Annotated in this window: 210 protein-coding genes, 1 tRNA gene, 1 pseudogene and 2 riboswitches (2 of these 214 cut by a window edge); of the genes and pseudogenes, 112 read left to right on the top strand and 100 right to left on the bottom strand. The window is 67.5% G+C overall.

Translation table 11 applies throughout. The annotated features are described in order from the left end of the window. The 9 genes in view from B9Y82_RS19930 to B9Y82_RS19890 are tightly spaced (at most 30 nt apart) and all read right to left on the bottom strand, a layout consistent with a single transcriptional unit that may run on beyond the window. Positions 1–236 carry the beginning of a hypothetical protein gene (locus B9Y82_RS19930; RefSeq protein WP_100475046.1) on the bottom strand. Its footprint begins 1,573 nt before the window's first position, so only the first 236 of its 1,809 coding nucleotides appear in the window; it begins with the start codon at positions 234–236; its stop codon lies off the left edge, out of view. Next, positions 233–2,401, bottom strand: a complete 2,169-nt coding sequence (locus tag B9Y82_RS19925; RefSeq protein WP_100475045.1) for a hypothetical protein — start codon at positions 2,399–2,401, stop codon at positions 233–235. The genes B9Y82_RS19930 and B9Y82_RS19925 overlap by 4 nt, the downstream gene beginning before the upstream one ends. Further along, positions 2,398–3,519, bottom strand: a complete 1,122-nt coding sequence (locus tag B9Y82_RS19920) for a BatA domain-containing protein (protein ID WP_100475044.1) — start codon at positions 3,517–3,519, stop codon at positions 2,398–2,400. Before B9Y82_RS19920 ends, B9Y82_RS19925 begins: the two co-directional genes overlap by 4 nt. After that, positions 3,516–4,412, bottom strand: a complete 897-nt coding sequence (locus B9Y82_RS19915) for a DUF58 domain-containing protein (protein WP_100475043.1) — start codon at positions 4,410–4,412, stop codon at positions 3,516–3,518. Before B9Y82_RS19915 ends, B9Y82_RS19920 begins: the two co-directional genes overlap by 4 nt. 7 nt (positions 4,413–4,419) lie before the next feature. Continuing rightward, positions 4,420–5,403: an AAA family ATPase gene (locus B9Y82_RS19910; RefSeq protein WP_100475042.1), complete on the bottom strand. Its 984-nt coding sequence runs from the start codon at positions 5,401–5,403 to the stop codon at positions 4,420–4,422. Positions 5,404–5,419: 16 nt separating this feature from the next. Further along, positions 5,420–6,127: a DUF4159 domain-containing protein gene (locus tag B9Y82_RS19905; RefSeq protein WP_043400817.1), complete on the bottom strand. Its 708-nt coding sequence runs from the start codon at positions 6,125–6,127 to the stop codon at positions 5,420–5,422. Further along, on the bottom strand, positions 6,127–7,461 hold the full coding sequence (locus B9Y82_RS19900) for a TldD/PmbA family protein (RefSeq protein ID WP_100475041.1): 1,335 nt from the start codon (positions 7,459–7,461) through the stop codon (positions 6,127–6,129). Before B9Y82_RS19900 ends, B9Y82_RS19905 begins: the two co-directional genes overlap by 1 nt. Before the next feature lie 21 nt (positions 7,462–7,482). Beyond that, positions 7,483–9,117, bottom strand: coding sequence for a TldD/PmbA family protein (locus B9Y82_RS19895; protein WP_100475040.1), 1,635 nt, complete (start codon positions 9,115–9,117; stop codon positions 7,483–7,485). A 30-nt stretch (positions 9,118–9,147) separates the two neighbouring features. Continuing rightward, a complete protein-coding gene (locus tag B9Y82_RS19890; protein ID WP_162292091.1) occupies positions 9,148–10,779 on the bottom strand; it encodes a TldD/PmbA family protein in 1,632 nt (543 codons plus the stop codon). Between the two features lie 689 nt (positions 10,780–11,468). Here B9Y82_RS19890 and B9Y82_RS19880 point away from each other — a divergent pair. Then, positions 11,469–12,083 (top strand): DUF938 domain-containing protein, encoded by a 615-nt coding sequence (locus B9Y82_RS19880; protein ID WP_100475038.1) that lies wholly within the window; start codon positions 11,469–11,471, stop codon positions 12,081–12,083. A gap of 16 nt (positions 12,084–12,099) precedes the next feature. On the opposite strand, the gene B9Y82_RS19875 is transcribed toward B9Y82_RS19880, so the two are convergent. Beyond that, positions 12,100–15,786 (bottom strand): indolepyruvate ferredoxin oxidoreductase family protein, encoded by a 3,687-nt coding sequence (locus B9Y82_RS19875; protein WP_100475037.1) that lies wholly within the window; start codon positions 15,784–15,786, stop codon positions 12,100–12,102. Positions 15,787–15,955: 169 nt separating this feature from the next. Between B9Y82_RS19875 and B9Y82_RS19870 the strand changes: the two genes are divergently transcribed. Beyond that, complete coding sequence (locus B9Y82_RS19870; RefSeq protein ID WP_100475036.1) at positions 15,956–16,591, top strand: tetratricopeptide repeat protein; 636 nt, start codon at positions 15,956–15,958, stop codon at positions 16,589–16,591. Positions 16,592–17,254: 663 nt separating this feature from the next. On the opposite strand, the gene B9Y82_RS19865 is transcribed toward B9Y82_RS19870, so the two are convergent. After that, a complete protein-coding gene (locus B9Y82_RS19865) occupies positions 17,255–18,739 on the bottom strand; it encodes an AAA family ATPase (protein ID WP_005420987.1) in 1,485 nt (494 codons plus the stop codon). Positions 18,740–18,862: 123 nt separating this feature from the next. Between B9Y82_RS19865 and B9Y82_RS19860 the strand changes: the two genes are divergently transcribed. From B9Y82_RS19860 to B9Y82_RS19820, 9 genes are all read left to right on the top strand, one after another. After that, positions 18,863–19,492 (top strand): ParA family protein, encoded by a 630-nt coding sequence (locus B9Y82_RS19860; RefSeq protein ID WP_010487235.1) that lies wholly within the window; start codon positions 18,863–18,865, stop codon positions 19,490–19,492. 38 nt (positions 19,493–19,530) lie between these two features. Continuing rightward, positions 19,531–20,007, top strand: coding sequence for a SixA phosphatase family protein (locus B9Y82_RS19855; protein ID WP_100475035.1), 477 nt, complete (start codon positions 19,531–19,533; stop codon positions 20,005–20,007). Between the two features lie 4 nt (positions 20,008–20,011). After that, on the top strand, positions 20,012–20,629 hold the full coding sequence (locus B9Y82_RS19850; RefSeq protein WP_100475034.1) for a YceI family protein: 618 nt from the start codon (positions 20,012–20,014) through the stop codon (positions 20,627–20,629). Next, positions 20,626–22,677: a phospholipase D family protein gene (locus tag B9Y82_RS19845; RefSeq protein ID WP_100475033.1), complete on the top strand. Its 2,052-nt coding sequence runs from the start codon at positions 20,626–20,628 to the stop codon at positions 22,675–22,677. The genes B9Y82_RS19850 and B9Y82_RS19845 overlap by 4 nt, the downstream gene beginning before the upstream one ends. 10 nt (positions 22,678–22,687) lie before the next feature. Then, positions 22,688–23,122: a hotdog fold thioesterase gene (locus B9Y82_RS19840; RefSeq protein WP_100475032.1), complete on the top strand. Its 435-nt coding sequence runs from the start codon at positions 22,688–22,690 to the stop codon at positions 23,120–23,122. Positions 23,123–23,240: 118 nt separating this feature from the next. Further along, complete coding sequence (locus B9Y82_RS19835) at positions 23,241–24,032, top strand: lysophospholipid acyltransferase family protein (RefSeq protein WP_100475031.1); 792 nt, start codon at positions 23,241–23,243, stop codon at positions 24,030–24,032. Between the two features lie 52 nt (positions 24,033–24,084). Continuing rightward, positions 24,085–25,074, top strand: coding sequence for a YheT family hydrolase (locus B9Y82_RS19830; RefSeq protein WP_202908165.1), 990 nt, complete (start codon positions 24,085–24,087; stop codon positions 25,072–25,074). A 56-nt stretch (positions 25,075–25,130) separates the two neighbouring features. Continuing rightward, the gene (locus B9Y82_RS19825; RefSeq protein WP_100475029.1) at positions 25,131–27,200 is read left to right on the top strand and encodes a tetratricopeptide repeat protein; all 2,070 of its coding nucleotides are present in this window, start codon (positions 25,131–25,133) and stop codon (positions 27,198–27,200) included. A 10-nt stretch (positions 27,201–27,210) separates the two neighbouring features. Further along, the gene (locus B9Y82_RS19820; protein WP_100475028.1) at positions 27,211–27,822 is read left to right on the top strand and encodes a YbhB/YbcL family Raf kinase inhibitor-like protein; all 612 of its coding nucleotides are present in this window, start codon (positions 27,211–27,213) and stop codon (positions 27,820–27,822) included. A 59-nt stretch (positions 27,823–27,881) separates the two neighbouring features. On the opposite strand, the gene B9Y82_RS19815 is transcribed toward B9Y82_RS19820, so the two are convergent. The 3 genes from B9Y82_RS19815 to B9Y82_RS19805 all read right to left on the bottom strand — a co-directional run bounded on the left by B9Y82_RS19815 (position 27,882) and on the right by B9Y82_RS19805 (position 30,199). After that, entirely contained in the window at positions 27,882–28,340 is a 459-nt protein-coding gene (locus B9Y82_RS19815) for an META domain-containing protein (protein ID WP_100475290.1), read from the bottom strand. A gap of 166 nt (positions 28,341–28,506) precedes the next feature. Next, positions 28,507–29,331: an META and DUF4377 domain-containing protein gene (locus tag B9Y82_RS19810; RefSeq protein ID WP_100475027.1), complete on the bottom strand. Its 825-nt coding sequence runs from the start codon at positions 29,329–29,331 to the stop codon at positions 28,507–28,509. A 73-nt stretch (positions 29,332–29,404) separates the two neighbouring features. Further along, positions 29,405–30,199 carry an undecaprenyl-diphosphate phosphatase gene (locus tag B9Y82_RS19805; protein ID WP_100475026.1) on the bottom strand — a complete coding sequence of 265 codons (795 nt, stop codon included), beginning with the start codon at positions 30,197–30,199 and terminating at the stop codon, positions 29,405–29,407. 224 nt (positions 30,200–30,423) lie between these two features. On the opposite strand from B9Y82_RS19805, the gene glnA reads away from it, so the two are divergent. The 11 genes from glnA to B9Y82_RS19750 all read left to right on the top strand — a co-directional run bounded on the left by glnA (position 30,424) and on the right by B9Y82_RS19750 (position 42,618). Continuing rightward, positions 30,424–31,833 carry a type I glutamate--ammonia ligase gene (gene glnA / locus B9Y82_RS19800; protein ID WP_100475025.1) on the top strand — a complete coding sequence of 470 codons (1,410 nt, stop codon included), beginning with the start codon at positions 30,424–30,426 and terminating at the stop codon, positions 31,831–31,833. Between the two features lie 323 nt (positions 31,834–32,156). Continuing rightward, positions 32,157–32,495 carry a P-II family nitrogen regulator gene (locus B9Y82_RS19795; RefSeq protein WP_004134334.1) on the top strand — a complete coding sequence of 113 codons (339 nt, stop codon included), beginning with the start codon at positions 32,157–32,159 and terminating at the stop codon, positions 32,493–32,495. A gap of 21 nt (positions 32,496–32,516) precedes the next feature. Beyond that, on the top strand, positions 32,517–33,947 hold the full coding sequence (gene amt, locus B9Y82_RS19790; protein ID WP_100475024.1) for an ammonium transporter: 1,431 nt from the start codon (positions 32,517–32,519) through the stop codon (positions 33,945–33,947). Positions 33,948–34,117: 170 nt separating this feature from the next. Next, a complete protein-coding gene (locus B9Y82_RS19785) occupies positions 34,118–34,864 on the top strand; it encodes an N-acetylmuramoyl-L-alanine amidase (protein ID WP_087924112.1) in 747 nt (248 codons plus the stop codon). 55 nt (positions 34,865–34,919) lie between these two features. Further along, a complete protein-coding gene (mltA, locus tag B9Y82_RS19780; RefSeq protein WP_100475023.1) occupies positions 34,920–36,089 on the top strand; it encodes a murein transglycosylase A in 1,170 nt (389 codons plus the stop codon). 84 nt (positions 36,090–36,173) lie between these two features. Further along, entirely contained in the window at positions 36,174–36,500 is a 327-nt protein-coding gene (locus tag B9Y82_RS19775; RefSeq protein WP_100475022.1) for a hypothetical protein, read from the top strand. 141 nt (positions 36,501–36,641) lie between these two features. Continuing rightward, positions 36,642–38,687 (top strand): TonB-dependent receptor, encoded by a 2,046-nt coding sequence (locus B9Y82_RS19770; RefSeq protein ID WP_100475021.1) that lies wholly within the window; start codon positions 36,642–36,644, stop codon positions 38,685–38,687. Positions 38,688–38,802: 115 nt separating this feature from the next. After that, the gene (locus B9Y82_RS19765) at positions 38,803–39,864 is read left to right on the top strand and encodes a two-component system sensor histidine kinase NtrB (protein WP_100475020.1); all 1,062 of its coding nucleotides are present in this window, start codon (positions 38,803–38,805) and stop codon (positions 39,862–39,864) included. Next, on the top strand, positions 39,857–41,305 hold the full coding sequence (ntrC, locus tag B9Y82_RS19760; protein WP_100475019.1) for a nitrogen regulation protein NR(I): 1,449 nt from the start codon (positions 39,857–39,859) through the stop codon (positions 41,303–41,305). Before B9Y82_RS19765 ends, ntrC begins: the two co-directional genes overlap by 8 nt. A gap of 93 nt (positions 41,306–41,398) precedes the next feature. Then, positions 41,399–41,968, top strand: a complete 570-nt coding sequence (locus B9Y82_RS19755; protein WP_087921124.1) for a superoxide dismutase family protein — start codon at positions 41,399–41,401, stop codon at positions 41,966–41,968. 32 nt (positions 41,969–42,000) lie between these two features. Then, complete coding sequence (locus tag B9Y82_RS19750) at positions 42,001–42,618, top strand: superoxide dismutase family protein (protein WP_100475018.1); 618 nt, start codon at positions 42,001–42,003, stop codon at positions 42,616–42,618. A 141-nt stretch (positions 42,619–42,759) separates the two neighbouring features. On the opposite strand, the gene B9Y82_RS19745 is transcribed toward B9Y82_RS19750, so the two are convergent. After that, a complete protein-coding gene (locus B9Y82_RS19745; protein WP_100475017.1) occupies positions 42,760–43,647 on the bottom strand; it encodes a hypothetical protein in 888 nt (295 codons plus the stop codon). Between the two features lie 93 nt (positions 43,648–43,740). Here B9Y82_RS19745 and B9Y82_RS19740 point away from each other — a divergent pair, with 93 nt between their 5' ends. Further along, complete coding sequence (locus tag B9Y82_RS19740) at positions 43,741–45,036, top strand: acetyl-CoA C-acetyltransferase (protein ID WP_029550824.1); 1,296 nt, start codon at positions 43,741–43,743, stop codon at positions 45,034–45,036. 95 nt (positions 45,037–45,131) lie between these two features. On the opposite strand, the gene B9Y82_RS19735 is transcribed toward B9Y82_RS19740, so the two are convergent. From B9Y82_RS19735 to B9Y82_RS19725, 3 genes are all read right to left on the bottom strand, one after another. Then, positions 45,132–46,427, bottom strand: a complete 1,296-nt coding sequence (locus B9Y82_RS19735; protein WP_100475016.1) for a heme biosynthesis HemY N-terminal domain-containing protein — start codon at positions 46,425–46,427, stop codon at positions 45,132–45,134. A gap of 6 nt (positions 46,428–46,433) precedes the next feature. Continuing rightward, positions 46,434–47,411, bottom strand: coding sequence for a uroporphyrinogen-III C-methyltransferase (locus tag B9Y82_RS19730; protein WP_100475015.1), 978 nt, complete (start codon positions 47,409–47,411; stop codon positions 46,434–46,436). Between the two features lie 103 nt (positions 47,412–47,514). Further along, positions 47,515–48,324, bottom strand: a complete 810-nt coding sequence (locus tag B9Y82_RS19725; RefSeq protein WP_100475014.1) for a uroporphyrinogen-III synthase — start codon at positions 48,322–48,324, stop codon at positions 47,515–47,517. A 36-nt stretch (positions 48,325–48,360) separates the two neighbouring features. Between B9Y82_RS19725 and B9Y82_RS19720 the strand changes: the two genes are divergently transcribed. The 5 genes from B9Y82_RS19720 to B9Y82_RS19700 all read left to right on the top strand — a co-directional run bounded on the left by B9Y82_RS19720 (position 48,361) and on the right by B9Y82_RS19700 (position 51,446). Next, entirely contained in the window at positions 48,361–48,828 is a 468-nt protein-coding gene (locus B9Y82_RS19720; protein ID WP_061479369.1) for a YiiD C-terminal domain-containing protein, read from the top strand. A 32-nt stretch (positions 48,829–48,860) separates the two neighbouring features. Then, positions 48,861–49,286: a hypothetical protein gene (locus B9Y82_RS19715; RefSeq protein WP_100475013.1), complete on the top strand. Its 426-nt coding sequence runs from the start codon at positions 48,861–48,863 to the stop codon at positions 49,284–49,286. A 57-nt stretch (positions 49,287–49,343) separates the two neighbouring features. After that, positions 49,344–49,781, top strand: coding sequence for a rhodanese-like domain-containing protein (locus tag B9Y82_RS19710; protein ID WP_049416566.1), 438 nt, complete (start codon positions 49,344–49,346; stop codon positions 49,779–49,781). Between the two features lie 100 nt (positions 49,782–49,881). Then, complete coding sequence (gene secB, locus B9Y82_RS19705) at positions 49,882–50,400, top strand: protein-export chaperone SecB (protein ID WP_005407596.1); 519 nt, start codon at positions 49,882–49,884, stop codon at positions 50,398–50,400. A 20-nt stretch (positions 50,401–50,420) separates the two neighbouring features. Further along, positions 50,421–51,446 (top strand): NAD(P)H-dependent glycerol-3-phosphate dehydrogenase, encoded by a 1,026-nt coding sequence (locus tag B9Y82_RS19700; protein WP_100475012.1) that lies wholly within the window; start codon positions 50,421–50,423, stop codon positions 51,444–51,446. 152 nt (positions 51,447–51,598) lie between these two features. On the opposite strand, the gene B9Y82_RS19695 is transcribed toward B9Y82_RS19700, so the two are convergent. Beyond that, positions 51,599–52,054 carry a YybH family protein gene (locus tag B9Y82_RS19695; protein ID WP_100475011.1) on the bottom strand — a complete coding sequence of 152 codons (456 nt, stop codon included), beginning with the start codon at positions 52,052–52,054 and terminating at the stop codon, positions 51,599–51,601. 136 nt (positions 52,055–52,190) lie between these two features. Between B9Y82_RS19695 and B9Y82_RS19690 the strand changes: the two genes are divergently transcribed. After that, complete coding sequence (locus B9Y82_RS19690) at positions 52,191–52,856, top strand: Ivy family c-type lysozyme inhibitor (RefSeq protein WP_100475010.1); 666 nt, start codon at positions 52,191–52,193, stop codon at positions 52,854–52,856. 13 nt (positions 52,857–52,869) lie between these two features. Here B9Y82_RS19690 and B9Y82_RS19685 read toward each other — a convergent pair whose 3' ends face one another. The 4 genes from B9Y82_RS19685 to B9Y82_RS19670 form a co-directional block, all read right to left on the bottom strand. Continuing rightward, positions 52,870–53,244, bottom strand: coding sequence for a hypothetical protein (locus B9Y82_RS19685; RefSeq protein ID WP_100475009.1), 375 nt, complete (start codon positions 53,242–53,244; stop codon positions 52,870–52,872). 488 nt (positions 53,245–53,732) lie between these two features. After that, positions 53,733–54,764, bottom strand: coding sequence for an ACR3 family arsenite efflux transporter (arsB, locus tag B9Y82_RS19680; protein ID WP_100475008.1), 1,032 nt, complete (start codon positions 54,762–54,764; stop codon positions 53,733–53,735). A 13-nt stretch (positions 54,765–54,777) separates the two neighbouring features. Next, entirely contained in the window at positions 54,778–55,281 is a 504-nt protein-coding gene (locus B9Y82_RS19675; protein WP_100475007.1) for an arsenate reductase ArsC, read from the bottom strand. A gap of 38 nt (positions 55,282–55,319) precedes the next feature. After that, a complete protein-coding gene (locus B9Y82_RS19670) occupies positions 55,320–55,649 on the bottom strand; it encodes an ArsR/SmtB family transcription factor (protein WP_100475006.1) in 330 nt (109 codons plus the stop codon). A 99-nt stretch (positions 55,650–55,748) separates the two neighbouring features. Between B9Y82_RS19670 and B9Y82_RS19665 the strand changes: the two are divergent. Beyond that, positions 55,749–55,978: pseudogene (locus tag B9Y82_RS19665) on the top strand (arsenical resistance protein ArsH); the annotation flags it as partial. A 20-nt stretch (positions 55,979–55,998) separates the two neighbouring features. Here B9Y82_RS19665 and B9Y82_RS19660 read toward each other — a convergent pair. The 3 genes from B9Y82_RS19660 to B9Y82_RS19650 form a co-directional block, all read right to left on the bottom strand. Then, entirely contained in the window at positions 55,999–56,685 is a 687-nt protein-coding gene (locus B9Y82_RS19660) for a L,D-transpeptidase (RefSeq protein WP_100475005.1), read from the bottom strand. Positions 56,686–56,842: 157 nt separating this feature from the next. After that, a complete protein-coding gene (locus B9Y82_RS19655; RefSeq protein ID WP_005420910.1) occupies positions 56,843–57,115 on the bottom strand; it encodes a hypothetical protein in 273 nt (90 codons plus the stop codon). 211 nt (positions 57,116–57,326) lie between these two features. Then, on the bottom strand, positions 57,327–58,331 hold the full coding sequence (locus tag B9Y82_RS19650; protein WP_238381646.1) for a DUF2268 domain-containing putative Zn-dependent protease: 1,005 nt from the start codon (positions 58,329–58,331) through the stop codon (positions 57,327–57,329). A 160-nt stretch (positions 58,332–58,491) separates the two neighbouring features. Between B9Y82_RS19650 and B9Y82_RS19645 the strand changes: the two genes are divergently transcribed. From B9Y82_RS19645 to B9Y82_RS19630, 5 genes are all read left to right on the top strand, one after another. Then, entirely contained in the window at positions 58,492–59,067 is a 576-nt protein-coding gene (locus B9Y82_RS19645; protein ID WP_049465985.1) for an Ax21 family protein, read from the top strand. A 161-nt stretch (positions 59,068–59,228) separates the two neighbouring features. Then, positions 59,229–59,387, top strand: coding sequence for a hypothetical protein (locus tag B9Y82_RS20710; protein WP_157804685.1), 159 nt, complete (start codon positions 59,229–59,231; stop codon positions 59,385–59,387). Positions 59,388–59,514: 127 nt separating this feature from the next. Beyond that, entirely contained in the window at positions 59,515–60,489 is a 975-nt protein-coding gene (locus tag B9Y82_RS19640) for a Dyp-type peroxidase (protein ID WP_100475004.1), read from the top strand. A gap of 97 nt (positions 60,490–60,586) precedes the next feature. Continuing rightward, a complete protein-coding gene (locus B9Y82_RS19635; protein ID WP_100475003.1) occupies positions 60,587–61,429 on the top strand; it encodes an EcsC family protein in 843 nt (280 codons plus the stop codon). A 98-nt stretch (positions 61,430–61,527) separates the two neighbouring features. After that, positions 61,528–61,947 carry a hypothetical protein gene (locus tag B9Y82_RS19630; protein ID WP_100475002.1) on the top strand — a complete coding sequence of 140 codons (420 nt, stop codon included), beginning with the start codon at positions 61,528–61,530 and terminating at the stop codon, positions 61,945–61,947. Positions 61,948–62,037: 90 nt separating this feature from the next. Here B9Y82_RS19630 and pnuC read toward each other — a convergent pair whose 3' ends face one another. From pnuC to B9Y82_RS19595, 7 genes are all read right to left on the bottom strand, one after another. Next, positions 62,038–62,607, bottom strand: coding sequence for a nicotinamide riboside transporter PnuC (gene pnuC, locus B9Y82_RS19625; RefSeq protein ID WP_100475288.1), 570 nt, complete (start codon positions 62,605–62,607; stop codon positions 62,038–62,040). Positions 62,608–62,615: 8 nt separating this feature from the next. Next, positions 62,616–64,805: a TonB-dependent siderophore receptor gene (locus B9Y82_RS19620; protein ID WP_100475001.1), complete on the bottom strand. Its 2,190-nt coding sequence runs from the start codon at positions 64,803–64,805 to the stop codon at positions 62,616–62,618. Between the two features lie 70 nt (positions 64,806–64,875). Then, a riboswitch (TPP riboswitch) is annotated at positions 64,876–64,971 on the bottom strand. Between the two features lie 43 nt (positions 64,972–65,014). Next, positions 65,015–66,139 carry a phosphotransferase enzyme family protein gene (locus B9Y82_RS19615; protein ID WP_100475000.1) on the bottom strand — a complete coding sequence of 375 codons (1,125 nt, stop codon included), beginning with the start codon at positions 66,137–66,139 and terminating at the stop codon, positions 65,015–65,017. Positions 66,140–66,262: 123 nt separating this feature from the next. Further along, the gene (locus B9Y82_RS19610; protein ID WP_100474999.1) at positions 66,263–66,670 is read right to left on the bottom strand and encodes a glycine zipper 2TM domain-containing protein; all 408 of its coding nucleotides are present in this window, start codon (positions 66,668–66,670) and stop codon (positions 66,263–66,265) included. Positions 66,671–66,916: 246 nt separating this feature from the next. After that, entirely contained in the window at positions 66,917–68,911 is a 1,995-nt protein-coding gene (locus tag B9Y82_RS19605; RefSeq protein WP_100475287.1) for a peptidoglycan-binding protein, read from the bottom strand. Between the two features lie 111 nt (positions 68,912–69,022). Continuing rightward, entirely contained in the window at positions 69,023–69,793 is a 771-nt protein-coding gene (locus B9Y82_RS19600; RefSeq protein ID WP_100474998.1) for a hypothetical protein, read from the bottom strand. Between the two features lie 375 nt (positions 69,794–70,168). Further along, positions 70,169–70,807 carry a response regulator transcription factor gene (locus B9Y82_RS19595; RefSeq protein WP_100474997.1) on the bottom strand — a complete coding sequence of 213 codons (639 nt, stop codon included), beginning with the start codon at positions 70,805–70,807 and terminating at the stop codon, positions 70,169–70,171. Between the two features lie 75 nt (positions 70,808–70,882). Between B9Y82_RS19595 and B9Y82_RS19590 the strand changes: the two genes are divergently transcribed. Beyond that, a complete protein-coding gene (locus B9Y82_RS19590) occupies positions 70,883–74,482 on the top strand; it encodes an ATP-binding protein (protein ID WP_100474996.1) in 3,600 nt (1,199 codons plus the stop codon). Here the strand turns inward: B9Y82_RS19590 and B9Y82_RS19585 are convergent. Beyond that, positions 74,476–74,877 carry a c-type cytochrome gene (locus B9Y82_RS19585; RefSeq protein ID WP_100474995.1) on the bottom strand — a complete coding sequence of 134 codons (402 nt, stop codon included), beginning with the start codon at positions 74,875–74,877 and terminating at the stop codon, positions 74,476–74,478. The two genes, B9Y82_RS19590 and B9Y82_RS19585, sit on opposite strands and share 7 nt — an antisense overlap. A 65-nt stretch (positions 74,878–74,942) precedes the next feature. Then, positions 74,943–76,619 carry an electron transfer flavoprotein-ubiquinone oxidoreductase gene (locus tag B9Y82_RS19580; RefSeq protein ID WP_100474994.1) on the bottom strand — a complete coding sequence of 559 codons (1,677 nt, stop codon included), beginning with the start codon at positions 76,617–76,619 and terminating at the stop codon, positions 74,943–74,945. Positions 76,620–76,876: 257 nt separating this feature from the next. Here B9Y82_RS19580 and B9Y82_RS19575 point away from each other — a divergent pair, with 257 nt between their 5' ends. Then, positions 76,877–78,040 carry an acyl-CoA dehydrogenase family protein gene (locus B9Y82_RS19575; RefSeq protein ID WP_100474993.1) on the top strand — a complete coding sequence of 388 codons (1,164 nt, stop codon included), beginning with the start codon at positions 76,877–76,879 and terminating at the stop codon, positions 78,038–78,040. A gap of 548 nt (positions 78,041–78,588) precedes the next feature. Here the strand turns inward: B9Y82_RS19575 and B9Y82_RS19570 are convergent. After that, positions 78,589–79,068: a tRNA (cytidine(34)-2'-O)-methyltransferase gene (locus B9Y82_RS19570; RefSeq protein ID WP_005407625.1), complete on the bottom strand. Its 480-nt coding sequence runs from the start codon at positions 79,066–79,068 to the stop codon at positions 78,589–78,591. 69 nt (positions 79,069–79,137) lie between these two features. Further along, positions 79,138–79,608, bottom strand: coding sequence for a hypothetical protein (locus tag B9Y82_RS19565; protein WP_100474992.1), 471 nt, complete (start codon positions 79,606–79,608; stop codon positions 79,138–79,140). 415 nt (positions 79,609–80,023) lie between these two features. Between B9Y82_RS19565 and B9Y82_RS19560 the strand changes: the two genes are divergently transcribed. The 4 genes from B9Y82_RS19560 (at position 80,024) to B9Y82_RS19545 (ending at position 85,436) form a co-directional block, all read left to right on the top strand. Next, a complete protein-coding gene (locus tag B9Y82_RS19560) occupies positions 80,024–82,873 on the top strand; it encodes a M16 family metallopeptidase (RefSeq protein WP_100474991.1) in 2,850 nt (949 codons plus the stop codon). 117 nt (positions 82,874–82,990) lie between these two features. Continuing rightward, the gene (locus B9Y82_RS19555; RefSeq protein WP_100474990.1) at positions 82,991–83,308 is read left to right on the top strand and encodes a DUF4156 domain-containing protein; all 318 of its coding nucleotides are present in this window, start codon (positions 82,991–82,993) and stop codon (positions 83,306–83,308) included. A gap of 103 nt (positions 83,309–83,411) precedes the next feature. Next, positions 83,412–84,428: a 3-oxoacyl-ACP synthase III gene (locus B9Y82_RS19550; RefSeq protein WP_014035559.1), complete on the top strand. Its 1,017-nt coding sequence runs from the start codon at positions 83,412–83,414 to the stop codon at positions 84,426–84,428. Positions 84,429–84,545: 117 nt separating this feature from the next. Next, on the top strand, positions 84,546–85,436 hold the full coding sequence (locus B9Y82_RS19545; RefSeq protein WP_100474989.1) for an alpha/beta fold hydrolase: 891 nt from the start codon (positions 84,546–84,548) through the stop codon (positions 85,434–85,436). Between the two features lie 87 nt (positions 85,437–85,523). Here B9Y82_RS19545 and B9Y82_RS19540 read toward each other — a convergent pair whose 3' ends face one another. Further along, positions 85,524–85,955 (bottom strand): YkgJ family cysteine cluster protein, encoded by a 432-nt coding sequence (locus tag B9Y82_RS19540; protein WP_100474988.1) that lies wholly within the window; start codon positions 85,953–85,955, stop codon positions 85,524–85,526. A gap of 104 nt (positions 85,956–86,059) precedes the next feature. Between B9Y82_RS19540 and oleC the strand changes: the two genes are divergently transcribed. The 3 genes from oleC to B9Y82_RS19525 all read left to right on the top strand — a co-directional run bounded on the left by oleC (position 86,060) and on the right by B9Y82_RS19525 (position 88,944). Further along, complete coding sequence (gene oleC, locus B9Y82_RS19535; protein WP_100474987.1) at positions 86,060–87,718, top strand: olefin beta-lactone synthetase; 1,659 nt, start codon at positions 86,060–86,062, stop codon at positions 87,716–87,718. Continuing rightward, positions 87,715–88,707 (top strand): 2-alkyl-3-oxoalkanoate reductase, encoded by a 993-nt coding sequence (oleD, locus tag B9Y82_RS19530; protein WP_100474986.1) that lies wholly within the window; start codon positions 87,715–87,717, stop codon positions 88,705–88,707. Before oleC ends, oleD begins: the two co-directional genes overlap by 4 nt. Positions 88,708–88,788: 81 nt before the next feature. Beyond that, complete coding sequence (locus tag B9Y82_RS19525; protein ID WP_005407633.1) at positions 88,789–88,944, top strand: DUF1328 domain-containing protein; 156 nt, start codon at positions 88,789–88,791, stop codon at positions 88,942–88,944. 96 nt (positions 88,945–89,040) lie between these two features. On the opposite strand, the gene ddlA is transcribed toward B9Y82_RS19525, so the two are convergent. Further along, positions 89,041–90,135 (bottom strand): D-alanine--D-alanine ligase, encoded by a 1,095-nt coding sequence (gene ddlA, locus B9Y82_RS19520; RefSeq protein WP_100474985.1) that lies wholly within the window; start codon positions 90,133–90,135, stop codon positions 89,041–89,043. Between the two features lie 275 nt (positions 90,136–90,410). On the opposite strand from ddlA, the gene B9Y82_RS19515 reads away from it, so the two are divergent. Then, positions 90,411–91,046: a ubiquinone biosynthesis accessory factor UbiJ gene (locus tag B9Y82_RS19515; RefSeq protein WP_100474984.1), complete on the top strand. Its 636-nt coding sequence runs from the start codon at positions 90,411–90,413 to the stop codon at positions 91,044–91,046. After that, entirely contained in the window at positions 91,043–92,698 is a 1,656-nt protein-coding gene (gene ubiB / locus B9Y82_RS19510) for a ubiquinone biosynthesis regulatory protein kinase UbiB (protein ID WP_100474983.1), read from the top strand. The genes B9Y82_RS19515 and ubiB overlap by 4 nt, the downstream gene beginning before the upstream one ends. Before the next feature lie 52 nt (positions 92,699–92,750). Here ubiB and B9Y82_RS19505 read toward each other — a convergent pair whose 3' ends face one another. Genes B9Y82_RS19505 through B9Y82_RS19490 form a run of 4 tightly spaced genes read right to left on the bottom strand, consistent with a single transcriptional unit; the run spans position 92,751 to position 95,883 of the window. Further along, the gene (locus tag B9Y82_RS19505) at positions 92,751–93,536 is read right to left on the bottom strand and encodes a YaiO family outer membrane beta-barrel protein (protein WP_100474982.1); all 786 of its coding nucleotides are present in this window, start codon (positions 93,534–93,536) and stop codon (positions 92,751–92,753) included. 4 nt (positions 93,537–93,540) lie between these two features. Continuing rightward, positions 93,541–94,146: an acetyltransferase gene (locus B9Y82_RS19500; RefSeq protein WP_100474981.1), complete on the bottom strand. Its 606-nt coding sequence runs from the start codon at positions 94,144–94,146 to the stop codon at positions 93,541–93,543. After that, complete coding sequence (locus B9Y82_RS19495) at positions 94,133–95,272, bottom strand: glycosyltransferase (RefSeq protein WP_100474980.1); 1,140 nt, start codon at positions 95,270–95,272, stop codon at positions 94,133–94,135. Before B9Y82_RS19495 ends, B9Y82_RS19500 begins: the two co-directional genes overlap by 14 nt. Continuing rightward, positions 95,272–95,883 (bottom strand): PIG-L deacetylase family protein, encoded by a 612-nt coding sequence (locus B9Y82_RS19490; RefSeq protein ID WP_100474979.1) that lies wholly within the window; start codon positions 95,881–95,883, stop codon positions 95,272–95,274. Before B9Y82_RS19490 ends, B9Y82_RS19495 begins: the two co-directional genes overlap by 1 nt. A 165-nt stretch (positions 95,884–96,048) precedes the next feature. Between B9Y82_RS19490 and B9Y82_RS19485 the strand changes: the two genes are divergently transcribed. Together B9Y82_RS19485 and B9Y82_RS19480 are read left to right on the top strand one after the other, a co-directional pair. Beyond that, a complete protein-coding gene (locus B9Y82_RS19485) occupies positions 96,049–96,636 on the top strand; it encodes an O-methyltransferase (RefSeq protein WP_100475286.1) in 588 nt (195 codons plus the stop codon). Positions 96,637–96,723: 87 nt separating this feature from the next. Further along, a complete protein-coding gene (locus B9Y82_RS19480; RefSeq protein ID WP_100474978.1) occupies positions 96,724–97,467 on the top strand; it encodes a pseudouridine synthase in 744 nt (247 codons plus the stop codon). Positions 97,468–97,542: 75 nt separating this feature from the next. Here the strand turns inward: B9Y82_RS19480 and B9Y82_RS19475 are convergent, their stop codons facing one another. Further along, positions 97,543–98,070, bottom strand: a complete 528-nt coding sequence (locus tag B9Y82_RS19475) for a DUF2059 domain-containing protein (protein ID WP_100474977.1) — start codon at positions 98,068–98,070, stop codon at positions 97,543–97,545. A 134-nt stretch (positions 98,071–98,204) separates the two neighbouring features. Here B9Y82_RS19475 and arfB point away from each other — a divergent pair, with 134 nt between their 5' ends. The 3 genes from arfB to dcp all read left to right on the top strand — a co-directional run bounded on the left by arfB (position 98,205) and on the right by dcp (position 101,511). Continuing rightward, positions 98,205–98,636 carry an alternative ribosome rescue aminoacyl-tRNA hydrolase ArfB gene (gene arfB, locus B9Y82_RS19470; protein ID WP_005420755.1) on the top strand — a complete coding sequence of 144 codons (432 nt, stop codon included), beginning with the start codon at positions 98,205–98,207 and terminating at the stop codon, positions 98,634–98,636. 46 nt (positions 98,637–98,682) lie between these two features. After that, a complete protein-coding gene (locus B9Y82_RS19465; protein WP_238381676.1) occupies positions 98,683–99,243 on the top strand; it encodes a lysophospholipid acyltransferase family protein in 561 nt (186 codons plus the stop codon). 111 nt (positions 99,244–99,354) lie between these two features. Then, positions 99,355–101,511, top strand: coding sequence for a peptidyl-dipeptidase Dcp (gene dcp / locus B9Y82_RS19460; protein ID WP_100474975.1), 2,157 nt, complete (start codon positions 99,355–99,357; stop codon positions 101,509–101,511). A 76-nt stretch (positions 101,512–101,587) separates the two neighbouring features. Here the strand turns inward: dcp and B9Y82_RS19455 are convergent, their stop codons facing one another. Together B9Y82_RS19455 and B9Y82_RS19450 are read right to left on the bottom strand one after the other, a co-directional pair. Continuing rightward, complete coding sequence (locus B9Y82_RS19455; RefSeq protein ID WP_004153636.1) at positions 101,588–102,034, bottom strand: 3-dehydroquinate dehydratase; 447 nt, start codon at positions 102,032–102,034, stop codon at positions 101,588–101,590. Between the two features lie 3 nt (positions 102,035–102,037). Next, positions 102,038–102,439 (bottom strand): hypothetical protein, encoded by a 402-nt coding sequence (locus B9Y82_RS19450; protein ID WP_100474974.1) that lies wholly within the window; start codon positions 102,437–102,439, stop codon positions 102,038–102,040. A 231-nt stretch (positions 102,440–102,670) separates the two neighbouring features. On the opposite strand from B9Y82_RS19450, the gene lepB reads away from it, so the two are divergent. Both lepB and B9Y82_RS19440 read left to right on the top strand, forming a co-directional pair. Beyond that, on the top strand, positions 102,671–103,297 hold the full coding sequence (gene lepB / locus B9Y82_RS19445; RefSeq protein WP_100474973.1) for a signal peptidase I: 627 nt from the start codon (positions 102,671–102,673) through the stop codon (positions 103,295–103,297). 123 nt (positions 103,298–103,420) lie between these two features. Then, entirely contained in the window at positions 103,421–104,677 is a 1,257-nt protein-coding gene (locus B9Y82_RS19440) for an MFS transporter (protein ID WP_100474972.1), read from the top strand. A 56-nt stretch (positions 104,678–104,733) separates the two neighbouring features. Here the strand turns inward: B9Y82_RS19440 and B9Y82_RS19435 are convergent, their stop codons facing one another. Continuing rightward, positions 104,734–105,642: a LysR family transcriptional regulator gene (locus tag B9Y82_RS19435; RefSeq protein WP_100474971.1), complete on the bottom strand. Its 909-nt coding sequence runs from the start codon at positions 105,640–105,642 to the stop codon at positions 104,734–104,736. A 300-nt stretch (positions 105,643–105,942) separates the two neighbouring features. Continuing rightward, positions 105,943–106,911, bottom strand: coding sequence for a LysR family transcriptional regulator (locus B9Y82_RS19430; protein WP_100474970.1), 969 nt, complete (start codon positions 106,909–106,911; stop codon positions 105,943–105,945). A 111-nt stretch (positions 106,912–107,022) separates the two neighbouring features. Here B9Y82_RS19430 and aceB point away from each other — a divergent pair, with 111 nt between their 5' ends. The 4 genes from aceB (at position 107,023) to B9Y82_RS19405 (ending at position 113,978) form a co-directional block, all read left to right on the top strand. After that, positions 107,023–108,645 carry a malate synthase A gene (gene aceB / locus B9Y82_RS19425; protein WP_100474969.1) on the top strand — a complete coding sequence of 541 codons (1,623 nt, stop codon included), beginning with the start codon at positions 107,023–107,025 and terminating at the stop codon, positions 108,643–108,645. A gap of 64 nt (positions 108,646–108,709) precedes the next feature. Then, positions 108,710–110,011: an isocitrate lyase gene (aceA, locus tag B9Y82_RS19420; protein ID WP_100474968.1), complete on the top strand. Its 1,302-nt coding sequence runs from the start codon at positions 108,710–108,712 to the stop codon at positions 110,009–110,011. A 420-nt stretch (positions 110,012–110,431) separates the two neighbouring features. Continuing rightward, positions 110,432–111,472, top strand: coding sequence for a GGDEF domain-containing protein (locus B9Y82_RS19410; protein WP_100474966.1), 1,041 nt, complete (start codon positions 110,432–110,434; stop codon positions 111,470–111,472). Between the two features lie 13 nt (positions 111,473–111,485). Continuing rightward, positions 111,486–113,978 (top strand): putative peptide modification system cyclase, encoded by a 2,493-nt coding sequence (locus B9Y82_RS19405; RefSeq protein ID WP_100474965.1) that lies wholly within the window; start codon positions 111,486–111,488, stop codon positions 113,976–113,978. Positions 113,979–113,985: 7 nt separating this feature from the next. On the opposite strand, the gene B9Y82_RS19400 is transcribed toward B9Y82_RS19405, so the two are convergent. After that, a complete protein-coding gene (locus B9Y82_RS19400; RefSeq protein ID WP_100474964.1) occupies positions 113,986–114,282 on the bottom strand; it encodes an NHLP-related RiPP peptide in 297 nt (98 codons plus the stop codon). A gap of 138 nt (positions 114,283–114,420) precedes the next feature. On the opposite strand from B9Y82_RS19400, the gene B9Y82_RS19395 reads away from it, so the two are divergent. After that, complete coding sequence (locus B9Y82_RS19395; RefSeq protein ID WP_100474963.1) at positions 114,421–115,587, top strand: putative peptide maturation dehydrogenase; 1,167 nt, start codon at positions 114,421–114,423, stop codon at positions 115,585–115,587. Between the two features lie 19 nt (positions 115,588–115,606). Here B9Y82_RS19395 and B9Y82_RS19390 read toward each other — a convergent pair whose 3' ends face one another. From B9Y82_RS19390 to B9Y82_RS19380, 3 genes are read right to left on the bottom strand one after another with little or no spacing between them, the layout of a single operon-like run. Next, on the bottom strand, positions 115,607–117,589 hold the full coding sequence (locus tag B9Y82_RS19390; protein ID WP_100474962.1) for an acetyl-CoA carboxylase biotin carboxylase subunit: 1,983 nt from the start codon (positions 117,587–117,589) through the stop codon (positions 115,607–115,609). A gap of 26 nt (positions 117,590–117,615) precedes the next feature. Beyond that, on the bottom strand, positions 117,616–119,226 hold the full coding sequence (locus B9Y82_RS19385; protein ID WP_100474961.1) for a carboxyl transferase domain-containing protein: 1,611 nt from the start codon (positions 119,224–119,226) through the stop codon (positions 117,616–117,618). 10 nt (positions 119,227–119,236) lie between these two features. Beyond that, the gene (locus tag B9Y82_RS19380) at positions 119,237–120,400 is read right to left on the bottom strand and encodes an isovaleryl-CoA dehydrogenase (RefSeq protein ID WP_100474960.1); all 1,164 of its coding nucleotides are present in this window, start codon (positions 120,398–120,400) and stop codon (positions 119,237–119,239) included. 159 nt (positions 120,401–120,559) lie between these two features. Between B9Y82_RS19380 and B9Y82_RS19375 the strand changes: the two genes are divergently transcribed. From B9Y82_RS19375 to B9Y82_RS19365, 3 genes are all read left to right on the top strand, one after another. After that, positions 120,560–121,177: a TetR/AcrR family transcriptional regulator gene (locus B9Y82_RS19375; RefSeq protein ID WP_100474959.1), complete on the top strand. Its 618-nt coding sequence runs from the start codon at positions 120,560–120,562 to the stop codon at positions 121,175–121,177. Positions 121,178–121,372: 195 nt separating this feature from the next. Next, entirely contained in the window at positions 121,373–121,891 is a 519-nt protein-coding gene (locus tag B9Y82_RS19370; RefSeq protein ID WP_005407662.1) for a c-type cytochrome, read from the top strand. Between the two features lie 138 nt (positions 121,892–122,029). Next, a complete protein-coding gene (locus B9Y82_RS19365) occupies positions 122,030–123,475 on the top strand; it encodes an ExeM/NucH family extracellular endonuclease (protein ID WP_100474958.1) in 1,446 nt (481 codons plus the stop codon). Between the two features lie 74 nt (positions 123,476–123,549). Here the strand turns inward: B9Y82_RS19365 and B9Y82_RS19360 are convergent, their stop codons facing one another. Further along, positions 123,550–124,407 carry a hypothetical protein gene (locus B9Y82_RS19360; RefSeq protein WP_100474957.1) on the bottom strand — a complete coding sequence of 286 codons (858 nt, stop codon included), beginning with the start codon at positions 124,405–124,407 and terminating at the stop codon, positions 123,550–123,552. A 43-nt stretch (positions 124,408–124,450) separates the two neighbouring features. Here B9Y82_RS19360 and B9Y82_RS19355 point away from each other — a divergent pair, with 43 nt between their 5' ends. From B9Y82_RS19355 to B9Y82_RS19340, 4 genes are all read left to right on the top strand, one after another. Then, on the top strand, positions 124,451–125,122 hold the full coding sequence (locus B9Y82_RS19355) for an alpha/beta hydrolase (RefSeq protein WP_100474956.1): 672 nt from the start codon (positions 124,451–124,453) through the stop codon (positions 125,120–125,122). Continuing rightward, positions 125,119–126,219: a cell division protein ZapE gene (gene zapE, locus B9Y82_RS19350; RefSeq protein WP_008267934.1), complete on the top strand. Its 1,101-nt coding sequence runs from the start codon at positions 125,119–125,121 to the stop codon at positions 126,217–126,219. The genes B9Y82_RS19355 and zapE overlap by 4 nt, the downstream gene beginning before the upstream one ends. Positions 126,220–126,820: 601 nt before the next feature. After that, positions 126,821–129,223, top strand: coding sequence for a ribonucleoside-diphosphate reductase subunit alpha (locus B9Y82_RS19345; RefSeq protein WP_100474955.1), 2,403 nt, complete (start codon positions 126,821–126,823; stop codon positions 129,221–129,223). A 144-nt stretch (positions 129,224–129,367) separates the two neighbouring features. Beyond that, positions 129,368–130,387: a ribonucleotide-diphosphate reductase subunit beta gene (locus tag B9Y82_RS19340; RefSeq protein WP_100474954.1), complete on the top strand. Its 1,020-nt coding sequence runs from the start codon at positions 129,368–129,370 to the stop codon at positions 130,385–130,387. Positions 130,388–130,486: 99 nt separating this feature from the next. Here B9Y82_RS19340 and B9Y82_RS19335 read toward each other — a convergent pair whose 3' ends face one another. Beyond that, on the bottom strand, positions 130,487–131,122 hold the full coding sequence (locus B9Y82_RS19335; protein WP_100474953.1) for a LysE family translocator: 636 nt from the start codon (positions 131,120–131,122) through the stop codon (positions 130,487–130,489). Positions 131,123–131,211: 89 nt separating this feature from the next. On the opposite strand from B9Y82_RS19335, the gene B9Y82_RS19330 reads away from it, so the two are divergent. The 5 genes from B9Y82_RS19330 to B9Y82_RS20705 all read left to right on the top strand — a co-directional run bounded on the left by B9Y82_RS19330 (position 131,212) and on the right by B9Y82_RS20705 (position 135,243). Next, entirely contained in the window at positions 131,212–131,613 is a 402-nt protein-coding gene (locus B9Y82_RS19330) for an acyl-CoA thioesterase (RefSeq protein ID WP_100474952.1), read from the top strand. A 55-nt stretch (positions 131,614–131,668) separates the two neighbouring features. Beyond that, a complete protein-coding gene (locus B9Y82_RS19325) occupies positions 131,669–132,475 on the top strand; it encodes an NAD-dependent protein deacetylase (RefSeq protein ID WP_100474951.1) in 807 nt (268 codons plus the stop codon). Between the two features lie 114 nt (positions 132,476–132,589). Beyond that, positions 132,590–133,690 (top strand): NADH:flavin oxidoreductase/NADH oxidase, encoded by a 1,101-nt coding sequence (locus tag B9Y82_RS19320; protein ID WP_100474950.1) that lies wholly within the window; start codon positions 132,590–132,592, stop codon positions 133,688–133,690. A gap of 193 nt (positions 133,691–133,883) precedes the next feature. Then, entirely contained in the window at positions 133,884–134,384 is a 501-nt protein-coding gene (locus B9Y82_RS19315) for a hypothetical protein (protein WP_100474949.1), read from the top strand. Positions 134,385–134,730: 346 nt separating this feature from the next. Further along, positions 134,731–135,243 carry a hypothetical protein gene (locus B9Y82_RS20705; RefSeq protein WP_157804683.1) on the top strand — a complete coding sequence of 171 codons (513 nt, stop codon included), beginning with the start codon at positions 134,731–134,733 and terminating at the stop codon, positions 135,241–135,243. A gap of 25 nt (positions 135,244–135,268) precedes the next feature. Here the strand turns inward: B9Y82_RS20705 and B9Y82_RS19310 are convergent, their stop codons facing one another. Continuing rightward, positions 135,269–136,180: a LysR family transcriptional regulator gene (locus B9Y82_RS19310; protein WP_100474948.1), complete on the bottom strand. Its 912-nt coding sequence runs from the start codon at positions 136,178–136,180 to the stop codon at positions 135,269–135,271. A gap of 114 nt (positions 136,181–136,294) precedes the next feature. Between B9Y82_RS19310 and purU the strand changes: the two genes are divergently transcribed. Beyond that, positions 136,295–137,146: a formyltetrahydrofolate deformylase gene (purU, locus tag B9Y82_RS19305; protein ID WP_005411937.1), complete on the top strand. Its 852-nt coding sequence runs from the start codon at positions 136,295–136,297 to the stop codon at positions 137,144–137,146. Here the strand turns inward: purU and B9Y82_RS19300 are convergent. From B9Y82_RS19300 to B9Y82_RS19280, 5 genes are all read right to left on the bottom strand, one after another. Further along, the gene (locus B9Y82_RS19300) at positions 137,143–137,952 is read right to left on the bottom strand and encodes an NYN domain-containing protein (RefSeq protein WP_238381645.1); all 810 of its coding nucleotides are present in this window, start codon (positions 137,950–137,952) and stop codon (positions 137,143–137,145) included. The two genes, purU and B9Y82_RS19300, sit on opposite strands and share 4 nt — an antisense overlap. Before the next feature lie 101 nt (positions 137,953–138,053). Further along, positions 138,054–138,680: a bifunctional nicotinamidase/pyrazinamidase gene (gene pncA, locus B9Y82_RS19295; RefSeq protein WP_100474946.1), complete on the bottom strand. Its 627-nt coding sequence runs from the start codon at positions 138,678–138,680 to the stop codon at positions 138,054–138,056. A gap of 55 nt (positions 138,681–138,735) precedes the next feature. Then, positions 138,736–139,422 carry an epoxyqueuosine reductase QueH gene (locus B9Y82_RS19290; RefSeq protein WP_428993178.1) on the bottom strand — a complete coding sequence of 229 codons (687 nt, stop codon included), beginning with the start codon at positions 139,420–139,422 and terminating at the stop codon, positions 138,736–138,738. A 161-nt stretch (positions 139,423–139,583) separates the two neighbouring features. Continuing rightward, positions 139,584–139,813: riboswitch (cobalamin riboswitch) on the bottom strand. A 134-nt stretch (positions 139,814–139,947) separates the two neighbouring features. Continuing rightward, positions 139,948–141,357, bottom strand: coding sequence for a nicotinate phosphoribosyltransferase (locus B9Y82_RS19285; protein WP_100474945.1), 1,410 nt, complete (start codon positions 141,355–141,357; stop codon positions 139,948–139,950). Between the two features lie 64 nt (positions 141,358–141,421). After that, on the bottom strand, positions 141,422–142,471 hold the full coding sequence (locus B9Y82_RS19280) for a bifunctional nicotinamide-nucleotide adenylyltransferase/Nudix hydroxylase (protein ID WP_428993177.1): 1,050 nt from the start codon (positions 142,469–142,471) through the stop codon (positions 141,422–141,424). A gap of 192 nt (positions 142,472–142,663) precedes the next feature. Here B9Y82_RS19280 and B9Y82_RS19275 point away from each other — a divergent pair, with 192 nt between their 5' ends. Continuing rightward, positions 142,664–144,556: a patatin-like phospholipase family protein gene (locus B9Y82_RS19275; RefSeq protein ID WP_100474943.1), complete on the top strand. Its 1,893-nt coding sequence runs from the start codon at positions 142,664–142,666 to the stop codon at positions 144,554–144,556. Between the two features lie 291 nt (positions 144,557–144,847). Here B9Y82_RS19275 and B9Y82_RS19270 read toward each other — a convergent pair whose 3' ends face one another. Continuing rightward, positions 144,848–146,215 carry a helix-turn-helix domain-containing protein gene (locus B9Y82_RS19270; protein WP_100474942.1) on the bottom strand — a complete coding sequence of 456 codons (1,368 nt, stop codon included), beginning with the start codon at positions 146,213–146,215 and terminating at the stop codon, positions 144,848–144,850. Between the two features lie 115 nt (positions 146,216–146,330). Here B9Y82_RS19270 and B9Y82_RS19265 point away from each other — a divergent pair, with 115 nt between their 5' ends. Genes B9Y82_RS19265 through mmsB form a run of 5 tightly spaced genes read left to right on the top strand, consistent with a single transcriptional unit; the run spans position 146,331 to position 151,870 of the window. Further along, a complete protein-coding gene (locus B9Y82_RS19265; RefSeq protein WP_100474941.1) occupies positions 146,331–147,836 on the top strand; it encodes a CoA-acylating methylmalonate-semialdehyde dehydrogenase in 1,506 nt (501 codons plus the stop codon). A gap of 14 nt (positions 147,837–147,850) precedes the next feature. Next, entirely contained in the window at positions 147,851–149,017 is a 1,167-nt protein-coding gene (locus B9Y82_RS19260) for an acyl-CoA dehydrogenase family protein (RefSeq protein ID WP_100474940.1), read from the top strand. After that, complete coding sequence (locus B9Y82_RS19255; RefSeq protein WP_087921197.1) at positions 149,014–149,811, top strand: enoyl-CoA hydratase; 798 nt, start codon at positions 149,014–149,016, stop codon at positions 149,809–149,811. Before B9Y82_RS19260 ends, B9Y82_RS19255 begins: the two co-directional genes overlap by 4 nt. Next, entirely contained in the window at positions 149,808–150,983 is a 1,176-nt protein-coding gene (locus B9Y82_RS19250) for an enoyl-CoA hydratase/isomerase family protein (RefSeq protein WP_100474939.1), read from the top strand. Before B9Y82_RS19255 ends, B9Y82_RS19250 begins: the two co-directional genes overlap by 4 nt. Further along, a complete protein-coding gene (gene mmsB, locus B9Y82_RS19245; RefSeq protein WP_100474938.1) occupies positions 150,980–151,870 on the top strand; it encodes a 3-hydroxyisobutyrate dehydrogenase in 891 nt (296 codons plus the stop codon). The genes B9Y82_RS19250 and mmsB overlap by 4 nt, the downstream gene beginning before the upstream one ends. 152 nt (positions 151,871–152,022) lie before the next feature. Here mmsB and B9Y82_RS19240 read toward each other — a convergent pair whose 3' ends face one another. Beyond that, complete coding sequence (locus B9Y82_RS19240; protein ID WP_004153735.1) at positions 152,023–152,448, bottom strand: organic hydroperoxide resistance protein; 426 nt, start codon at positions 152,446–152,448, stop codon at positions 152,023–152,025. 111 nt (positions 152,449–152,559) lie between these two features. Then, a complete protein-coding gene (locus tag B9Y82_RS19235; protein WP_100474937.1) occupies positions 152,560–153,537 on the bottom strand; it encodes a cation diffusion facilitator family transporter in 978 nt (325 codons plus the stop codon). A 209-nt stretch (positions 153,538–153,746) separates the two neighbouring features. Here B9Y82_RS19235 and B9Y82_RS19230 point away from each other — a divergent pair, with 209 nt between their 5' ends. Next, entirely contained in the window at positions 153,747–155,201 is a 1,455-nt protein-coding gene (locus tag B9Y82_RS19230) for a SulP family inorganic anion transporter (protein WP_100474936.1), read from the top strand. Between the two features lie 105 nt (positions 155,202–155,306). On the opposite strand, the gene B9Y82_RS19225 is transcribed toward B9Y82_RS19230, so the two are convergent. Further along, positions 155,307–156,203, bottom strand: a complete 897-nt coding sequence (locus B9Y82_RS19225) for a hypothetical protein (RefSeq protein WP_100474935.1) — start codon at positions 156,201–156,203, stop codon at positions 155,307–155,309. A 12-nt stretch (positions 156,204–156,215) separates the two neighbouring features. After that, a complete protein-coding gene (locus B9Y82_RS19220) occupies positions 156,216–156,458 on the bottom strand; it encodes a hypothetical protein (protein ID WP_100474934.1) in 243 nt (80 codons plus the stop codon). A 192-nt stretch (positions 156,459–156,650) separates the two neighbouring features. Between B9Y82_RS19220 and dusA the strand changes: the two genes are divergently transcribed. From dusA to B9Y82_RS19200, 4 genes are all read left to right on the top strand, one after another. Beyond that, positions 156,651–157,682 carry a tRNA dihydrouridine(20/20a) synthase DusA gene (gene dusA, locus B9Y82_RS19215; protein ID WP_162292090.1) on the top strand — a complete coding sequence of 344 codons (1,032 nt, stop codon included), beginning with the start codon at positions 156,651–156,653 and terminating at the stop codon, positions 157,680–157,682. Between the two features lie 213 nt (positions 157,683–157,895). Then, complete coding sequence (locus B9Y82_RS19210; protein WP_100474933.1) at positions 157,896–158,270, top strand: hypothetical protein; 375 nt, start codon at positions 157,896–157,898, stop codon at positions 158,268–158,270. Between the two features lie 73 nt (positions 158,271–158,343). Further along, a complete protein-coding gene (locus tag B9Y82_RS19205; RefSeq protein WP_004136763.1) occupies positions 158,344–159,027 on the top strand; it encodes a response regulator transcription factor in 684 nt (227 codons plus the stop codon). A 25-nt stretch (positions 159,028–159,052) separates the two neighbouring features. Further along, positions 159,053–160,477 carry an ATP-binding protein gene (locus tag B9Y82_RS19200; protein WP_100474932.1) on the top strand — a complete coding sequence of 475 codons (1,425 nt, stop codon included), beginning with the start codon at positions 159,053–159,055 and terminating at the stop codon, positions 160,475–160,477. Positions 160,478–160,536: 59 nt separating this feature from the next. Here the strand turns inward: B9Y82_RS19200 and B9Y82_RS19195 are convergent, their stop codons facing one another. Further along, entirely contained in the window at positions 160,537–161,328 is a 792-nt protein-coding gene (locus tag B9Y82_RS19195) for a zinc-dependent peptidase (protein ID WP_202908137.1), read from the bottom strand. Next, entirely contained in the window at positions 161,295–161,579 is a 285-nt protein-coding gene (locus B9Y82_RS19190; RefSeq protein WP_014035646.1) for a hypothetical protein, read from the bottom strand. The genes B9Y82_RS19195 and B9Y82_RS19190 overlap by 34 nt, the downstream gene beginning before the upstream one ends. 144 nt (positions 161,580–161,723) lie before the next feature. On the opposite strand from B9Y82_RS19190, the gene birA reads away from it, so the two are divergent. The 4 genes from birA to B9Y82_RS19170 all read left to right on the top strand — a co-directional run bounded on the left by birA (position 161,724) and on the right by B9Y82_RS19170 (position 164,394). Beyond that, positions 161,724–162,692, top strand: coding sequence for a bifunctional biotin--[acetyl-CoA-carboxylase] ligase/biotin operon repressor BirA (gene birA, locus B9Y82_RS19185; protein ID WP_100474930.1), 969 nt, complete (start codon positions 161,724–161,726; stop codon positions 162,690–162,692). Further along, positions 162,689–163,420 (top strand): type III pantothenate kinase, encoded by a 732-nt coding sequence (locus tag B9Y82_RS19180; RefSeq protein ID WP_100474929.1) that lies wholly within the window; start codon positions 162,689–162,691, stop codon positions 163,418–163,420. Before birA ends, B9Y82_RS19180 begins: the two co-directional genes overlap by 4 nt. 9 nt (positions 163,421–163,429) lie before the next feature. Next, positions 163,430–164,278: an SPOR domain-containing protein gene (locus B9Y82_RS19175; RefSeq protein ID WP_100474928.1), complete on the top strand. Its 849-nt coding sequence runs from the start codon at positions 163,430–163,432 to the stop codon at positions 164,276–164,278. Positions 164,279–164,318: 40 nt separating this feature from the next. Further along, a tRNA-Thr gene (locus B9Y82_RS19170) sits at positions 164,319–164,394 on the top strand. An 81-nt stretch (positions 164,395–164,475) separates the two neighbouring features. Here B9Y82_RS19170 and B9Y82_RS19165 read toward each other — a convergent pair. Both B9Y82_RS19165 and B9Y82_RS19160 read right to left on the bottom strand, forming a co-directional pair. Beyond that, positions 164,476–165,018: a hypothetical protein gene (locus tag B9Y82_RS19165; RefSeq protein WP_100474927.1), complete on the bottom strand. Its 543-nt coding sequence runs from the start codon at positions 165,016–165,018 to the stop codon at positions 164,476–164,478. 520 nt (positions 165,019–165,538) lie between these two features. Next, complete coding sequence (locus B9Y82_RS19160; protein WP_100474926.1) at positions 165,539–165,946, bottom strand: hypothetical protein; 408 nt, start codon at positions 165,944–165,946, stop codon at positions 165,539–165,541. Between the two features lie 596 nt (positions 165,947–166,542). Here B9Y82_RS19160 and B9Y82_RS19155 point away from each other — a divergent pair. Continuing rightward, on the top strand, positions 166,543–167,313 hold the full coding sequence (locus B9Y82_RS19155; protein ID WP_100474925.1) for a DUF3011 domain-containing protein: 771 nt from the start codon (positions 166,543–166,545) through the stop codon (positions 167,311–167,313). Positions 167,314–167,387: 74 nt separating this feature from the next. On the opposite strand, the gene B9Y82_RS19150 is transcribed toward B9Y82_RS19155, so the two are convergent. Beyond that, complete coding sequence (locus tag B9Y82_RS19150; protein ID WP_100474924.1) at positions 167,388–167,837, bottom strand: hypothetical protein; 450 nt, start codon at positions 167,835–167,837, stop codon at positions 167,388–167,390. A 275-nt stretch (positions 167,838–168,112) separates the two neighbouring features. Between B9Y82_RS19150 and rocF the strand changes: the two genes are divergently transcribed. From rocF to B9Y82_RS19135, 3 genes are all read left to right on the top strand, one after another. After that, positions 168,113–169,033: an arginase gene (gene rocF / locus B9Y82_RS19145; RefSeq protein WP_004153767.1), complete on the top strand. Its 921-nt coding sequence runs from the start codon at positions 168,113–168,115 to the stop codon at positions 169,031–169,033. Between the two features lie 162 nt (positions 169,034–169,195). Further along, complete coding sequence (locus tag B9Y82_RS19140; RefSeq protein ID WP_014035659.1) at positions 169,196–169,333, top strand: entericidin A/B family lipoprotein; 138 nt, start codon at positions 169,196–169,198, stop codon at positions 169,331–169,333. A 202-nt stretch (positions 169,334–169,535) separates the two neighbouring features. Beyond that, on the top strand, positions 169,536–169,757 hold the full coding sequence (locus B9Y82_RS19135) for a CsbD family protein (RefSeq protein ID WP_019661831.1): 222 nt from the start codon (positions 169,536–169,538) through the stop codon (positions 169,755–169,757). Positions 169,758–169,830: 73 nt separating this feature from the next. On the opposite strand, the gene B9Y82_RS19130 is transcribed toward B9Y82_RS19135, so the two are convergent. Further along, positions 169,831–170,634 (bottom strand): hypothetical protein, encoded by an 804-nt coding sequence (locus B9Y82_RS19130; RefSeq protein ID WP_100474923.1) that lies wholly within the window; start codon positions 170,632–170,634, stop codon positions 169,831–169,833. A 108-nt stretch (positions 170,635–170,742) separates the two neighbouring features. On the opposite strand from B9Y82_RS19130, the gene B9Y82_RS19125 reads away from it, so the two are divergent. The 4 genes from B9Y82_RS19125 (at position 170,743) to B9Y82_RS19110 (ending at position 175,198) form a co-directional block, all read left to right on the top strand. Then, positions 170,743–172,035 (top strand): tryptophan--tRNA ligase, encoded by a 1,293-nt coding sequence (locus B9Y82_RS19125; RefSeq protein WP_100474922.1) that lies wholly within the window; start codon positions 170,743–170,745, stop codon positions 172,033–172,035. 59 nt (positions 172,036–172,094) lie between these two features. Further along, complete coding sequence (locus B9Y82_RS19120; protein ID WP_100474921.1) at positions 172,095–172,397, top strand: hypothetical protein; 303 nt, start codon at positions 172,095–172,097, stop codon at positions 172,395–172,397. Between the two features lie 110 nt (positions 172,398–172,507). Next, positions 172,508–173,440 carry an MBL fold metallo-hydrolase gene (locus B9Y82_RS19115; protein ID WP_100474920.1) on the top strand — a complete coding sequence of 311 codons (933 nt, stop codon included), beginning with the start codon at positions 172,508–172,510 and terminating at the stop codon, positions 173,438–173,440. Between the two features lie 105 nt (positions 173,441–173,545). Then, positions 173,546–175,198 carry a M28 family metallopeptidase gene (locus B9Y82_RS19110; protein ID WP_100474919.1) on the top strand — a complete coding sequence of 551 codons (1,653 nt, stop codon included), beginning with the start codon at positions 173,546–173,548 and terminating at the stop codon, positions 175,196–175,198. Positions 175,199–175,222: 24 nt separating this feature from the next. On the opposite strand, the gene B9Y82_RS19105 is transcribed toward B9Y82_RS19110, so the two are convergent. Beyond that, positions 175,223–175,522 (bottom strand): hypothetical protein, encoded by a 300-nt coding sequence (locus B9Y82_RS19105; RefSeq protein WP_100474918.1) that lies wholly within the window; start codon positions 175,520–175,522, stop codon positions 175,223–175,225. 67 nt (positions 175,523–175,589) lie between these two features. Next, the gene (locus B9Y82_RS19100; protein WP_100474917.1) at positions 175,590–176,924 is read right to left on the bottom strand and encodes an MFS transporter; all 1,335 of its coding nucleotides are present in this window, start codon (positions 176,922–176,924) and stop codon (positions 175,590–175,592) included. A 224-nt stretch (positions 176,925–177,148) separates the two neighbouring features. Between B9Y82_RS19100 and yedA the strand changes: the two genes are divergently transcribed. Together yedA and rarD are read left to right on the top strand one after the other, a co-directional pair. Next, a complete protein-coding gene (yedA, locus tag B9Y82_RS19095) occupies positions 177,149–178,051 on the top strand; it encodes a drug/metabolite exporter YedA (RefSeq protein ID WP_100474916.1) in 903 nt (300 codons plus the stop codon). Then, a complete protein-coding gene (gene rarD, locus B9Y82_RS19090) occupies positions 178,051–178,950 on the top strand; it encodes an EamA family transporter RarD (RefSeq protein ID WP_100474915.1) in 900 nt (299 codons plus the stop codon). Before yedA ends, rarD begins: the two co-directional genes overlap by 1 nt. A 112-nt stretch (positions 178,951–179,062) precedes the next feature. On the opposite strand, the gene B9Y82_RS19085 is transcribed toward rarD, so the two are convergent. Beyond that, entirely contained in the window at positions 179,063–181,888 is a 2,826-nt protein-coding gene (locus tag B9Y82_RS19085; protein WP_100474914.1) for a TonB-dependent receptor, read from the bottom strand. A gap of 319 nt (positions 181,889–182,207) precedes the next feature. On the opposite strand from B9Y82_RS19085, the gene B9Y82_RS19080 reads away from it, so the two are divergent. Beyond that, positions 182,208–182,546 (top strand): YrhB domain-containing protein, encoded by a 339-nt coding sequence (locus B9Y82_RS19080; protein WP_219635043.1) that lies wholly within the window; start codon positions 182,208–182,210, stop codon positions 182,544–182,546. A 74-nt stretch (positions 182,547–182,620) separates the two neighbouring features. Here B9Y82_RS19080 and B9Y82_RS19075 read toward each other — a convergent pair whose 3' ends face one another. The 4 genes from B9Y82_RS19075 to B9Y82_RS19060 form a co-directional block, all read right to left on the bottom strand. Then, positions 182,621–183,943, bottom strand: a complete 1,323-nt coding sequence (locus tag B9Y82_RS19075) for an ABC transporter permease (RefSeq protein ID WP_100474913.1) — start codon at positions 183,941–183,943, stop codon at positions 182,621–182,623. A 13-nt stretch (positions 183,944–183,956) separates the two neighbouring features. After that, entirely contained in the window at positions 183,957–185,114 is a 1,158-nt protein-coding gene (locus tag B9Y82_RS19070; RefSeq protein ID WP_100474912.1) for an ABC transporter permease, read from the bottom strand. Between the two features lie 14 nt (positions 185,115–185,128). Next, a complete protein-coding gene (locus B9Y82_RS19065; RefSeq protein WP_019661817.1) occupies positions 185,129–185,818 on the bottom strand; it encodes an ABC transporter ATP-binding protein in 690 nt (229 codons plus the stop codon). A 102-nt stretch (positions 185,819–185,920) separates the two neighbouring features. Further along, complete coding sequence (locus tag B9Y82_RS19060) at positions 185,921–187,171, bottom strand: efflux RND transporter periplasmic adaptor subunit (RefSeq protein WP_100474911.1); 1,251 nt, start codon at positions 187,169–187,171, stop codon at positions 185,921–185,923. Between the two features lie 202 nt (positions 187,172–187,373). On the opposite strand from B9Y82_RS19060, the gene B9Y82_RS19055 reads away from it, so the two are divergent. Genes B9Y82_RS19055 through B9Y82_RS19040 form a run of 4 tightly spaced genes read left to right on the top strand, consistent with a single transcriptional unit; the run spans position 187,374 to position 190,863 of the window. Next, positions 187,374–188,270, top strand: coding sequence for an ABC transporter ATP-binding protein (locus B9Y82_RS19055; RefSeq protein ID WP_100474910.1), 897 nt, complete (start codon positions 187,374–187,376; stop codon positions 188,268–188,270). Continuing rightward, positions 188,267–189,043: an ABC transporter permease gene (locus B9Y82_RS19050; RefSeq protein ID WP_100474909.1), complete on the top strand. Its 777-nt coding sequence runs from the start codon at positions 188,267–188,269 to the stop codon at positions 189,041–189,043. The genes B9Y82_RS19055 and B9Y82_RS19050 overlap by 4 nt, the downstream gene beginning before the upstream one ends. A gap of 6 nt (positions 189,044–189,049) precedes the next feature. Then, positions 189,050–190,264: a sensor histidine kinase gene (locus B9Y82_RS19045; RefSeq protein WP_100474908.1), complete on the top strand. Its 1,215-nt coding sequence runs from the start codon at positions 189,050–189,052 to the stop codon at positions 190,262–190,264. Then, the gene (locus B9Y82_RS19040) at positions 190,261–190,863 is read left to right on the top strand and encodes a response regulator transcription factor (protein WP_100474907.1); all 603 of its coding nucleotides are present in this window, start codon (positions 190,261–190,263) and stop codon (positions 190,861–190,863) included. Before B9Y82_RS19045 ends, B9Y82_RS19040 begins: the two co-directional genes overlap by 4 nt. 557 nt (positions 190,864–191,420) lie before the next feature. On the opposite strand, the gene B9Y82_RS19035 is transcribed toward B9Y82_RS19040, so the two are convergent. The 9 genes from B9Y82_RS19035 to B9Y82_RS18995 all read right to left on the bottom strand — a co-directional run bounded on the left by B9Y82_RS19035 (position 191,421) and on the right by B9Y82_RS18995 (position 199,324). Next, complete coding sequence (locus B9Y82_RS19035; protein WP_100474906.1) at positions 191,421–191,957, bottom strand: cytochrome b; 537 nt, start codon at positions 191,955–191,957, stop codon at positions 191,421–191,423. Beyond that, entirely contained in the window at positions 191,954–193,057 is a 1,104-nt protein-coding gene (locus B9Y82_RS19030) for a catalase family peroxidase (RefSeq protein ID WP_100474905.1), read from the bottom strand. The genes B9Y82_RS19035 and B9Y82_RS19030 overlap by 4 nt, the downstream gene beginning before the upstream one ends. Positions 193,058–193,193: 136 nt before the next feature. Continuing rightward, on the bottom strand, positions 193,194–194,561 hold the full coding sequence (locus B9Y82_RS19025) for a leucyl aminopeptidase family protein (RefSeq protein ID WP_100474904.1): 1,368 nt from the start codon (positions 194,559–194,561) through the stop codon (positions 193,194–193,196). A gap of 3 nt (positions 194,562–194,564) precedes the next feature. Continuing rightward, entirely contained in the window at positions 194,565–195,284 is a 720-nt protein-coding gene (locus B9Y82_RS19020; protein ID WP_100474903.1) for an HAD family hydrolase, read from the bottom strand. A 31-nt stretch (positions 195,285–195,315) separates the two neighbouring features. Continuing rightward, the gene (locus B9Y82_RS19015) at positions 195,316–196,425 is read right to left on the bottom strand and encodes an AI-2E family transporter (RefSeq protein WP_100474902.1); all 1,110 of its coding nucleotides are present in this window, start codon (positions 196,423–196,425) and stop codon (positions 195,316–195,318) included. A 67-nt stretch (positions 196,426–196,492) separates the two neighbouring features. Then, complete coding sequence (locus tag B9Y82_RS19010) at positions 196,493–196,948, bottom strand: protein sip-5 (protein ID WP_100474901.1); 456 nt, start codon at positions 196,946–196,948, stop codon at positions 196,493–196,495. Continuing rightward, complete coding sequence (locus B9Y82_RS19005; RefSeq protein ID WP_004153834.1) at positions 196,945–197,415, bottom strand: phage holin family protein; 471 nt, start codon at positions 197,413–197,415, stop codon at positions 196,945–196,947. Before B9Y82_RS19005 ends, B9Y82_RS19010 begins: the two co-directional genes overlap by 4 nt. An 8-nt stretch (positions 197,416–197,423) precedes the next feature. Then, positions 197,424–197,789: a hypothetical protein gene (locus B9Y82_RS19000; protein WP_004153835.1), complete on the bottom strand. Its 366-nt coding sequence runs from the start codon at positions 197,787–197,789 to the stop codon at positions 197,424–197,426. Between the two features lie 101 nt (positions 197,790–197,890). After that, on the bottom strand, positions 197,891–199,324 hold the full coding sequence (locus B9Y82_RS18995; protein ID WP_100474900.1) for a Do family serine endopeptidase: 1,434 nt from the start codon (positions 199,322–199,324) through the stop codon (positions 197,891–197,893). A gap of 490 nt (positions 199,325–199,814) precedes the next feature. On the opposite strand from B9Y82_RS18995, the gene B9Y82_RS18990 reads away from it, so the two are divergent. Together B9Y82_RS18990 and B9Y82_RS18985 are read left to right on the top strand one after the other, a co-directional pair. Beyond that, a complete protein-coding gene (locus B9Y82_RS18990) occupies positions 199,815–200,708 on the top strand; it encodes a histone (protein ID WP_100474899.1) in 894 nt (297 codons plus the stop codon). Positions 200,709–200,815: 107 nt separating this feature from the next. Continuing rightward, on the top strand, positions 200,816–201,502 hold the full coding sequence (locus B9Y82_RS18985; RefSeq protein WP_100474898.1) for a hypothetical protein: 687 nt from the start codon (positions 200,816–200,818) through the stop codon (positions 201,500–201,502). A 15-nt stretch (positions 201,503–201,517) separates the two neighbouring features. Here B9Y82_RS18985 and B9Y82_RS18980 read toward each other — a convergent pair whose 3' ends face one another. Together B9Y82_RS18980 and B9Y82_RS18975 are read right to left on the bottom strand one after the other, a co-directional pair. Next, positions 201,518–201,877 (bottom strand): DUF1428 domain-containing protein, encoded by a 360-nt coding sequence (locus tag B9Y82_RS18980; RefSeq protein ID WP_100474897.1) that lies wholly within the window; start codon positions 201,875–201,877, stop codon positions 201,518–201,520. Positions 201,878–201,968: 91 nt separating this feature from the next. Further along, positions 201,969–204,371: a S9 family peptidase gene (locus B9Y82_RS18975; protein WP_100474896.1), complete on the bottom strand. Its 2,403-nt coding sequence runs from the start codon at positions 204,369–204,371 to the stop codon at positions 201,969–201,971. Positions 204,372–204,581: 210 nt separating this feature from the next. On the opposite strand from B9Y82_RS18975, the gene B9Y82_RS18970 reads away from it, so the two are divergent. After that, positions 204,582–205,154: an Ax21 family protein gene (locus B9Y82_RS18970; RefSeq protein WP_100474895.1), complete on the top strand. Its 573-nt coding sequence runs from the start codon at positions 204,582–204,584 to the stop codon at positions 205,152–205,154. A gap of 199 nt (positions 205,155–205,353) precedes the next feature. Then, a complete protein-coding gene (locus tag B9Y82_RS18965; protein ID WP_202908136.1) occupies positions 205,354–206,037 on the top strand; it encodes a response regulator transcription factor in 684 nt (227 codons plus the stop codon). A 6-nt stretch (positions 206,038–206,043) separates the two neighbouring features. Here the strand turns inward: B9Y82_RS18965 and B9Y82_RS18960 are convergent, their stop codons facing one another. After that, positions 206,044–206,433 carry a DUF6165 family protein gene (locus tag B9Y82_RS18960; RefSeq protein WP_100474893.1) on the bottom strand — a complete coding sequence of 130 codons (390 nt, stop codon included), beginning with the start codon at positions 206,431–206,433 and terminating at the stop codon, positions 206,044–206,046. A gap of 179 nt (positions 206,434–206,612) precedes the next feature. Here B9Y82_RS18960 and B9Y82_RS18955 point away from each other — a divergent pair, with 179 nt between their 5' ends. After that, the gene (locus B9Y82_RS18955; protein ID WP_100475283.1) at positions 206,613–207,311 is read left to right on the top strand and encodes a TorF family putative porin; all 699 of its coding nucleotides are present in this window, start codon (positions 206,613–206,615) and stop codon (positions 207,309–207,311) included. Here B9Y82_RS18955 and B9Y82_RS18950 read toward each other — a convergent pair. Beyond that, positions 207,308–208,456, bottom strand: a complete 1,149-nt coding sequence (locus B9Y82_RS18950) for an MFS transporter (protein ID WP_345780436.1) — start codon at positions 208,454–208,456, stop codon at positions 207,308–207,310. The genes B9Y82_RS18955 and B9Y82_RS18950 overlap by 4 nt on opposite strands. Positions 208,457–208,599: 143 nt before the next feature. Here B9Y82_RS18950 and B9Y82_RS18945 point away from each other — a divergent pair, with 143 nt between their 5' ends. Next, complete coding sequence (locus B9Y82_RS18945) at positions 208,600–209,487, top strand: LysR family transcriptional regulator (protein ID WP_100474891.1); 888 nt, start codon at positions 208,600–208,602, stop codon at positions 209,485–209,487. On the opposite strand, the gene B9Y82_RS18940 is transcribed toward B9Y82_RS18945, so the two are convergent. Beyond that, positions 209,456–209,923 carry a DUF1456 family protein gene (locus B9Y82_RS18940; RefSeq protein ID WP_100475282.1) on the bottom strand — a complete coding sequence of 156 codons (468 nt, stop codon included), beginning with the start codon at positions 209,921–209,923 and terminating at the stop codon, positions 209,456–209,458. The two genes, B9Y82_RS18945 and B9Y82_RS18940, sit on opposite strands and share 32 nt — an antisense overlap. An 85-nt stretch (positions 209,924–210,008) precedes the next feature. Between B9Y82_RS18940 and B9Y82_RS18935 the strand changes: the two genes are divergently transcribed. Continuing rightward, a complete protein-coding gene (locus B9Y82_RS18935) occupies positions 210,009–210,491 on the top strand; it encodes a hypothetical protein (RefSeq protein ID WP_100474890.1) in 483 nt (160 codons plus the stop codon). A gap of 93 nt (positions 210,492–210,584) precedes the next feature. Further along, positions 210,585–211,337: an SDR family NAD(P)-dependent oxidoreductase gene (locus tag B9Y82_RS18930; protein WP_100474889.1), complete on the top strand. Its 753-nt coding sequence runs from the start codon at positions 210,585–210,587 to the stop codon at positions 211,335–211,337. Positions 211,338–211,433: 96 nt separating this feature from the next. On the opposite strand, the gene B9Y82_RS18925 is transcribed toward B9Y82_RS18930, so the two are convergent. The 4 genes from B9Y82_RS18925 to B9Y82_RS18910 all read right to left on the bottom strand — a co-directional run bounded on the left by B9Y82_RS18925 (position 211,434) and on the right by B9Y82_RS18910 (position 215,558). After that, complete coding sequence (locus B9Y82_RS18925; RefSeq protein WP_100474888.1) at positions 211,434–212,333, bottom strand: SPOR domain-containing protein; 900 nt, start codon at positions 212,331–212,333, stop codon at positions 211,434–211,436. 21 nt (positions 212,334–212,354) lie between these two features. Continuing rightward, a complete protein-coding gene (gene argS, locus B9Y82_RS18920) occupies positions 212,355–214,043 on the bottom strand; it encodes an arginine--tRNA ligase (RefSeq protein ID WP_100474887.1) in 1,689 nt (562 codons plus the stop codon). A gap of 113 nt (positions 214,044–214,156) precedes the next feature. Beyond that, positions 214,157–214,861 carry a RadC family protein gene (gene radC, locus B9Y82_RS18915; protein ID WP_100474886.1) on the bottom strand — a complete coding sequence of 235 codons (705 nt, stop codon included), beginning with the start codon at positions 214,859–214,861 and terminating at the stop codon, positions 214,157–214,159. Positions 214,862–214,931: 70 nt separating this feature from the next. Continuing rightward, on the bottom strand, positions 214,932–215,558 hold the full coding sequence (locus tag B9Y82_RS18910; RefSeq protein WP_100474885.1) for a response regulator transcription factor: 627 nt from the start codon (positions 215,556–215,558) through the stop codon (positions 214,932–214,934). Positions 215,559–215,757: 199 nt separating this feature from the next. On the opposite strand from B9Y82_RS18910, the gene coaBC reads away from it, so the two are divergent. The 3 genes from coaBC to B9Y82_RS18895 are packed head-to-tail and all read left to right on the top strand — an operon-like array spanning position 215,758 to position 219,875. Next, a complete protein-coding gene (coaBC, locus tag B9Y82_RS18905) occupies positions 215,758–217,047 on the top strand; it encodes a bifunctional phosphopantothenoylcysteine decarboxylase/phosphopantothenate--cysteine ligase CoaBC (protein WP_100474884.1) in 1,290 nt (429 codons plus the stop codon). Beyond that, positions 217,044–217,517 (top strand): dUTP diphosphatase, encoded by a 474-nt coding sequence (gene dut, locus B9Y82_RS18900; RefSeq protein WP_100474883.1) that lies wholly within the window; start codon positions 217,044–217,046, stop codon positions 217,515–217,517. Before coaBC ends, dut begins: the two co-directional genes overlap by 4 nt. Before the next feature lie 12 nt (positions 217,518–217,529). Beyond that, positions 217,530–219,875 (top strand): phosphomannomutase/phosphoglucomutase, encoded by a 2,346-nt coding sequence (locus B9Y82_RS18895; RefSeq protein WP_100474882.1) that lies wholly within the window; start codon positions 217,530–217,532, stop codon positions 219,873–219,875. A gap of 96 nt (positions 219,876–219,971) precedes the next feature. Here the strand turns inward: B9Y82_RS18895 and B9Y82_RS18890 are convergent, their stop codons facing one another. The 4 genes in view from B9Y82_RS18890 to kdpB are tightly spaced (at most 51 nt apart) and all read right to left on the bottom strand, a layout consistent with a single transcriptional unit that may run on beyond the window. Further along, the gene (locus B9Y82_RS18890) at positions 219,972–220,685 is read right to left on the bottom strand and encodes a response regulator transcription factor (RefSeq protein ID WP_100474881.1); all 714 of its coding nucleotides are present in this window, start codon (positions 220,683–220,685) and stop codon (positions 219,972–219,974) included. After that, a complete protein-coding gene (locus tag B9Y82_RS18885) occupies positions 220,666–223,326 on the bottom strand; it encodes a sensor histidine kinase (protein WP_100474880.1) in 2,661 nt (886 codons plus the stop codon). The genes B9Y82_RS18890 and B9Y82_RS18885 overlap by 20 nt, the downstream gene beginning before the upstream one ends. Before the next feature lie 51 nt (positions 223,327–223,377). After that, a complete protein-coding gene (gene kdpC / locus B9Y82_RS18880) occupies positions 223,378–224,028 on the bottom strand; it encodes a potassium-transporting ATPase subunit KdpC (protein WP_100474879.1) in 651 nt (216 codons plus the stop codon). Continuing rightward, positions 224,025–225,762 carry the 3' portion of a potassium-transporting ATPase subunit KdpB gene (gene kdpB, locus B9Y82_RS18875; RefSeq protein ID WP_100474878.1) on the bottom strand. It continues 320 nt past the right edge of the window, so only the last 1,738 of its 2,058 coding nucleotides appear in the window; its start codon lies off the right edge, out of view; the stop codon is at positions 224,025–224,027. Before kdpB ends, kdpC begins: the two co-directional genes overlap by 4 nt.

Raw genomic sequence — 225,762 nt, 5'->3', positions numbered from 1 at the left:
AGCGCGCCGGCTTTGCCGGCATCGATTCCCAGCACGACCAGGCCGACTGCGGGCTGCTGGCGGGTGGGGGGGGCCAGGCAGAAGTACAGCAGCGCGGCAGCGATCAGCTGCAGTCCGATCACGATCCACTGGTGGCCACGGCGCGTGGCATTGCCACGCAGCTGGCGCACGCTGGCGATGACCACGATCAGGGCGAGTGCCAGCGCAATCCACAGGTTCACAGCGGAGGCGTTCATGGCTGCGCCTCCAGCGCGTCAAGGTACCGCTGCCCCATCGCATCGGCGCCGTTGCGCCGCATTGCCTGCGGCAGTGGTCGCTGCAGCGCCCGCCACACTTGTGCGCGCAGGCGCTGGCGGCAGTCGCGGCAGTGGGGTTCGATGCGCAGCTGCTCGATGGCGGCGGCCAGGTCCAGTGCATCGGGCAGGTAGGCGGCATTGCGCTGCTGCCAGGTGGCGAGTGCATCGAGATCGGGCGTTGCCGTGTCATCGCCGAGGCGCTGCCAGGCTTCGACGATGGCTGGATCGGGCGGCGTGCGTGCGGCCAGCGGCAGTTCACGACTGGCCAGTCCGGCGCGGTCGCCGCCCAGCCGGCGGCCTTCATCGATCGGTGGCAGCTCCGGCCCGACCCGGGCCAGGTAGATGCGTTCGGCCTGCTGCACCTGCTTGATGAAAGCCAGCGCCTTGTAGGCAAACGGCAACGCCTGCTCCGGCCGGCCCTGGCGCAGCTCGCCTTCGGCCGACCACATCTGGTCCAGCGCGGCCTTCAGCGTGGCGCGGGTCTGCGGGTCGAGCAGAGTCGCGGCCTCGGCATGGTCATGGGTGTGGCCGTATTCGGAGAGCACATCGGTGGCGCTGCCGAACACCGGTGGCGCATCGGCATTGGCCGCCTTGCCGCCGTGATCGTGGCCATGCTCGTCGTGCGCGTGCGCTTCCGCGCCATGGTCGTGATCATGATCGTCGTCGTGGCTGTCTGCAGCCGGTGCATCGCTGGTGGGAAGGTCGCTGGTCGGCGGTGGCTTGGGTGCGCCCTCGCTCTCCTCGCCCAGGAACTGGCCATAGCGCAGGCGCAGGATGCGCTGGTCGACACCGATCGCATCGCTGCGCTTCACGACGTCCTCGGCGGCAAGGCTGCGTCGCTGCCGGATCAGCGCTTCGGCATCGATGATGATCTGCCGTTGGCTGCGGAAGTAGGCGGGCAGGGCCTTCTTGATGCGGCCTTCCAGTTCGGCGCTGAGTGCAACCTCGGCGCTGGGCAGTCGCAGGATCACGCTGCTGCTGCGCCCGGTCTGCGGCGCGGGCGTGTGGTTGTCGCGTACTTCCAGCTGGGCGATCACATCGTTGCCCGGCTGTGCGCCCAGCGCGGCCAGGTCGAGGGTGTGCGCGAATCGCCGGGCAGTCGCCTCGCCACTGCCGGTGAGGCCGACGCTGCGGCGAACGAAGGTGATGTTCTCGCCGCTGCCCTGTGTGGCGGTGATCGACAGCGTTGCCTGCGTGGCTACGCCGTAGTCATCGCTGGCCTCGAAGCGCAGCGTCCACTGGCGTTGCCCGGGCGTGCCCAGCACCAGGCTGGCGGCCGGCTCCAGCACGCGTACGCTGGGTGCGCGGTCGGCGACCACGTCCAGGCGATGCAGGCGGGTTTCGGCCAGGGCCGGTTCGCTCACCACGCGGTACAGCACCGGCGTGCGCGCCACGTCCTGTGCCTGCCATTGGCCATCATGTTCGCTCAGCGGCAGCCGGCGGCCATCATGGAACTGCAGCCATGCCTTGTCCGGCGCGCGGTCGAAACGCAATGACCACGACAGCCGGCTGTCGGCGGCGACCTTGGCATCCAGTGCGTTCTGGGTGAGCGTGGCCTGCCCGGTATAGGCCGGCGCGTCGATACGCAGGCGGGCGGACTGCAGGTGAAGCGGACCTGAGGCGGCCGTGCTGCCAGGCGCCGACGTGCGGGCAGGCGCGGAGCTGGGATTCGAACGCGGCCAGCCGAATGCCAGCGCAACGATGGCCAGGCCTGCGATCCAGTTCAGGGCCAATGCCCTGCGCGGCCAGCGCGGACGCAGCTCCGGCATCGCGCGTTCCAGCGTGGCCAGCACATGCGCACGCTGGCGCTGCTGCAGCGGATTGAGCCTGGTGGCATCGGCGAACAACAGGTCGGCGCTGTCCTCGCTGGCGCCGCTGCCATCGAGCCGGCGCTGCAACCACTGCCGGTCCAACTGGCGGGCACGCGCGGTGGCGAGGGCTGCGCAGGCGAGCAGGCTGATCGTGCCGACCACGCAGGCGATGTCGAAGCCTGCCAGGCGCAGGGCCAGCACCGTTGCGGCCAACGCCCATGGCAGGCCCAGCAGCAGGATGATGAGGGCGCTTCGACGACGCGCGCGCTGCCAGCCATGTTGCAGCGTACTCATGCGCGCCCCCTGCGACGGGCACTGCTGGCCATCCAGCGTTCCAGCGCGAACAGCAGCACGATGGCCAGCAGCAGCCACGGGGTGGGCTCGCGCAGCGGCGGCGTTGCTGCAGGCAGTGCCGCCCGGCGGGGGGCGTGATCCCGTGCATCGCCGATGCGCGGCAGTTGAGGCGGCTGCAGGGCCAGCAGCAGGGCACGCGGCAGGCGCGGATCGCGCAGCGCAGCGTTGCCGGTGGCATCCCAGTCGCCGGGCAGTGACAGCAGGACCCCGTGGCCGATGCGCTGTTGCCACAGCAGCGGGGTGCCCTCGGCGTTGCGCAGCAGGACGTTGGCCTCGGCGGCAGGCTTGCCGGCAGTCACTACACGTCCACCGTCTTGCAGCCACGCCTGCCAGTTCGCCGGCAGTGCGCCGTTGCGGCTCCATACGCCGATCTCGCCGCGTTCGGGCAGGGCATCCGCCAACAGAGGAGCGAGCGGCGCCTGCATGCCCCACGCGCGCTGCAGTGCATTCACCCAGTGCCGGGCGGCGGCCGAAGCATCGCTGTGCACGCGCAGGCGCGGCGACGGCGCAGCACTCGGTTGCGCAGTGACCGGCATCGGCTGCGGGCGCCACTGCACCTCACGCGACAGCTGCAGGCGGGCGCCATCCAGGCCGGGCAGGGGATCGGGAACGTGCACGGTCAATGCGGTGCCGGCGGGCAGCTGTGCGTCCAGTTCGCGCAGCAGGCTGGGCAGGGATGCAGTGGGTGCAGGTGGCACTTGATCAATGGCCGGGAAGCCGGGCGCCAGCCAATGCCAGTTGCCCGCTTCGGCGGTGCCGCGTAGTGCGGTCGCGTCCAGCCCTGGAGCAACAACCGTCCACGCGGTGGGGGCTGGCGCAGGTCCGGTCAATGCAGGTCGTGCCAGCAGCAAGGCCAGCGCGGCCAGCAACAGCAGGCGCACCAGCAGCAACGGCCAGTCATCGAAGCGGATGCGCTGGCGCGGCCGGATCTGTGCACGCAGCCAGCGCAGCGCGGCGAAATCCAGCGGTGTGTACGGATGGCGGCGGGCGAGGTGGATCAGCAGCGGCAGCAGCCATGCGGTGAGCGCAGCCAGGCCGAGCGGGAACAGCAGGTTCATCCGCCGCCCCCACGGGCAAGCAGTGCCTGCAGCGGCTGGTCCAACGGTTGGTCGAGCCAGCCGGTGGCACTGGCGATGCCGCTGGCCTGCAGGCGCGATTGCAATGCGCCGCGTGCATCGGCGAAGCGGCGCAGATAGTCGGCGCGGATCGCCGCGCCATCGCCCAGCAGTTCCTCGCCGGTCTCCGGGTCGCGGAAGCGATGGCCGGCGTCGAACGGGAAGTCGCGCTCGTCGGCGGTCAGGATCTGCAGCAGGGCCACTTCGCGGCGCGCGCTGGCCAGTTGCTCCAGCAGCACGATGCCGGCCTCGTCGAAGCCATCACCGACCGCCAGCAGCAGGTCGCCCGGGCGCACGCGCTCCCACAGGGGACGCAGTCGATCCGCCGCAGGCCAGCCGCCGCGCGCCTGCAGCGCATGCAGTTGAAGATGCACGCGGTCACGCTGGCGTGCGCCGTTCGCTGCGGGCACCAGCTGCAGTCCATCGCCATTGATCGCCAGCAAGCCGAAACGGTCGCCCTGCTGCAGGGCCAGTTCGACCAGGCAGGCGGCAACGCCGCGCATGTGGTCCAGGCGCGTGTGCTGCGGTGCCGCGCGATCGGCCTGGCCGGCCGAAGCGGTGGCATCGAGCAGGAGCCAGACCGTGATCGGGCTCTCGCGTTCGGATTCACGCACGAAGAAGCGGTCCGAGCGTGCGTACAGCTTCCAGTCGATCTGTCGCAGTTCGTCGCCCGGCTCGTAGGCCCGGTACTGGGCGAATTCCAGGCCGGCACCGCGGCTGCGGCTGGCGTGCTGGCCGATGCCACTGGCGCCGCTGGCCAGGCGCGGCCGCAACCGCAGCAGGCGCAGGCGCGCGCGCAGTTCGGGTGGCAGGGTCAACGGCGTACCAGCGTTCACGCGTGGATCAACCCGGGAACGGCACGGCCTGCAGCAGGGCGGCGACCACGTCGTCGGCACGCTTCTGCTCGGCCTCGGCGGCAAACGACAGCAGCAGGCGATGGCGCATCACCGGCGCGGCAAGTGCCTGCACATCCTCGCGGGTGGCGGCGAAGCGGCCCTGCAGCAGTGCGCGCGCCTTCGAAGCGAGCACCAGCGACTGCCCGGCGCGCGGGCCGGCGCCCCATTTCACCCACTGGTTGATTGCTGCCGGCGCGCCTTCGCCGGGCCGGCTGGCGCGCACCAGCCGGGTGATCCAGGCCAGCACATCGGGGCTGACGTGCACCTGGCGCACCGCAGCCTGCAGTGCGATGACCGCTTCGGCATCCATCACCTTCGGCACCGCGTCGGTGGCGTTACCGGTGGTCTGTTCCAGGATCTGCCGCTCCTCGTCTTCGCTGGGGTAATCGACCAGCACGTGCAGCAGGAAGCGGTCCAGCTGTGCTTCCGGCAGCGGGTAGGTGCCGGCCTGCTCGATCGGGTTCTGCGTGGCCAGCACGAAGAACGGCGCGGGCAGTGCGTAGGTGGTGCCGGCGTAGCTGACCGTGTGTTCCTGCATCGCTTCCAGCAGTGCGGCCTGGGTCTTGGGCGGAGTGCGATTGAGTTCGTCGGCCAGCAGCAGGTGGGTGAAGATCGGGCCCTGCTGGAAGCGGAAATGGCGGTGGCCGGTGCCGTGGTCTTCCTCCAGCAGCTCGGTGCCGAGGATATCGCTGGGCATCAGGTCCGGAGTGAACTGCACGCGCCGGAACTGCAGTTCCAGCGCCTGCCCGAGCGAGCGCACCAGCAGGGTCTTGCCGAGCCCGGGCGCACCCTCCAGCAGGCAGTGGCCGCCGGCCAGCAGGCCGATCAGCAGCTGCTCGACCACCGTATGCTGGCCCACCACCGCGCGTGCGAGCGCGGCGCGCAGCTCATCCAGGCGCGGCAGCAGGGAATCGAGGTCGGGGGTGGTCATGGGCGTGCGGGTCCTATCAATTGTTCAACGCGTACATCACGATGTTGACGCCGAAGCGGGTGTTGTCTTCGGCCAGGAAGCGCTTGTTGCGCCAGTCGTAATCCCACTCGCAGCCGTAGTCCTTGTTGCTGTAGAGCAGGCCCAGGCGGCCATCGACCTCGATGCCCTTCAGGTAGTCGTGCACCAGGTCGTCGCCCCAGCCGTTGAGTTCGAAGCTGGTGGCGGGGGGGCCATCGGGGAAGCGGAAGAAGCTGCGGTAGAGCGGATGGCTGTTGGGCAGCTTCTGCAGTGCCTTCGGGCCGAACAGGCGGCCCATCTGCGCTTCGAACGAGGTGGCGAACAGGCCGTCGATGTCATGGTTGCAGTCGTCGACGAAGACGAAGCCGCCATTGCGCACGTAGCGCACGAAGTTCTGCCGTTCGGCGGCGTTGAACTCCACCAGCGTGTGCCCGGCCAGGTAGCAGAACGGCGCTTCCAGCATGCGTGGGTCGGCCAGCGCGACCACGTGTTCCTGCGGGTCCACGCGCAGCGAGGTGTAGTCGATCAGCGAGGTGATCAGGTTGGACGGCATGCGCGCGTCCACGTCCCAGTCACCGGAGTCGTACTGCAGGCGGGTGAACCAGAAGTCGTAGCGCGAACTGCGCGGGCCTGCCTGCGCGAAGGCCGGCAGCGCCGCCGCCGAAGCGGCAGCGGCCAACCAGCGCAGGCAGGCCCGGCGATCCATCAGACGGCGTCGGACAGCGAGGTGAAGGTGAAGTCGCGCAGCTTCATCGGCGGGATCATCATCACGTAGCTGGATTCATCACCGGCCACGCGCACCGGCTTGCCGAGCTCTTCGATGTTGTTGAGCATGATCACCGGCGATTCGTTGAAGCGGAAGTTCTTCACCGGGTGCTTGATCTGGCCGTTCTCGATGTAGAAGGTGCCGTCGCGGGTCAGGCCGGTCAGCAGCACGGTCTGCGGATCGACCATGCGGATGTACCAGGTGCGGGTGACCAGGATGCCCTTCTGGGTGCCGCGCACCAGCTCGGCGGTGCTCTTGTCGCCACCGCTCATCAGCAGGTTGCCCGGCGTAGCCTTGGCGGTCTTGCCCTGCTTCTGGGCCCAGAAGCGCGAGTAGTCCAGGTTGGCGATCCTGCCGTTCTCGATGATCGCCATGCGCTCGCGCGGCATGCCTTCGTTGTCCCACGGCAGCACCGGTGCGTCCGGATGCCACGGGTCGGCGATCATGGTCACGCGCGGGTCGTAGACCTGCTCGCCCAGCTTGTTGCCGCCACCCTTCTTTGACAGGAAGCTGCGGCCTTCATCGGCCGAGCGTGCACTGAAGAAGTTCATCATGAAGCTGATCAGGCCTGCGGCCGCAGCCGGTTCCAGGATCACCGTGTACTTGCCCGGCTCCAGCGCCTTGGCTTCGGCCGATTCGGTGGCCTTGCGCATGGCGATGCGGATGTCCTGGTCGGCCTTGAAGTCGGCGGCATCCTTCAGGTTGCGGCCAACCCAGCCCGAACCGCGGCCGTCCTCAGTGCGCACGGTGCAGGTGTAGTCGAAGTTGGTGGTGCGCTGGTAGGCGAAGTTGCCGTTGCTGTTGGCGGTGGCCTGGAAGCCCTGGCCGTCCTCGAGGAAGCCGGCGGCGATCAGGCCGTGGCCACGGCACGGGGCGATCGAATCGGCGGCGACCTTGGCACGGAACGCCGGGTCGATCGCAGCGGTGGATTCGCTGAAGGTCGGGCTGGCACGGTAGCTCTGCTTGCCGATGGCCGGCATGAACTCCGGGTTTTCCGGGGCCAGGCGGGCCAGGTCTTCGGCACGACGCACCACGCGTTCCAGCGCGGCGTCGTCGAACTCGTTGATCGAGGCCGTGCCGACGCGCTTGCCGAAGGCGACGGTGACCGCCAGCTCGGTATTGTCGACGATGCCGCTGGTGGAGACGTTGTTCAGCGCGAAACGGATGTTGCCGCTGATCGCGCCGGCCAGCACGGCGGTGCACTCGTCGGCCTTGGACAGGGCAATGACCTTGTCGAGGATGGCCTTGGCCTGGGCTTCGGTGAAGATACTCATGGTGTAAGGGCTCCTGACCGATCAGCCGAGGCTGCGTGCGGTGTTGATGACGTTGATGCCGTTGAAGCGCGCGGTGGACGAACCGTGCGAGACCGCCGAGACCTGGCCCGGCTGGCCCTTGCCGTCGAAGAACGAACCGCCCAGGCGGTAGTCGCGCTCGTCGGCCACGGCGGTACAGGCATTCCAGAACTCCGGCGTGCGGATCTGGTAGGCCACGTCTTCCAGCATGCGGGTGATCTGGCCGTTCTTGATCTCGTAGAACAGCTGGCCGCCGAACTGTGCGTTGTAGCGCTGCTGGTCGATCGAGAACGAACCGTCACCGATGATGTAGATGCCGTTCTCCACGTCCTTGATCAGGTCCGGCACGCTCAGCGGCTTCTTGCCCGGTGCCATCGATACGTTGGCCATGCGCTGGAACTGCACGCTGGACCACGAATCGGCGTAGCAGCAGCCGTCGGACTCGGTCTTGCCGAGGATGTGGGCCTGGTCGCGGATGGTCTGGTAGTCCACCAGCTTGCCGTTGCTGATCAGGTCCCAGCGCTTGCACTTCACGCCTTCATCGTCGTACGCCACCGCCCCGAGGCTGCCCGGCTGGGTCTTGTCGGCGAAGATGTTGACCAGCTCGCTGCCGTACTGGAAATGCTGTTCGCGCTTGTCCAGGGTGGCGAAGCTGGTGCCGGCGTAGTTGGCTTCGTAGCCGAGCACGCGGTCCAGCTCCAGCGGGTGGCCGATCGACTCGTGGATGGTCAGCCAGGTGTGCGACGGATCGAGCACCAGGTCGTACTTGCCTGGCTTCACCGACGGGGCCTTCAGCTTCTCCTGCGCCTGCTTGGCGGCGGCGATCGCGTCTTCCTTCATGTTGTAGGAAGAGCTGTAGTTGACCACGCCATTCGGGCTGACCACCTTGCCGGCAGCCGCACCGTCCAGGTACTCGTAGCCCAGGCCCATCGGCGAGGACAGGCCTTCGCGGGTACGGAACTTGCCACTGGCCTTGTCGATGGCGGTGATCGTCATCGGGGCCCAGATGCGGTGCACGTCCTGGTCGATGTAGGAGCCATCGGTGGAGGCGAAGTACTTCTGCTCGTTCACCAGGAACAGCATCGAGTTGACGAAGCTGGCACCGGCGCCCAGCGCTGCGGCGTTGACGTCCAGCAGCAGGTCGACCTTCTCCTTGATCGGTACCTCCATCGCGTTCTTGCGGATTGGCGTCTTCCAGCTCACCTCGCCCACGCCGGGTGCCTTGGCGAGCTGTACGGGGGCGGTCTGCACGCCGGCGTTGGCCTTGGCGATGGCAGCGGCCTGCTGCGCGGCGCGGGCCACATCGGCCGTGCCCAGCGCATTGGTGGCGGCAAAGCCCCAGGCACCGTTGACGATCACGCGGATGCCAACACCGGTGGACTCGGTGTTCACCACGTTCTGCACCTTGTCTTCGCGGGTGATCACGAACTGCCGCAGGTAGCGGCCGATGCGCACGTCGCAGTAGGTGGCACCGGCGCTGCGTGCGGCCTGCAGGGCGGCGTCGGCCAGGCGCTTCTTCAGCGCCGGGTCGAGGCTGGACTGCAGCTGCTCGGCGGCGATCACCTTGCCGAAGAAGGAGGGCACGATCAGCCCGCCCGCGGTAAGCCCGGTCAGGGCCAGGAAGTCACGTCTTTGCAAGGCTGCTCTCCATGTCGAAGGATGGGTGGCTCAAGCGCCGAGACTGCGCGCGGTGTTGATGATGTTGATGCCGTTGAAGCGGGTGGTGGACGATCCGTGCGAGACCGCCGAGACCTGGCCGGGCTGGCCCTTGCCGTCGAAGAACGAACCGCCCAGGCGGAAGTCGCGTTCATCGCAGATGGCGGTGCAGGCATTCCAGAATTCCGGCGTGCGGATCTGGTACGCCGCATCCTCGACCATGCCGGCGATCTTTCCGTCCTTGATCTGGTAGTACAGCTGGCCGCCGAACTGCGCGTTGTAGCGCTGCTGGTCGATCGAATACGAACCGCGGCCGTGGATGTAGATGCCGTTCTCCACGTCCTTGATCATGTCCTCGACGCTGAGCGGCGTCTTGCCCGGTGCCAGCGAGACATTGGCCATGCGCTGGAACTGCACGCTGGACCAGGAATCGGCATAGCTGCAGCCGTGCGAGGCATCGCGGCCGAGGATGTGGGCCTCATCGCGGGTGGCCTGGTAGTCGACCAGGATGCCGTCGCGCACCAGATCCCAGCGTTGGGTCTTCACGCCTTCGTCGTCGTAGCCGACCGCACCGAGGCTGCCGGGCTGGGTCTTGTCGGCGAAGAAGGTAACGATGTCGCTGCCCCAGCGGAAACCCGCATCGCGCTTGTCCAGCGTGGCGAAGCTGGTGCCGGCGTAGTTGGCTTCGTAGCCGAGCACGCGGTCCAGCTCCAGCGGGTGGCCGACGTTCTCGTGGATGGTCAGGAACAGGTTGGACGGGTCCAGCACCAGGTCGTACTTGCCGGGCTTCACCGACGGCGCCTTCAGTTTCTCGCGCGCGTGGCGGGCGGCCGCAATGGCGTCCTCGACCGGGTCGTAGGAATCGCGGTAGGCAGTGATGCCACCGGGCAGGTGCACCTTGCCGCGCGCATCGCCATCAAGGAACTCGTAGCCCATGCCCATCGGCGAAGACAGGCCGGCACGGGTGCGGAACTTGCCGCTGGCCTTGTCGATGGCGGTGGCGGTGAACGGCAGCCAGATGCGATGGATGTCCTGGTCGATGAACGAGCCGTCGCTGGAGGCGAAGTACTTCTGTTCGTTGACCAGGAACAGGGTCGAATTGATGTAGTCGGCACCCGCATTCAGTGCGGCGGCGTTGAGTGCCAGCAACAGCTCGACCTTGTCCTGGATCGGCACCGCCATCGCGTTCCTGCGGACCGGGGTCTGCCAGCGCACTTCACCGACCGATGGCGTCGGCGCCAGCTGCACCGGCCGGGTCTGGATGCTGGCGTTGGCGCGGGCGATTGCCGCAGCCTGCTCGACCGCCGCGCGCACGGCGGCCTCGGTCTGCTGATGGGTCGCGGCGAAGCCCCAGGCACCGTTGACGATCACCCGCACGCCCACACCGGACGATTCGCGGTTGGTCACATTGCCGACCTGGTGCTCGCGGGTGATGACCGACTGGTTGAGGTAGCGGCCGATGCGCACATCGCAGTAGCTGGCCTTGGCCGTGCGTGCGGTGGCCAGCGCCACGTCCGCCAGGCGCCTGCGCTGGAGGGTGTCGACCGGGGCCAGCAGCTGCTCGGCGGCGATGGCACGGGAATGCGGCAGCAGCAGGCCCGCCAGGCCCAGACCGGAAAAAGCCAGGAACTCACGTCGTTGCACAGCGTTTCTCTCTCTCGCTTGCGTGCAGCCGGCAACAGGCCGAGCCGATCACGTCAACCACTCGACTTTCGCCAGCGCAGCGCGTCCGGGCAAGTGACTGCAGTCATGGTTGGGGAGGGTTTCGGCAGGGCTGCGCCCTGCACCTGCTCAGAGCCGGAGCAACAGCAACAGCAACAGCAACAGCAACAGCGGGCTTGCTGAGGGGTGGCGGGGCGGTGTGGGTGGGCAGGACACGCCGTAAACCCATCCTTGGGGGCTCGATGGCGCCATCCATGGCGCCAACGGTCCTGCCCACCCACACCGCCCCACCTCTGACAGATCGCTGCGGCTGTTGGTGGGTGTCGACCTTGGTCGACACATCTGTCAGATATCGAAATGAATCCGGGGTCAGATCCGTTTTCCTGCGGAAAACGGATCTGACCCCAAGAGCCGTTCCAACAGACCGCGGAGAACTGTCAAAGGCGGGGTGGGTCCGGTGGCAGGGGTGTGAGCGGCATGGATGCCGCGACCAAGCCCCCATGGATGGGTTTACGGCGTCCCCTGCCACCGGACCCACCTCGCCATCCCACAGGAAGTCAGCTTTTGACTGCTTCGGCCTTTGCGGTTGCTTCGGCGGGTGCAGGGCGCAGCCCTGCCGGGCAACACCCCCTCGTGCACAATGGGGCCGACCCCGCCTGGACACCGTCCTGATGTCGAGCAAGCCGTATTCAGAAGCCTGCGAGCGCAACCGCGAACCGATCGCCACCGCACTCGACCCGTGGATGGGCGACCGTCACCGGGTGCTGGAAATCGGCAGCGGCACCGGACAGCACGCGGCCTTCTTCGCCGAGCGCTGGCCGTGGCTGCGCTGGCAGCCCAGCGACCATCCGGACCATCTGCCCGGCATCGAGGCCTGGCGCGCCGGGGCCGCGCTGCTGAACCTGCTGCCGCCGGTGGCGCTGCAGGTGGAACTTCCACCGGCGCCCGGTCTGAGCCTGCCGCAGGGCAGCATGTTCGACGCCGCATTCAGCGCCAACACACTGCACATCATGAGCTGGGAGCACGTGCAGGTGCTGTTCGCCGCGCTGCCATCGGTGCTGCGTCGCGGCGCGCTGCTGGCGGCGTACGGCCCGTTCAACTACGGCGGCCGCTACACCAGCGAAAGCAACGCGCAGTTCGATGCCTGGCTGAAGGCGCGCGACCCGCGCAGCGGCATCCGCGATAGCGAAGCGGTGCAGGCGCTGGCCGCCGACCACGGGTTCACCCGCCTGGGCGATGTGGCGATGCCGGCCAACAACCGCCTGCTGCTCTGGCGGCTGGGGTGAACCGCCGGCATTCCCTTCAAGCCACCTGCACGATGTGCAGCGCCTTCGGGTTGCGCCACTGCGCCAGCAGGGCGGCTTCGCGTGCCTTGGCCTGCTCGACATGCGCTTCCTTGACGTGGCCGAAGCCGCGGATGTGCTCGGGCACGCTGGCGATTTCCACCGCCAGTGCCAGGCGGCCGTCTTCCAGGCCATCCAGCAGCAGCTGCACGGTGGTCTCGTAGTCACCGATCAGCTTGCGCTCCATGCGGCGTTCCTCGGTGCGGCCGAACACGTCGAAGCGGCCGCCACGCAGGAACTTCAGCCTGGCCAGCAGACCGAACGCCTTGAACATCCACGGGCCGTACTCCTTCTTCAGCAGCCGGCCCTGCTCGTCCTTCTTGGCGAACAGCGGCGGCGCCAGGTGGAAGCGCAGCTGGTAATCGCCCTCGAACTGCTGCTGCAGGCGGCGCTGGAAGTCGCCGCTGGTGTACAGGCGGGCCACTTCGTACTCGTCCTTGTAGGCCATCAGCTTGAACAGGTAGCGGGCCACGGTCTCGGTCAGTGCGGTGGAACCGCCGATGCGGTCGGCTTCGGCGGCGCGCACGCGCTCGACCAGGCTGCGGTAGCGGTTGGCATAGGCAGCATCCTGGTACTCGACCAGGAACGCGGCGCGGCGCTCGATCATCTCATCCAGCGAACGCGACAGGCGGGCATCGTCCAGCGGCAGGAATGCCACGTCGCCACCGTGCGAGGGCAGGCCGCGCAGTTCGCGTTCGTCGCCGGTATTGCGCGGTGCCGCGGTGGCGCCCCATTCGTTGCCTTCCCACTCGCCTGGCGGCAGCGGATGCAGCGGGCCCGGGGTGGATTCGGTATCGGTGTGGCGGTTGTGTACCAGGCCGGCGGCCTGCTGCACGGCTTGCGGATCGACCACCGCCAGGCGGCCCCAGGCGAAGGCCTGCTGGTTCATCGCCACCGCAGCGCCGTTGAGTTCGATGGCGCGCATCAGTGAATCGAACGACAGCGGCACCAGGCCCTGCTGCCAGGCGTAGCCGAGGATGAACAGGTTGGCGGCGATCGCATCGCCCAGCAGCGCGGTGGCCAGCTGGGTGGCATCGAGCAGCAGCGGCTCCTGGCCACCCAGCGCCACGCGCACACCGGCAACGATGTCGGCGGCGGGGAACTGCATGTCGGGGCGGGTGGTGAAGGTGCCGGGCATCGCTTCATAGGTGTTCAGCACCACCTGCGAACGGCCGGCGCGCACCTTCGACAGCGCCCAGTAATCGTTCACCACCACCATGTCGCAGCCCAGCACCAGGTCGGCTTCGCCGGCGGCGATACGCACGGCGTGGATGTCGTCCGGGCGGCGCGCAATGCGGATGTGCGTGGTCACCGCACCGCCCTTCTGCGCCAGGCCGGTCTGGTCGAGCACGGTCGCACCCTTGCCTTCCAGGTGGCCGGCCATGCCCAGCAGCGCACCGATGGTCACCACGCCGGTACCGCCGACGCCGGTGATCAGGATGTTCCAAGGCTGCTCCAGGCTGCCGCGGATGGCCGGTGCCGGCAGGTTGTCCAGCAGGGTGGAGGCATCGCGCTTGCTACCCTTGCGTGGCTGGCCGCCGTGCACGGTGACGAAGCTCGGGCAGAAGCCGTTCACGCACGAATAGTCCTTGTTGCAGTTGGACTGGTCGATCTCGCGCTTGCGCCCGAACTCGGTTTCCTTCGGCAGCACCGACACGCAGAAGCTCTTCTTGCCGCAGTCGCCGCAGCCTTCGCAGACCAGCGAGTTGATCAGCACCCGCTTCTGCGGGTCTTCCAGCTTGCCGCGCTTGCGGCGGCGGCGCTTCTCGGTGGCGCAGGTCTGTTCGTAGATCAGGATTGAAACACCCTTCACTTCGCGCAGGCGCTTCTGCACTTCGTCCAGTTCGCTGCGGTCGTGGAACTCGACATCGCTGGGGAAGTGCTCGCGTTGGCTGGTCCACTTGCCGATGTTGTCCGACAGCACCACGATGGTGTGGATGCCTTCGGCGCGCATCTGCCTGGCGATGTCCGGCACGCTCAACGGGCCGTCCACCGGCTGGCCGCCGGTCATCGCCACCGCATCGTTGTAGAGGATCTTGTAGGTGATGTTGACGCCGGCGGCGACCGCCTGGCGGATCGCCAGCGAACCGCTGTGGAAGTAGGTGCCGTCGCCGAGGTTCTGGAACACGTGCGGGGTATCGGTGAACGGCGCCTGCCCGGCCCAGGTCACCCCTTCGCCGCCCATGTGGGTGAAGGTGTCGGTGCTGCGGTCCATCCAGGTCACCATGTAATGGCAACCGATGCCGGCCAGCGCACGCGAGCCTTCCGGCACGTTGGTGGACGTGTTGTGCGGGCAGCCCGAGCAGTAGTGCGGCACGCGCGGGAAGCTGGCGCGCGGCAACGCAAGCTCGGCTTCCTTTTCCTGCATCCACTGCAGGCGCTGCTCGATCGATTCGTTGTTGAAGAACTTCTGGATGCGGCGACCGATCACGCCGGCGATGGTGGCCGGAGTCAGTTCACCGGTGGACGGCAGGATCCACTCACCGCTCTCGTCGTACTTGCCGACGATCGACGGGCGCTGGCCCCAGCTGGCCGGCCAGTTGAAGAACTGCTCCTTCATCTGGCGCTCGATGAAGGCACGCTTCTCCTCCACCACGATGATGTCCTCCAGGCCCTGCGCGAAGCGCGCGATGCCCTGCGGCTCCAGCGGCCAGGTCATGCCGACCTTGTACACGCGGATGCCGATGTCGGCGCAGGCGGCTTCGTCCAGGCCCAGGTATTCCAACGCCTGCAGCACGTCCAGGTAGCTCTTGCCGGTGGTGACGATGCCCAGCCGCGCGCGCGGCGCGTCCATCACCACCTTGTCGATGCCGTTGGCGCGGGCGAATGCCTGTGCGGCCTTCACCGCATAGCGGTGCAGGCGCATCTCCTGGTCCAGCGGCGGGTCCGGCCAGCGGATGTTGAGGCCACCTGCCGGCATCTCGAAGTCTTCGGGCAGCACGATGCGGCGCGCCATCGGATCGACCTCGACCGAGGCCGACGATTCGACCGTCTCGGCGATCGTCTTGAAACCAACCCAGCGGCCGGTATAACGGCTCATTGCCCAGCCCAGCAGGCCCATGTCCAGGATGTCCTGCACGCCGGCTGGATTCAGCACCGGCATCATCGCGCTGACGAACTCGTCCTCGCTGCCGTGCGGCAGGGTTGAACTGCGGCAGGCATGGTCATCGGCGGCCAGTGCCAGCACGCCGCCGTAGCGCGAGGTGCCGGCGGCATTGGCGTGCTTGAACACGTCGCCGCAGCGGTCCACGCCCGGGCCCTTGCCGTACCACATGCCGAACACGCCCTGCACGTTGGCGCCGGGGAACAGGTTGGTCTGCTGGGTGCCCCACACCATGGTGGCGCCCAGGTCCTCGTTCAGGCCGGGGGTGAACTTCACCTTGGCCGCGTCCAGGTGCTTGCGTGCGCGCCACAGTTCCAGATCGAAGCCGCCCAGCGGGCTGCCACGGTAGCCACTGACAAAACCGGCGCTGTCGATGCCTTCCTGTGCATCGCGCAGCCGCTGCATCAGTGGCAGCTTCACCAGCGCCTGCACGCCACTCAGATAGATCCGCCCCTCGTTGCGGGTGTACTTGTGGTCGAGCGTGTAGCCACGGTCGATCAGGTCGGCGGAAGAGGGCGAAGTGAGTTGCGCGGTACTGGTCATGGCTGGCCCGGTCAGGATCGGCTGGCACCGGCCGCGTGCGGGCACGCGGCGGGAAAGGCGCGAATTGTAGCAGTGGGGCCCTTCCGCCCCGGCACTCGCGCAGGCGGCCATGCTGGGGTTAGGATCGGGGAGAGAGAGGGAGGCTGCGGTTGCGGCCTGGGGAGAAGGGATGTCAGTTGCAGGAAAGATCCTGGGCAGCATGTTGCTGGTCTCGGGAACGGCCCCGGTGTGGGCCGCGCCGGCGGTGCCGGCACCACAGGAGTTCTACTTCGACAGCGATGCGGCCGCCGTGCCGATGGTCGTGGTCCAGTCCGACGGGGATGAACTGGTGGCGCAGCTGCTCAAGCAGCGCGAGCGCGGCCGGCGCACCGTGGAGGCCACCGTGCAGCTGGCGTCGGTGGCCATTGCGCAGGGCCGCACCGAGCTGGGTGAACAGCTGTATCGCGAAGCACTGAAGGATGCGCCGGTGCAGGGCAGCCTGGGCCGTGGCGTGCGCTGGAATTACGGCTGGGACCTGCTGCGGCAGGGCCAGGCCGAGGCGGCCCTGGAGCAATGGCAGGCCGCCGCCGGTGGTTCGCTGAGCAAGCCAGGCTGGCTGCCACCCACCTATGCGCTGGCGCTGTGGCGGGCGGGGCAGAAGCAGGAGGCGGTGCAGTGGTATGCCGCAGCGGTGCGTACCGAGCCGACGCAGTGGAGCGACAGCAGCCGTTATGCGGAATTGTTGCCGTTGTGGCGTGACGACGAGCGCGCTTCGCTGGCGGAAGTGCAGCAGGCCTGGGCGGCCGCCCCGCCGGCCTGGCCCTGAGGGAAGAGGGCTGGCCGGGTTGCACCCGGCACCCGCAGAGGCAACGGCTGGAGCAACTGCAGCAGCCGAAGCAACAGCGGGCTTCCTGCGGGATGGCGGGGCACTGTGGGTTTGCGGGGACGCCGTGAACCCCCCTCCGGGGTCCGGCCCAGCCGCTGGCGGCTGGGCGTTCGGGCGCTTGCGAGGCATGCCTCGCAGGCAAAGCGGCCTCACCCATGGGGGCTCGATGGCGCCATCCATGGCGCCAACGGTCCTGCCTGCCCATACCGCCCCGCCTCTGACGGTTCCCTGTTGCTGTTGGTAGGTGTCGACCTTGGTCGACACGGTAGATCCACGCCATGCGTGGATGCATCCGCATCGGAATCAACTATTCGATATCTGATCGAAATGCAGCCGAGCGTGGGCTCGGCTCTACAAAGAGCGACCAGCCAAGCGGCTTTTGCTCTTGCCTTTGCTCTTCTTTTTTCATTTCCGTGGCTGGACGCCCCGGGAATTGTCAGAGGCCGGGCGGGTAGGCTGCGCAGGGGCGTGAGCCGCATGGATGCGGCGATCGAGCTTACAGGGACGTACTTGCAGCGTCCCCTGCGCAGCCTACCCGCCCGGCCCTACCCAGCATCTGCGTTGAGCGACCAGCCACGAGGGGCTGTGCCGTTCGCGGGAACCTCAATCGTCCGCGGAAACCGTGCGCCCCGACGCCCATGCCCGCAGTGCCTCCACCTGCTCGGCCATCAGCACCGACAGCGGCCGCGTGGCACGGATCTCGTTCATCAGCAGCTCGGTATCCAGCGGCCGGCCTTCGGCGTGCGCCGCATACAGCCCGGCCACGATGGCCTGCTCGATCTCGGCGCCGGAGAAGCCGTTGGCTGCCGCCGCCAGCGCCGGCAGCGCGAAGTCGTCACCATTGAGCTGGCGTCGCCCCAGGTGCAGCCGCAGCAGTTCCACGCGCACTTCGGGCGTGGGCAGGTCGACGAAGAAGATCTCGTCGAAACGGCCCTTGCGCAGCAGCTCGGCGGGCAGCTCGTGCACCTGGTTGGCGGTGGCGACGATGAAGACCGGCGCCTTGCGCTCGGCCATCCAGGTCAGCAGGTAGCCGAGCACGCGGCGCGATACGCCACCGTCCTCGCCACCGCTGGCCAGGCCCTTCTCGATCTCGTCCATCCACAACACGCAGGGCGCCAGCTGCTCGGCCGAGGCCAGCGCCTGGCGCAGGTTGGCCTCGGTCTCGCCGTGGTACTTGTTGTACAGCGCACCCACGTCCAGGCGCAGCAGCGGTACGCCGAAGCCGGCGGCGGTGGCCTTGGCCAGCATCGATTTGCCGCAGCCCTGCACGCCCAGCAGCAGCATGCCGCGCGGCGGGTCCAGCCCGGCCGGTGCCGAGCCGGCGATGAACGCCACCCGGCGCTGGCTTATCCAGCGCTTGAGCCGGTTGGCACCGGCCACGTCGCCGAAGCGCGCGCTGTCATGCTCGAAGAACAGGTGGCCACTGCGGTTGAGCAGCTCGAACTTCAGCCGTGCCAGCTGCGGCAGGTCGTCGTCGCGCAGCGCGCCGTCGGCGTAGATCAGCTGGCGGGCGATGCGGCGGGCGTCGACCAGGCTCAAGCCCTGCAGGTTCTTCAGGATCTTCTTCACTGCCTCGCTGTCGACCTCGACGCGGCGGCCGCCGTGTTCGCGCGCATAGGCGTCGGCCTCCTCGCGCAGCATCTTCAGCAGGGCATTGGCATCGGGCAGGCGCGGGTTGAAGCGCACCGCCAGCGCTTCCAGCTCGGCCGGCAGCTCGACCTTGGCGCCGATCAGCACCAGCACGTGCGGCTCGCTGTGGCGGCGCTGGATCAGGTCGCGCAGCGCGCGCTGGTGGCTGGCATAGCCCAGGTAGGGGTGGAAATCGAGCAGCAGGTAGACACCCCGCTGGTCGGCCTGGCGGATCATCTGCAGGGCCGCGCTGGCGTCGGGCGGGCCGACCGGCGGGTCTTCGCGGTCCAGGTCGATGCGACGCAGGCCCTCGGTGATGGACCAGCGGTGCAGGGCCCGCCACACGTGCATCAGCGTCTGCCGGAACAGCTCGACGATGCGGCCCTCATCCTGGGTCTCGATCACGATCAGGGGGGTATTGGCGCGGATCAGTGCGCTCAGGTCCTGCAGTTCGCTCATGCCGGTTCGATCCTTCGGGGGCGCCACGATAGCAAAGGCGATGGCCACTGGTTCAGCACGGCGCTACCTCCCGTCACCACCGCCGGTGTACGCTCGGGGCACGTACCCGGAAGCGAGGCTGGCATGAAGACGATCCTGGTGGCCGGTTCCAAGGGCGGGGTGGGCAAGACCACCGTCGCCACCCACCTGGCCGCGTACGCGGCATTGCAGGGCAAGGCCACGGTGATCGCCGATGCCGACCCGCAGGGCTCCAGCACCCGCTGGGCACAACGGCGTGCCGGGCTGGAAAGCGCGGTGCTCCCCATCGATGTGTACCGGAAGAAGCAGTGGGCGCAGAAGCTGCCCGACGGTACCGATACCGTCATCATCGATGCACCGGCCGGGGCACTGGCCGACGATATCCCCCATTTCCTGGACGCGGCCGACGCCGTGGTGGTGCCGGTGCTGCCCTCGGCGCTGGATATCGAAGCCATTGTCGGCTTCCTCAACAGCCTGGCCCAGAACCCGCGCGTGCACAGCCGCAAGCTGCCGGTGGGGCTGGTCCTCAACCGCACCAAACCCTGGACCCAGACCTCGCAGCAGGCGCTGCAGATGCTGGGCGAGTGGCCGTACCCGGTGGTCGCGCAGCTGCGTGACAGCCAGAGCTACGTGGTCATGACCGGCCTGGGCCGCAGCCTGTTCGACTACCGCTCGGCCCAGGTGCGCGAGCACCAGGCCGACTGGGAGCCGCTGCTGTCCTGGTTGAAGCTGTAACGCTGCACGTCTCCACCCTCTTTTCATGGAAACCCGCGATGCGTGAATTGATCCTGCTGCGCCATGCCCATGCCGAACCCGCCGTTTCCGGCCAGGCCGACCTCGACCGGCCGCTGTCGCCGGTAGGGCTCGCCGAGGCCGAAGCGGCCGGCAAGTGGTTGAAGGAAAACAACCTGCTGCCCGACTGCGTGCTGTGCTCGCCGTCGCGACGCACCCGCGAGACCCTGGAAGCGGTGATGACGGCCATCGGCTATGTCGAAAAGCGCCTGGAAGACCATATCTATGAGGCTACCCCAGGCACCCTGGCGGCGCTGGTGGACGAGCGCCGTGACCTGGACCGGGTGTTGATCGTCGGCCACAACCCGGGCCTGGAGCAGCTGGTGGCCCTGATGACCGACGGCACCAGCAGTGACTACCGTGGCATGCCGCCGGGCGGCGTGGCCGTCCTTGGCTTCCCGCGCGAGTCCTCGATCGAACCGGGCGTGGCCAGCCTGAACGCGTTCTGGTGGCCGTGATCCGATGAGCCTGGCGCGGCGCAGCCGCTTCCTGCTGCCCGCGTTGCTGGCGCTCGGCCCGGCCTGGGCCGCGGCGCCCCCACCGACCCCGTTGCCGCCCGTGTCCGCCGAGGCGCCACGGGTACTCCGCCTGGATACCCAGCGCTCTCGGATCGGCTTCGAGGTGCGCACCCGCTTCGGCCAGCGCATCGAAGGCGTGTTCCCGCACTTCGAGGGGCGTATCGAGATCCTGTCCGATGGCCGCCACCAGGTGCACCTGAAGATGTTCACCCGTTCGGTGGAGATCCCCGGCAAGGCGCGCTATACCGGCTGGATGCGTGGCGAGGAGTTCTTCGATGCCGGGCGCCATCCGGTGGTCGAGTTCGACTCGCTGCCGTACTGGCCGGAGACCGTGGAACAGGGCGGCGACATCAATGGCCGGCTGACCCTACGCGGCGTCAGCCACCCCGAGTCGCTGCGGGTCGAGAAAGCGGAGTGCGACCGACCCGGCTATGATTGCGATGTCGTCAGCCGCGGTACCGTTCAGCGAGGCCGGTATGGAATGGACAGCTGGCAGCTTGCCTTGAGTGACCGAGTGACTTTCGTATTGCGTGCGCGCCTGAGCGAGGCGCCGAAACCGTGAACCTCCTGCTGCGTGTACTGGCGCTGGCAACCGTGTTGCTGGGCAGTGGTTGTGCATCGCTCTCGCATGCCGAGCGCGATCGCGCCGAAGCAATCGCCGTGCAGGCGCGCTCGACCGACGTCGACTGCCAGCGTGCCGATCGCTGTGCGCAGGACTCTCCCCTGCGTGCGCTGGCCGGGCGGGCGTTCACCGAATCCACCCCGGAACAGCCGCGCCACTACGCCACCCTGCTCGACGAGGGCGAGGGCGCCCTGGTGGCGCGCCTGAACCTGCTGCGCAGCGCGACCCGCAGCATCGATCTGCAGACCTACATCTTCGACAAGGACGACAGTGCGCGGCTGGTCATCGACGAGCTGCTGGCCGCCTCGCGGCGCGGGGTGAAGGTGCGGGTGCTGATCGACCAGCTCTCGGCGATCTCCGACCTGCAGATCCTCGGCGCGTTGTCCGGCGCGCACCAGAACTTCCAGCTGCGGGTCTACAACCCGACCTTCGGCAAGGCCCGGCTGAACTACTTCGACTATGCCGGCAGCGTGCTGTGCTGCTTCCGCCGCTTCAACCAGCGCATGCACAACAAGCTGCTGGTGATCGACGATGCGATCGGCGTGGTCGGCGGCCGCAACTACCAGGATGACTATTACGACTGGGATCGCGAGTACAACTTCCGCGACCGCGACGTGCTGATCGCCGGCCCGGAGGCGCGGGCGATGGCCGCCAACTTCGATGCCTTCTGGCGCGCCAAGCGCAGCGTGCCGGCCGAGCGCCTGAACGATGTCGGCCGCACCCTGCTGCGCGAGGGCGTGCCGACCCTGCCGCCGGCCAGCTTCCGCCGCCCCGAGCGGGTGCAGCGGGTCAGTGCCGAAGCCAACGACATGGACTTCGTCAGCCGTTCCTTCGTCGATACCGCGTTGCCGGTGGCCTCGGTGCGCTATGTGGCCGACCTGCCACGCAAGCACCGGCGCGAGAAGGCCGATGCGCCGCTGGCAGGCCAGCACGTGACCGAGCCGCAGCTGGATGCGCTGATCGCCGGCGCGCAGAAGGAAGTGATCCTGCAGACCCCGTACCTGGTGTTGTCCAAGCCGGCGCAGAAGCTGTTCCGAGCACTGCGCGAGCGCCCGCAGCCGCCGCGCGTGGTGGTATCCAGCAACAGCCTGGCGGCCACCGACAACCCGATCGTCTATGCGCTGTCGTACAAGTACAAGCGGCGCAACATGCGCGAACTGGGCTTCAACATCTTCGAATACAAGCCGTTCCCGCTGGATGCACCGGTCGATTACCGCAACCTGCTGCCCGACCCGATCGCTGCGCCCGAAGGCGAGGATGACAGCGGGCGCAATCCGTTGATCGGCGGCAGCGCTGCAGGCAGCAATGCCGGCGACAGCCGCGATGAGCACCCTGCGCCCACCGGCAGGCAGGGTCCGGTGAATCATCCGCGCACCGGCAGCGCCTACCAGAACGCGCGCGAGCGCCGCCGCGCCGCCGGCAGCGAGGTGGAAACGCGCCTGCTGCGCACCGAGACACGACCGTCGTTCCTGGGCAGCAAGGCGGTCAACAAGCCGTTGCCGGTCACCCGCAAGGGCGCCCGTATGGGCCTGCACGCCAAGTCGCTGGTGGTCGATCGCCGCATCGGCGTGGTCGGCACCCACAACTTCGATCCGCGCAGCGAGAACTACAACACCGAAGGCGCGGTGATCATCGATGACCCGGCCTTCGCCGAGCAGCTGGCCGAGAGCATCCTGCGCGATATCCATCCGCAGAACTCGTGGACGGTGGCGCCGCGGGCCAAGCCGCCGGTGCTTTCCGGGCTCAACTACAGCGTCGGCAAAGCCTCCGAAGCACTGCCGATCCTCGACTTCTGGCCGTGGCGCTATGCCACCGACTACGAATTCAAGCCCGGCCCGGACTGCCCGCAGCCATTGCCGCGACAGGACCCGGGCTTCCACCGCTGCTATGTCGCCGTGGGCGACTTCCCCGAGGTCAATGTCGGCCCGAAGTGGCTGCTGGTCCGCATGCTGACCGCATTCGGCGCCGGCCTCGTTCCCATCCTCTGAAGGTGCCCGCATGACCCAGGTGTTCCGCGAAGCCGTTTCCCTCGAGCAGCTCAACACGCTCAGCCGCAACACCGCGATCGCGTCGTTGGGCATTGTCTTCAGCGCGGCCGGTGACGACTGGCTGCAGGCCACCATGCCGGTGGACGAGCGCACCCGCCAGCCCTACGGCATCCTGCACGGCGGCGCGTCGGTGGTGCTGGCCGAGACCCTGGGCAGCAGCGCCGGCAACCTGTGCGTGGATGCGGCCAAGCAGATCTGCGTGGGCCTGGAAATCAACGCCAACCATGTGCGTGCGGTGCGCTCGGGCACGGTCACCGGCACCGCCCGCGCGCTGCACGTGGGCCGCAGCACCCAGCTGTGGGAGATCCGCATCGAGGATGAGCAGGGCCGGCTGGTATGCATCTCGCGGCTGACCCTGGCGGTGGTGGCGGCCGGCCACGGCTGAGCCCTGGACGGCCGGTGACGGCAGCGGAACCCAGCGTTCCCTGCCGATTGCCCCGGTCAATGGCAGTTATGGCCTAAATCGGCTGGCAGCGATGACGGCCCTCCGGTATCGTGCGCGGATGACTTCCCCCACTCCGGCCCCCCGCGGCGGCGTGGCGCGTGTGTGCCGTTACCTGTACCGCGTACCGCTGCTGTTGGTCCACATCGTCGTGTTCCTGCCGCTCATCCTGATCGGCATGCTTCGGCCGTGGGGCGAACTGCGCGTGGGCGAAGCGACCTTCGGTGCCAAAGTGGTGAACTGGTGGCAGGGCGGGTTGATGTGGATCTTCGGCTTCCGCCTGGTGCAGATCGGCACGCCGTTGCCCGGTGCCGTGCTGTTCGTCGCCAACCACGTCAGCTGGGTCGACATCTGCATCCTGCACAGCCAGCGCATGATGGGCTTCGTCGCCAAGCGCGAGATCGCCAGCTGGCCGCTGGTCGGGTGGCTGGCCGCGCGTGGCCAGACCATCTTCCACCAGCGCGGCAACACCGAATCGCTCGGTGGCGTGATGCAGGTGATGTCCGATCGCCTGCGTGAAGGCAAGGCGGTGGGCGTGTTCCCGGAAGGGCGTACCCGCGGCGGCCACGAAGTCGGCCCGTTCCATGCCCGCATCTTCCAGGCCGCAGTTGAAACCGGCGTGCCGGTGCAGCCGGTGGCACTGGTTTACGGCGCCAAGGGCGATGCGCAGACCATTGTCGCGTTCGGCCCCGGCGAGAGTTTCTTCGCCAATTTCCTGCGCCTGCTCGGTGAGCCGGCGCGGCGTGCGGAAGTGCACTTCCTGGCACCGATCGGTGCGCAGGATCTGGAGGGCCGTCGGCGCATCGCGGAGACTTCGCGCGCGCGCATCGTGGCGGCCATGAGCACGCAGTGAGGCTGCGGTGGCCCTGATCCCGCCACCCGTCCTGGACGCCGGCACGCCGACGCTGCATGCGGCTGACTACCAGCCGCCGCGCTGGCTGCGCAATCCGCACCTGCAATCGATGCTCAGCTCCAGCCGCATGCGCCTGCAGCGCGGCCTGCTGCTGCTGGCCGCGACCGGCGCGATCAGCGAAGAACTGATCCTCGACGGTGGCGATGGCGTGCGCCTGCAGGGCTGGCACAGCCGCGTCGAAGGCCGCGAGCCCAAGGGCATGGCCCTGCTGCTGCACGGCTGGGAAGGCAGCGCCGAATCCAGCTACATGCGCATGGCGGCCGCGCGCATGCTCGAACAGGGCTTCGACGTGGTGCGGCTGAATTTCCGCGACCACGGCAATACCCATCATCTCAACCCCGGCATCTTCCACTCCAACCTGATCGACGAAGTGGTGCATGCCGCCGGCGATATCGCCCAGCGCTGGCCGCAGCTACCGCTGGTGGCGGCCGGTTATTCGCTGGGCGGCAACTTCGTGCTGCGCCTGGCCCTGCGCGCGCCGGCCGCCGGCGTGCCGCTGCTGCGCGTGGCCTCGGTATGCCCGGTGCTGGACCCGGCGCTGACCATGGAAAGCATCGAGAACGGCCCGGCGATGTACGACTGGTACTTCCGCCGCAAGTGGGCCGGTTCGCTGCGGCGCAAGCGCGACCTGTTCCCTGAGCTGAGCGACTGCGACGACCGCGTGCTGAAGCTGGACATCCGCGCGTTGACCGCCTGGCTGGTCGAGCGCCACACCAGCTTCGGCTCGTTGCAGGCCTATTTCGATGGCTACTCGATTGCCGGCGATCGCCTGTCCACGCTGCAGGTGCCGGCCGACATCCTGATGGCGCAGGACGACCCGGTGATTCCCTATGCGACCTTCAGCGACTGGCAGCTGCCGCGCCAGGCGCACCTGGAAACCGCCTGCTGGGGTGGCCACTGCGGCTTCCTGGAAAACTGGCGCGGCGACGGCTTCTCCGAGCGCTGGGTGGCGCAGCGCCTGCAGCGCGTGCTGCAAGGCTGAACCGGCACGGGCGCGCAGGCCGCTACAATGCGGGTTTGCCCTTGAACCGGACCGCCATGCAAGACCAGATCATCCAAGCGTTGCGCCAGAACGAGGCCGACCAGGCCGTGCAGCTGGCCCAGGCGTGGACCCGTGATGAACCCGGCCAGGCCGAGGCCCACCGCTGGCTGGCGCTTGCGCTGCAGCAGCAGGGCAACGCCGAGGACGCGATGCAGGCCCTGCAGCAGGCGCTGCAGCTGGCCCCGGACAATGCCCAGCTGCACCTGCAGCACGCCGGCCTGCTGCTGGCCCTGCGCCAGTTCGACGGCGCCGGCGAAGCACTGACGCGCACCACCGGGCTGGACCCGAACGCATTCGCCGCCTACCTGATGCAGGCCCACCTGGCGATCGGCCGCAACGATTTCGATGAAGCGCAGCGCCTGTCCACCCTGGCCTCGCGTGTCGAACCGGACCACCCGGAACTGCTGACCATCGACGGCATGATCGCGCTGCGCCGCGATGATCCCGATCGCGCGCTGACGCTGCTGTCGGCTGCCAACCAGGCCCAGCCCAACGACATTCGCGTGCTCTACGCACTGGGCTTCGCCTACCTGGGCAAGAACATGCTGGCCTTCGCCGAGCAGGCGTTCCGCCGCGTGCTGGAACTGAACCCCACCCTAGCCTCGTTGCATGGCCTGGTGGTGCAGCTGGCCATGCGCCAGGGCAACCTGGACGCTGCCGCCGAAGCGATGCAGCTCGCGCTGCAGCAGCAGGGCCTGGATACGCCGTCGATGCGCCGCCTGGCCGGCGAACTGGCACTGCGCAGCGGCCAGCCGCTGCAGGCGCTGGAGCACCTGCTGCCGTTGCTGGAGTCGCTGCCTGACGACCGCGACGTGCTGCAGCTGCTGCTGATGTCCTGGCAGCGCCTGGGCCGCGAAGACGAGGCCCGCGCCCGCCTGGATGCCGCCCTGGAGCAGCACCCGCAGCTGCATGACCTGTGGCTGGCACGCCTGGCGGTGGAAGAGGTCGGCAGTGCCACCGCCGCCGCCACGGTCGAGCGCTGGATGGACGCGATGCCGGGCCACCTGCCGGCGCTGGAAGCGCGCCTGCGCCTGCACGACATGGTCGGCGAACACGCCCAGGCCGAAGCGATCGCCGAGCGCATCGTCAGCCTCGAACCGGGCCGCGTGAGCGGCGAAACCCGCCTGGTCGAAGGCCTGCTGCAACGCGATCCGGCCGCCGCGGTCGCCCGCGTGCAGGCGCTGATCGACATGGCACCGGAAGGCCACCGCGCCGACCTGCGCACCTGGCTGGGTGAGATCCAGGATCGCGCCGGGCAGCACGAAGACGCGCTGCAGACCTGGCTGGCACTGCAGGCCGACCAGGCCTCGCAGCGCCTGCCGCTGCCGCCGCAGGCCAAGGCGCCGCCGAGCTGGCCGGACAAGGGCGAGATCGACGGCGATGCCACTTCCGCGCCGATCTTCCTGTGGGGGGCGCCGGGTTCGGGCGTGGAGCGCGTGGCAACCGCCCTGGCCGCCGCCAGCCCGGTGCTGCGCAGCGACCGCTACACCTCCAATGCACCCGATGATGCCTTCCAGAACTACCACACGCTGCAGGACCTCGCCTCCGGCGTGCTGACCCCGGAGCGGCTGGTGCAGCGCTGGCGCGAACAGCTGCCGTCGCGGGGCGTGCAGGACGACGCGGTCATCGACTGGCTGCTGTGGTGGGACAACGCGCTGTTGTGGGCGCTGCGCCCGCAGCTGCCGCAGGGCCGCCTGCTGGTGGTGCTGCGTGATCCGCGCGACATGCTGCTGGACTGGGTGGCCTACGGTGCGGCTGCACCGCTGGCGATGACCTCGCTGGCCGAAGCCAGCGAATGGCTGGCACGCGCGCTGGCCCAGGTCGCCGCCCTGCACGAGGACGATCTGTATCCGCAGGTGCTGCTGCGCATTGACCAGATCGGCAACGATCCGCAGGCGATGGCCGAACTGCTGGGCCGCCTGTTCGAGCGGCCGATGCCGCCGGCCGCGCAGCTGGGCGCGCCGCGCTTCCCGCCCGGCCACTGGCGCAACTACCGCGACGTGATGAGCGCCGCCTTCGCCAAGCTCACCCCGATCGCGGTGCGCCTGGGTTACCCGGAAGAGTGAGGACACGCCGATGCAACTGAGCAGCCACAGCCTGACCAACGGTGCACCGATCGACCGCGAATTCGCCGCCGGCGATGCCGCGGGCTTCGCACCGGACCGCAATCCGCACCTGGCCTGGAGCGGCGCGCCGGAGGGCACCCGTTCGTTCCTGCTGGTGTGCGTCGATCCAGACGTGCCCACCGTGCCGGAGACAGTCGGCCGCACCGACATGAGCGTGCCGCGCGACCAGCCGCGCTGTGATTTCGTGCACTGGGTGATGGCCGATATCCCGGCCTCGGTGCACGAGATCGCCGCAGGCAGCTGCAGCGACGGCTTCGTGGTGAAGGGCAAGTCCGCACCGGCCGGCCCGGCCGGCAGCCGCCAGGGCCTGAACGACTTCACCGGTTGGTTCGCAGGCAATCCGGACATGGCCGGTGACTACCTGGGCTATGACGGCCCGTATCCGCCGTTCAACGACGAGCGCCTGCACCGCTATTTCTTCCGCGTCTTCGCGCTGGACGTAGCGTCGCTGCAGCTGCCGGAACGCTTCACCGCTGCCGACGCCTACCGCGCCATGCACGGCCACGTGCTGGCCGAAGCCGCGCTGCATGGCACCTACACGTTGAACCCGGCGCTGGGCTGAGCCTGCATAGCGGCCGGCTCTACCCACCATGAAAAGGGGCGGCCTTTCGGCCGCCCTTTTCATTCGTCCGTACCCGATACCGGCGCGAACTCCAGCACATCGCCATGTGCGTTGCGCAGCAGCAGGCGGCCACGCGCATCCAGCGCAAGCGTCATCTCTGCGCGCGCATTCACCACCGCGCCGGCGACACGTTCCTGTTCGGCCACCTCGGCCCGGATGCAGGCGGCCGTGGTGATGATGCCGCCCTGCAGAACCAGGCGGTTGCCCTGCAGGTGATAGGTGCTGCTTGACTGGTTGCACAGGTTCAACTGGCTCATGTAACCGGGCTGGAAGCGCAGCGTGTAAGGCGGGCGGCCACGGACGAACAACGCATCGATGCGCCGGCCCTGCGCGTTGGTGGCGCGCGCCAGTTGCCATCGGTGTGCCTCGAGCTGATCGGTGCTGGGCGTGCTGGCAGCGGCCACATCCGCAGACATGGCCAGCAGCGCAGCAATGATGAGGGCGGGGACGTGCTTCATGCCGATCTCCTGATGCATGTGGGTAGTGCCGGCCGCTGGCCGGCAACATCCGTGTGCTGGCAGTGCTCCGCAGGGCAGCCGGCTAGCGGCCGGCTCTACCCACAACGAAGAAGGGCGACCTCGCGGCCGCCCTTCAAGAGCCAGCCGACTAACCGTCGGCTCTACATCACTTCTCGATGGCCGACTCGACCACCATGTCCAGCACGTACGCCTGCGACGGCGCATCGGCCGGCGGGTTCTTCACTTCGTAGCGCTTCACGCGCACCACGTTGCGCACGCCGTCTTCGTGGGTGTAGCCCTCGATGTTGCCGTAGAAGTTCTCGAACTTGCCCGGCTCACCCTGCTTCAGGCCCTTGTCGTCGAACTTCACTTCGCGCACCTGCAGGCACTGGTAGTCCGGGATCAGCGGGTGCGAGCACTTCTGTGTCTTGGCGGCCACTTCCAGGAACACGGTTTCGCCGGCGCCGCCGTAGCGGGTTTCAGCGGTCGGCTCCGGGTTGAACACCAGTACGTCGCCCTTGGCGTTGGTCAGGGTCAGCTTGCCATCGGCATCCTGCTCGGCCTTCAGCTCGCCCTGCAGGCGGCCGGACACGGCCTCGTCCAGCGCCATCAGCGCCTTGTCGGTGCAGGCCATCATGGTCGAGGCCATCGCAGACACGCTCAGCTTGCCGTCGGCCAGGGTGTAGCCACCGCCCATGCGGTTGCAGGTGTTGCTGACCGACAGGCGGCCATCCGCGAAGTCCAGGGTGACCGGCTTGTCTTCGCGGGCGAACAGCGCGTCGATGCGCTTGCCATCGGCACCGGTGGCCTGCTGCAGCCGCCAGTGCTGGCTCTGCAGGCGCTGCGCATCCAGGTGCGCCAGCGTCTGCTGGTCTGCTGCCTTGGCCGCGGCCGGGGCCACGTCGTCGCCGCCGGTGCCGGCCGGGGCCGGGGTCTGGCTGCAGGCGGCCATCAGGGCCAGCGGGAGGAGCAGGGTGAGCTTGCGGTTCATGGTGATTCTCCTTGGGGAACCGTGGGGGAAACGGGGTGGGGCCGGCAACGGGGTTACCGTGCCCCGGCGCTGTTCAGCTGCCGGAGGGCAACCACAGCAGCAGCACCGCGCCCAGCGCGATGCGGTAAAGGGCGAAGGCAGTGAACCTGTGCGACTTGATGTAGCCCATCAGCCACTTCACTACGACGAAGCCAGTGACGGCCGCGGCAAGGAAGGCCGCGCCCACCTCGGTCCAGTTCTCGCTGCTCAGCTGCCCGTCCCTGGCCAGTTCCAGGAAGGTGTAGGCGCTGGCGGCGAACATGGTGGGGATGCCGACCAGGAACACGAACTCGGCAGCGGCCGCACGGCGGCTCAGGCCCAGCAGCATGGCCAGGAAGATCGCCGAGGCCGAACGCGAGGTGCCGGGGAACACACCGGCCACGACCTGCGCCAGGCCCACGCCGATCGCCACGGTCCAGGTCACCTGGTCGCGGTCGGGCAGGCGCGCGGTATAGGCCTCCACCAGCAGCATCCAGACGCCACCGATGATCAGTGCCCAGGCCACCGGGCTGACCGTCTCCGGCAGCGACCAGCCGGCCTTGCGCACCACCAGGCCGACCACCGCAGTGACCATGAAGGCGGCACCGAGCTTGAACACGTAGTCGCGGTTCTCGCGCTGGCCGAAGCCGGTGGCCAGCTGCAGCAGGCGCTGGCGGAACACCAGTACCACCGCCACGATCGCACCGGCCTGGATGACGATGTTGAAGAAGTCCGAACGGGCTCCCAGCCAGTGCTGGGCGATGAGCAGGTGGCCGGTGCTGGAGATCGGCAGGAATTCGGTCAAGCCTTCGAGGATGCCCAGCAGCAGGGCAGAGAGCAGGTCGGACATGGACGGTGCGGGCGCGCGCGGCAGGAAGAAAGAAGGTCGAGAGGATAGACGATCCCTGCTGCACCAAACGGGTGCGTCTGGTGCCGGCTGCACCCGTTTGGTGCGCACGGTTCTGCACCGGTAGGGGGCGGTCTTTTGCAAATCAATGACTTGCAGCCTGCGAAAAGTTGGCACGGTCGTTGCTGTACCTCAGCAGGCATTCATCCCCATCCGAGGTCGTACCGATGTCCGTGGAAAACGTTGAGAAGCTGATCAAGGACAACCAGATCGAGTTCGTCGACCTGCGTTTCGTCGACATGCGTGGTGTCGAGCAGCACGTGACCTTCCCGGTCAGCATCGTCGAGCCGTCGCTGTTCGAAGAAGGCAAGATGTTCGATGGCAGCTCGATCGCCGGCTGGAAGGGCATCGCCGAGTCCGACATGGTGCTGCTGCCGGATACCGCCAGCGCCTACGTCGACCCGTTCTACGCCGATCCGACCATCGTGATCAGCTGCGACATCCTCGATCCGGCCACCATGCAGCCGTATGGCCGTTGCCCGCGCGGCATCGCCAAGCGCGCCGAGGCTTACCTGAAGTCCTCCGGCATCGCCGAAACCGCGTTCTTCGGCCCGGAGCCGGAATTCTTCATCTTCGACTCGGTCCGCTTCGCCAATGAAATGGGCCACACCTTCTTCCAGGTCGACTCGGAAGAAGCGGCGTGGAACAGCGGCGCCAAGTACGATGGCGCCAACAGCGGCTACCGTCCGGGCGTGAAGGGCGGCTACTTCCCGGTGCCGCCGACCGACACCCTGCACGACCTGCGTGCCGAGATGTGCAAGACCCTGGAACAGGTCGGCATCGAGGTGGAAGTGCAGCACCACGAAGTGGCCACCGCCGGCCAGTGCGAGATCGGCACCAAGTTCAGCACCCTGGTGCAGAAGGCCGACGAACTGCTGCGCATGAAGTACGTGATCAAGAACGTCGCGCACCGCAACGGCAAGACCGTCACCTTCATGCCCAAGCCGATCGTCGGCGACAACGGCAGCGGCATGCACGTGCACCAGTCGCTGTCCAAGGGCGGCACCAACCTGTTCTCCGGTGACGGCTACGGTGGCCTGAGCCAGCTGGCGCTGTGGTACATCGGCGGCATCTTCAAGCACGCCAAGGCCATCAATGCCTTCGCCAATTCCGGCACCAACAGCTACAAGCGCCTCGTGCCGGGCTTCGAAGCGCCGGTGATGCTGGCCTATTCGGCCCGCAACCGTTCGGCATCGTGCCGCATTCCGTGGGTGTCCAACCCGAAGGCGCGCCGCATCGAAATGCGCTTCCCGGACCCGATCCAGTCCGGCTACCTCACCTTCACTGCGCTGATGATGGCCGGCCTGGACGGCATCAAGAACCAGATCGACCCGGGCGCACCGAGCGACAAGGACCTGTACGACCTGCCGCCGGAAGAAGAGAAGCTGATCCCGCAGGTCTGCTCCTCGCTGGACCAGGCGCTGGAAGCGCTGGACAAGGACCGCGAGTTCCTGAAGGCCGGTGGCGTGATGAGCGATGACTTCATCGACGGCTACATCGCGCTGAAGATGCAGGAAGTGACCAAGTTCCGCGCGGCCACCCACCCGCTGGAATACCAGCTGTACTACGCCAGCTGACCGGGGGCGATGGCGGTGGGCTTCCCCCTCCCACCCGCCGCCATCGCGCCCGTTTTCGCGGCTGGGGAGCCGCGGTCAGATCGGGGTCGGATCCCGTTCGTTTACGAACGGGCTCTGACCCCTGATCCAGGGGCAAGAGAGAGACCGGATACGCGACCAGGGCCGCCCTCCCTCCCGCGTCGGTCGTGCAAGGAGAGAGGCACGGCCGTCCCGGCCCTGTACGTGTCCGGTGCAACAGCCACGGCCATCACCCTGATGGCCGCTGGTTGCCTGATGCCAACGCGCGCTGGCGCGCTGGCCCCATCCACCCTCGGGACATGCGCATGAAACTGATCTCCGCCATCATCCGGCCGTTCAAGCTCGACGAGGTCCGCGAGGCCCTGTCCGACGCAGGCGTGTCGGGCATCACCGTGACCGAAGTGAAAGGCTTCGGCCGCCAGAAGGGCCACACCGAGCTGTATCGCGGCGCCGAGTACGTCGTCGATTTCCTGCCCAAGATCAAGATCGAAACCGTGGTCACCGACGAGCGTGCCGACGCGGTGATCGAAGCGATCCAGTCGTCGGCAGGCACCGGCAAGATCGGTGACGGCAAGATCTTCGTCACCGCCGTCGAACAGGTCATCCGCATCCGCACCGGCGAAATCGGTGCCGACGCCCTGTAACCCCCTTCCGGAGACTCCCCCATGAAGATGCGCCTTCTCACCGGGTGGCAAGCCCGGTTCCATCTGGTGTGCCTGTTGATGCTGCTCAGCGCGCTGGCCGCCGGCGCCTGGCCGGGCAGTGCCCACGCCCAGGCCCAGATCTCGCCGCTGCCCAGCGAAAGCGTTGCGGTTGAACCGCTGCAGGATCCTGCAGCGGCAGCTGCTGCGCCGGCCGTGGCCGAAGCCGCCGCCGCCTATGATCGTGGCGACGTCGCCTGGATGCTCACCTCCACCCTGCTGGTGCTGTTGATGGTCGTGCCGGGCCTGGCCCTGTTCTATGGCGGCCTGGTGCGTTCGAAGAACGTGCTGTCAGTGCTCAGCCAGATCCTGGTGGTGTTCTCGCTGGTGCTGCTGCTGTGGGTGGCCTATGGCTACAGCGCGGTGTTCAGCGCCGGCAATCCGTTCTTCGGCTCGTTCACTGAATTCGCCTTCCTCAAGGGTTTCACCCCCGAGTCGGTCGGCAACACGCCGATCAAGGGCCTGCCGGATTACCTGTTCGTCGCCTTCCAGTCGACCTTTGCCGGCATCACCACCGCGCTGATCGTCGGTGCCTTCGCCGAGCGCATCAAGTTCCGCGCGGTGCTGCTGTTCTCGGCGCTGTGGTTCACCCTCAGCTACATCCCGATGGCACATATCGTCTGGGGTGGCGGCTACCTGGGTGAGCTGGGTGCCATCGACTTCGCCGGCGGTACCGTGGTCCACATCAACGCGGGCGTCGCCGGACTGGTCGGCGCGTGGTTCGTCGGCAAGCGCCTGGGCTATGGCCAGACCGCGCTGAAGCCGCACAACGTGCCGTTTACCTACATCGGCGCCATGCTGCTGTGGGTGGGCTGGTTCGGCTTCAACGCCGGCTCCGCCGCTGCGGCTGATACCGTGGCCTCGCTGGCCTTCCTCAACACCGTGCTGGCCACCGCTGCTGCCGTGCTTGGTTGGACTCTGGTGGAGGCGATCGGCAAGGGCAAGCCGTCGGCGCTGGGTGCGGCGTCGGGTGCGGTGGCCGGGCTGGTCGGCATCACCCCGGCCTGTGGCACCGTCGGCCCGCTCGGCGCGATCGTGATCGGCTTCGTCACCGGCGTGGTCTGCGTGTGGGGCGTGACCGGTCTCAAGCGCCTGCTGAAAGTGGACGACACCGCCGATGTGTTCGGTGTGCATGGGGTCGGCGGCATCGTCGGCGCGATCCTCACCGGCGTGTTCAGTGCACAGTCGCTGGGCGGGACCAAGGCCGATCTGGATATCGCCCACCAGGTGTGGGTGCAGGTGGTCAGCGTCGGCCTGACCGTACTGTGGTCGGCAGTGGTGACCGCGGTCATCCTGCTGGTGGTCAAGGTCGTGGTCGGCCTGCGCGTGACCGAGGAAGCAGAGCGTACTGGTCTGGATGTGACTTCGCACGGCGAGTCCGCCTACGAGGCCTGAAGTAGCGGCGGAGCTACTGCATTGATGGTGTGGGTGCCGACCGTTGGTCGGCACTTCTACTGTTCTGGTGGGTGCCAGGCTTGCCTGGCACTGCTCCTGCTCCGGTGGGTGCCGACCGTTGGTCGGCACAACGGCATGCATCGTCGCGCCTGATCGCGCACAATCGGGCCATGCACCCGACCCGCACCGCCCTGATGCTCTCGGCCTGCCTGCTGCTGGCCGCCTGCGCCTCCACGCCGCAGGAAACCCGCAACCCGCTCGCCACCTGGGTGCCGTCACCCAACCAGAACGCGCGCACGCCGGTCATCATCGTCATTCACCACACCGAGCAGAAATCGGTGCAGCAGAGCCTGCGTACGCTGCGCACCGCCAACAGCGGTGGGCCGGTCAGTGCGCACTACCTGATCGGTGCCGATGGCCATCGCTACCAGCTGGTCGCCGATGAGCGCCGTGCCTGGCACGCCGGCGCCGGGCGCTGGGGCACCATCACCGATCTCAACTCGGCCTCGATCGGCATCGAGCTCGACAACGATGGCCGCAGTCCGTTCAGTGCGGCGCAGATCGAATCGCTGATCGTGCTGCTGCGCGATCTCACCACCCGCCTGAACATTCCGCCGCGCCAGGTGATCGGCCACGCCGACCTGGCGCCGACGCGCAAGCAGGACCCGAGCCGGTTCTTCCCGTGGCAACAGCTGGCCGAGGCCGGTTTCGGCGTCTGGCCGCGCGCGGCCGACGGGGCTGCGCCGGAAGGCTTCGACGCGTGGAATGCGCTGGCCCGCTTCGGCTATCCGCTGGACAACCGCGACGCCACCGTCGCTGCCTTCCACCGCCGTTTCCGTGGCCGCGACGACCTGCCGAAGACGCTGGATGCCGAGGATGCCCGCATCCTGCACTCACTTCTGCTGCAGATGCCCTGAACACTTCTGATTGTCGCGGCTTGCCGCCTGACGACCTGCACGACACCATGGCGGCATGACCGAATCCGCCTCCTTCTCCACGCACAAGCACTGGGCACTGCTTGCCATCGTTCTGCTCGCCGGCTGCGCCACCACGGGTACTGGCCCCGAAGCGCCGGCTGCAGCCAAGCCGGCTGCCGCTACCTACGCCAAGGTCGACTGGAAAACGCTGCCAGCGGTCTCCGATGCCGACCTGCGGGCCGGCTTCGTTGCCTGGCGCAGTAGCTGCACCCGCCTGAAGAACGATGCGGTCTGGGCAAAATCCTGCACCACCGCCGCGGCGGTTTCAGACAAGGACCCGGCCGCGATCCGCCAGTTCCTGCAGCGTGACCTCGATGTCTATGCGCTGCGTGCTGGGGGCCATCAGGCCGACGGGCTGATTACCGGCTACTACGAGCCGATCTACACCGGCAGCCTCACCCGCACGGCCGCTGCCACCGTACCGGTTTACGGCACGCCGAATGATCTGATCGTGGTGCAGCTGGACAGCGTCTACCCGGAACTGAAGGGCAAGCGCCTGCGCGGTCGCCTCGACGGCAAGGTGCTCAAGCCCTATGACGACGCCGGCACCATCGCGGCCAAGGGCGCCAAAGCCCCGGTGCTGGCCTGGCTGACCGATCCGATGGACCTGCAGCTGCTGCAGATCCAGGGGTCGGGCCGGGTACGCCTCGCTGACGGCACGCAGGTGCGGCTGGCCTATGCCGAGCAGAATGGCCACCCGTATCGCGCCATCGGTCGCTGGCTGGTGGAGCAGGGCCAGCTGAAGAAGGAAGACGTCACCATGGACGCGATCCGCGCCTGGGCCCGGGCCAATCCCGCGCGCGTTCCGGAACTGCTGCGCAGCAATCCCAGCTACGTGTTCTTCGTGCGTAACCCGGACAGCCCGGAGGGTCCGCGCGGCTCACTGAACGTGCCGCTCACCGCCGGCTACAGCGTGGCGGTGGATCGCACCGTGGTGCCGCTGGGCAGCCTGCTCTGGCTGTCCACCACGCGCCCCGATGGCACGCCCGTGGTACGCCCGGTGGCCGCGCAGGACACCGGCGGCGCCATCGCCGGCGAAGTGCGCGCCGACCTGTACTGGGGCAGCGGCGATGCCGCCGGCAAGCTGGCCGGCGACATGAAGCAGAAGGGCAACATCTGGATGCTGTGGCCGAAGGGTGTGGCCTTGCCGGCGTCGGCCCAATGAAGCGCTCACCTGCGCGCTGCGAGGTCGGGCGATAATGGCGCCATTCCGAACTTTCCGGCCGCGCCTGCGGCCAGGACCCCTGCAATGACCTACGCAAAGCACAACGCAAAATCCGGCGCGAAATCCGCCGCGAAATCCGCCGCAAAGAAGTACTACAAGCACTGGGCCGAATCGGGCCTGGGCAAGGGCAACGTGCTGATGGAAGCCCGTGGCGAGAAGATCGTGCGCCAGGTGGAGATCTACGGCACCAGGATGGTCTGGGCCGACGAGCATGCCCACAGCGACGACCGTTTCCTGCTGGCCGACCAGCCGGTGTCGTTCCTGGATTTCGATGAAGATGACGAGATCAGCGCACGCGAATTCGAAAGCGCCTGGAAGAAGGCACGGGAAGCCACCGGCTACCCGGTGTAATCCCACCCCTCGGCACCCGCCTTTGTAGAGTCGGGCCACGCTCGACTACCGTTTGCCAGGAGCAGTCAAGCGTGGCCCGACTCTACAAAGGCGACGCGTGAAATGTTATATAGTTACATTTCACTGCAACTGCCCCTTCCCATGAAGACCTCCACGCTGGTGGCTGCCCTGGCGGCCGCGCCGCTCGCCCCTGAAGCACTCGCACAATCGGCCGACGCCGCGCTCACCCTCGGCAAGGTGCAGGTACATCAGCACGGCGAAGGCCAGCTCAGTGCGCACCAGGTGCTGACCTCGGTGGACGTCCTGGGTGCAGACCAGATCGAAAACCGCAACGTCTCGCACAGCTGGGAACTGCTCGGGCAGATGCCCGGCATCCAGCTCACCGAAACCCGGCAGGGCGCCGAATCGGGCAAGGTCAGCTTCCGCGCCTTCAACGGCGAGGGTTACCTCAATGCCATCAAGACGCTGATCGATGGCATCCCCAGCAACGTCAACAGCGGCAACCAGCGCTTCATCGACATGCTGTTCCCGCTGGACATCAGCTACATCGAAGTGGTGCGCGGTACCAACGACCCGCGCTATGGCCTGCACAACATCGGCGGCAACGTGAACTTCGGTACGCGCCAGGGTGGCAGCTACACCGATGCGCGCCTGGCCTACGGCAGCTACAACACCCGTGATGCGCAGCTGGCGGTTGGCCGCGAAGCCAATGGCTTCGCGCAGAATTATTTCGTCGGCACCCAGGCCAGCGATGGCTACCGCGACCACGACACCTCGAAGAAGTACTCACTGGGCGGCAAGTGGTTCTTCGGCTCGCTGGACGACGGCCTGCGCGTGGGTCTGACCGCGCGCGCCTACCACCATGAGGCCGACGAACCGGGCTTCATGACCGCCGATGAACTGCGCACGCACCGCCGTGGCAGCGAGCTGCGCAACGGCAACGACGGTGATGACCGCGACATGCGCCAGCTTGCCGCGCACCTGGACATGAAACTGTCCGACGCACTCACCTTTGGCACGCGGCTGTACTACAACCGCTACGAAGACGATCGCCGCGTGACCTTCAGCAACCTGCCCACCGGCAACCTGCCGCGCCAGCGCCGCGTGTGGGACGAGCGGCAGCATGGCCTGCTCAGCACGCTCACCTGGCAGGCCAGCCCCGCGCTTACTGTCGAGGGCGGCCTGAACTACGAGCAGCAGGACAACGGCTACCTCCGCGAGCGCTACGCCTACGCCGAACCCACTGATTTCAGCCGGCCACCGGCACGGGTGCAGAACAATGATCGGCACAGCTTCGACAACTGGGGCGCCTATGTGCAGGCCGTCTACCAGCCCGTCGAGGCCTGGAAGATCGTGCCGGCCTACCGCGTGGACCGCTTCAGCGGCCGCACGCACCTGATGAACGGCGTCAGCGGCCGCCTGCAGGATTACGGCAGCATCGGCCAGCCCAAGCTGAGCATCATCCACAGTCTGGGCCAGACCACCCACGTGTACGCGAACTGGGGCCGCACCTTCCAGGTGCTGACTGGCTCCACCGCACCGGCCTACCTCACCCCGGGGCAGGCGCCCATGCAGCCGTCCACCAACACCGGCATGGAGCTGGGCCTGAAGTTCCAACCGTTCGCGGGCAGCCAGGCGCGCCTGGCGGTGTGGCAGCAGGATGCGGAAAACGAGGTGTCCAACATGCCGGCCACCGGCACTACGGTCACCCTGGGCAAGACCCGCCGGCGCGGCGTGGATGCGCAGTTGAGCCTGCAGTTGGGCGACGACTGGACGGTATGGGCGTCGCACGCCTACCAGGAAGCGAAGATCACCCGCGACGACCGCGATGCCAGCATTTCCCTGCAGGGCCGCGAAGTGGCCGCCACGCCGCGCCATATCAGCAACCTGGGTCTGGACTACCGCGCCACGGATGCGCTGCGGCTGGGCCTGCAGGCGCGTGCACAGGGCGATTACTACCTGGAAGAGCGCAACGTGGCCGGCAAGTTCGGTGGCTTCGCCGTGCTCGACCTCAGCGCGGCCTACCAGCTCACCCCGCGCTTCAGCGTGGACCTGCAACTGAAGAACGTCACCGGCCGCGAGTACGCCTACGCCTGGTACGACAGCTTCTTCTGGGACAGCGCCCGCCCGATGTTCTCTCCGGCCCCGGCGCGCAGCGTGTTCGTCGGCCTCAACATGAAGCTGTAACCGGCCACGCATCTGGTAGTGGTCGAGCTTGCTCGACCTGCAGCAGGGGTCAGAGCCCTTTCCTGGCGGAAAGGGATCCGACCCCGAACCCCGCGTTTTGCACTACATTGGTGCAATGTCCGACCCCACACCCTCGCCGTCTCTCGATGCCCTGGGCACGCCGCTGGCCTGGGCCGGGGCTGATGGCTGCATTGCCGGTTGCAATCCAGCCTTTGCCCGCTGGCTGGGCGTCAGCGCCCGGCGCCTGCTGGGTCGGCCGCTGGTCGCTCTGGAAGTGCAGGGCGAGGCGCTGGCCCATTTCCTAGCCCGCGATGAGCGCGACAGCCTGCGCCTGAACCGGTTGGCGCTGGCGGTGCCCGGCGAGGCACCGCGCTTCGCCGAGGGCTGGATGAGCCGCCGCGACGATGGTGGCTGGCTGCTGGAGGCGCACCCGGTCGATGAATTCCCCGGGCTGGACCCGACCCAGGCGCTGCCCAGCGCGCTCAGCGCGGCGCTGAAGGGGCTGGCCCACGAGCTGCGCAATCCGCTGGCCGGGCTGAAGGGCGCCGCCCAGCTGCTGGCCCGCCGCGCCGTCCAGCGCGATGCCAGCGAGCGCGAACTGATCGAGCTGATCGGCTCGGAGATCGAACGCCTCAACGGCCTGCTCGACCAGTTGCTGTCGCCGGCCCCGGCCGCACCGCATGCCGAGCTGAACATCCATGCCGCGCTGGAGCGCGTGCTGCGCCTGGCCGAGAACGAGGCCGGCTGGGCGGTACGCCTGCAGCGTGACTACGACCCCAGCATTCCCGAATTCCACGGTGACGCCGACCGCCTCACCCAGGCGGTCTGGAACCTGGTGCGCAATGCGATCCAGGCCGGTGCCGGCAGCATCACCCTGCGCACCCGCGTGGAACATGGCGTGCGCATTGCCGAACAGCTGCACACGCTGGCGTTGCGCCTGGAAATCGCCGACGACGGCCGTGGCGTTCCCGAGGAACTGGCCGAGCACCTGTTCCTGCCGCTGGTCAGTGGCCGCGCCGAAGGCACTGGGCTGGGCCTGGCGCTGGCCCAGCAGGTGGCACGCGAGCATCGCGGCACGCTGACCTACCGCTCGCGCCCGGGCCATACCGTGTTCACCCTGCTGCTGCCGATCATCAACGGTACCGCCCCGTCCGAGGAGGCCACGCGCAATGTCTGAGTCTTCTTCGTCCCCACAGCGCATCTGGGTGGTCGATGACGATCGAGCCGTACGCTTCGTGCTGTGTACCGCGCTGCGCGAAGCGGGCTACCAGGTCGTCGATTTCGACAGCGCCGCGCCCGCCCTGCAGGCCTTGAGCGAGGGCCCGCCACCGGCGCTGCTGTTCACCGATGTGCGCATGCCGGGCGATGACGGCCTGGTGCTGCTGGACAAGCTCAAGGCCGCGCTGCCGCAACTGCCGGTGGTGGTGATGTCGGCCTATACCGACGTAGCCAGCACTGCGGGCGCGTTCCGCGGTGGCGCGCATGAATTCCTGTCCAAACCGTTCGACCTGGACGATGCGGTGGCGCTGGCGCAGCGCGTGCTGCCGGCAGTGGCACCGGCACTGGCGGCGCCCACGCCAGCGGCGGAAACGCACGGCGATCAACCGCCGCAGCTGGTGGGCGATGCCCCGCCGATGCGCGCGCTGTTCCGCGCCATCGGTCGCCTGGCGCAGGCGCCGCTGGCGGTGCTGATCACCGGCGAGACCGGCACCGGCAAGGAACTGGTGGCCAACGCGCTGCATCGTGAATCACCGCGAGCGCAGGGGCCGTTCGTCGCGCTCAATACCGCCGCGATTCCGGCCGAGCTGCTGGAAAGCGAGTTGTTCGGCCACGAAGCCGGCGCCTTCACCGGTGCGCAGCGCCGCCACATCGGTCGCTTCGAGCAGGCCGACGGTGGCACGCTGTTCCTGGATGAAATCGGCGACATGCCGTTGCCGTTGCAGACCCGCCTGCTGCGTGTGCTGGCACAGGGCGAGTTCTTCCGCGTCGGTGGCCGCGAGCTGATCCGCGTCGATGTGCGCGTGGTCGCCGCCACCCACCAGGATCTGGAAGGCCTGGTTGCACTGGGAAAGTTCCGCGCCGATCTGCTGCACCGCCTGGACGTGGTGCGCCTGCAGCTGCCGCCGTTGCGCGAACGCCGCGAGGACATCGCGCAACTGGCCAGTACCTTCCTGGCCGCCGCTGCACGCAAGCTGGATACGCCACCGAAGCGATTGACCGCCGCCGCCCTGCAGGCGCTGCGCGAGCATGATTGGCCAGGCAACGTGCGTGAACTGGAGAACGTGTGCTGGCGGATGGCCGCGCTGGCCGCCGCGGACACCATCGGCGTGGCCGATGTCGATACCGCGCTGAACCGCGCGCGGGGCCGCCGCGGCAGCAGCAACAGTGCCGATCCAGGGCAGTGGGAGGCGATGCTGTCGGAATGGGCACGCCGGCAGCTGGGTGAGGGGGCGGAAGGGTTGCACGCGCAGGTGCGCGAGCGGGTCGACCATGCCCTGCTGGAGGCCGCGCTGCAGATCACCCACGGCCGCCGCGCCGAAGCCGCTGCCCGCCTGGGCCTCGGCCGCAATACCCTTACCCGCAAGCTGGGCGCCGGGCGCCGCCGCGGGGGCCATTGAACGGCCCCTGCACGCGATCCTCGCGCCCGCTTGCCGAACCGTTGATCGTTCATGGACGATGCAATGCTTAGTGTCATCTGCAAGGAGTCTTCGATGCGCCTGTCCTTTGCCATCCTGCCGTTGTCCGCCGCCGTGCTGCTGTCTGCCTGTGGCAGTGCGCCGAAGAAGGCCGAGCCCACCCCGCCGCCGCCGACCGTGGTCAGCGCCGCCAAGCAGGCCGAGGCCAATCTGTCGCCGGCCTCGGCCAGCATCGTCAGTGGCCGCATCGCGCTGATGGTGGAGCCCGGTGGCATCCACATCACCGGCCTGATCGGTGGCCTGCAGCCGATGCAGCTGGCCGGCTTCCACATCCACGAGCGCGGCGACTGCAGTGCGGTGGATGCCAGCAGCGCTGGCAATCACTTCAATCCTGGTGGAGCTGCGCATGGCCGCGCTGGTACCGGCAAGCACCACCTGGGCGACATGGACAATCTGCGTGCCGACGCCCAGGGCCGCGCCAACGTCGATATCCACCTCAAGGGCGTTACCCTTGGCGGAGGCGCCGCCACCGATATCGCCGGACGTGCACTGGTCGTGCATGCCAACGCCGACGACTATCGCAGCCAGCCCGCCGGCAATGCCGGCGTCCGCATCGCCTGTGGCGTGATCCGGGTCGTCCGCTGATCACCGCAGGCTTCATCCAGGGAGAGATTCCAATGCGTCTGATCCACACTTCGCTGTTCGCGGCCATCGCCGCGCTGGGCCTGGCGGCCTGCAACCAGCAACCGGCCGCGCCGCAGGCTGAAACCCCGCCGGCCGAGGGCGCCACCACCGAACCGGCGGCAACGCCGGAACCGGCCACCGCACCGGCTGCCGATGCTTCGGCAACGGCCGAACTGGCACCGACCCAGGGCAACGAAACCAAGGGCAGCGTCACCTTCAAGGTGGTCGACGGCAAGGTCCACGTAACCGGCCAGGTCACGGGCCTGAAGCCGGGCAGCGAGCACGGCTTCCACATCCACGAGAAGGGCGACTGCAGCGCGCCGGACGGCATGAGCGCCGGTGGCCACTTCAACCCGGGCAAGCAGGACCACGGCAGCGTGGCCGCCGATCCGCACCACGGTGGCGACATGCCCAACATCAAGGCCGACGACAAGGGTGTGGCCACCATCGACGGCCCGGTGTCGAGCAACGTGAACATCGGCAAGGGTGATGACTTCGACATCATCGGCCGCGGCCTGATCGTCCACGCCGATGCGGATGACTACAAGACCCAACCGACCGGCAACGCCGGCGCGCGCCTGGCGTGTGCGGTGATCCAGAAGGCCCCGTAAGCGCGATCCTGCTGGAAATGGAAAACGCCGGCGCAAGCCGGCGTTTTTCTTGATCGGTAGTGCCGGCCGCTGGCCGGCAATCGTAGATCCGGAGGTTGCCGGCCAGTGGCCGGCATTACCAACAAGAACAAGCCACCCGGATCAGCGTGCCAGCAGCTCGCGCGCGTCCTGCCCGGCCTCGCAGTGCACGAACAGCACCGGCACGCCGTGCGCTTCCAGCACCGCCGCCATCTGCCGCTGGCGCATCAGGAACTGCTCGTAGATGCCCTTCAAGCGATCGCAGTCGTTCTTGCCGTGGTTGTAGTGGGCGCACCAGCCGGCCGGGTCGAACAGTGCCATGCGCGCCTCGCCGTGCGTATAGCGCAGCAGCGGCTCGGGCGCAGCATTGAGCCACTCGTCCTCGCCCGGCGCCATGATCGCGGTCTCGATCAGCGGCCACAGCGCCGCCAGACCTTGATTGTCGTACTGCATCGACATCATCGCGGCCAGATCATTCACGGTGAAATAGCGCGCGTGTTCGATGCGGGCACCGAAGGTGTTCTGCGCCATCAACGCGGTGTCGGCATGGGCCATGCCGTTGGCCAGCAGCGTGTCTTCCAGCGCCTCGGCCACCGCATTGGTGGTGGCCACGTCGCTGCCGGTCAGCAGGAACGGCACCACGCGCAGGCCGCCACCCACCAGGCTGGCATCGGCCTGGAACGGCAGCGGCACATCACCGTTGGCATCGGTACCGAAGGCCAGCAGGCGCGGTCCCTGGTTGCGGCCCGGTGCGCGCATCTGCAGCTCTTCCAGCCGGCGGTGGATCGGCCAGCCCGGGCGCAGTACTTCGGCCGGGTCGAAATGGGCGGCGGCGAACACCAGGTCCAGCTCGGCCACCTGCGGCACCAGCTTGGCCAGGTCACGGCCGACGCGTTCGGCCAGTTCACCGGCCTGATCGGCGCTGAGTACCGCTTGGCGGGGGATTTCGCCGCCGGCCAGTTCCAGGGCCAGCACGCCAAGGGCATTCATCGCGGGGTCGGGTTTGCTCATGGTTCCACGGTTGGCCCATCACAGGGCGGCAGCTACACTTGGCTCCATTATGCCTGCTCCGTCGTGCAGGCCATGTTGCAGACACCCTCATCCATGCCAGGTATCTCCATGCCCAACGCTCGTCCCGTCGCCATCCTCGGTGGCGTCCGCATCCCGTTCTGCCGCCAGAACACCGCGTACTCGGATGTCGGCAACCTCGGCATGTCGGTCCGTACGCTGGGCGCGCTGGTCGAACGTTTCGGCCTGCATGGCCAGCAGCTGGGCGAAGTGGCGATGGGTGCGGTGATCAAGCACTCCAGCGACTGGAACCTGGGCCGTGAAGCCACGCTGTCGTCCGGCCTGTCGCCGCTGACCCCGGGCATCACCCTGCAGCGCGCCTGTGGCACCTCGCTGGACAGCATCATCACTGTCGCCAACAAGATCGCGCTGGGCCAGATCGAATCGGGCATCGGCGGCGGTTCGGACACCACCTCCGACGTGCCGATCGTCTACGGCAAGAAGCTGCGTGCGCGCCTGCTGGCCGCCAACCGTGCCAAGAGCACCGGCGACAAGATCCGCGCGCTGACCGCTGGCTTCAAGTTCTCCGAGCTCAAGCCCGAGTTCCCGGGCGTGGCCGAGCCGCGCACCGGCAAGAGCATGGGCGACCACTGCGAGGACATGGCCAAGGAATGGAACATCTCGCGCGACTCGCAGGACGAATGGGCGGTGTCCTCGCACAAGAAGCTGGCCGCGGCCTATGAGCGCGGCTTCTTCAATGACCTGATCGCACCGTTCCGTGGCGTCGAGCGTGACAACATCCTGCGCCCGGATACCTCGCTGGAAAAGCTGGCCACGCTGAAGCCGGCCTTCGACAAGGTCTCCGGCCGTGGCACGCTCACCGCGGCCAACTCCACCCCGCTGACCGACGGCGCCGCTGCGGTGCTGCTGGCCAGCGAAGAGTGGGCGCGCGCCCACGGCCATGAGCCGCAGGCCTACCTGCGCGACGCGCATGTCTCTGCTGTGGACTTCGTGCATGGCGAAGGCCTGCTGATGGCGCCGACCGTGGCGGTGCCGGAGATGCTCAAGCGCAATGGCCTGACCCTGCAGGACTTCGACATCTACGAGATCCACGAAGCCTTCGCCGCGCAGGTGCTGTGCACCCTGCGCGCGTGGGAGAGCGAGGATTACTGCCGCAACCGCCTGGGCCTGGACGCGCCGATGGGTCGCATCGACCCGGACAAGATCAACCTGCTGGGTTCGTCGCTGGCTACCGGCCACCCGTTCGCGGCGACGGGCGCACGCGTGATCGCCACGGCGGCCAAGCAGCTGGCCGAGCGCGGCGGTGGCCGCGCGCTGGTGTCGATCTGCACCGCCGGCGGCATGGGCGTAGTGGCGATCGTCGAGCGCTGATTGCCTCCATCGAACAACAAAAAAACGCCGCCCATCGGGCGGCGTTTTTTTTGTCCGGTGGGTGCCGACCGTTGGTCGGCACACCTCAGCGATGCTTAGGGCAACCGCGGATTACCGAATTCGTCGCGCTCCTCGTTGGCGTCATACACCGGCGGCTGCACCGCGATCGGCTGTTCCTCCACCGTGGCACGCAGCGGAGTCTCGGTGCCGCGCACCAGTTCCACGCTGTCCTCGCCCCGCTGCAGTCGCAGCGCATTGGCCAGGCACTGCGCGGCCAGCGCGTGCTCGCCACGCTGTGCGAACAGCTCACCCAGCGCCTCCCATGCCGGGGTACCTGCGCCCGCGGCGATGGCCTCGTGCAGGAACGCATCGGCAGCATCCCACTGCTGCTGGGCCAGGGCGACGCGGCCCTGTGCCAGGCGCAGCGCGGCCGAGTCGTCATGCACGTTGCGCCAGCGTGCCAGATTGCTCTGGCGCGTGGCCAGGCGCTCGGCCGGCAGGCGGCCATACAGCGCCACCAGTTCATCGTCCCAGCGCTGGTCCAGCGCCTGTTCCAGCGCCAGCAGCGCCGGCTCATCCCAGTTCAGGGCCACCGCGCGGCTGGCATAGGCGCCCACCACGTCAGGGGTCGGCCGCAGCGCCTTCGGCGTGGCTTCCCACTGCGCGGCCAGCGCGTTGACGTCGGCCGCTTCCAGCAGCGCCTGTGCAGCCAGGCGGGCTTCCAGTTCGCTGTTCGCGTCGGCCGGAAGCACCTTGCTCTGGCGCAGTGCGCCCAGCTGGCCATACGCCTCGTGGGCGCGGCCGGCCTGTGCCAACGCTTCGGTGCGCAGCCACAGGCCGCGCGGCGGCAGCGGCTGGATTGCCGCTACGTCCAGGGCATTGATCGCATCCACGGGCAGATCGCGCGCCAGCAGCTGTTCGGCGCGCAGCAGCGCCTGCAGGGTGGCATCGCTTTCACCCAGGCGCTGCAGCAGCGCCTCGCCAGCGGGGCCATCGGCACGTGCCTGCGCACTGCGCACGGCATTGGCCAATGCCACCGCGCTCACTTCCGGGTCCTTGGCGGCGCCGTCCAGCAGCTTCTCGGCACGCTGCCACTGGCCATGCTCATAGGCCTGCAGGCCATCGATCAGGCGCACCCGGCCCTGCTTGCGGCGGTAGCGGCCCCAGGCACGGAACGGTGCGGCAATCAGGCTCCACAGCAGCCACAGCACCAGCACCGCGATCACCGACAGCAGCGCCACCTTCGGCAGGTTGCTGTGGTAGTCGTAGCCACCGTAGCGCAGGGTCACTTCGCCGAAGCGGTTCAGGTCATCGGCGCCGAGCCATTGTGCGGCCACCACGCCGATGGCCACGGCCAGCAACAGCACGACCAGTGATTGCAGGGGTTTCATGCGGGCTTACCTCCGGTCGGTCTGGGTGCGCAGTTGTTGCAGGGTGCTGCCAAGAACAGCGTCGCTGGCCTGCAGCGGCAGTTCGCGCAAGGCCTTCAGTTCAGCACGTTGCGCGCGCAGGGCTGGTGAATCCGGCCAGCGCCGTTGCGCCCAGTGCTCCACGCGATCCAATGCCGTATTGCGGCCCGCGCGGTCGCCGCGCTCGATCGCAGCACGCGCCAATGTCAGTTCCAGCTGCAGCGCGTCGTCGGCAGTGCGCTGTTCGGCAGCGGTCAACGGGCCGTTCTGGCGGCTCGGGGTGATGTCCACGAACGGCGCCAGCGTGGCCTGCCACCAGGGCTTGGCGGGGTTGCTGCCGGTCGTGCCGGTGATCTGCGACGGCAGGCCCTGCAGCGCCCTGGCCACCGCATCCAGGCGCTGCAGCGACTGCACGCGCGGGCCGCCGCCGAGCGCATCCAGTGCTTCGCGCTCCTGCACCAGCGCCTGGCGCAGGTTCAGGCCGTCACTGTCGGGCAGTTGGGCCAGCGCCGTCGCGGCCTGGGCGTACAACCGGCGTGCGCCTTCCACATCGTCGGCGTAGTTCAGGCGCTGCGCGGCCTGGGTCAGCAGCAGTTCGGCCTCATCGCGCTGCACCGCCTGGCGGCCCTGGTTGGCGCTGTCGGCCAGCTTGGCCAGGTTTTCTTCCAGCAAGGCGCTGCGCTGGGAAAGGCCCAGCATCTCGTCGCGCAGCACGCGGTTGGTAGCGGCTGCGTCCTGCAGGCGCTGGCTGCTCGCGCGCTGGTCACGGCGCAGTGCATCCAGCGTGGCCTCCAGGCCCTGCAGCTGCACGGCAGTGGTCTGTGCCTGCGCTGCCTGTTCACTTTGTTGCTGTTGCCAGACGTACCAGCCGGCATAGCCCCCCACGCCAAGCACGACCACCCCGGCCAACGGCAGCAGCCAGCGCACGGGTCGACGGGGCGGGGAAACGGGCGGAGTGTCGTTCATCGGGCTTCCTTGTCGGCAACGTCGCCGGTTGGGGCCGGCAGGCCGCGTTGTGCACAGCATCACTGTTGCTGACGACAGCGGCAAGCGTGACCCACGTCCCTGTTCAGGTCGCTGCCGGGCCGGTGAGCGTGGTGTGTGCGGCCGCCACCAGCTGCGTAGCGGTGGGGCCGGCCGCGCGCATGACGTGCTGCAGGCCCAATGCCCGCGCCTGTTCGCCGAGGCGATCACTGGCCACCACGGCGGTCGCGTGCGCCTTCAGGCGTTGCTGCAGTGCCGGCGGGAGCTGCTGCCAGAAGTGCTGCAGCGCTTCGCCACTGCTCACCGCCAGCATCCAGGGATACGGTGAATGCGCCAATCGAGCCAGTGCACGGGGGGGCAGGCGCAGCAGGCGACGCTGGTACACGTCGGCACGCTCGATCGTGGCGCCCGCCGCCTGCAGCTGCGCGGCAATCAGGCCACGACCGCCGGGCGCGGTCACCAGGCCGATGCGCAGGCCCTGCACGTCGGCCAGCACCGGCAGCGCCAGCAGGCCTTCACTGTCCATCCGTTGCGGTGCATGCACCTCGGTGATGCCGTGTGCCTGCAGTGCGCGCGCGGTGCCTTCGCCCACGGTCAGCCACGGGTTGCGCTGTGCCTCGGCCAGCGGCAGCAGGGACGCGGCTGCGGCAACGGCGGCCGGGCTGGTGAACACCACCCGGTCGCAGTTCAGCGCGCGTTGCAGCTGGCGCATCACGGGCGTGCCGTGCAGGCGTTGCAACCGCCAGGGTGACAGGGCCAGTACTTCCCCGCCCAGCCCAGCAACGGCGCGGCGCAGCGCCGCATGCTGGCCCTGCGGGCGCAGCGAGATCAGGGTCCAGCGCACGCCGGAACGGGTGGCGCCAGTGGGTATCGTATGGTCGACCATTGCCTGCATTATGCGGGCCCTTCGTTGTCCTGGTCGCTGCTCCGAATGTCCGTTGATGCCCTGACTTCCTCGTTGGCCGCCCTGCAGGACGTGCTGGACTGCATGCCGGCGGTGCGCGCCATGCAGATCCAGCTCGACGGCTATGCCGATGGCGTGCTGCGCATCACCGCGCCGCTGGCCGCCAACGTCAACGACAAGGGCAATGCCTTCGGCGGCAGCCTGGCCTCGGTGCTGACCCTGTCCGGCTGGGCCCTGGTCAGCCTGCGCCTGCGCCTGGCCGGCCACGATGCCGAGGTCTACGTGGCCGACAGCAACCTGCGCTACCTGGCGCCGGTCTACGAAGACCTGCACGCCCACGCCGAAGCGGCCGAAGCCACCGGCTGGGACGCCTTCCTGAACACCTTCCGCCAGCGCCGCAAGGCCCGCATCAGCATCATCGCCACCCAGCCCGGAGCCGATGGCAGGCCGGCCGCCGAGTTCAGCGGTCGCTTTGTTGCCTTCGCCAAAGGGTAGGATGGCAGGCTGACGTCCTGGGGAAACCACCGATGCGCCGCCTCATCCAGTTCCTGATGTACTCCCTGCTGCTGGTCAGCGCCGTCGCTTCAGCCGACGACCTGAGCCGCAAGCAGCGCAAGCTGCTGGAAGAGACCCAGGTCGCCTATGGCGCCACCATCCGCTGGGGCAGCATGGACGATGCCATCGGTTACCTCGACCCCAAGCTGCGCAAGGAAAAGCCGCCCACCGAGTTCGAGCTCAACCGTTACGCCCAGCTGCGCGTGTCGTCCTACCGCGAGCGCAGCAGTGCCTCGCTGGACGGTGGCCTGGTCGAGCGCCGGGTCGAAATCGGGGTGATCAACCAGAACACCCAGGCCGAGCGCACCGTGGTCGTGGTCGAGCGTTGGCGCTGGGACCCGGACGCCAAGCGCTGGTGGCAGACCGCGGGCCTGCCGGACCTGTGGAAGGGGCAGTGACGGGCCGCGTCCGGCTTGTGCGACAATCGGCGCCCGCTTAATCGACCCGTGACCTGAGTGAATTACGAAGAGTTGCTGGCCTTTGCAGGCCGAAACCCGATGCTGTCCGCGGCCCTGGTCGGCCTGACCGTGGCCATCATCGTCACCGAGATCCGCCGCCTGTTCCGGGGCTTCAAGGGCATCAAGCCCGCCGAACTGACCCAGCTGATCAACGCGGGCGGCACGGTGGTGGTCGACCTGTCGGCCAGCGGTGACTTCGAGAAGGGCCACATTGCCGGCAGCCGCAATGCCCAGGCCAGTGCCTTCGGCCCGGAAAACAAGCTGGTGGCCAATGCCAAGCAGTCGCCGGTGGTGCTGGTGTGCCGCAGCGGCAACGCCTCGGAAACCGCCGCCAAGGCGCTGAAGAAGGCCGGCTTCGAGAAGGTCTACGTGCTCGACGGCGGCATTCCCGCCTGGCAGCAGGCCGAACTGCCGCTGGTCAAGGGCCGCAACTGATTGTCGCAGGTGGCGGATCCGGCCTTGTATGGGCCTGATCCCGCCCCCATCGCAGTAGTTCGACCATCGTTTTCATTGCATTCACCTGGAGTTACTGGAAATGTCCGAAGAGATCACCAACGGCGCCGCTGCGCCGGTCGATGCCGCCACCGGCCCCGCTTTCACCGTCGAGAAGATCTACGTCAAGGACGTTTCCTTCGAGTCGCCGAACGCCCCGACCATCTTCAACGACCAGGTGCAGCCGGAGCTGCAGCTGAACCTGAACCAGCAGGTGCAGCGCCTGGGCGAGAACGCCTTCGAAGTCGTGCTGGCCGTGACCCTGACCTGCCAGGCCGGTGAGCGCACCGCCTACGTGGCCGAAGTGAAGCAGGCCGGCGTGTTCGGCCTGGTCGGCCTGGACCCGCAGTCGATCGACGTGCTGCTTGGCACCCAGTGCCCGAACATCCTGTTCCCGTACGTGCGCCAGCTGATCAGCGACCTGATCCAGGCCGGCGGCTTCCCGCCGTTCTTCCTGCAGCCGATCAACTTCGAAGGCCTGTACGCAGAAACCCTGCGCCAGCGCCAGGAGCAGGGCGACGCACCGTCGCTGGCTGACTCCGAGCCGGCTGGCAACGCCTGATTCCTGCCGCGACGTCACGGATGAGCACTACCGCTGACAAGATCGCCGTGCTGGGCGCCGGTTCCTGGGGAACCGCACTGGCCAGCCTGCTCGCACGGCACGGTCACACGACCGTGCTGTGGGGGCGCGACGCTGCCGTGGTCGAGGCCATCGACCAGCGCCACGAGAACCCGCGCTACCTGCCGGGCATCCCGCTGCCGGACAGCCTGCGTGCCACTACCGACCTGGCGTCGGCGGTGGAGGGCGCCGCCTGGATCCTGGTGGTCACCCCCTCGCACGCGTTCGGTGAAACCGTGCGTGCGCTGGCGCCGCTGCGTCCGGCCGGTGCCGGCGTGGCCTGGGCCACCAAGGGCTTCGAACCCGGTTCGGGCCGCTTCCTGCATGAAGTGGCGCGCGAAGTGCTGGGCGAGGACGTGCCGCTGGCCGTCGTCACCGGGCCGTCGTTCGCCAAGGAAGTGACCCAGGGCCTGCCGACCGCGATCACCGTGCATGGCGACGTGCCCGAGTTCGCGCAGACGGTGGCCGAGGCGATGCATGGCCCGGCGTTCCGTGCCTACACCGGCGACGACATGGTCGGTGCCGAGCTGGGCGGCGCGATGAAGAACGTGCTGGCCGTGGCTACCGGTGTGGCCGACGGCATGCAGCTGGGCCTCAACGCCCGTGCCGGCCTGATCACCCGTGGCCTCAACGAGATGCTGCGCCTGGCCGCTGCCATCGGGGCCAAGCCGGAAACGCTGATGGGCCTGGCTGGCCTGGGCGATCTGGTGCTGACCTGCACTGGCGACCTGTCGCGCAACCGCCGCCTGGGCCTGGCCCTGGGCCGCGGCCAGACGCTGCAGGATGCCGTGCGCGAAATCGGCCAGGTGGTCGAATCGGTGCAGACCGCCGACGAAGTGATGCGACAGGCGCGCCGCCATGGCATCGACCTGCCGATCTCCGACCGCGTGCGTGCCGTGCTGCACGGCGAGCAGACCCCGGAAGAAGGCCTGCGCGCGCTGCTGGCGCGGGAACAGAAGCCGGAATACCCGGACACGCTGTTCAAGTGAATCGAAAAACCCCGGCCCAGCGCCGGGGTTTTTTCATCAGGGAGTACACACGCGGGTGCCGGGCGGGAGACAGGCTGCGGTGGGTGCCAAGCTTGCTTGGCACCACGCGCGCGGCATATCCACGCACGGCGTGGATCTACCGCAACGCCCGATCACCGCGATCGCGGCGGCGCGTTGCTGTTGTCCATGTCCGAGAAGATCAACCACGGCCCATCGCCCACGCGCTTCAGCGACAGCGTGAACTTGCCGGTGTCCGCCACGGCGTTGCCATAGCTGTAGGCACCGATGATGTAGCCGACGTTCCCATCCACCGAGTACGCCAAGGCACGCAGCCGCAATGGACTGCCGCCCTGGCCGGCATACGCGGCCTCGATTGCACTGCGTCCACGCACTGGGGGCTGGTTGCTCTGCAGCACAAAGCCATCCTCGGCAAAGAGTGCTGCCAGCGCCTTGGTGTCGCCCAGGCGCCACGCCTGCTCGTAATCGCGCAGTACGCGCTCCAGCGGCGCGGGCAAGGCTGCATCGGGAAGCGGCTGTGCGGGCTTCGCGCCTTCAGCATCGTGGGCGATGGCCGGCGATGCCAGCAGCAGGGCACTGCAGAAGATCATGGCGAGTCGTGTACGGCGCATGCGTCCGGCTCCAGGCGATGACGGGAACGTGCGAACGCATCCTAGCGCGCTGCTGGTTAGAATCGCGCAGGCGCCCGCATGGCTGCATGCAGCGCAGACCGGACAAGGACAGGGAATGAAGATTCGAATCACAGGGATGGCACTGACGGTCGCACTGCTGGCCGCCTGCGGGCAGGCACCGGCACCGGATGCAGCACCGGCCGTACCGGCACCGACCACCGAAGCACCGGCCGCCACTGCGACGGTGGTCGAAAACGAACCGTCCATCGAAGACGGCGTGGATCCCTCGATGTGGGACAACGAAGGCGAACCGGAAGACCCGAGTACCGGCGGCGAACTCACCTGCGCGGACAACCCGCTGGCGACGCATTTCTTCACCCTGGTGGGTGGTAACACCGTGGACGACTGCGGCCGCAAGGACCCGAAGGTGCTGGCCGCGTTCAACGCCCTGATGCAGAACACGGCGGCGGCCGAACCCGCCGACAAGGAGATTCCCTCGCTGCGCGAACGCCTGTTGAGCGGGCCCAGCGGGCCTGGCGAACGGGTGGTGCTGCAGGGCGAGCCGTGGTGGTTCTACACCGCCTGCCAGGCCCACGACTGCCCCGGCACTGCTCTGGCGATGCTGTATTCGCCCGATCAGTCGAAGATGGTCGGCCGTCTTACCGCGCGCTGCCGTGTGTGGTGGCTGGGCGAACCCACGGCGGAACAACGTGCGCAGATCGAACAGCGCCAGCCTCTGCAGGATGCCGCGTTGAAGGAAGACAGCGCGCTCTGCGAGTGAGGTGGTGCCCGCGTCACCCGTCCGGCCGCATGCGCGCGCTGGCCTGTGCGTTCATGGCCAGGCACGCCATGATCAGCCCTTCCATCACCCGGTCGCCCACGTACTCGGCCTCCGTGCCGTTCTGGCGCACGCGTTCGGCCGCCAGCAGCAGTTCCAGCGTCACGCGCTGGCTTGCCAGTGCGCAGTCCGCGTCGGCCAGCGCCATGCAGCGGCCCGGCATCTGGTGGCGCTCCGGCCAGGGCTGGCCGTCGGCGGCCGCGCCTTTGCCGATGCGGTGAAGCGTGGCGATGAAGGCATTCGGATCGGTCGCAGGCGCGTGTTCTGACGGCTCACCGGCATTGGCGGGCGAGTGATGCGGATGCAGGCGGGGAAAGTCCGGTGAGGTCATGGCAATGCTCCGTGCAGGACAGACGGAAGCCGCCACACAAAGGTGGCGGGCGGAGACGTGGCTCGAAAACCGGGACAGTGCGTACAAGGCCGGCAGGCACAAGGCCTCCACGCTCCGCCCACCATAGTCGGCAGACGAATTGCCCGCCGGCGTCACACTGGGTGACGCCGACGGGCAGGCGCAAACAACGTACGCATTGCCACGGGTTTTCGAGGCCCGGCCACCCTTTTCCGGTGGCCTGCCATCTGTACGCGTGCCGCGGCGCAGTGCCAATCAGAAGAGTTGCATTCAACGCTGGATCAAAGACGCTTTCGGCATTCTTGCATGCTGTTAAGCCATCGCAGACGCAGGCGCCGCAACGGCCGTTGCGGCTTGGGGAATATGCGACATGGGTCGAAGTTGATGACGTGGCGTACGGGTACCCCACCAAGCCGATGACGACAGTGCGGAGTGAAGAGCGTAGATCGACATCGACGCACTCCGTTCTCTCAGTGCTCTTCGCGTCTCTCGTACCACTCTTGAGTACGGTTCACGATCTGCACCACAGACAGCATCACCGGCACCTCGATCAGCACGCCAACCACCGTCGCCAGCGCCGCGCCCGAATGCACGCCGAACAGTCCCACCGCTGTCGCCACCGCTAGTTCGAAGAAGTTGCTGGCTCCGATCAGTGCAGACGGACCGGCCACGCAGTGCGCCACACCCAGTCGACGGTTGAGCAGGTAGGCCAGGCCCGAAGTGAAGTAGACCTGGATCAGGATCGGCACGGCAATCAGCGCGATCACCAGCGGTTGTTCCACGATCTGCTGGCCCTGGAAGCCGAACAGCAACACCAGCGTCAGCAGCAGGGCGGACAGGGACAGCGGCCCCAGCCGTCGAAGCGCGCGCTGCAGCCCCGCCTCGCCGCGGCGCGAAAGGATCCAGTGCCGCAGCAGTCCAGCCACCAGTACTGGCACCACGATGTAGAGGCCCACCGACAACAGCAGCGTGTCCCACGGCACGGTGATCGCCGACAGGCCGAGCAGCAGTGCCACCACCGGCGCGTAGGCAACCACCATGATCGCGTCGTTCAACGCCACCTGGCTCAGGGTGAAGTTGGCATCGCCACGGCACAGGTTGCTCCAGACGAACACCATGGCGGTGCAGGGCGCGGCCGCCAGCAGGATCAGCCCGGCGATGTAGCTGTCGATCTGTGCTGCGGGCAGCCAGTCCGTGAAGGCATGGCGCAGGAACAGCCAGCCCAGCAGCGCCATCGAGAACGGCTTTACGGCCCAGTTGATGAGCAGCGTCACGCCGATGCCCCTCCAGTGCTGCTGCAGCTGGCGCATCGCAGTGAAGTCGACCTTCAGCAGCATCGGGATGATCATCAGCCAGATCAGCACCGCGACCGGCAGGTTGACCTTGGCGATCTCCGCGGATGCGAGCATCGCGAAGGCCTCGGGCAGGAAGTGGCCCAGCAGGGTGCCGGTCGCAATGCACAGCACAACCCACAGGGTCAGGTGCCGCTCGAACAGGCTCATGGCAGCAGCACCGTCACTGCGCGCCGTCGGTCGGCAGCAGCTGGCCGATCCGGTCCAGCGCGTGCTGCAGCGTTTTGCGTTCGGACCACACCGGTTCGGGCAGTGCGAGCAGCGCACGCAGGCGCGTTTTCACGATGGCATGGGCCAGCGCGAACGCTGCGGCCTTGTCGGCATCGCTGCCCGCTACGGCGGCCGGATCGGGCAGGCCCCAGTGACTGCGGATGAAGTCACCGAACACCACAGGGCAGGCTTCGGCAGCGGCTGCATCACACACGGTGATTACCAGATCCATCGGGGCTGCATCCACGAACTCATCCCACGACTTGCTGCGCAGCCCTTCAACAGACATTTCTTCGGCCTGCAACTGGACGAGCGCAAATGGATTGACCTGGCCGGTGGGCTGGCTGCCTGCACTGAATGCCCTGAAGCGATCGCCGCCCCAGGCACGCAGGGTGGCTTCAGCAAGCACGCTGCGGGCGCTGTTGCCGGTGCAGAGGAACAGGACATTGCGGGTCATGGAGCAACTGCCTTGAGGGGAGGTGGATCTGTGCGGGTTCAGCACTTGCAGGCAGGCGCAGTGGACACGCATTGCTCGGTTGGCGAGCCCGCGCAGCAGTTGTGCGTCAGGTACTCGATCAAGCCGTTCATGGAATTGAAGTTGGCGCGATAGCAGACATTGCGGCCCTGGCTTTCGCTCTCCACCAGCCCGGCCTGCACCAGCTCCTTCAGGTGGAAGCTGAGCGTGGCTGGGGGCACCTGCAGGGCCGTGGCGATGTCGCCAGCCATGCGCCCTGCCGGGCCGGCCTCCACCAGCAGGCGGAAGGCAGCCAAGCGGGTGGCATGGCCGAGGGCGGTCAGGGCGGTGATTGCATTCGACGTTTCCATATTTCTAGAATAGTCGAAAGAAAAAGCCAGTCACAAGCCCTGGCCTGCCAAACCCGGTGGAATCGTCATTGCCTCAGCCCGATCATCAGCAGCGCGCCTATCCCCAACCAGTCGTCGGTGTGGCCAAGGCCTGGCAGGAATTCGATGACGACGGACGAATGACGCCCTCGCCGTACTACGACCGCGTGCTGGACGTGATGGAGGAGCTGGTGAAGTTCATGCTGCTGACGCGGGGCCGGTTGGACTATCTGGTGGATCGCTACAGCGAGCGGAAAGGCGACGAGATCGCGGCCGCATTGGTCAGGGCAGCAGGCGCCGCCGCTCGCTGAGTTCCTTAGGCAAACGCGCTCTACTTGCTCGCGCGCCGCGCGCCCTTCTCTTCTTCGTCCTTTGCATCGCCCCGGCTCTGCGCGAACTCGGGGAACGTCTTTGCCATCGAATCCTTGTCCGGCAGGATATAGAACACGCCGCCCTTCTCGAACGTGGCATGCACGATCTGCTCGTAGAACGCCGGCGAGACGTTGATGCAGCCGTGGGTGACGCGGTTGTCGTCCGGGGTTGGCGTTGCCAACCGTTCGGCACGCTTTTCCTTCGGGCTGCCCGGCGGCAGCGGATGCATCGACACGGCCGAATCGTAGTCCACCCACAGCACGCGCCCGGCATCCTCGGAAGGGCCGTAAGCACCAATGAAGCGGCCCGCAGGCGTAGTGCGGTCGTGGCCGGGAATCGCGCTCAGCGCAAGCTTGGCGACGCCCGGTGCGGAGTGATCGCCGATGGCCGAACCGAACAGCGCCGGTGCTGCACCGCGCAGCTTGCCGTCGCCGCTGAAGACCAGAACCTGGGCGGCCGCCTTGTCCATGATCGCGAACGGATAGCCTTGGTTGTCCTTGCTGGCGACTACCCAGCCAGCCAGCTCGATCACTGTTTCGGACACGCTCTGGTCGGGCGGAAGTTCATCAACGGCGGCCACCGGTGGTGCAGGTGCGTCCTTGTCCCTGGCGTTGGCTACGCCGCTGCACGCAACGACCAGTGCCATGGCCAGTGCGGCATGGAGGGCGCGGCGTGCAGGGGAGGAGGAAGTACGAATGGGGTGGCTCCTTGCAATGCAATCTTGGGTGGAAGGATGCCAGTGGCCGGCGAAGGCCACTGGGTCCCGATACAGAGGTGGATCAATTCAAACAGTGCGGGAGCGATTATCCGCGCGGCTTGCGGCCGACGGGTGCCCTTTCAAGCTGCTGCACGCGGCCTTCGATCTGGTCCAGACGCTGGTTGGCCTGCTGTGCGGACTGGTTGGCGGACTCCGCACTCTGCGCAGCGCCCTGCACCTTGACGTCGAGCTGGTCGAGACGCGAGTTGATGGTTGCGAACTCGTCCTTGTAGGTGGCGCAAGCCCCGAGGCTTACGGTGGCGATGAGCGCTACAGCAAGTGCGCGGGCCGTCTTCATGTGTTGCGGGTTCAGGTTCATTGCACTCCCTCCTTCGTCTGGGGAAGCTGGAATATAGCGGCGTTTGTTCCCGGCGCTACCAAGCGCTTTCAGCTGGAATTTGAGTACGTGGAAGCACTGTGAAGCCCGCTTCTGACCCAACATTAACAAGCGGGATCAGGCGAGCTGATCTACGTCGGCGGCGCGCCTTGCGCCTGTTCAACTTCGCCAATTCATCTGTATGAAGCCGATCTCACAGCAGATGCCTGTCCGCACCTTTTCCACCAATGCAGGCAGGCTGCCATCCGCTCGCCTCCAGCACGGTCGCGGCGGTGTCGGGGCGTACATCCAGCAGCGTGGCGATGGCTTTGGTCCGGTCTGGCGCGCGCGAAACATAGTCGCGGGCGATGCGGTACCCGATCCAGTAACCGAGATCTCCGCGTCGCGCTTCATCACCGGGGCCGTTGTACAGCCACTGCGAATGATCGGTGCCTGCACTGTCCTGCACGAACGCACGCTCCAGCGCACATTCTCGGCCCTGCGTCCAACGAAGCAGATGCGTGTTGGCCGGCTGCCCTGAGATCAGTTCGCCCACGTACTCGGCGCCGCCTTCAAGCAACGTCTGATAGAGCAGGGTGGGCTGCGCCACATCGACGCTCGCACCGGGCTGTTGCACGTGCACGTACTCATGGGCGATCAGGTGGACGAATCGATCGCTCACATCGGCCTGCATCCAGTCAGCGTTGCACAGTGCTTCCAATCCGATCACCACACCATCCTCGGTGGTGACGCCGCCACTGTTGCCCCGCCCTACCAGTACGGTGATCGGAGGAAATCGTGCGGAGGGGAGCAGCGTGCCCAACCGATCAAGTGCGTTGGCAACCCGCGAGCGGATCTCCGGCAGCGCCGTCGCGCAGGTGCGCGCCTTGGCGAACAACGCCGGCTTGTCCTGGATGGTCCTGGCCAAACGTTCCATCGAGCCGATGCGGCTATCGGTGAAACTGCGCAATGCATCCGTGCCGGTGTCCAGATAGCCGTGCTGCAGATCTTCGGCACTCGGTTTTCCTCCACTGGCATCGAGCACGCTGAAGAAACGTGTGACGTCGTCTGTCTGTACCACGATGCGCGCGGAAGGCTGGGTGCGCTCGGCTGCGTTGGCTGGCAGCAGCATCATCGGCAGGACGACGAGCAGCAGCCCCCGCACTGTGCGGCGCGCATGGGGCGGAAACAGCAGTGAAGCTACGGACGCGTGCAGCATGTGGAGTTCCCTGAATGGAAGCCTTATTTATACACCAGTCAGTTCAATATTCAGGGTTGATTAGACCCCCTAACGGATAATTCACACCTGTCGACCGCCTCCTCTCCCTCCCCTCCCGGGAGGCGGCCGACGAAACCAAAATAATTAAAGGTGTGTCCCGATGAACAAGAATTCGCTGCTCGCCCTGGGTCTTCTGGCTGCTCTGCCGTTCGCTGCATCGGCAACCGATGGCCTGTCGTACAACTACGTTGAAGGCGGCTACGTGAACACCGATGCCAAGGGCGGCGACGCCGATGGCTGGAAGGTGAAGGGTTCCGTGGCGGTGCACCCGAACTTCCATATCTTCGGCGACTACAGCGCGCAGGAGACCGACACGTTCAAGAACGACGTCGACCAGTGGCGCATCGGCGCCGGTTACAACTACGGCATCGCGCCGAACACCGACCTGGTGGCGCGCGTCGCGTATCAGAAGTTCGACATGAAGCACGGCCTGGACTTCAACGGCTACTCGACCGAAGTCGGCGTGCGCACCGCGTTCAACCCGTACGTGGAAGGCTACGTGATGGCCGGCTACGAGGACTACACCAAGAAGCACGGCATCAACCCGGACGGCGAGTTCTACGGCCGCGTCGGTGCCACCGCCAAGTTCAACCAGAACTGGGGCCTGAGCGGCGAAGTGAAGCTGGCCAAGGCCGGCGACCGCGAGTGGTTCGTGGGCCCGCGCTTCACCTGGTAACAAACGCCTGTCGTTAGTGCGTGTTGTGCTGGCGTGTGACTCTCTCTCTCTCCCACACGCCAACCGAAGCCCGGCCCTGCGCCGGGCTTCACTTTTTCCGGGACCCTGAGGCATCGGTAATGCGCGGACATACCTTCAGCCCACCGGATAGCGGATTCCGCATGCAGCCCCCCCTTCGCGCATACGTGCAGCAGGCCGATGGCAATACCGTGCAGGTGGTGCTTGTGGACACCACCGCGCAGCAGGCGCTGGGTGCGCTTGGTTTTCAGGGCGTGCCGCCGATCCTGCATGCCTGCGTCGCCCGCCGCAGTTCCAGTTGACGCAGGAGTAGTGCTCCGGTGCTGGCTGCGGAACGAGAACCGCTCCGCCGCCGGCCAGGCGGTTCCGCTATGATCGCCGGCGCATCGCCACCAGCGGTGCATCCGTCTGAAGCCAGCAGGAACTGCCGTGAATTCCCAGCCCGCACCGATCACCGCCCTCAACCACACGCTCGACAACGAGCCGCAGCAGATCACTGCGCCGCTCACCCATTCGGCGGCGTTCCTGGTGCTGAAGGTGAAGGACGATGAGGCGTCGATCGCCAAGGCGCGCGAGGTGCTGGCCAGCACCGATGATCTGATCAAGAACACCGCCATCCGCGAGATCGAGCGCACGTTCACCTGCAACGTGGCCATCGGCCACCGCGTGTGGCAGCCGCTGGTGGGCAGCACGCCGCCACGCGAACTGAAGCCGTTCCGCGAGATCAAGGGCGCGACCCACACCGCCGTGTCCACGCCCGGAGACCTGCTGTATCACATCCGCGCACGCACCATGGACCTGATCGTGGCGTTCGAGCGCAACCTGCTGATGGCGTTCGGTGATGCGGTGGAAACCGTCGATGACGTGGCCGGATTCCGCTACTTCGATGGCCGCGACCTGCTCGACTTCGTCGATGGCACCGCCAACCCGGAGGGGCTGTCGTTGCCGGAAGCCACCATCGTCGGCGATGAAGACCCGGCGCATGCCGGTGGCAGCTACGTGGTGGTGCAGAAGTACCTGCACAACCTCGATGCCTGGCGCGCACAGAAAACCGAGGCGCAGGAAGCGATCATCGGCCGCACCAAGCACGACAACATCGAGCTGGACGATGCGCCGGCCGATGCGCAGAAATCGCACAAGACCCTGTGCACCATTGAGGACGCCGACGGCGAGCACGAGATCCTGCGTGACAACATGCCGTTCGCCAACCCGGGCCGCGGCGAGTACGGCACCTACTTCATCGGCTACACGCGCCGCCTGTGGGTGATCGAGAAGATGCTCGAGCGCATGTTCATCGGCAATCCTGCACCGCTGCACGACCGCATCCTCGATTTCTCCACCGCCACCACCGGCGTGACCTTCTTCGCGCCCTCGCGCAAGGTGCTGGCCGACCTGGGCGAGTGAACCTCATCAAGAGGAATGCAGGCTCAAGAAGGTTCTCCGCTGGCCGATACCGAGGCGCCCCGCCACATGGCTGGGGTCGCACAAGGACCGACGGAGAATGCAAGTGGAACTGACCCCTTACGAACAGCAGCAATGGAAAGCAATCGTCGAATGGAAGAATGAAGAGCCTTCGGTCATTTCCCAGACCGCCGGAAAAGCACTTGCACCGGTTTCATGGTTGATCGGAAAAGTGGTTCCTGAAGCCGCCATGCGGGGCATCCTCGACCTGTCTTCTTCAGCGGCTGAATGGCTTACCGACACCGGCGACCTCACCCGTGATGCCGGCGTCTCCAGCTTGAATGAACTGAAGACGCTGGGCCTTCAGCGGTCGGATGAACTGGCCGACGAAGTCCACAACTGGGCGATTGGCATGGCCGGCGCGGAGGGTGCTGCTACCGGCGCTGCAGGAATCTTCGGCATCGCGGCGGACATTCCCATGGTGCTTGTGCTGGCACTTCGTACGATCCACAAGATTGGTGCCTGCTACGGGTTCGAGGCAAAGTCGAAAGAAGACAAGGACTTCATGCTCGCAATTCTCTCTGCGTCCAGTGCAAATGAAATGGCGGAGAAAACGGCCGCATTGACTACGCTTCGCATGGTCCAGGTCAGCATCGCCAAAACGACATGGAAAAAGCTTGCGGAGAAGGCTGCAACAGACCGATTCAGCAAAGAAGCCGGCGTTATCGCGGTCAAAACCCTTGCAAAGCAGCTGGGGATCAACATGACCAAGCGCAAGGCACTGCAAGCCATCCCTGCCATTGGTGCGGTGGTGGGTGGATCGGTCAATGCCTGGTATCTGAAGGAGATTGGCTGGTCGGCCAGGCACGCCTTCCAGGAGCGCTGGCTCCTTGAGAACGGGCGCGCGCTTGAGGACGCCGAACTGGCAGTCGTCGGAGGCTGATTCATCTGGGCGGGCCGAAGCAATGCAGCAGGGTGCCATCTCCCTGTCATCCAGTGCGCCGACCATGGCGCGCTGGATGGGAGCGCAGGAGGCTGGCGATGGTCATGGCAGCAAACAGGACCGGCGTACGCCGCTGGTGGCGGCCACTGGCCGCGTTGTTCGGCGCATTGGCACTGGGGAGTGCCAGCGTTTCCGCGCAGGAAGCTCCTGCGCACTGGATGGCCTATGCTGCCGCCGTGGGCGGCCAGCTGCAGCAGCGCCTGCAGCAGGAGCAGGACCCGCACGCGCAGCGTGTACTGGAATGGCTGCAGGCACACCCCGACGCACCGACGCCGCTGCCGGTGAGCGTGTGGATCACGGCGGATGGCCGCATTTCGAAACTCGAATTCGACAGCCTGGGTGACGCCCAGGTCGACGCCGACCTGCGCGCGATGCTGCAGGCCGCGCCGTTGCAGGCGGCACCGCCGCCCGACATGCGCCAACCGTTGCGGCTGGGCCTGGTACTGGAGCCGAAGTAGATCCACGCCGTGCGTGGATGAGCTTGGTCGTCAGGCGCGCGCCAACCAAGGTTGGCGGCTACCGGTGGCCCAGCCACGCATGGCGTGGCTCTACTGCGTTGCCACCTGCGGCTCGCGCGCGGCCGCGCTCCACGCGCGCAGGCCGAACACGGCCAGGCCGAGGAAGAACACGTACAACGCGGCGGTCACGTGCAGCGACTTGAAAAGGTACGCACCCACGTAGACCACGTCCACCGCGATCCACACCCACCAGCAGGCCACGTGGCGGCGCGCCTGCCACCACTGGCCGACCAGGCTCAGCGCGGTCAGCATCGCGTCCAGCCATGGCAGCGCGGCATCGGTGAAGGTATGCATGGCCGCACCCAGCGCCACGCCACTGCACAGGCCGATGGCCAGGTCGCGCAGCAGCTTGCCGCGCGCCAACGGCACGATGCGGACGCTGCCCTCATCGGCGGCGTGCTGCCGCCAGTTGAGCCAGCCATACACCAGGAAACCACCGAAGGCGACCTGCAGCAGCGTATCCGAATACAGCTTGGCCTCGGCGAAGACCAGCCCGTACAGCGTCACCGACAGCAGGCCCACTGGCCACGCCACCAACCGTCGCCGGGCCATCAGCCAGACGCCGAGGATGCTGCACAGCGCGGCGGTCCACTCGAGCATCACGCCGCTCACAGCGCGAACGTCACCGACAGGCGGGCCTGTCGCGGAGCGCCGGGGAACAGGTAGTAGTCACCGCCGCTGCTGCCGGTATCGCGCCAGTAGAAGTGGTTGAACACGTTGTCCACCGACAGGTTCCAGGTCACCGCACGCTCGCGCAGGCGATGCTGGAAGCGCAGGCCGGCATCGAACACCGAGTAGTCCGGTGCGCGCACGCCACCGTCGGCGCGCGCCACGTTGGCACCGGCATAGCGCCAGCCGCCAGTGACATCCAGGCCCTGCACGAACGGCAGCGCGTAGGCTACGTGTACGCTGGCGCGTACCTTCGGCACGTTCACCAGCTGATGGCCTTCATAGGCCGGCGTTCCGGTGTCGCGCGCGCGCGCCTGCAGCACGCTGGCGCTGGCCACGATCTGCAGCGCCTCGGTCAGCTGGCCGTTGGCGGTCAGCTCCAGGCCGGTGTGGGCCTGCGTGCCTTCCTCGACGAAGGTGTAGCCCACGTCGCTGCTGTCGGGCTTGGCGTACTGGTAAGGCTGCGAAATGCGGAACACCGCCGCACCCAGGGTCAGCGCCTCGACGGGCACGTACTTCACGCCCACTTCCAGCTGCCGCGACTGCACCGACGGCAGGAAGGTGTCGGCATTGCTGGTCCAGAACGGCGCTTCCTGGCCCAGCGAAATGCCGCGCACGTAACTGGCGTAGGCGTTGAGCCGGTCGGTGGCCTTCCACACCACCGCGGCCTGCGGCAGGAAGCGCGACAGGCGGCTGTGCCGCTGCGGGTTTCCACGCTTGTCGTAGGCGCGCTCGTCCAGGCGCACGAAGCGGCCGCCGGCCAGCCACTGCCAGTCATCACCGAAGCTCATCCGGTCCAGCGCGAAGAACGCGGTCTGGCGGCTGTCCAGGCGTCGTGCGGAGGGGCCGGGCATCTTCGGCGACGGCTCGAACACCGGCACCTGCGCGTCGTGGATGTTGCTGGTGCCGACGTACTCGTTGACGCTCGGGCGCTTGTCCACGGTGCGGCGGAAGTAGTCGGCACCGACGGTCAGCTGATGGCCGACGCTGCCGGTCTCGAAGCGGCCGCGCAGCTCGGCGCGGGCCTGCTGGTTGCGGCGGGTGTCGTCCGGGCTGCGGTAGTCGTAGACGTCGTAATCGCCATTGGGGGCGAAGTAGTTGCCCGGCAGGCTGCCATCGGCGCATTGCGTGGCGTAGTAGCAGCCGTAGGCGAAGGCGACGTTGTCATCGATCACCGAGCGGCTGTGACCGACCGAGACGCGCGACTGCCACGCATCGTTGAAGTCGTAGGTGTGCAGCGCGGTGATGTTGGTGCTGGCAATGTCGACCGGACGCTGCCAGGGCTGGTAGCCGGGCAGGAATTCGCGATCCACGCCGTGCGGCAGCTCGCGCGCGCCCAGCAGCTGGTAGCCGGACACCGAGCGCTGCGAGCTGGTCTGGTAGTTGGCATCCACTTCCAGCTTGCCGCGCTCGCCGATCAGCCAGTCGGCCGCCAGCGAGTAGAAATTGCGGCGGCCATCGGCGTGCTCGACATAGGAATTGCTGGAATCCCAAGCGGCGTTCAGGCGCAGGCCGAGGCGCGGCGTGATCCAGTGGCCGACATCGACGGCGACGTAGCGCGAGCCTTCCGAATCGGTACCGAGCGTGGCGGTGCGCACTTCGGCCGGGCGCTTGCCGATGTAGTTGATGATGCCGCCGGGCGCCATCACGCCTGCGGCCAGGCCGGCTTCACCCTTGAGGATCTCCACCGACTGCACGTTCTCCAACGCCAGGCGCTGTTCGCCGGCGATGGACAGGCCGTTGAAGCGGTAGCCGGTGGCGGCGTCCAGGGCGAAGCCGCGGATGGCGATGTTCTGGTAGTAGCCCACCGGCGCATACGCATCGCCCAGCGAGGCATCGTTGCTGGCCAGTTCGGACAGCGAACGCACCTGGCGGCGATCAAGGTAATCGCGCTCAAGCACGTTCACCGACGCCGGCGTGTCCTTCCAGGAACCACCACCGAAGGCGTTCACGCGCGCGGTATCGGCCTTCGGTCTGCCGGCCTGCACGCGTACCGCCGCCAGTTCGGTGGGCGAGCGCTCGGCGCCGGTGGCAGCCGCATCGGGGGACACCTCGGCCTCGCTGGCGTGCAGCGGCAGTGCGGCGCAGAGGGCGAGGGAGAGCAGGGTGGGGCGCAGGCAGCGGTTCATTCGGTTCGTCTTCGGACAACAAGGGAGACGAAGCGACGGCGCGCAGGTGCACCGGCCCATGACGGGGGTGTGGCTGCGGCTCAAAGCTCCCTACGCCGGTGCAAACCGGATCAGGTTCCAAGGGACTCTCTCAGCCTGGCAGATCCAGGCACCCCCGCTTCAGGTGACCATTTCACTACAAATGGTACGGATTTGCGAGCCGGTGCCCTTCAGGCTGCCGCGTGCAGGGCCTGCAGCAGCGCCTGTCCCGGCGCGCTGTGGAACCACGCCGGGTGCCCCAGCATGAAGGGCTGCCAGGCCACGTTCGCGTTCGCGGTCGAGCCGGTGATGCCTTCGAAGTACTCCACTTCGGACAGTGCGAAGTCGAAATGGACCATCGGCAGCAGGTCGGCCAGCAGGTGTACGCGTGCCGCCGAGAGCGGCTGTACCTCGCGGTAGCCGTCGAGCAGGGCCAGCGCGATATCGATGCGCACCGCCTCCATGCCGCGCTCCAGTTCCAGCCACGCCACCGCGTTGCGCTCGATCGCGGTGGCGAGGTCGAACAGCGCGCTGGTGGGCGAGGCCAGGCCGAAATCCAGCACGGTGCTGATCTGCCCATCGCGCCACAGCAGGTTGGAAACATGCCAGTCGTTGTGCGCCCACAGCCGTGGCTCGTCGCGCAGGCGCTCGGCCAGTCCGGCATGCCACGGCAGCACGTCACGCTGCAGCTGCGATTCCCACGGAATGCGCGCGAGATAGCGGGCCAGCCCGGGGCGCTCGTGCAGCCCCGCCTTGATGGCCGCGATCGGATCGTCGGCGCGGATCAGATCGTCGCGCGCGACCAGCAGATGGGTGCTGCGCTGTGGCGCGTGGTAACTGGCCGCGGCGCGGTGCAGCTGGGCCAGCATGCGGCCAGCCTCGCGGGCCTGCGCGACATCGGTCAACAGCGACCACGACACCGCGTCGCGGTACAGGTCGTCGCCCACGCCAACCGCATGCAGCTCGAAGGTCCACTCGCCGTGTTCGACCGCGGTGTGGCCATCGGTGGCCGCCAGCACCTGCACCACCGGTACGCCGGCGGCGGCCAGATGGGCGATGAAATGGTGTTCTTCTTCCAGGCACGCCGCGCTGCGCACGCTGTGGTGGTGGCGCTTGATGAACACCGCGCCGTCCACGCCGTTGACGATGGCGGCGGCCGACAGCGGCCGCGGGCTGTGCCAGCGGGGCTGGCTGCGCTCGTCCAGCTGAGGGTAACGCCGGCGCAGCCACGCAATGTCCGCCGTGCTGATCGGCGGCCAGTCGGCGGCGACCTCATCGTTGTTGAGGCCCTGCACGCGGTGGGAGGAAGACGTCATGCCGCAACCCAGTGGGGAAAGTCACATCCAAGGCTGCGCATTCAACGCCATGCGCGCGGCCAACGCAAACGGGCGGGTCATCGACCCGCCCGTCCGTGCATCGGCATGGGGATGCCGGGCTGCTTACCAGCCGCGATGGCGGCCGCGGTCGTGGTAGTAGCGGTTGTCGTAGTAACGCTCGCGCTGCCAGCGACGGTCGTCACCGCGGTCGTAGTAGCCGCTGCGATAATAGCCACGGTCGTAACGGCGATCGTAGCGGTTGTCGTAACGGCGATTGTCGTAGTAACGACGGTCGCGGCGGTCGGAGGTAGTCAGGTTGCCGATCGCGCCGCCGGCCACGGCACCGCCGACGGTGGCAGCGGGATCACCGTTGGAGAGCAGGTTGCCGGCCACGCCACCGACCACGGCGCCGACCAGGGTGCGCTTGTCCTTCCTCGACATCGCGCTGGCATCGCTGGCCACGGCCACACCGGCCACCAGTGCCAGAGCCATCGCCAGACCACGGAAGCTGAGTGCGGAAGTACTGAGCATGTTCGTTCTCCTGTGAGGTGCATGCCACGCTGGGCAGGGAGGGCGCGGGGCGCCCCGGCTGCCGTGGTGTCCACGCTGGCGTTCCAACATTGCCGGAACATTGCCTGGTCCACCGTGCGGCTTGCGCATTCATCTAGCGGCAGGCGGCATGAAGCAAGGCTGAAAGCGGCCCTGGCCGCTCAGCTGGCAGAAAGGGAAAGGGCCGCGCATGGGGCTGCCCCTCCCGGTCTGCAAGGCGTTGCGGGCCTAGACGCCCATGGCCTTCTGCGCCTGGCGGGTCTGTTCCTGCTGCGCGTCCTGCTGCTGGTGCAGCACGTTCGGCGCGCCGTGCACCGCGCCGCTGCTGAGCGCCATGCTCTGTTCGCTGGCGGTGCGGGTTTCCACCGCAACGCGGCTGGCCGCCGGGTCTCCGATCGTGCCCTGCACGGCGAACAGGCGCTCACCGTTCGGGCTGGGCACCACCGCGTCGATGCGCTGCAGGCCGGCGGCATGCGCCTCCCTGGTCAGCGCCGCTGCGGCACTTTCCAGCGCGTGGCGGTCCTTGAAGGTACCCGCCGGCATCCGTTCCAGGCCTTCGCTGGCCTGCAGGTACATCGGATTGCGCGGGTGCCGCTCGTCGTTCAGCAGCGGGCGCTCGCGGGCTTCCCTGATCGCGTCCAGCGTCTTCGCACCGACGATGCCGTCGGCGACCAGCCCGTTGTCCTTCTGCAGCTGGCGCACCGCCGCTTCGGTATTGCGGCCGAAGCGGCCGTCCTCGACCAACGGCTTGCCGTCGGCGCCGGCATAGCCGAGGTGGCCCAGCTGCTCCTGCACCTTGCGCACGCCCTCGCCGTGTGCACCCGGCTTGTACAGTTCGGCGTGCGGTGTGCCAGTGCCCTTGTGCTCGGCCGCAGGCTTGCCCTGGGTCTGCTCGTGCGATTGGGTGCGGCTCTCCAGCAGGTCGCGGGCCTTGGACAACGGGTCCGACGCGAACAGCTTCCAGTTCGGGTGGTCCTTCACCTGCTTCAGGTAGTCCTCCACCGGCATGGTGTGCACGCCCTTGCTGCCGGTGGACTGGCTGATCAGCAGTTTGTCGGTGTTCGGGTCGCGCACCACCATCACGATGTGGTCGATGCCGTTCCAGTGCTCATGGCGGGTCCTGGCCGTATCCAGGCCGATGACCATGCCTTCCTTCAGCGCATCGGGCTTGAGGATGGCGTCGCGGTCCAGCAGCACGCCGGACTGGTCGAACGCCTTGCGCACGATGCCACCGGAACCGAGGTTGCCCAGGTCGATGCGATCAGCCTTGCTGAATACCGCGTGCCCGGCCTTCTGGTTGATCTCGTCCATGGTCCGGTTCTGCAGCGTGCCGACCCAGCCGGAGCAATCGATGTAGCCCTGGTCCACGTTCTTGCCGGTCTTGCCCGGCACGTACAGCGCATGGCCCGGGATGTTGATGGCGTACTTGACGTCGTCGTACTTCACGCCGGCGTCGTAGGCGGCCTGCAGTTCGATGCCCGGCTTCGGCGCGGCGGCAGCCGTTGCGGTCGCCGCCAGCGTGGCTGCAGCGGCGCCCACGGCTGCAGTCTGCGCCGGCGCAGCCGGAGTCTGGGTGTGGGTCTGGCCCGGTGCCACGGTCTGCGGTGCGATGTGCTTTTCCGGGATGCTGATCGCTGCGTACTTGTGGATGTAGTAGCTGGAGAAGGTCCGCGCCAGGTCGCCGTCGTTCATGCCACGCATTTCGGCCAGGGTATGGCCGGTCAGTGCCTTGGCATCGGAGCCGATCTGGTTGAGCACGTTGCGGCGCATGTTGATCTCTTCGCCATGGCCGTTGCGGACCACGCCGAAGGTGCCGGTGGCGATCGCGGTCTGCACCGAGCCATAGCCGGCGCTACCCTGCTGGTGGGCCAGGTACAGGTCCAGGCCGGTCGGCGTGTCGCCGCCGGACAGGTACGGGTGGCCGGTGCGCTCATTGCGGCGCGCCATCGAGCCCAGGTTGTCCTGGTACATCTGCGCGGCGGCTTCGGTGTTGCGGGTCGGGTCGAACTCGTGGCCGGTCAGGTGGTACTGGCGGGCCGAGCCGGGCACGAACTGGAACAGGCCCTTGGCCCCGGTCGAGGTGTTGTGGGCGCGCTCGTTGAAGGTGCCACCGGTCTCGATGTGCGCGAAACGCATGAAGTCATCCACGGGGATGCCCTTCTGCCTGGCGACCTGCTCGACGATGTCCAGGACTTCCTTTTTGCTGTAGTCATGCTGTGCCATGACGTTTTCCTCGGGGTTGATGGAGCGGCCGATGCCGCGAATCGCCAACCGGACTCATCCGTGAGTCAAGAACATGTCGGTCAACAGGGAACCCGCGTGTGGCGGGTGCAATCAGGGTGCGACGTACTGCTGGGTCGCGCTGTCGAAGGTGTAGTGCACGGTGTCGCCGGCACCCAGCGTGCGGGTCTTGCCGGGGCCTTCGATGGTGGTGCCCTTGAAAGTCACGGTCAGCTGCGGCAGGCCATTGCTGCCGGCCACGAAGGCCAGTTCGCCATCGCTGTCGGTGCACGGCATCACGTTGCCATCGTCGCAGGCCGCGCTGTTGTCTTCCCCGGTGCGCACCGAGCCGACGTAACGCCAGACCTTGCTGTCGAGGTCGTCCTCGCTGCGCTTGGGGTTGAACAGCAGCAGGGCGTAGCCGCTGCTGCTGACGCCGCGGTCGAAGCTGCTGGTCGGCACTGCCAGCAGCAGGCGGCCGTCGGCGGTGCGGTGTTCGATCGGCTTGCGCCGGGTATCAACGTCATCGGCCTTGTCGTAGGCACCGAGCGCACCGATGGTCCACTCCTGGCCACGGAACTTCCACGGCTTCCTGGCGTCGCTGCCGGCCAGCACGAAGGTGGCTTCGGCCAGATTGGCGCGGTCGTCGGGGCCGGCCGGCTGCTGTTCGCCCGGCTTGCCGTAGTGCTCGCGGGTATCCCAGGAAAAACCGGTGTAGTAGGTAGTGCCGTCCAGGGTGAAGGCGTGGCCGAACCAGAAGGTCGCCACGCTGCCGTTCTGGACCTCATAGGACGTCGCACCATCGCCATCCACCTGGTAGATGAAATACATCACGGTCGGTGCGTCGGGCGGGGTGACGGCGGCATCGGGAGAGCGGTTCTGCATCGGGGCAACATCCTGTCGGGGCGCTTTGGCAGCCTGCGCAGGCGCAGGCTGGGAGGACGAGGGGGCCGGATCGGCGGCGCTGCAGGCGGCAGCGGAAAGAGAGACGAGCAGGCACGCCGCGAATGCGCGCAGGGGCCGCAACGGCAGGGTCCAACGTAGCTTGGGGGGGGACTGCATGCGCCTCTCCATGGTCAGCGTTGCCGGGCCAGACGGCCGGCAGGAAGCCGCACCCCATCCATCAGGGACGGGAGCGAGGACATGAGCCGGTCGATTCCTTCGACCTCGCATTGAGAACTCATGCCCGCCCATCTTGGCACAGATCCGCAGGCCGTCAAAGAGGGGCGCGACGGGCGGGGAGGTTATGTGCGGTGCGTCTCAGATCTTGCCGTCACGCAGATAGTCGAACAATTCGGCGTCACCCTTCAGCCCCAGTTTGAGCATGGCGTCGCCCTTCTGCCGGCTGATGGTGCTGACGCTCTTGTGCAGTTGCAGCGAGATCTCCTTCACCGTCATGCCGGTGCCGAGCAGTCGCAGCACCTCCACTTCGCGTGGTGACAACGGCTTGCCGTCGCCCTCGCGCATGCGCCAGCTGCCGGCCGCGTCCACCCTCTCGCGCAGGCTGCGGCTGATGTAGGGCTGGCCGCGGTAGACCGACTGGATGGCCTGCGGCAGTTCGTCCATCGACGAACTCTTGTCGACCAGGCCGAGTACCCCGCTGTCGAGCACCATGCGCAGGATTGCCAGGTTGTTGGAGACGCTGAGCATCAGCACTGGCAGGTCGGGATGGCGGCGGCGGATCATGCCGATCATGGCGAAGCCGTCGGCCTGTGGACTGCCCGGCATGGAGTAGTCGGTCACCAGCAGGTCGCAGGGCTGGCTGCCGAGCAGGGCCATCAGCGCCTGCGCACTGTCGGCCTCGCCGACCACGCGGCCCACGCCGCTCGACTCGATGACGGCGCGGGTACCGATACGGACCACGGGATGATCGTCTGCGATGATGATGCGCAAGCTCATGCTCTAGTATGGCCATCGGGCACGCCGGGCCGCGACCATCGCGGTCCCTGGCAGGATTCTAGGAGATCGACGCAGATGCGTAGGTGGGCTGTTCGCGGGCTGCTCCTGCTGCTGGCGGTGCTGGCCCTGCCCGTGGCCCAGGCACAGCCGGCCCCTGGCCTGCTGCCGCTCAGCTCGTTGCAGCGCGAATACCTGGTGGCGCATCCGACCATCGTTGTCGGGCAGTATGACAGCGGCTGGCCCCCCTTCGAGTCTCTTCGTGACGGCCAGCAGGTTGGGCTGGGACCGGATTACCTGTCGCATCTTGCTCGCCAGCTCGGCGTGAAGGTCGAGATGCGTCGCTATCCGGACTGGACTTCCGTGCTGGATGCGACATGTCGTGGCGAGATTGACGTGGTCATGAATGTCGGTCTCAGTGCCGACCGCACCCGCTGCATGGTCTATACCGCTGCGTATGCCGAAGCGCCGCTGGCGCTGGTGGGACGACCGGCCGATCTTCGCGCGTCCGAGATCCCCGACCTGGATGGCCTGCGCGTGGTGATCGAGCAGGATTTCCTGACCGGTCCTCAGGTGCGTGCCCGTTTCCCGCGTGCCCGCCAGCTTGTCGCAAACGACACGTTGACGGCGTTGCAGATGGTCAGAGACGACAAGGCCGATGTCTACATCGGCAATGCCTTCGTCGCCACTGAACTGATCGCCAGCCGGCGCGTGCTGGGCGTGGCGCTGCTGCGCCCGAGCGATCTTCCACCCGAACGGCTGCATTTCGGCATCCCCAACGGCAAACAACCCCTGGCGGAAGCGCTGGACCTGGCGCTGGCTGCCACCAGCCAGGCCCAGCGCGATGCGCTGGCACAACGCTGGCTGCCCCCTCCGCATTGGTCGGCATCGGCGCAGCTGGCGTTGAGCCAGGCCGAGAAGCGAGTGCTGGAGCAGCCGTTGAAGATCGGCTTTGCGCCGAATGCCGCGCCGCTGTCGTTCATCGGTGAGGATGGCCGGCCCAGTGGACTGGCCAGCGAGTACCTGCAGCGCTTGATGCAGGCTGGCGCCAACCTGCAGATCGAGAACAGTCACGACTGGTACGAGGTGCGTGAGAAGGCCCGCCGCGGCGAACTGCAGGCAGTGATGGGCATGCCCGCCGATTCACGCTACCTGGACCCGGATTGGGTGTTCAGCCAGCCCTTCATCAGCGTGCCGAACGTGATCGTCACCAGAAATGATGGTGCGGCGCTGCTGGGACTGGCCGATCTGCAGGGGAAGCGCGTGCTGCTCTCCGACCCGGAGCGCCTGCGCCGCTACGTGCTGCAGCAGGCACCGCAGGCCCGGATCATCGCCGCGCGCAGCGCCGAGCAGGCGTTGCAACGCCTGCTCGATGGCGAAGCCGATGCCTATGTCGGCAATCTTGCGCTGGTCGATCGCCTGCTGCGCAGCCGTTTCCCGGCGCGGCTGCAGGTGGCGGCGCCGGCCGGCTTCAATGACCAGCTGGCATTGGCGGTGGATCGCCGGCACGCAGCATTGGCCACCACCTTCGATCGCCTGCTGCTGCAGATGACTCCACGCAAGCGCGAAGCACTGCGCAGCGCCTGGCTGGCGGTGGAACACCGCAGCGGCGTCGACTGGAGCAATCTGCTGCGGTGGGGCGTGCCGGTGCTGCTGGTATTGCTGACCGCGCTGCTGGTGCATGGCGTCGGCCATTGGCGGCTGCGCCGTGAGGTGGCAGGACGCCGCCAGCTGGAGCAGCGTCTGGCCGAGGTGACCGACAACCTGCCCGCAGTGGTGTACCAGGCGCGCCGCGACGCCGATGGCACGCTCAGCTTCCCGTTCATCGCCGGCGATCTGCCTGCGTTGTTCGGTATCACCCGGCAGCAGGCCGAACAGGATGCGAGGCTGTTGCTCGAACGCATCGAGGAAGAGGATCGCGCACACATCCTGCACGCCATCGAGCAGGCGGCGCGCCAGTTCGCGCCGTTGATCCTGGAGTTCCGCCTGCGCAGCGATGGGGAAGGCACGCGCTGGGTGCGCAGCCAGGCCCATCCCTACGCCGCCGAAGAGGGCGCGGTGATCTGGAGCGGTTACTGGGTGGATGTGAGCGAGGCCCGGATGCAGGCCGACGCCCTGACGGCGGCGAAGGCGGATGCCGAGCAGGCCGCCGAGGCCAAATCGCGTTTCCTGGCCACGATGAGCCACGAGATCCGCACGCCGATGAGTGGCGTGCTGGGCATGCTGGAGGTGCTGGCGCACTCACCGCTGGACAGCGAACAGCAGCGCATCCTCGGCGTGATCGAGGATTCGGCACAGATGCTGCGGCAGATCCTCGACGACATCCTCGACTACTCGCGGCTGGAAGCAGGGGCGTTGCGCCTGGAACCGGTGCCGCAACCACTGCGGCCGCTGCTGGAAAGCGTGTGCCGCCTGCTGTCTGCTCAGGCCAGCGCGCGTGGCCTGGCGCTGCATGTGCAGATCGACCCACTGCTGGCGCCTGCCCACGAAGTGGATGGCGTTCGGCTGCGCCAGATCGTGTTCAACCTGCTCAGCAACGCCATCAAGTTCACCGCACAGGGCGAGGTGCGCCTGCAGCTGGAGGTGCTGGGGCCGACCAGCGAAGACGGCGTGCAACCGCTGTGCCTGAGCGTCACCGACACCGGCATCGGAATCGCGCCGGAACAACTGCAGCACCTGTTCGCGCCCTTCATGCAGGCCGGGGCCTACATCCAGCGTGACCACGGAGGCACCGGCCTGGGCCTGAGCATCTGCCAGCGGCTGGTGCAGATGATGCAGGGCGAACTGGCCCTGCACAGCACGCTGGGCGAAGGAACCCGCGCCGAAGTGCGGGTATCGCTGGTGGAGGCCGGCAGTGAGGACGCAGCGGCGCTGCTGGACGAGCAGGAGCAGACCGCGCTGCTGCCCGCCGCGCTGCGCCAGGCGCGGGTGCTGGTGATCGAGGATCACCCGACCAACCAGGCGATGATGGCGTGGCGGCTGCAGCAGCTGGGCGTGCCCCATGTCCTGCTGGGCGATGGCCAGCAGGCGCTGGATCGCTTGTCGTCGGAGAGCTTCGACCTGGTGATCACCGACTGCCGCATGCCGGTACTCGATGGATTTGGCTTCACCCGCCTGCTGCGCGAACGCGAGGGCCGCACCGGCCAGCCGCGGCTGACGGTGCTGGCGCTGACCGCCAGCGTGCTGGACGACGATGCGCGCCGCTGCCGCGAGGCCGGCATGGATGAAATACTGGCCAAGCCGCTGTCACTGGCCACACTGCGTGCCGCGCTGCTGCGCTGGCTGCCGCAGGCCCAGGGCCAGTCATTCGACGTGCCGGCGCCGGAGGTTGCCGCCGATGACGGTGAAGCATTGCCTGACCTGGCCGCCCTGCAGCAGCGCTACGGATCCCGCGCGGTGGCCGAGCAGCTGCGCGACAGCCTGTTGCAGGCCAGCGAGAGCGATCTGGCGGCCGTGCAGCGCGCCGTGCAGGCCGGCGACCGCGAGGCGGCGGCGCTGCACCTGCATCGCCAGGCGGGCGGCCTGGGGGCGGTCGGGGCGACGGCATTGGCCGGGCAGGCCAATGCCCTGGTCGAGCGCCTTCAGGATGCGGCGGAGACCGACCCGGCGCCGTTGTTCGCCGCCGTAACGGCATTCGTGGCACAGCTGCAGCATCAGCTGCAGCGGTTGGCTCACTGAGCCGACTGCTGCTGCAGGTAGGCGATCACCAGCGCGCGGCGTTCTGCGCTGGGGAAGGCGTTGTACATGCGCGTGCCCGGCACCAGGTGCGTCGGTGACTGCAGGAAGGTATCCAGCGTCTGCGCGGTCCAGGTGATATCTGCCCGGCGCATGCCCTCGGAATAGCCGTAGTCGGGCAGGCTGCCGGCGCGGCGGCCGATCACGCCGTGCAGGTTCGGTCCGAAGCGGTGGATGCCACCGGGCTGCACGGTGTGGCAGCCGGCACACAATTCGAACGCACGCTGCATGGCCTGCTGGTGCGCCTGTTCGGGCGTGGCCGGGACCGCAGGCGGGCGCTGGCAGGCCGTGGCAAGCAGGGCCACGGCAATGGTGATGAGCAGGCGGGAGGCACGCATGGGCGGGCAGGATAGCGGTGAGGTGCAGCGGCCGGGCTGCGACCGGCGGTCGCAGCCCCGGGCGATCACATACCCGAGTAGTTCGGGCCACCGCCGCCCTGCGGGGTCACCCATACGATGTTCTGGGTCGGATCCTTGATGTCGCAGGTCTTGCAGTGCACGCAGTTCTGCGCGTTGATCTGCAGGCGCGCGTTGTCGGCTTCGCCAACGAACTCGTATACGCCGGCCGGGCAGTAGCGTGCTTCCGGGCCCGCGTACTCGGCCAGGTTGACCTTCACCGGAATGCTGGGGTCTTTCAGCGTCAGGTGGCTGGGCTGGTTTTCGTCGTGGTTGGTGCTGCTCAGGAACACCGAGCTGAGGCGGTCGAAGGTCAGCACGCCATCCGGCTTCGGGTAGGCGATGCGGGTGTGCTTGGCCGCCGGTTCCAGGCAGGCATGGTCCGGCTGCGTGCGGTGCAGGGTCCACGGCGGGTTGCGCACGCCCAGCTTTGGCAGCAGCCACTGCTCCACGCCGGTCATCAGGGTGGCCACGGTCTGGCCCTTCTTGAACCACTGCTTGAAGTTCTTGGCCTGCTGCAGTTCGGTGAACAGCCAGCTGGCTTCGAACGCCTTCGGGTAGGCGCTCAGTTCGTCGTGCTGGCGGTCGGCGGCCAGCGCGTCGAATGCGGCATCGGCGCACAGCATGCCGGTCTTGATCGCGGCGTGGCTGCCCTTGATGCGGCTGGCGTTGAGATAGCCGGCCTCGCAGCCGACCAGCGCGCCGCCGGGGAACACCGTCTTCGGCAGCGACAGCAGGCCACCGGCGGTGATCGCACGCGCGCCGTAGCCGATGCGGGTGCCGCCTTCCAGGTGCTTGCGGATCGACGGATGGGTCTTGAAGCGCTGGAACTCTTCGAACGGGCTCAGCCATGGGTTCCTGTAGTCGAGGCCGACCACGTAGCCGATGGCGACCTTGCCACCGTCGGCGTGGTACAGGAACGCACCGCCGTAGGTGTCGCTGTCCAGCGGCCAGCCGGCCGCATGCACCACCAGGCCCGGCTCATGCCTGGCCGGGTCGATCTGCCACAGTTCCTTGATGCCGATGCCGTAGGCCTGCGGGTCCTTGCCTTCGTCGAGCTTGTAGCGGGCGATCAGCTGGCGGCCGAGGTGGCCGCGCGCGCCTTCGGCGAAGATCGTGTATTTCGCGTGCAGCGCCATGCCGCGCTCGAAGGCCGGGCCGATGCTGCCGTCCTTCTCGATGCCCATGTCGCCGGTGGCCACGCCGATCACTTCGCCGTTGTCGCCGTACAGCACCTCGGCGGCCGCAAAGCCGGGGAAGATCGCCACTTCCAGCGCCTCGGCCTGCTGCGCCAGCCAGCGGGTCACTTCCCCCAGGCTGATGATGTAGTTGCCTTCATTGTGGAAGCACTCCGGCAGCAGCGCATGGGGCGTGCTGCGCGCGCCGGTTTCGCTGAGGAACAGGAATTCGTCGCGGGTGACTTTCTGCTTCAGCGGTGCGCCGCGCTCGGCCCAGTCCGGGAACAGTTCGGTCAGCGCGCGCGGGTCCATCACCGCGCCGGACAGCACGTGTGCGCCCGGCTCTGAGCCTTTTTCCAGCACGCACACCGACAGTTCGCGGCCGGCTTCGATCGCGCGCTGGCGCAGGCGGATCGCGGTGGCCAGGCCGGCGGGGCCGGCGCCGACGATCACCACGTCGAACTCCATTACTTCACGCGGGGGCAGGGCGTTGGCTTCAGCGCTCATCGATTGCATGACTCGTGGGTAGGGCCGGCATCGGGGCCACCGGCGGTGCCTGGGAATCGCGCGTGCAGCCACGGGCGAAACGGTTGTTTGAATGTGTCAGGGTACCGGGCCGCGCGTGATCGAGCTAGATCGCCGATGTTCACACCCGGATTGCTGCAATGCAGCGTAGCGCCGCCGCTCTGGTGGGTGCCGACCCTGGCCGGCACGCTCTGCCCGGATGACCGACAATGGCCGGGTCCTGACTGCGTGTGAGTGCCATGGCTTTGCATCCGTACGATCTGTTCGATGTCCGTTCCCTGCTCAACGAGGAAGAGCGCGCGGTGCAGGAAAGCGTCGCCCGCTTCACCAACGAGCGCGTGCTGCCGATCATCGGCGATGCTTTCGACCAGGCCCATTTCCCATCTGAACTGGTGCCGGAGATCGCCGCGCTGGGCCTGCTGGGCGCCACCCTGCCGGCCGAATACGGCGGCGGCGGCCTCGGTGCGGTCAGCTACGGCCTGATCTGCCAGGAGCTGGAGCGCGGCGATTCGGGCCTGCGCAGCTTCGTCTCGGTGCAGAGCTCGCTGTGCATGTACCCGATCTACGCCTATGGCAGCGAGGAACAGCGCCAGCAGTGGCTGCCGGCGATGGCGCGCGGTGAACTGATCGGTTGCTTCGGCCTGACCGAGGCCCACGGCGGTTCCGATCCGGCCAGCATGAAGACCCGCGCGGTGCGCGACGGCAGCGACTGGCGCATCAGCGGCAGCAAGATGTGGATCACCAGCGGCCCGGTGGCCGACCTGGCCATCGTCTGGGCGCAGACCGAAGACGGCATCCAGGGCTTCGTGCTGGAGAAGGGCATGGCCGGCTTCACCACGCAGGAAATCAAGCACAAGATGAGCCTGCGTGCGTCGCTGACCGGTGCGCTGTACTTCGACGACGTGCGCGTGCCCGACAGCCATCGCCTGCCGAACGTGAAGGGCCTGAAGGGGCCGCTGGGTTGCCTGACCCAGGCGCGCTATGGCATCAGCTGGGGCCCGATCGGTGCGGCGATTGCCTGCCTGGATGAAGCGCTGGGCTATGCCAAGGAGCGCGTGCTGTTTGGTCGCCCGCTGGCCGCGACCCAGAGCGCGCAGATCAAGCTGGCGGAGATGGCCCGCCGCATCACCACCGCACAGCTGCTGGCATTGCAGCTGGGGCGATTGAAGGAAGCGGGCCAGCTGCAGCCGCAGCAGGTCAGCCTGGCCAAGTGGAACAACTGCCGGATGGCCATCGACATCGCCCGTGAATGCCGCGACCTGCTCGGTGGGGCTGGTATCACCACCGAACACGTGGCGATCCGGCATGCGCTGAACCTGGAGTCGGTGATCACCTATGAAGGCACCGAGACCGTGCACCAGCTGGTGATCGGCCGTGAGCTGACCGGCATCAACGCGTTCTGAAGCCTGGTTCTGGTGGGTGCCAACCTTGGTTGGCACATTCCTTCAGTGCACGACCAGGCATCGGTGCGGACCAAGGTCCGCACCCACCAGGGGTGGTTCACAGCCATCAGAGGTTCTCGGTGGCCGCTTGGACCTGCCCTTGGTGGGTGCCAACCTTGGTTGGCACATTCCTTCAGTGCACGACCAGGCATCGGTGCGGACCAAGGTCCGCACCCACCAGGAGCGATTCACAGCCATCAGAGGTTCTCGGTGGCCGCCTGGACCTGCCCTTGGTGGGTGCCAACCTTGGTTGGCACATTCCTTCAGTGCACGACCAGGCATCGGTGCGGACCAAGGTCCGCACCCACCAGGAGTGGTTCACAGCCATCAGAGGTTCTCGGTGGCCGCCTGGACCTGCCCTTGGTGGGTGCCAACCTTGGTTGGCACATTCCTTCAGCGCGCGACCGGGCATCGGTGCGGACCAAGGTCCGCACCCACCAGGAGCGATTCACAGCCACCAGAAGCAGGTCATACCCACCAGCAGCGGTTCACACCCCACCTGAGGCGGTTTACGCCCCGCCGGCAAAGCCGTGCTGGCGCCACGCTTCGTACATCACCACGGCAACGGTGTTGGAAAGATTGAGGCTGCGGTTGTCCGGCCGCATCGGCAGGCGCAGGCGGCGGCCATCGGGCAATGCATCGAGCACGTCCTGCGGCAGGCCGCGGCTTTCCGGGCCGAACAGGAAAGCATCACCGTCTTCGAACGCCACGCTGTCATAGCGGACGCTGGCACGCGTACTCAGGGCGAACAACCGCTTCGGTGCGATCCGCGCCAGCGCGGTGTCCAGGTCGGGGTGCACCTGCAGGCGCGAATACTCGTGGTAGTCCAGGCCGGCGCGCTTGAGCTGCTTGTCTTCCAGTGCGAAGCCGAGCGGCTCGACCAGGTGCAGCTGCGCGCCGGTGTTGGCGCAGAGCCGGATCACATTGCCCGTGTTGGGCGGGATTTCCGGTTGGAACAGGATCACGTGGAACTGGGGCGCGGCATTCATCGGCGCAGTGTACCTGCGACGACCGCCGCCTTTACGGCGCACGCCCTGCACGGGGCAGGGCGGCACCGCTTACGGGCGCAGCAGGACCTGGGCGGTTCCGGTGGCCAGGGCCTGCAGGTCGGCGGCGCTCGGACGCACCTGCAGGGCCGGCAGGTTGGTGATGACCGAGTTGGCGACGTTGGTGGCGGCGGCAGCCAGGGTCGCGGCGTAGCGCTGGGCTTCCAGTTCGGCGGCCAGGGCGACGCGCTGTTCCAGGCTCGGGCGCACTTCCACCGAGGCCAGGGTGGTGATCGGCATCGCGGCGGCGACCGGGGTGGCGACGTAGCCGCTGCGCTCGGCCAGCTGGTCGGCGCTCGGACGCACTTCCACGGTGGCCAGGGTGGGGATGCCGCTGGCCTGTTCCCAGGCCTGCTGGGCCAGCTGGTCGGCGGCCGGGCGAACCTGCACGGTGGACAGGGTCTTGATGGATTCGGAGGCCTGCACCGACGAAACAACCGCGGTGCCGGCGATCAGGGCGATGGCGATGGTCTTGGCGTTCATGACGGGGCCTGTTTAGTGTTGGTGATCAGTGGTGTGGTAGTAAGGTAGTACACCAATTCTGGGGATGCAAGGAGAATTTTCGATTTCCTGCATCTGTTCAGTCTTCAGTCAGCTTTTGTCTGAAGCCCTTCTTGGCGCAGGAAGTACCAAGCAATCCCCGTGCCAACTTTTAGCTATTGATTTACAAGGGTTTTCTGGTAATCGAAAAGTGTCCGGTGGGCGGACACCTGTCCATTCGATCTGCCGCGGACACTGTCCGGACGCTTTCAGTCGGCGCATGTGACGGTTCAGGCCCTGCGGATGGGCCGGGCCGGATGGCCTCCAGGGCAAACACCCCCAGTGACTGGCGACCGATTCCTGCCGTTGCCTGCGCAGGCTAGGATCGGGGTTCACCTATGTGACCAAGGATCCGGATATGTCTCTCGCCCTTCGCCCGCGCGCTGCACTGCTGGCCGTCGCCCTCAGCACCGCCCTGGGCACGCTTGCGCCCACCTCCGCGCTTGCCGCCAAGCCGGCGGCACCGGCCAAGGTCGATATCCCGTACGAGCAGTTCACCCTGCCCAACGGCCTGCGCGTGATCGTGCATACCGATCGCAAGGCGCCGATCGTCGCGGTCAACGTCTGGTACCACGTGGGCAGCAAGGACGAACCGGCCGGCCGTACCGGCTTTGCGCACCTGTTCGAGCACCTGATGTTCCAGGGCAGCGAAAACCACGACGGCGAATTCTTCGAACCGTTCAAGCAGGTCGGTGCCACCAACCAGAACGGCACCACCAATACCGACCGCACCAACTACTTCGAGAACGTGCCCACCACCGCGCTGGACATGGCGCTGTGGATGGAGTCGGACCGCATGGGTCACCTGGTCGGTGCGATCGACCAGGCGGCGCTGGACGAGCAGCGTGGCGTGGTGCAGAACGAGAAGCGCCAGGGCGAGAACCAGCCCTACGGCCAGGCCTGGGACCAGCTCAACAAGGCGCTGTACCCGGTAGGCCACCCGTACCACCACGGCGTGATCGGTTCGATGAACGATCTGAACGCGGCGTCGCTGGATGACGTGAAGACCTGGTTCCGCACCTGGTACGGCCCGAACAACGCGGTGCTGGTGCTGGCCGGCGACATCGACCTGGCCACCGCCAAGGAAAAGGTCGGCAGGTACTTCGGCAGCATTCCGGCCGGCCCGACCATGGCGCAGCCGGCCGTGAACGTGGCCAAGCGCAGCGCCGACACGCGCGAGACGATGACCGACAAGGTGCCGCAGGCGCGCATCTACCGCGCCTGGAACGTGCCGCAGGTCGGCACCACCGATGTCGATCAGCTGCAGCTGTTCGCGCAGGTACTGGGCGGTGCCAAGTCCTCGCGCCTGAGCCAGCGCCTGCAGCACCAGGACAAGCTGGTGGACAGCATCGCGTCGGGCCTGTCGACGTCGCAGCTGGGTTCGAACTTCGTGATCATGGCGACGGTCAAGCAGGGCCAGGACCCGGCCAAGGTCGAGAAGATCATCGACGAGGAACTGGATCGCCTGATCAAGCAGGGCCCGACCGCGGCCGAGCTGGAGCGTGCCAAGACCGGCGCCCGCGCCGGCTTCATCCGTGGCATCGAGCGCATCGGTGGCTTCGGCGGCAAGGCCGATGCGCTGGCCGAGTGCGCAGTGTTCACCGGCGACCCGGGTTGCTTCCGCACCTCGCTGGCCAACATCGAGAAGGCCAGTGCCGCCGATCTGAGCCGGCTGGGTGCGCAGTGGCTGGACAAGGGCAGTCACACCCTGGTGATCGCACCGGGTGAGCGTGTGGCGCTGAAGGAAGACCCGAGCCAGGCGCCGAAGCCGTTCACCGTGCCGGCGGTGGACCCCAAGTACAGCACCCTGCCGGAGCAGGTCGACCGCAAGGCCGGCGTGCCGCAGACCCGCGAGTTCCCGCAGCTGAAATTCCCGGCGCTGCAGCGCGCCACGCTGAAGAACGGCACCCAGGTGATCCTGGCCGAGCGCCACGAGATTCCGGTGGTGCAGTTCAGCTACCAGTTCCCGGGCGGCTTCAGCGCCGACCAGGGCCGCAAGCCGGGCACCGCCAACTTCACCATGAGCCTGATGACCGAAGGCGCCGGCAAGCTCGGCTCGCTGGCCTTCGCCGATGCCGCTGATGCATTGGGCGCCAGCCTGGATGCCTCGGCCGGCCTGGACTCGATGAGCGTGGACCTGTCGGCACTGAAGGAAAACCTGGCACCGTCGCTGGCGCTGTACCGCGACCTGCTGCGCGAGCCGCGCTTCGAGCAGGGCGAGATCGACCGGGTCAAGGCGAGCTGGATCGCCGGCATCCAGCAGGAGAAGGTCAACCCGGGTGCGGTGGCGATGCGCGTGCTGCCGCCGCTGCTGTACGGCAAGGGCCACCCGTATGCGATTCCGTTCACCGGCAGCGGCGACGAGGCGGCGATCAGCGGCCTGACCCGTGAGGACCTGGTCGACTTCCACCACGACTGGCTGCGCCCGCAGAACGGCACCCTGATCGTGGTCGGTGACACCACCCTGGCTGAGATCGTGCCGCTGCTGGACAAGCAGCTGGGCGACTGGAAGGCTGCGGGCGATGCCCCGCAGGTGAAGGCCGCCACCGACGTCGCATTGCCGAAGGGCCCGCGCGTGTTCCTGATCGACCAGCCGGGCGCGGTGCAGGCCAACCTGTTCGCCGGCCAGGTGGTGGCGCCGTCCAGTGCCACCAGCTCGACCCGCTTTGACATCGCCAACGGCGTGATCGGTGGTGACTTCACCTCGCGCCTGAACATGAACCTGCGCGAGGACAAGCACTGGTCGTATGGTGCACGCAGCAGCGCGATCAACTCGGTGGGCCAGCGCCCGTGGATGGCCAGCGCGCCGGTGCAGATCGACAAGACCGGGCCGGCGATGGCGGAAATGCGCAAGGAAATCGCTGCATTCGCCGATGGCAGCAAACCGGCCACCGCTGCGGAGATCAATCGCATCCGCAACATCCAGACCCTCAGCCTGCCCGGTGCCTACGAGACCGCCAGCGCGGTGGCGTCGACCATCGGGTCGATCGTGCAGTTCAAGCGCCCGGACGACTACGTGCTGCGTCGCAAGGCCGAGATCGAGGCGATGACCCCGGCGCAGGTGCAGCAGGCCGCTGCCGAGATCAAGCCGCAGGCCCTGACCTGGGTGGTGGTGGGTGACCTCAAGCAGACCGAAGCGGCCGTGCGTGCGCTGAACCTGGGCGAGGTGACGGTGATCGACGCCGAGGGCAACCCGGTGAAGAAATAAGGCACTACCCGGCCAGGGGTCGGATCCCTCCCATCGGGAGGGCTCCGACCTCCGCCCGGCTACCCTCGATTCAGGCTGTTCAGGCAGAATCCCCCCATACCCTTCCAGGATCTGCCCATGCGCGTTCTGCTGCTTTCCTCCCTGCTGCTCACCGTCACTGCCTGTACCTGGGTGCCGATCGAACCGGCCGGCAAGGCGACCCGCGTGCTGCCGGCAGGCCCGGTTCCGGCCGGCTGCATCGCCAAGGGCGAGGTCGTGGTTAGCGTGAAGAGCAAGGTCGGCTTCTACAACCGCAACCCGCTGCGCGTACAGGAAGAGCTGGAAACCCTGGCACGCAACGAAGCCCCGAGCGCCGGGGCCAATGCCGTGCAGGCCGCCGCGGCCCCCGCTGATGGCAGCCAGCGCTTCGCTGCCTACCAGTGCCCGCCGCGCTGAACGCTTCACCATACGGCCAAGCCTGAATTCGTAAAGATGCGGTGAAGGCCCCGGGGGTTATAGAATAGCGCCCCCTTTTGCCTGAGCCTTGGCGCTAACCTCGATGCTCTTCAAGAATGTCTCGATCGCCGGCCTGGCACACGTTGATGCGCCGCATACGCTGACGACCAAGGAAATCAACGAGCGGCTGCAGCCGACGTTGGATCGCCTCGGTATCCGCACCGACGTGCTCGGCGATATCGCCGGCATCCACGCCCGCCGCCTGTGGGACAACGGCGTGCTGGCGTCCGATGCCGCCACCATGGCCGGCCGCAAGGCGCTGGAAGACGCAGGCATCGATGCGACGCAGGTGGGCCTGCTGGTCAACACCTCGGTCAGCCGCGACTACCTGGAGCCGTCCACGGCCTCCATCGTGTCCGGCAACCTGGGCGTCAGCGACGAGTGCATGACCTTCGACGTTGCCAATGCCTGCCTGGCCTTCATCAATGGCATGGATATCGCGGCGCGCATGATCGAGCGTGGCGACATCGACTATGCGCTGGTGGTGGATGGCGAGACCGCCAACCTGGTGTACGAGAAGACCCTGGAGCGCATGACCGCCCCGGACGTCACCGCCGACGACTTCCGCAACGAGCTGGCCGCCCTGACCACCGGATCGGGTGCCGCCGCGATGGTGATGGCGCGCTCGGAACTGGTGCCGGATGCGCCGCGCTACAAGGGCGGCGTGACCCGCTCGGCCACCGAGTGGAACCAGCTGTGCCTGGGCAACCTGGACCGCATGGTCACCGATACCCGCCTGCTGCTGATCGAAGGCATCAAGCTGGCGCAGAAGACCTTCACCGCCGCCAAGATCGCCTTGGGCTGGGCCGTGGAAGAGCTGGACCAGTTCGTGATCCACCAGGTCAGCCAGCCGCACACCGCGGCGTTCATCAAGAACTTCGGCATCGACCCGAAGAAGGTCATGACCATCTTCGGCGAGCACGGCAACATCGGCCCGGCCTCGGTGCCGATCGTGCTGAGCAAGCTCAAGCAGCTGGGCAAGCTGAAGAAGGGCGATCGCATCGCGCTGCTCGGCATCGGCTCGGGCCTGAACTGCTCGATGGCTGAAGTGGTCTGGTAAGAAAGTCACCGCTGACCTGCTGTGTGATTGCCTGGCCAATCGCTCGCGACGGACAGCGATGATTTTTCCAAGTGTCCAAGGGCCGGTTCTACCGGCCCTTTCTACAGGTGCGATCCGATGTCCCAGCTTCCCGGTTACCCCGCCCACCCGCAGCGCTTCGAGGTCCGCCCCGGCCTGTCGATGAACTATCTCGACGAAGGCCCGCGCGACGGCGACGTGGTGGTGATGGTGCACGGCAACCCGTCGTGGAGCTATTACTGGCGCACGCTGGTGGCCGGCCTGTCGGACACGTACCGCTGCATCGTGCCGGACCACATCGGCATGGGCCTGTCGGACAAGCCCGATGACAGCCGCTACGAGTACACGCTGCAGTCGCGCGTGGATGATCTCGACGCGCTGCTGAAGCACCTGGGCATCACCGGCCCGGTGACCCTGGCCGTGCACGACTGGGGCGGCATGATCGGCTTCGGCTGGGCGCTGTCGCACCACGACCAGGTGAAGCGCCTGGTGGTGCTCAACACCGCCGCCTTCCCGATGCCGGCGGCGAAGAAGATGCCGTGGCAGATCGCGCTGGGCCGCCACTGGAAGATCGGCGAGTGGATCATCCGCACCTTCAACGCGTTCTCGTCCGGCGCCTCGTGGCTGGGCGTGGAGCGCAGGATGCCGGCCGACGTGCGCCGCGCCTACGTGTCGCCGTACAACAGCTGGGCCAACCGCATCAGCACCATCCGTTTCATGCAGGACATCCCGCTGTCGCCGTCCGACAAGGCGTGGTCGCTGCTGGAACGCGCCGGCAAGGCACTGCCGTCGTTCGCCGACCGCCCCGCCTTCCTCGGCTGGGGCCTGCGCGACTTTGTGTTCGACCACCACTTCCTGAAGGGCTTCCAGGCCGCGCTGCCGCGGGCCCAGGTACATGCCTTCGAGGATGCCGGGCACTACGTGCTGGAAGACAAGCAGGACGTGCTGGTGCCGGAGATCCGCGCGTTCCTGGACAAGAACCCGATCTGAAGGGCATGCCGACCAACGGTCGGCATCCACCGGAAGAGGGAATGGGCAGGTGCCGACCGTTGGTCGGCACACCGGCCGGCACTTCCCCTACGCAGCGATCGGTGCCTGCGGCGGCGAGGACGGGCTGTTGCCGTTGTCGTCCGGATGATCGTCGTCATTGTCGGCGCCATCGCGCCAGCGCCAGTCGGCCAGGGTCAGCGGATCCAGGCCGTAGGCGATGCGCGCCTTGTCGCACTGCGGGCTGGCCTTGCCGTACTCCCACGACGCATCCACCTCTCGGCACACGCTGGGCCGGTTGGGGTGGATGGTGCAGCGCGAGTACACGCCGACCTGCGCATCCAGTGCCACGCAGCGCACCGGCTTGGAGTGGGTGCCGCGCATGCACAGGCGGTGCGGGTCCAGCACCTCGGTCAGCTGGTGCGGCACGCCGCCGGGGGTGACCTCGTCCGATTCCATCCAGTGGAAGGCCACGCGGTATTGGGTGCAGCAGGCGCCGCAGGTCATGCAGGGATGTTGCATGGGCAAGCCGCCTCGGGCGGCAGTCGGAATCAGGAGCGAGGGTGCGGATTTTCCACGAAGTGGAGCGCCGCGCAAGAAATTCCGTAAGCGGCGACAATGAACGGATGAACCGACCCTGCAACATTGCCGCGCGCCTGCCTGAACTGGCGCGTGAACGCCCCGACCAGATCGCCATCCGCTGCCCAGGCCGCCGGGGTGCTGGCAACGGCATGGCCGCCTACGATGTGACCCTGGATTACCGCCAGCTGGACGCCCGCAGCGACGCCATGGCCGCCGGCCTGGCCGGCTACGGGATCGGCCGCGGGGTGCGCACGGTGGTGATGGTGCGGCCGTCGCCGGAGTTCTTCCTGCTGATGTTCGCCCTGTTCAAGCTGGGCGCGGTGCCGGTGCTGGTCGATCCGGGCATCGACAAACGCGCGCTGAAGCAGTGCCTGGACGAGGCGCAGCCGGAGGCGTTCATCGGCATCCCTCTGGCGCATGTGGCGCGGTTGGTGCTGCGCTGGGCGCCCTCGGCGACCCGCCTGGTCACCGTCGGCCGCCGCCTCGGCTGGGGCGGGACCAGCCTGGCTGCGCTGGAGCGCGCCGGCGCCAACGGTGGGCCGATGCTGGCCGACACCGATGGCGAGGACATGGCCGCGATCCTGTTCACCAGCGGCTCCACCGGCGTGCCCAAGGGCGTGGTCTACCGCCACCGCCACTTCGTCGGCCAGATCCAGCTGCTGGGCAGCGCGTTCGGCATGGAAGCGGGCGGGGTGGACCTGCCGACCTTCCCTCCTTTCGCCCTGTTTGACCCTGCGCTGGGCCTGACCTCGGTGATTCCGGACATGGACCCGACCCGGCCGGCACAGGCCGACCCGGCACGCCTGCACGACGCCATCCAGCGCTTCGGTGTGACCCAGCTGTTCGGCTCGCCAGCCCTGATGCGCGTGCTGGCCCGGCATGGCCGGCCATTGCCCACGGTGACCCGGGTGACCTCGGCAGGGGCGCCGGTGCCCCCCGACGTGGTCGCCACCATCCGCAGCCTGCTGCCCGCCGACGCGCAGTTCTGGACCCCGTACGGCGCCACCGAGTGCCTGCCGGTGGCGGTGGTGGAGGGGCGCGAGCTGGAGCGTACCCGTGCTGCTACCGAAGCCGGCGCCGGTACCTGCGTGGGCAACGTGGTGGAGCCGAACGAGGTGCGCATCATCGCCATCGATGACGCACCGTTGGCCGACTGGTCGCAGGCACGTGTGCTGGCCACCGGCGAGGTGGGCGAGATCACCGTGGCCGGGCCGACCGCCACCGACAGCTACTTCAACCGGCCGCAGGCCACCGCCGCCGCGAAGATCCGCGAGACGCTGGCCGATGGCAGCGCCCGCATCGTCCATCGCATGGGCGATGTGGGCTACTTCGATGCGCACGGGCGCCTGTGGTTCTGTGGCCGCAAGACCCACCGGGTGGAAACCGCACAGGGGCCGCTGTACACCGAACAGGTCGAGCCGGTGTTCAATACCGTGCCGGGTGTGGCGCGCACGGCACTGGTCGGTGTTGGTCCGGCGGGTGCGCAGGTGCCGGTGCTGTGCGTGGAACTGCAGCGCGGCCAGTCAGACAGCCCGGCGCTGCGGGAAGCGCTGCGTGCGCACGCTGCAGCCCGCGCGCCAGAGGCTGGCCTGCAGCACTTCCTGATGCATCCGGCGTTCCCCGTCGATATCCGTCACAACGCCAAGATCGGCCGCGAGAAGCTCGCCGTCTGGGCCAGCGCCGAACTGGAGAAGCGCGCATGAAGATCCTGGTCACCGGTGGTGGTGGTTTCCTTGGCCAGGCGCTGTGCCGCGGGCTGGTCGAACGTGGCCACCAGGTGCTGGCGTTCAACCGCAGCCACTACCCGCAGCTGCAGGCCATGGGCGTGGGCCAGATCCGCGGCGACCTGGCCGATGCGCAGGCGGTGCTGCACGCGGTGGCCGGCGTCGATGCGGTGTTCCACAACGGCGCCAAGGCCGGCGCCTGGGGCAGCTATGACAGCTACCACCAGGCCAACGTGGTCGGCACCGACAACGTCATCGCCGCCTGCCGTGCACATGACATCAGCCGCCTGGTCTACACCTCCACGCCCAGCGTGACCCACCGCGCTACGCATCCGGTGGAAGGCCTGGGGGCTGACGAGGTGCCATACGGCGAGGACTTCCAGGCACCGTATGCGGCGACCAAGGCAATCGCCGAACAGCGCGTGCTGGCCGCCAACGATGCGTCGCTGGCGACGGTGGCACTGCGCCCGCGCCTGATCTGGGGCCCGGGTGACCAGCAACTGGTGCCGCGCCTGGCAGAGCGTGCGCGGCAGGGCCGCCTGCGGCTGGTGGGCGACGGCAACAACAAGGTGGATACCACCTACATCGACAACGCCGCGCTCGCGCATTTCCTCGCTTTCGAAGCACTGGCACCGGGCGCTGCGTGTGCGGGCAAGGCCTACTTCATCTCCAACGGCGAGCCGCTGCCGATGCGCGAGCTGGTCAACAAGCTGCTGGCCGCGGTTGGCGCGCCGACGGTGGACAAGGCGATCAGCTTCAAGACCGCGTATCGCATCGGTGCGATCTGCGAACGGCTGTGGCCGCTGCTGCGCCTGCGCGGCGAGCCGCCGCTGACCCGCTTCCTGGCCGAGCAGCTGTGCACGCCGCACTGGTACAGCATGGAGCCGGCCCGCCGCGATTTCGGCTATGTGCCGCAGGTCAGCATCGAAGAAGGGCTGCGCAGGCTGAAGGCTTCATCTGCTGCATAGATCGCCATCACTGGTTGCACACCGCGGGAACGGGAGGATGGACCCACGCCATCCAAGGCTCGACCACCCGCGAGGAGCGCCATGCTGCACTACGCCATCATCTTCTTTGTCATCGCCATCATCGCCGCCGTTCTGGGGTTCTCCGGCATTGCCGGGGCCGCAACGAACATCGCCTGGATCCTGTTCGTGGTGTTCCTGATCCTTGCGGTGATCTCGATGTTCCGGAAGCGCGGCTAGAAGACCCGCACGCAGTGCCCGCCGCTGGCGGGCACTGCCCTCTTTGGAGTCGAGCACGGCCCGGCGCTGAAGAGGGCCATCGAGCATGGTTCGACGCTACACGGCGCTGTGCAATCCACGATCGGCTGCATGGCGCTCCAGCGCCAGTTCGATCAGGCGCGTGATCAGCGTGGTGTAATTCACGCCGCTGGCACCCCACAATTTCGGGTACATGCTGATGCGGGTGAAGCCGGGCAGCGTGTTGACCTCGTTGATGATGATGTCGCCGCCCGCGGTGAGGAACACGTCCACGCGCGCCATGCCCGCACACTCCAGCGCCTGGTAGGCCTGCAGCGCGACCTGCTGGATGCGCGCCTGGGTTGCAGCATCAATATCCGCGGGTACCACCACTTCGGCGCCCGCTTCGTTGATGTACTTGGTGTCGTAGGCGTAGAACTCGTCGTGTACCACCACCTCGCCGCACAGGCTGGCCTGTGGGTGTTCGTTGCCCAGCACCGCGCACTCGATCTCGCGGCCGACCACCGCCGATTCCACCAGCACCTTGTGGTCATAGCGCAATGCCAGTTCGAGTGCCTCGGCGAAAGCCGCCGCGTCCTTGACCTTGCTCACGCCTACCGATGACCCCTGGTTGGCAGGCTTCACGAACAGCGGCAGGCCGAGCTGCGCGATCACCGCATCGACATCGACCGTCGCCGCCTGGGGGCGACGGATGCACAGCCACGGCGCCACCCGCAACCCGGCGTCGCGCAGCAGGCGCTTGGTCACGTCCTTGTCCATCGCCACCGCAGAGCCTAGTACCGGCGAACCCACGAAGGGCAGGTTGGCCATGCGCAGCAGGCCCTGCAGCGCACCGTCCTCGCCCAGTGGCCCGTGTACGATGGGCAGCACGACGTCGATCTGCCCCAGTGCACTGGCCGCGTCGGACGGCTGCAGCTGCGCCTGTTCCGCACCCGGGCGCACCGCCAGCGACTGGCCCGAGCGATGCAGGGCGATGCGTGACGGATCATCGGCGTTGATCAGAAAGGTGTCCGGCTGGCTCAGATGCCACTGGCCCTGCTTGTCGATGCCGACCAGCACCGGCTCGAAGCGCTCGCGATCAAGCGCGTCAAGGATGTTCTTCGCCGACTGCAGCGAAACTTCGTGCTCGGAGGACTTGCCCCCGAAGATGATGCCGACCCGGGTCCGTGCCATGGTGCTGCGGTGTCCTGTGCGTTGCGTGGCCTCATAGCATGAACCTTCATCGGCCCCCCGCGTGAGGCACAGATGAACCAGAAATCCATCCACGCATGGCGTGGATCTAGCGTGTCGACCAAGGTCGACACCCGCCACCGGCCCCCTCCCGCCTATCCACGGAATGCCCGCTGTTGCTGTTGCTTCGGCTGTTGCCGTTGCCGTTGCCGTTGCCTCTGCGGGTGCCGGGCGGCCGCCCGGCCCAAGCCCCCCACCCACGCAGGTAGAATGCGCACATGGCTCTTTCCCTGCTCAAGTCCCTCAAGCCGGTCGCTGGCCGCGCCCTGCAGATCGCCCTGAACCGCGCGCTGGCGCTGGATCCGGATACCCGCCATGCACTGGCCAGCCTCGATGGCCGGCACATCGACCTGACCCTGGAAGCGCCGTCGCTGGCGATGCGCATCAGCGTCGACGGCGACCAGCTGCGGGTCGGCCCGGTGGATGCGCAGGAAGCCGACCTGGCCGTGCGCAGCAGCCTGGCCGGGGTGCTGGCGCAGCTGCCGCTGCTGGCCAATGCTCGGCGCGGTGACAACAACGTCAAGGGCCGCGTACGCGTGGCCGGCGACGCCGAACTCGCGCGCCGCCTGCAGCAGCTGGCCAAGGGCTTCGATCCAGACTGGCAGCAGCCGTTCGTCAGCGTATTCGGTGAAGTGCTGGGCGTGCAGGTGGCCAACACCCTGCGCAGCGCCCTGCAGCATGCGCGCCAGGGTGCGGTCGATCTGGCCCACAGCGCCGCCGAATTCATCACCGAGGAATCACGCGACGTGGTGCCACGCGCCGAACTGGATGCCTTCCACGATGATGTGGACGTGCTGCGTGACGATGTCGAGCGTCTCGGCGCGCGCGTGCAGCGCCTGCGGGGTGCCGCATGAAGGCCGTGCTGCGGGCCAGCCGCATCGGCCGGGTGATCCTGCGCTACCGCCTCGACGACCTGCTGCAGGGCACGCCGGCCGAGCGCTGGCTGCGGCTGGCCAAGCCGTTCGTACCGCGTGCCTCGGCCAGCATCGCGTCGCAGTCGCGCGGCGCCCGCCTGCGCCTGGCGCTGCAGGATCTCGGCCCGATCTTCGTCAAGTTCGGCCAGATCCTGTCCACCCGCCGCGACCTGGTGCCGCCGGACGTGGCCAACGAACTGACCCTGCTGCAGGACCGGGTCAAGCCGTTCGACGGCGATACCGCGCGCCGCATCGTCGAGGAAGCACTTGGCCTGCCGGTCAGCGAGGCGTTCGCCAGCTTCGATACCGAACCGCTGGCCTCGGCCTCGATCGCGCAGGTGCATGCGGCCACGCTGGCCGATGGCCGCCAGGTGGTGGTCAAGGTGCTGCGCCCGGGCATCGAGAAGCAGATCGACGCCGACATCGCGTTGCTCAACTCGCTGGCCGCCCTGGTCGAGCGCACCCACCCGCGTGCCGACAAGATCCGCCCGCGCGAAGTGGTGGCCGAAGTCGAGAACACCCTGGCCGCCGAGCTGGACCTGCAGCGCGAAGGCGCCAATGCCAGCGTGCTGCGCCGCCTCTGGGAAAACAGCGACGACCTGTACGTGCCGGAAGTGATCTGGAGCCATACCGCCGAGCGCGCGCTGACCCTGGAGCGCGTGTGGGGCATTCCGTCCGACGACATCACCGCACTGGACAAGGCCGGCATCGACCGCAAGGCGCTGGCCGCCAAGGGCGTGCGGGTGTTCTACACCCAGGTGTTCCGCGACAACTTCTTCCATGCCGATGCGCACGCCGGCAACATCTGGGTCGACACCGATCCGTCGCGCCGTGCCAATCCGCGCTTCATCGCGCTGGACTTCGGCATCATGGGCCAGCTGTCGCAGGAAGATCAGTACTACCTGGCCGAGAACTTCATGGCCATCTTCAACCGCGACTACCGCCGCATCGCCGAACTGCACGTGCAGGCGCGCTGGATGCCGGACAATGTACGCATCGATGACCTGGAAGCGGCGGTGCGTTCGGTGTGCGAGCCGTACTTCACCCGTCCGCTGTCGCAGATCTCGCTGGCCGAAGTATTGATGAAGCTGTTCCGCGTGGCGCAGCGCTACCAGCTGACCCTGCAGCCGCAGCTGATCCTGCTGCAGAAGACCCTGCTGAACATCGAGGGTGTCGGCCGCCAGCTGGATCCGCAGATCGACATCTGGGCGGTGGCCAAGCCAGTGCTGGCCAGGATCCTGCGCGAACGCTACAGCCCGCGGCGGGTGGTGCGCGAGATCGGCAAGCGCCTGCCGGAGATCATGACCCATGCGCCGGACATGCCGCGCCTGGTGCACGCCTGGCTGACCCAGCAGGTGGAGGGCCGCCATGAGCTGGCGATGCGCTCGCGCGATCTGGTCGCGCTCGATGCCAGCGTGCAGCGCCTGCAGAAGCACGCGGTGGGTGCGATCACCGGCGTCGGCCTGCTGGCCATCGCCGCGTTGATGTACGTGCTGCAGCCGCCGGGTTGGTACTGGGGCGACCTGCCGATGTGGAGCTGGGTGTCCGGTGCCGTCGGCGTGCTGGCGCTGGCGCGCGCGTGGTGGCGCTGATCCCGGTTGGTCGAGGGTCGGCGGCGACGCACGCTGCCGACCGATCGCGGATCTACCAGTGGTAGCCCAGGCCCAGGTGCGACTGCACGCTCTGGAAGCGGTCCAGGCGTGTCTTGTGCCAGGTCTTGCCGATGCCCATGTCCAGCACCAGATGCTCGCCCAGCGGCTGGCTGCGGCGCAGGAAAGCGCGACGTGCATCGTGCTCGCGCAGCAGCAGCGGGTCGGAGTCGGCGGTATAGCCGGAGGTGCCGCTGCCCAGCCACAGCTGGGTCGAACCACGGCCTTGCCCATCCTTCAGGCGCAGTGACAGCGTGGTGCCATGGCCATCGGGGCCATTGGACTGGCGATGCCGCTCGTGGCGCATAGAGGCGGTCACGCGCGGGAAGTAATGCGCTGCGCCCACCGACCAGCCGCTCACGTACGCGCCGGCATGGTACTGGGCGTACTTGCCGCCCACGCTCAGCACGGTCTGCGGTGCCACCTTCCACTGGACGTCCTGGTTGATCTGGCGGTTGACGAACACCGGGTCATCGTTGGACGCCGTGAAGGCAGTGCGGGTGGACAGGCGCGGGTTCCAGCGCTGGTGCAGCGAGCCCTGCACGCGGTTGCCGCCGAAGCGCTTGCTGCCGTAGTCGCGTTCGCCATGGGCCAGGCCCAGGTGCCAGCGGCTGTCGCCGCTGCGGCCGGCCAGGTCCACGGTCCGTACATCGCGCTTGCCGAAGCCGGCGGTGTAGTCGGCATGGTCCAGCTGCACCGAGATCCGGTCGATGCCGGCGTGGGCGCTGGACACAGCCAGCAGCAGGGCGCACGGCAGCGCGCCACGGAGGATCAATCGCATGGGGTTACTCCAGGGGTTGGGAATGCAGCGACTGCAGCAGCCGGTAGCGACCGGGTGGCAGGTTTCGTTCCACGGTGATGCGCGGGCCGAACTGGCTGCCCGGCGCGACGATACGACCCGGCAGGACGATCACGCCGACACCCAGCGCGGCGCCTTCACCGATCCAGGCGCCGAGCTTGTCGCGCTGGCTGTCGATGACGGTGTCGCCGATGTGGACGGCGACCGTCGCGCCATCCAGGCGATGGTTGCTGGTGCGCACCAGCGCACCCAGGTAGGCGCGGGCGTCGATGCGGCTGTCGGCGATGAAGCACTGCGGACCAATGCAGACGCCGTCACCGATCAGTGCGTTCTTCAGTTCACTGGCAAAGCCGATGCGCACACCATCACCGATGCGCAATGGGCCGCGCAGCAGCACGTTGTTGCCGATCAGGCAGTCGCGACCGATCGATACCGGCCCCTGCAGCTGGGCGCCGTCGCAGATGCGGCTGCCGGCACCGATCCGCACGTGGCCCTGCACCGTCGCGCGTGGCGAAACCTGTGCGCTGGAATCGGCGTGGGGTGCCAGCGCCGAAAGCCCATCGGCCATGGTGGCGAGGTCATTCCACCACATGCGGATACCTGGTCGGTTTGTCGCGCGCCGGTTCGCGGCCGGTGAACAGCCCGGCCAGGCCGTGCATCAGCCAGATCGCGTAGGCGAGCAGCACATACAGCATCGAGAACGCGGCGGCCGGCACCAGCCATGCGCGACGATGGTGGATCGCACTGATCACCGCCAGCAACATGACGATGCCGATCCAGAACACCGGCATCAGCGACAGGGCAAGGCCGCCAGGCCCATGCAGCAGGACCGCGCCGAACCAGACCTGCAACGACATCACGATGCCGGCGAGGGCGAGCACCATCATCGGCAGGATGCTGAAGAAGCCGAAGCGAGTCAGCAGCAGGCCGCGATGCAGGCGCATGCACACCGCATAGCCGACGATCCAGCGTCGCCAGCGCCGCCATTCTTCCACCAGCGTGTTGCATTCCTGCGGGTAGACCACGCAGCGCACGCTCTGGCGGACACGGTAGCCCTGCGCGACCAGCGACCAGGACATGTCCAGGTCTTCCACACGCGTGCGGTCGGAGAAGCCGACCTTGCGCAGCACCGAGGTACGGAACAGGCCACACGAGCCTGAGACGATGAACGGTGCACCGCCCAGCCACTGCTGGAAGCTGCGCTTGATGACGATCATCGGCAGCTTCAGGCTGGCGCGCACATGCGGCAGGAAGCCCGCACCCTGCAGGCTGGACGACGGCACGCCACCGACGGCATCGGCGCCGCGTTCGATCTCCTCCAGCAGGTGGCCCAGGCCATGGCCGTGCGGATCGATGTGGGTGTCGGCGTCGGTCAGGAACACCTGCTCGGCGCTGGCGTGCCGCAGGCCATGCATCAGCGCGCCCCCCTTGCCGGTGTTGGCCTGGTGGACCGCCACCAGGCGCTCGGGCCAGCGCGCCTGCAGTGCATCGAGCACCTGGGCCGTGTTGTCGGTGGAGCCATCGTTGACGCAGATCACCCGCGCCACGTATGGGTTCTGCAGCAGGCTGGTCAGCGAGCGCTCCAGGCAGGGGGCCTCGTTGTAGGCCGGCACGATCGCATCGATGCTGTACAGGCGCGTGCTGGGTCGACGCGAGGCCTGCATGCACACCCGCACCAGGATGAAGGCACACATGGCCAGGAACAGCAGCGTCTTCATCACAGCACCAACCGGTAGGGCTGGAAGCCCTCGCTGGGGCCGATGCCGATCTGCTGGCCGCGGAACTGCGCATGGCAGCGCAGGTGGCTTTCCTGCATGTAGTGGCGATCGCCCTGGCTGGCATGCTCACGCAGTGCACGGATCTTCAGCTCCAGCTGTGCGCTGATGTCCTCGAACACCTGCGGCGCGAACTGCGGCAGGGTGCTGGGGCTCTCGTAGCAGAGGATCTGCGGGATACTGCGGCAGGCGATGATCGACGCTTCGTGGACGGTGCGATGGTCCTGGTGATGATCCTCACCACACATCGTGTAGACGCGATGTGGCGTGATCAGGGCGCAGGCCTGCTCGATCGCTGCGACGATGTCGTTGCCGCAGGCGGGAAAACCGGTGTCCGGAAAATCCTGCTGGATCACCTGGGTGACGCCGAGGCGGCGCAGCGCGCGGTGCGATTCGTCACTGCGATCGACGCCGGCATGGCAGCCCCGGCCGCCGCGGCTGAGCACCAACGCGTGGACGCGCGCGCCGGCGCGGGCGAGCTTGGCCAGGCTGCCACCGCAACCGAGCTCGATGTCGTCGGGGTGGGCGCCGATTGCCAGAATGTCGAGAACCATGGCCGTGTCCTTGCGCAAACCAAGAGGGCCGCGGGCAGGTGGACCGACCCGCGCGAAGAAGGCGGGAACTATCGCAATGTGAACGCGGCGCAGGGCTAGGAGGAATACGAAATGTGGGCAGGCAGGTCACAATGCTCACCCATGCTGCGGCAGATGAAAGAAGCGATGACGATGCGGCTTTCGGAATTGAAGGACGAACTGGCGCGTTTCGGCGCCGAAAACGACGGGCGTGAAACCGAGCGGGGCCGCCGCATGCTCAACATCACGCCGGATACCGGTGAATTCCTGTCGGTGCTGGTGCGTTTCGGGCAGGCGCGGCGCGTGCTGGAGATCGGCACCTCCAATGGCTACTCCACGCTGTGGCTGGCCGAAGCGGCCGCCGCCATCGATGGCCACGTGACCACGCTGGAATCTGCTGACGACAAGGTGGCGATGGCGCGGGCAACGTTCGCGCGCAGCGGACTAGCCGCGCACATCACGCTGGTGCAGCGCGATGCCGGGCTCTGGTTGGCGCAGGCCGCTGATGCCAGCATCGATCTGCTGTTCCTCGATTCGGACCGCGAACAGTACGCCGGCTGGTGGCCGCAGCTGCGCCGCGTGCTGCGTCCGGGGGGCCTGCTGGTGGTGGACAACGCCCTCTCGCATGCCGAGCAGATGGCGCCGCTGCGCACGCTGCTGGATGCCGATCAGGACTTCGGCACCAGCCTGGTGCCGGTGGGCAACGGCGAGCTGCTGGCCGTGCGCAACGCCTGACTGCCGCGTGCCACAAACCCGGGGTCAGATCCCTTTTCCTGCGGAAAAGGGATCTGACCCCATACAGGCCGCCCGTATAATCCCGCGGTGAGTACCGAACCTGACACCCTCGCCGCGGTCGAGACCGAAACCGCGCCCCTGCAGCTGCTGCATCTGGATGCGCGCCTGGCCGTGGTCAACAAGCCGGCCGGGCTGATGGTCCACGACAGCAAGCTGGCCCGTGGCGAGGATGATTTCCTGGCCGACCGCCTGCGCGAGCAGCTGGGGCGGCCGATCTTCCTGGTGCACCGCCTGGACCGCGCCACCAGTGGCTGCCTGCTGCTGGCCTTCGACCGCGAGACCGCCAGTGCGCTGGGCAAGGCGTTGATGGGCGGTGAAGTGGCCAAGGACTACCTGACCGTCTGCCGGGGCTGGCCGGCCGAACTCGCCTGGCAGGTGGACCATGATCTGGACGGTGGGCCGGGCAAGCCGGTGAAGAAGCCGGCGATCACCGATTTCCAGCGCCTGGCCACCGGCGAACTGTCGGTGCCGGTGGGCGAATTCGCCAGCTCACGTTACGCGTTGCTGCGCTGCCAGCCGCAGACCGGGCGTTTCCGGCAGATCCGCCGGCACCTCAAGCATCTCTCGCACCATATGATCGGCGACACCAGCCACGGTGATGGGCGCCACAACCGCATCTTCCGCATGCAGGGCGTGCATCGCATGCTGCTGCACGCCGAGCGGCTGCGCTTTCCGCATCCGGAGGGCGGCAACGTGGACGTCAGTGCGCCGCTGGACCGCGAATTCCAGAAGGCGCTGGACCTGTTCGGCTGGCAGGTGGAACAGGCCTGACGGCCGTGCTGGCCGTTGGCCGGCAGCTGCACGATCCCAGGCGTACCGGGGAGCCGGCCAGCGGCTGGCACGACCTCACTTCTTTTCAGGCTCGTTGACGATCGCTTCCAGGTCTTTCTGCAGGTCTGCAAACAGCGGCTGCATGCGTGCCTGGATCGCCACCACCACGTTCTGCATCAGCGCCGGGCTCTTGTCCAGCAGGCTCTGGCCCGCCGGGCTCTCGTAGAACTCGGCCATCGCCAGCACGTCTTCCTTGCTGAACGTCTTCTTGTACAGGTCCACGTACATCGGCCGCAGCTGCTGCCACGACATTGCCTGGCGCAGGGTCTGGCTGGTCCGGGCCTGGATCCGCTTCAGCTGTTCCTGCTGCTGCGCATTGAGCTGGCGCTGCGCGGCCACCTGCTGGAACTGCTGCTGCTGCATGGCTTCGATCTGCGGCACCATGGTGTCGATCATGCTCTGCGCCCGCGAGGCCGACAGCAGGCGGTTGATGTCGCCGTCGGTCGGCGGGGCGGCCAGGGCCGGAACGCTGGCCACGGCCAGCACCAGCAGCAGGGCGGCGCGGCGCAGCAGGGACGGCAGGGCGGGTGCGAGGCGGGTCATGCGGGGCTTCCTGCGGTACATGGGACGGCCAGCATACCTGCAGCCAAGGCGAAGGCGGCGTGTTCGGTACCTGATCGGCGGCATACGGGGCGCGATGCCGCACTCCACCGCGTGCCTGCCGCTACAATGCGCGGATGGGCAGTGGACCGGTCACCATCAGCGCGCAGCTTGAAATCCCCGACGGCGAGATCGTCGAGCGGTTCGTGCGTGCCAGCGGCGCCGGTGGCCAGAACGTCAACAAGGTCTCCACTGCGGTGGAACTGCGTTTCGATGTGGCCAACTCGCCCTCGTTGCCCGAACCGTTGCGCGCGCGCCTGCTGGCGCGGCGTGACCGGCGCATGACCGGCGAAGGCGTGCTGGTCATCGACGCGCAACGTTTCCGCACCCAGGATCGCAATCGCGAGGATGCGCGCGAGCGGCTGGCGGCCTTCATCCAGGCCGGGCTGAGCGTGCCAAAGCCGCGCAAGGCCACCAAGCCGACCCTCGGGTCGAAACTGCGTCGTCTGGACGCCAAACGCGGGCGCGCGCAGATCAAGCGCGGGCGCTCATCACGTGACTGGGAGTGATTGCTTGAACAACCCGACTTCGTTGCTGCCGGCCGTGCCGCCGCAGATGCCGCAGGTCAAACCCAACGCCTTCCTGCGCTGGCTGGCGCGCTGCACCCTGCGCATGGGTGGCTGGAAGGTGACCGGTACCCTGCCTGACATCCCCCGGCTGGTCTTCATCATCGCGCCGCACTCGTCCAACTGGGATGGCCTGTGGGGCATGGCGGCCAAGATCGCGCTGGGCATGAAGGTGAAGGTGCTGGGCAAGGCCTCGCTGTTCTGGTGGCCGCTGGGCCCGCTGCTGCACAAGCTGGGCGTGATCCCATTGGATCGCAGCTCGCCGCAGGGCACCGTCGGCCAGGCCGTGGACCTGCTGCGCAACAACGAGAAGATGTGGTTCGCCATCACGCCCGAGGGCACCCGCAAGGCGGTGAAGGACTGGAAGGCCGGCTTCCTGAAGATCGCCCGGATGGCCGACGTGCCGATCCTGGCTGCGTATTTCCACTATCCGGAAAAGACCATCGGCATCGGCCCGCTGTTCACGCCGAGCGGCGACGACGCGGCCGACATGGCCGCCATCCGCGAGTTCTACCGGCCGTGGATCGGCAAGACCCGCGGCACGATCTGAGCGGGCCGCAGGCCGCCGCATAGACGCCACGTCCGGCACATGCCGGGCGAACGCGACAGGAGTAGGGTGGAGGGCTGGTATCCCGTACCGTCTGCCCAAGGAGTGTTTTACATGTCGCGTACCGTAGTCCTGGCCGCCGCCATCAGCCTGGCGCTGGCGGCCTGTTCCGGCAAGGAGTCCACCCCCGTGTCCGATGCCCAGAAAGCCCCGGCCCAGCAGCCGGCTGAAGCCTCCACCAATCCGCTGCTGAGTGCGAGCACGCTGCCGTTCCAGGCACCGCAGTTCGACAAGATCAAGGACAGCGACTACCTGCCGGCGTTCGAAGAAGGCATGCGCCAGCACCTGGCCGACGTGCGCAAGATCGCCGACAGCAGCGAGCCGGCCACCTTCGACAACACCATCGTGGCGATGGAGCGCAGCGGCGAGACGCTGAACCGCGTGTCGCGCATCTTCTTCGGCCTGGTCCAGGCCGATACCAACGATGCGCGCCAGAAGATCCAGGAAGAGGTGGCGCCGAAACTGGCCGCGCACCAGGACGAGATCAACCTCGACCCGAAGTTGTTCGCGCGCGTGAAGTCGCTGTACGACCAGCGTGACGCGCTGGAGCTGGATCCGGTGCAGAAGCGCCTGGTCGAGCACTACTACGACGGCCTGGTGCGCGCCGGCGCGCAGCTGTCCGACGCCGACAAGGCGACCCTGCGCAAGCTCAACGTGGAAGAGACCACGCTCTCCACCCAGTTCCACACCCGCCTGGTGGCCGCCACCGCTGCTGCTGCCGTCGTCGTCGACGACAAGGCCAAGCTGGCCGGCCTGGATGAGGATGCGATCAACAACGCGGCGGCCGCCGCCAAGGACCGCAAGCTGGATGGCAAGTTCCTGCTGCCGCTGCAGAACACCACCCAGCAGCCGGTGCTCAGCTCACTGAGCGACCGCGACCAGCGTGCCGCCGTGCTGAAGGCCTCGGAAACCCGCGCCGAGCGTGGTGATGCCAATGACACCCGGCAGACCGTGCAGCGCCTGGCCCAGCTGCGTGCGCAGAAGGCCAAGCTGCTCGGCTTCGACACCTTCGCCGACTACCAGCTGGGCGACCAGATGGCCAAGACCCCGGCCGCCGCGCTCAAGCTGCTGACCGATACCGTGCCGGCCGCCACCGCCAAGGCCCGCGCCGAAGCCGGCGAGATCCAGAAGGTCATCGACGCGCAGAAGGGTGGGTTCCAGGTTGCTGCCTCCGACTGGGACTTCTACGCCGAGCAGGTGCGCAAGGCCAAGTACGATCTGGACGAGTCGCAGATCAAGCCGTACTTCGAACTGGACAACGTGCTGCAGAACGGCGTCTTCTACGCCGCCACCCAGCTGTACGGCATCACCTTCAAGCCGCGCACCGACATTCCGACCTACAACCCGGACATGAAGGTGTACGAAGTATTCGACAAGGACGGCACTTCGCTGGCCCTGTTCTACACCGACTACTTCAAGCGTGACAGCAAGTCCGGTGGCGCCTGGATGGACGTGTTCGTCGAACAGGATGGCCTGACCGGTGCCAAGCCGGTGGTCTACAACGTCTGCAACTTCACCAAGCCGGCCGCCGGCCAGCCTGCGCTGATCAGCTTCGACGACGTCACCACCATGTTCCATGAGTTCGGCCATGCGCTGCACGGCATGTTCTCGAACGTGAAGTACCCGTCGATCGCCGGCACCGCCACCTCGCGCGACTTCGTCGAGTTCCCGTCGCAGTTCAACGAGCACTGGGCGCTGGATCCGAAGGTGTTCGCCAACTACGCCAAGCACTACAAGACCGGCGAGGCGATGCCGCAGGAGCTGGTCGACAAGATCCTCAAGGCACGCAGCTTCAACCAGGGCTATGCGACCACCGAGTACCTGTCGGCCGCACTGCTGGACCTGGCCTGGCACACGCAGAAGGCTGATGCGCCGCTGCAGGATGTCGGCGCCTTTGAAGCCAGCGCGCTGAAGAAGTTCAAGGTCGACCTGCCGCAGGTGCCGCCGCGTTACCGCACCACCTACTTCGACCACATCTGGGGGGGCGGTTACTCGGCGGGTTACTACGCCTACTTCTGGGCCGAAGTGCTCGACCATGACGCCTACCAGTGGTTCACCGAACATGGTGGCCTGACTGCGGCCAACGGCCAGGAGTTCCGCGACAAGATCCTCTCGCGCGGCAACAGCGTGGAGCTGTCGACCCTGTACCGCGATTTCCGCGGCAAGGACCCGTCGGTGGAACCGCTGCTGAAGTTCCGCGGGCTGAAGTAAGAAAGCGAAAACGGCGGGGGCAACCCCGCCGTTTTTCGTTGTGTAGCGTCGAACATGGCTCGACGCTGCAAAAGCGTTACGTGCCCACGTGCACGCGGTTCGCCTGCTCGGCCAGGCCCAGGTGATCCAGCGCGATATCCAGCGCCAGCACATAGCTCTGCGCGCCATACCCGGCGGCGATGCCCAGCCGCTGGCCGACACCGGCCGGCAGGCACGGCTCGGCCACCGCGCCGTCGTCATGCACTTCCACGTAAGCGTTGTGCAGGTACGGCAGCAGGCGCTGCAGGCGCAGGCTGTTGGCACACGCACCCGGGTCAAGCAGGGTCACCTCGCCACGGCTGTGGTCGGCCACGCGCAGGGCATCCAGCAGTTCCTGTTCCGAACCGCAGGCACGGATCGCCACGCTGGTGCCGGCGTCGATCGCCCGATGCACCAGTGACTTCAGTACCGGTGCCGGCAGCGGCATTGCCGTGCGGATCAGCGCACCGGCCGCTTCCGGGCCACGGATGATGAAGATCGACATGGCTCAGCCCTCCTGCGCCAGGCGGCGGCCGACGATGGCCAGCGACAGCGGGTACCCGGCCTGCTGGCTGCGCTGGTCGACCACCACCGCGGCGGGGCCATGCTGCAGGCGCAGGCGTGCTTCCAGGCCGGGCTCGGCGGGGGCCTGCAGCTCGATGTACTGCGCCGGCAGCCGTTCCAGCGCCGCCTGCAGCGCGCCACCTTCGGCCTGCCATTGCGCCTCGTCGGCGGCGCCGACATCCAGCAGTATCCAGTCGGCCGAGCGCGCCTGCGGCTGGCACAGGCACTGGTGTACCTCGGACAGGCTGGCGCAGTCGCTGCACAGCACGCGATGGCCGCTCAGCTGCGCCGGCAGCTGCGGGCGCGGCGCCGACGCCGACGCGTGGCGGATCACCAGGAGGGTCATACAACACCTTGCGGAATGCGCCGTGTGGCGCGGTGGGCACACGATGCGCGCGGGGGCCGTAAAGGTGCGATGCCCGGCCCCCACGGCGGGCGTAAAAGCTGCGTAATGCTTCGATATGCCTGCTCCTGTAGCGCGACCGAAAGCAGCCGAGCATGGGCTGCAGGTGCGTTGCGGGAACCTCCGCTGCCTGTGTATGGTCTGATGGCGCTACCACCTGTCCGGAGCCTTGTCATGGAAGCTGTTGCTCGTCCTCCCTTTTCCGAACGCGCGCTGGTCTGGCTGAAGAAGGAAGCATTGCCGCTGCTGGTGATGCTCGGCCTGCTTGCCGCCGCCCGCGATACCCTCGCCAACCACTACGTGGTGCCGAGTGGCTCCATGCAGCCGACCCTGCAGCCCGGCGACCGGGTGGTGGTGGACATGCGTGCCTACGGCCTGCGCCTGCCGTTCACCGGCAAGGAACTGGTGTCCACCGGCACGCCGCAGCGTGGCGAAGTGGCGGTATTCGATTCGCCGGCCGACGGCACCCGCCTGATCAAGCGGGTGGCTGCGGTGGCGGGTGACCAAGTGCAGATGCGCGAGGGCCATCTGAGCATCAACGGCCAGCCGCTGCAGATCGCCGGCCTGCAGGACGTGGAAGCCTTCGGTGAGCGCCGTGCCCGCCTTGACCTGGACGTGGGCGGCGGTCCGGACATCGCCGATCTGGTGGTGCCGGCCGGCAAGGTGCTGGTGCTGGGTGACCACCGCGGCAACAGCTTCGATGGCCGCTTCTTCGGTTTCGTGGATGCCGACAAGATCTACGGCCGCGCGGTGGCGGTCTATTACCGCCGTGGCGACGGTTTCGAGTGGCAGCGCCTGTAAGCTGAATTGATACTTCTTGTGTATCAATCCTGACCTATCAGGTTATGGATCGACTGGATCGACGGGCCTAGTCTGAGGCCCGTTCCCTCCCACGCCCGGCCGCCCCACCGGCCCCTCGATCCCATGACTGGCGAAACTGCGGCGGCCGTCGAACGCCGCCCCCACACTGTCGATTCCAGCACCGAGACCCGCATCCAGCAGGGCACGCCTGCCTTCCGCCGCACCGCGCTGGCGTTGTTCCTGGCCGGCTTTTCCACCTTTGGCCTGCTGTACACCGTGCAGCCGCTGCTGCCCGAGTTCAGCCGTCACTTCGGCGTTTCTGCTGCCGGCAGCGCGATGTCGTTGTCGCTGACCACCGGCACACTGGCGGTGGCAATGCTGCTGGCCGGCCTGCTGTCCGATGCGGTCGGCCGCCGTCCGTTGATGATCGCTGCGCTGCTGGCCTCGGCCATGCTGTCGCTGAGCACGGCGCTGGTGGATGACTGGACCACACTGCTGGTGCTGCGCACCCTGCTCGGCCTGGCGTTGAGCGGCGTGCCGGCAGTGGCGATGACCTACCTGGTCGAGGAAATGGACAGCCGCGCGCTGGGCCTGGCGATGGGCCTGTACATTGGCGGCAACGCCATCGGGGGCATGAGCGGGCGCCTGCTGGCCGGCATCATCGCCGACCATTGGGGCTGGCGTTGGGGCATCGGCGTGGTCTCGATCATTGCCATCGCCAGTACCGTGCTGTTGTGGCTGCAACTGCCGCCGTCGCGTCATTTCCAGGCGCGTCGCGGGGGCCTGCGCCAGTTGCCATCGCGCTGGCGCACGCTGTTTGCCGACCCGGGCCTGCCGTGGCTGTTCGCCACCTCGTTCGTGCTGATGGGCGTGTTCGTCACCCTCTACAACTACCTGGGCTACCACCTGCTGGCCCCGCCCTACCACCTCAGCCAGACCGTGGTCGGCCTGATCTTCAGCGTGTACCTGGTCGGCACCTTCAGCTCGGCGTGGATGGGGCAGCAGGCGACGCGATACGGCCGCGGCCGCATCCTGTCGATCTCGTTTGCGTTGATCGGCGCCGGCATCGCGCTGTTGGCGCTGCCGTGGCTGGGCACGATGGCGCTGGGTATCGCGCTGGTCACGTTCGGCTTCTTCGGCGGCCATTCGGTGGCCAGCAGCTGGGTTGGCAGCCGCGCCGGCACGATGCGTGCCGAAGCCTCGGCGCTATACCTGTTCGCCTACTACCTGGGTTCAAGTGTGCTCGGTGGTGTCGGTGGCCTGGCCTATGCCGCGTGGGACTGGCTGGGCGTGTGCCTGTTCGCCGCCGTGTTGACGCTGATCGGCGGTGGCATCGTCTGGGCGCTGCAGCAGCGCGCCCCGCAGCCGGTAACGGCGTGATCCAACGCGTACGGTAGTGCCGGCCAGCGGACGGTACTACCGGGTGGATTGCAGGCTTACCCTTCGGCGAACGCTTCGCGCAGCAGCCCGGCGAAGTTGCGGATCAGCGGCGTGACGCCCTCGCGGTGCCACGCCAGCTGTACTTCCGAATGTGCGCCGGCATCGGCGAGGGCCACGAAGCGTGCGCCTTCCACGCGGATGTGGTCGCACGAGGACGGCAGGATCGCTGCACCGAGCCCGGCGGCGGCCAGGCTGATCAGGGTCGAGGCTTCACCGGCCTCCTGCACGATGCGCGGAGTGAAGCCCGCCGCCGCGCACAACGCGATCATGTGGTCATGGATGCCCGCACCGGCGCTGCGCCGGAATGCCACGAACGGTTCCTGCGCGAAGTCGCGCAGCGACAGTGTGTCCTGCGCCGTTAGTCTGCGCAGGGCAGGGTGGTCGGCATGCACGATCAGTGCCAGCGGGTCGACGAACAGGCTGTGCGCCACCAGCTCCGGCGGCAATGCGCGCTTGCGGATGATGCCCACGTCCAGACTGCCATCGAGCAGCGCATCGATCTGCTGCAGGGTGTTCATCTCGCTCAGCTGCAGCCGCACCTGCGGGTACTGCTGGCGGTAGCGCAGGATCGAACGCGGAATCTGCGGTGACAGCGGCGTGGCCCGGGTCAGGCCGATACGCAGCTCACCCTGCTCACCGCGCTGCGCGCGCTGCACCTCGTCCACCGCCGTTTCCACCTGCTGCACGATGGCCCGTGCACGTTCCTGCAGCAGCTCGCCGGCAGGCGTCAGCTGCACGCGACGATGGCTGCGCACGAACAGGCGCGCCCCGATCAGGTCTTCCAGCTGGCGGATCTGCTGGCTGAGTGGGGGCTGCGACATGCCCAGCCGCTCCGCCGCCTGGCCGAAGTGCAGCGTATCGGCAACGGCGAGGAAATAGCGCAGGTGGCGGAGTTCGATGGACATGGCGCCAGTTTATTCATCGTCAGCCGGAGATGGGGTCAGAGCCCGTTGCGTAGCAACGGGATCCGACCCCGTGCCGACCAACGGTCGGCACCCACCGGCAGATTGCGGCCAACTGTCGAAGGCGGGGTGGGTCCGGTTGCGGGGGCGTGAGCGCCATGGATGGCGCGACCGAGCCTCCATGGACGGATTCACGGCGTCCCCCGTAGCCGGACCCACCCCGCCATCCCACGGAAAGCCCGCTGTCGCCGTTGCCGTTGCTTCGGCTTCGGCAGGTGCAGGGCGCAGCCCTGCCGGCACAGCTCATCGCTCGGAATGCCCGCTCTGATCGTAATCGCGCGGACTGAACAACTCCGGCTGGATCAGCTCGATGAACGCCCGCGCCTGCGCCGACAACGCCTTGCCACGCCGCACGATCACCCCGTAACTGCGTTCGGGGAACCAGCGCTTCATCGACCGCGCCGCCAACCGCTCGCGATCGGCCTCGTTCAGGCACAGCGCCGGCACGATGGAAATGCCCATGCCCATCGCCACGTACTGCTTAATCACCTCCCAGCCACCCACTTCCAGGGCCACGGTGTAGGCGATGCGGTGGCGCTGGAACACCTGGTCGACCAGGCGGTAGGTGATCTGCCGCTTCGGTGGCAGCACCAGCGGATAGCGCGCGATGTCGGCCAGCTCCAGCTCGCCGCCGCTGGACAGCGGATGGTCGTGCGGCGCGATCAGCACCTGCTCGAAGCGGTAGGCCGGGGCGTAGCTGAGGTCGGCTGGCACATCGGTCATCGAACCGATTGCCAGGTCGGCGGCGTCCTCGCGCAGCAGGTCGGTGCCATCGGCGCTGATCGCGTTGTGCAGGGTCAGGCGCACGTCCGGGTGGTGCTGGCGGAAGCGTTCGACGATCTTCGGCAGCAGGTACAGGATGGTCGAACTGTTGGCGGCGATGTTCAGCTCGCCCGCGTCCAGGCCGCGCACCTTGTCGCGGAATCGTGCCTCCAGCCCGTCCAGGTTCTCCACCAGCGGCTGTGCCATTTCGTACAGCAGCTGGCCCTCGCGGCTGGGCACCAGGCGGCGCCCGCTGCGCTCGAACAACGGCACCCCCAGCTCCCGCTCCAGCGCCTGCAACTGCAGGCTGATCGCCGGCTGGCTGACGAAAAGTGCCTCAGCCGCCCGTGAGACCGAGCCAAGGCGCACCGTCTGGCAGAACGCGCGCAGTGGCTTCAGCCGGTCGGATTTGTAGGAAAAACGGGGGCTTGGAGGGGGGCGTGTGGTCATCGCGTCACAAGTATTAGCACAATTTATGTAGAACATTGCAAAAACTGTTTTGCCAAATACTCGGCCCCGGCGGCACCGTGGAGACGTTCCCCCACCGCTGGAGTTGCCATCATGTCCGCCGTCGCTTCCGCTGTTCCCACCCCTGCCAGCAAGGCCACCCCCGGCATCGCCCTGGCGACCCGCGTGGCCGGCCAGGACACCCTGCTGCCGGCACCGCTGCTGGCCCTGCTGGTGTCGCTGCACCGTGCGGTGGAACCGGGCCGGCAGGCACGGCTGCAGGCGCGCCGCGAGCGCCAGGCGTTCTTCGACCAGGGCGGCCTGCCGGACTTCCGCACGGACACCGCCGCGATCCGTAGCGGCGACTGGCGTGTTGCCCCGCTGCCCGCCGCGCTGCAGGACCGCCGCGTCGAGATCACCGGCCCGACCGATCCGAAGATGGTCATCAACGCGCTGAACTCCGGTGCCAAGGTGTTCATGGCCGACTTCGAGGATTCGACCTCGCCGACCTGGCGCAACCTGCTGGCCGGGCAGCAGTCGCTGGCCGCCGCGGTGCGTGGCGATCTTCAATACACCGCACCCAATGGAAAGCACTACGCCCTGCGCCCGTACGACGAGCAGGCGGTGCTGATCGTGCGCCCGCGTGGCTGGCACCTGGACGAGAAGCACGTGCGCATCGATGGCCAGTTCATCGCCGGCGGCCTGTTCGACGCGGCGGTGTTCGCCTTCCACAACGCCCGCACCCTGCAGGCGAAGGATCGCGGCCCGTATTTCTACCTGCCCAAGCTGCAGAGCATGGAAGAGGCGGCGCTGTGGGAAACCGCGCTGTCGCACATCGAAGGCATGCTCGGCCTGCCGCATGGCCAGATCAAGGTGACCGTGCTGATCGAAACGCTGCCGGCGGTGTTCGAGATGGACGAGATCCTGCACGCGCTGCGTGACCGCATCGTCGGCCTGAACTGCGGGCGCTGGGACTACATCTTCTCGTACCTGAAGACCTTCCGCCGCCACGCAGATCGCGTGTTGCCCGAGCGCGGCCAGGTGACCATGACCCAGCCGTTCCTGAAGGCGTATTCGGAGCTGCTGATCCAGACCTGCCATCGCCGTGGTGCGCATGCGATGGGCGGCATGGCCGCGCAGATTCCCATCAACAACGATGCCGCTGCCAACGAACAGGCGATGGCCCGCGTGCGCGCCGACAAGCTGCGCGAAGTGAGCGCCGGCCACGACGGCACCTGGGTCGCGCACCCGGCGCTGATTCCGGTGGCGATGGCGATCTTCGACGAACACATGCCCGGTGCGAACCAGCACAGCGTGCTGCGCCAGGATGTGCGCGTCGGCCGCGACGAACTGATCGCGCGGCCGCCGGGCACCATCACCCGCGCTGGTTTCGAAGGCAACGTGGAAGTCTGCGTGCGTTACCTGGCGGCGTGGCTGGATGGCAACGGCTGCGTGCCGATCCACCACCTGATGGAGGACGCGGCCACCGCCGAGATCAGCCGCAGCCAGCTGTGGCAGTGGCTGCATACGCCGGGCCAGCAGCTGGACGATGGCACCGCCATCGACCTGGCGCTGCTGGATGCCACGCTGGCGCAGCTGCCGGCACGGCTGGGCGATACCGCCGCGTTGCCCGGTGGCGCGCGCATCGGCGAAGCCATCGCCCTGCTGGGCGACCTGAGCCGCAACGACGAACTGACCGATTTCCTGACCCTGCCGGCCTACGCGCGCATCGACTGATCGCCGCCCGCGTTTCCTGCCGTTTCCCTCCCCGCTGCACGCACGAACCGAACTGGAGAAAGACATGAGCAAGCTGCCCACTGCCGAACAGATCCAGCACGACTGGGATACCAACCCGCGTTGGGAAGGCATCCAGCGCAACTACAGCGCCGCCGACGTGGTGCGCCTGCGCGGCACCGTCCACATCGAGCATTCGCTGGCCCGCCTGGGTGCGGAGAAGCTGTGGGCGTCGCTGCATGAGCGCGAGTTCGTCAACGCGCTCGGTGCACTGACCGGCAACCAGGCCATGCAGCAGGTGAAGGCTGGCCTGAAGGCGATCTACCTGTCCGGTTGGCAGGTGGCCGCCGACGCCAACCTGGCCGGCCAGATGTACCCGGACCAGTCGCTGTACCCGGCCGATTCGGTGCCGGCGGTGGTCAAGCGCATCAACAACACGTTGCTGCGCGCCGACCAGCTGCATCACGCCGAAGGCAAGGACGACATCGATTTCCTGCAGCCGATCGTGGCCGATGCCGAAGCCGGTTTCGGCGGCGTGCTCAACGCGTTCGAACTGATGAAGGCGATGATCGAGGCCGGTGCCGCTGGCGTGCACTTCGAAGACCAGCTGGCCTCGGTGAAGAAGTGCGGTCATATGGGCGGCAAGGTGCTGGTGCCGACCCGCGAGGCGATCGAGAAGCTCAATGCCGCGCGCCTGGCTGCCGACGTGCTGGGCGTGCCGACCCTGCTGGTGGCGCGTACCGATGCCGAAGCCGCGGATCTGCTGACCAGCGACATCGACGGCAACGACCGGCCGTTCACCACCGGCGAGCGCACTGTCGAGGGCTTCTACAAGACCCGCAACGGCCTGGACCAGGCGATCAGCCGTGGCCTGGCCTACGCGCCCTATGCCGACCTGGTGTGGTGCGAGACCGGCAAGCCGGACCTGGAATTCGCTCGGAAATTCGCCGAGGCGATCCATGCGAAGTTCCCGGGCAAGCTGCTGGCCTACAACTGCTCGCCCAGCTTCAACTGGAAGAAGAACCTGGATGACGCCACCATTGCCAAGTTCCAGCGCGAACTGGGCAGCTACGGCTACAAGTTCCAGTTCATCACTCTGGCCGGTTTCCACGCCTTGAACTACGGCATGTTCAATCTGGCCCATGGCTACGCACGCCGGCAGATGAGCGCGTTCGTGGAACTGCAGGAAGCCGAGTTCGAAGCGGCCGAGCGCGGCTTCACCGCGGTCAAGCACCAGCGCGAGGTCGGCACCGGCTACTTCGATGCGGTGACCCAGGCGATCCAGCAGGGCCAATCGTCGACTACCGCGCTGACCGGCTCGACCGAGGAAGAACAGTTCCACGGCGGCCGCAGCGAACGCGCTGCGTGATCCGGTAATGCCGGCCGCTGGCCGGCAACCCGCCGATGTTTCCGGAGTCCACGGGGTTGCCGGCCAGCGGCCGGCTCTACCGAAGCTTCGGAATCCGATCAGGGTGGCCAGGGAAGGGCCAGACAACGCCGGCCGGTCGGGGGACCTGCCGGCGTTGTTGTATCGATGCAAGGGGGGCAACCGGTGGGCAGCGTCAATCAGGCGCACCCCGGTCCCGGCAACCTGGCCGAAACCCCGTGAAACCCGGCATCGGATTGATCCAGCAGGAGTTTTGGCTGGACACCGATAGCCAGAATGGGCCACCACCGATCTTCACATCAATCAAGATCGGCAGAAGGCTCAAAATGAGATAGGGCGCACACTTTAAAGCGGTGCTATGCTCCGCGGCTCACCAGGGGACGCTGGCGGCGGGTGCAGGGAATGACCGGCAGGGGTGCGGCCGAGAACAGTGATGTGACGACAGGTATCGCCCAGGTGGCGATGGCCGAGATCGTGCACGCTCTGTTGTCAGATGCCGAGGTGGCATTGTTCGCCAGATTCGCCCGCGCATGCAAGCTCCGTGCCGGACAGTGGCTGTTCCAGCGGGGCCACCGCGGCGAGCGCATGTATGTGATCCTCGAAGGACAGATCGAACTGGACTTTGGCGAGGACCTGGTGATCAAGACGCTCGGGCAGCATGAGTTCTTCGGAGAACTGGGCCTGCTGGTCGGCGATCACCTGCGCAGCGCCAGTGCGCGCGCGCTGGTCGACTGCGACGTGCTGGAGCTGGGCCCGGCCGATTTCCATCGGCTGGTCGAATCCGATCCCGGCCTGGTGGCCTACTTCCTGCGCCGCACGATCATGCGCGTGCTGACCAACGAACAGGCACTGATCAGACAGCTGCGCCGGCGCAACCACGATCTGGAAACCGCGCTGGACAACCTGTACATCACCACCCACCAGTTGACCCACACCCGTGAGCTGGTGCGTACCGATGAACTGACCGGGCTGCACAACCGCCGTGGCCTCACCCTGTACCTGCAGGAGTGCCGCGAGCATGCCGAGGGACCACCGCAGGCGTTGCTGCTGATCGATTGCGACCGTTTCAAGCAGATCAACGACCGCCACGGCCACCAGGCCGGCGACCGCGTGCTGCAGAGCATGGGCAACATCCTGCGCTCGATGGCCGGCGAGCAGGACCTGGCCTGCCGGCTCGGCGGCGATGAGTTCTGCCTGATCCTGCGCCGTGGCAACCACGAGATCGTGCAGCACGCGGCCGAGTTCATCCTCAGCGCGGTGCATGGCCTGCTCGAGCGCAGTCATGGCACGCCGCATGTCAGCCTGGTGAGCATCGGTGCCAGCCTGCTGGCGCCGGAGGCAGGCTGGAGCGAGTGGTATGCCAGCGCCGATCGGGCGCTGTACCGGGCCAAGCGCGACGGCGGCAACTGCCTGCGCTGGGTGGATGATCCGGACGGCCAATAGGGAGAGGCAGGCGATGAATGGCGACAACGGAACGTCAGCCCCGCATAGCCCACAGCTACGCGCCCTGCTGTTCACCGATCTGTGTGATTCGCTGCAGCTGGTCGAGCGTATCGGCGATGTGGCGGCGGCGAGCCTGTTCCAGGAGCACGACCGCCTGGTGCTGGGGCTGCAGCACCGCTGGAATGGCCAGCTGATCGACCGCTCCGACGGGCTGTTCATGCTGTTCGAACGCACCATCGACGCACTGGGTTTCGCCCTGGACTACCAGCGTGAACTGCACGCGCTGGGCCAGCAGCGCGCCATTGAACTGCGCGCGCGTGCCGGCCTGCACGTGGGTGACGTGCTGACCTGGGAAAACAGTGCCGAGGCGGTCCGTGCCGGTGCCAAGTCGATGGAAGTGGAAGGCCTGGCCAAGCCGATGGCGGCGCGCCTGATGATGCTGGCCCGCCCTGGCCAGATCCTGCTGTCGGCGGTGGCCGAATCGCTGACCCGCCGTGCCACCGATGCGCTGGGCGAGCGCGGCACGCGCCTGTTGTGGAAATCGCACGGGCGCTGGCGCTTCAAGGGCGTGCCGGTAGTTCAGGAAGTGATCGAAGTGGGCGAGATCGGTTCGGCGCCGCTGCGCATGCCGCGCGCCAATGCCAAGGCGCGCCGCGACCTGCCGCTGTGGCGGCAGCCGCTGGTCCTGGCCGCCGAAGGCCTGGTGCTGGCGGTGGCCGTGCTGGGCGGCTGGCTGCTGCTGCGGCCGGAACCGGCGATTGCATTCGCTGAGCGCGACTGGGTGGTACTCGGCGATGTCGACAACCTCACCGGCGATCCGATCTTCGATGACTCGATGCGGCACGCGATCCGGATTGCGCTGGAGCAGTCGCGCTACGTGAACGTGCTGTCGGAGGGCAAGATCCGCGAAAGCCTGGAAATGGCGCGGCTCTCGGGCGATACCCGGTTGAACCGCGATACCGCCGTCGACGTGGCGGTAAGGGAAGGCGCCCGCGCCGTGCTGTTGCCGACCGTGCGGCAGAAGATCGGCGGCTACGAGCTGGCCATCGATGTCGCTGCGCCGGGCAGCGGCCAGGTGATCCAGACGTTCACCGCCACCGCGGATCGATCCGACCAGATGGTGTTCGCGGTGGATGACGTGGTCGGGCGCCTGCGGCGTGGACTGGGTGAGTCGGTGGCAAGCCTGGAACAGTCGTTGCCGTTGCCGCGGGCATCGACCCAGGACCTGCGTGCACTGCGTGCATTCGCGTTGGCCGAGAGTGCACTGGGCCAGCGTCGCTTCGAGGAAGCACGCAACCTCTACCAGGCTGCGATCGATATCGATCCTGGTTTTGCCCTGGCCTACATGGGCGTGGCCAAACTGCATGCGCGGGTCGAGGAAGGGCGGCGTGCACGCGAAGCCATGCAGCATGCGCTGGACCTGCAGGATCGCCTGCCACCACGCGAGCGCCTGTACCTGAAGGCCTGGATGGCCGAGCTGGAACCAGGCGGCTGGGCGCTGGAGCAATGGCGCACGCTGGCCAAGGTCTATCCGGATTCGTTCGCGGGGCTGTCCAACACGTCCTGGTACCTGCTGCAGGCCAACCAGTTCAGCGAGGCCGAGCCCTATGCGCGAGCGGCCGCAGTGCCGCAGGACCCCTTGCGGCTGTATCCGCTGGTCCATCTGGTGCGGATACAGATCGCTGCCAACCAGCCGCAGCTTGCCGCGGAAACACTGGCGCAGGCACAGGTCCTGCGCGGCCGGGATGACGCCGATGAGACCGGCGTGGATGTGCTGGTGGCGCAGGGACAGTACGCCAAGGCAGCGGAGCTGTTGCCGCAGATCCATGCCAGCGATGCCCTGCAGCAGCGGATGAAGCTGCGTGCGCAGCTGCTGCTGGCGGCCGCGCAGCGCGACTGCCCGGCGATGCAGCAGGCGATACGCGAAGATGCACCGGCGCCGGCGCTGGTCGACCTCCAGGTGCAGCAACGCCTGCAGCACGCCAGCGTGGCGGCATTGTGCTCGAGCGCTGGCCGCGCCGAACTGCAGGCCATCGCAGCGCTGCTGCAGCCGATGCTGCAGCAGCGCGATGATCCCATGCTGAATGCCAGAGGCCTGCAGTGGCTGGCGCTGGTCCACCTGGCACAGCGCCAGGGCCAGTTCGAGCTGGCCAAGCGCTGGCTGGACGATCAGCGCCCCCTGCTGCGCAGCCTGCGCAGCCCGGTCGCAGACCGCTGGCTGCGCATCGTCAGCGCCATGGATGAGCTGCAGATGCAGCGACCCGACGCTGCACGCTCGCTGATCGAGCCGATGCTGGATGGGAGCGAGCCCGTGCAGGCACACGTGGTGCTGCTGCTCGCGCTGCGCGCACAGGGCGATGAAGCCGCCGCGCGCCGCCAGCAGGCGTGGCTGGCCCAGCATCGCGGCCAGGCCATTGCCGAGGTCACGGCCCTGCAGGTGTGGCAACCGCTGAACGTGTATGACGTCTCCACGTGGGCAACGCCAGCTACGGCCGGCGCACCCTGATGGCGGATCAGCCGTCGATCCGCTCGCCGACCTTGCCGGCTTCGAAGCAGAACACCACGGTCATGGCCGCCACCGACCCGGACAGGTGGTCCTGCAGCGCGTTACGCACCCGGCCAAGCTCCTCGACCGAGGCCAGGGTGTCGATCTTCATGCAGTCGTTTTCGCCGACGGCAGCGTCCAGGCCGATCGAGGCCAGCGCCTGGGCCGGCGACGCGGTGAAGTGGCTGCGGAACTCGTCGTTGCCGATCAGGTGGTCCAGCAGGGTGCTGGCGTCTGCGGCGGAAAGGCGGGGATGGGTGCTCATGGGGATCGTCCGTAGGTGGAGTTTCTCGTATCGGCCGCGACAGCCTGCCATTGAGGGCCGCGCGCTGCACGTCGCTAAAGTTGGCCGCGCTGCGGTCGTTGCTGCTATGCCGGTTGTGCGGCAGAAGGAAGGAAACCCATGCGACTGCGCCGCTGCGCCAGCCTGATGTTCGAGCCCCGCGAGGCGGTCACCCTGGACCTGCGCGCGATGCTGGCCGGCCATGCCGAGATGGACAGCCAGATCAGCTGGGTGGCGCTGGCCGCCCATCTGGACCAGCCGCTGCCGGTGGACGCCGAGGAGCGCCAGCTGCTGGGCGAGCTCAGCGCGCACCGCTGGAGCGAACCACCCGCCGATGCCTCCCCGGCCATGCTGGCCCGCCTGGTCGAGCAGGGCCTGCTGCTGACCGACCCGCCGAGCGAGGTGGGGCACCAGATGCGCGACGAGGCGCTACGGCGCAGCCAGTGGTGGCCGCTGGCCGCGCTGGCCCATCGCCACGCGCGGTGGCAGGCCGTGGACAGCGTGGAGGACATGCGTCGGCAGGGATTGGACACCGCTGCCGGGCTGCGCCAGCGCCTGGGGCCACCACCACCGGTGGTGCAGCCCATGCAGGGTGACTACCAGCCGCTGCCGCGCAGCGAAGAGGCCGCGTTCGATGCACTGCTGGCGCGTCGCACCACCTGCCGCAATTTCGATCCGCAGCGCGCGCTGCCGCTGCCGTTGCTGGCCCAGGTGCTGCAGCGCACGCTGATGGCCCACGCCGTGCAGAAGGTCGAGCGCGATACCGAGTTCCTGAAGAAGAACGTGCCTTCCGGTGGCGGCCTGCATCCCACCGAGGGCTTCCTGCTGGTGCAGAACGTGGACGGGCTGGTACCGGGCCTGTACCACTACCACCCGGTGCAGCATGCCGTTCTGCCGTTGCCTTCGCCACCGCCGCAGGCACTGGCTGCGCTGGCGCGGCGGATGCTGTCCGGGCAGGAGTGGTTCGCCGATGCGCCGGCGTTGCTGGTGCTGGCGCCGCGCTATGACCGCTGTTTCTGGAAGTACCGCAACCATGCCAAGGCGCACCGTGCGGTGACACTGGATGTCGGCCACATCTCGCAGCTGCTGTACCTGTGCGCCACCGAGCGCGGCCTGGCGGCGTTCGTCACCGCAGCCATCAACGATGCCGATATCGATCGTGCCTTCGGGTTCGATGGCATCGGCCAGAGCGCGATGGCCATCTGCGGCCTGGGCTGGCGCAGTGCCACGCTGGACACCGCCGAATTCGATCCCGCTGGTCGGGTGACGGCGGGCGACGACCGTTGAGCGGCCGTCGCCCCGGCGTTCACGCCGCTTCGAAGTCCACCAGCACCGCACCATCACCCACCTGGTCGCCGGCCTTGGCGCGGTAGCCCTTCACCGTGCCATCGGCCGGTGCCTGCAGGGTGTGCTCCATCTTCATCGCTTCCAGCACCACCAGTGGCGTTCCGCGCTTGACCTCGGTGCCGGCCGCGACCAGCGTCGCGACGATCCTGCCCGGCATCGGCGCCAGCAGGCTGCCGGCGTCGGCCACGGCCTGGTCCGATTCACTCACCGGATCGTGCAGGGTGAAGCGGTGCTGGCCATTGGCGCCGAACAGGTACAGCTGGTCACCGTCGCGCAGCAGCTGCAGCGACCAGCGGCGCTCGCCCAGCTGCACGGTCAGATGCTGCGCATCGGCCGTGCCAAGCACCTGCACCGGCGCGGCCTCATCGCGCTGCACGCGCCAACCATCGGCCTGCGCCCATACCTTCAGTGTGTGCTTGCGTTCGCCCTGCTGCAGCGGCAGCACGCGCGGTGCCGATGCACCGAGGCGCCAGCCGTCCTGGGCCTGCCACGGCGAATGCGGATCGCGCGCGTCGGTGCTGGCGCCGCCCGTGCTTGCAACTGCGGCCACGGCGGCCAGCTGCCACAGGGCATCATCCGTGTCGCCCACCGCACTCAACGCGGCCTGTTCGCGTTCGATCAGCGCGGTATCCAGCCTGGCGTGCGCGAACGAATCGGTGTTCACCAGGCGGCGCAGGAAGCCGGCATTGGTGGTCACGCCCACTACCTGGCAGTCGGCCAGCGCCTTGCTCATGCGGCGCAGCGCGGCATCGCGGTCCACGTCCCAGACGATCAGCTTGGCGATCATCGGATCGTAGTACGGGGTGATGCTGTCGCCTTCCTCCACGCCGGTATCCACGCGCACATGGGCTGACGGCGTGGGCAGGCGCAGCCGGCGCAGCGTGCCGGTGGAGGGCAGGAAGCCACGGTCGGCATCTTCGGCGTACAGGCGCGCTTCGATGGCATGGCCGTGGATCGAAAGCTGCTCCTGGCGCAGCGGCAGCGGCTGGCCCGAAGCCACGCGCAGCTGCCACTCCACCAGGTCGGTGCCGGTGATGTACTCGGTGACCGGGTGCTCGACCTGCAGGCGTGTGTTCATTTCCATGAAGTAGAAATCGCCGTCCGGGCCGGCGATGAATTCCACCGTGCCGGCACCGACGTAGCCCACCGCGCGCGCTGCATCCACCGCGGCCTGGCCCATCGCGGCGCGGCGCTCGGCGCTCATGCCCGGCGCCGGCGCTTCTTCCAGCACCTTCTGGTGGCGGCGCTGCACCGAGCAGTCGCGCTCGAACAGGTACACCGCCTCACCGTGGCTGTCGCCGAACACCTGGATCTCGATGTGGCGCGGGCGCTCGACATACTTCTCGACCAGCACGTGGTCGTTGCCGAACGCCGAGGCCGCTTCGCGCTGGCAGCTGGCCAGCGCATCGACGAAGTCCTCGCTGCGCTCGACCTTGCGCATGCCCTTGCCACCACCGCCGGCGCTGGCCTTGATCAGCACCGGGTAGCCGATGCCGTCGGCCTGTGCGCGCAGGAAGTCCGGCGCCTGCTGGTCGCCGTGATAGCCGGGGGTCAGTGGTACACCGGCCTTGGCCATCAGCGCCTTGGCCGCGCTCTTGTCGCCCATCGCGCGGATGGCGCTGGCCGGTGGGCCGATGAAGGTGATTCCGGCCGCCGCGCAGGCATCGGCGAAGTCGGCGTTCTCGGACAGGAAGCCATACCCGGGGTGGATCGCCTGCGCGCCGGTCAGGCGTGCGGCGTCGAGCAGGGCATCGCCGCGCAGGTAGCTCTCACGTGCGGCGGCCGGACCAATGTGGATGGCTTCGTCGGCCAGGCGCACATGGCGTGCGTTGCGGTCCGCATCGGAATACACCGCCACGGTGGCGATGCCGAGGCGACGGCAGGTGGCGATGACGCGGCAGGCGATCTCGCCGCGGTTGGCGATCAGGACTTTGGTGAACATGGCAACAGGCTCGGTCATGGCACGGGTTACATGCGGAACACGCCGAAGCGCGTCTGCTGCGGGGCGGCGTTGAGGCTGGCCGACAGCGCCAGGGCCAGCACCCGGCGGGTGTCGGCCGGATCGATCACGCCGTCGTCCCACAGGCGCGCGCTGGCGTAATACGGGTGGCCCTGCTGTTCGAACTGGTCGCGGATCGGCGCCTTGAACGCGTCCTCTTCCGCTGCCGGCCACTGGCCACCCTTGGCTTCGATGCCATCGCGCTTGACCGTGGCCAGCACGCTGGCGGCCTGTTCGCCGCCCATCACGCCGATGCGTGCGTTCGGCCACATCCACAGGAAGTTCGGCGAGTAGGCGCGGCCGCACATGCCGTAGTTGCCGGCGCCGAACGAACCACCGATCACCACGGTGAACTTGGGTACCTTGGCGCAGGCCACCGCCATCACCAGCTTGGCCCCGTCCTTGGCGATGCCACCCTGTTCGTACTTGCGGCCGACCATGAAGCCGGTGATGTTCTGCAGGAACACCAGCGGGATGTTGCGCTGGGTGCACAGCTCGATGAAATGCGCACCCTTCAGTGCCGACTCGGAGAACAGGATGCCGTTGTTGGCGATGATGCCGATCGGGTAGCCGTTCAGATGGGCGAAGCCGGTGACCAGGGTTGCACCGTAGCGCGGCTTGAACTCGTCGAAGCGCGAGCCATCGACCAGGCGCGCGATGACCTCGCGCACGTCGTAGGGCTTGCGCGTGTCGGCCGGGATCACGCCATACAGGTCGTGTGCCGGCAGCAGTGGCTCCTCGCTGGCCTGCACCGCCATCGCCGGTTCCGGCTTGCGCCAGTTCAGCTGCGCGATGATCGCGCGCACCCGTGCCAACGCCTGCAGATCGTTGTCGGCCATGTGATCGGCCACGCCGGAGATGCGCGTGTGCACATCGGCGCCGCCCAGATCCTCGGCCGTCACCACTTCACCGGTGGCCGCCTTCACCAGCGGCGGGCCGCCGAGGAAGATCGTGCCCTGCTCGCGCACGATCACGGTCTCGTCGCTCATCGCCGGCACGTAGGCGCCACCGGCGGTGCAGCTGCCCATCACGCAGGCGATCTGCGGAATGCCCTGTGCCGACAGGTTGGCCTGGTTGTAGAAGATGCGGCCGAAATGGTCGCGGTCGGGGAAGACTTCGTCCTGCAGTGGCAGGAACGCGCCACCGGAATCGACCAGGTAGATGCACGGCAGGTGGTTCTGTTCGGCGATCTCCTGTGCGCGCAGGTGCTTCTTCACCGTCATCGGGTAGTAGGTGCCACCCTTGACCGTGGCGTCGTTGGCCACGATCACGCATTCCACACCGCTCACCCGGCCGATGCCGGCCACCACGCCGGCGGCGGGCACGGCATCGTCATACATGCCATGCGCGGCCAGCGGCGCGATTTCCAGGAAGGCGCTGCCGGGGTCGAGCAGGGCGTCGATGCGGTCACGCACCAGCAGCTTGCCGCGTGCGGTGTGCTTGGCACGCGCGGCGTCGCTGCCGCCCAGCGCAGTGCGGGCGAGGGTGGCATGCAGGTCATCGACCACGGCCTGCATCACCGCGCGGTTGCTTTCAAACGTTTCGCTGCCCGGTTGCAGCTGGCTGTTCAGGACGGTCATCGCGGTGGCCTTACAGGGTGCGCTGGAACAGTTCGCGGCCGATCAGCATGCGGCGGATCTCCGAGGTGCCGGCGCCGATTTCATACAGCTTGGCGTCGCGCCACAAACGGCCGGTCGGGTATTCGTTGATGTAGCCGTTGCCACCGAGGATCTGGATCGCCTGGCCGGTCAGCCAGGTGGCCTTCTCGGCGGCGTACAGGATCGCACCGGCGGCATCCTGGCGGGTGGTGCGGCCCTGGTCGCAGGCGCGCGCCACGGCGTAGACATAGGCGCGGCAGGCACCCAGGCCCACGTACATGTCGGCGATCTTGGCCTGGATCAGCTGGAAGCTGCCGATCGGTTCGCCGAACTGGTGGCGTTCGTGCACGTACGGCATCACCACGTCCATCGCCGCCGCCATCAGGCCCAGCGGGCCACCGGACAGCACCACGCGCTCGTAGTCCAGGCCGGACATCAGCACGCGCACGCCACCGCCGACCTGGCCCAGCACGTTCTCTTCGGGAATCTCGCAGTCCTGGAACACCAGCTCGCAGGTGGGCGAAGAGCGCATGCCCAGCTTGTCCAGCTTCTGCGCGGTGGAGAAGCCCTTCATGCCCTTCTCGACCAGGAACGCGGTGATGCCCTTGGCACCTGCGTCCATGTCGGTCTTGGCGTAGACCACCAGCACGTCGGCGTCCGGCCCGTTGGTGATCCACATCTTGTTGCCGTTGAGCACGTAGCGGTCGCCACGCTTGTCGGCGCGCAGCTTCATCGACACCACGTCCGAACCGGCGCCCGGTTCGCTCATCGCCAGCGCGCCGACCAGGCTGCCGTTGCACAGGCCGGGCAGGAAGCGCTGCTTCTGTTCTTCGTTGCCGTTCTTGCGCAGCTGGTTCACGCACAGGTTGGAGTGCGCGCCGTAGGACAGGCCGATGCCGCCGGAGGCACGCGAGATTTCTTCCATTGCCACCACGTGGGCCAGGTAGCCCATGCCGGTGCCGCCGTATTCTTCTTCCACGGTGAGGCCGAGCAGGCCCTGCTCGCCCAGCTTCGGCCACAGGGACAGTGGGAACTGGTTGCTGGCATCGGCCTCGGCGGCCAGCGGCGCGACCTCGGCGGCGGCAAAATGGGCCACGCTCTGGCGCAGCAGGTCGATGTCTTCGCCAAGATCGAAGTTCAGGGATGGCACGTGCATTGTGGTGGCTCCACGGCGGGATGGCAGGAAATGGACGCACCCGGCGGGGGAGCGGGCGGCGGTGTACAGGACCGCCACCCACACGGGCGATGGCCCCAGCGTAGCGGGGTTCGGATAAGAAGTGAATACGAATTCAAAAATTGAAACTAGAATCAGAACATGGCCTATAAACGCTCTGCATTGATGGAAGAACGCCTGGCGGGCGCCCGTGAACGGATCCTGCTGGCCACCCGCGAGCTGGTCGCCACCGGCGGCTGGCGCAACGCCCCGGTGACCGCGGTGGCGACCCAGGCGGGGGTGTCCACCGGCCTGATCTATCGCCACTTCCCGTCCAAGGCCGAACTGTTCGTGGAGGTGCTCAACGCCGCCGTGGCCCACGAGGTCGCGATCATGGAGCGCATCGCCAGTGGCCCGGAGGCGGCCAGCGAGCGCCTGCGGCTGGCGATCACCGCCTTCGTCCGCCGCGCCCTGGCCGGGCCGGGGCTGGCGCACGCCTTCATCGTCGAACCGGTCGACCCGGACGTGGAAGCCGAGCGCATGCGCGGTCGCCGCGCATTCGGCGATGTGTTCCTACGGCTGGTGGAAGAGGGCGTGGCGGCCGGTGAGCTGCCGGTGCAGGACGCACATGTGGCCGCTGCCTGCCTGGTCGGTGCCTTCACCGAGGCGATGGTCGGCCCGACCGCGCCGAGCCGCGAAGCGCACCGCGACGAAGACGCGCTGGTGGATGCGATCTGCAGCTTCTGCCTGCGCGCGATCGGCGCCCCGGTAGTCCGGTAGAGCCGGCCGCTGGCCGGCTTCTGTTGCTGGGGTCAGATCCCTTTGCATCGCAAAAGGGCGCTGACCCCATTCCCCGCAATGTTGCGCCGCACCAGCAGTGACGCCTGTTGTCGCACGCAAAGCGCGTTCTATACTCGGTCCATCACGCAGTCGCTCAGCCGTGGTCCAACGACTATCAGCCAGGGGTAACGAAGAGTGCGGAATTACGATCTGGAGTTCCTGAAACGCTTCTCCATGGTGATCGCGCTGCTGGCGACCATCACCCTCGGCCTCATCCTCCTTGCCGCCTACATCCACACCCGGATTCCGCCCGAGGTGTCGCCGACCGCGGCCAAGCGCACCGAACAGCGCATCTCGCCCACCGGCGCGGTCTATGCCGGCAGCACCGGCGCCGCCGCGCAGGCCGCCGCCAAGGCCGCTGCGCTGGCCAAGGCCGCCTCGCAGGTGGCCTACGGCGGCACCAAGGATGGCAAGGTGATCTTCGACAACCTGTGCACCGCCTGTCACACCACCGGCGTGGGCATGGCACCGACGCTGGACCATTCGCACTGGGACAAGCGCATCGCACAGGGCAAGGACACCCTCTACAAGCACGCCATCGAGGGCTATACCGGCCCCGACGGCGGCATCATGCCGCCCAAGGGTGGCAACCCGGCACTGACCGAGGAGCAGATCCACGCCACCGTGGACTGGATGCTGGGCAACCTGAAATAGCCGGTGGTGCCGGCCAGCGGGCGGCACTACCCCGGCTTTGCCCACCAAGGCCTAATCGCCCACATGACCCCGCTGCGCAGGCGGGGTTTCGCATTTCAGGGTTAGTCTGTGCGCCCTCTTCCAAGGAATCGCCCGTCGATGCGCCGCCGCTCCCTCGCCCTTGCCCTGTCCCTGCTGCTGCCGGCCGGCGCCTTCGCCCAAGCCCAGCCGCAGGCCGCACCGGTCGCGTCGCCCTCCGCCGCACGCAGCAGCGCCACCGTGGTGCTGACCGCCGCGCCGGCTGACTGGCGCGCGCTGGATGGACAGCGCGTGCGCATCGCCGCGCCGCTCACCCTGGCCGGTACCGATGGCCTGGAGCGCTTCGGCCAGCTCACCGTGGCCTTCGATGGCCGCCTCTGGCAGCCGACCGAAGTGGCCGCGCCGGGCACCGCCGGCTACGAGCAGGTGATGGCCGACAACCAGCGCCGCCGCCTGGTGCTGGACGATGGCAGCGATGCCCGCGACCCGGCCAGCGTGGCCTACCTGCCGGGCAACCCGGTGCTGCGCACCGGCATGCAGCTGCGCAACGTGGAGGGCATCGTGCGCGTGGATCCGCAGGGCCGTCCGCGCCTGCAGGTCGAAGGCGCGCTGAAGCTGCCGGAGCTGAAGCGTCCGGCGGTGCCGACGGTGCCGGGCAGCCTGCACGTGGCGGCCTTCAACCTGGAGAACTTCTTCAACGGTGATGGCCAGGGCGGTGGCTTCCCGACCCTGCGCGGCGCGCGCACGCTGGACGAGCACAAGGCGCAGGTGGCCAAGCTGGTCACCACGGTCAACGCGCTGGGCGCCGATGTCGCCGCGCTGATGGAGCTGGAGAACGACGGCTACGGCCCGCAGTCGGCCATCGCCGAACTGGTCGATGCGCTCAACCGCGATCGCGGCGCGCAGGGTGACTGGCGCTTCGTCGACGCGGGCACCGGCCCCGGCGACAATCCCATCCGGGTCGGCATCATCTACCGCAGCACGCGCCTGCAGCCGGTCGGCCAGCCGGCCACGCTGACCGGCGGCCCGTTCGTCGAGCACAGCCGCGTACCGCTGGCGCAGGCCTTCCAGGGCAAGCACGGCGCGCCGTTCGTGGTGGTCGCCAACCACTTCAAGTCGAAAGGCTGCCGCGACGCGAGCGGTGCCGATGCCGACCGCAACGACAACCAGGGCTGCTGGAACGCTACCCGGGTGACTTCGGCGCAGCAGCTGCACGCCTGGCTGCAGACCGATCCGACCGGTACCGGTGCCCAGGACGCGGTGCTGCTGGGTGATTTCAACGCCTACGCGATGGAAGACCCGATCCGCACGCTGCATGACCTGGGCTGGCAGGACGCGTTCAAGGTCGCCAAGGTCGAGCATCCCTACAGCTACGTCTACAACGGCTACACCGGCCGCCTCGACCACGCGCTGCTGAACCCGGGCATGGCCCAGCGCCTGCGCGGTGCTGCCGAATGGCACAGCAACGCCGACGAGCAGGACGCCAGCGGCTACCAGGGCCGCAACGTGCAGGGCCCGTGGCGCAGCTCCGACCACGACCCGCTGCTGCTGGGCTTCGATAAATAACGTCCAGCGCCGGGGTCTGAAACGTAGGGGTCAGAGCCCATTCCGTAGGAATGGGATCCGACCCCGGGTACCGTTTACCCCCAGGCGATCAACCCGATCGCCAGCACTGCCAGCGCCAGCCCGGCGCGGTTCCACCGGTTGGTGGCCTCGCCGAAGGCAAACACGCCCACCAGCGCGCCCAGCACCACCACGCCGATGTTCATGCCGGCGAACACGGTGGCCGGGCTCTCCGGCATCGCCTGGTGCGCATGTACATAGAAAAGAATGTTGCCGCCGTTGAGCAGGCCCAGCAGCGCGCCGGCCCCGAGGTTGCGCCAGGCCAGTCGGCTGCGGCCACTGGTGTGCCGCCACAGCTGCAGCACCAGCATCAGCACGAAGGCCACGCTGAAGCTGGCCAGCACCGCTGCCATCGAGGGCGTGCCGGAGAGCGCCACCTGCTTGAGCAGCACATCCACCACTGCGAACCCGGCCCATACGCCCAGCAGCCAACCCCAGCCACCGGGTGAGGACGCCACCGCCGGTCCGCGCGGGCGCAGGCTGATCGCCACCATTGCCAGCAGGCCCAGGCCGAGACCGGCCAGCTTCCACGGCGTCGCGGTCTGGCCGAAGAACAGGAACGCAGCAGCCAATGACAGCAGCAGCGAGAGCCGCTGCGCCACGTCGCTGCGGACGATGCCGGCCACCGCCACCGCGCGGCCCAGCACCAGGAAGATCGACGGCAGCACCACCGCCAGCGCCAGCAGTGACAGCCATGGCGCGTGTGGTGCGCGCAGCGCATCCAGCGGCGGCTGCAGCACCACGGCGGTGAGCATTGCCGCCACCAGATAGTTCCAGGTGACCATCTGCGCAACATCCAGCGGGCGGCGCGCGGCCACCTTCAACAACACCGAGACCAGCACGCTGCAGATCACGGCCAGGGACAGGTAAAGCATGGGGCGGGCACAGGGCAGGGGCGGGGGACGGTATCATGGTGCCATGCACAAGCCCTCGTTCCCCGTCGCCCCCGGCGAAACTGCCTGCCTTGAACTGGACGGCCCGGCCGGTCCGCTGGAAGTGGTTGTCGACCTGCCCAAGGCCGATGTGCCGGCGCAACCGATCGTGGCCATCGTCTGCCATCCGCTGTCCACCGAGGGCGGCACCCTGCACAACAAGGTGGTCACCATGACCGCTACCACCCTACGCGAGCTGGGCATCACCACGGTGCGCTTCAACTTCCGCAGCGTCGGCGGTTCGGCCGGTGAGTTCGACCACGGCGTGGGCGAGCAGGATGACCTGAAGGCCGTCGCCGCCTGGGTGCGCGGCCAGCGCCCCGATGACCGCCTGTGGCTGGCCGGCTTCAGCTTCGGCTCGTTCGTTTCGCTGAAGGCCGCTGCCGCGCTGCAGCCGGAAGCGCTGATCTCGATCGCGCCGCCGGCCGGCCGCTGGGATTTCGATGGCATCGCGCCGCCGCCCCGCTGGCTGGTGATCCAGGGCGAGCAGGACGAGATCGTCGACCCGCAGGCCGTCTATCAGTGGCTGGACACGCTGGACGTCCCGCATGAGCTGGTGCGCATGCCCGAGACCAGCCACTTCTTCCACCGCAAGCTGATCGACCTGCGCGGCGCGCTGACCCACGGCGTCAAGCACTGGCTGGGCGCGGCGGCATGAGTGCAACCGAGTTGACCCCGTCGCAGCGGTACGCGGAAGGGGTTGCCCGTGGTGACTGGCAGAACGACCCGGCCCAGCACGCCGCGCTGGCCGAGCTGGACCGCATCCACCTGGGCCTGGTCGACAGCGCCGAAGACGGCTGGCTGGACCGCCTGTCCTCGTTCTGGAAGAAGCCCGAGCCGGTCAAGGGCCTGTACTTCTGGGGCGGCGTCGGCCGTGGCAAGACCTTCCTGGTCGACCTGTTCTACGACGGCCTGCCGATCAAGCAGAAGTACCGCACCCATTTCCACCGTTTCATGCGCAGCGTCCACGAGCGCCTGCGCGAGCACCAGGGGCAGAGCGACCCGCTGGCGAAGATCGCCCAGGAATGGCGCAGCAACCTGCGCGTGCTGGTGCTGGACGAATTCTTCGTCACCGACATCGGCGATGCGATGCTGCTGGCACGGCTGCTGGAGCGCCTGTTTGCCGAAGGCGTGACTCTGGTCACCACCTCCAACACGGCGGTGGAGAACCTGTACCTCAACGGCCTGCAGCGCGAGAGCTTCCTACCGGCCATCGGCCTGCTGCAGCGCTTCTGCGTCGAGCTGTACGCCGAGGGCACCGAGGATTACCGCATGCGCGCGCTGACCCGCTCGCCGGTGTACCGCGCGCCGCTGGCCGCTGACAGCGATGACTGGCTGGCCACGCGCTGGAACGAACTGAGTGGCGGCCAGCCGGCCAAGCCCGGCAACATCGAGATCGAGGGCCGCAAGATCCCGGTGCGCGGCCGTGGCAAGAGCATCGCCTGGTTCGATTTCGCTGCGCTGTGCGAAGGCCCGCGCGGCCCTTCGGACTACATCGAGATCGCGCACGAGTTCAACACGGTGCTGTTGGGCGGCATCCCCGCCTTCGATCGCCTGAACGAAGATGCCGCGCGCCGCTTCGTCAACCTGATCGATGAACTGTACGACCGCCACGTCAACCTGGTCTGCACCGCCAGTACCTCGCCGATCGAGCTGTATACCGGCACCCGCCTGCAGGGTGCGTTCGAGCGCACCGCCTCGCGCCTGATCGAAATGCAGAGCGCCGAATACCTGGGTACCCCGCACCGGGCGTGAGCGACTCTGTGGGGGTGCATTGCCGGCCAGCGGCCGGCATCGGTCGCGCAGTGATCGGGGGGGGCGCGACGGCGTTTCCCTGTGGCCGCTCCTCCGGCCCGGCCGACACATGCAGCCTCGAGTCGCTGCCCGGCTGCTGATCCCTGCATCCACCGGATTCCCACCGGCTGCCCACTACCTATCCACAGGGTTGTCCCTAGCCAGTTTCATCACTGTCATGTGAAGCTGTCATTGTTCCGTTTCTGTGGCGCGTTGTGCCACCGCAATGACGCTTTCGGGCTTGACTGCGCAGCCCGTTCCGGCAGGTCTGAAGCGTCTGATCCAGGCGCTGATGGCACGATCCTTGCGGCGCAAGGGATTGCCGAATTTCACTACATTTGGCGTTGACGGACCCCATTACCCCCACTATCTTGTGGCTGTCGGTCGCAGCAACCCCAATTGCAGGGGGTTGCCCGGGGTACCCATCCGCGATCGTCAACGGCAGTGGCAGGCGCAGGGTCTCACCCCCTGCGACGCCGTCCTGCCATCCTGGGCTGTCATGTCCCGGGCTGCGTCACCCGATGCATCGAGCACCCCCAATCACGCCAAGAGGACACACGCCGTGAGCACCGAATCCAGCGCCACCATCGAGAAGGAAAGCGAATTCCTGTTGACGTCGCCGCCGACGGCCAACGCGATGAGTGTGACCAAGCGCAATGGGACCACCGAACTGGTGGACCTGAACAAGATCGTGCGTGCGGTGCAGCGTTCCTCCGAAGGCCTGCACGCCGTCGATCCGATGCGCGTGGCCACCCGTACCATTTCCGGCCTGTACAACGGCGCCACCACCCGCGAGCTGGATGAACTGTCCATCCGCACCGCCGCCCTGCTGATCGGTGAAGAGCCCGAATATGGCCGCCTTGCTGCGCGCCTGCTGGCCAACTACATCGCCAAGGAAGTCTCGGGCCAGGAAATCTACGCCTTCTCGCAGTCGGTCAGCCGTGGCCATGAAGTCGGCCTGATCAACGACCGCCTGCTGAACTTCGTGCAGACCAATGCACGCAAGCTCAACGATGCGATCGACATGTCGCTGGACCTGAACTTCGATTACTTCGGCCTGCGTACCCTGTACGACCGTTACCTGCTGCGCCATCCGCACACCCGCAAGGTGATCGAGACCCCGCAGCAGTTCTTCCTGCGCATCGCCAGCGCGCTGAGCGAGGACGTGCCGGAAGCCCTGGCGCTGTACAAGCGCATGGGCAATCTGGACTACCTGCCGTCCAGCCCGACCCTGTTCAATTCCGGCACCACCCACGAGCAGCTGTCCTCGTGCTTCCTGCTGGACTCGCCGCAGGACTCGCTGGAGTCGATCTATTCCAAGTACGGCGACATCGCCCAGCTGTCGAAGTTCTCCGGCGGCATCGGCGTCAGCTACACCCGCGTGCGTTCGCGTGGTTCGCTGATCAAGTCGACCAACGGCCACTCCAACGGCATCGTGCCGTGGCTGAAGACCATGGATTCGTCGGTCGCCGCGGTGAACCAGGGTGGCAAGCGCAAGGGCGCGGCCTGCGTCTACCTGGAAACCTGGCACGCCGACGTCGAGGACTTCCTCGAGCTGCGTGACAACACCGGTGACGAAGCCCGCCGTGCGCACAACCTGAACCTGGCCAACTGGGTGCCGGACCTGTTCATGAAGCGCGTCGAGGCCGACCAGGAATGGTCGCTGTTCGATCCGCGCGTCGTGCCGGAGTTCACCGACCTGTTCGGTGAAGCCTTCGAGCAGGCCTACCTGCAGGCCGAAGCCCAGGGCAAGGCCAACCGCACCATCTCCGCGCGCAAGCTGTACGCCCGCATGATGCGCACGCTGGCCGAGACCGGCAACGGCTGGATGACCTTCAAGGACAAGTGCAACCGCGCCAGCAACCAGACCCTGCGTCCGGGCAACGTGATCCACCTGTCCAACCTGTGCACGGAAATCCTGGAAGTCACCTCCAACGATGAAACCGCGGTGTGCAACCTGGGTTCGATCAACCTGGGCAATCACTTCGACGAGCACAACGAGTTCGACTTCGAGAAGCTGGCCGAGACCGTGCGCCTGGCCGTGCGCCAGCTCGACCGCGTCATCGACCTGAACTTCTACCCGATCGAAACCGCCCGCCGCGCCAACCTGCGCTGGCGTCCGGTCGGCCTGGGCTGCATGGGCCTGCAGGACGTGTTCTTCCGCAAGCGCCTGCCGTTCGACAGCGCCGAAGCCCGTGCCCTGTCGAAGAAGATTGCCGAGGCGATCTACTTCCACGCGCTGGAAACCTCCTGCGAGCTGGCCCAGGAACGTGGCAAGCACCCGTCGTTCAACGACACCCGTGCCGCCGGTGGCGAACTGCAGTTCGACGCCTGGAACGTGGTGCCGGAAGACACCGCACGCTGGGATGCCCTGCGCGCCCGCATCAAGGAACACGGCCTGCGCAACTCGCTGATGATCGCGATCGCGCCGACCGCGACCATCGCCTCGATCGCCGGCTGCTACGAGTGCGTCGAGCCGCAGGTGTCCAACCTGTTCAAGCGCGAGACCCTGTCCGGTGATTTCCTGCAGGTCAACCGCTACCTGGTGAACGAGCTGAAGAAGCTGGGCCTGTGGACGCCGGAAATGCGCGATGCCATCAAGCTGGCCGAAGGCTCCATCGCGGGCGTGGCACAGATTCCGGAAACGCTGCGCGAGGTCTACCGCACCGCGTGGGAACTGCCGATGCGTTCGCTGATCGACATGGCCGCCGAGCGTGGTGCCTTCATCGACCAGTCGGCCTCGCTCAACCTGTTCATGGAAAGCCCGAACATCGGCGCGATGTCTTCCATGTACATGTACGCCTGGAAGCAGGGCATCAAGACCACCTACTACCTGCGTTCGCGTCCGGCCACCAAGATCGCCAAGACCACGGTGAGCAGCGCGGCCCCGGCCAAGGTGTTCAGCCCGGACGAAGCCATCGCCTGCTCGCTGGAAAACCCGGAAGCCTGCGAGGCCTGCCAGTAACACACCGCGCGGTGGGTGCCGACCATTGGTCGGCACTCGAACACCTCGCACCTGTAGAGCCGAGCCATGCTCGGCTGCGGAAAAACACCCACGGTAGCGCCGGGCCATGCCCGGCGGCTCACCCAGGAATTCAAGGAAACACCCATGGCCGACAAGCCCAAGCAGATGCTGCTCGATCCCGGTTTTGAACTGACCCTGCGCCCGATGCGCTACCCGCAGTTCTATGACATGTACCGGAATGCGATCAAGAACACCTGGACGGTGGAAGAGATCAACTTCCAGATCGACATCACCGACCTGCACAGCAAGATGTCGCCGGGTGAGCGCCACCTGATCCACCGCCTGGTCGCGTTCTTCGCCACCGGCGACTCGATCGTGTCCAACAACCTGGTGCTGAACCTGTACCAGCACTTGAACGCGCCCGAAGCGCGCATGTACCTGTCGCGCCAGCTGTATGAAGAAGCGCTGCACGTGCAGTTCTACCTGACCCTGCTCGACAACTACCTGCCGGATCCGGAAGAGCGCGTCAAAGCCTTCGCCGCGGTTGAAAACATCGACTCGATCAAGAAGAAGGCCGACTTCTGCTTCAAGTGGATCGACTCGATCCAGGACCTGACCCGCATCGAGACCCGCGAACAGCGCCGCCAGTTCCTGCTCAACCAGATCTGCTTCGCCGCCTGCATCGAAGGCCTGTTCTTCTTTGCCGCCTTCGCCTACGTGTACTACTTCCGTTCGCGCGGCCTGCTGCCGGGCCTGGCCTCGGGCACCAACTGGGTGTTCCGCGACGAGAGTGCGCACATGGAGTTCGCGTTCGAGTCGGTGCGCGTGGTGCGTGAGGAAGAGCCGGACCTGTTCGATGACGAGATGAAGCAGCAGGTCTACGACATGCTGGCCGAAGCCATCGAGTGCGAAGTGCAGTTCGCCGAGGACGTGCTGTCCGGTGGCGTTGCCGGCATCTCGACCCGCGACATGCGCCAGTACCTGCAGCACTGCGCCGACCAGCACTTCGCCAAGCTGGGCATGGAAAAGAAGTACAACGTGCGCAACCCGCTGCCGTTCATGGAACTGCAGGACGTGCAGGAACTGACCAACTTCTTTGAACGCCGCGTCTCGGCCTACCAGGTCGGCGTGCAGGGCGAAGTCGCCTTCGACATGAACTTCTGATCGAACCGGTCAGCTCTGTCGCAACGAAAAACCCCGGCCAGTGCCGGGGTTTTTTGTTTCTGTAGCCGAGCCATGCTCGACGGTTTCTGGACTCTACAATCAGCGCCGCCCTTCCACCGCCATGCGCACCGCCAGCCCCGCCAGCACCGTGCCCATCAGCCAGCGTTGCACCATCTGCCAGATCGGGCGCGCGGCCAGGAAGCCGGCGATGCTGCCGGCCATCACTGCGATCACCGCGTTGACGCTCACGCTGACGGCAATCTGGGTGACGCCGAGTACCAGCGACTGCATCAGCACGCTGCCATGGCCTTCCGGGTGCAGGAACTGTGGCAACAGGGACAGGTACATCACCGCGATCTTCGGGTTCAGCAGGTTGGTCAGAAAGCCCATCGCGAACAGTTTGCGTGGGCCATCCGGGGGCAGGTCGCGTACCGCGAACGGCGAGCGGCCACCGGGCTTGAGCGCCTGCCAGGCCAGGTACAGCAGGTACAGCGCGCCGCCGATGCGCAGCGCGTCGTAGGCGAACGGCACGGTCATCAGCAGGGCAGTGATGCCCAGTGCCGCGCACAGCATGTAGAACACGAAGCCCAGCGCCACCCCGCCCAGCGAGATCAGGCCGGCACGGCGGCCCTGGCAGATCGAGCGCGAGACCAGGTAGATCATGTTCGGCCCGGGCGTGAGCACCATGCCCAGCGAGATGAGAGCAAAGGCCAGCAGGTCGGAGGTCGCGGGCATGGGCGGTCCTGGCAAGGGGCGTGGCGCAGTGTAGCGCCGCCTGCACAGGGCCTGGCTTAAAATCGCGGCACCCCACACCGAAGCCCCCCATGACCCCGATCCCCGAGACCGTGCCGCCCATCGAAGTGCGCATGGCCGAAATCGTCTTCCCCAACCACACCAACCACCTCGGCACCCTGTTCGGTGGCCAGGCGCTGGCATGGATGGACAAGGCCGCATTCCTGGCCGCCGCCCGTTACTCGCGCCGCACCGTGGTGACCGCGCGCAGCGACCAGGTCGACTTCAAGCTGCCGATCCGCATCGGCCAGATGGTGGAAACCATCGGCCGCATCGTCGAAGTCGGCCGCAGCTCGATGAAGGTGGAGGTGGAACTGGTCGCCGAAGACCTGCACAGCGGCGAGCGCAAGCTGTGCACCCGCGGCCACTTCGTGATGATCGCGCTGGACGAGGAAGGCCACCCGATCGCGGTGCCGCCGCTGCCGGCAACCTGATCCGCCGGCTGAACCTGCGCTTGCGGGGGCGCGGCCGCGCCCCCATCTGGCAGCCATGACCCCGCCACTGACCGACTTCATCGACCGCGCCCAGCGCCTGTTCGTACTGACCGGCGCTGGTTGCAGCACCGCTTCGGGCATTCCCGATTACCGGGATACCGACGGCCAGTGGAAACGCACGCCGCCGGTGACCTACCAGGCCTTCATGGGCGAGGCGGCCACCCGCCAGCGCTACTGGGCGCGCAGCCTGCTGGGCTGGCCGCGCTTCGGCCTGGCCCGGCCCAACGGCACCCATCAGGCCCTGGCTGCGCTGGAAAGCCGCGGCACGCTGCAGGTGCTGCTGACCCAGAACGTGGACGGCCTGCACCAGCGCGCCGGCAGCCACAACGTGATCGACCTGCATGGCCGCCTGGATCTGGTGCGCTGCATGGGCTGCGAGCGCCGCAGTGGCCGCGAGGACTTCCAGCAGCGCCTGCTGGACGCCAACCCCGGCTGGGACGCGCTGGAGGCAGGCATCGCGCCCGATGGTGATGCCGATCTGGAGACCGATTTCTCCACGTTCGTGGTACCCGAGTGCCCGCACTGCGGCGGCGTGTTGAAGCCGGATGTGGTGTTTTTCGGCGAGAACGTGCCGCGCGAGCGCGTGGCCGCCGTGCACGAGCACCTGCAGCAGGCCGACGCCGTGCTGGTGGTGGGCTCGTCGCTGATGGTCTATTCCGGCTTCCGCTTCGTGCAGGCCGCGGCCAGGGCAGGGTTGCCGGTGGCGGCACTGAACCGTGGCCGCACCCGTGCCGATGACCTGCTGTTGTTCAAGGACGAGCGGGACTGCGCCGAAGCGCTGGCCACGTGGGCTTCGCCCTGAGCCGAACCCACGCCCGGCTGCCGCAGGCCGCGCGAAACAGCGATCCATCCAGACGGTTGATCCGGGAGCCGCGCAGCGGTGCAATACGCACCCCCTACGTCGTTCATCACCGTCTTGAGCCAGCTGTTTTCGCCGATCTCGTTCGGCCCCCTGACCCTGTCCAACCGCATCGTCATCGCGCCGATGTGCCAGTACTCCGCCGAAGACGGCCGCGCCAGCGACTGGCACGCCATGCACCTGGGCAACCTGGCGCAGTCCGGTGCCGGCCTGTTGATCCTGGAGGCCACCGCGGTCGAGCCGCGCGGCCGCATCAGCTGGGCCGACCTGGGCCTGTGGGATGACGGCACCGAGGCGGCGCTGGCGCAGGTGCTGGCCAGCGTCCGCCGCTGGTCGCCGATGCCGCTGGGTATCCAGCTGGGCCATGCCGGCCGCAAGGCCTCGGTGAACCGTCCGTGGGACGGTGGTGGCCAGCTGCCAGCCGATGATGCGCATGGCTGGGCCACCGTGGCACCGTCCCCACTGCCGTTCCATGCCGCCGATCCGGCACCGCAGGAACTGGACGAAGCCGGCATCGCCGAAGTCATCGCCGCCTTCGCCGCCAGTGCGGTGCGCGCCGAGCGCCTGGGCTTCGAGCTGATCGAGCTGCATGCTGCGCACGGTTACCTGCTGCACCAGTTCCTGTCGCCGCTGAGCAACCGCCGCACGGATGGCTACGGTGGCTCGCTGCCGAACCGTCTGCGCCTGCTGGTGGAGGTGTTCGATGCGGTGCGTGCGGCGGTGTCCGACAAGGTCGCCGTGGGCGTGCGCATTTCCGCCAGCGACTGGGTCGACGGGGGCTGGGACCTGGTGCAGAGCGAAGCGCTGGCGCAGGTGATGGACGCGCGCGGCTGCAACTTCCTGCATGTCTCCAGCGGTGGCCTGGACGAGCGCCAGAAGATCACCGTCGGCCCGGGTTACCAGGTGCCGTTCGCGGCAGCGATCAAGGCCAAGGTGCGCATGCCGGTGATCGCCGTGGGCATGATCACCGAACCGGAGCAGGCCGAGTCGATCCTGCGCCACCGCCACGCCGATGCCGTGGCGCTGGCGCGCGGCATCCTCTACGACCCGCGCTGGCCGTGGCACGCCGCCGCCGCGCTGCGCGACAGCGTGGAACCGGCGCCGCAGTACCTGCGCTGCGAACCGCGCGATGCGCGCGGGGTGTTCAAGGCGCGCTGACGCAGCATGCGAGCGCAATACCAAGCCCCAGACCGTCGATGATCTGCACGACGTCGAGTTGCGGCATAGCCTGGCGCAACGGACTAGGAATGGTTGCGAATACCACTTTATGTGAATGACACCTCATTGCGCTGGGTGCGGACGTTGCAACGTTGAGCTGCACACACGTGTGTGCAGCCAATGGAGAAACGCAATGAAACCCATGATGCGGGTGGTTCTGCTCTCGGCTGTCTCTCTATCCATATCATTGCCTGCCGTCGCAGGTGACAACGTGGCGAGTGTCTCCGGGGCGGAGAATGTCTCGCTCATGCACGCCCCTGTGAACTCGCGGGGGCGGCTTGATCTTCACCTGATCGAGCTCTCTCCCGAATCCCCACTGATGTTGCTTTCACCCCTTGCGCGCAAGCAGTTTGTCGATTCGCTGGTGTTTGGCGACCGGGGACTGGCCAGCTTCAGCTACGAGCCCATCGTCTCTGAACTGAGTGCAGGTGAAGCCTATCGACTCCTGTCACTCTTCGGGGCACAGCGCGCAATTGTGTACATCCCAGGATTGCGGAAGGTGTCGGAAGCGGATCATTGGGTTGCACCGGCGGCCAATCCTAACCCGGTATTTGACGATTACCCGGGCTACGCCTGTTCGGGGCGTGCGACCTGCTCAGAGTCCATGCACAGCATCTGCATGTCGAGCTGCTGACCGGATGATGGCGTGCAGGATGCTTCTCTGGTGCCTGTTGCTGCCCACGAGTGCGTGGGCAGCACCTGCAATAGACACCCAGCTGCGGGATCTCGATCAAGCGCTGCTGGCTTCAGGTGCATCGGACCGGGTCGCGAGGCTGGCGAGCGCATACGCTTCATGGGAGTCTTCGGCGTCGCCAGGTGACGGCTGCACTACGCTGAGCAATCTGGACCTTGAGGCTGCGTTTCGGGCCAGCGTCCACGTCTCAAGGTACGTCGGGGACGAGGAGTGGCTTGGCAGGGTCCGATGCATTCATGCAGAACTGGTGCGGAGAGGTACTGCCAGAGAGACAACGCACAGGAAAATGCACGCGGTCCTCGTGCAGGTTCGACATTTTGCCGAGGCCAATGAGCTGCGTGAGATGGCGTCGTTGCGTGTAAATGAGCTTCCCGAGATAGAGCGGAACGTGCCTGACCAGCAGGGAGTTCTCCACCCTCTTGCGAGTGGGAAGCTGGAATGGCGGCGATGGGAGTACAGGGAGGGACTGGAAGTGATCGCCTATGTCAGTCCGGCATGCGCTCCCTCCCGACGCGCGATGCGCGTGATCATGAACGAACCAGAATGGACATGGATTCGATCCAGCGTGCGCTTTGTCGTGCGTCGATCTCCTGCATGGCCGCAGCCGGGTGTCAGTGAGTGGAACAAAAGCAATCCCTCTCATCCCCTGCTGCTCCAAGCGGGGCCCGCGGGCTGGGAAGCGTTGGATGTCCATGAAACTCCGGTATTCCATGTTTTCAGGAATGGGCTGCTCCTGCGCACCCTGGCGGGATGGGCAGACGCCAGTGCTCACCTGATGAGCCTGAAGGAGAGTTTCTGACCGCGAAGGCTCTCCGCTCTTCCCTTCACACCCGCCAGGCCGGCGCCATGCCGGCCTGCAAGTGCTCGAACAGCGCGCGGATCTTGGCGGTGAAATCGCGGCGGTCGCTGACGCAGAAATAGACCTCCATCGGCTCCGGGCGCCATGCCGTGTCGTCGCCGAACACCGCCCGCAGGCGACCATCGCGCAGGTAGGGCTCGGCCACGAACGCAGCCAGCCGGGTGATGCCGGCACCGGTCGCGGCCAGCGTTGCCAGTGCATCGATGTCATCGCAGACCATGCTCGGCGGCAGTGCGGCGTCTACGCGCTGGCCATCTTTCAGCAGGCCCCAGCGCAGCGGCCGGCCATCGGTGGGGAAGCGGTGCAGCAGCCCGCGATGCCTGCCCAGTTCAGAGGGTTCCTGCGGCGTGCCATGGGCCTTCAGGTAGGCCGGCGAGGCGCAGAACACGAACGGCACGCGCGCCAGCTGCCGTGCAACCACACCGTCCTCCAGCTGCGCACCGATGCGGATGCTGGCATCCACCGCCTCTGGACCATGCTGCACGGCCCGGTCGGTCAGGCGCAGCTCCAGCTGCAGTTGCGGGTAGCGCTGCTGCAGCGACGGCAGCAACGGAGCAAGCACATGGCGGCCGAACGCGCTGCTGCTGGCGATGCGCAGCGGCCCGGCCGGTTCGATGTCGCCGGAGGTGACCAACGCCTGCGCGCGTGCGAGGTCGGCTTCGATATGGCGCACCTGCGCCAGGTACAGCGCGCCGGCTTCGCTGAGCGCCAGCTGGCGCGTGCTGCGGTTCAGCAGCCGTACCCCCAGATGCGCCTCCAGCCGGTTGATGTTCTGGCCGACGGCGGTGGCGCTGATGCCAAGGATGCGGGCCGCGGCGGCAATGCTGCCGGTCTCTGCGGTGCGGGTGAAGCTGCGGATCAATTGCAACAGGTTCATGACCGACCAGCTTGCCATGGGTATAGCCAAGTATCGCTTGGGACTGAACCAAGCAGGTCGGTTGCATCGGTGACCATCGATCCATCAGGCAGGGCGCTGCCCTACACTCGGGCGATGCGCCCCGATTCCATTCTTACCTTGTCCTGCCCCGACCGCACCGGCATCGTCTACCGCGTGTCCGGCCTGCTGTTCGACCACGGCTGCAACATCCTCGATGCCCAGCAGTTCGGCGACGAGGAGAGTGGCCGCTTCTTCCTGCGCGTGCATTTCGACCGTGACGCCGGCCTGCCGCTGGAGACCGTGCATGCCGCGATGGCCACGCTGGCCGAAGGCTTCGGCATGGACTGGCAGCTGCATGATGGCCGCCGCCGCGCGCGGCTGCTGGTGCTGGTCAGCAAGCAGGGGCACTGCCTCAACGACCTGCTGTTCCGTGCCCACAGCGGGCAGCTGAAGGTCGACATCGCGGCGGTGGCGTCCAACCACGCCGACTTCGCGCCATTGGCCGCGTCCTACCAGGTGCCGTTCCACCACCTGCCGGTGACCGCCGATACGCGTGCGGTGCAGGAACAACAGATCATCGACCTGGTCGAGCGCGAGCGCATCGACCTGGTGGTGCTGGCGCGCTACATGCAGATCCTGTCACCCACGCTGTGCCGCGCGCTGGCCGGCCGTGCCATCAACATCCACCACAGCTTCCTGCCCAGCTTCAAGGGTGCACAGCCGTACCACCAGGCGCACGCGCGCGGCGTCAAGATCATCGGCGCCACCGCGCACTACGTCACCGAGGATCTGGACGAAGGCCCGATCATCGAACAGGACGTGGCCCGGGTGGACCATGCGATGGCGCCGCGCGAGCTGGTGCGGCTGGGCAGCGATACCGAATCGCTGGTGCTGGCGCGCGCGGTGCGCCGGCATGTGGAGCACCGCATCCTGCTCAACGGGCACCGAACGGTGGTGTTCCGCTAGGGTCGGGCTGCATCTACCATCGCATGCCCGATCACTGCCCTCCCTTCCTTTCTGTTCGCAGGCCTGGGGCAGGTGGAGCGAACACCGTCGAGATGCTCCAGAAGGCCATGGGGTATCGGAGACCACATCGGATCCAGGACGAAGTCCACACCTTCGCGTCGCGCGAGCTTGGCTGCGGGGATGAAGTCGGCATCACCGGCGACCAGAACAATCTGACGGACTTGTCGTTTGAGGGAAAGTGAGGAGATGTCCAGGCCGATGCGCATATCCACGCCCTTCTGTCTGACCTCCGGGTGCAGATCCTCGGGCAGGAGCGTGGAGAATGAGCGCTTGCCTTTCAGAAGTGCATCGAGCGTTCGGGAATCGGTTCTCCACGAACTGGAATCCGCGAGGTGACCAAGGCGCAGTGCCACTTTACGTTTCTGTTTCAGGGCTTCGTGCAAATCGATTCTGAAGAGCGCCTCGGGTGAGCGCGCATAGTTGATGCAGGCGCCCGAGATCGGGTTGTGCATTCGTTTCTGCAGGGGCGGACAGTCGTAGAAGAAGATCCGGTAGAGATCCCGTCGCTCACACCCCGACGAAGTCAGGTGCGCGAGTGCCCATCGATGCGCTACTTCTGCGGCCCGTTCAGCGTTGCTGGCGTTGTGAGGTTCAATCCGGCGGAACCGCTTAACGAAGTAACCGCCATCGATCAGGATCGCTGTTGGCATGCCTTTGCCCTTCCGATTCCACCCAGTAAAAAGCCCCCGGTTCGGCCGTCCCGCGATCTGTAGGGGGGCGTACTTGGAGGGCTGGATCGAGTTCATTGTGTTGCCGCAGGCTGCGGCCGGCAAGCGGCAGAGGCGACATTCTCAGCATTGGTATCCCGCACCCGGCGACGTAGCGTCCACTGAGCGGCGGTGGTGGCTCAGATGATCGCGATCCCCGCCTTGCCCAGCGCCTCGCGCACCATTGCGTCGTTGGCGTCGGTCACCGGCCTGGTCAGCTCCCACAGGAACTTCACCCGGAAGCCGGACTTCACCGCGTCCTGTGCGCTCCACAGCACGCAGTAGTCGCGGGCCAGGCCGCACACGTGCACTTCGCGGATGCGGCGCTCGTGCAGCCAGCCTGCCAGACCGGTAGCTGGGCGCTCGCCATCGGGGCCATGGTTCTCGCGGAAGGCGCTGTACGAATCCACCTGTTGGCGCGTGCCCTTGCGCAGGATCAGATCGGCCACGGTCCAGTCCAAACCCGGGTGCAGGGCGGCACCGGCGCTGCCCTGTACGCAGTGGTCGGGCCACAGGGTCTGCGGCTGCGCGTGCAGCAGGATGGTCTCGAACGGGCGCCGGCCGGGGTACTGGCTGGCAAACGAGGCATGGTCGGCCGGGTGCCAGTCCTGGGTCGCCACCACGGTGCGGTAGCGGCGCTGCGCCAGCAGATCGGCAATCGGTGCCACCAGCGCATCGCCCTGGTCGCAGGCCAGCGCGCCACCGGGCATGAAGTCCGGCTGCAGGTCGATCACCAGCAGGGCGACGTCGGCGGGCAGGGCGGTCATGGCAGTTCCGGCACAACAGAAGGGGCGACCAGCGTGGCCGCCCCATGCCTGGACGTCAATCGCCCTGCGGCGTTTCAGCATCCTGCCCGTAGTACAGCAGGCCGATCCTGATCCGTTCGCGGCCGTTCTCGCGGCGGTGGCGGTTGGCGTCGCGCAGCGAGTACACGCAGCCGCAGTACTCCTGCTGGTAGAACTGCTCGCGCTTGCTGATCTCGATCATGCGGCTGGCACCACCGCCCTTGCGCCAGTTGTAGTCCCAGTACTGCAGGCCTTCATAGCGCGACGCGGCGCGGATGCCGCAGTCGTTGATCTGCGCCATGTTCTTCCAGCGCGAGATGCCCAGTGACGAGCTGATGGTGTCGTAGCCATGCTCATGCGCGTACAGCGCGGTGCGCTCGAAGCGCATGTCGAAGCACATCGTGCAGCGGATGCCGCGCTCGGGCTCGTTCTCCATGCCGCGCGCGCGGCTGAACCAGTTGTCGGTGTCGTAGTCGCAGTCGATGAACGGGATGCCGTGCTGCTCGGCGAAGCGGATGTTCTCCTGCTTGCGCAGCTCGTACTCCTTCACCGGGTGGATGTTGGGGTTGTAGAAGAAGATCGCGTAGTCGATCCCGGAAGCGGTGATCGCCTCCATCACTTCGCCGGAACAGGGCGCGCAGCACGAATGCAGCAGCAGGCGCTTGCCGTCGGCGGGCAGGGTCAGGGTGGGGCGTTGGGGCTGGGTCATCGTCAGGTACCGCATGGGCCGCCGGCAACGGCGGTGGCCCACGCATCAGTGCATGGGTGAACGGGTCTGGCCGGATACCGTGAACAGGACGCGCGCGGCCACACCGCCTGCACGCGCAGGACGACGACGGCCCCGGCAACCTCCCCGCGGAGATTCCAGGTCGAGTCAGGGGACGGTCGTGTCCCCCGGCCGGGGCCGGTATTCGGGCTGATGGACACGGGCCGCAGCCCACCTACTACCCGCCGCTTCCCAGGCATGCGCCCAGTGCTGTTGGCAGGATTCGTTTCCATTTACCGCTGCGGGGCAGCTCCGGAATGGGCGCGCCAGGCGCCTTCACCAGATTCCCGTTTAAATCCTTCCCCGCGCCGGAGCGATGGGAGGGATACCTTCGGCGTGTGCAAAGTGGACCTGTTGGCCGCGCGGGTCAAGGGGCACCGGGGTCGGATCCCATTGCGCTGCAACGGGATCCGACCCCAGCGGAAGGAAGGGGTCGGATCCCGCTGCCACGCAGCGGGCTCTGACCCCGGTCGGGATGCACCTTCAACGCCCCGCCGCCGCCCGGGCCCGGATGTCCTCCATCCGCTGGTCGTGCAGCAGGTGGCCGTTCTCCCACACGGTCACCATCGCGTCCTCGAAGCCGGTCGGCAGCGTTTCGTCACCGCTGGGGGGCAATGCCACCGTGTGCAGGCTGCCGTCATCCAGGCGCCGCAGCAGGCGCATGCGGCCGCGCTTGCTGGTCTTGCCGGCGTCGGTGATCGGGTCCTTGTAGACATCGATCCACTCGCCGTCCACCCGTGCGGCCGAACACTTCAGCGCGAACTTCTGGGTATCGCGGTCCAGCCGCTGCAGCAGCGCACCGCCCATGCCGAAGGCCACGTTGTCGGCGGCGTAGCTGTTGTCGGTGATGCGCTGCAGGATCGCCCGGATGGTGTCCGGATTGATGCCATCGCCCTGGATCACCCGCACGTGGTTGAGCACGCGATAGCCCTTGCCGTTGAGGCTGTGGCCGAAGGCTTCATCCAGCCGGCGCAGGCTTTCGGCCACCACCTCCACCGGGTCGCCCGAGTCGGGGCGGATGACCAGGGTGGCGCCCGAGGCCACCACCTCATCACGCAGCGTCGTGCCCCAGTGCTCGCTGATCGCGCGGTAGATGTCATAGCTGTCCGACACCACCGCCACGATCGCACCGGGCTTGCCGAACTGGCGCAGCATGTTGCGGTAGGCGTCCACCTCGCGCTCGCGGCCCCAGCTGGTGATGGTGCTGTGCTCGGCGGCGGGGATCGAATAACCGGCCATTGGCGCGTGATAGTGCGCGCGCGCCAGGCACAGGGCCGATACGGTATCGGTGCCGAGGAAGTTGACCAGATGTGCGGCACCGCCCAGCGCCGCCGATTCCAGGCTCGATACACCGCGGGCGCCGAAGTCGTGCAGCTTGAACGGCAGCTGCCCCTGCGGGTCGTCGCTGGTCTGCTGCAGGAAGCCGGCGATGGTCTGTCGCGCATGCCAGCTGATGGTGGCCACGGTGACCGGGTACCACACGCGCAGCAGCAGGGTTTCCAGGTACGAGGGCACCCAGAACGCGGCCGGATCGGTCGACTCGATGGTCATCAGCGCTTGGTGCGTGGGCACCACGCTGCCCTCGGGCACGGCGCGGATGCGCACCGGCAGGTGGCCGCCCAGGCGGTCGACGATGTCGCGCCAGCCGGCCTCGTTGAACGGTTCGCCATGGGCGGCGAATACCGCAGCGGCGTCGTCGATGTCGGCGTGGGTGACCGGCCGCGCCAGGGCGTCCTTGAGGATCGCCTGCAGGCCGAAGAACACCGTGCGATCGTGCAGGCCGCCACGTGATTCCACGTAGAAGAACGTGGCATCGGTACCCGGCGGGTACTGCAGCCAATGGCTGGCCTTGTAGCTGTCGGTGTTGAGGAGAAGATTATCGAGGTAGTGCATGACGGAAGCTCCTTCGCGTCGAATGGCACCGGCGGTCTATCCGCCAGTGGGGAGGCCGGGCAGGTCAGCCGCGGCCGAGGAAATACTCCAGGATGTGCAGGTGGTCTTCGAACAGCTGCGGGCCCATGTCCAACGCTTCACTCACCGGTATCCAGCGCGCCTTGTCGGCGTCGTCGCCGCCGCGAACCGGCGGCAGTTCGCCGGCCGGGAATTCGAAGTGGAAACCGTGGGTAATGGTGCGGCCGCGCTGGCTGCGGTCGGGGTGGTCGAACACCTGCTGGCCCTTCAGCGAACCCTTCAACACCGGCAGCGGAATCTTCAGCCGGGTTTCCTCGCGCAGTTCGCGCAGGCAGCTGTCGAGCAGGCTCTGCTCCTGGCCGACGAAGCCGCCGGGCAGCGCCCACAGCCCCTTGCCGGGTTCCGAGCGGCGCCGCACCAGCAGCACGTGGCCCGAATGCACCACCACCGCATCGGTGGTGACGAAGGTGGGCGCATACGGCGCATCCTTCCAGGCGGCCTTGTACTGTTCGATGAAGCGGTACTCGGCCACCAGCTGGCCATAGGCGGGCGCGCTCTTGCGGAACGCTTCGAGCATGTCGTACACCGGCGCCGGCACGTTGCCACGCAGCATCAGCAGCGCGCCGTGGAAGTCGACGTCGCCGGCTTCGAACAGGTAGCGCCGCAGCTCGGTGGCCGACAGGGTGGCGGTGTGCTGCACGTCCACCAGCGGCCACTGTGGGAATTCGCGCAGGTAGTAGCTGGAGGCGTCCTTGTCCATGCCGATCAGGCCAACCTTCGCATCGGCGGCGGCACCGTCGTTACGCAGCGCTTCGGCCACCTGTCGCTGCACGCTCGCGATCCACTGCGCTTCGTTGTACAGGTGGTCGCGCAGCGGGCGGATCAGCAGGCGGTCGGTGTGGCCATCGAGGGCGGCCTGGATCATCACGGCGCGTTCGGCCACGGTCCAGGGATTGCGCAGGCTGCGGGGGGTATCGGCAGAACCGACCAGGAAGATCAGCTTGCGGGCCCGGCTCAGGGCCAGGCGGGCAACGGCGGCGTGGCCGTTGTGGAAGGGCTCGAATCGCCCGATGAAGACGAGATAGTCGAATTCCATGAGAATCCCTCATGTCGTTGTGGCAGCCGCGGGTCTGTCCCTTGGCTTGCTGCAGATGCTACGCCGATGGTGGGGCGGGTCAAGCCTGCAGGCATGCCTTCGGCTGAACCGAAGATTCCTGCCGGGACTGCGCTGCTGTTCTCAGGCCCTGAGAAGCCTCTGCGCCATACTGGCATCCACGCGGCGGACGGCATGCTCGGGGGCAAGACAGTGGCGGACAAGTACTGCGATCTGGTCATGAAAGGCGGTATCACCAGCGGCATCGTGTACCCCAATGCGGTACTGGCGCTGGCGCGCGAGTATCGCTTCAAGAGCATCGGCGGCACCTCGGCGGGCGCCATTGCTGCGGCGGTGGCGGCCGCGGCTGCATGCGGTGATCGCCGCCAGCAGGCCGGCGAGCACCTGCCCGGCGATGCCGGCTACGGCGGGCTGTCGGCGGTGTCGGCGCAGCTGTCGCGGCGCGGCTTCATCTACAGCCTGTTCCAACCGGCGCGGGGCGCACGCGCCGCTTATCGGCTGCTGGTGGTGTTGACCGGCAACGCCGGCCTGCCGCGCAAACTGCTGTGCCTTGCCATTGCCGTGTTCCAGATCGCACCGCTGGAAGTGCTGGTGTCATTGGCGCTGCTGCTTGGCCTGGGCTGGTGGGGTGGTGGCTGGAGCGGTGTGGCGGCTACCTTGCTGCCGTCGCTGCTGTGCGCCTACGGTGCCGGCGTGGCCGGGGCTGCGCTGCGGGTAGCGCGGGTGGCGCGGCGCAACCTGCTGGGCCTGTGCAGCGGCCTCGGCCGCGATGCACGCACGCCAGCATTGACCGAGTGGCTGCACGAGTGCCTGCAGCAGTTGTCCGGCAAGCCGCTGGATGCGCCGCTGACCTTCGCCGACCTGCACGATGCGCCGCGCTATGCAGGAGAGCCGGACGGCCCGCACGCGATCAGCCTGCAGATGATCACCACCTGCGTGTCGCACAACGAGCCGCGCACGCTGCCGCTCGGTGGTGCGCAGTTCTGGTTCCTGCGCGAGGAGTTCGAGCAGCTGTTCCCCGCCAGCGTGGTGCAGTGGCTGGTGACGCAGGCCGGCCCGCCGCTGGAGGTCGAAGGGCGGCGGTACTACCACCTGCCACAGGGGCCGAAGCTGCCGGTGCTGGTGGCCACGCGCATGAGCCTGAGCTTCCCGCTGCTGATCAGCGCGGTGCCGCTGCATGAGCCCTCACGCCGCGAGCGCCGTTGTGAACCGACCGCGCCTGCGGCCGACCAGGAGCACAACGTCGCCGACAGCATGGAAGGGCTGACTAGTGCCGGCCAGGCCTGCGGCCCGGTGATCACCGCGTTCCGCATCTGCTGGTTCTCTGATGGTGGCATCAGCAGCAACTTCCCGATCCACTTGTTCGACGCTGCCCTGCCGCGCTGGCCAACCTTCGCCATCAATCTGGTCTACCCGCAGCATGCCGAAGACGTGAGCCACGGCAGCAGTGGCCGCCAGGCGCTGGAACATGCCGTGTTCCTGCCCACCGAGAACCGCCACGGCTGGCAGCGCACCTACCAATCGATCGCCACGCCGCTGGCCGCTGCCGAACTGGGTCGTTTCCTGTTCGCGGTGGTGGCGACCATGCAGAACTGGCGCGACCTGCTGCAGGCGCGCGCGCCGGGCTACCGCGACCGTATCGTGCACGTCAGCCTGCAGGGCGACGAAGGCGGCATGAACCTGGACATGCCGCAGGAGGTGCTGACCCGCATCGCCGACAAGGGCAGCCTGGCCGGTGCGCGCTTCTGTTCGTTCTCGTTCGAGAACCACTACTGGATCCGCTGGCGCAACCTGGCTTCGGCCTACCAGCGCTACACGCTGGAAGTGGCGCGAACCGACGACCCGGCACAGCAGGTGCTGGCTTATCGCGCGGCGTACGCGATGGTCGCCCGCGGTGAACCGGCACCACCGTCGTACAAGCTGGGCTCGGAAGACAAGCGGCTGGCCTCGCAGCAGCTGTGGGGGTTGATGGTTGAACAGGGACGTACCTGGGATGACCTCGGCCCCGACCTGACCGACGGTGCACCGCGTCCGCTGCCGCAGATGAAGGTGACGCCGATCTACTGAGCCGGTCCTCAGTAGATCCACGCCATGCGTGGATCTACCGTATCGACCAAGGTCGACACCCACCAGGTCAATACGTCGTTCCGACAGATGGCATGAACGTTTCGAAGGCGGGGGGGTGTCAGGTTGCGGGGTGTCCGCGGCATGGATGCCGCGGCCAAGCCCCCAGGGATGGGTTCACGGCGTCCCCGCAATCTGGCACTGCCCCGCCATCCGACAGCACACCAGCTTTTGACGTTGCTTCGGCTTTTGCTGTTGCCTCTGCAGGTGCAGGGCGCAGCCCTGCCGAACCCCCTACCGCCCCGGCAACTGCGCGAACGCGCGCTGCATGCAGTCCTCGCGCGGGCATACCCGGCACCCCGGGCCGATTGATACCGAGTTGCCCGGGCTCTGCACATCCAGCCCCAATGAATACACCAGCCGCTCTGCATGCTGCAGATCGCAGCCCAGCGCCACCGCGAAGGTCTTGCGCGGCTGGCCATGGCCGACCGGACCGCTGCTGACCTGCCGCGCCAGCCAGAAATGGCGACGCCCATCGGGCATGCGCGCCGTCTGCGTCAGGATGCGGCCTGGCTGGTTGAACGCCTCGTAGACGATCCACAGCGGGCACGAACCGCCTACCTGCGAGAAATGGAAATCGGTGGCCGAATGGCGCTTGGACACATTGCCGGCGCGGTCCACGCGGATGAAGAAGAACGGCAGGCCTGGCGCACTGCGCCGTGCCAGCGTGCTCAGCCGATGGCAGACCGCTTCGAAGCCGACGCCGAACTGGTGCGCCAGCAGTTCGATGTCGTAGCTGCTGGTTTCGGCGGCGCGCAGGAAGCGCATGTACGGCATCACCAGCGCGCCGGCGAAATAGTTGGAAAGACCGATCCGCGCCTGCGCGATGCGCGCGTCATCGGTGAAGCCGGCGCGCGCCACCACCGCATCGATCTGCGGCAGGTAACCGTGCAGCGCCAGTTCGGCCGCCATCTGGAACGCCTGCTGGCCGGGCTCCAGGTAATCGGGCAGCCACAGCCGCCGCGCACCGGCATCGTATTGCCGCTTCTCGCGCCCGGCCTGAAGGGCGGCCACTTCCACCAGCACGCCATGGCGGTCGGCCAGCAGCTGGCGCAGCCGCGGCGCCACGTGCCCGGGCGACAACCCCCATTCGGTGAACAGCTGCTCGGCCAGCTCGTCCAGCTCGGGAATGTGGTTGTGCATGCGGTTGAAGAACTCGCGCACCTGGTCGCCGGCAGGCAGGGTGCTGCCGGCGCCGGGCTCGCCCAGCTGGAACTCCAGTGCGGCGGCATGCTCGCGCAGGGCCAGGTGGCGGCGGTGCAGGTCCAGCAGCGCGCGGCTGACCTGCGGCAGGTTGCCGGCCAGCGCGCGCAGTTCGGTGGCACTGACTTCGGCCAGGCCCAGGTCGCGCAGGGTCTCACCCAGCGCTTCCTGCAGCGCGGCGGGCTCATCCTCATCGAACAGCGCCGAAACATCGCCCAATACCTCGCCCAGCTTTTTCTGCACCGCGGGCGTCAGTGGGCGCTTGTTGCGCTCGATCTGGTTCAGGTAGCTGGGCGACAGCCCCAACGCCCGTGCCAGATCAGCCTGGCTGTAGCCGCGCTGTTCGCGCAGCCGCAGCAGGCGCAGGCCAAGTTGTCGCTGGGGGGCTGAATAATTCACAGAATTAACATGAATCGTCTGGCGTGTTGGCCAGATTAAGCGGATTCAGCCCGGAAATCGAGATGAGTGCTGTGAATAATGCCAAGCATCTTTCGCACCCAGTGGGATTGTCGTCATGACTGTTGCAGCGCCCCGTATCCGCATGCTGATCGATGGCCAGTTCGTTGAATCGGCTACCTCCCACTGGCAGGACGTGATCAATCCGGCCACCCAGGACGTGCTGGCCAAGGTGCCGTTCGCCACCACCGGCGAAGTGGACGCTGCCGTCGCCGCTGCCAAGGAAGCCTTCAAGACCTGGCGCAAGACCCCGATCGGCACCCGCGCGCGCATCTTCCTGAAGTACCAGCAGCTGATCCGCGAGCACATGAGCGAGCTGGCCCACATCCTCACCGCCGAACAGGGCAAGACCCTGCCGGACGCCGAAGGCGATGTGTTCCGCGGCCTGGAAGTGGTCGAGCACGCCGCCGCCATCGGCAACCTGCAGCTGGGCGAGCTGGCCAACAACGTGGCCAATGGCGTGGACACCTACACGATCATGCAGCCGCTGGGCGTGTGCGCTGGCATTACCCCGTTCAACTTCCCGGCGATGATCCCGCTGTGGATGTTCCCGATGGCGATCGCCACCGGCAACACCTTCATCCTCAAGCCGTCCGAGCAGGACCCGATGGTCACCATGCGCCTGGTCGAGCTGGCGCTGGAAGCCGGCATTCCGAAGGGTGTACTGAACGTCGTCCACGGCGGCGAGGAAGTGGTCAACGCGATCTGCGACCACCCGGACATCAAGGCCGTCTCGTTCGTCGGTTCCACCCGCGTCGGTACCCACGTCTACAACCGTGCCTCGCTGGCCGGCAAGCGCGTGCAGTGCATGATGGGCGCCAAGAACCACGCCGTGGTGCTGCCGGACGCCAACAAGGAGCAGACCCTCAACGCGATGGTCGGTGCCGCCTTCGGTGCCGCGGGCCAGCGTTGCATGGCTGCTTCCACCCTGGTGCTGGTCGGTGAAGCACGCAACTGGGTGGAGGACCTGGTGGCCAAGGCCAAGACCCTGAAGGTCAGCGGCGGCACCGTGGCCGGCACCGATGTGGGCCCGGTCATTTCCTGCAGCGCCCGCGAGCGCGTGGAAGGCCTGATCGCCTCGGGCGTGGAGCAGGGCGCCAAGCTGGTGCTGGACGGCCGCAAGCCGCAGGTCGATGGTTTCGAGAAGGGCAACTTTGTCGGCCCGACCATCTTTGCCGGTGTCACCACCGACATGCGCATCTACCAGGAAGAGATCTTCGGGCCGGTGCTGGTCATCCTCGAAGCGGAGACGCTGGAAGAGGCCATCGCGATGGTCAACAGCAACCCGAACGGCAACGGCACCGCACTGTTCACCCAGTCCGGCGCCGCCGCGCGCAGGTTCCAGGAAGACATCGACGTCGGCCAGGTCGGCATCAACGTGCCGATCCCGGTGCCGGTGCCGCTGTTCTCGTTCACCGGTTCGCGCGCGTCCAAGCTGGGCGACCTGGGCCCGTACGGCAAGCAGGTGGTGCTGTTCTATACCCAGACCAAGACGGTCACCGCGCGCTGGTTCGATGACGAGACGCTGAGCCACGGCGTCAACACCACGATCAGCCTGAAGTAACGGCAGGAGCAGCCATGAGCCACTCGATGACGACGGAACTGGAAGAAGCGCAGCAGGCGTACCGCGAGGCGGCGCGCGACTTCGCACAGGCCGAACTGGCGCCGCACGCCGCGCGATGGGATGCGGAGGGCATCTTTCCGCGCGAGGCGATCGCCAAGGCCGGTGAACTGGGCTTCTGCGGTCTGTACATGGACCCGGAAGTGGGCGGCAGCGGCCTGAGCCGACTGGACGCCGCCGTCGTTATCGAGGAGCTCGCCAGCGTCGATCCGTCGACGGCGGCGTACATCAGCATCCACAACATGGCCTCGTGGATGGTGTCCAAGTGGGGCCAGCCGGCACTGCGCGATGCGTGGGGTACCGACCTGTCTTCGGGCAACAAGCTGGCTTCGTACTGCCTGACCGAACCGGGCGCCGGTTCCGATGCGGCGTCGCTGAAGACCACCGCCCTGCGCGATGGCGACTTCTATGTGCTGAACGGCTCCAAGGCCTTCATTTCCGGCGCCGGTGCCACCGAGCTGCTGGTGGTGATGGCACGTACCGGTGGTGCCGGTGCCGGCGGTGTCAGCGCCATTGCGGTGCCGGCGGACCTGCCGGGCATCAGCTTCGGCCGCAAGGAAGAGAAGATGGGCTGGAACAGCCAGCCCACCCGTGGCATCACCTTCGAAAACGTCCGCGTGCCGGTCAGCCACCTTCTAGGAGAGGAAGGCGGCGGCTTCAAGCTGGCGATGAAGGGGCTCGATGGCGGCCGCATCAACATCGCCGCCTGCTCGCTGGGTGCGGCGCAGGGCGCGCTGGATGCCGCACGCCGCTACATGGGCGAACGCCGCCAGTTCGGCAAGGCGCTGGCCGAGTTCCAGGCACTGCAGTTCAAGCTGGCCGACATGGTCACCCAGCTGGTGGCTGCACGGCAGATGGTGCACACCGCCGCGCGCAAGCTCGATGCCGGTGCCAGCGATGCCAACGTGTGGTGCGCGATGGCCAAGCGCTTCGCCACCGATGCCGGTTTCAACGTCTGCAACGAAGCACTGCAGATCCACGGTGGCTACGGCTACATCCGCGAATATCCGATCGAACGCCTGCTGCGTGACTGCCGCGTGCACCAGATCCTGGAAGGCACCAACGAGATCATGCGGGTGATCGTTGCCCGTCACCTGCTCAACACCGAAGAGGAACTGCGATGAAGGATTGGCGTACCCAGGAGCACGTGGGCCTGAAGGTCGAGGTGGATGGCCACACCGCCGTGGTCACCCTGAACAACCCGCCGGCGCATACCTGGACCGTGCACAGCCTGTCGGCGCTGCGCGACCTGGTGGGCGCGCTCAACGCAGACCGCGACATCTATGCGCTGGTGATCACCGGTGACGGCGAGAAGTTCTTCTCCGCCGGTGCCGATCTCAACCAGTTCGCCTCCGGCGACAAGGCCGCCGCGCGCGAAGCCGCGCGCCGCTTCGGTGAAGCCTTCGAGGCGCTGTCCGGGTTCCGTGGCGTGTCGATCGCTGCGATCAACGGCTACGCCATGGGCGGCGGCCTGGAATGCGCGCTGGCCTGCGACCTGCGCATCATCGAAGACCACGCCCAGGTCGCGCTGCCGGAGGCCACCGTCGGCCTGCTGCCGTGCGCCGGTGGCACCCAGAACCTGCCGCGCCTGGTCGGCGAGGGCTGGGCCAAGCGCATGATCCTGCTGGGCGAGCGCATCAACGCCGAGACCGCACTGCGCATTGGCCTGGCCGAAGAAAAGGTCGGCAAGGGCGAAGCCAAGGCGTTGGCGCTGGAATGGGCGAAGAAGGCCGGCAAGCAGAGCCCGACCAGCATCGCCGCCTGCAAGACCCTGGTGCAGGCCACCCGCACCGGCACCCACGCCTCGGCGCTGGTGGCCGAGCGCGAAGCCTTCGTCGACCTGTTCGACACCGCCGACCAGGTCGAGGGCGTGACCGCCTTCCTGGAAAAGCGCGCCGCGCAGTGGAAGAACGCATGAGCACCGATGCCGCTGCCGACGACGCACCGGTGCTGTTCGAAGAGCGCGTGGCCGGCAACGGCACGCGCATCGGCATCGCCACGCTCAATGCGCCGCGTACGCTCAACGGCTTCTCGCTGCCGATGGCGCACCTGCTGCTGAAGCAGTTGAACGCCTGGGCCGACGACGATGGCATCGCCATGGTGGTGCTGCAGGGTGCCGGCGAAAAGGCGTTCTGCGCCGGCGGTGACCTGCACAGCCTGTACAAGAGCATGGTCGCCTTCCGCGAGGCCGGCCGCAGCGACATCCGCGAGAACGACTACGCGGCCGAGTTCTTCGACGTCGAGTACCGCGTCGATTACCTCATCCACACCTACGCCAAGCCGATCCTGTGCTGGGGCCATGGCATCGTGATGGGCGGCGGCATCGGCCTGATGTCCGGCGCCAGCCACCGCGTGGTCAGCGAGCGCTCCAAGCTGGCCTTCCCGGAAATCACCGTCGGCCTGTTCCCCGATGTAGGTGGCAGCTGGCTGCTGCCGCGCGTGCCGGGCAAGGGTGGCCTGTTCCTGGCCCTGACCGGCGCGCTGCTCAACCCGGGAGATGCCATCTACGCCGGCCTGGCCGATGTACATGTAGCCGAAGAACGCCGCAGCGCGGTGTTCGATGCGCTGCTGCAGGTGGCCTGGTCGGGCGATGCCGCGCACAACCACGAGCGCCTCAGCCATCTGCTGCAATCGCATGCCAGCGATGCCGCGACCGGTCCGCTGCTGGCCAACGCGGCGCAGGTCGATGCGTTGTGCGAAGGCGATGACCTTGAAGCGATCGTCGCGCGCATTGCCGGCCTGCAGACCGACGATGCCTGGCTGCAGGCGGCACAGAAAACCCTCGCCGCCGGCGCACCGGGCTCGGCACGGCTGTCGTACGAGCTGCAGCGCCGCAGTGCTGGCCAGGACCTCGCCGCGGTCTACCGCCTGGAGTACATCGTCGCCCTGCATTGCACCGCCCATGGTGATTTCGCCGAAGGCATCCGCGCGCTGCTGATCGACAAGGACCGCAATCCGCAGTGGAACCCGGCCACCCTGGCCGAGGCCACCGCCGCGTGGGCCGACACCTTCTTCGCTTCCCCCTGGGCCGATGCCGCGCACCCGCTGGCTGACCTGGGTACTCCCCTTGCTGAAAGGAGCCTTGCATGAGCCACATTGCATTCATCGGGTTGGGCAACATGGGTGGCCCGATGGCCGCCAATCTGGTCAAGAACGGCCACGCCGTGCGCGTGTTCGATCTGGTCCCGGCCGCAGTGCAGGCCGTCGTCGATGCCGGTGCCAGCGCCGCGTCATCGGCACGCGACACCTTGGCCGATGCCGAGATCGTGATCTCGATGCTGCCGGCCAGCCGCCATGTCGAAGGCGTGTACCTGGGCGACGACGGCATCCTCGCCGCGATCCCGGCCGGTGCACTGGTCATCGACTGCAGCACGATCGCACCGGCCAGCGCCCGCAAGGTCTCTGAAGCGGCCGCCGCACGTGGCCTGCAGATGATCGACGCGCCGGTATCCGGCGGTACCGCCGGTGCCCAGGCCGGCACGCTGACCTTCATCGTCGGTGGCGAAGAGGACGCGCTGGAACGCGCCCGACCGGTGCTGCAGGCAATGGGCAAGAACATCTTCCACGTCGGCGCCAGTGGTGCCGGCCAGGTCGCCAAGCTGTGCAACAACATGGCGCTGGGCGTGATCATGGCCGTCACCGGAGAAGCCATCGCACTCGGCGTGGCCCATGGGCTGGACCCGAAGGTGCTGTCGCAGATGATGGCGGTCAGCACCGGCCGCAGCTGGGCCACCGAAGTGTGCAACCCGTGGCCGGGCGTGCTGGAGAATGCGCCGGCCTCGCGCGGCTACAGCGGCGGTTTCGGCAGCGATCTGATGCTGAAGGACATGGGCCTGGCGGTGGAAGCGGCGATGAGTGTCGGCGCCTCGATCCCGCTGGGCGAAGTGGCCCGCAACCTGTATTCGATGAACCACCAGGCCGGCCGCGGCAAGCTGGATTTTTCCAGCGTCGTGCAGCTCATTACGAGCGAGAAGTGACCTGGTAGTGCCGGCCGCTGGCCGGCAACCTCATGCCCCCGCGTGGGACAACGAAGGTGGGATGGGCGGATGTTCGGTTTCGACCGGCATCCGCCCATTTTTTTGGGGTCGGATCCCTTTCGCAACGCGAAAGGGCTCTGACCCCGGCCGCATCAGGCAACGATCAGCGTCACGTCGATGTTGCCGCGGGTGGCATTGGAGTACGGGCACACGATGTGCGCCTTCTGCACCAGCTCTTCCACCTGCTCGCGCGGCACGCCGGGCACGTTGATGGTCAGCTCGGCTTCGATGCCGAAGCCGGTCGGGATCTGGCCGATGCCGACCTTGCCGGTGACAGTGGTGTCGGCCGGCAGCGCGACCTTGGCCTGGCCGGCCACGAACTTCAGCGCACCGAGGAAGCAGGCCGAGTAGCCAGCGGCGAACAGCTGTTCCGGGTTGGTGCCCGGGCCGCCGGCCCCACCCAGCTCGCGCGGGGTCGACAGCTGGATGTCCAGCACGTTGTCGGACGAGACGGAACGGCCTTCACGGCCGCCGGTGGAGGTGGCCTGGGCGGTATACAGAACCTTTTCGATGGACATCGGGATGCTCCTGGTCAGTGGGTGGGTGTTGCGTTGGAGCCTACTTTGCCCGGTTTCTGCGTACGTTGGGTTGCAATGCGTACGAAAAATTTGATCGATCGTCCTGCTGGCCTAGATCGTCCATTCGCGGTCGGTGGTGAACATGATGGTCAGCCAGCGGTCCGGAGAGGCCTCGCCCAGCGCATCGCCGATCTCGTCGCGCAGCTGGTCCCATTCCAGAAGGGGGCGCGGCGGGTCGTCCTCGCGCACCACGAAGAACAACTCGATCTGCTCGCCACGCCCCACCTGCGCCACATAGCTGCGGTGCTCGACGAAACCATGCTTGGCGACGATCGCGCGCGCCACCGCGTCCACGTGCGCCTGCAGTTCAGGCGGGGTGACCAGCAGGATGCCGGCCAGCGCCCGGCGCACCGTGCCGAGCGGGGCGATCATCACCAGCACGCAGACGAAGGCGAGGATGGCCGGGTCGATGTACGGCCCGACCCACGCCAGCGACGTGCCCTGCACGAGTACGCCGCCGAGGAAAGCCAGCAGGTAGCAGGCCGACATGCTGGCCGCGATCACCCAGTTCTTCGCGTCCAGCGCGATGAACTCCGAGCCGATGCGGCGGTTGGCGCGCAGGATGAACCAGGCCAGCGCGCCTTCGCCCACGATCGACAGCCCGGCGAAGGCAATGGCCGGGCCGAGGGCGATGTGGCGGCCCCCGGACATCAACGCGTCCACCGCATTGACCAGCGCATACAGCGCCGCGCCAATCATCAGCGTGCCGCTCACCCCCAGCACGATCGGCTCCAGGTGCCAGAAGCCCATGGTGAAGCGCTGGTTGAGCCGCGATTGCAGCGCATCTGTCTGCGTGGACAGCGCGATCAGCCGCGCCACCAGCAGTGACAGCCAGGTCATCACCACATCGATCAGGCCGTAGATGCCATCGAAGATGATCAGCGAGGAATTGGCCAACAGGCCGAACACCACCGCGCCCGCAGCCAGCAGCAATGAGCCTGCGATGGACAGGCGCAGCACGCCTTGTTCGGTAGCGGGATCGAAGAACTGCGGGTTGGTGGCCATGCCCCGATTGTAGAGCGGCGCCATGCCTCGCTGCCGTTGCGGCCTGCCGACGCTGTCCCTGGGCAGCCCCGTGCCGTAGACTGCGCCCTCCCACGCTCCCCGACGACGCACTGCAGTGATCACGCCACCCTGACCCTTGCCGCACATCGGCAGCCGGCCCACCCGGCTCAGGAACCCGCGTCTTTCCACTGCAGCGCCATGCGGCCACGCCCGCGTGCGCGCGGAGTTTTCCCATGCAAACGTCCTATCCGCTGCGCCAGCAATGGCTCGGCAACCTCCGTGGTGATCTGCTGTCCGGCATGGTCGTCGCCCTGGCCCTGATTCCCGAGGCCATCGCCTTCTCGCTCATCGCCGGCGTCGACCCCAAGGTCGGCCTGTATGCCGCGTTCTCCATTGCGGTGGTCACCGCCATCGCCGGTGGCCGCCCCGGCATGATCTCCGCCGCCACCGGCGCAATGGCGCTGGTGATGGTCGACCTGGTCAAGGACCACGGCCTGCAGTACCTGTTCGCGGCCAGCATCCTGGCCGGCCTGCTGCAGGTGCTCGCGGGCGTGTTCAAGCTCGGCTCGCTGATGCGCTTCGTCTCGCGCTCGGTCATCACCGGCTTCGTCAACGCGCTGGCGATCCTGATCTTCCTGGCGCAGATGCCGGAACTGATCGGCCGCGGCCCGACCGTCTACGTGCTGTGTGCCGCCGCCCTGGCAATCATCTACTTGCTGCCACGCCTCACCCGTGCGGTGCCGTCACCGCTGGTGGCGATCGTGGTGCTTACTGCTGTGGTGATCGGTTTCGATGTGGACGTGCGCAGTGTTGGCGACATGGGCCAGCTGCCCGACAGCCTGCCGCAGTTCCTCATCCCCGATGTACCGCTCAGCTGGGAAACGCTGCGCATCCTGCTGCCGGTGTCGGCCACGCTGGCCGTGGTCGGCCTGCTCGAATCGATGATGACCCTGCAGATCGTCGAGGACATCACCGAGACGCCCAGCGAGCGCAACCGCGAATGCGTCGGCCAGGGCGTGGCCAACGCGGTCACCGGTTTCCTCGGCGGCATGGCCGGCTGCGCGATGATCGGCCAGTCGGTCATCAACGTGACGTCTGGTGGCCGCGGCCGCCTGTCCTGCCTGGTGGCCGGCGTGCTGCTGCTGGTGCTGGTGGTGTACGGCAGCGACCTGGTGCGGCAGATCCCGATGGCTGCGCTGGTGGCGGTGATGATCATGGTCAGCATCGGCACTTTCAGCTGGCGCTCGCTGCGCGACATGCGCACGCATCCGCGCAGTTCCTCGGCCGTGATGTTGCTGACCGTGGTGGTCACCGTGGCCACCCACGACCTGGCCAAGGGCGTGCTCAGTGGCGTGCTGCTGTCGGCGCTGTTCTTCGCCCGCAAGGTCGGCCGCATGCTGGAGGTGCAGCGCGAGGATGCCGGAGACACGCAGGTCTACCGCGTACGTGGCCAGGTGTTCTTCGCTTCCGCCGGCCAGCTGGGCGCGGCGTTTGACTACCAGCACGTAGCACCGAAGGTGCAGATTGACCTGCGCGATGCCCACCTGTGGGATCTGACCGCCGTGGCCGCGCTGGAGCGCGCGCAGGAAAAACTGGCCGCGCATGGCGCCGATGTAACGGTGGTGGGGCTCAATGCCGCCAGCCGGACGTTGATCGAGCAGGTGGGTGGGCGCGGCGGCGGGCACTGAGTTCGCACTCTTCACTCGCCGCCACCTGTGCTGGGACATGGGTGCATAAGCGCTTCGGCAGGGGGCACCCGGGTGACCGCAGCGGCGGTCACCCGCGTTGTTGCATCAGTGCCTGCGGCCCATGCACCTGACTTCCACCCGCATGTCGGCGTCCATCACTTCGCTGGTGCAGATCATCTGGTTGTCGCCCGGCCCGATGTTGGGGCGCACGCCCAGATCGAAGAGGTAGCGACTGAAGTCCATGTAGGCGTCACTGGTGATGCCACCGGGGAACTCGTACACCACCGGCTTGCCGTCCTTGGCAACGTCTGCTTTCGTCTCTGGAACCGGGTTGCCGTGAACGTCGAGGCCGGTGCCGGGAATAGGCGCCCAGCTTTTCATCTCGATGTCGTAGGAGGCCTTGATGCTGGAGCCATCGGCGAAGTTCAGGGTGGTCACCGGGCGGCCCGCAGTCAGCGAGATGTTCTTTCCCCTGACCGAATTGACGAAGGTCATGTGCGCCGCATACCCGCGGGCGAGCCAGGAGGCATTCAACTGTTCGATCGCGTTGTTCATCCTGGCCGGGCTCTGCAATGCATCGTATACGGTTGCCGGCACCGGCCGGTCTGCGGCGGGAGCCGCCAGTGCACGTCGCACGCGTGCAGTCGCCATCGCTTGCTGGGGGAGTCTCCACGTGTTCGATGCAACGTCGTAGTTCATTTCAAGGCTGCGCCCATTCGCGTGCCAGAAGCGGACCAGGGCTACGAAGTAGTCTTCCAGGTCCTGTTCGATCGGCAGCTCCTGGATCCTGCGATCCCACAGGATGACGAACTTCCGTATCTCTCCCGTGGAAATACTGGTTACCAGCGCACCGCCGACGTCGACGTCCGACAGCGCGGCCGCCTGCATCTGAGCGTATGAACACCCTTCGCACGGGATATCTTGTATCTGCTTCACCTGCGCGTGCGCTCCCTGCGCACAGAGCAACAACGCCACCGCAGTGGCGTATCGGAACAGCCTCATCGAATTCGATTCCTAGATGGATGGATTAGGTAGGAAATGAATGACGATCCTGGCTACTGACGCAATGACCAGCGCAATCGACACGGCGCGGGTGAAGCGATGAATCTCGCGCCGTTGGAAGGGTATCCATACCGTGAGCAGGATGGTCGTGAGACCAAAAACCAGCACCGGGGTGCCGGAGGTCGTCATCGCCATGCACAGGCTGATGAAGGCGAACAGCTCCAGGACCAGTTCGATATAGGTGCGTTGCTGCATTACATGTTCCGTTTGCTTGGGGCATCCATGCCGCACATCGTCATGCGGCGCTCAAATGATATCACTTCTCATTCGTATTTGGCGGGATGGCGGGCGTGTGCCACACCGGCAATGGGGCGCCGACGCTTCGCACACCGCCTGACGCCCCGCCGCCGTTCAGCCACCCGGTGTAAACTATTGATCTCACTAGCAATGCCAGTCTCCACGATCAACACCCCGATGACGTCCGCCGCCGCCCGTTACGCCGATTCCCTGCGCCTGTCCGTGGCCCCGATGATGGACTGGACCGATCGCCATTGCCGCGTGTTCCATCGCGTGCTGGCACCGGGTGTGCGCCTGTACACGGAAATGGTGCACGCCAATGCGGTCATCCACGGCGATCGCGAGCGCCTGCTCGGCTTCGACCGCAGCGAGCAGCCGCTGGCGCTGCAGCTGGGTGGCAGCGACCCGGCGCTGCTGGCGCAGGCTGCGCGCATCGCGGCGGAGTGGGGTTACGACGAGGTCAACCTCAACTGCGGCTGCCCCTCCGACCGCGTGCAGGCCGGGCGTTTCGGCGCCTGCCTGATGCGCGAGCCGGTGCTGGTGGCCGACTGCGTGGCGGCGATGGTCGACGCGGTCGAGATCCCGGTGACGGTGAAGTGCCGCCTGGGCGTGGACGAGGACAACGATTACGACGTGTTCGCCGCCTTCGTCGACCGCCAGGTCGCCGCCGGTGCCGCGATGGTGGTGGTGCACGCGCGCAACGCGTGGCTGAAGGGTCTGTCGCCGAAGGAGAACCGCGAGGTTCCGCCGCTGAAGTACGACTGGGCCTACCGCCTGAAGCAGGAGCGCCCGGCGCTGCCGGTGGTGCTCAATGGTGGCCTGGCCAGCCTCGAGGCGGTGCAGGCGCAGGCCGCGCACGTCGATGGCGTGATGCTGGGCCGTGCGGCCTACCACGACCCCTACCTGCTGCATCAGCTGGAGGCGCTGCACACCGGCGCCCCGCTGCAGGCGCGCGGCGACCTGCTGCGCGCGATGCGTCCGTACATCGAGGCGCGGCTGGGCGAAGGCCTGGCGCTGAAGCACATCACCCGCCACCTGCTCGGCCTGTTCCACGGCCAGCCTGGTGGCCGCGCATTCCGCCAGGTGTTGAGCGAGGGCGCGCACCGCCCTGGTGCCGATTGGAGCTTGGTCGAGCAGGCGCTTGCCGTGACCGAACGCGACAGCGATCGCGCCGCAGCGTGACCTTCGTCACATTCCTGACTTGACAAGGCGCGGCGATTCGTCCCGAATGTTCACCTAGCTGAACATCGCGGGATCGCCGCCGGAAAAGTTCAGACCGGATTCACTGCCCCAAACCAAGAATTTGCAAAGGATTTGTAAAACGCCGGACCCCAATTCCGGCATCCGGATTTACGACTTTTGAACGAATCGCCGTGCTCGGCTAGGATCGCATCGATGTCTTCCGTTCCCCTCCATTGCCGCATTGCCCTGGCCACCTGCGTGGTGCTGGCGGTTGCGCCGCTGTCGTCGGCGCTGGCACAGCAGCCGCCGCGTGGCGACCAGGGGCGGGCGGAGATGATGGAGCGGGGCGAGCGCGGCAACCGTGGCGACGAGCGGTCGCTGTCCGATGCCGTGCGCCGCGTGCAGCGCACCACCGGCGGCCACATCCTCGGCGCCGAGCGCGTGCCGTTCGATGGTCGTGATATCAACCGGGTGAAGTACATGGACGACCGGGGCCGGGTCCGCTATATGGACGACCCCGCCCCGTCGCGTTCACAGCCGCGCACGCCGCGGTCGGATATGTCATCACTACGCGGCGATAACCCCTGAACAGGGATAGTTGTCGCTATCAACCCGTACCCCACAGGCCTCCGGGCCACACCCAGGACACTAGGGAGAGTTCATGCGTATCCTTCTGGTCGAAGACGAAGCCCCGCTGCGTGAGACCCTGGCAGCCCGGCTCAAGCGCGAAGGCTTTGCCGTCGATGCTGCGCAGGACGGCGAGGAAGGCCTCTACATGGGGCGCGAAGTCCCGTTCGATGTCGGCATCATCGACCTCGGCCTGCCCAAGATGTCGGGCATGGAACTGATCAAGGCCCTGCGTGACGAAGGCAAGAAGTTCCCGGTGCTGATCCTGACCGCGCGTTCGAGCTGGCAGGACAAGGTCGAGGGCCTGAAGCAGGGTGCCGACGATTACCTGGTCAAGCCGTTCCACGTCGAAGAGCTGCTGGCCCGCGTCAACGCGCTGCTGCGCCGCGCCGCCGGCTGGAGCAAGCCGACCCTGGAATGCGGCCCGGTCGCCCTGGACCTCGCCGCCCAGACCGTCAGCGTGGCCGGCAGCAATGTCGACCTGACCAGCTACGAGTACAAGGTGCTGGAGTACCTGATGATGCATGCCGGTGAACTGGTCTCCAAGGCCGACCTCACCGAGCACATCTACCAGCAGGACTTCGACCGCGACTCGAACGTGCTGGAAGTGTTCATCGGCCGCCTGCGCAAGAAGCTGGACCCGGATGGCGAGCTGAAGCCGATCGAGACCGTGCGCGGTCGCGGCTACCGTTTCGCGATCCCGCGCAACGAGGGCTGAGCCGGCTCACCCTGGCGATAGCACGATGTCCGGCCGTCTGTGGTTCTTCCGACGCTGGCGGCCGCGCTCACTGCAGGCGCGCCAGATGCTCGCCGCGTCCGTGGGCCTGGTCGCGTTCCTGGCCCTGGCCGGTTACGCGCTCGACGCCGCCTTCGCCGATACGGCGAAGGCGAACCTGCGTGAGCGCCTGAAGAACTACGCCACGTCCTACGCGGCCGGCATCGACTTCACCCGCGACCGCTCGCTGTACATCCGCGAGCAGCCGCCGGATTCGCGCTTCGATGTGCCCGGCAGCGGCCTGTACCTGCAGGTGGTGATGCCGCACGGCAAGGGCAATTCGATGTCCGCCGAAGGCCCGATGCTGCCCACCGTGGGCGGCGGCCTGCTGGCGCCGCGCCAGGAAGTGTTCGAGGGCCCGCTGCCGATGATCCAGATCGATGGCAGCCAGGGCTCGGTCTACCGCTATGGCCTGGGCCTGGTGTGGGGCGCCGACGCCGATCCCGCCACCGAATTCCCGTACACCATCTACGTGATGGAAGACTCGCGCGCGCTGGGTGCTCAGCTGCGCGTGTTCCGTGGCCGCGTCTGGTTCTACCTGGGCGGCATCGGCCTGATCCTGCTGCTGCTGCAGACCGTCATTCTGCAGTGGAGCCTGCGCCCGCTGCGCCGCGTGATCACCGAGCTGACCAAGGTGCAGCGCGGCGAGACCGAGCGCATGAGCGAGCGCCACCCGCGCGAGCTGGAACCGCTGACCGACAGCATCAACGCCTTCATCGAAAGCGAGCGCGAGAACCTCGAGCGCCAGCGCAACACCCTGGCCGACCTGGCGCACAGCCTGAAGACGCCGATCGCGGTGCTGCGCACGCAGATGGACAGCGGCGCCGGCGACAACGCACTGCGCGAGGAACTGGACGTGCAGCTGCAGCGCATGAACAACCTGGTCTCGTACCAGCTGGCGCGCGCGGCCTCGTCCGGCCACAAACTGTTCTCCGCGCCGCTGCCGATCGAGTCCAACGCCGAGGAAATCGTGCGTGGCCTGGAAAAGGTCTACGCCTCCAAGGGCGTGCTGTGCGAATTCGACATCGACCCGGCCGCGCGCTTCCACGGGGAACCGGGCGACCTGCAGGAACTGCTCGGCAACCTGCTGGAGAACGCCTTCAAGTGGGCCAACCGCCGCGTGCTGCTGACCGCGCAGCCGCTGCCGGCCCCGAATGCGCGCCGCGCCGGCCTGCTGCTGGCGGTGGACGACGATGGCCCCGGCATCGCCCCGGACGACATCGGCAAGGTGCTGCAGCGTGGCGTGCGTGGCGACGAGCGCGTGCAGGGGCATGGTATCGGCCTGTCGATCGTGCAGGACCTGATCAAGGATTACCGCGGTGAACTGACCGTGGGCCGTTCGGGCGAACTGGGCGGCGCCCGCTTCGAAGTGCGCCTGCCGCCGGGGCCGTAAGCCGCGCATTCGCGTCGGCCGGGCATCGCCTGGCGCAACAGCGCACGGGTATTCCGGCACTACCGCAATTCGATCTTCGGCGGCTCGCCGTAGAACCGTCGCAGCTGCGCGGCCACCTCCGGCAACGCCTGCTGCAGCAGATCCGGTGCCGAGAAGTGGTACTCGCTGGCCACCGCGAAGAACTCTTCCGGCGCCTCGGCCGCATACGGATCGATCAGCGTCTCTTCGCCCGCATCCACCTGCGCACAGAAGGCGTCGTAGGCGCGCTGGAAGGTGGCTGCCCATTCGCGCTGCCATTCGCGCGGCAGCGGCGGGGTGCCGTCCATCGCGCCATCCAGCGCATCCAGCTTGTGCACCATCTCGTGCACTGCCACGCAGTAACCCTCGTGCGGCGCCGCCAGGTCGGCCTGCACGTCGGCCCAGGACAGGATCAACGGGCCGCTGTCCCACGACTCGCCGATCAGCTCGTCATCCCACTCGTGCAGCACGCCCGCCGCATCCATGTGGCTGCGGTGCACGCGGAACGCATCGGGGTAGACGATCAGCTGCGACCAGCCTTCCAGCCCCACCTCGCCGAACTCCAGCAGCGGCAGGCAGCACAGCGCGGCCAGCAGCACCCCGTCACCGGCCTGCAGCTGCAGCTCGCCGATCGGGGTGATGGTCTTCTCGTGCAGGAAGCGCGTGGCCAGTACGCGCAGGCGCGCGCGGCGTTCGTCGTCCAGGCCGTGCAGCCAGGCCGCGCGGCGGCAGGCGTCTTCCCAAAGTGCATCGTCGATCGGCCGCGGCGCAGGCCGCAGCCACTGCAGCAACGACTTGATCAGCGGAACATTCCCGGCAGGTAGCTGTGCCACTTCGGCGCACGGATGCGTTGCAGCACGTCATCGTCGCTGCCACCGCCGCCGGTGCTGGTGGCACTGCTGGCGGCCGGGCGTACCGCCGCCGGCTTGGTGGTGGCGGCCGAGGCGGTCGCGGTCGGCGCGCGCTGCGAGGCGGCATCCCCGTTGGACGACACGCAGGCGCCGCGGCTGTCGTCCAGCGCTGCTGTCGCAGACGCCGCGAAGGGCATCATCAGCAGGATCAGGCAATGGGCATAACGGCGCATTGACGACATCCACGTTAAGGGAGGGTGAGTTCCCGATTCTAGCCCGAACCCGGCGCCCTGTTGGAAGCCCCTGCGGAACCCAGCGTGGCGGGCGTCGCTGGCGGCTTTCCCGCATAATTCCTTCCTGACTTCGTGGAAGCTGCCGTGGACGATCGCCAATTGCTGGCCAAACTCGCTGCCGGTCGCCTGTCCGGCGACGCCCTGGCCCGTGAGCTGGGCCAGACCCGCGCGGCAATTTGGAAGCGTATTCAAGGGCTTAGGGCCGCCGGTGTGGACGTCGAGGGCCGCGCCGGCGAAGGCTATGGCCTGACCCGCCCGGTCGATCTGCTGGATTCGGACGCGATCCGCGCCGGTCTGCCGGCCGGGGTTCTGCCGCTGCTGCACGACCTGCAGGTGGCCTGGACGGTGGATTCGACCAACGCCGAATTGCTGCGTTGCAGCGCGCCCCAGCGCGGGGTCGGCGTCCTGCTGGCCGAACGCCAGACCGGTGGCCGTGGCCGTCGTGGCCGCAGCTGGGCCTCGCCACTGGCCGCGCATATCTACCTGTCGGTGCTGCGCCTGTATTCCGGTGGCCTCGGCCGCCTGGCCGGGCTGAGCCTGGTGGCGGGCATCGCCGTGGCCGAGGCGCTGCACGACCTGGGCTATACCCAAGCGCAGCTGAAGTGGCCGAACGACCTGATCGTCGATGGCAACCGCAAGCTGGTCGGCCTGCTCGCAGAAGGCGGTGGCGAATACGCCGGCCCGGCGCGCGCGGTGATCGGCATCGGCATCAACACGCACATGCCGCCGTCGTTCGCCGAGCAGATCACCCAGCCGTGGGTGGACCTGGACACGCTGGCTGGCAAGCCGGTGGACCGCAACGTGGTCGTCGCTGCCGTGCTGACGCGGCTGCTGCCGGCGCTGGAAGAATTCGACCGCGAAGGCCTCGCTCCGTTCCTGCCGCGCTACGCCGCCTTCGACATGCTGGCCGGCCGCGAAGTACGCGTGGAACTGGACGGGCAGTGGCAGCACGGTACCGCGCTTGGCCTGGCCGATGACGGCGCATTGCGCGTGCGCATCGATGGCCGGGAACGCCTGCTGCATGCCGGCGAAGTCAGCGTGAGGGCAGCATGAGCGATTGGTTGTTCGACCTGGGCAACTCGCGCTTCAAGTTCGCGCCGTTGCAGGGCGACCGCGCCGGTGACGTGCAGGCCTGGGCGCATGGCGCCGAAGGCATGGCCGGGCAGCCGCCGCACAGCCTGCCCAGCGGTACCACCGCGTTCGTGGCCAGCGTGGCCGCGCCGTCGCTGACCAGCGCCATGCTGGACCAGCTGCAGCGCCGCTTCGAGAACGTGCATGTCGTGCGCACCAGCGCCGAGTGTGCCGGCGTGCGCATTGCCTATGCCAAGCCGGAAAAGTTCGGCGTCGATCGTTTCCTGGCCCTGCTGGCTGCCGCAAAGGCACAGCGCCCTGTGCTGGTAGTCGGCGTGGGCACCGCACTGACCATTGACCTGCTCGACGCCGATGGCCAGCACCACGGAGGCCGCATTTCCGCATCGCCCACCACCATGCGCGAGGCGCTGCACGCGCGTGCGGTGCAGCTGCCGGCGACCGGCGGCGACTACAGCGAGTTTGCCAACGACACCGCCGACGCGCTGGCCTCCGGCTGCGACGGCGCCGCGGTGGCGCTGATCGAACGCAGTGCGCAGCAGGCGCACTCGCTGCTGGGCGTAGCGCCCTCGCTGCTGGTGCACGGTGGCGGCGCACCGGCGCTGATGCCGTTGCTGCCCGGTGCCGATTACCACCCCTCGCTGGTGCTGGATGGCCTCGCCCGCTGGGCGGTGCACCAGCCCGCAGGCTAGTATCCGCGCATGCTGACCCGTGCCCTGATCGTCGTACTGGCCATTCTCAATCTTGGCGTCGCCTGCTGGTGGCTGCTGCGCGATGCACCGCAACCGCCCGCGCCGCCGCCGCAACCGGCCGGTGTGGCCGAGCTGCGCTGGGTGCCCGGTGGTGCGGATGCCGCTGCGGCCGCCGAAGCGACTGCTGCAGCCCCGACCGCGCCGCTGATGGAACGCGAACCGGCGGCGAAGACGGCTGCGGCTGCGACGCCTGCGCCGGCTATGCCGGCAAAGCCGGAAATTGCCAAGCCGCAGACGGCAGAGGCTGTGCCGGTTGCTACCGCTGCGAAGCCGGTAGCGCCACCCGCACCCGTTCCGGCACCGGAAAAGCCCGCAACCCCGCCCGCGGCTGCTGAGCCAGCGCGCTGCGTCGCGCTGGGCCCGTTCGCCGACCGCGCCGCCGCGAGCAGTGCGCAAGGCAAGGCCAGCACGCTGCTGAGCCAGGTGCGCCTGCGCGAACAGCCCGCTGCCAGCGGCAGTGCCCGTTACCGGGTGATGCTGCCGGCCGCCGCCAGCCGCGACGAAGCGCAGGCCACGGTGAAGCGCATCGTCGCCGCCGGCCTGGGTGACTACTACATCATCAGCCAGGGCGAGGAGGCCAACGCCGTGGCGCTGGGCCAGTACCGAAACCGCGAAGGCGCCGAACGGCGCATGGCGGCGGTGCAGGCCGCCGGCTTCCAGCCGCGCCTGGTCGCCAGCGGCGACGCCGGCCAATGGTGGCTGGAAGGGCAGCTGGCGGCGGGCACGCAGCCGGCCCAGGCCCAGCAGCGCAGCGGGGCGGCACAGAGCCGGTCGCTGGAATGCGCGCGGTTGCGCTAGAATCCCTGGACCGCGGCGCTGCCGCCGGTGCACCACCCATGCCGCTTTAGCTCAGTCGGTAGAGCAACTGATTTGTAATCAGTAGGTCGTCCGTTCGATTCGGACAAGCGGCACCACTTGGGATCTCCGTTACGCCCCGGAAGCAGGGGGTCAGCGAGAAAGGCCAGCGCAGTGCGCTGGCCTTTTCGCGTTCAGGCCTACTGCAGACGAATCAACTCGTTTCCAATCTGCTGGCACCGTTGCAGCATCGACTCGCCGGATGGCGTTCCAAGCCGGATGGTGCCGTCCACCAGCAACGGATAGGTCTCAAGCCGCACACGATAGGCCTGCTGGGACGAGATGCGTACTGCCCGATCACCTGAAGCAAGCGGGGCTCCGGGCAAGCTCTCTTCCTTGATGAGCCCGTTGATCTTGAGCTGGGCACACAGCCCTGCGTAGTAGGCGCTTCTTTCGTCGCGCGCTCGCGGATGCCTGGTAGCGTGCCCCAATGCGTGAAGGCTCTCGTGCGCAACCAGGTCAACGAGATCCGCGAAGGCTTGTCGTTGATCGCCGTAGACGTGCGATGCAAGTGCAAGCGTCCTGCCTGTCGCAAAGCGGCCAAGCGATCTTGTCCGTATTGCCCCCGCAGTGCCTTCCGGCACGAGCAGGATCCGATAGCTGTTGGATGCCGCCGGTATCCATGACTCGGCCAGGTCCGCCGCCGCATCGATCCGTGAACAGACATCTTCAGCAACGATCACAAGCCCATCCGCGATCTGCAGGCTGATGCTCCGCTCAGTGTTTGCACAGCGGTGGACGTGCGTAGTGCCTACGGCGTTTCGCCCGGGAAGCAGGGAAGCAGTGTGGAAGTAGCGGAGAGGGCCCAGAGGAACAGAAACAACTTCGGTGTATCCAGCTGAGGCAACCCCTTTGGGAACCGCAGTAGTAGTGCAGCCTGAAAGCAAAACGGTGCAGACACCGAAAAGGAACATCGCGACTCTGTACATCCCGCCCCCGTGTAGAAGCGGGATGGATGCCCCCGCTCCGGTGAGTTAACCAGTAGCAAATTGGCATGCACAAGTGTGGCGCTGAGTGATTGACGCAATCGCGCACCTCACACTCGAGGTAATAGCTCGCCTTTCATCGCTTCTCCCAAAAGTGCGGGTGCCCAAGGCGCACCCGCATCCCCTGCTGTTTACTACCCAGCAGTGGGTCTGCCTGATTCGATGGCTGGGGGCGTGGCGTTATAAGGCTGCACGCTGGGGATCTGAACGTTCCGCATTACTGAGCCCCGCCTACCTGCAACGCCACATACTCCGCCAGCCCCCGGCAGGCCAGCATCAGCCCTTCGCGCGTGCCATCGCCGATGCCGTCTTTCTCTTCCCCGTCCACGCGCACACGCTCGGCGGCGTGGTACAGCTCCAGCAGCGACACCAGGCCCACCGCGGCGCGATCCCGGCGAGCGGCGGCCACGGCCTGGCCGGGTGTGCTGGCCGGCCCTTGCCACGGCTGTCCGTCGGCGGCATCACCGGCGCGGATGCGCTGCAGGCAGCCGGGAAGGTTGATCGGCGCGGGTGCCTCGTTCGCAGCGGCAAAAGCGGCTTCCAACGGTTGCGCCAGTTCGGGCGGCAGTCGCAGGGCGGCCTCGCCCAGTGTGGCGGTCAGGTATGGGTGGTGGGGCTTGGACATGCGGGCATCCTCGTGCGGAACAGAGGTGCCACCGGAGAAGGGTGGCGGGCGATACGTGGTTTCCAATCCCGGGACTGAATGAGCCGGTGGGCACGAGGCCCCCACGCACCGCCCGCCGTCGATCGGCGAACGGATTGCCAGCCGGCGCCGCTCTTGAGAAGACGGCGCCGGCTGGCAAGCGTATACAGCTTTCAGTCTTCGGGTTGGAAATCCCGGCCACCCCGCTGAAGGTGGCAATTCATCATGCGCACGCGAAGTCACCGCCTGCCAGTCGTTTGTTTCGATGACATCGGGTGATCTGAGAGGAAAAATGAATTATCGCCTTTGGCCCGTTTCGAGCATCGCAATGCCAGAGGCGACATATCGCGCAGTGCCGTGATCCACGATAAATCAGGCCGTGCCATCGCTCTCGCACTGGCCATGGCGGGCCACGGTGTAAAGCTGGCTTAACCAGCCCGGCGGCGCTTCAGGACCACCCTACCAGACCTGAATCCCCATGCGCGGCACCCGGTTCTTGATATTCCTCACGGAAAGCCCGCCACGCCCCATCGCATACTGCCGCCACAGGCCCACCCCGGGCCCCTCGGGATCCGATCATGCGTCGCCACGCCCTGCCGCTCACCGCCGCACTGTTGTCCACCGTTTTCGTGGCCCCGGCCATGGCCGCGGTGCCGTTCTTCAACGCCAGCTGCCCGGGCGGCATCGACGTGCACGCCGACGAAGGCGGCCCGGTCTACGTGCAGGGCCGCGAGGCCACGCTGAAACGCTTCAACGACCGCTATTTCGAAGCACGCGACGCCAACAGCGGCATCACGTTGTCGATCAGCCGCAGCGATGACGGCACGCCGCAGATCAGCTACACCGGCCGTGGCGGCGCCAATGGCATCTGCCAGGTCAGTGCCAGCGGAATGCCCGCGCCCGCCGCAGATGGCGCACACCCCCGCGAGGGTGCTACCGGCGATGCCGCGCTACCGCGCGAAGTCACCTGCGAATCCACGGGCCAGCAGCAGGTGTCGTGCGATCTGAACACCCGTGGCAACGTCGAAATCGTGCGCCAGCTCAGCCGCACCCGCTGTGAGGAAGGCAAGAACTGGGGGCTGGCGCGGCATTCGGTTTGGGTCAACGGCGGCTGCCGCGCGGTGTTCCGTAACGTGTCCTCGGTGACTACCCCCGCACCGGCAGGTGATACCGCACTGGGCTCCTGCAATATGCGCAAGGGCGCGCAGGGCACGCTGGTGACCCAGATGCCGGTGGGCAACGATTACCAGGAACTGATCATCGATTATCCCGAAGGCCGCTTCCTGTGCATGATGCGCAACAACGGCCAGGTGCAGAGCCTGACGCCGGTTCGCCGCCGCGGCGGTTGAGGAGCCGCGGCGGCGAACCCGCCGTCGGCCACGTGTCTGAAGGGGGCAATGCGGCGCGCGTTGCCCCTGTTTCGTTACTGCTGGTTTACCGGGTCATTGCCCTTCTTGTAGGTGTACCCGGTGACATCCCAGCCGCCGCCATGGCCGGATGAGGGTTCTACCCAGGTGAATTCCCACGTCTGCAGGGAGCCATCGGGAAGCAGGTTTTCCACCCGATAGATCTCACCGGGAATGCCCTGCTCCGGCAGCTTGCCGGGAATCGATCCGTCCGAGCGTGCAGACGCGCCCCCGACGGAGAACGCCTGTCGTTCCACCTGTACGTTGCCGTAGCCCTGTGGGGCGAACGACGGCTTTACCCGCTGCGCCACCCAGTCGAGCACCTTGCGTGCGCCCGCCGTCTGCATGGGATACGCATCGGTGGTCACCGTATGCGTGATGCGTTGCGAGGGTGCACTGGCAGCGGCGGGAAACAGTCCGCCCAGGGCAATTGCCAGTACCGCCAATCCATTGAGTGCATGTTTCATGCGCGTGGTGCTCCATGATTGAGGAAGTGAAACGGCACCTTCAGGGTGCCGGCGCAGCGTGGAGACAACATCAGCTTCGCGTAAGAGGCGAAACCGACCGTGGTGTGAAGTGGATCGCGGAAGATTGAATTCCTGACGACCCAGCGCTGGAATGCCTGACCGGATAGGGCTGCCAGGCCGCGGCGATCTGGCCAATGCCCTGCTGCACCGCCGCGAGTGGTGTCACACAGCTCTGGCTAGACTGTGCTTCTTTTTCCCCACCGCAGGAGGCACCCATGGCCCATCCCATCTCCGTATCCCTGATTGGTGTTCCCACCGATGTCGGTGCGGGCCATCGCGGTGCACGGCTGGGGCCGGAAGCGCTGCGCGTGGCGGGCCTGCCGGAGGCGCTGGAAGCGCGCGGCGTGGACGTGCGCGACCTGGGCAACCTGGATGGCCCGCGCAACCCGTGGACGGCGCCGGTGGAAGGCTATCGCCACCTGGATGAAGTGGTGGCGTGGAACCATGCGCTGATGGAAGCCAGCTATGCCGAACTGCAGGCCGGGCGCATGCCGATCATGCTTGGCGGCGACCACTGCCTGGGCATCGGTTCGATCACCGCCGTGGCGCGCTGGTGCCGCGAGCAGGGCAAGACCCTGCGCGTGCTGTGGCTGGATGCGCACTCGGATTTCAACACCAGCGATGTGACCCCGTCGGGCAACATCCACGGCATGCCGGTGGCCTGCCTGTGCGGCCTCGGCCCGGACGCGCTGACCCGCCTGGGTGGTACGTCGCCGGCGATCACCCCGGCGCAGATGCACCAGATCGGCATCCGTTCGGTGGACCCGGAAGAGAAGCGCCTGATCAAGACCCACAAGGTGGATGTCTACGACATGCGCTACATCGACGAGAACGGCATGAAGCGCGCGGTGGAAGCAGCGCTGGCCGGCATCGACGAGAACACCCACCTGCATGTCAGCTTCGATGTGGACTTCCTCGACCCAAGCATCGCGCCGGGCGTGGGCACCACCGTGCCGGGCGGGGTGAACTACCGCGAGGCGCAGCTGGTGATGGAGATGATCGCCGACACCGGGCGCATGGGATCGCTGGATATCGTCGAGCTCAACCCTTTGCTGGACAAGCAGAATGCCACCGCCGAGCTGGCTGTGGACCTGGTTGAAAGCCTGTTCGGCAAGTCCACCCTGATGCGCGACTGAGCTCCCGGCCTGAACGGATCGCCGAACCGTTCACACCCGCTCCACGCCCCTGCCGCCAGATTGCACTTCACGCGGCGGCAGTGGGCATTGGTGCCCTCCCGCCGAGCGAAAGAATCCCATCCGCGAATGAAGCGGTATAGCGGCGAACCCAAGGAGAAGCCCATGAAGCGCGTAGTTGCCCTGATGCTGTTGTCGATGTTCTCGGTGGCCCTGCTGGCCGGTTGCAACACCGTTGCCGGTGCTGGCAAGGACGTGCAGAAGGCCGGTGAAAAGGTTGAGGACGCCGCCAAGGGCAAGTGAGCCCGGCGCGGACTGGAAAGCGAAAAGGCCGGGAATCATCCCGGCCTTTTCGTTTGTGCTTTTCGCAGTACGACTGTCGAAGCGGAGTGAACCATTCAAGCAGGTGAGCATGTATTTCATTGCCGGTTGACCGGTACTCAACAGCCGCTGCGCGAAGCTGGAGCCACGGTAAGAACGCCGTTGCAACCAAGGACACCCAGCAATGAACAAAGACATCATTTCCGGCAAGTGGTCGCAGCTTAAGGGCAAGGCCCAGGCCAAGTGGGGCGATCTGACCAACGACGACTTCGATGTGGCCGAAGGCAATGCCGAATACCTGGCTGGCCGCCTGCAGGAACGTTATGGCTGGGCCAAGGACCGCGCCGAGAAGGAGGTCCGGGATTTTGAAGACAGCGTGCGCAAGGACTATCCGGACTACAAGTAAGCACTTCGGTTTCCCCCACGACACGACGCCTGCACCGTAAGGTTGCGGGCGTCGTGTTGTCTGCGCGGGTCGATCAACGTGCCGGCGGGTCCGGCACGTAGCGGTTGGGGAATGCCTGCGGTTCACGCGGCAGGCGCGAGGGCGAATCCACCAGGATGCCGCGCGCACGCAGGTTGCGCGCGCTGTCGTAGCGCAACTGCAGTACCTGGGCCGGACTGCGGCTGGCACGTTCGAAGTCGGTATCGCGTACCGAGGACTGTTCGCGCGCGCCATGGCCGGTACCCAGCGCCGGGGCCCGCGACTTGCTGGCGTAGCCCTCGATGCGGCTGGCGCTGGCGTTGGCACTGGCATCGGCCGCAGCTTCGGCCGATGCCGGGGCGGGCAGGCCACGGCGCAGGATCGGCTCCGGACGCCAGCGGCGCGCTTCCTCGAAGACGGCCACGCCCACCACACCGATGTTGTCCGGGCGGCCGGTGCGGCTGGCATAGCTGCCACTGGGGCTGCTGAACACGAACTGCGCCACTTCGTCCTGGCTCTTGCGCCAGCCGGTGATGTCGGCGCGCTGGCCGGGGTTGAGCACGTAGCCGGTCTGCGAGGGATCGGCATCTTCGCCGGAGATGGCGTTGACGCCGTCCACCGACAGCACCACCAGCACCCGGCGCGGGCTGTCGTTGTACAGGCGCACGGCATAGCGGTGGCCGCGCTCGCCGGCCACCCAGCGCTGGCCTTCGGCCGGATAGCTGCGCAGTTCGGTACCGCGGTCGCGGTCGACCAGGGCCATGCGCACGGGGCCGCCCTCGTACACCGGCGGCGGCATCGGGGCCGGGCGGAAGCCGGCCAGGGGCAGGATCAGCAGCAGGGGCAGCAGGCGTTTCATCGGGGGTCTCCAGCGGGGTTGCGTGAATGAACGCGCCGCGGGCCCTGACGGGGTTGGTGGCGTGCAAGGTAAACTGGCCCCGTTCATCGAAGGTTACCCCACGCAGTCATGACGACCCGAGTCCTTACCGGCATCACCCCCTCCGGCACGCCCCATCTGGGCAACTACGTTGGCGCCATCCGTCCGGCCATCGCGGCCAGCCGCGCGCCGGGGATCGAGAGCTTCTTCTTCCTGGCCGACCTGCACAGCCTGATCAAGTCGCAGGACCCGCAGCGCACCCAGCGCGCGACCCTGGAGATCGCGGCCAGCTGGCTGGCCTGCGGCCTGGACCCGGAACATGTGTGGTTCTATCGCCAGAGCGACATCCGCGAGACCACCGAGCTGATGTGGTTCCTGACCGCCATCGCCAGCAAGGGCATCCTCAACCGTGCGCACGCCTACAAGGCCGCGGTGGACAAGAACCGCGAGGACGGCGTGGACGAGGACGCAGGCGTCAGCGCCGGCCTGTTCATGTACCCGGTGCTGATGGCCGCCGACATCCTGATCTTCAAGGCCAACCAAGTACCGGTGGGCCGTGACCAGATCCAGCACATCGAGATGGCGCGCGATTTCGCGCAGCGCTTCAACCACGTGTACGGCAAGGAGTACTTCCCGCTGCCGGACGTGGTGATCGACGAGCAGGTGGCAACGCTGGCGGGCCTGGATGGCCGCAAGATGAGCAAGAGCTACCACAACACCATTCCGCTGTTCGTGCCGCGCGAGGAGCTGAAGAAGCTGGTGTTCTCGATCCTGACCGACTCGCGCGCACCGGGCGAGCCGAAGGACACCGAAGGCTCGGCGCTGTTCCAGATGTACCAGGCGTTCGCCACGCCGGAACAGACGGCGGAGTTCGCCAAGGCGTTCGCTGCGGGCATCAGCTGGGGCGATGCCAAGCAGCAGCTGTTCGAGCGCATCGACAGCGAGCTTTCGCCGCTTCGCGAGCGCTACAACGCGCTGATGGCCGAGCCGGAGAAGATCGAAGCACTGCTCAAGCGCCGTGGCCAGCAGTTGCGCGAGCAGCTGGCGGCACCGCTGCTGGACGAGCTGCGCCATGCCGTGGGCCTGCGCGACCTGTCCACCGCCGGTGACATCGCCAGCGAAGATGCCGGCGTGGCCCGCGCGGCGCCGCCGCTGTTCAAGCAGTATCGCGAGAAGGATGGGCGCTTCTACTTCAAGCTGACCGCCGGTGACGGCACGCTGCTGATCCAGAGCGAAGGCTTCGATTCGCCGCGCGATGCGGGCCAGCTGATCGCGGTGATCAAGCAGGCAGAGCAGGGGGACCAGCTGCAGAGCGAGCTGTTCAAGCTGGAAGCGGACGTGGATGTAGTGCTGGCCGCGCTGGCCGTTCTGCGCGAAGCGTAAGGGGTCGTGCCCGTGGCATGATGTCCGCGCGCCGCCGGCGCGATGACATGGAGTCTGCGATGGCCTGGTTGTCGCTGCTGCTGTTCCTGCCCTGGTTCCTGCTGCTGGGCAGCCTGTACTGGCTGTTCCCGCGCCAGCCGCGCACCGCGCGGCGGCGCCTGTTCGACGGCGCCACCCTGGTGCTCGCGTTCGCCCTGAGCATCGCGTCGATGCTGTGGGGCTACCGCATCGGCGTGGTGCAGCCTGCTGCCGGCCCGATCTGGCCGCAGGTGCTGGCGGTGCTGTACGCCTATGGTGCGTTCCTGGCAGTGCTGGTGCTGGCGTTGCTGTTGCGGCCGCGGTTCGCATTGCGCTCCGGCTGATCGGTAGTGCCGGCCGCTGGCCGGCACTACCCGACCAAAGCCGCATCGAACCCGGCCCGCCAGCGCGCCTAACATGGGGGTCTATTCCCGATCCTGCCAGGTGCGTGCCGATGACCGCCGACCCCAGCATCCACACCATCGATACCGGCTTCCAGCGCCCGGATTTCGACGCGGCCTACCTGATCGTCGAAAACGGCCGCGCCGCGTTCGTCGACTGCGGCACCGGCCTGTCGGTGCCGGCGATGCTGCAGGCACTGGCCGACGCTGGCCTTGGCGTGGAGGCGGTGGACTGGCTGCTGCTCACCCACGTGCATCTGGATCATGCGGGCGGTGCGGGCCTGCTGATGCAGCAGTTGCCGAATGCGAAGGCGGTACTGCACCCGCGCGGTGCGCCGCACATGATCGACCCTGCCCGGCTGATCGCCGGTGCCACGGCGGTGTACGGCGCCGAAGAGATCGCGCGCAGCTATGGCCGCATCGAACCGATTCCCGAACAGCGCGTGGTGGTGGCCGAAGACGGCCACCGCATCGACCTGGCCGGCCGCGAGCTGTTGCTGCTGCACACGCCGGGCCATGCGTTGCACCACTATTGCGTGTGGGATGCGCGCAGCCGCAGCTGGTTCACCGGCGATACGTTCGGCATCTCCTACCGCGAGCTGGACAGCACGCAGGGCGCTTTCATCTTCCCGACCTCTTCGCCGGTGCAGTTCGATCCGGAGGCGATGAAGGCCTCGATCCGGCGCATGCTCGATTACGCGCCGCAGGCGATGTACCTGACCCACTATGGGCGCGTGCAGCAGGTGGAGAAGCTGGCCAACGACCTGTTCGAGCAGATCGATGCGATGGCGACCATCGGCCGCCAGTGCGACGGCCGGCCGGACCGCCACCGTTGCCTGCTGGCGGCGCTGCAGGCGCTGTACCTGGAACGTGCACAGCTGCATGGCTGTGCGCTGGACCAGGCGGCGGTGACCGCCGTGCTGGCGATGGACATCGAGCTCAACGCACAGGGCCTGGCCTGCTGGCTGGACCGCGTCCGCCAGTAGATCCGCGCCATGCGCGGATGAGGCGACTCCATGCTGCGCGGCGATGTCACGACCACGTTACACTCTGGTGACTTCCAAGCTAGCCGTGGTATTGCCGTGAATCCGATGCGCGTGTTGCTGCTGTCGTCCTGCCTGTTCGTCGGTGGCCTGGCCCATGCGGCCAACGACTTGCCGGGCGGCGGCATCGATCCGCAGGCACTGTCGCGCCATGTGCGCGTGCTGGCATCGGATGAATTCGAGGGCCGCGCGCCGGCCACCGAGGGCGAAGAGCGCACGGTGCAGTACCTGATCGAGCAGTTCCGCAGCTATGGCCTGCAGCCGGGCGGCGTGGACGGCAGCTGGGTGCAGCCGGTGCCGCTGGTGCGCGCGCAGCTGGAGGGCGCGGCCAAGGCCAGCTTGTCGCTGAAGCAGGGCAAGCGTGCGCTGGCCAATGGCGTGGACGTGACCCTGCAGAGCCTGCAGCCGCGCAAGCGCGTGCAGATCAAGGACGCGCCGCTGGTGTTCGTCGGCTACGGCATCGACGCGCCGGAACGCCACTGGAACGACTACAAGGACGTGGACCTGCACGGCAAGATCGCCGTGGTACTGATCAACGATGCCGATTTCGAAGCCGATGCACCGGGCGCATTCGACGGCAAGGCGGTGACCTACTACGGCCGCTGGACCTACAAGTTCGAGGAAGCCGCGCGCCGTGGTGCCGAGGGCGTGCTGATTGTGCACGAGACCGCGCCGGCGGCCTACGGCTGGGCCACGGTGAAGAGCTCGGGTACCTCGCCGCTGTTCGACATCGAGCGCGGCCAGGCCGAGGCGATGGCGCAGCACACGCCGCTGCGTGGCTGGATGCAGCGCGAGCTGGCTGAGGCGATCTTCGCCGACGCCGGCCTCGACTTCGATGCGGAGAAGCGCAAGGCGATGCGTGCCGACTTCCGCCCGGTGGCGCTGGACAACGCGAAGCTGAGCGTGGATTTCGCGCTCAAGCGCGAGCAGGTGGTGACCCGCAACGTGGTGGCCAAGCTGCCCGGTGGCGAGCATGGCGACGAAGCGGTGATCTTCTCCGCGCACTGGGATGCGTTCGGCATCGGCCAGGCCGACGCCAAGGGTGACCGCATCCGCCGCGGCGCGATCGACAACGCCACCGGCGTGGCCACGGTGCTGGAACTGGGGCGCGTATTCGCCGCCGGCCCGCAGCCGCAGCGCACGCTGTACTTCGTGGCGCTGACCGCCGAAGAGAAGGGTCTGTTGGGTGCCAGCTACTACGCTGCGCATCCGCTGGCGCCGCTGGACAAGACCGCGGCGGTGCTGAACATCGAGATGTTCAGCCCGGATGGCGCGACCCGTGACATCGCCTCATGGGGCAAGGGCCGGGTCTCGCTGGAAGGCGACCTGGAACGCGTGGCCAAGGCCCGTGGCCGCAGCTACAGCCCGGACCCGAACCTGGAAGCCGGCTTCTTCTACCGCGCCGATCACTTCGCCTTCGCCCGTCTGGGCGTGCCGGCGATCACCATCGGTCCGGGCCTGGACAAACTGGACGGCGGGGTTGAAGCCGGCCGCGCGCTGCGCGAGAAGTACTTCGCCGACTGCTACCACCAGGCCTGCGATGCCTGGACCCCGAGCTGGGACCCGAGCGGCCACGCTGCCGATACCCTGCTGGTCTACGACCTGGGCGCCGAGCTGGCCAACAGCCGCCGCTGGCCGACGTGGGAAAAGGAGTCGGAGTTCCGTGGCGCGCGCGACAAGAGCGAAGCGGCCCGCCGTTGAGGTAGTGCCGGCCAGCGGCCGGCGCTACCGTCGCTGGCGCAGCAGCTTCCACGCGCCCCAGCCGCCGGCGGCGAGCGCTGCCAGATAGCACGCCACCATCGTGCGCAGTCCCACCGGCGACCCGGAATTGATGCCGCGGTGCAGGCGCAGTTGCAGCGAGCTGTGGCCGCTGCCCAGGTCCACTGCCAGCTGCAGCGCCAGCGCGACGCAGAACACCAGCAGCGCGATCCCGAATCCGATGCGTGGCCATGCAGCCTGCGCGTTGGGGCGGCGCAGCAGCCAGGCCAATGCCGTGGCTGCGGCCAGCGTCGCCGCGATCCACATCAGCGGCGAGGCGGGAGACGCAGCGGCCACCGGCAGTGCACCGGTGGCCGCGATCAGGGCAACGCGCTTACTTGCGGGTGCCGTCGAGCCAGTTCGGGCCCTTGTTGGTGAGGAAGAACACATAGACCACCAACGATACCGCGATCGTCGCGGTCACGTAGATGGCGAACCAGTCGACGTGGCCGGTCTTCAGCGCGCCCTGGTACAGCAGCGGGGCGGTGCCGCCGAACAGCGAGTTGGCCAGCGCATAGCCCAGGCCCACGCCCAGTGCACGCACATGGGTGGGGAACAGTTCGGCCTTCACTACCGCGTTGATGGAGGTGTAACCGGTGAGGATGACGAAGGCCATGGCCAGGGTCAGGAAGGCCAGGGTGGCGTCATGCTGGTGCGGCAGCTGGGTGATCAGGTACCAGCTGTACAGCACGCCGCCGACGCCGAAGAACACCAGCAGCGTCTTGCGGCCGATGATGTCCGACAGCCAGCCACCGACCGGCTGCAGCACCATCAGGAAGGCCAGCACGCCCAGGTTGATCAGGGTGCCGGTCATCGGGTCGTTGCCGGCGAAGGCGCTCTGGATCATCTTCGGGCCGTTCACCGAGTAGGTGTAGAAGGCCACGGTGCCGCCAGCGGTGATCAGGAAGCACAGCAGCAGCGGCCGCCACTGGTGCACGAACAGTTCGTACATCGAACCGGACTTCCGTGCCTTGCCCTCGCGCGCGGCCTCGATCGACGACTCCGACAGCGACTCGTCCATGCCCCGGCGCAGCCAGAACACCACCACCGCGGCGATGCCGCCGATGCCGAAGGCGATGCGCCAGCCCCACTCGGAGATTTCCGGCTTGCCCCAGAAGGTGAGCATCAGCAGCAGGGTCAGCTGGGCCAGCACGTGGCCGCCTACCAGGGTGACGTAGTGGAAGGACGACAGGAAGCCGCGGCGGCCGGGAATGGCGGCTTCGGACATGTAGGTGGCGCTGGCGCCGTATTCGCCGCCCGTAGCGAAACCCTGCAGCAGGCGTGCGCACAGCAGGATGACTGCGGCCCAGATGCCGATGCTGGCGGCGGTGGGGGTGATGGCGATCAGGAACGAACACAGCGCCATCAACGTGACCGATACGGTCAGCGCCAGGCGGCGGCCATGGCGGTCGGCGAAGCGGCCGAAGAACCAGGCGCCGATCGGGCGCATCAGGAAGGTCGCCGCGAAGATCGCCCACACGTACATCGTGGAGTTCTTGTCGTCCGGCGAGAAGAACTGCGATTCGAAGTACACGGCAAACACCGAGTAGACGTAGACGTCATACCACTCCACCAGGTTGCCGGCGGAGCCTTTGAGGGTATTGGAGATCGACCGCCGCAGGGCGGCACGGTCGTTCGCGGGGACAGCAGGTTGGGGCGTGGTGCTCATCTGGGTGGAAATCCTCGATGCGGCGCGTCCGTGCGCAGGGAAAACGGCGCCCGGCCTTGGGGCGGCGCGGCCGGGCAGCCCCTCTTGGTACTGCATCGACCGTCAATGCGGGGTAGCAGACCAGGGCAGGGTGCATGGATGGATGACAGCGTGCCACCGTATGGGGTCCCGGACCATACTCAAAACGTCCTAGAATCCGCCTTCCCCCGGCTCCCTGGTGTGTCATGTCGGCTCCCCCCTCCTCGTCTGCGGCTGCCCCCCGGGGTGGCCTTGTCGCGCTGGCACTGCTGCTGGTCTACGTGGTCTGGGGTTCGACCTACCTGGGCATCGCCAAGGCCCTGCACGGCGGCGCACTGCCGCTGACGATGGTCTCCGGAAGCCGCTTCATCATTGCCGGCGGCCTGATGTTCCTGGCGCTGCGCCTGTTCTGGAAGCTGCCGAACCCGACCCTGCGGCAATGGCGCAACCTGGTCATCATGGGCGTGACCATGCTGGTGCTGGGCAACGGCATGGTGGTGCTGGCCGAGCGCGAGGTGTCCTCGGGCCTGGCCGCCACGGCGGTGGCCTCGGTGCCGTTGTGGATGGCGCTGTTTTCGGCGCTGCGCGGCCAGCATGCCAGCCGCGGTGAGTGGGTGGGCATCGCCATCGGCTTCCTCGGCGTGGTCTGGCTCAATGCCGGCAGCAGCCTGACCGCCTCGCCGACCGGGCTGGTGCTGCTGCTGATCGCACCGATCGGCTGGGCCTTCGGTTCGGTGTGGGCACGCGGCCTGGACCTGCCGGGCCCGTTCATGACCGCAGCCGGGCAGATGGTCTGCGGCGGCGTGCTGCTGGTGCTGATCGGCTTGGCGGTGGGCGAGCGCCCGACCACATTGCCCGACACCGGTGGCCTGCTGGCGATGGCCTACCTGTGCGTGTTCGGCTCCATCGTCGCCTTCACCGCCTACGTGTGGCTGCTGCAGAACGTGCGCCCGGCGCTGGCCGGCAGCTATGCCTACGTCAATCCGGTGATCGCGGTGCTGCTGGGCGCGCTGCTCAACGGTGAGCGCTTCGGTTGGCGCGACCTGCTGGCGATGGCGGTGATTCTTCTGGGCGTGGTGGTACTGACGATGGCAAGGACGCGAAAGTGATGAGCATGGACGAGAACGAACAACGCCGGGGCCTGCTGGTCACCGCATCCACCTTCGTGATCTGGGGCCTGGTGCCGGTCTATTGGCACCTGCTCAACGAGGTGCCGTCGTTCCAGATCATCGCCCACCGCATCATCTGGAGCACGGTGATGGTGCTGGGTTGGCTGCTGATCAGCGCGCGCCTGGGCTGGTGGCGGAAGATCGCTGCACAGCCGCGCGCGCTGCCGATCCTGCTGGTGTCGAGCCTGACCATCGCCTTCAACTGGGGCCTGTACATCTGGGCGGTCAACGCAGGCCATGTCATCGAGACCAGCCTGGGCTACTTCATCAACCCGCTGGTGAACGTGCTGCTGGGCGTGCTGGTGCTGAAGGAACGCCTGCGCCGGCTGCAATGGGTGGCGGTGGCGATGGCGGCGGTGGGCGTGGCCTGGCTGACCATCGACGCCGGCACACCGCCGTGGATCGCGCTGGGCCTGGCCTGTTCGTTCGGCCTGTATGGCCTGCTGCGCAAGCTGGTTTCGGTCGACCCGGTGGCCGGCCTGGGCGTGGAAAGCCTGTACCTGTTCCTGCCGGCCCTGGCCTTCGCGATCTGGGCGGAGAATGGCCATGGCGGCGCGTTCTTCCATGGCTGGGGCTGGCGCAACGACCTGCTGCTGATCTTCGGCGGCGCAGTCACCGCCGTGCCGCTGATCGGCTTCGCCTACGGCGTGAAGCGCATTCCGCTGTCGCTGGTCGGCATCCTGCAGTACATCGCGCCGAGCCTGCAGCTGCTGCTGGGTGTGTTCTTCTTCCACGAAGCGTTCGACACCGCCAAGGCGGTCGGCTTTGCCGCGATCTGGGCCGGCCTGGTGCTGTTCGTCGGCGACAACATCCGCACGATGCGCGCCGCGAGGCGCTGACCGGATCCGACCCCGCTTCCCGGAAAAAAGAACGGCGCCCCGAGGGGCGCCGTTCTGCTTCCATCCACGGCCAGGAGAGAGGGATGGCCGTGGCGGGAACGCGGTTGCAGGCTTAGAAGCGCTGCTGGTACTTCATGTACATGAAGCGTCCGATGTCGAAGCCACCGTAGTAGGTGAAGCTGCTGTTCGGTTGGCTGTACATGATCGGGCCCTGGTGGTTGAACACGTTGTTCACGCCCAGCGACACGGTGCCATCCCACGGCAGGCTGTAACGCACCTGCAGGTCGTGGAAGGTGTTGGAGCCCACCTTGTTGGTCGGCGATGCGCTGGTGTATGACGAGTTGAAGCCCGGCATGTTGCACTCGTCCATGTACGAGCACTTCTCCTTCATGCTGGAGTAGTAGCGCGCGGTCCAGCCGATGCCGAGGTCGCCGTACTGCCAATCCAGGTTGAAGGTGGAGCGCACGCGGAAGTCGCCCGCCCAACCGGTACGCTGTTCCACCGGGGTGGTGGCGGCACTGTCGTTGCGCTGCTCCAGGTAGTCGGTGTAGGTGGTGTTCCAGTTGACGGCGAACTTGCCGAACGCGGTTTCCGGCAGGCGGTAACGCACGTTGATGTCATAGCCGGCGGTTTCGCGGTAGCCCGCGTTGACCAGCGAGCGGTCCAGCGCGTTGACCTGGCCGTTGCTGCCACGGGTGAAGCGGCCGCAGGCGGCATCCGAACCCTGCACGTAGCACTGTTCCAGGATGTTGGTGGCCGACTCACCAACGATGGCGTTGTCGATGCGGATCTTCCACCAGTCCAGGCTGAGGTCCAGGCCCTGCACGAAGTCCGGGCTGTAGACCAGGCCCACGGTCCAGGTCTTGGCGGTTTCCGGCTTCAGGTCCGGGTTGGAACCCGAGCTGAAATCGGTGGTGGCCTGCTGGCCGGGCTTGGTGGCCACGCTGCCATCGCTGTTGAGCTGGCGGAAGTTGGCCGGCACCTTCAGCGCCTGGCAACGGGCAGCAACGGTCGGGCTGGTGGCGGCGGTACCGAAGGAGGTATCGCACGGGTCGGTGAACGAGTCGCGACTGCTGACGGTGCCACCGTACAGGTCATCCACGGTCGGCGCACGGAAGCCGGTGCCATAGGTGGCGCGCACCAGCAGGCTGTCGATCGGCTTCCACTTCAGGCCGAACTTGCTGTTGGTGGTCGAACCGAAGTTGTTGTAGTCCGAGTAACGACCGGCCATGTCCAGCGACAGTTCGCGGGCGAACGGCAGGTCGGCCAGCAGCGGCACCTGCAGTTCCAGGTAGACCTCGTTGAGCGAGTAGTTGCCGCGGGTCGGCTGGCCGCTGGTGCCGGCGATCTCGCCCTTCTGCACCATCGTGTCCGGGGTGTAGCTGGCTTCTTCGCTGCGGTGCTCGAAGCCCATCGCGGCCAGGATGTCGCCGGCCGGCAGGGTGAACAGCGAACCGGAGATGTTGCCGCTGGCGACCTTGGTGGTGCTCTGCATCTTGTCGACGAAGCGGGTGAACAGGTAGTCCTGCACGTCCTGGTTGCTCAGCGAGCCAGGGCCGGTGTAACCCATCGGGGCGGCCGGGTTCCACGGCACGCAGCCGGCGATCACCGCGCCCGGCGCACCGCAACGGGCCACGCCGCCGTCCATGAAGGACGGGCCGACGGCCAGGTTGACGTGCGGCTGGTACATGCTGCCGGTACCGATGCGCTCGCCTTCGTTGCGGTTGTACATGTAGTTGACGTTCCAGTCCCAGTACCGCGAACCGGTTTCGAAGCTGCCTTCCAGGCCGATGCTGGCGCGCTTGGTTTCCAGGTTGTTCTCGGTGCCGCGCGGCAGTTCCTCGGTGCGGTGCGCGAACAGCGCGTCCTGGCCCCACAGGTTGAACGTGCTGTCCTTGGACAGGGCGGCACGGCTGCCATTGCGGGCCTGTGCGGCGCTGACCGAGTACGGGTAGCCGGCCAGGTGCTTGGTCGATTCGCGCTTGCTGTACAGCGCGTCGGCGACGATGCGCAGGTTGTCGGTGATCGAGAAGCCACCGTTGGCGAACACCGAGGTGCGCTCCAGGCCGGTCAGCAGGCTCATGTTCGACTTGGTGTTGGCACCATCGGCCGGATCCGGCGCGTGGAAGTTACCGGCCTTGCTCGGGTCGCCGCCCGGGCCCACGGTCAGGTTCCTGCCGCCGACGGTGACGCTGCCCCACGGGGTGTTGCCGTTGAGGCCATCGTTCGGGTGGCGCGGGCCGTTGGTGTAGCGGCTGAACTCGCGGTCCTTGCCCAGCACCTCGTCTTCCTTGGTGCGCTCGGCGCCTACGCTGAACCAGCCGCGGTCGAAGGTCTTGCCGAAGGTCGCGCTGTAGGCGCGCTTCTGGCCGTCACCCTGGCCGTACTGGCCGACATAGACGCTGGCTTCGCCACCATCGAAATTCTTGCGGGTGATGATGTTGACCACGCCGGCAATGGCATCGGAGCCGTACAGCGCGGAGGCACCGTCGGTCAGCACTTCCACGCGCTCGACGATGGACGACGGGATCGAGGCCAGGTCGGAGTAACCGCCGGCGCTGACGCCCATGCGGCGGCCGTCGATCAGCACCAGGCTGCGTTCCGGGCCCAGGTTGCGCAGGCTGACGTACATGCCGCCGAAATCGCGCGAGGAGGTCAGCGAAGACGCGCGGCTCATGCTCGGCGCACCGGCGGCAGGAATGTCCTGCAGGATGTCGGCGACGTTGACGTAGCCCTTCTTCTCGATCTCGGCGCGATTGAGCGCGACCACCGGCTGTGCGGTTTCGACACTGGCCTGGCGGATGCGCGAGCCGGTGATTTCGATGCGGTCGAGGTTGGTCGGGGTATCGCCAGTGCTCTGTGCGAAGGCGGGGGTGGTGCAGCTGGCGGCCAGCGCGATGACGATCGCGTTGCGCAGCGGATTGGTTTTCAGGGACATCCGTGAAATCTCGTGTTTCAGTAAAAACAAGCGCCCGTTCTATGGGCGCGTGGGGTGCTGCAAACCAACGTGGGGGGCGCGATTCTAGAATGTTTCCATTCGTAACTGTTTGTCTCGGCGCCGCTGGAAGTGCGCGAAAATGAATCGCAACCAACAATCCACAGATGCGCTGTGCGCAGCGTCACGCGCGCTGCGTTTGCGATGGGAAGAGGCATCGATAGCGGCACAAACCCGGCATGCTTGAGCGGTTGCGACAACACGTCGCAGTGCACAACCATGCCCAGTCGCTCTTCAGTTGCGACGCGCCCACCTGCATGGAATGCTCGTCTCGTTGTCACCGAACGAAGGAGATGAAGGAGTGATTCATCTTGAAGAGGCACGCCGTCGCGTAGAGGCTGCACTTGTCGACGACGAAGAACCGGTTGTCATTACGAACGAGCATGAGGTGGTCGAAGGCTGGCTGTTCTGCTTCCAGTCGTTGCGCTACCTGCAATCCGGCGAGATCTCAGACGCGCTGGCCGGCAATGGGCCGATCTTCTTCGACAGGCAGACGGGCGAGCAGCACGCGCTGGGCACGGCATATGCGCCTGAAGAAGCCCTGCGTCAGCATCTGGCACTGCGCGCCCTGCCGTCTGATGCCGCGGCGGCGGATTTCTGAGTTCGGCAACGAAAAAGGGACGGAGCTTTCGCTCCGTCCCTCTGCAGGATGCGCAGTCTGTCGCTGCGTGATGCTCAGGTTTCGCGCAGCGCCGTGGTGATCGGCAAACGTGCCGCGCGCAGTGCGGGGAACAGGCCACCGACCAGGCCGATGCCCAGTGCCCATTTCAGGCCGGTCCACAGCAGTTCCGGCGAGACGTGGAACTTGAACACCACCGCACTGAAGTTGCTGCCGATGGTGGACACGCTGTAGCCATTGAACAGCAGCCATGCAACCGCACAGCCCAGCAGGCCACCCAGCAGCGCCAGCAGCATCGTCTCCAGCATCACCGCCGTCACCACCGGCAGGCCGCGGAAGCCGATCGCGCGCATGGTGGCGATCTCGCGGGCACGCGTGGCCACCGCTGCGTACATGGTGTTGAGCGCGCCGAACACCGCACCGACCGCCATGATCGTGCCGATCACCTTACCCAGGATGTCGATCAGCTTGGTCAGCCCGCCGCCCTGCTTGCTGTAGTAGACGCGGGTGGTTTCCACGTCCAGTTTCAGGCGCGGGTCGGCGGCGACGGCGGCCTTGAACTGCTCGAAGCCAGGCTTGCCATCGGTGCGCACGCTGATCGACTGCCACGCACTGCGCTGGTAGGTGGTGGCCAACGTATCGGCGTCGGTCCACAGTTCCGAATCATGCGCATCGCCGGTGGCGAACACACCCACCACGGTCCAGGTCTGGTTGCCAAGGGTCAGCGTCTTGCCAACGTCCAGATCGCGGAACTGGCCCTTGGCGCCTTGGCCAACCACGATCTCACGCAGGCCGGTAGCGAACTTGCGGCCTTCGACGATCTTGACCTTGTCATGCACCGCCCACGCCTGCGGGCCCACGCCGCGGAACTGCGCATTGACGTCGGTGCCATCGGACTTCGACACCAGGTTGACCACCTGCGACAGCTCCGGCGACAGCAGCGGCCGGCCCTGCGCATCGCGGCTGATGCCGGGCAGGGTGGACAGCATCGGTACCTGCTCTCGGGTGATCACCGAGTTGGTTTCGGCCTGCGAGCCGCCACGCAGCACGATGGCGGTGGTGTCATCGCCGGTGTTGTTGAGCGTGGCCTGGAAGCCTTCGCCCATCGCCAGCATCGCCACCAGCACGCCGACCACGCCGGCGATGCCGACCACGATCACCGAGGAGGCGCCCCAGCGCTGCGGCAGGCTGGCCACGCCGATGCGGGTGGCGGCCAGCGCCAGCCGTCCGCCGCGGGTCAGCAGCAGCCACAGTGCCACCAGCACGGCCACGGCCAGCACGCCGATCCACGGCAGGCTGATCCACAGCACCAGGCCGACCACCAGCAGCAGCACCGTCACGCCGTTGCCCAGCCACTTCTTGAGTTTGCTCTTGAACATGTCTGTGTCCTCCTCAGCGGCCGGCCAGTGCGTCGACGATCTTCAGGCGCTTGGCACGCAGCGCCGGCAACAGGCCGACGATGATGCCGATCACCACGATCAGGCCCAGCCCCATCAGCCAGGTCGGCGTCGGCACGTGCGGCGGCAGCATGCCCATGCTCTTCGGGCCGATGGCCGGCAGGATCAGCGCGGCCAGGCCCATGCCGATCAGGCCGCCCAGGCCGATCAGCAGCACCGACTCCACCATCACCAGGGTCAGCACGGTGCTGTCCTTGAAGCCCAGCGTCTTCAACGTGGCCAGCTCCGGCACGCGCTCGCGCACGGCCTGCGCCATGGTGTTGCCGGTCAACAGCAGCAGGGTGAAGAACACCGCGCCCATGATCGAGGTGACGATCATGCCGATGTCGGCGAACTGCTTGACGAAGGCCTGCTGGAACGCCGATTCGGTCTGGGTCTTGGTCTCGTGGTCGGAGTTGGCCGAGATCGCGTCGATCGCCTGCGCCACCCGCGAGGAGTGGTCCGGGTTGTCCAGCGTCACCGTGTACCAGCTCACCTGGTTCTTGATGTAATCGTTGGATTCATCGAAGTACTTCCAGTTCATCATCAACTGGCGTTCTTCATTGGCGGCCAGCGCACGGTCCTTGGAGCGGTAGATGCCCTTGAGCACCAGCGGCCAGTCGTTGCTGCCGCCACGCGGGAAGATCGTTGCCTGCAGCGGGATGGTGTCGCCGATCTTCCAGCCGAACTGCTTGGCCAGGGTCTCGCCGACGATGGCGCCGGTGCGGGTCTGCTTCCAGTCTTCCAGCTGCGCCGGGTCGATCTGCAGCTCGCGGTAGACATCGAAGTAGTTGGGCGATACCGAGAAGTTCGGGAAGAAGTTCTTCGGGTCCTGGTAGATGCCACCGAACCACATGCCATAGGCCACGTCGCGCACGCCAGCGACCTGCCGCACCTGCGTTTCCAGGCGGATCGGCAGTGACTGGGTGATCGACAGCCGCGAAGCGACCACCAGCCGGTTGGCCCCTTCCACGCTGCCGCCGGAGGTGAACGCCACGCGCACCGAGTCGAGCATGCCGAACAGCAGGAACGCGGCTACTACCGAGAGCAGGGTCAGCAGGGTGCGCGTGCGGCTGCGGAACAGCTGCGCCCACACCAACGAGAAGTATTTCATCGCCGTGGCCTCCGTCAGTGGGCCAGCGGCGCGTCGGCCAGCTCGCCCTTGTCCAGGTGCACCGTGTGCGTGGCGTACTCGGCGGCCTTCGGGTCATGGGTGACCATGATGATGGTCTTGCCATGCTCGCGGTTGAGCTGCTGCAGCAGGCCGAGGATCTCCTCGGCGGACTGGCGGTCGAGGTCGCCGGTGGGTTCGTCGCAGATCAGGAAGGTCGGGTCGGAGACGATCGCCCTGGCGATCGCCACGCGCTGCTGCTGGCCGCCGGACAATTCATTCGGGCGGTGGCTGCGGCGGTCGGCCAGGCCGACCAGGGTCAGCGCGATCTCCGCATTGCGGCGGCGCTGGGCGGCATTGAGGTGGGTCAGCAGCAGCGGCAGCTCCACGTTCTTCTGTGCGGTCAGCATCGGCATCAGGTTGTAGAACTGGAACACGAAGCCGACATGATGGCTGCGCCAGGTCGACAGCTGGCCGCCGCTCATCTGGTCGATGCGCTCGCCCTCGATGCTGATTTCGCCGCCGCTGGGATTGTCCAGCCCGCCGATCAGGTTGAGCAGGGTGGTCTTGCCCGAACCGGACGGGCCCATCAGCGCGACGAAGTCGCCGCGGGCGATGTCCAGGTCGATGCCGTGCAGCACCTGCACTTTCTCGGGACCACGCTGGTAGGTCTTGGTGATGTTGCGCAGTGAAACCAGGGTCGACATGGGTGGTTCTCCACGGAAGGCAGGAAACAGGGAAACGCGCCGGCGGCGGCCGCGGGCGTGCGTCGAACGGTGCTGCCGGCGGCGCCCGTGGGCGCCAGGCCGTTACTGCGCTTGTTTCTGTTGCACCTTGGCGCCATCGCGCAGGGTGTCGGGCGGGTTCACCACCACCGATTCACCTGCGCTCACGCCCTTGAGGATCTGGCGGTCCTTGCCCATCGCCTGGCCGGCCTCGACCGTGCGCTGCTGCACGCGGTTCTCATCACCCAGCACAAAGGCCACCGAGGCGCCCTCGCGCTGGACCACGGCGCCGCCCGGCACGCGCACGCCCTGCGGCTTGGCCGCGGCCTGCGGCTGCGCCTGTTCCAGGAAGCTGACCCGCACGCCCATCTCCGGCACGATGCGCGGGTCCTTCACCTTCAGCGCCACGCGCACCTTCACCGTGGCCTTGCCGCGGTCGGCGGTGGGGATGATGGCGATCACCTCGCCGGGAATCTTCCATTCCGGGTAGGCGTTGAGCGTGGCTTCCACCGGCATCTTGGGCTGCACGCGGCCGATGAAGGCCTCGCCGACCTCGACTTCGATCTCCAGCGAGTCCATGTCGACGATGGTGCCGATGCCGGTACGGGTGAAGCCACCGCCGGCCGACAGCGGCGAAACGATTTCGCCCGGCTGCGCCGCCTTGGCGGTGACCACGCCGGAGAACGGTGCGCGCACGATGTTGTTGTCCACGCCCAGGTCGGCGATGGCCAGCTGGTCGTGGGCAACCTTGACGTTGCGCTGTGCGGTGTCCAGCTGCGCGCGCAGGCTGTCGCGCTGGGCCACGGCCTGGTCGTACTGCGAGCGCGACACCAGCTGCTGGCCGACCAGCGCCTGCAGGCGGCTGGCTTCGGCGGCAGCTTGCCGCTGCTGCGCCTCCAACCCGGCGACCTGGCTGCGCGCGGCCTGCAGCTGCGAGGCGTACAGGCTGCGCTGGGCGTCGGCATCGATCGGGTCCAGCGTGGCCATGATCTGGCCCTGCTCCACCCGCATGCCTTCCTCGATCATCACCTCACGCACCTTGCCGGTGATCTTGGCCGAGACCGTGGCCATGCGACGGGCGACCACGTAACCACTGGCGTCGAGCACCGAACTGCTGGCGCTGCCCTGCTGGATGGCCACGGCGGGGGCGGTTTCCACGTCCACCGCCGGCGCGCGGCCGAACAGGGCGAAGGCCGCAGCGGCCAGCAGCAACACGACCACGATGATCGCGATCCACAGCCAACGGCGGCCACCGCCATTGCTGCCACCACCGGAGGCGGGCGGCGGCTTGCGTTCGATACGGAGTTCCTTCAACAGCTCGGCAGAAGCGTTCATTCGTTCCATCACAGGCGTTCGGGCGGGTGTGGCCGGAAGCGCAGACGGCGGCGGTTCCGGCGGTGGAGCGTGCGGCACAGCATGAAGGCAGGCACAGCGATGACGGCAGTGACAGCTGTCACCCGATGACACTGACGGCAGCAACTGCGAAATGTGACCACGGCGGCACAGGATGGCAACGTCCCCGCTACCGGTACCGCCCATGAATCCGATCGCCCCGTCGCTGGCCCGCCTGCAGCAGGTGCAGGTGCGCTACCGCGACCATACCGCCCTGCATGGCATCGACCTGCAGGTCCGTGCTGGCCAGGTGCTGGCGTTGCTGGGCCGCAACGGTGCCGGCAAGAGTACCGCGATCAGCGTGCTGTTGGGCCTGCGCCGTGTCGACGCCGGCCAGGTCGAACTGCTCGGCGGCGACCCGCAGCATCGCGCCAGCCGCCTCGGCCTGGGCGTGATGCTGCAGAGCACCAGCCTGCCAGCGATGCTGCAGGTGGATGAACTGGTGGCGCAGGCCAGCGCCTGCTATCCCGACCCGATGCCGTTGCAGGAGGTGCTGCAGCGCGCGGGCCTGCAGGCGCTGGCGCGCCGTCGCTATGGCCAGCTGTCCGGCGGCCAGCAGCGTGCCGTGCAGTTCGCCATCGCCCTGTGTGGCCGCCCACGCGTGCTGTTCCTGGACGAGCCCACCACCGGCCTGGACATCCAGGCGCGGCAGGCGATGTGGCAGGCGATCCGGCAGCTGGTGGCCGAAGGCTGCGGTGTGCTGCTGACCACCCATTACCTGGAGGAGGCTGAAGCGCTGGCGCAGCGGGTGGTGGTGCTGGAGCAGGGGCGGGTGCTGGCCGATGCGCCATTGAGCGAGCTGCGCCTGACTGATCGGCCGCGCCGCATCCGCTGCCGCAGTGTGCTGCCTGCTGAAGACGTACTGCGGTGGCCGGGCGTGCAGGAGGTACAGCGTGACGGCGAATACCTGCAGCTGCTGGCGAGCCCGGCCGAGCCGGTGGTGGCCCGCCTGCTGGCTGCCGACGCGCAGCTGCGCGAACTGGAAGTACAGGGCGCGGCGCTGGCTGACGCCTTCCTCGACATGACCCGGGAGGCTGCATGAACACCCTGATCCGACCCGCCGGGCAACCGCTGCCTGTGTGGCGGCAGGTACTGCGCCCCTACCGTGCCGAACTGCTGGCCGAACTGCGCCGGGCCTGGCGCACGCCGGCGTTCGCAGTGCCCTCGCTGCTGTTCCCGGTGCTGTTCTACCTGCTGTTCGGCGTGCTGCTGGGGCGCGGTCACGCGCCACTGTACCTGCTGGCCACCTACTGCGTGTTTGGTGCGATGGCCCCGGCGCTGTTCGGCTTCGGCGTGCAGCTGGCGCTGGACCGCGAAGGCGGCCTGCTGACCCTCAAGCGCGCGCTGCCGATGCCGACGGCAGCACCGCTGCTGGCACGGCTGGCCATGGCGGTGATGTTCGCGCTGCTGGTGGCCTCGCTGCTGATCGGCGTGGCACACGCGTTCGGTGGCGTGCAGCTGCATGCGCTGCAGGTGCTGCAGCTGCTGGCGGTGGCGGGCCTGGCGGCACTGCCGCTGGGGGCGATCGGCCTGCTGATCGGCAGCCATGCCAGTGCCAGCGCGGCGCCGGCGATGGTCAACCTGGTCTACCTGCCGCTGGCCCTGCTGTCGGGCCTGTGGTTGCCGCTGTCGGCGCTGCCCACCGTGTTCTCGACGATGGCACCGCTGTGGCCGACCTGGCATCTGGCGCAGCTGGCGTTGCCGGTTGTCGGGCTGCCCTCCCCGGGCAGTCTCGCCGGCCATCTGCTGGTGCTGCTGGTGGTCACGGTAGTGGCGCTGCTGTTGGCACGGCGCCGCCTGCGCCGGATCGGCTGAACTGGCATGATCGGCAGCGATCGTCCCCGCCTGGATCCGCCCGTGCCACCGAGCTGGCTTGCCTCCCTGCTGCGCCCCGCACCGGATTCGGCGGTGGCCGAGCTGCTGCGACGTGGCAAGTCGCCCTGGGGCGGTGCGATCCACCTTCTGTGGTCGGTATGGATCTTCCTCACCCCGGTGCTGGGGAACGGCTTCACCCTGCGCTGGCTGCTGCTGACTCTGGTCAGCTATCCGCTGTTCCTGCTGTTCTACGCCAAGGTGATGCTGGCGCCACGGCACCATGCATGGCGCTATGCGCTGGGCATGATCGTGATGGCCCTGGTACTGCTGCCGTGGTATCCCTCGGGACTGAGCTATTTCGTGTTCGGCTGCGTGATGATCCGCATGAGCGGGCGGGGCGGCTGGTGGCAGTATCTTCTGCAGCTCGCTGGGTTGAACCTTCTGTTTTGCAGCACCGCGCTGTACTTCGGTTATCCGTGGCAGGCCATGGTGTGGATGCCGGCGGTTTCGTTCATCGTCGGGCTGGTGGTGAACGTGGAGGCCCTGAGCCAGCAGCGCGACGTTGCCCTGCAGCTGTCCCAGGACGAGGTGCGGCGGCTGGCAACCACCGCCGAGCGCGAGCGCATCGGCCGCGACCTGCACGACCTGCTCGGCCATACCCTGTCGCTGATCACGTTGAAACTGGAACTGGCGCGCAAGCTGCACGACCGTGGCGATGCGCGCGCGCGGCAGGAGATCGGGGAAGCCGAGGCGATCGCCCGCGAAGCGCTGGCACAGGTGCGCAGTGCGGTGACCGGCATCCGCGCCAGCGACCTCGCTGGCGAGCTGGCATCGGCACGCCTGCTGCTGGAATGCCAGCAGGTACATCTGCAGTACACGACGCCACCTGCCATGCCGGTGGACGTGGAACGTGGCCTGGCACTGGTGCTGCGCGAGGCGGCAACCAATATCGTGCGCCATGCGCAGGCGACCCGGGTGCAGGTGGATTTCACGCTTGAGGAACGACAGTTGGCGATGCAGATACGCGATGACGGCCGTGGCGGCGTGCAGGCCGAGGGCAATGGACTGTGCGGCATGCGTGAGCGGGCCGCAGCACTCGGTGGCCAGTTGACGCTGCAGTCGCCGCGCGGGGCCGGCACAGTGCTGACGGTACGGGTGCCGTTGATGGCCGCGACCACGCCGCTGTCGTCCACGTCGTTGGCGCAGGACGGTGCCGCATGATCCGCATCCTGTTGGCCGAAGACCAGGCGATGGTGCGCGGTGCACTGTCGGCGCTGCTGGGCCTGGAGCCGGATATCGAGGTGCTGGGCAGCGCCGCCGATGGCGAAACCGCGTGGCGGATGCTGCAGCAGCTGCAACCGGACATCCTGGTTACCGACATCGAGATGCCCGGGCTGTCCGGTCTGGAACTGGCGCAGCGCATCGCCCGCCACGAACTGCCGATCAAGGTGGTGATCGTGACCACCTTCGCCCGTGCCGGTTTCCTGCGCCGCGCGCTGGAGGCGGGCGTGCTGGGCTACCTGCTGAAGGACGCACCGGCCGAGAACCTGGCCGACGCGCTGCGCAAGGTGAAGCAGGGCATCCGCGCGATCGACCCGCAGCTGGCACTGGATGCGTGGTCGCAGGCCGATCCACTGACCGACCGTGAGCGCCGCGTGCTGCGGCTGGCGGGCGAGGGCCGCAGCGCGAGCGAGATTGCCGAGCAGTTGGGGTTGTCGCACGGTACGGTGCGCAATTACCTGTCCGAGTGCATCGGCAAGCTGGGCGTGGCCAATCGGATCGAGGCGTATCGGCTGGCGCGGCAGAAGGGGTGGTTGTAGGGGCGGCCTGCCTTTCCTGGTGATGTCGTTTCCGCGACGGCGGAGGGGTGTCACTTTCTTTGCTCGTGCAAAGAAAGTAACCAAAGAAACACGCCGCCAGAGCGCGAGCCGGTGCTACGCACCGGTGCCCTGCGCTTCTCGGGGAATCAGGGGACGGCGCCGAACTCGCTGCGCTCAGACACCGGCGCCTCTTCGCCCCTGATTCCCCTGCGATGCTCGGCTCGCTCAAGGCGGACCCAACGTCAAAGGCAAAAGCTGCACCCAGTAGATCCACGCCATGCGTGGATGCTCTTGCTGTTGATCTTGACCTTCCAGTCCGCCTTGAGCGAGCCGAGCACCGCAGGTCCGGCGAGGGCGAAGAGGCGCGGGTGTTTGAGCGCAGCGAGTTCCCGCGCCGTCCCTCGACGGGCCGAGGAGCACAGGGCACCGGCGTGCGCAGCACGTCGGCTCGCGGCCGGCGGAGCGTTTCTTTGGTTACTTTCTTTGCGCGCAAAGAAAGTGACACCCCCCCCCCGCGGTCGCGGAAACGATCCACCGGGAACTCACGGCGAACCCGCTCAATCCTTCCCGCGCGCCATCGCCTGGAACACCCCATCACGCCGGATCCACAGGTGGAACAGCGCCGCACCCACATGCATCAGCACCGTGGCGAACAACACATACGCCAGCAGGCTGTGCGCATTACGCAACGCGGCATACAGCGCCGGGGTATGCGGCACGATCGGCGGCAGGTGCAGGCCGCCCCACAGCACGATCGGGTAGCCGCCGGCCGACAGCATCGCCCAGCCGATCAACGGCATCGCCAGCATCAGCGCGTACAGCATCCAGTGCGAGGCCTTGGCCGCCATCACCTGCCACACCGGAAGATCCGCCGGCAGTGGCGGCGGGCGATGGCGCAGCCGGTTGTACAGGCGCAGCAGCACCAGTACGCCGATGGCGATGCCCAGCGGACGGTGCAGGTCGATCAGCATCGGTCGCAGGTGCAGCGAGGCAACCATGGTCACGCCGACGAACAGCATGGCGATGATCATCAGTGCCATGGACCAGTGCAGCACCCGCGCCAGCAGGTTGAAGTGGCCGTTGCCGGTGCTCATCGCGCGGCCTCCTTCGGTTGCTCGACGTTGCCGGTGGCGCGTTCGCGTTCGCGGCGGTTGAAGGACTGCGAGTACACGGCGGAGCGGGCCGCCAGGATCGGATCGTCACTGCCACGCACGCCACTGGGCAGGATCAGCGGATCGAAATTGATCTGGCCGCACGCGCCCTGTTCCTGCGACTGCATGCGGTCCAGGCTGAGCACGCCGGCCACCACCTGATCACGCGACTCGGGCCACGGTACCGACGGATCATCGATGGCATCGCCGGGCTCGGCCGTGGTCACGACCAGGTTCCAGCGCACCGGGCCGCTGGCCAGGCGCCGCTGCAGTTCCTGGCTGAGGAAATCGACGCTGGCCTTCTTGCGCGTTTCCGCATCCATCTCCACCACCGGCGACTGCGGCTGCCAGTGCCAGCGTACTGCGCGCTTCTGGCCCTGCGCGTTGGTGAACCAGAAGCTGTTGACGCTGTTGAAGGTGGTGTCGGCCCAGCTGCTGGTCCACGGCGCGGTCTTGGCCCACTGCTGGAAGGCCTGCGCACTGGGGTATTTCGCCAGCACCGCAGCCATCTTCTGCGGGTCGGGCTTGCCGGTGGCCGGGTCCGGGATGGAGGCGCGGGTCTGTTCGTAGAACGCCTCGGCGTTGGGCACGGCGAAGAACGGGAAACTGTTCATCGCCATGCGCCATTCCTGGCCATCATCGCTGACCATCTGCACCGCCAGGCTGCGCACGCGCGCGGTGTTGTCGGCGCCATACGGGTCGCCGCCGCCGATCGACAGGCGGCCCATCACCGGCACGCGGCGTTGCGAGAACACCCGTGCACTGGACAGGGTGGGGGCCTGCGCACTGGGTTCGAACCAGCCGTTCACGCAGATGCCCTTGCTGTGCGCGCGGCGGAAGCCGGGATGGGCCGGTCCGGTGGCCTCGATGGTGTCGGTGAAGCGCTGCGCGGTGAGGCGGTCGCCAATCCAGCCGGCCAGCCAGGCAAAGGCCAGCGCGACGCCGCCCAGGATGAGCGCGATCAGTGCGATCCAGAGCAGCGGCGAATGCCCGCGCGGTGCGCCCGCCGTCTGGCCGGCACGGGTGTAGCGGAAGAGCGACATGGTCGGGTTCCTGCCTTCACGGAGCGTGTGGGTGGTCGACCCACACATCCTCGCAGAACCCGGCCGGGGCCGGAATTCAATTTTTCGTCAGATTTGCCGGGGACGGCGTGCCGACCAACGGTCGGCACCCACCCGATCAGCTGTAGCGCTGCCTCAGCATCGCCCACGCCGAACGCAGCGCCAGCGCTTCGCCACCGGCCGGACGGCCCGGGCGTTCGCCGTCGTTCCAGGCGTACACGTCCAGGTGCGCCCAGCGCTGGCCGTCTTCCAGGAAGCGCTCCAGGTACAGCGCGGCCGTCACCGAGCCGGCCATGCGCGAACCGGCGTTGGCCAGGTCGGCGATGCCGCTGCTCAGGTAACGCAGGTAGGGGCGCCACAGCGGCATGCGCCAGACCGGGTCGCGCGTCGCGTCGCCAGCCTGCAGCCACTGCTGGGCCACGCTGTCGTCATTGCTGAAGAGCGCCGGCAGATCCGGGCCCAGAGCGATGCGTGCGGCACCGGTAAGGGTGGCGAAGTCCAGCACCAGGTCCGGCTTCTGCTCACCGGCGAAGGTCAGCGCATCACACAGGATCACGCGGCCTTCGGCATCGGTGTTGTCGATCTCCACGCTCAGGCCCTTGCGGGTGGCGATCACTTCGCCCGGGCGGAAGGCATCCGGGCCGATCGCGTTCTCCACCGCCGGCACCAGCAGGGTCAGGCGCACCGGCAGCCCGCGCGCCATCACCAGGCCGGCCAGGGCCAGTGCATGCGCGGCGCCGCCCATGTCCTTCTTCATGTTGCGCATGCCGTCGGCCGGCTTGATGTCCAGGCCGCCGGTATCGAAGCACACGCCCTTGCCGACCAGCACCAGCGCCGGATCGGTGTCCTTGCCCCAGCGCAGCACGATCAGGCGCGGCGCGCGGTGCGATGCGCGGCCCACGGCGTGGATGGCCGGGAAGTTCTGTTTCAGCAGTTCATCGCCGGTGATCGCTTCGACCTGCGCGCCATGCGCATCGGCCAAGGCGCGCGCGGCGTCTTCCAGCTGCTGCGGGCCCATGTCTTCGGTCGGGGTGTTGACCCAGTCGCGCACGCGCAGGCTGGCGGCGATCAGGTCGGCCACCTCGCCGGACGGTGCCGCCACCAGCTGGGCCGGCGCGCGGTTGCGCTTGCGGTAGCGGTCGAAGCGGTAGCTGCCCAGGCCCCAGCCCAGCTGCAGCAGCGCCAGTTCGGCGGCCGGCAGATCGCTGGCCAGCTGCCACACGCTGCCTTCCGGCAGGGCGTGCGGGGCATGCGCATAGCTGTAGGCATCAGCCCGATCACCCACACCCATCACCGCGCCGGCCAGGCCATCGGTGCCAGGCAGCAGGGCCACGCTGTGCGCGCCGGCATTGAAGCCCTGCGACGCCAGCCAGGCCTGGGTGGCGGCCGGCTGGCCGTCCTTCCAGGCGGCGAACTGCTCGCGGTCCAGCACGTACAGCGGCAGCGCTGCGGCGGTGTCGGTGGTGAAACCAGTGATCTCGCTCATGCGTCAGGTACTCCGGGGTGCGGCGGCGTCGAGGTTGGCGTCCAACCAGTCGGCCAGGCCGGTGAGGGTGTTGAACTGCAGGTCCGGCTGCAGGTGCGGATGGGTCCAGGTGGCTGCTTCGCGATTGATCCAGCACCCGCGCAGGCCGGCAGCGATCGCCCCGGCCACGTCCATCTCGGCATGGTCGCCGACATGCAGTACCTGTGCCGGCACCACACCCAGGCGGGTGCAGGCGGCGTGGAAGATGCTCGCCTCGGGCTTGGCGGCGCCGTGCTCGCGCGCGCCCAGCTGGAAGGCGAAATGATGGGCCAGGCCGATCCGCTCCAGATCGGCATTGCCGTTGCTCAGCGCTGCCACCGGCACCCGCGCGGCAATCCGCGCCAGCGCGTCGATCGCATCGGGGTAGCACTCGACCTGGTTGCGTGCGGCGAAGAACACGTCATACGCCGGTTCCAGCAGCTCCAGGCTGGCGCCGCTGGCCTGCAGGGCTTCGTGCAGGGTCAGCCGGCGCAGCGCGCTCAGGTCGTGGTGGAGGTGCGGATGGGCGTGGTACAGGCGCTCGCGCAGTTCGCGCATTGCCGCCACCGGATACATCGCAGCGGTGGCGGGGCTGTGTTCACGCATCCACTCGTGCAGGACCAGGTCGATGCGGGCGCCGATCGGAGCGAACGGCCACAGCGTGTCGTCAAGGTCGAGAGTGATGGCTTGGACGGGGAAATTCACCCCGCCATTCTACGCCTGCCCGCGCGGGCTTTCATTCCAGCAGCCGCGCCCAGCCCTGCATGCCGTCCAGTCGCGCCAGCACCAGCTTGATGCAGACCAGCAGCGGCACCGCGAGCAGCAGGCCGATCATGCCCCAGGCCCAGCCGAACACCATCAGCGCCAGGATCAGCACCAGCGGCGACAGCTTCATGCGCCGGCCCAGTACGATCGGGGTCACCATCTGCCCTTCCAGGGTGTGCAGGGCCAGGTAGGCGGCGGCCGGCAGCAGGGCCTGCAGCGGATCGCGGAACTCGACGAAGCCCATCAGCAGCATCAGTGCCACGCCGATCAGCGGACCCACGTACGGGGCGAAATTCAGCAGCGCAGCCACCGTGCCCCACAGCAGCGCTTCCTGCAGGCCGATGCCGAGCAGCATCAGCACACCGGCGAACACCAGCCCGACCAGGGTGTTGATCACGCTGATGGTCAGCACATACCGCGAGACCTCACGCTCGATCGAACGCAGGATGTCACTGGTGAAGCGCTGCTGCTGGCGGTTCGGGAACAGGGCGATCGCCGCGCGCTGCAGGCTCTGCCCGTAGATCATGAAGAACAGGGTCAGCAGCACCACCGCCAGCACCGACGCGGCCAGCCGTGGCGCACGGGTCAGCATGCGGTACGGGTCGTCGAGCTGGGCGCGGATCACCTGCACCTTGCGGTTACTGTCGCCGCCGGCAACGCGGGCGAAGTTCTCCGCGGCCTGGTTGGCCTGCTGCACCGGCTTGGTCAGGTCCTGTACCTGGCGGGCGATCTTGCGCAGCTGCTGCGGTGCTTCCTGCGCCCACTCCATCGCCGGTCCGATCAGCTGCACTGCCAGCGAGCCGGTCACGCCCAGGCCGGCACCGAGGATTAGCAGTGCGCCCAGCGCACGCGGAATCCACAGCTTCTGCAGCAGGCGCAGGATCGGATTGCCGACCAGCGCGAAGAACATTGCCAGCAGCACCGGCAGGATGATGTCCTGCGCCGCCCATAGCGTGTAGCCCACCGCCAGGGTCGCCAGCACCACCAGCGACATCGGTCCGCGCGGACGCGACGGTGGCGGCAACGGTGCGTCGGGCTGTTCGGGGCTGGCCGGTGACGGGGACAGGTGGGACTCGCTCATCGACGCACCAACCGGGAAGGGGAGCGCATTATCCGCCGGCCGTGATCGGCGCGGCGGATTCCGTGGATCAACGTTCGGACAGCTCGGTGGCCGCTTCGGCCGGGCGCGGTTCGCGCAGTTCCGGTTCGGGTTCCGGGCGCGGTGCCGGTGCAGGCGGTGCTTCAGCAGCGGAGGCCGCCGCTGACGCCTGTTCGCTGGCCTCGCCGGCTTCTTCGGCCGCGTCGTCGGCGGTGGCGGCCGCCTGCGCCGCCATGGCCGTGGCGAACGCGGCCTGCGCGCTGGCGAACAGGTTCGAGACTGAACCCACCATCTGCAGCCAGCGCGCACCGTTGACCTTGCCCGGCACTTCCAGCTTGCCGGCAATGAAGCCGCCGGCCAGGCCGACCACCACGATGCGCAGCGGTGACCAGCCCTGTCGCCAGACCTGGCTGAGCGTGGACCAGTGGTCCTGGGTCTCGACCAGGCGCACGGTCACCACCTGTTCGCAGCGTTTCACCCGCCGCTGCAGTGCACCGAACTTCATGGCTTGCCCTCTGGCAGCTGCACGTCGGCATCGGGATCGTCTTCGCTGGGCTCGTCGAACAGGCCCAGGCGTGACAGCTGGCGCCGGGTGGCGTGCATGCCGGTGTGGTGGAAGAAGTAGGACACTCGCCAGATCGCATAGCCGGTAACGGCCAGGCTCAGCAGCGAGGTGATCAGCAGCGCCTGCAGCCAGCTCAGGCCCCAGCTCTGCAGCAGGGCGATGAGGGTGGCGGCCATCAGCAGCCAGGCCGAGGCACCGAACACGATCGCCACGCCGGCCCAGGCCAGTGCACGGCCGAACGCACTGCGTGCCAGCGCGAAGTCGGCCGAGGCCAGGCGGCGCAGCGAGCGCAGTGAATGCTTGGCCGAATCGGCGGCGGCACGACCGGCCGCGCCGACCTGGCGGATGCTCTCATCCAGCGGCGGGGTGGCCGCCGGATCAGGGGCTTGCGCGTTGTCTTCGCTCACGCCGCGGCTTACTTGTCGCTGCTGCCGCGGGCCAGCTTGGCGATGATCCAGCCGGCAGCGAAGGCGACGCCGAACGAGGCCAGCGGACGCTCGCGGATCAACTCGGCTGCGCTGTCGATCAGGTCCTTGCCCTTGTCCATCAGGGCATCGACCTGCTCCTTGGCGGCGGCACCACCGAACTCGGCGGCGGCCAGGCCGGACAGCGCGCTGTCGGACAGTTCAGCCTTGACGTTGGCCTTGCCGATGCGCAGTTCGTCGGTCGCTGCGCCGGTTGCGCCCTTGATCGCACCGCCGGCGGCCGTGGCGGCCTGCTTCAGGTGGGAACCGGCTTCACCCAGGTGTTCCTTCAGGTTCTCGGTATTGGTGGGGCTCATCGAATCACTCCTGTTGCGATGGGGGAACGGGTGTCGGCGGTGCCGACCTGGACTGACAGCAATAGCATTGCCGCGGTATAGGGGGTGTTACGGCAGGGCGATCAGCGCATCACGAGCTGGCCCTGCTGCTGGCCGTTGTTGCGCAGCACGCGCACCACCAGGGTCGGCGGGCGTTGCTGGAAATTGGCTCGCCAGCTGGCCAGGTCGGCGAATTCACCCACGGTGGCGTCGGTGATGATGTCGCCCTGCTGCAGGCCGTTGGTCGCCGCGCGGCTGCCGCGCTTGACCTCGCTGACCAGCACGCCGCCGACGCCCGACTGCCGCAGCGACTCGGGCAGGTCGACGAAGGTGGCACCGGTCAGCCGGGGGTCCAGGCTCTCACCGGAGACCGCACGCGCCTGTTCCTTCAGCGTTGCCTTGATCTGCAGTGGCTTGCCTTCCCGGCGGACGTCCAGCGCCAGCGGGCTGCCGACCGCCGCCAGGCCTTCCACGTTGTGCAGGGCTTCGGCGCTGTCCACGCGCTGGCCGTTGGCCGAGACCACCACGTCGCCCGGCTTCAGTCCGGCCGCGGCGGCGGCCGATCCGGCCAGCACGCGTGTGATCAGCGCACCCCGCGTTTCGCCCAGGCCCAGCCCCTGCGCGATCTGCGCGGTCAGGTTCTGGCTCTCCACGCCCAGCGTGCCGCGCACCACCACACCGTGCTTGACCAGCTGGTCGACCACGCTGCGCGCCAGGTTGGACGGAATCGCCAGGCCCAGGCCGATGTTGCCGGCCATGCTGCCCTGCGGGTTGAAGCTGGCGGTATTGATGCCGACCAGCTGGCCCTGCAGGTCGACCAGTGCGCCACCGGAGTTGCCCGGGTTGATCGACGCATCGGTCTGGATGAAGTTCTGGTAGCCCAGGCCACGGATGCCGCTGCGGCCCACCGCCGAGACGATGCCCGAGGTGACCGTCTGGCTGAAGCCGAACGGGTTGCCGATGGCCACCACGAAGTCGCCTACCCGCAGGCGGTCGCTGTTGCCGAGCTTGATGTCGGTCAGGTTCTGCGCCGGGATGCGGATCAGCGCGATGTCGGTATCGCGGTCCGAGCCGAGGAACTCGGCCTTCACCGTGCGCCCGTCGGCCAGTGTCACCTGCACGTCATCGGCGTTCTCGATGACATGGTGGTTGGTCAGCACCAGGCCTTCCTTGGCGTCGATGATCACGCCGGAGCCGAGCGATTCGTTGATGCGCTCCTGCGGGATGTCCGGGAACAGGCGGCGGAAGAACGGGTCGTTGAAGAAGGGGTTGCGCACGCGCACCACCTGCTTGGTGTTGACGCTGACCACCGCCGGCATCGCTTTTTCCAGCATCGGCGCCAGCGATGGCACCGCCTGCCCGGCCACCGCGGCCGGCAACGCCGCCGTGGTCGGCAGTACCGCTGGCAGTGGCGCGGCGTCGGCACGGTTGTCCAGGTGGGCATTGATGCCGGTGGCAACGAAGCCACCGAAGGCGGCGGCGATTGCGAGCGTGAGCAGGGTGGGAAGCGGTCGCATGGGAGTCGGTTCGCTGGCGTGGGTGGGGGCGGCTCGGCCCTACGGTAAAACAGGCTGAATGAGTGTGTCGCGGTCTGGATAAATGCGCCATGAAAATCGCAGGCTGCAAAAGGCCGGCGTGGAGGGGGTCACCAGGCTGTGGCGACACCCGCACAGGCGACACCTGCGCCACCAAAGACGATCGCTTGGCGCGCGGACACCGACGGATACTTGCGCAGTTCCGCGCAGCCGGGTGCCGCAATGCGCCGCAACATGCACCGGATGCCGTATCCGTGCAACCGCACGCAACGGCAATCCCCGACCGCGTGCTTGGCGTGGCGTAGTCCTTAAAAAAAGGGGTTTCCTGCAAACCCGGCGCTCTTGTAGCGGTGCTGCGCTACACCATGGCCGTCGCATCAGATGCGATTGCGGGCGCGTGCCCCGTTCCACGATCGTCAATGTCGGTATAGCATCGCCCCGTTTTGATACTTAAGGCCCCCAGGAGGGCAACATGAGCAACGGTAATGGTGTGTCGGTCGTGACCGACGCCGTCGAGAACGTCAAAGAAACCGCCACCAACGTCGGCGAGACCATCGCCCACGCCGCCGAAGACGCCGTGAAGTCGGTCAAGAAGACCGTCAAGCGCGCCACCAAGGCTGCCGGTACCCGCGTTGCCAAGGCCAAGAAGGCTGTGGCCAAGGTCGAGAAGACCGTTGCCAAGAAGGCCGAGAAGGCCGCCAAGTCGGTCGGCAAGACCGTTGCCAACGCCAAGAAGAAGCTGGAAGCGGCCAAGAAGAATGCCAAGGCCGAAGCCGCTGCCCTGAAGAAGGAAGTGGCCAAGAAGAAGGCCGCTGCAGGCAAGGCTGTGACCAAGAAGGCCGCTGCTGCCAAGAAGACCACCAAGGCCACCACCAAGGCTGCCGGCAAGAAGGTCGCCACCGTGAAGAAGGCCGCCACCAAGAAGGCTGCCGTCGCGAAGAAGACCGTTGCCAAGAAGGCCGCTGCGGCCAAGAAGGTTGTCGGCAAGAAGGTCGCCACCGCCAAGAAGGCCGTGGCCAAGAAGACCGTCGCCGCCAAGAAGGTCGCTGGCAAGAAGGCCGTGGCTGCGAAGAAGGTTGTCGGCAAGAAGGTTGCCGCCACCAAGAAGGTCGCCACCAGGAAGACCGCGGCCACCAAGAAGGTGGTCGGCAAGAAGGCTGCCGTCGCCAAGAAGGCCGTCGGCAAGAAGACCGCCGCTGCCAAGAAGGTTGTCGGCAAGAAGACCGCCGCTGCCAAGAAGGTTGTCGGCAAGAAGGTTGCCGCCACCCGCAAGACGGTCGCCAAGAAGGCTGCGCCGCTGAAGAAGGTCGCGGCCAAGAAGGCTCCGGCCAAGAAGGCTGTGCGCAAGGCCGCCAAGCGCAAGTAATCGCGCCGTGACCGAAGGCCCTGCCACCCACCGGGTGGTGGGGCCTTTCGCGTTTATGGGGCGCGGTCTGGGGCAAGATGCAGGTTCTTCCTGCAGGAGCCCTGACCATGCGTGGTATCGACTTCAGTTCCTGGCAGGGCGTGCTGTCCACGTTGGCCGGCCTGGTTTTGATCACCCTGCTGGGCGTGGGCATCCGCCTGCTGGTGATGCAGACCCTGCAGCAGCGCCGCGAGCGCGAAAACCGGCAGATCAACGAACGGCTGCGCACGCTGATGGCGGCCTACAAGACGCTGGGGGGTTCGTTCACTGGAGAACTGGGCGTGGATCCCAGCCATCGCCGTGACCTGCGCCAGCGCGAAGATGCCGAAGGCATCGCCGAGCCGCGCTCGGATCGCGCGCGCCGCATCCGCGATGCAGTCGAGGCCGCGCTGTCGGACATCCTGCTGCTGGGCACCGACGAACAGGTTCGGCTGGCCGCGCGTGCGGCCAACGAACTCGCACAGGGGCGGCCGGTGCACATTCACGACCTGGTGGTCTCGCTGCGCGATTTCGTGCGCGCAGCATTGGACCTCGCGCCGATCCCGTCCGACCTGCACATTCCACCGCAGGGGCCGACCCGGCCCAGTGCCAGCGGCGGCGGCAAGGGCCGCAACGATGGCGATGCCAAGGGCGCCCGCAGTGGTGGAGGTGGCGGCGGCGGAACGGGTGCCGGCATGGGTGGCATGGGCCTGGGTGCCGGCGCCGCACTGGGCGCCGGCCATGCCGCTGCCGGCGATGAAACGGACGCGCGCTGAGCACGTCCGCCGGGTTCAGCGCGTCAGTTCGTAGATCGGCACGAAGCCGCCGTAGATCATCCGCGCGCCGTCGAACGGCATCGGATTCTTCGCCGGATCGAACCGCGGGTCTTCCATCATTTTCTTCATCCCGGCGTCGCGGGTCGGCTTGTCCGGCCATTCGATCCAGGAAAACACCACCGTCTCATCCGGCGTGGCTTTCACCGCGCCGAAGAAGTCGGTGGTCTTGCCATGCGGTACGTCGTCACCCCAGCATTCGACCACGCGCAGCGCGCCGTACTCGACGAAAACGGGATCACCCGTGCGTGCGTGGGCGAGGAACTTCTCCTTGTTGGCGGTGGGCACCGCCAGGACGAAACCATCGATGTAGCTCATTGCCTGCCTCCGGATGGACCGTGCCGCATGCACGGCCTTCAAGTACCCGACGAACCAGGGCACCCTGGTTCGACATCCTGTGTACGCCTGTTCAGCCCGGGCCGCCGGGCAGCGGTGCCAGCACCGTATCCGGCGGCTCCCGGCCGGCCAGGTGACGCACGAAGTAGTCCCACATGCGGTGCGTGTAGGTGGCGTCGTTGCGGAACAGCTCGTGGTCCTGCCGGGCCAGGTACAGCAGGTCGTAGCGGCGCTGGGCCGTGTTCAGGGCCGCAGCCAGCTGCAGGGTCAGTGCCGGCGGTGCGTTCTCGTCCAGTTCGCCGTAAACCAGCAGCAGATGTCCGCGCAGGTTGCCGGCCAGCGCTGCATTGTCGAGCCCGGCAAAGGGTGGCGGCACGCCATCGGCCATCGCCGCAGCTGGCAGCACGCCACCGAACAGCCGGTCCATGCCGTGCAGTGTGCCGCCGTACATGCCCTGGAAGTTGTGGCTGCCAGCCGAAGCCACGCCGACCCTGTAGAACGCCGGATAGCGCAGCAGGGCGCGTGCTGTACTGTAGCCGCCGAACGAATGCCCATAGATGCCCACCCGCTGCAGATCGATGCCCCGGTAGCGTTCGCCCAGCTGGCGCAGTGCAGCCACATGGTCATCCAGCTGCACATCGGCGGCGTGCAGGAAGCTGCTGTCATGGAACGTCTTGTCGCGGCCGCCGGTGCCGCGCGCATCGATGCTGACCACCACGAAGCCCAGTTCGGCCAGGCTGGCGCGCGAGACGGGATTCAACGCCGATACGGCTTCGGCATAGGTCACCGGCGCATTGCTGATGAAGGCACCGCCGTACATCGCATCGATCACCGGGAAGCTGCCGTCATCGTGATAGTCGCGGGGCAGGTAGACGGTGGCGAAGATCGGCGTGCGCCCGTCGGCAGCCAGCAGCCGTTCGCGCCGTGGTGGGCGCCAGCCGGCAGCAACGATCGCGCTGTCATCGGCTGTTTCCAGCACCATCACTTCACGGCCGTCATCGCTGGCCCGCAGCACGGTGCGTGGTAGCTGGTCGAGACGGGAAACGGTATCCACCAGATAGCCACCGCCAGGCGACAGTGCCTGGGGAGCGCGCCCGCCGAACAGCGCGCCGGTACCGGCATCGGCCAGGTGGTCATTGCCTTCGGCGGCCAGGCGCTGGACCGGCCCGCCCTGCAGCGAGACCCGGTACAGGCCGCGCACGTAGGGATCGCCCCCCTCGACACCCCCGGCGCTGAAGTACACCCAGCCGCGCGCAGCGTCCACGCCCAACAGGTCACGCGCGGCCCAGCGGCCACGCGTCAGCTGGCGCAGCACCTTGCCGTCGGACAGGCGCACCCGGTACAGATGGCCCCAGCCATCGCGCTGCGAGAACCACACGGCCGTGTCCTGCCCAGGCAGGATCGCCACCGCCGGCCGGTTGTACGAGTACACGTTGAGCTGCAGGCGGGTATCGCTGGCCTCCTCCAGCACGGTGCGCAGTGCACCGCTGCCGGCCTCGATCTCCACCAGGCGCAGGCGCCGTGGCGCTGCGAAGTGCGCGATCACGGCATACAGGCGGCCACCGTCCCAGCCCAGGATGCCGGCTTCGCTCAGGGTATTCCAGCCCTCGGGCAGCGCGATGTCATGTTGCCTGCCGCTGCGGGTATCGACCACATACAGGCTGTCGCGTACCTGTTGTGCATCGCCAAGCACTCCCAGCTTCACTGTATGCACGCGCGGGCGCGCGCTGTTGGCCGGCGTGCTTTCCAGATAGGGGTAGTCCTGCAGCGCACGTTCGTCGTAGCGGATGCCGGCCACGTAGCGGCCGTCCGGTGACCAGCCGACCGCGAACGGCCGCGCCGGCATCCGGCCCTGGCGGCGTGGAATGCCACGCAGGGTGAAGTCCGGCAGTACGCCATAACCCTGGCCGGGTTCACCGCCGGTGGTCAGCGCTCGTGCTGCCATTCCGGGCGACTGCAGCCACAGATTGTGGTCGCGCATCTGCAGCCAGGCATCGCCAGCGGGCGCAGGCAGCGCATCTGCCGGCGGCATTGCATCCTGCGACCGCACGCAGTGCCAGCGTGGCCATTGGCAGTCGATCGGCATCTCACCGCTGAAACGCAGGCGCAGGCCATCACCCATCACCTGCACGCTGGCCAGGCGCAGGCGTGGTCCGCTGGCTCCGAAGGGCGCAACCGCAGTGTCCAGTGCGCCTGGCTCGAACAGGATCTGCCGGGTGGCCTGCGCTGGATCGACCAGGACCGCTTGGCGTCGGCCCTGCGCATCTTCGCGCTCGTACCAGAAGCGGCCATCGGCCAACCAGTTCGGCATGATCGAAGCATTGCGCAGTGCACCGCGCAGATGGCTGTCGTGCACGCGTTCGGCGCGCTGGTAGTCGGAGGGTTGCAGCGGCTGCGCCGATGCGATGGAAATCACGCCGGCGAAGGCCAGGATGGCGGCGCAGAACGGCAACCGCAGCGGGGCAGGCACGTACAAGGCAACCTCCTTTTGCAATCGTCGGCGGGATTCAGATGCACGCGCGCCGCGCGCGTATGCCAGACGAAGCCTGAATCAAGGCAAAAAATTCAGCAATGCGAAGGCTGCTGTTTTCAGGGAGCGTTGTGGCGAATAACGGAGAATTTACATTCCCGATGCGATGGCGCCCTGGCGCTGCTGCACACCATAAGAAAGTAAAGGTGTACCCCCATGAAGAATTCGCTGATTGCTCTGGCCCTGGCCGCTGCCCTGCCGTTCACCGCCTCGGCTGCTGAGAACCTGTCCTACAACTACGCCGAAGCCGACTACGCCAAGACCGACGTCGATGGCATCAAGGCGGATGGCTGGGGCGTGAAGGGTTCCTACGGCTTCCTGCCGAACTTCCACGCCTTCGGCGAATACAGCCGCCAGGAAATCGACCACACCAACCTGAAGGTTGACCAGTGGAAGATCGGTGCCGGCTACAACGTTGAAATCGCTCCGAGCACCGACTTCGTTGCCCGCGTTGCCTACCAGAAGTTCGACCCGAAGCACGGTCTGGACTTCAACGGCTACAGCGCTGAAGCCGGTATCCGCACTGCCTTCGGCGCCCACGCCGAGGTCTACGGCATGGTCGGCTACGAAGACTACGCCAAGAAGCACGGCGTCAATCCGGATGGCGAGTGGTACGGCCGCCTGGGTGGTCAGGTCAAGCTGAACCAGAACTGGGGCCTGAACGGCGAGCTGAAGATGAACCGCCACGGCGACAAGGAATACACCGTCGGCCCGCGCTTCAGCTGGTAATTGCCCACTCGGCGCGATTCCCGCGCTGGAGAAGCTCCAACAGGCCCGGCATTTGCCGGGCCTGTTGCGTTTGCGGCGTGGCAAACCGGAACGCTGTCTGACTGACCGGGTTGGCGGGCCGGCCATTGCAAGGAATTGGATTCCGCCGCTGCGGGCACCGACCTACGGTGGATGCCCCATGTTGCCTGGACAGGCCGCGATGCCACCGACCCTCCCGCCCCTGCTGCCTGATCGGCCACGACGCTTGGCATTGCTGGACCCGCACCCGGTGCTGCGGTTGGGGGTGGAAGTGCTGCTGCGCCAGCACAGTGGCGTGCAGGTCCGGGTGAGCCTGTCCAGCGAGGCCCATCTGCTGCAGCTGCTGGAGCGCAGCCCGGCATGCGTCGACCTGCTGCTGATCGATGCGTTGCCGATGGGCGACCTGGGCGATGGATTGGCCCTGTTGCGCGTGCTGTCGCAGCGCTGGCCGGCGCTGCCGGTGCTGGTGCTCTCGGCGCACTGCAATGCCAGCACGGTGGCCACTGCGATGCGTGCCGGCGCGCGCGGCTTCCTGTCCAAATCGACGCCACCGGACCTGCTGCTGCGTGCCATTGACGTGGTCGCCCGGGGAGGCCGCTTCGTGCCACCGGAACTGCGCGCGGAACTGAATCTGCCACGCACCCGTGCACGCAGGATGCCGGCCCCGGCACTGGCGCCGCTGAGCCAGCGCGAACGTGAAGTGCTCGGGCTGGTGCTGAAAGGGATCAGCACCAGCGAAATGGCCCTGCGATCGGGGCGCTCGGCCAGCACGATCAGCTCGCAGAAGACGTCGGCCTACCGCAAGCTCGGCATCCGCGGTGACGGCGACCTGTTCCGCTTCCGGCACCTGCTGGAGTGCGGATGAGCGGTCTTACTCACCCTGGTACTGCTTCTCTTCCACCAGTGCCGAACCGGCCACGCGGTTGATCTCGTTCTTCACCTGCACGCGCTCGCCGTTGGTGCCGTAGACGCCGCGTGCCAACTGGATGAACGCATCGTCGAACGCCTGGGCCGCTTCCTTGTCGCGCAGCTGGTCCTGGATGTCCCACATGCGCTCGTTGATCGCTTTCAGCTGCTGCTGCAGTGCGGCCAGCGCCGGCTGTGCCTGCAGCTGCTGCTGCAACAGGGGCAGCAGGCCATCCAGCTCGGTGCGCACGTTGGCCAGCTTGGCGGCATCGTCGATGCGCTCTGCCTTGATCTGGAGAATGGTGATCTTGTCGATCAGCTCGCCGATCGATACCGGGGTCAGGATGGCGTCCACGCGGTTGGTTCCTGGAAACAGGGCGTCATGATACCGCGCCGCTGGCGCGTGGCCCCGATCCCAAGGGATTTACGCCGAATTTGCGCCGCAGGCCGGGCCGCACCCTCGATCCGTTACGGCCACGCACTGGACACTGCCGTCCCGGCGGCGTGGCCGCTTTCGACGAGGAACACAGTGCAGTGAACAGCAAGGGGATGATGGCGGCGGTGGTGGCCGCCCTGGCAGGCCTGCTCGGCATCGGCAGCGCGCAGGCACAGGTGAAGGTCAGTGGCAGCGCAGCACTGACCAGTGATTACGTGTGGCGCGGCAGCTCGCAGAGCGATGGCGACCCGGCGGTGCAGGCCGGCGCGAAGGTCTCGATCCCATCGGGCTGGTACGCCAGCGTGTGGGGGTCCAACGTCTCGTTCAAACCGGACAATGGCGCTCGCAGCGAATTCGACCTGGTGGCGGGCTGGTCCGGCGCGCTGGCACCGGACTGGACGCTGGATGCGAACCTGACCCGCTATGTGTACCCGGGCACCGGCCGCGCGCTGGACTGGACCGAACTCAACACCACGCTGACCTGGAAGGAGCGTGCCTGGCTGCAGGTCGCGCATTCCAATGATGCGTTGGCCGGTGGCCATCGCGGAACCTATGCCCAACTGGGCGTGCGTGTGCCGCTGCACGAACGCGTGCGCCTGGAAGCAGCGGTGGGGCAGTACTGGCTGGCCACCACACAGGGCCCGGACTACCTGCATGGCCAGCTCAGTGCCATTGCCACGCTGGCTCCGGCATGGGAGCTGCGCGCCACCGTGCATGACACCGACAGTGCTGCCAAGCGCCTGTTCCCCGGCAACGCCGGCGGGCGATGGGAACTGGCGCTGCAGGGCAGTTTCTAGTTCAACGATGCCGCCTGGCGCGCACGCAGCGCGCCGGGCAACCACAGCAGCAGGGCAAGCACGGCCACCGCGGCACCGGCCACGCAGATGCCGGTCCAGCCGAAGCGCTGGTAGACCTGCGCCGACAGCAGCGAGCCCAGCGAGCCGCCGATGAAATAACCGGTCATGTAACCGGCATTGAGGCGGTTGCGTGCCGCAGGCTGCAGCGCATAGATCAGGTTCTGGTTGCTGACGTGCAGCAGCTGCGCGGCCAGGTCCAGCACCACCACGCCAACCAGCAACGCCAGCAGCGAGTGGGCCGACAACCCCAGTGGCAGCCACGACAGCAGCAACAGCACCAGCGCGATGGCGGTCGCACGACCGGTCTGGCCACGGTCGGACATGCGGCCGGCCAGGCCCGCGGCCAGCGTGCCGGCGGCACCGACCAGCCCGAACAGGCCGATGGTGGCATCGCTGTAGGCGTAAGGCGGCTGCGCCAGCAGGAACGCAAGCGGAGTCCAGAAGATCGCGAACATGGCGAAGCTGCAGGCACCCAGCAGGGTGCGCTGGCGCAACACCGGCTCCTGCACGAACAGCACGCCGATCGAGCGCAGCAATGCGAAATAGCCGAGGCCGGCGCTGTGATGGAATCGCGGCAGCCCGCGCTGCAATGCCAGTGCGGTCAGCACCAGGGTGCCGGCGGCGATCGCATACACCAGGCGCCAGTCGCCCAGGCTGGAAAGCAGGCCGGCCACGGTACGCGCCAGCAGGATGCCCAGCAGCAGGCCACTCATCAACGTGCCGACCACGCGGCCACGATGTTCCGGCGCGGCCAGCGTGGCCGCAAACGGAACCAGTACCTGTGCCACCACCGAGAACAGGCCGGTGATCGCGGTGCCCACCAGCAACCATGTCAAGGACGGCGCACAGGCACTGATCACCAGCCCACCCGCCGACAGCAGGCTCATCACCACGATCAGGCGGCGGCGTTCGAACAGGTCACCCAGCGGCACCAGCAGGATCAGTCCAGCGGCATAGCTCAGCTGCGCAGCGGTGACCACCATGCCGACCTGGCCGAACGGCACGCCGAAGGCATCTGCGATGGTGTGCAGCAGCGGTTGCGCATAGTAGTTGCTGGCCACGGCCACGCCGGTGGCGACCGACATCAGCAGCACCTGCCAGCGGTGCAGAGGGGGGAGGGACGGGCTCACGCGGTGTTCCAGGAAGCGGGGTGCACAGTGTCCGCCTGCTGCGATCATGATGGAAATGAATCATCATCATCCCTGTCATCTGAAAATGAGATGGTTGCGTGAATCTCAAGCAGCTCGAATTCGCCGTGGCGCTGGCCGAAGAGGGCAATTTCACCCGTGCCGCCGAGCGCTGCCACGTGGTGCAGTCCGCGCTCAGTCACCAGATCGCCCATCTTGAACAGGAACTGGGCACAACGCTGTTCGAGCGCCTGCCACGCCAGGTGCGGGCCACCGCCGCCGGCGAGGCGCTGCTGGTGCACGCACGCCAGGTGCTGGCCAGCCTGCGCCATCTGCGCGCCGACGTGGCTGCCGTCAGTGGCGAGGTGCGCGGGTTGCTGGCCATCGGGCAGATCTCTTCGCTGACCGGCATCGACGTCGTGGCGATGCTGGCGGCCTTCCAGCAGGTGCACCCGCAGGTGGAGTTCCAGTTGCGGGTGGACAAGAGCGAGGACCTGATCGCGCAGGTGCAGTCACGTGCGCTGGACGTGGCGCTGGTCGGTCTGGCGCCGTCGGCAGCGCTGGACGGGGTCTGTCACCGCATGCTGCAGGAGGAGGATCTGGTGGCGGTGCTGGCGCCATCGCACCCGCTGGCCGGGTGCAAACGGTTGCCCTTGACCGCGCTGCAGGATGAAGCGCTGGTCGACTTCCCGCGTGGTACCGGTGCGCGCCGGCAGACCGACGATGCCTTCGCCGTCGCGGGGCTGCCACACACGGTGCGTTTCGAGGTCAACCTGATGGAACTGGTCGAGCGCTTCGTCCGCCATGGGCTGGCGGTTGGCATCGTGCCGGCGTTGATCGCCGACGGGTTCCAGGGGGTGGTGCAGATTCCGTTGCAGCCGGCCCCGACCCGACGCGTGCACCTGGTCTGGCAGCGGCTGCCGACACCGGCGGCGCGGGCCTTCGTCGAGGCCGTGCTCAGCCGCGCAGGCGCAGGCTCAGGCCCTTGAGGAAATTGCGCAGCATCTGGTCCAGGCAACGCCGGTAATTGGCATGGCCGGGCTGGCGGAACAGCGCGCCGACTTCCGACTTGGACACGTTGAAGCCGGCGCTGGCGAAGATCTCCATCAGATCGACGTCGCGCAGCTGGAACGCCACGCGCAGCTTCTTCAGCACCAGGTTGTTGTCGATGCGGGTTTCCACCGCACGCTGCGGCTGGCTCTCATCGCGACCGCGCAGGTGCACGATCAGGCCATCGAGGAAGTGCGCCAGCGCGCTGTCGCTCATCGCCTCGAAACCGGCTTCGTCCTCGCGGCGCAGCCAGGCCTTCACCTGCTCGGGATCCACGGCGAAGGCCGGGTCGGCCATCTGGCACAGGGTTACCACGTGGTGGTCGCCCAGGTCCAGGGAATAGCGCACGCTGCGCAGGACATCGTTGTTGATCATGGCCCATTGTACCGGCCTGGCGCTTGTCACCGGACTGTCATCGTATTGCAGCATCGTGAGCGCTCTCCTGCAGAGATCTTTGCCGATGCGCCGGTACCTCCTCGCCACCCTGCTTGCTACCAGCAGCTTCGCCTCCAACGCACTGGACCGCTTCGTGCCGGTCGAACAACGGCTGAGTGCGGCCCAGCTGGCCGAAGTTGGGCTCAGTGCGGCTCAGTTGCAGGCCCTGAACCGCGTGCTGCGCGATGCCGAGGGGCGCCACCCGGTGCCAGTCACTGCGGTTGCGGGCGCGCCGGTACCGGCCAACGTTCCCGCCCCGGCGGCGATGCACCTGGGCCTGGATGAGGGGCCGGTCAGCGCCCGTGTGGTCGGAGACGTCGCGGGCTGGGAACCGGGTACGGTGTTCACCCTGGACAACGGCCAGCAGTGGCAGGTGATGAAGGGCCAGATGACATTGCGCAAGACCCTGCAGGCACCGCAGATCGAAGTGATTCCGGGTATCGCGGGGCGCTGGTTCCTGCAGGTGGATGAAGACCTGCCCAAGGCAAGGGTGTTCCGCCTGCGTTGAACCTCGCCGGCGCAGACCGCGGCCTGATGCGGCAACGCAGCGGGCGGCCGAGGGTGCCAGAATGATGGCCTGGTTCCTCACGGAGTTGTCTGCATGACCCGCACTGCCCTGATTACCGGCGCCACTTCCGGCTTCGGCGCCGCAGCCGTTCACCGCTTCGCCCAGGCCGGCTGGAAGGTGATCGCCACCGGCCGCCGCGGTGAACGCCTGCAGCCCTTGGTCGAGCGCTATGGCAAGGACGTGGTGCATGCCGCCGTCTTCGACATCCGCGATCCGGTCGCGATGGAAGCGGCGCTGCTGGCACTGCCGCCGGCCTTCGGCGAGATCGATCTGCTGGTCAACAACGCTGGCCTGGCGCAGGGCACCGCGCCGGCGCAGAGCGCCACGTTGTCGGACTGGACCACGATGATCGACACCAACATCACCGCGCTGGTGACACTGACCCACCGCCTGCTGCCGCAGCTGGTGGAGCGCAAGGGCGCAATCATCAACATCTCGTCGGTGGCCGGTGTCTACCCGTACCCGGGGGGCAACGCCTACGGCGGCACCAAGGCCTTCGTCAGCCAGTTCTCACTCGGCCTGCGTTCGGACCTGCACGGCACCGGCGTGCGCGTGACCACCATCGAGCCGGGCATGGCCGAGACCGAGTTCACCGTGGTTCGCACCCACGGCGACCAGAACGCGTCGGACAAGCTGTACAGCGGCGCCAACCCGATGACCGCCGAGGACATCGCCGAACAGATCTTCTGGGTGGCCACGCTGCCACCGCACCTGAACATCAATCGCCTGGAGCTGATGCCGGTCAGCCAGTCGTTCGCTGGTTTCCAGGTCGCCCGCGAGAGCTGACCGCCGTTTGTAGCGTCGAACATGGCCCGGCGCTGCAGAAGCAAAAAAAAAGCCGGGCAATGCCCGGCTTTTTCATTTTCATCCACGCCGGCAGACTCACTGCGCCTTGATCGCCATCGCCTGCAGGCCGGTGCCATCCAGCTTCTGCTTGGCTTCAGACAGCTCGCTGGCGCTGCCGTATGGCCCCATGCGTACGCGGTACACGGTCTTGCCGTTGATCTGCGCCGATTCCACGCGAGCCGCCAGGCCCATCATCGCCAGCTTGGCCTTGGTGGCTTCGGCATCGCCGGACGCACCGAAGGCACCTGCCTGCAGGATGTAACGCGCGTTGTCGGCCGCTGCTGGGGCGGCAGTGGTCGCCGGCGTTGAGGGTGCGGTTTCCGCGCGCGGTGCCGGGGTGGCGGCCGCCGTGCTGGTCGACGCGGGGGCGGTGCTGGCCGGCGGGGTTGCCGCGGCCGGGCGTTCGCTCAGCGGTGCCGGCAGCGGACGGTGGGTTGCGGTCACCGGTGCGGTGCTGGCGACGCTGGACGTTGCGGTCGGTGCCGGCGTGGCCGTGCTCGCCGGCGGCACCGGCTTGCCTTCCAGTGCGGCCTGCGCGCGCGACGCTTCGGCCTTGACCCGGCGCTGGTCCTCGGCGCGCGCGCTGGCGGCCAGTTCGGCGTCGGACATTTCCACTTCCTTGCCCGGCAGCAGGGTGTAGAAGTCGTACTGCGTCGCGGCGGGCTTCTCCGGTTCGGCCGGCTTCGGCGTGGCCGGCTGCGCGGCTGGCTGGCTGCCGACATCGCTGTCGGCATCAGCAACCGGGGCCGGCTGCGCGTTCGGGTTCGGCTGCGGGCCGGCGCGCAGGAAGCCATCGCCTTCGCCCTTGAACAGGTTCGGCGCCGCCAGGAACACCACGGCGGCGATCGCCACACCGGCCACCAGCCACACCCATCCGGGTGTGCCCTGGCTGCTGCTGTTGCGTCGTGCCTGGCTTTTGCCGCGTCGTGCTGCCATGTGTACTGCGTCTCCTGATGCTTACATTTTTTCCGGGGCGCTCACGCCCAGGAGTTCGAGGCCGTTGGCCAGCACCTGGCGCGCCGCGCAGGCCAGGGTCAGCTTGGCATTGCGATCGGCGGCGTCGTCCACCAGCACCGGCGTCCCGTGATACCACGTGTGGAAGGCATGCGCCAATTCACGCAGGTACTGCGCCACCAGATGCGGTTCCAGCGCCACGCCGGCCGCTTCCACCACTTCCGGATACCGCGAGATCTCGTTCATCAGCACCAGTGAGGCGTCGTCTGCCAGGCGGCCCAGGTTGGCCAGGCCATTGCCCTGCTCGTACACCAGGCCTTTTTCCTGCGCCTGGCGCAGCAGGCTGCAGACACGGGCGTGCGCGTACTGCACGTAGAACACCGGGTTGTCGTTGCTCTGCTGGCGGGCCAGGTCGATGTCGAAGGTCAGCTGCGAATCGGGCTTGCGCGCGATCAGGAACCAGCGGGTCGCATCGCGGCCGGCTTCCTCGATCAGGTCGCGCAAGGTGAAGTAGCTGCCGGCACGCTTGGACAGCTTCACTTCTTCGCCGCCGCGCATGACGGTGACCATCTGGTGCAGCACGTATTCCGGCCAGCCCTGCGGGATGCCCACTTCCATCGCCTGCAGGCCGGCGCGCACGCGCGCCAGCGAGCCATGGTGGTCGGCGCCCAGTTCGGTGATCGCGCGCTCGTAGCCGCGCTGCCACTTGGACAGGTGGTAGGCCACGTCCGGCACGAAGTAAGTGAACGTGCCGTCGGACTTGCGCATCACGCGGTCCTTGTCGTCACCGAAGTCGGTGCTGCGCAGCCAAAGCGCGCCGCCTTCCTCATAGGTGTGGCCGGACGCCTGCAGCTTGGCCACCGCTTCGGCGACCTTGCCGTCGGCGTACAGCGAGCTTTCCAGGAAGTAGATGTCGAAGTCGACGCCGAACGCGGCCAGGTCCAGGTTCTGCTCGTTGCGCAGGTAGGCCACAGCGAAGCGGCGGATCGCCTGCATGTCGTCCGGGTCCTTGGCACCGACCACGGTGCTGCCCTCCAGGTCGACGCTGGCGCCGGCCATGTAGGCGCGGGCGACGTCGGCGATGTATTCACCGCGGTAGCCGCCTTCCGGCCAGCCGTCCTGGTCCGGTGCGATGCCCTTGATCCGGGCCTGGGTGGACAGCGCCAGGTTCTCGATCTGCACGCCGGCGTCGTTGTAGTAGAACTCGCGCTTGGCGTTCCAGCCGTTCGCATCGAGCACGCGTGCCACGCAGTCGCCGATCGCCGCCGCGCGGCCATGGCCGACATGCAGCGGGCCGGTCGGGTTGGCCGACACGTACTCCACGCCCACCGTGCGGCCATTGCCGGACAGGTTGCGGCCGTAGTCGTGGGCTTCCTTGATGACCGACGCGGCTTCACGCTGGTACGCGGCCGGGGCCAGGTGGAAGTTGATGAAGCCGGGACCGGCGATCTCGACCTTGCTCACGTCCTCGCTGCGCGGCAGCGCCTCGACCAGCGCCTGTGCCAGTGCACGCGGATTGCTGCGCGCGGCCTTGGCCAGCAGCATCGCGGCGTTGGTGGCGAAGTCGCCATGGTCGCGGGTCTTCGGGCGCTCGACCACGAACTCCGGCGGCAGCGAGTCGGCGGTCAGGGTGCCATTGGCGCGCAAGGCTTCGATGCCTTGGCTGATCAGGGCGCGGAGGAGATTTTTCACGAGGCCTGCTGTGAGAATGAGCGGCGGAATCGCCCATTTTAGCGCAGATACCCGCGCCCACGCTGACCAGAACATGCCTGCCGGGGCATCCGCCCGCCCCGGGCCAGGGCCGTTCAGCCGAACAGGCGCGGCTGGGGCTGGGCCAGCAGGCCCCGTTCAGCAAACGAAACGGGACGACCCTCGCCCACCACGAAATGATCCAGCAGGCGCACGTCCACCAGTGCCAGCGCCTGTTGCAGTTCGTCGGTGATGCGGGTATCGGCGCTGGAGGGCTCGGGGTCGCCGGACGGGTGGTTGTGGCTGAGGATCACCGCTGCTGCATTGTGCAGCAGGGCTCGCCGCACCACCTCGCGGGGATAGACCGGGGCGGCGTTGATGGTGCCCTGGAACAGCTCCTCGCAGGCGATCAGGCGGTGGCGGTTGTCCAGGAACAGTGCCATGAAGATTTCACGGGCCTGGCCGCGCAGGCGGTGCTGCAGATAGCGGCCGACTGCGGCCGGGTTGTTGCCGACTGCTTCGCCGTGTTCCAGCTCCGCGGCCAGATAACGGTGGGCCAGTTCCAGTCCGGCAGCCAGCGTACAGCTGCGGGCCGGGCCCAGCCCGGGCAGGCGGGCCAGCTCGCGGGCGGGGCGGTCCAGCAGGACGCGCAGGGGGCCATGCGCCTGCAGCAGGTCGCGCGCGGTCTGCACCGCGTCGCGGCCACCGAAGCCCGAGCCCAGGAACAGCGCCAGGAGCTCTGCGTCGGACAGCGTGGCAGGGCCGCGTGCGATCAGCTTTTCGCGGGGGCGTTCCTGTTCGGGCCAGTCATGGATGGGCATGCCTGCATCATCGGCAGTACGGACGATGCGTCACATCAGGGCATCGCGCACGTCCGGGTCGGACGTTGACTCAGTCGCGCCGCGACTGCAGGTAGGCGAACAGCTCCTGGTTGTTCTGCAGGCCCAGCTTGCGCTTGGCCTCGGCCTTCTGCCGGCTGATCGTCTTCGGGCTGCGGCCGCAATGGACGGCGATGGCGTTCACCTTCAGCCCCGCGGCCAGCAGGTCCAGCACTTCCTGCTCGCGGGCCGACAGCGCCGCCGGTTCGCGCGCGAACATCAGGTCGCGCGCCTGCAGGTGGTGGCGCAGCTGCTGCGAGACGAACACCTGGCTCGCCATGGCTGCGTTCAAGGCCTGCGGCAGCTCGCCGAAATCGGCGCACTTGTCGACCAGGCCGCTGACACCCTCACGCAGCAGGCCGTCGAGCAGGCCGGGGTGGCGGGCGCCGGTGAGTACCACCACCGGCATACCGGGGTGGCGGGTACGCAGTTCAGCGATCAGTTCCGGGCCGTCCGGGCCGTCGCCGGGCATGTGGAGGTCGGTCAGCACCGCGTCGCAGCCGTGGTGCTCGACCAGTTGCAGCAGCTGGGCGCCGTCACGCGCGCTGCCGACGACCTCCATCAGATGGGTCTGCAGCACGATGCGGATGCCGTGCAGGACGACGGGATGGTCGTCGGCGATGATGATGCGCGGGTGCACGCGGAATCCTTGAAAAGCGAAGCGGCACACCTGCGGTGGCCACTGACGATTCTGCAAACGTGACCGGCCTGCAGGTATAGGAAAGTTCCGAAACGCAGTGGTTTGAACCCCGGAAGCGCTGTGGTGCAAGTCCCATCTGCTGATAGCCGCCCGCTATGTGCACTGTGCACCGGGACATTACCGACCATCGGGTAAGCTAATGCCCTCGTTTGCACAGGAATTCCAGGTGGCTGACTCCCCCAACGCTTCCCCCGCGCCGGCTCGCGCGCTGGAAGGCCAGAAACTGCTGTTGTGCGTCGGAGGTGGGATCGCGGCCTACAAGGCCCTGGAACTGGTGCGTCGCCTGCGCGATGCCGGTGCCCAGGTGCAGGTGGCGATGACCGCCGGCGCCCAGCAGTTCGTCACCCCCCTCAGCTTCCAGGCGCTGTCCGGGCAGCCGACCCGCACCACGCTGTGGGACAGCGCTGCCGAACAGGCCATGGGCCACATCGAGCTGGCCCGTTGGGCCGATCGCATCGTGGTCGCGCCGGGAACGGCCGATCTGCTGGCCCGGCTGGCCCAGGGCCATGCCGATGACCTGGTCAGCACGTTGTGCCTGGCCAGCACCGCACCGCTGACGATCTGCCCGGCAATGAACCACCGCATGTGGCTGCATCCGGCGACCCAGGCCAACATTGGCCTGCTGCGCCAGCGAGGCGCGCAGGTGATCGGCCCGGTGGATGGTCCGCTGGCCGAAGGTGAATCCGGTCCCGGCCGGCTGGCCGAACCCGTCGACATCGTGGCCGCGCTGGCGGCCAATGGCGCCGCCGCTGCAACGGTTGCCGCGCCGGAAACCCGTGCCCTGCAGGGGCTGCGCCTGCTGATCAGTGCCGGCCCGACCTACGAGGACATCGATCCGGTGCGCTACGTCGGCAACCGCAGCAGCGGCAAGATGGGTTTCGCCCTGGCGGCTGCCGCAGCGGCGCTGGGGGCGCAGGTGGTACTGGTCAGCGGCCCGGTACAGCTGGCGACGCCCCCCGGTGTACAGCGGGTCGATGTGCGTTCGGCCGCGCAGATGCGCGATGCCGTGCTGAAGTCGTTGCCGGCCGACATCTATATCGGTGCCGCAGCGGTGTCCGACTACACGCCGCGCCAGGTCGCCCCGCAGAAGCTGAAGAAGACCGCCGACAGCCAGTCGCTGGTGATCGAGCTGGTGCGCACGCCGGACATCCTTGCCGAAGTCGCCGCGCAGACGCAGTCTCTGAAGCTGGTGGTCGGCTTTGCCGCCGAAACCCACGATGTGGAGAAGTACGCGCGCGGCAAGCTGGTCGACAAGCGCCTGGACCTGGTGATCGCCAACCAGGTCGGCATCAGTGGCGGCGGTTTCGAGAGCGACAACAATGCCGCCACTGCCTTCTGGCAGGACGGTGAACAGGTATTCCCGGCCACCTCCAAGCGCGAGCTGGCCGAACAACTGCTGGCGCTGATCGCGCGGAGACTCCAGGCATGACCCAGGCATCCCTTTCCCACGCGCTGCAGGTCAAGCTGCTTGATCCGCGCTTCGGCGACAGCTGGCCGCTGCCGGCCTACGCCACCGAGGCCAGCGCCGGCATGGACCTGCGCGCAGCACTGGATACCGCGATGACCCTGCAGCCGGGTGACACCGCGCTGGTGCCCAGCGGCCTGGCCATCCACATTGCCGACCCGAACCTGTGCGCGGTGATCCTGCCGCGTTCGGGGCTGGGCCATCGGCATGGCATCGTGCTGGGCAACGGTACCGGACTGATCGATGCCGACTACCAGGGGCCGCTGCTGATCAGCGTCTGGAACCGTGGCCGCGAGGCCTTCACCATCGAGCCGGGCGATCGCATCGCGCAGCTGGTGGTGGTGCCCATTGCCCGCGTCAGCCTGCAGGTGGTGGATACTTTCACCGACAGCGTGCGGGGCGCGGGTGGATTCGGCCATACCGGGGTGCGTTGACAGGGGACATCGATGAGCGGCATCGGGGAAGGACAGCGGGGACGGTCGTTGGGTCGCAATGCACCTCTACTGGGGGGGCTGTTGATCCTGCTGGCCGGCTGGTTCGGATGGAGCGCGGTGCAGCAATGGCGCCAGGAGGCCAACGGCCAGGCGCTGGAAGAGGCGCGTGACCAGGCCGTGCAGGGCCTGCAGCAGGCCGCCGCGGGCCAGTTGCAGCAGCTGCGGCAGCAGCTGAAGAACGACCGCGTGCAGCAGGCGCTGCAGGCCGGCGATGCCGCTGCGGCGGCGCTGGCGCTGCGCGAGAGCTGGACGGGGGTCGAGCAGGTCGAGGTGCTGGCGGCCGATCTGGGCAACGCCTATGCCGACCCGGCTACCTTCGGGTACGCCCGCCTGGCGCTGCTGGAAGCCGCGCTGGCTGAGGCCAGGCCAAGCCTGCGCGTGGTCCGCGATGGCGGCGGCAACCGCCTCGGCCTGGCCGCGCCGGTGCAGCTGGGCAGCCTGGGGCCGGCGGTCGTCTATGTCCGCCAGCCGCTGCTGCGGCTGACCTCGCCGCTGGACCAGGTCCGTGCGCCATCCGCCGGCTTCCTTGGCCTGCGCCAGGGAGGGTTCGATCTGGTCACCCAAGGCAACCCGGCCTTGGCCGAAAGTGCGGAAGCCTTGGCGCGCCCGGTTGCAGGCACCCCGCTGCGGCTGGTCGCGTCGGTGCCGAATGTCGAAGCCGGTCCGCTCGGCCTGGGCGCGCTGGCCAGCGCCATCGTTGCCTTGCTGCTGGCCTTTATTGCCGTGCTGCTGGTGGTCGGTCGCGGCCGCCTGCCGAAGTCGCTGCCATTGCCGCGCCGTGCTGCCGCGTCCGAGGCCGACCATGGCCCGACCCTGAGCGAGAGCCTGCAGCAGGCGCCGCCACCGGTGGCGGCCGTGGCCAGCAGTGGCGATGCCACGCCACCGCCACCGCCGGTGCCAGCCGAAGAACTGGCTGCCGGAATCTTCCGCGCCTACGACATCCGCGGCGTGGTGGGCAGCGAACTGACACCGAAGACCGCGGCGCTGATCGGCCAGGCCATCGGTACCGTGGTGTTGGAGCAGGGGCTGCGTGAGGTGGTGATCGGACGCGATGGTCGGCTGTCCGGCCCCGAGCTGACGGCCGGGCTGGCCGAGGGCCTGCGCCGTGCCGGCTGCGCGGTGATCGACATCGGCCTGGCGCCGACCCCGCTCGTGTACTTCGCGGCCTTCCACCTGCGTACCGGCAGCTGCGTGGCAGTCACTGGCAGCCACAATCCACCGGAATACAACGGCTTCAAGGTGGTCATCGGCGGCGAGACGCTGTCCGGCGATGCCATCACTGATCTCTACCAGCGCATCGTCGAGGGCCGCCTGGTGCAGGCCGCCGAGCCGGGTGACTACCAGCAGCGCGATGTCAGTGCCGATTACATCCAGCGCATCGCCGATGACGTGCAGCTGGACCGTCCGCTGAAGGTCGTGGCCGATGCCGGCAATGGCGTGGCCGGTGCCCTGGCGCCGCAGCTGCTGGAAGCGATCGGCGCCGACGTCATCCCGCTGTACTGCGATGTCGACGGCACGTTCCCCAACCATCATCCCGACCCCAGCGAGCCGGCCAACCTGGAAGACCTGGTGCAGACGGTCAAGCGCTTCGGCGCCGACCTCGGCGTGGCCTTCGACGGCGACGGCGACCGGTTGGGCGTGGTCACCGGCGAAGGCAGGATCATCCATGCCGACCGCCTGCTGATGCTGTTTGCCGCCGACGTGCTGATGCGCAATCCCGGCGCGATGGTGATCTACGACGTGAAGTGCACCGGCAAGCTGTCCGACCATGTGCTGCGCAATGGCGGCAGCCCGCTGATGTGGAAGACCGGGCATTCGCTGATGAAGGCGAAGATGCGCGAGACCGATGCCGAGCTGGCCGGCGAGATGAGCGGCCATTTCTTCTTCAAGGAACGCTGGTTCGGTTTCGACGACGGCCTGTACGCCGCTGCGCGCCTGCTGGAGATCCTTGCCCAGCGCGGGGAGACTCCGGACGAGGTGCTGGGCGAACTACCCGAGATGGTCGCCACGCCGGAGCTGAAGGTACCGGTGGCCGACGGAACGCCGCACGCGCTGGTGGCAATGCTGGTGGCGGCCGCACAGTCGCCGGACAGCCCGTATGTGGGGGGCCGCCTGTCGACCATCGATGGCCTGCGCGTGGACTTTGCCGATGGCTGGGGCCTGGTGCGCGCCTCCAACACCACGCCGGTGCTGGTGCTGCGTTTCGAGGGCAGCGATGAGGCCGCGCTGGAGCGCATCAAGGCATTGTTCCGCAGCCAGCTGCAACCGGTGCTGGGCGACACCCCGCTGGGGTTCTGAGGTGGGCCGGGCTGCGCCCGGTACCCGCCGGAGCAACGGCAGCATCACCATCAACATCATTCGCTTTGGAGGGTGCCGACCGTTGGTCGGCACGCCTCACCCCTTGAACCGCAAGCCCACGCCCGGTTCGGTGAACAGGTAGCGCGAATCCAGCGCTGAATCGCCCAGCTTGTGCCGAAGCTTGCCGACCAGGATGCGCAGGTAATGCGTGTCGTGCTGGTGGGTCGGGCCCCAGATCTCCTGCAGGATCTGCGGCTGGGTCACCACGCGCCCGGCATTGCGCAGCAGCAGCGACAGCAATGCATACTCCTTGCGGGTCAACGCCACCGGCTCGCCCTCCAGCGCCACCTCGCGCCGCACCAGGTCCACGTGCAGGTGGCCATCGTCGAACACCGGCGGTGTGCCATCGGTCGGCACGCTGCGCGTGCGCAGCAGCGCGCGTACCCGCGCCATCAGTTCCTGCGTGCCGAACGGCTTGGTCACGTAGTCGTTGGCGCCGGTATCCAGCGCGCGCACCTTCTCGGCCTCTCCTGCGCGCACGGTCAGCATGATCACCGGCACCTGGCTCCATTGCCGCAGCTGTTCCAGCACCTCGTGGCCTTCCATGTCCGGCAGGCCGATGTCCAGGATCACCAGATCCATGTCCTCGCTGGCGGCGAGCTGCAGGCCTTCCTGCCCGGTGGCCGCCTGCCTAACCTGGTAGCCCTGCGCGCGCAGGCTGATGTCCAGGAACCGGCGGATCTGGGTTTCATCATCGATCACCAGCACGCGCGCGGCCGGTACGCTGGCATCAATCGGAGTCGGACTCATCGTGGGAGGCTGGCTTGAGCAGGGGCAGGGTGATGCGGATCAGGGTACCGCGACCGTCGCGTCCGGGCAGCGCCTGCACGCTGCCGCCATGCGCGCCGATCATGCCCTGGCAGATGGTCAGGCCCAGGCCGGTGCCGTGGCGGCCCCGGTCACCGCGTTCGACGCTGTAGAACATGTCGAAGATGCGCGCACGCTCGTCGTCGGGAATGCCGGGGCCGGCATCGATCACGTCGATGCGCAGCTGGCCGTCCAGTTCGCGCGCCTGCACCTGCACGGCGGCATCGGGCGGCGAGAATTTGGCCGCGTTCTCCATCACGTTGAACACGGCCTGTTCGACCAGTGCCGGGTGTACCCAGATCGGCGCCAGCGTAGGCGGGATGTCCAGCTCCAGCCGCACCCTGGGCTGGTAGCGCTGCAGGCGCCGCGCGGCCGAGCCGATCAGTTCGTCCACGCCGATCCAGTCGCGGTTGATCTTCAGCCCTTCATGGCCAAGCCGGGTCATGTCCAGCAGGTTCTGGATGTAGCGGTCCAGCCGTTCGCCTTCGACCAGGATGGTGTCCAGCAGGGCACGGCGATCAGCCGTATCCATCGCCGCACCGTAGCTGGCCAGGCTGTCGGCCGAACCGATCATCGCCGCCAGTGGCGAGCGCAGGTCGTGCGATACCGAAGAGAGCAGCGCCGAGCGCAGCCGCTCGGTTTCGTTGTTGACGTGCGCCTGCTCCAGTTCGGCCACCAGCCGCGTGCGCAGCGCGGCCTGGGCGATGTCATCGACCATTGCTTCGGCCAGCTGCCGTTGCTCGGGCAACAGGCGCGCCTGTGCGCCGGGCAGGTACAGGCCGGCCACGCCGACGGCGCGGTCCTCGCCATCCAGCAGCGGCAGGAACCACCACTGTGCCCCGGCCAGGGTGTCGGTGAAGCGGCCGCTGGGCTGGCCATGGCGCAACGCCCAGTCGGCGGCGGCCAGGTCGGTATCGCCGGGCTGGCTGCGGCCACCGGTTGCGGTATCCGCGCCGATCCGCAGCCACGCCGGCACGTCCATGGCCTGTTCGAGCGCATGCCGACCCGCCTGTGCCACCTCGCCGTTGCCAGCGGCACTGGCCAGCTGGCGGCCCAGCTGCTGGCGCGCACGTGCATGGCGGTTGGCCGCACGCAGCGCGATCACCTGCATGCGCAGGCGCGAGGCCAGGCGCCCGGCCACCAGTGCAGCGGCCAGGAACAGGAACACGGTGATCACGCCCTGGCGCGCACCGATGGCGAAGGTGAAGCGGGGTGCGATGAACAGGAAGTTGTAGGCGAGGAAACACAGGATCGCCGCCATCACCGCCACGCTGGCGCGCGTGCGCGCCGCCACCAGCACCACCGCTACGATGAACACCATCGACAGGTCGGCCATGCCCACCCAGCGTTCGACCAGCCATGCCACCGCACAGGCCAGCGCGGTAGCGATCAGTGCCTGCGCCGGTTCATGGCTGATGCCGCGTACCGGCGGCAGCAGGCTCTCGCGGCGTGAGCGTGCCCGCGCCTGCGGCGTGCTGATGATGGTGATCTCGTAGTGGGCGCCACGCTGGATCAACTGCTGGGTCAGGGTACGATTGAACATCCGCGCCAGGGGACGTTCCCGGGTCCGGCCCAGTACCAGGGTCGATATGCCATTGTGCGCGGCGTGGTCGAGCAGGGCATCGGCGATGCTCGAACCATGCAGCAGTTCGGCGTCACCGCCCAGCCGCCGTGCCAGTGCGAAGGCCGCGTCGATCTCGCGCCGGGTCGCTTCGTCCTGGCGCCGGCCCTGCACGGTCACCACGGTCCAGGGGGCGTCGCGGCGTTCGGCGATGCGCCGTGCCACCCGCACCAGGTATTCGCTCTGGCCACCCCCATCGATGGCCACCAGCACGCCGCGACGCAACGGCAGGTTGCCTTCGCCACGCGCGGCGCGGGTCTCGCGCAGGCTGCTGTCGACGCGGTCGGCGGCTTCCTGCATCGCCAGTTCGCGCAGCGCGGTCAGGTTGGCCGGCGAGAAGAATGCCTGCAGTGCCTGCGCAGCCTGTTCGGGCACATAGACCTTGCCTTGCTGCAGGCGCGCGATCAGTTCGCGCGGCGGCAGGTCGACCAGCACGATGTCATGCAGGCGGTCGAGCACGCCGTCCGGCACGGTTTCGCTCACGCGCACGCCGGTGATCCGCATCACCACGTCGTTGAGGCTTTCCAGGTGCTGGATATTGACCGTGGTCCAGACGTCGATGCCGGCGTCCAGCAGCTCCATCACGTCCTGCCAGCGCCGCTCATGGCGGCTGCCGGGTGCATTGCGGTGGGCCAGTTCATCCACCAGCACCAGTGCCGGGTGCCGTGCGAGCACGGCATCCAGGTCCAACTCCTGCAGGGTGTGGCCGTGGTAGGCGACTGCCTTCAGCGGCAGCTGCGGCAGGCCCTCAAGCAGCGCCTGGGTATCGGCGCGGCCGTGGGTTTCCACCAGGCCCACCACCAGGTCGGCGCCGCGGCGCAGCTGTTCCTGCGCGCGGGTCAGCATGGTGTACGTCTTGCCTACGCCCGGCGCCGCGCCGAGGAACACGGTCAGCTTGCCGCCGGCTTCGCGTTGCAGGCCTTCAACCAGGGCATCGGCCTGGCGGGTACGTGCATCAGTCATGGGGGCCGTTGTCATGGCCGCCATTGTGCGCGCCGCCGGTGCAGGCCTGCATCACGGCGCCTTGGCCGCATGGTCCAGCGCGAAGTTCAGTGTCACCACGTTCACCCGCGGCTGGCCGAACAGGCCCCACTGCCGCCCTTCGGTATGCGCCTGCACCAATGCCTGCACGCGCTCCACCGGCAGTCCACGGGCACGCGCCACGCGCGCCACCTGCAGTTGTACGGCGGCAGGCGACAGCTGCGGATCCAGGCCGCCGGCGGACTGGGTGACCAGGTCCGCCGGCACCTGCGCCGGGGCGACACCTTCGCGTGCGGCCACTGCAGCCGTGCTGGCCGCAACACGCTCGGCCAGCGCCGGGTTGCTGCGCGCCATGTTGGAACCGGCCGCGGCCATCGGGTCGTAGTTGGCCGCCGACGGACGTGCCTGGAAGTAGCCGTCACCGGTGAACGGCTGCGACAACCATGCCGAGCCGCGCACCTGGCCGCTTCCATCGCGCAGCAGGCTGCCTTCGGCCTGGGTCGGGTAGGCCAGGCCGGCAAAACCGGTGGCGATACCGGCGTAGACCGCGCCAGCCAGCAGCAGGGTGGCCAGGCCCAGGCCGATCGCCGGGCGCCAGCTGGCGCCATCCTGCAGGCTGGCCACGCGGGCCTCGGCCTTCTGTTCGCGCGGAAGGGAAGATGACGTGGACACAGAACGGTTCATGCGCCGAATACCAGGACAAGGAGGAGGTCGATCAACTTGATCGCCGCGAACGGCAGCAGTACGCCACCGACGCCGTACACCAGCATGTTCCGGCGCAGCAGCGCCGTTGCAGTGGCCGGGCGGAAGCGCACGCCACGCAGGGCGAGCGGGATCAGGGCGGGAATCACCAGGGCGTTGAAGATCAGCGCCGCCAGCACCGCGTTGCGCGGGCTGGACAGCTGCATCACGTTCAGTGCGGCCATGGTCGGAACGGCCGCGGCGAACAGCGCCGGCAGGATCGCGAAGTACTTGGAGACGTCGTTGGCCAGCGAGAAGGTGGTCAGTGCGCCGCGGGTGATCAGCTGCTGCTTGCCCACTTCCACCACCGCCAGCAGCTTGGCCGGGTCCGAATCGAGGTCGACCATGTTGCCGGCCTCCTTCGCCGCCTGCGTACCGGAGTTCATCGCCAGGCCGATGTCGGCCTGCGCCAGCGCCGGGGCGTCGTTGGTGCCGTCGCCGACCATCGCCACCAAGCGGCCACCGGCCTGCTCCTGGCGGATGCGCGCCAGCTTGTCTTCCGGGCGCGCCTCGGCGATGTAGTCGTCGACGCCGGCTTCAGCGGCGATGGCGGCGGCGGTCAGCGGGTTGTCGCCGGTGATCATCACCGTGCGGATGCCCATTGCCCGCAGCTGTGCGAATTTCTCGCGCATGCCGTGCTTGACCACGTCCGACAGCTCGATCACGCCCAGCACGTGGCGGCCCTCGGCCACCACCAGCGGCGTGGCACCATTGCGCGCGACCTGCTCGACCCGCCCGCCGAGTTCAGCCGGCACGCTGCCGCCCAGCGCCTGCACATGGGCACGGATCGCATCGGCGGCGCCCTTGCGGATCTGCCGGCCGTGTTCCAGGTCCACGCCCGACATGCGGGTCTGTGCACTGAAGGCCAGGTAGTCGGCATGGTCCGGTTCGGCGGTGGTGCAGCCCTGTTCGCGTGCCAGGCGCACGATCGACTTGCCTTCAGGGGTCGGGTCGGCCAGCGAGGACAGCAGTGCCGCTTCGCGCAGCTGGCTGGCGTCGATGCCGGCCAGCGGATGGAAGTGGCTGGCCTGGCGGTCGCCGTAGGTGATGGTGCCGGTCTTGTCCAGCAGCAGCACGTCGACGTCGCCGGCCACTTCCACCGCCTTGCCCGACTTGGCCAACAAATTGGCGGCCAGCGCACGGTTCATGCCGGCGATGCCGATGGCCGGCAGCAGGCCGCCGATGGTGGTCGGGATCAGGCACACCAGCAGCGCGATCAGCAGCAGCGGATCGACCTGCACGCCCACGGCTGCACCGATGGCCGGCAGCGTCGCCACCACCACCAGGAAGGTCAGCGTCATCGCCGCCAGCAGCAGGGTCAGCGCGATCTCGTTCGGGGTCTTCTGCCGGTTGGCGCCCTCCACCAGGGCGATCATCCGGTCCAGGAAGCTGTGGCCCGGTTCGGCGGTCACCCGCACGATGATCTGGTCGGACAGCACCTTGGTGCCACCGATCACGCCGGAGCGGTCGGTACCGGCCTCGCGCAGCACGGGGGCCGATTCGCCGGTCACCGCCGCTTCATTGATGGTGGCCAGGCCCTGCACGATCTCGCCATCGGCCGGCACCAGTTCACCGGCACTGACGATCACGTGGTCGCCCGGGCGCAGTTCGGCGGCCGGCACCTGGGTTTCAGCGGCACCCGGCTGCGGCGCAGCCAGCCGGCGCGCCACCAGGTCC

The organism is Stenotrophomonas maltophilia (genome assembly GCF_002799155.1).
In the GTDB taxonomy this organism is placed as follows: domain Bacteria; phylum Pseudomonadota; class Gammaproteobacteria; order Xanthomonadales; family Xanthomonadaceae; genus Stenotrophomonas; species Stenotrophomonas maltophilia_R.
This window is presented reverse-complemented; position numbering and strand designations above follow the sequence as displayed.

Coding starts and splice junctions, on each gene's coding strand:
- B9Y82_RS19925 (WP_100475045.1), bottom strand. CDS start 2,401: ATGAGTACGCTGCAACATGGCTGGCAGCGCGCGCGTCGTCGAAGCGCC.
- B9Y82_RS19920 (WP_100475044.1), bottom strand. CDS start 3,519: ATGAACCTGCTGTTCCCGCTCGGCCTGGCTGCGCTCACCGCATGGCTG.
- B9Y82_RS19910 (WP_100475042.1), bottom strand. CDS start 5,403: ATGACCACCCCCGACCTCGATTCCCTGCTGCCGCGCCTGGATGAGCTG.
- B9Y82_RS19905 (WP_043400817.1), bottom strand. CDS start 6,127: ATGGATCGCCGGGCCTGCCTGCGCTGGTTGGCCGCTGCCGCTTCGGCG.
- B9Y82_RS19900 (WP_100475041.1), bottom strand. CDS start 7,461: ATGAGTATCTTCACCGAAGCCCAGGCCAAGGCCATCCTCGACAAGGTC.
- B9Y82_RS19880 (WP_100475038.1), top strand. CDS start 11,469: ATGTCGAGCAAGCCGTATTCAGAAGCCTGCGAGCGCAACCGCGAACCG.
- B9Y82_RS19875 (WP_100475037.1), bottom strand. CDS start 15,786: ATGACCAGTACCGCGCAACTCACTTCGCCCTCTTCCGCCGACCTGATC.
- B9Y82_RS19870 (WP_100475036.1), top strand. CDS start 15,956: ATGTCAGTTGCAGGAAAGATCCTGGGCAGCATGTTGCTGGTCTCGGGA.
- B9Y82_RS19865 (WP_005420987.1), bottom strand. CDS start 18,739: ATGAGCGAACTGCAGGACCTGAGCGCACTGATCCGCGCCAATACCCCC.
- B9Y82_RS19860 (WP_010487235.1), top strand. CDS start 18,863: ATGAAGACGATCCTGGTGGCCGGTTCCAAGGGCGGGGTGGGCAAGACC.
- B9Y82_RS19855 (WP_100475035.1), top strand. CDS start 19,531: ATGCGTGAATTGATCCTGCTGCGCCATGCCCATGCCGAACCCGCCGTT.
- B9Y82_RS19850 (WP_100475034.1), top strand. CDS start 20,012: ATGAGCCTGGCGCGGCGCAGCCGCTTCCTGCTGCCCGCGTTGCTGGCG.
- B9Y82_RS19840 (WP_100475032.1), top strand. CDS start 22,688: ATGACCCAGGTGTTCCGCGAAGCCGTTTCCCTCGAGCAGCTCAACACG.
- B9Y82_RS19835 (WP_100475031.1), top strand. CDS start 23,241: ATGACTTCCCCCACTCCGGCCCCCCGCGGCGGCGTGGCGCGTGTGTGC.
- B9Y82_RS19825 (WP_100475029.1), top strand. CDS start 25,131: ATGCAAGACCAGATCATCCAAGCGTTGCGCCAGAACGAGGCCGACCAG.
- B9Y82_RS19820 (WP_100475028.1), top strand. CDS start 27,211: ATGCAACTGAGCAGCCACAGCCTGACCAACGGTGCACCGATCGACCGC.
- B9Y82_RS19815 (WP_100475290.1), bottom strand. CDS start 28,340: ATGAAGCACGTCCCCGCCCTCATCATTGCTGCGCTGCTGGCCATGTCT.
- B9Y82_RS19810 (WP_100475027.1), bottom strand. CDS start 29,331: ATGAACCGCAAGCTCACCCTGCTCCTCCCGCTGGCCCTGATGGCCGCC.
- B9Y82_RS19805 (WP_100475026.1), bottom strand. CDS start 30,199: ATGTCCGACCTGCTCTCTGCCCTGCTGCTGGGCATCCTCGAAGGCTTG.
- glnA (WP_100475025.1), top strand. CDS start 30,424: ATGTCCGTGGAAAACGTTGAGAAGCTGATCAAGGACAACCAGATCGAG.
- B9Y82_RS19795 (WP_004134334.1), top strand. CDS start 32,157: ATGAAACTGATCTCCGCCATCATCCGGCCGTTCAAGCTCGACGAGGTC.
- amt (WP_100475024.1), top strand. CDS start 32,517: ATGAAGATGCGCCTTCTCACCGGGTGGCAAGCCCGGTTCCATCTGGTG.
- B9Y82_RS19785 (WP_087924112.1), top strand. CDS start 34,118: ATGCACCCGACCCGCACCGCCCTGATGCTCTCGGCCTGCCTGCTGCTG.
- mltA (WP_100475023.1), top strand. CDS start 34,920: ATGACCGAATCCGCCTCCTTCTCCACGCACAAGCACTGGGCACTGCTT.
- B9Y82_RS19775 (WP_100475022.1), top strand. CDS start 36,174: ATGACCTACGCAAAGCACAACGCAAAATCCGGCGCGAAATCCGCCGCG.
- B9Y82_RS19770 (WP_100475021.1), top strand. CDS start 36,642: ATGAAGACCTCCACGCTGGTGGCTGCCCTGGCGGCCGCGCCGCTCGCC.
- B9Y82_RS19765 (WP_100475020.1), top strand. CDS start 38,803: ATGTCCGACCCCACACCCTCGCCGTCTCTCGATGCCCTGGGCACGCCG.
- ntrC (WP_100475019.1), top strand. CDS start 39,857: ATGTCTGAGTCTTCTTCGTCCCCACAGCGCATCTGGGTGGTCGATGAC.
- B9Y82_RS19755 (WP_087921124.1), top strand. CDS start 41,399: ATGCGCCTGTCCTTTGCCATCCTGCCGTTGTCCGCCGCCGTGCTGCTG.
- B9Y82_RS19750 (WP_100475018.1), top strand. CDS start 42,001: ATGCGTCTGATCCACACTTCGCTGTTCGCGGCCATCGCCGCGCTGGGC.
- B9Y82_RS19745 (WP_100475017.1), bottom strand. CDS start 43,647: ATGAGCAAACCCGACCCCGCGATGAATGCCCTTGGCGTGCTGGCCCTG.
- B9Y82_RS19740 (WP_029550824.1), top strand. CDS start 43,741: ATGCCAGGTATCTCCATGCCCAACGCTCGTCCCGTCGCCATCCTCGGT.
- B9Y82_RS19735 (WP_100475016.1), bottom strand. CDS start 46,427: ATGAAACCCCTGCAATCACTGGTCGTGCTGTTGCTGGCCGTGGCCATC.
- B9Y82_RS19730 (WP_100475015.1), bottom strand. CDS start 47,411: ATGAACGACACTCCGCCCGTTTCCCCGCCCCGTCGACCCGTGCGCTGG.
- B9Y82_RS19725 (WP_100475014.1), bottom strand. CDS start 48,324: ATGCAGGCAATGGTCGACCATACGATACCCACTGGCGCCACCCGTTCC.
- B9Y82_RS19720 (WP_061479369.1), top strand. CDS start 48,361: ATGTCCGTTGATGCCCTGACTTCCTCGTTGGCCGCCCTGCAGGACGTG.
- B9Y82_RS19715 (WP_100475013.1), top strand. CDS start 48,861: ATGCGCCGCCTCATCCAGTTCCTGATGTACTCCCTGCTGCTGGTCAGC.
- secB (WP_005407596.1), top strand. CDS start 49,882: ATGTCCGAAGAGATCACCAACGGCGCCGCTGCGCCGGTCGATGCCGCC.
- B9Y82_RS19700 (WP_100475012.1), top strand. CDS start 50,421: ATGAGCACTACCGCTGACAAGATCGCCGTGCTGGGCGCCGGTTCCTGG.
- B9Y82_RS19695 (WP_100475011.1), bottom strand. CDS start 52,054: ATGATCTTCTGCAGTGCCCTGCTGCTGGCATCGCCGGCCATCGCCCAC.
- B9Y82_RS19690 (WP_100475010.1), top strand. CDS start 52,191: ATGAAGATTCGAATCACAGGGATGGCACTGACGGTCGCACTGCTGGCC.
- B9Y82_RS19685 (WP_100475009.1), bottom strand. CDS start 53,244: ATGACCTCACCGGACTTTCCCCGCCTGCATCCGCATCACTCGCCCGCC.
- arsB (WP_100475008.1), bottom strand. CDS start 54,764: ATGAGCCTGTTCGAGCGGCACCTGACCCTGTGGGTTGTGCTGTGCATT.
- B9Y82_RS19675 (WP_100475007.1), bottom strand. CDS start 55,281: ATGACCCGCAATGTCCTGTTCCTCTGCACCGGCAACAGCGCCCGCAGC.
- B9Y82_RS19670 (WP_100475006.1), bottom strand. CDS start 55,649: ATGGAAACGTCGAATGCAATCACCGCCCTGACCGCCCTCGGCCATGCC.
- B9Y82_RS19660 (WP_100475005.1), bottom strand. CDS start 56,685: ATGGCACTGGTCGTTGCGTGCAGCGGCGTAGCCAACGCCAGGGACAAG.
- B9Y82_RS19655 (WP_005420910.1), bottom strand. CDS start 57,115: ATGAACCTGAACCCGCAACACATGAAGACGGCCCGCGCACTTGCTGTA.
- B9Y82_RS19650 (WP_238381646.1), bottom strand. CDS start 58,331: ATGCTGCACGCGTCCGTAGCTTCACTGCTGTTTCCGCCCCATGCGCGC.
- B9Y82_RS19645 (WP_049465985.1), top strand. CDS start 58,492: ATGAACAAGAATTCGCTGCTCGCCCTGGGTCTTCTGGCTGCTCTGCCG.
- B9Y82_RS20710 (WP_157804685.1), top strand. CDS start 59,229: ATGCAGCCCCCCCTTCGCGCATACGTGCAGCAGGCCGATGGCAATACC.
- B9Y82_RS19635 (WP_100475003.1), top strand. CDS start 60,587: ATGCAAGTGGAACTGACCCCTTACGAACAGCAGCAATGGAAAGCAATC.
- B9Y82_RS19630 (WP_100475002.1), top strand. CDS start 61,528: ATGGTCATGGCAGCAAACAGGACCGGCGTACGCCGCTGGTGGCGGCCA.
- pnuC (WP_100475288.1), bottom strand. CDS start 62,607: ATGCTCGAGTGGACCGCCGCGCTGTGCAGCATCCTCGGCGTCTGGCTG.
- B9Y82_RS19620 (WP_100475001.1), bottom strand. CDS start 64,805: ATGAACCGCTGCCTGCGCCCCACCCTGCTCTCCCTCGCCCTCTGCGCC.
- B9Y82_RS19615 (WP_100475000.1), bottom strand. CDS start 66,139: ATGACGTCTTCCTCCCACCGCGTGCAGGGCCTCAACAACGATGAGGTC.
- B9Y82_RS19610 (WP_100474999.1), bottom strand. CDS start 66,670: ATGCTCAGTACTTCCGCACTCAGCTTCCGTGGTCTGGCGATGGCTCTG.
- B9Y82_RS19605 (WP_100475287.1), bottom strand. CDS start 68,911: ATGGCACAGCATGACTACAGCAAAAAGGAAGTCCTGGACATCGTCGAG.
- B9Y82_RS19600 (WP_100474998.1), bottom strand. CDS start 69,793: ATGCAGAACCGCTCTCCCGATGCCGCCGTCACCCCGCCCGACGCACCG.
- B9Y82_RS19595 (WP_100474997.1), bottom strand. CDS start 70,807: ATGAGCTTGCGCATCATCATCGCAGACGATCATCCCGTGGTCCGTATC.
- B9Y82_RS19590 (WP_100474996.1), top strand. CDS start 70,883: ATGCGTAGGTGGGCTGTTCGCGGGCTGCTCCTGCTGCTGGCGGTGCTG.
- B9Y82_RS19585 (WP_100474995.1), bottom strand. CDS start 74,877: ATGCGTGCCTCCCGCCTGCTCATCACCATTGCCGTGGCCCTGCTTGCC.
- B9Y82_RS19580 (WP_100474994.1), bottom strand. CDS start 76,619: ATGAGCGCTGAAGCCAACGCCCTGCCCCCGCGTGAAGTAATGGAGTTC.
- B9Y82_RS19575 (WP_100474993.1), top strand. CDS start 76,877: ATGGCTTTGCATCCGTACGATCTGTTCGATGTCCGTTCCCTGCTCAAC.
- B9Y82_RS19570 (WP_005407625.1), bottom strand. CDS start 79,068: ATGAATGCCGCGCCCCAGTTCCACGTGATCCTGTTCCAACCGGAAATC.
- B9Y82_RS19565 (WP_100474992.1), bottom strand. CDS start 79,608: ATGAACGCCAAGACCATCGCCATCGCCCTGATCGCCGGCACCGCGGTT.
- B9Y82_RS19560 (WP_100474991.1), top strand. CDS start 80,024: ATGTCTCTCGCCCTTCGCCCGCGCGCTGCACTGCTGGCCGTCGCCCTC.
- B9Y82_RS19555 (WP_100474990.1), top strand. CDS start 82,991: ATGCGCGTTCTGCTGCTTTCCTCCCTGCTGCTCACCGTCACTGCCTGT.
- B9Y82_RS19550 (WP_014035559.1), top strand. CDS start 83,412: ATGCTCTTCAAGAATGTCTCGATCGCCGGCCTGGCACACGTTGATGCG.
- B9Y82_RS19545 (WP_100474989.1), top strand. CDS start 84,546: ATGTCCCAGCTTCCCGGTTACCCCGCCCACCCGCAGCGCTTCGAGGTC.
- B9Y82_RS19540 (WP_100474988.1), bottom strand. CDS start 85,955: ATGCAACATCCCTGCATGACCTGCGGCGCCTGCTGCACCCAATACCGC.
- oleC (WP_100474987.1), top strand. CDS start 86,060: ATGAACCGACCCTGCAACATTGCCGCGCGCCTGCCTGAACTGGCGCGT.
- oleD (WP_100474986.1), top strand. CDS start 87,715: ATGAAGATCCTGGTCACCGGTGGTGGTGGTTTCCTTGGCCAGGCGCTG.
- B9Y82_RS19525 (WP_005407633.1), top strand. CDS start 88,789: ATGCTGCACTACGCCATCATCTTCTTTGTCATCGCCATCATCGCCGCC.
- ddlA (WP_100474985.1), bottom strand. CDS start 90,135: ATGGCACGGACCCGGGTCGGCATCATCTTCGGGGGCAAGTCCTCCGAG.
- B9Y82_RS19515 (WP_100474984.1), top strand. CDS start 90,411: ATGGCTCTTTCCCTGCTCAAGTCCCTCAAGCCGGTCGCTGGCCGCGCC.
- ubiB (WP_100474983.1), top strand. CDS start 91,043: ATGAAGGCCGTGCTGCGGGCCAGCCGCATCGGCCGGGTGATCCTGCGC.
- B9Y82_RS19505 (WP_100474982.1), bottom strand. CDS start 93,536: ATGCGATTGATCCTCCGTGGCGCGCTGCCGTGCGCCCTGCTGCTGGCT.
- B9Y82_RS19500 (WP_100474981.1), bottom strand. CDS start 94,146: ATGTGGTGGAATGACCTCGCCACCATGGCCGATGGGCTTTCGGCGCTG.
- B9Y82_RS19495 (WP_100474980.1), bottom strand. CDS start 95,272: ATGAAGACGCTGCTGTTCCTGGCCATGTGTGCCTTCATCCTGGTGCGG.
- B9Y82_RS19490 (WP_100474979.1), bottom strand. CDS start 95,883: ATGGTTCTCGACATTCTGGCAATCGGCGCCCACCCCGACGACATCGAG.
- B9Y82_RS19485 (WP_100475286.1), top strand. CDS start 96,049: ATGACGATGCGGCTTTCGGAATTGAAGGACGAACTGGCGCGTTTCGGC.
- B9Y82_RS19475 (WP_100474977.1), bottom strand. CDS start 98,070: ATGACCCGCCTCGCACCCGCCCTGCCGTCCCTGCTGCGCCGCGCCGCC.
- arfB (WP_005420755.1), top strand. CDS start 98,205: ATGGGCAGTGGACCGGTCACCATCAGCGCGCAGCTTGAAATCCCCGAC.
- B9Y82_RS19465 (WP_238381676.1), top strand. CDS start 98,683: ATGCCGCAGGTCAAACCCAACGCCTTCCTGCGCTGGCTGGCGCGCTGC.
- dcp (WP_100474975.1), top strand. CDS start 99,355: ATGTCGCGTACCGTAGTCCTGGCCGCCGCCATCAGCCTGGCGCTGGCG.
- B9Y82_RS19455 (WP_004153636.1), bottom strand. CDS start 102,034: ATGTCGATCTTCATCATCCGTGGCCCGGAAGCGGCCGGTGCGCTGATC.
- B9Y82_RS19450 (WP_100474974.1), bottom strand. CDS start 102,439: ATGACCCTCCTGGTGATCCGCCACGCGTCGGCGTCGGCGCCGCGCCCG.
- lepB (WP_100474973.1), top strand. CDS start 102,671: ATGGAAGCTGTTGCTCGTCCTCCCTTTTCCGAACGCGCGCTGGTCTGG.
- B9Y82_RS19440 (WP_100474972.1), top strand. CDS start 103,421: ATGACTGGCGAAACTGCGGCGGCCGTCGAACGCCGCCCCCACACTGTC.
- B9Y82_RS19435 (WP_100474971.1), bottom strand. CDS start 105,642: ATGTCCATCGAACTCCGCCACCTGCGCTATTTCCTCGCCGTTGCCGAT.
- B9Y82_RS19430 (WP_100474970.1), bottom strand. CDS start 106,911: ATGACCACACGCCCCCCTCCAAGCCCCCGTTTTTCCTACAAATCCGAC.
- aceB (WP_100474969.1), top strand. CDS start 107,023: ATGTCCGCCGTCGCTTCCGCTGTTCCCACCCCTGCCAGCAAGGCCACC.
- aceA (WP_100474968.1), top strand. CDS start 108,710: ATGAGCAAGCTGCCCACTGCCGAACAGATCCAGCACGACTGGGATACC.
- B9Y82_RS19410 (WP_100474966.1), top strand. CDS start 110,432: ATGACCGGCAGGGGTGCGGCCGAGAACAGTGATGTGACGACAGGTATC.
- B9Y82_RS19405 (WP_100474965.1), top strand. CDS start 111,486: ATGAATGGCGACAACGGAACGTCAGCCCCGCATAGCCCACAGCTACGC.
- B9Y82_RS19400 (WP_100474964.1), bottom strand. CDS start 114,282: ATGAGCACCCATCCCCGCCTTTCCGCCGCAGACGCCAGCACCCTGCTG.
- B9Y82_RS19395 (WP_100474963.1), top strand. CDS start 114,421: ATGCGACTGCGCCGCTGCGCCAGCCTGATGTTCGAGCCCCGCGAGGCG.
- B9Y82_RS19390 (WP_100474962.1), bottom strand. CDS start 117,589: ATGTTCACCAAAGTCCTGATCGCCAACCGCGGCGAGATCGCCTGCCGC.
- B9Y82_RS19385 (WP_100474961.1), bottom strand. CDS start 119,226: ATGACCGTCCTGAACAGCCAGCTGCAACCGGGCAGCGAAACGTTTGAA.
- B9Y82_RS19380 (WP_100474960.1), bottom strand. CDS start 120,400: ATGCACGTGCCATCCCTGAACTTCGATCTTGGCGAAGACATCGACCTG.
- B9Y82_RS19375 (WP_100474959.1), top strand. CDS start 120,560: ATGGCCTATAAACGCTCTGCATTGATGGAAGAACGCCTGGCGGGCGCC.
- B9Y82_RS19365 (WP_100474958.1), top strand. CDS start 122,030: ATGCGCCGCCGCTCCCTCGCCCTTGCCCTGTCCCTGCTGCTGCCGGCC.
- B9Y82_RS19360 (WP_100474957.1), bottom strand. CDS start 124,407: ATGCTTTACCTGTCCCTGGCCGTGATCTGCAGCGTGCTGGTCTCGGTG.
- B9Y82_RS19355 (WP_100474956.1), top strand. CDS start 124,451: ATGCACAAGCCCTCGTTCCCCGTCGCCCCCGGCGAAACTGCCTGCCTT.
- zapE (WP_008267934.1), top strand. CDS start 125,119: ATGAGTGCAACCGAGTTGACCCCGTCGCAGCGGTACGCGGAAGGGGTT.
- B9Y82_RS19340 (WP_100474954.1), top strand. CDS start 129,368: ATGGCCGACAAGCCCAAGCAGATGCTGCTCGATCCCGGTTTTGAACTG.
- B9Y82_RS19335 (WP_100474953.1), bottom strand. CDS start 131,122: ATGCCCGCGACCTCCGACCTGCTGGCCTTTGCTCTCATCTCGCTGGGC.
- B9Y82_RS19330 (WP_100474952.1), top strand. CDS start 131,212: ATGACCCCGATCCCCGAGACCGTGCCGCCCATCGAAGTGCGCATGGCC.
- B9Y82_RS19325 (WP_100474951.1), top strand. CDS start 131,669: ATGACCCCGCCACTGACCGACTTCATCGACCGCGCCCAGCGCCTGTTC.
- B9Y82_RS19315 (WP_100474949.1), top strand. CDS start 133,884: ATGAAACCCATGATGCGGGTGGTTCTGCTCTCGGCTGTCTCTCTATCC.
- B9Y82_RS20705 (WP_157804683.1), top strand. CDS start 134,731: ATGCACGCGGTCCTCGTGCAGGTTCGACATTTTGCCGAGGCCAATGAG.
- B9Y82_RS19310 (WP_100474948.1), bottom strand. CDS start 136,180: ATGAACCTGTTGCAATTGATCCGCAGCTTCACCCGCACCGCAGAGACC.
- purU (WP_005411937.1), top strand. CDS start 136,295: ATGCGCCCCGATTCCATTCTTACCTTGTCCTGCCCCGACCGCACCGGC.
- B9Y82_RS19300 (WP_238381645.1), bottom strand. CDS start 137,952: ATGAACTCGATCCAGCCCTCCAAGTACGCCCCCCTACAGATCGCGGGA.
- pncA (WP_100474946.1), bottom strand. CDS start 138,680: ATGACCGCCCTGCCCGCCGACGTCGCCCTGCTGGTGATCGACCTGCAG.
- B9Y82_RS19290 (WP_428993178.1), bottom strand. CDS start 139,422: ATGCGGTACCTGACGATGACCCAGCCCCAACGCCCCACCCTGACCCTG.
- B9Y82_RS19285 (WP_100474945.1), bottom strand. CDS start 141,357: ATGCACTACCTCGATAATCTTCTCCTCAACACCGACAGCTACAAGGCC.
- B9Y82_RS19280 (WP_428993177.1), bottom strand. CDS start 142,471: ATGGAATTCGACTATCTCGTCTTCATCGGGCGATTCGAGCCCTTCCAC.
- B9Y82_RS19275 (WP_100474943.1), top strand. CDS start 142,664: ATGCTCGGGGGCAAGACAGTGGCGGACAAGTACTGCGATCTGGTCATG.
- B9Y82_RS19265 (WP_100474941.1), top strand. CDS start 146,331: ATGACTGTTGCAGCGCCCCGTATCCGCATGCTGATCGATGGCCAGTTC.
- B9Y82_RS19260 (WP_100474940.1), top strand. CDS start 147,851: ATGAGCCACTCGATGACGACGGAACTGGAAGAAGCGCAGCAGGCGTAC.
- B9Y82_RS19255 (WP_087921197.1), top strand. CDS start 149,014: ATGAAGGATTGGCGTACCCAGGAGCACGTGGGCCTGAAGGTCGAGGTG.
- B9Y82_RS19250 (WP_100474939.1), top strand. CDS start 149,808: ATGAGCACCGATGCCGCTGCCGACGACGCACCGGTGCTGTTCGAAGAG.
- mmsB (WP_100474938.1), top strand. CDS start 150,980: ATGAGCCACATTGCATTCATCGGGTTGGGCAACATGGGTGGCCCGATG.
- B9Y82_RS19240 (WP_004153735.1), bottom strand. CDS start 152,448: ATGTCCATCGAAAAGGTTCTGTATACCGCCCAGGCCACCTCCACCGGC.
- B9Y82_RS19235 (WP_100474937.1), bottom strand. CDS start 153,537: ATGGCGCCGCTCTACAATCGGGGCATGGCCACCAACCCGCAGTTCTTC.
- B9Y82_RS19230 (WP_100474936.1), top strand. CDS start 153,747: ATGCAAACGTCCTATCCGCTGCGCCAGCAATGGCTCGGCAACCTCCGT.
- B9Y82_RS19225 (WP_100474935.1), bottom strand. CDS start 156,203: ATGAGGCTGTTCCGATACGCCACTGCGGTGGCGTTGTTGCTCTGTGCG.
- B9Y82_RS19220 (WP_100474934.1), bottom strand. CDS start 156,458: ATGCAGCAACGCACCTATATCGAACTGGTCCTGGAGCTGTTCGCCTTC.
- dusA (WP_162292090.1), top strand. CDS start 156,651: ATGCCAGTCTCCACGATCAACACCCCGATGACGTCCGCCGCCGCCCGT.
- B9Y82_RS19210 (WP_100474933.1), top strand. CDS start 157,896: ATGTCTTCCGTTCCCCTCCATTGCCGCATTGCCCTGGCCACCTGCGTG.
- B9Y82_RS19205 (WP_004136763.1), top strand. CDS start 158,344: ATGCGTATCCTTCTGGTCGAAGACGAAGCCCCGCTGCGTGAGACCCTG.
- B9Y82_RS19200 (WP_100474932.1), top strand. CDS start 159,053: ATGTCCGGCCGTCTGTGGTTCTTCCGACGCTGGCGGCCGCGCTCACTG.
- B9Y82_RS19190 (WP_014035646.1), bottom strand. CDS start 161,579: ATGCGCCGTTATGCCCATTGCCTGATCCTGCTGATGATGCCCTTCGCG.
- B9Y82_RS19180 (WP_100474929.1), top strand. CDS start 162,689: ATGAGCGATTGGTTGTTCGACCTGGGCAACTCGCGCTTCAAGTTCGCG.
- B9Y82_RS19175 (WP_100474928.1), top strand. CDS start 163,430: ATGCTGACCCGTGCCCTGATCGTCGTACTGGCCATTCTCAATCTTGGC.
- B9Y82_RS19160 (WP_100474926.1), bottom strand. CDS start 165,946: ATGTCCAAGCCCCACCACCCATACCTGACCGCCACACTGGGCGAGGCC.
- B9Y82_RS19155 (WP_100474925.1), top strand. CDS start 166,543: ATGCGTCGCCACGCCCTGCCGCTCACCGCCGCACTGTTGTCCACCGTT.
- B9Y82_RS19150 (WP_100474924.1), bottom strand. CDS start 167,837: ATGAAACATGCACTCAATGGATTGGCGGTACTGGCAATTGCCCTGGGC.
- rocF (WP_004153767.1), top strand. CDS start 168,113: ATGGCCCATCCCATCTCCGTATCCCTGATTGGTGTTCCCACCGATGTC.
- B9Y82_RS19140 (WP_014035659.1), top strand. CDS start 169,196: ATGAAGCGCGTAGTTGCCCTGATGCTGTTGTCGATGTTCTCGGTGGCC.
- B9Y82_RS19135 (WP_019661831.1), top strand. CDS start 169,536: ATGAACAAAGACATCATTTCCGGCAAGTGGTCGCAGCTTAAGGGCAAG.
- B9Y82_RS19130 (WP_100474923.1), bottom strand. CDS start 170,634: ATGAAACGCCTGCTGCCCCTGCTGCTGATCCTGCCCCTGGCCGGCTTC.
- B9Y82_RS19125 (WP_100474922.1), top strand. CDS start 170,743: ATGACGACCCGAGTCCTTACCGGCATCACCCCCTCCGGCACGCCCCAT.
- B9Y82_RS19120 (WP_100474921.1), top strand. CDS start 172,095: ATGGCCTGGTTGTCGCTGCTGCTGTTCCTGCCCTGGTTCCTGCTGCTG.
- B9Y82_RS19115 (WP_100474920.1), top strand. CDS start 172,508: ATGACCGCCGACCCCAGCATCCACACCATCGATACCGGCTTCCAGCGC.
- B9Y82_RS19110 (WP_100474919.1), top strand. CDS start 173,546: ATGCGCGTGTTGCTGCTGTCGTCCTGCCTGTTCGTCGGTGGCCTGGCC.
- B9Y82_RS19105 (WP_100474918.1), bottom strand. CDS start 175,522: ATGTGGATCGCGGCGACGCTGGCCGCAGCCACGGCATTGGCCTGGCTG.
- B9Y82_RS19100 (WP_100474917.1), bottom strand. CDS start 176,924: ATGAGCACCACGCCCCAACCTGCTGTCCCCGCGAACGACCGTGCCGCC.
- yedA (WP_100474916.1), top strand. CDS start 177,149: ATGTCGGCTCCCCCCTCCTCGTCTGCGGCTGCCCCCCGGGGTGGCCTT.
- rarD (WP_100474915.1), top strand. CDS start 178,051: ATGAGCATGGACGAGAACGAACAACGCCGGGGCCTGCTGGTCACCGCA.
- B9Y82_RS19085 (WP_100474914.1), bottom strand. CDS start 181,888: ATGTCCCTGAAAACCAATCCGCTGCGCAACGCGATCGTCATCGCGCTG.
- B9Y82_RS19080 (WP_219635043.1), top strand. CDS start 182,208: ATGCTCGTCTCGTTGTCACCGAACGAAGGAGATGAAGGAGTGATTCAT.
- B9Y82_RS19075 (WP_100474913.1), bottom strand. CDS start 183,943: ATGTTCAAGAGCAAACTCAAGAAGTGGCTGGGCAACGGCGTGACGGTG.
- B9Y82_RS19070 (WP_100474912.1), bottom strand. CDS start 185,114: ATGAAATACTTCTCGTTGGTGTGGGCGCAGCTGTTCCGCAGCCGCACG.
- B9Y82_RS19065 (WP_019661817.1), bottom strand. CDS start 185,818: ATGTCGACCCTGGTTTCACTGCGCAACATCACCAAGACCTACCAGCGT.
- B9Y82_RS19060 (WP_100474911.1), bottom strand. CDS start 187,171: ATGAACGCTTCTGCCGAGCTGTTGAAGGAACTCCGTATCGAACGCAAG.
- B9Y82_RS19055 (WP_100474910.1), top strand. CDS start 187,374: ATGAATCCGATCGCCCCGTCGCTGGCCCGCCTGCAGCAGGTGCAGGTG.
- B9Y82_RS19050 (WP_100474909.1), top strand. CDS start 188,267: ATGAACACCCTGATCCGACCCGCCGGGCAACCGCTGCCTGTGTGGCGG.
- B9Y82_RS19045 (WP_100474908.1), top strand. CDS start 189,050: ATGATCGGCAGCGATCGTCCCCGCCTGGATCCGCCCGTGCCACCGAGC.
- B9Y82_RS19040 (WP_100474907.1), top strand. CDS start 190,261: ATGATCCGCATCCTGTTGGCCGAAGACCAGGCGATGGTGCGCGGTGCA.
- B9Y82_RS19035 (WP_100474906.1), bottom strand. CDS start 191,957: ATGAGCACCGGCAACGGCCACTTCAACCTGCTGGCGCGGGTGCTGCAC.
- B9Y82_RS19030 (WP_100474905.1), bottom strand. CDS start 193,057: ATGTCGCTCTTCCGCTACACCCGTGCCGGCCAGACGGCGGGCGCACCG.
- B9Y82_RS19025 (WP_100474904.1), bottom strand. CDS start 194,561: ATGAGCGAGATCACTGGTTTCACCACCGACACCGCCGCAGCGCTGCCG.
- B9Y82_RS19015 (WP_100474902.1), bottom strand. CDS start 196,425: ATGAGCGAGTCCCACCTGTCCCCGTCACCGGCCAGCCCCGAACAGCCC.
- B9Y82_RS19010 (WP_100474901.1), bottom strand. CDS start 196,948: ATGAAGTTCGGTGCACTGCAGCGGCGGGTGAAACGCTGCGAACAGGTG.
- B9Y82_RS19000 (WP_004153835.1), bottom strand. CDS start 197,789: ATGAGCCCCACCAATACCGAGAACCTGAAGGAACACCTGGGTGAAGCC.
- B9Y82_RS18995 (WP_100474900.1), bottom strand. CDS start 199,324: ATGCGACCGCTTCCCACCCTGCTCACGCTCGCAATCGCCGCCGCCTTC.
- B9Y82_RS18990 (WP_100474899.1), top strand. CDS start 199,815: ATGAGCAACGGTAATGGTGTGTCGGTCGTGACCGACGCCGTCGAGAAC.
- B9Y82_RS18985 (WP_100474898.1), top strand. CDS start 200,816: ATGCGTGGTATCGACTTCAGTTCCTGGCAGGGCGTGCTGTCCACGTTG.
- B9Y82_RS18980 (WP_100474897.1), bottom strand. CDS start 201,877: ATGAGCTACATCGATGGTTTCGTCCTGGCGGTGCCCACCGCCAACAAG.
- B9Y82_RS18970 (WP_100474895.1), top strand. CDS start 204,582: ATGAAGAATTCGCTGATTGCTCTGGCCCTGGCCGCTGCCCTGCCGTTC.
- B9Y82_RS18965 (WP_202908136.1), top strand. CDS start 205,354: ATGCCACCGACCCTCCCGCCCCTGCTGCCTGATCGGCCACGACGCTTG.
- B9Y82_RS18950 (WP_345780436.1), bottom strand. CDS start 208,456: ATGTCGGTCGCCACCGGCGTGGCCGTGGCCAGCAACTACTATGCGCAA.
- B9Y82_RS18940 (WP_100475282.1), bottom strand. CDS start 209,923: ATGATCAACAACGATGTCCTGCGCAGCGTGCGCTATTCCCTGGACCTG.
- B9Y82_RS18935 (WP_100474890.1), top strand. CDS start 210,009: ATGCGCCGGTACCTCCTCGCCACCCTGCTTGCTACCAGCAGCTTCGCC.
- B9Y82_RS18930 (WP_100474889.1), top strand. CDS start 210,585: ATGACCCGCACTGCCCTGATTACCGGCGCCACTTCCGGCTTCGGCGCC.
- B9Y82_RS18925 (WP_100474888.1), bottom strand. CDS start 212,333: ATGGCAGCACGACGCGGCAAAAGCCAGGCACGACGCAACAGCAGCAGC.
- radC (WP_100474886.1), bottom strand. CDS start 214,861: ATGCCCATCCATGACTGGCCCGAACAGGAACGCCCCCGCGAAAAGCTG.
- coaBC (WP_100474884.1), top strand. CDS start 215,758: ATGCCCTCGTTTGCACAGGAATTCCAGGTGGCTGACTCCCCCAACGCT.
- dut (WP_100474883.1), top strand. CDS start 217,044: ATGACCCAGGCATCCCTTTCCCACGCGCTGCAGGTCAAGCTGCTTGAT.
- B9Y82_RS18895 (WP_100474882.1), top strand. CDS start 217,530: ATGAGCGGCATCGGGGAAGGACAGCGGGGACGGTCGTTGGGTCGCAAT.
- B9Y82_RS18890 (WP_100474881.1), bottom strand. CDS start 220,685: ATGAGTCCGACTCCGATTGATGCCAGCGTACCGGCCGCGCGCGTGCTG.
- B9Y82_RS18885 (WP_100474880.1), bottom strand. CDS start 223,326: ATGACTGATGCACGTACCCGCCAGGCCGATGCCCTGGTTGAAGGCCTG.
- kdpC (WP_100474879.1), bottom strand. CDS start 224,028: ATGAACCGTTCTGTGTCCACGTCATCTTCCCTTCCGCGCGAACAGAAG.